The organism is Desulforapulum autotrophicum HRM2, from assembly GCF_000020365.1.
GTDB lineage: Bacteria > Desulfobacterota > Desulfobacteria > Desulfobacterales > Desulfobacteraceae > Desulforapulum > Desulforapulum autotrophicum.
Genome location: NC_012108.1, coordinates 4,379,706 through 4,610,391, shown reverse-complemented (window position 1 = coordinate 4,610,391; position 230,686 = coordinate 4,379,706). Strand labels below are relative to the sequence as shown.

Here is a 230,686-nt window from a genome sequence, read left to right as displayed (position 1 = left end):
GGTTAAGGCCGTCCATGGCGGGGACAGGAAAATTCAATTTGTGGAGGTGCTTGCCGGGGAAAAGTCCTTCAGGCAGTCCGGCCAGTGGCTGCCCCAGGAGACCCTGGATGTGATAAAACGTTATAAAATCGCCATCAAAGGACCCTTGACCACCCCGGTGGGGGAGGGACAGAGAAGCATCAACGTTACGTTGCGCCAGGAGCTTGAGCTGTTCTGCGGGGTCAGACCCATACGTTACATCCCTGGCGTTCCAAGCCCTGTAAAATCACCTGAACTGACGGATGTGGTGATTTTCCGGGAGAACATGGAGGACCTTTACCGGGGGATTGAGTGGGAGGCCGGCTCAAAGGATGCCCTTGAGATAATTGCATTTCTTGCCAAACGGGGAATAACCCTTGCCCCGGATACAGGTATAGGCATCAAGCCCATGAGCCGGTCCAACACCCAGCGGCTTGTGGCAAAGGCCATTGAATTTGCCATCAAGAATCATCGCACCAGTGTCACCCTCATGCACAAGGGAAACATCATGAAGTTCACCGAAGGGGCCTTCAAACGATGGGGGTATGAGGTGGCAGCAGAGCGGTTTCCCGATCAAACCATTACTGAACAAGCGCTGTTTGAGCGTTTTGACGGCAAACAGCCCCCTGGACGGGTTGTTATCAAGGACAGGATTGCCGACAGCCTTTTCCAGCAGTTGCTGCTGAGACCCGATGAGTATGACGTAATCGCAGCCCCGAACCTGAACGGGGATTATGTCTCAGATGCCCTGGCAGCCCAGGTGGGGGGGCTGGGACTCTCTCCCGGGGCCAACATGGGCGAGGAAATTGCCTTTTTTGAGGCCACCCACGGCACGGCGCCAAAGTATGCAGGTCTTGACAAGGTTAACCCGGGGTCACTCATCCTTTCGGGCGTAATGATGCTCGAGCATATGGGGTGGAACGAGGCGGCCGGGAAAATAACCCGGGCCCTTGAACAGACCATATCCGAAAAAATAGTCACCTATGACCTTGCCCGCCAGATTCCCGGGGCCGTGGAGGTGAAGTGCTCGGCCTTTGCAAGGGCCATATGTGACCGGATGGTTTAGTCTGGTCCCGATAAGCGGGAGTCAGGCTTTTGGGGGTGTCTTTGTGCCTGTTTTTAAATGGCAGGACGACCCATACTAAAAGTCTGACTCCTTGGATGAATATGTTTGATCAGTTTTCGTTGTCAGCCAGAAAATCGTCGTACATGGACTCCAGGGCAAGTTTGTGCTTTGACTCTTCCTGGGCCAGGAGTTCAAAAATTTTCTGAAGCCCCGGGTCGTTTGATTTGGCCCCAAGGTCTTTGTACAGGTGAACGGCCTGCTCCTCGCGTTTCATGGCAACTCTGAGGATGTCGGGCATGAGCATTCCCTCTTCATAGTCAATATCCACGAGATAGTCGCTTATCTTGAGATCTGGGACGGATTTAATTTCATAGGTTTCGATCTTTGATCTGTCCTTGGAGAGATCCGTTATCATTTTTGCGTGTTTTTTCTCTTCATTGGCAAAGCTGTTAAAGGTCTCTTTCAGCGCTGCGAATTTCTCTTTTTGAGCCAGTTCCTGATAAAATGCGACGGCCTCCTCTTCCTTTTCAATGGCATAGGCAAGGATTTCATCGATGTAGTTGAACGACATGTGGGAACCTCCTTTCAGGTCAGTTTTTTTATTTCGTTTCAGTCTTGCAGGTTTTGAAGTCAATTTTCTTGCCACAGTCCTTGCATACATGGGTCTTGTCAAATTCGTCTGAAAATATTTCATTGTCCGCGCCGCATGCCGGGCACTTGCAGATGAATGATTTAAGATCCCTGAACTGTTCAAAACCGGGGCAATGCTTTGGTGTGGTCATGATTCTCTCCTTCGATGGGTTGCTTACGGTTAAAGGACTTTCTCCCTTTATACTAGGCTGAAAAATAATTTGCAATATTTAAGCCATATTCCGGTTGAATCAGGGGTATGTTGCCACATTGTGGCACTAGTATTGCATATATCTAATATCATTAAGATTTTCTGCCATTGTGGAGTGGTTGGCGACTGGGTTTCCTTAATAACTAAATTAGCAAATCAGTTTGTGTGTGAAAAAAGGAGGTGATGGCAGGGGCTCGTAACGTTTCCATGGAGAAAAGCGCATCAATGTCTCAATAAAGTTCATATGTCTAAGACACAAGTGTATCATGAAACACTTTTCTTTTGTCGTAACCGCCATTTAAATCAGGGAGCAATAATGAATAAAAAAGATGATAAAAATACAAAAACCATGATGGACCCCAAGGATTGCACAGCCTGTGATTCCACGGCCCAGATGATTACCAAGGCCAGAAAAGACGGGGTGGTCCTTGCTTTTGACCGGGCCGAGGATATGAAGCCCTGTCCCATTGGGGCCGATTCTGCCTGTTGCAAAAATTGTTTCATGGGACCCTGTCGATTGAATGCCCGTGATCCTTATAAAAAGGTGGGGGTATGTGGCGCCACCATTGATACCATTATGGCGAGAAACTTTGCCAGGGCCGTAGCATCCGGAGCTGCAGCCCATACGGATCACGGCATGGCCATGCTTGAACTCTTCCGTGATGTCGTGAACGGTAAGATCCTGGATTACGAGATCAAGGACAGTTTTAAACTCCACAGTGTTGCCAAGTCCCTGGACATTGAAACCGAAGGAAGGAGCGACCAGGATATCTCAACCGATCTTTACAAGGAGCTTGAACGAACCTACACCCAGGTGGACGGCGAGATGCCATTTGTAAAAAGGGTCCCCAAGGGAACCCTTGAGACCTGGCGGAAACTTGGCATTGTTCCCCGGGGGGCCATGCGGGAGATCATGGAGATGATGCATCGTACCCACATTGGGGTTGATCAGCACTACGAGAACATCACCAAACAGGCAAACAGAACAGCCCTGTCCGACGGCTGGGGTGGCTCCATGGTTGCCACCGAGATTTCAGACATTCTCTTTGGTACCCCTTCTCCAGTCGAAGTGGGGGTGAACATGGGGGTTCTCAAGGAGAAGATGGTCAACATCATCATTCACGGCCATGAACCCAACCTGTTTGAGTCCATGGTGGTTTCCGTGGCAAGCCCCACCCTGGTCCAGGCGGCCAAGGATGCAGGGGCCGACGGCATCAACCTGGTGGGCATGTGCTGCTCGGGCGCTGAAATGATGTCCCGTCATGGAATTCCCCATGCCGGCAACTTCTCGTCCACAGAGGCGATTCTGGTCACCGGGGCCGTGGATACCATGGCCGTTGATATCCAGTGTATCAAGCAGGGGCTTGCGGAAGTTGCAAAGTGTTACAATACGCCCCTGATCACCACCAACACCCGGGCCCACATTGAGGGGGCTGTTCATATCGAATTTAACGACCATCTTCCCATGGAGTGTACGGATGAGATCGTTATCAAGGCAATCTCAAGGTTTAAGAACCGGGTGCATCCCATCGAGATCCCCAAAGAGGTGAAAACAGGCATCCAGGGATTCAGCCACGAGTACGTCCAGTACATGCTCGGCGGGACCTTCAGGGGCGGGTATGCCCCCCTTAATGAGAACATTATCAACGGCAGAATCCGCGGTGTTGCAGGTGTTGTGGGCTGTACAAACCCCAGGACCAAGCAGGATGATTCCCACATCCAGCTTGTAAAAGAGCTGATCAAGAACGATGTGCTGGTGCTGTTGACCGGCTGCGCACAGATCGCCATTGCAAAGGCCGGCCTTGCCTCGCCAGAGGCTGCCCACTATGCGGGACCGGGTTTGAGGGAGGTTTGTGAAACCGTAGGCATGCCGCCTGTCCTCGGGCTTGGATCCTGCGTGGACAACTCACGAATCCTGATTGCGGCCTCGGCCATGGTGGCCCAGGGCGGGCTTGGAGACTCCATTGCAGACCTGCCCGTTGCAGGGGCAGCGCCTGAGTACATGAGTGAAAAGGCCATTTCCATTGGGCACTATTTTGTGGCATCGGGTGTTTATACCGTTTTTGGCGTCACCTTTCCCATTGTGGAGAATACCAAGTTCCACAACCTTCTCTTTAACGGGCTTGAAGAGCAGGGGCTTGGGAAATGGGGATTTGATAAGGATCCCATTGAGATGGCAAGAAAGATGATCGCCCATATTGACAAGAAGCGAAAGGAGCTTGGCATTGACCAGGCAAGGGAGCGGGTGCTTGTGGGTATGGATGACAGACGGCAGCTTTAAACCAAAACCCATGGGGACAGGTGTTGAACCTGTCCCCAATCGGTAATTTTTAAATCTGATCCTTTAATACAACCGTTGTGGAGGTCATCTCCACAACGGGAATCATGGGTAATTGTTTGACCCCATAGGTTTTTTCAGCAAGTGCCGGGTCGGGAAACAGGCTGTAAAGTTTTTCCGCAATTGCCTGGCTTGCCTGGCGGAATTGAAGCCTGGCATGGATCGTCACGGGTCCCGTTCCTTCCGGATTTATTCCATACACCACAACCCGGGATCCCTTTGGGGGAATGGTTTCTTTTTTAGAGAAGGTCTCTATTTCCCAGGGGTGAATGGAAAATTTGAAGTTTGCATCCTGTCCCATGGTGTTGAAAATTTTCGCACCATCTGCGATTTTCCCCCTGTCATCCACGGTTCCCGTGGATATGATGGTCTTTCCGGTCCCGTCGCTTGCCGTCACCTCCAGCCACATTTCACGGATATTGGTCAAAGAGGTGGGCAGGTTGTGACCAGCCCGGACGTTTTTGACCCGGACATGGATTTCAGTAAGCCTGCCGTTGGTATATCCCCCTGACACCTCAAGCTCGGCTGCGGCCTTAAGCCTGGCCTCGGCCATTGTGTACTTTTCCCGGGCATTGGCGGCAAGGGCCTCGTTTCCGGCCTTTTGGGCCGCATTGGCAGTCATGCTGTACAGCAGCAGGTTGGCTCCGTTAAAGTAGTGGCGGTGTTCGCCTGATGCAGGTTTTACAAACTGGTCTGCCGATCGCTTAAATGTCGCAGTGTCGACCATGTGACAATCCTGGCATTGGATGTCGTGTGTGGAATAGGCACCCTCCTTCCACTCCTGGTAGGTGGCCTCAAGGGGTGTGTGGGTCCGGGCGTTGAACACCTGGTGGCAGGAGGCGCACAGTTCCGATGTGGTGTGAAGTTTGGATTGTACACAGGTGTGAAAATCGTCCCCGCACCCATCATAGGGTTCCATGGGGCCGTATTTTGTGAGCATCGCCTCCCCATCCTCTTCCCGACCCGGTGAGAGGACCAGGGATCCGTTTTCAGGCTGGTGATAGGGGGTCTGCCAGCCCGTGTGATCCTTGACCGAGTGGCACACATCGCAGGACACTCCGGCCATGGCAAGGGGGCTCAAGCCCTTGAAGTCCGGTGTGCCCTTTACTTCGCCCGTAACCACGGCGGCAGGGGTGTGGCAGCCTTCGCACAACCGGGCCGTGTCATGTCCGGCTTCTTCCCTGGCAAGGTTTAACTCTCCCTGGTAAATGGGGTCTTTAAAGGCCATGGCGTGCATGGAACCCTGCCACTCTTCGTACTTTTCCGGGTGGCACTCGCCACAGGTGGCAGGATCGGTGAATTCAGCCGTTGTTTTGTCCCATTTTAAAAGGGAAGGGGCATAGGGATAAAAGTCGGTGTCGGTTTTCATATGGGGCGCTGCCGAAACAAGGCCAAGGGAAAATATGAATGCCGTCACGACAAAACCTGCCATCTTTATCGGGTTCATTGGGTTTCTCCTATTTATAGGGTTTGTCCTGTTCATGCTGGGGTTCCTTGCAGGTATGATTTAAAGGGTCAGTTCAATGCCCACGGGGCAGTGGTCCGACCCCAGGATATCGTTGTCGATAAAGGTACGGGTGACCCATCCCTTGTCAATGATGTCCTGGGTGACAAAAAAATAATCGATGCGCCAGCCGGCATTGTTGGCCCTTGCATTGAAACGGTAGGACCACCACGAATATTTGACGGTGTCAGGATTAAAGTGACGAAAGGTATCCACATACCCGCGTTCCACAAGTCTGTCCAGAACTTCACGTTCCACGGGCAGAAAACCCGACCGTTTGCTGTTGGGTTTCGGGTTTTTAAGGTCGATTTCGTTGTGGGCTGTGTTGAAATCTCCCGTGATGACAAGGCTTCTTCCTTTTTTCCTTAATCGGTCGGCATGGGCAAAGAAAGCCTCGTAAAAATCCATTTTATACTGGAGTCTCTCGTCGCTCATCTGACCGTTGGGAAAGTAGACGTTAAAGAGGATAAAATCTTCAAAATCAAGCTCAAGGATACGGCCTTCATTGTCAAATCGTTCAATCCCGATGCCCGGGGCCACGGCCAAGGGAACGGGTCTTGTATAGGCGGCAACCCCGCTGTACCCCTTTTTGACACTCGAGTAGGCCCAATGGGAGTCATACCCGTCCACAAGGAGCATCTCGTCGGTTCGCTGATCCTCGGACAGCTTTGTCTCCTGGAGCATGAGGACGTCCGCATCAAGCTGTTCCATGGATTTCAAGAAATCTTTTTTAACAGCGGCCCTGAGGCCGTTCACGTTCCACGAGACCAGCCGTAGTTTTTTATTATTCATCCTGATTTACTCCTGATCGTTGTCATTGGTTTTTGGTATCCTAACCTATTTTAACCGTGTAATCAAATCGATCTTTTCCCCTTGTGTTTCCCTCCCATTATTTCTGTAACTTTTTTGTAACCAGGGGTGTGGTAGCTGTTGATACACGTTCAAATTTGTCCCCCAGGGGGCATATCATCGGTATTAACCCATTTCAACATAAAGGAGGGGGAGTCCTATGAGTTTCAGCAGAAGAGAGTTCTTGAAGGTCTCTGGCGTAACGGCCGCAGGGATTGCCGCAAGCGGTCTGGGATTTGACTTAACACCTGTCAAAGTCCATGCCCAGACGCTCAAGACCATTTATGCCAAGGAGACCACAACGGTGTGCTGCTACTGCGCCGTGGGTTGCGGGGCCATTGTACACACCAGTCAACGCGGAGACGGCCGGGTCATTAACATTGAAGGAGACCCCGACCATGTGATCAACAGGGGAGCCCTCTGTTCAAAGGGTGCCTCGTTAAAACAACTGATTGAAAACGAAAACCGCCTCACCGAACCCATGTACCGTGCCCCTTATTCCAAGGAGTGGAAAACGGTTTCCTGGGACTGGGCCCTGGACAGGATCGCGGCCCGGGTCAAGGAGACAAGGGACGGCGGGTTTGACCAGACCAACGCCAAGGGCCAGCAGGTAAACCGTACCATGGCCATGGCCTCGGTGGGCAGTGCTGCCATGGACAATGAGGAGTGCTGGATTTATCAGGCTTTGATGCGATCCCTGGGACTTGTGTATGTGGAACACCAGGCCCGGATCTGACATAGCGCAACCGTAGCGGCTCTGGCAGAGTCGTTTGGACGTGGCGCAATGACAAATCACTGGATCGACATCAGAAACGCAGACTGTGTGCTGATCATGGGCAGCAACGCAGCTGAAAACCATCCCATCTCGTTCAAGTACGTGAACCAGGCAATGGAGAAAGGGGCCAAGCTCATAAACGTGGATCCCCGGTTTACACGGACATCGTCCAAGGCAGATATCTATGCCCCCCTGCGGTCGGGCACGGACATTGCCTTTCTGGGCGGCATGATCAAGTACATCCTTGACAATGATCTCTACAACAATGAGTACACGGCGGCCTATACCAATGCCCCGTTTATTGTCGGCAAAAAGTTCGGATTCAAGGATGGCCTTTTCTCAGGATACACAAAGGGCGAGTCAGGACCCTCCAGGGGCGGTTACGACAAGGGCACCTGGGCCTTTGAGATGGACGAAAAGGGCGTTCCCATGACGGACCCGAGCATGAAGCATGAACGCTCAGTCTTCCAGCTCTTGAAAAAACATTACCAGCGTTACAACCTTGATACGGTCTCCAAGATCACGGGTACTCCGAAAAAAGATCTCATGACGGTGTACGAGACCTATGCTGCCACGGGCAAGAGAGGCAAGGCCGGGACCATCATGTACGCCATGGGATGGACCCAGCACACGGTGGGCACCCAGATGATCCGAACCATGGCCATGATCCAGTTGCTGCTCGGCAATATGGGCGTTGCAGGCGGCGGGGTTAACGCCCTCAGGGGTGAATCCAACGTCCAGGGCTCCACGGACCAATGCCTGCTCTGGCACATCTGGCCGGGCTACTTAAAGACTCCGGTTGCATCGGACACCACCTTTGATGCCTACAACAAACACTGGACTCCCCACAGCAACGACCCGCTTTCGGCCAACTGGTGGCAGAACTATCCCAAGTACAGCACCAGTCTTTTAAAATCCTTTTTCGGGGCCAATGCCACTGAATCCAATCAATTCGGTTTTCCGTGGTTGCCCAAGGTGGATAGCGGCGCTTCCTACTCCTGGTTTGATATTTTTGACGCCATGTACAAGGATAAGATCAAGGGGTTCTTTGCCTGGGGACAGAATCCTGCCTGCTCAGGTGCCAACGCTGGAAAGATCAGAAAGGCCATGGAAAAATTGGACTGGATGGTCAACGTCAACCTGTTTGACAACGAGACCGGTTCGTTCTGGAATGGCCCGGGAACCGACCCTTCAAAGATCAAGACCGAAGTGTTCATGCTTCCGGCATCGGCATCGGTTGAAAAAGAGGGGAGCATTACCAATTCGGGCAGATGGATGCAGTGGCGCTACAGAGGTCCAATGCCCCTTGGAAACAGCCGGCCGGACGGTGATATCATCCTGGATCTTGGTCGTCGCATTAAAAAATTGTACCGCACAGGCGGTGTGTTCCCAGAGCCCATTGTTAACCTTAAATGGAATTATGAGAGCCACGGAGAGTATGACGCCCACAAGGTGGCAAAGGAGATCAACGGCTATTTTCTCAAGGATGTCACCATCAAGGGTACAACCTACAAAAAGGGAACCCTGGTACCAAGTTTTGCCTTTCTCCAGTCGGACGGCTCCACCTCGTCGGCCAACTGGCTCTATTGCAATTCCTATACAGAAAAGGGCAATATGTCGGCACGCAGGGGCCAGAAGGACGCCCCCAACAACATCGGGCTTTATCCTGAATTTGCCTGGTGCTGGCCCGTCAACCGTCGTATCCTCTACAACCGGGCATCTGTGGATACCAAGGGCCGTCCCTGGAACAAGGATCTGCCGGTTATTTCGTTTGCCGGTGAAGAAAAGGGTGGTAAATGGACCACCAGCAAATGGGTCGGGGATGTTCCCGACGGCGGCTGGTACCCCCTTGAAAATCCCGACGGCACCAGAAGAGAGGATTCAAAAAATCCGTTTATCATGTTAAAGGACGGGATGGGTCAGATCTTTGGCCCGGGCCGGGCCGACGGACCTTTTCCAGAGCACTATGAGCCCCTGGAATGCCCGGTTAGCGAAAATTACCTCAATCCCCAGCTCACCAACCCCACGGCCGTAGTCTACTCAACCAAGGATGACCAGCATGCCACCTGTGATCCAAGGTTCCCCTTTGTCGGCACCACCTACAGGGTGTCCGAGCACTGGCAGACCGGCCTGATGACAAGGCCCCAGGCCTGGCTCATGGAGCTTCAGCCCCAGGTGTTTGTTGAGATGAGCGAAGAACTTGCCAAGTTGAGGGACATTACCAATGGTGAGCGGGTAAAGGTTTCCACGGCAAGGGCCTCCCTTGAGTGTACGGCAGTTGTGACCAAGCGTTTTAAACCTTTCTGGGTTGGTGATGCTGTTGTTCACCAGGTGGGCGTTCCCTGGCACTATGGCTGGCGCTGGCCTGCCACGGGAACCGAGGAGAGTGCCAATCTGCTCACACCACCTGCCGGAGATCCCAACACCCGGATTCCTGAAACCAAGGCGTTCATGGTTAATGTAACCAAATTGTAAGGAGGTGATCCATATGTCCAAATCATTTTTTGTTGATACAACCCTGTGCACAGCCTGCAGGGCCTGCCAGGTCGCCTGCAAGCAATGGCACGACCTTCCGGCAGAGAAAACGACCAACAGGGGCGGGTTTGAAAACCCAAAGGATCTATCGTTCATCACTTACAAGGTGGTGAGGATGCGAGAAGAGGTCATTGACAATAAGCTTGAATGGCTGTTCTTTCCCGAGCAATGCCGCCACTGCATTGATGCGCCCTGCCTTGAGATAGCAGACAACAGTGACGCCATATACAGGGATCCGGATACCGGAGCCATTATTTATACCGAGCAAACCCGTGACCTTGATGCCCAGGCCATCATTGATTCCTGTCCCTATAATATTCCAAGGGTCGGAGCCGACGGGGTTCTTGCCAAGTGCGACATGTGCAACGACAGGGTCCATAACGGGCTTTTACCGGCCTGTGTGGCCACCTGTCCCACCGGAGCCATGAACTTTGGCGACCGGGAGGAGATGATTGAATTGGCAGAGGCAAGGCTTGAAAAGGTGAAAAAGCGTTATCCCGACGCTGCTCTGCTTGATATGGACCAGGTGAGTGTGATATATTTAACCGTACATGAGCCTTCCCTCTACTCGATCAACGCCGTTGCATCGAATCAAAGGGCAGGTATCAGTCGAAAGGTAGCCTTGAAGCGCATGATCAAACCCTTTGCAGGTCTGTTCAGGGTTTAATTGAATCAAACCGGTGCCAGGCCTTCCCCTTGATTCAAGGGAAAGGCCTGGACCGTTAAAGGAGGTGTTGTCGTGAAGTGGATCATCCCCGTTGTTTTGCTTGTTATGGTTCTCCCCGCCATGGCCATGGACCCCGTGCAGACCGGTGAAAAACTTCTCGGGGTCAGCCTTGAAACACCTGAATCCCGGGAAACCCAGGCGTATCTGGGACTCTCTGCCAAGCCTGCCTTTACCATGGATGACATTGATGCTGATGTGGTTATTGTTGAGATCTTCAGCATGTACTGTCCCCACTGCCAGCGGGAAGCGCCCATGATCAATCAATTCCATGATCTTCTGCTGACTCGAAAAACGTCCAAACCCAGCATCAAACTCATGGGCATAGGAGCCGGCAACTCTTCGTTTGAGGTGGACTATTTTCGAAAAACCTATAAGGTAGCTTTCCCGCTGTTTGCCGATGGTGACTTTGTTGTTCACAAGGCCCTGGGGGAGGTGAGAACGCCTTACTTTATAGCCCTTTCAAGGGAGCCGGACCGGTCATGGAAGGTGGTGCTGTCACGGCCCGGTGGAATTGAAAGTCCTGAAGCGTTTCTGTCGACCATTCTTGAACTTGCCCGGGGAGGAAAATAATCATGCGTTTTTTTATTGTACTGTTGCTGCTGCTGGCACCTGCTTCAGGACATTGCCTGTCGTCTGCCTTTGAATCTTCTGTATTTGATCCCGGCCACTTAACGCCCAGGGACAGCGTGCTCAAGGTCAAGGTGGGTGATCCAGTGCCGGATTTTATGCTGCCGGCCATTTCCGGTGGTCAAGTTGGGCCCAGTCAATTCCGGGGTAAAAAAAATCTTGTAATTTCGTTTATTCCTGCGGCCTGGACCCCTGTATGTTCAGACCAGTGGCCGGGATACAACATTGCACGTCCCCTGTTTGACGCCCACGATGCCGTTCTTTTCGGCATCAGCGTGGACAGCCGTGCCACCCTTTACTCATGGACCCGTGCCATGAAGGATCTGTGGTTCCCGGTGCTGTCTGATTTTTGGCCCCACGGCCAGGTTGCCCAAAGCTTTGGGGTGTTGCGCAGCGACGGCATGGCCGAACGCGCCATCATCATTGTCGACAAACGGGGAATTATTCGATTCCTTCACGTTTCAGATATTAACGTTCGACCGGAACTTGGCATGATCATCCAGGCCCTTGACGCCATCACACCTTAAACCTTTGCACCATGGCTGAGAGATGCGCTGCAAGTTATAGATTAAGACCAGAACAATATGAAATCTCGGAAATAACATTTTGGAATCAATGGAAAAGAAGAATCAGTTTGAACAACGGATGATCGATATTCTCAATGCAGGTGCCTTGAACCTTGCCCTTGCCGTTGGTTATCGGCTCTCTATCTTTGATGCCATGGCTGAATTTGAGCATCCGGTCACGGCCAAAGTTATTGCAGACAGGGCCGGGGTAACCCCCCGGTACGTGACCGAGTGGCTGGCCGTCATGGCCACTGGAAGGATTGTTGAAATTTCAAAAGCGCCCACGGGTGAGACCCTTTACCTTTTGCCGCCCGAGCATGGTGCATTCTTGACCCGAAGTGCCGGCAACGCCAATCTCGGGGTCTACGCCCAGGAGATTCCCCTTTTGACCTCCTGCGCCATGGATGCTGTGGCCCAGGGTTTTACCACGGGCAAAGGGGTTCCCTTTAGTCAGTATCCCGATTTCCAGGCCTTCATGGCAGAACTGTCCAATGCCAAGCACCAGCAGGTGCTGATCTCTAAATTTTTACCCACAGTGGACAACGGCCTTCTTGTACCGAGGCTTGAAAGAGGGATTGAGGTGCTTGATCTTGGGTGTGGTGAAGGGGTGGCCCTGAATCTAATGGCAAAGGCCTTTCCCAACAGTCGATTCACGGGGGTGGATAATTTTGGGGCTGCCCTGGAAAAGGCAAGGGCAGATGCCGCAGGTCTTGGACTTGGCAATGTTGACTATGTAGCAGAAGATGCCGCAAACCCCGTTATCGGGGAAAGATTCAGGAGAAAATTTGACTATGTCACGGCCTTTGATGCCATCCATGACCAGACCCGGCCCCTGGAAGCGCTTCAAAACGTTCGTGCCATACTTGCTCCAGGGGGTATTTTTTCCATGGTGGACATTGATGCTGCCACAGACCCTGTGGAGAACATGGATCATCCCATGGCCCCGTTTCTCTACACGGTGAGCCTGATGCACTGCATGCCCGTGGGGCTCAACCAGAACGGTGCGGCTCTTGGCATGATGTGGGGACGTGAAAAGGCCCTATCCATGCTCAGGCAAGCAGGCTTTGACAGGATTGAGGTGCTCTCCATGGACCACGACAGCTTTAATCTTCACTTCCTTGCCAGGGGCGACGAGTTATAGGTTCTTCTCTCACACCCACCAAAGCATCACCGATGGAGGCGTTTCAAATTTCGTTGTGGCCAGGGCAGATACCATGCTCCGGCCATGCCGGTTATACGAATCTGGATAAATCACGATTTATGTCATCAAAAGGAATTACTCCATGGCTATTTTTGGAAGGGATGGATTTGTGCGGAAACAAGAAATTGCTTTCGCGAAGAAACTTCTTGTCTGGAAATATGAAAAATCTGGTATGGCTTTACCCCATGAGACGGCTATATCCGATCACGCCAGGAAAATTGTTGATGATGCCCATAGTATAGCTAAAAAAACTGGCAGCAATGTGTTGGAAATCTTGAAAGAGACTGTGACAGATATTCAAAATAAAAAAAAAGAATGAAATCTGAAAGTTGCAAGCGCCCTTTAGCCGGATATGCGAGGTGCCGGACATGCAGCTGTAGTTGTCTACTGCAAATGTCCGGGAACGCAGCAGATCCGGTCAAAGGGTGCTCCCGGAGGGTTTGCCTGTTTTGAGTTTTGACTGCTGATTTTGTATTACAACCCTCGCATGTATTCAGGGCGCCTGACCGATGGGTCTTTAATCCCGGCTTCAACTCTATGCAAAAAGTCTCGTTTATCTTTTCCCAGTTCACCTTTCAAACTCAGATAATTGGAAGCATGATTTGTGTTGAATATGCAACCGGTCAGGTCATCGTCTGTATTTTTTATCAGGGTATACAATTCCTCTAAAATCTGGGTGGAGGTACATGGCTGGAATTTGTTCTTTAAATTTTGAGCAAGTATCTCTGATCCTGGAGTCATCTCCAGTGTGAGGGGGGAAATATACCACTTTCTCGGCATGGGAGGAGCCATACGATTTATTAATTTTGCCGATTCAACAGCGTGCCTTTGACTTTTTTCCGGGTCATTCCCGGCAAGGCCCAGCAGAAAAATCCCGGACCAGTCAATTCCTGCCTGGTGGCATTTTTGAGCAGCCAAGGCGTAATCGTCCTGGGTCGCCCCTTTGTTGCAGTCTTTGAGTACCTGGTTATCTCCACTTTCAATACCCACATAAACCATTGTAAACCCGGCGTCGGCAAGCCGTTTTAAATCATCATCAGACTTTTTGAGAATATCCTGGACATGGGCATAGGAACTTACCTTTCTTAAATTCGGATGCTGCTGATAACAGTATCGTGTTAATTCAATAAGGACATGGGATTTCACAACAAAGGCATTACCGTCTTCAAAAAATATCTTTTCAACCCGGCTTCCAAACATTTCCCGGGCCTTACGAATATCGTTTTTGATATCTTCGATATCCTTGCGCATTGAAAATTTTTTTGTCAGATACATGGAGCAAAACGTACACCTGTGAGTGCATCCGTTTGTAACTTTTATTAATAATGAATCCCACTCCGAAGGCGGTCTGAATACAGGTGCTTCTAAATTGCCAACATCCATGTTCATGGTTTGTTTCTCCTTTTAACGGTCTTATCGCTTAAAATTACCTTTAAAAATGAATCGGGGTTTCAATTTCACAAAAGCGATGGCATATAATCGTGCCCTCCATAAATATCCGTTGCACAAGCGGCGTGTCAATACAATTGTTTCCATTCTTGATTTGTGAACCATTCCAGGTACAGGGACCATGCAGTGGGTCGAAAAAGTTGAGTACTTAAGTTCAGAACTAAAAAGCAGAAGCCCTGCGGGAGCGTTATTTGACCGGATCTGCTGCTTTGCCGGGTCTTTTCGGGCGGCTACAGCCCCATGCCCGGCGTTTTGCATATCCAGCCACCAGTTACCGTTTGCAACTTTTTCGATGGAATTTTTTCTTTTATGCGAACATGGGTGGCGTGGGTCGGGGATGAACCTAGTCAATGTTCAAAAGCTGATTCCATTCGGTTGTGTAGGCTGGAGATCTGTGACTGCAGGCCCCTTTCCAGGACGGATGGCCGGAAAGCCCCATTGCGGCATACCGGACAGCGTGACTGCCCATGCGGGCATTGATTTTGTCCATGGCCTGCATCAGGTTGTCTGACCTGGATCGGTCCGTTGTATCAAACAGATCCAGTTGCACCTGGCCGTCCCGGGTCAGGCTGGAAAAGACAATACCCGCCTTTGTGTAATATTTGCCGGATTGGAATATTTGTTTTAACAGCCCCTTTCCCTGCTTGATAAGCTCTGGTGTGCTGTTGGATGCTGTGGGCAGAACCGCTGTTTTGGAATTGTAGTAATAGGACTGGGGGGAGAACCGGTTTGTCATCACATACACGGTGAGTGTTTCGGTAAAGCTGCCCTGGTGCCTTAGTTTTTCCGCACCCCGGGAAATGTAGAGTGATACGGCCTGGGACAGTTCATCAAAGGTGGTTGCCGGTGTTTTAAACGATCGGGAAACAGCGACAGATTTTCGTCTTGCAGGACAGTCCTCCAGGGGGTAACAGGATTCTCCTGCAAGCTCCCGCTGCATGCGGATACCGTTGATGCCCATTTTGCCTCGAATCAGGGATGGGGCGGCTGACTTGAAATCCAGGGCAGTGCGAATGCCCCGGTATTTAAAAAAGGGAGTCAATCTTCTGCCAATGCCCCAGACATCACCAATGGGGGTCATTTCCAGGGCAAGATCCCTGTAGCTTGTCGGGGTTAAATCCAGCACACCATCGGCTTTGGATGATTTTTTGGCAATTCGGTTGGCAATTTTTGCAAGGGTTTTGGTGGGTGCAATGCCAATGGATACAGGAATGCCGGTATTTCTTTGCACGGTATTGCGCATTTTCCGGGCATAATTCACCAGGTCTGTGAATGCAAAATTTGTAAGATCCAGAAAGGCTTCATCAATGGAATAAATTTCCATGGCCGGGGTAAACGGGGCCAGGGTCTGCATCACCCGGTTGGACATATCCCCGTAAAGCGGATAATTGGATGAAAAGACACGCACGCCATTGCCTTCAACAATGGCTTTGATCTGGAAAAAGGGGGCACCCATGGCAATGCCCAGGGCTTTGGCCTCATTGGAACGTGCCACGGCACAGCCGTCATTGTTGGAAAGCACAATCACAGGTTTGCCCACAAGCTGGGGATTAAAGACCCGTTCACACGAGACATAAAAATTATTGCAGTCGACCAGGGCAAAAACCGGCATATTTCACACCTTGTGAATCACATTGGTGACAACACCCCAGATTTCCAGGGATTTTTCCTGGGTGATGCTGATGGGCTGGTAGTCCTCATTGTCAGGTTCAAGCGAGATAAGGGCGTTTCTGTATCTCAGGCGTTTTACCGTTAACTCGCCGTCGATGACAGCGATGACAATTTTCTTGTCCGTGGCTTCCAGGGAGCGGTCAACAATGAGGATATCACCCGGGTGGATCCCGGCATTGATCATGGAGTCTCCACTGACCCGGACAAAAAAAGTAGCTGCCGGGTGTTTAATCAGGTGGCGGTTCAGATCCAGGCTGCCTTCCATGTAATCCTCAGCAGGTGATGGGAAGCCCGCTTCCACGGAAGAGATACAGATGGGGCAGCTGATTGCGGTTGAATTATCCGGTATGAGTATTGTGTTCATTAAAATCCTGCTTGTCTGATACCAAAATGAATGCCATGGGGATAGATTATAATTTGATAAGAGACAATGCAAGATTTTAAGATTAAATTATAGCTTGTTTCTCTAACCCGCCGGTATCCGGTTTAAAGCAGTGATAAATTTTTTGTCAACCCATCCCAGTTTGCCGGAGGGAAGCTCAACATAGAGCCAGCCTGTGGACTCTTGGTAGACTCTGAGGATTTGTCCCTGATATGCCAGGGACGACACCCCGTAGGTCATACCGGGTCCAGATCTCACATTGAGTATCTCCACTGCCACGGATACCTCTTCTTTTACTTTTACGATTTCAGCTGTTTCCTCTCGTTCAGCAGCTGTTAAAACAGGTGGGGCAACGACTAAATATCCGTCAGGCACCCGGACATAATAGATCCCGTTGAAATAGTAGTATTTTGCATCATCAACAATCCTGATGCCGTATCCGGGGGGAAGTGACGCTATGACTGCCCCCTCTGGCGCTTCAACCGGGACATATCCAGCAGGCCCTCTATGATAAAATCCGCCGTCCCTGAAAAAGAGATGTCTGGTTCCGACAACAATGAGCTCAAACAAGGGGTCAGGGCCGTGGAAAAATCCGTGGAATGGAGCTGTTGGAGGGCCTGCAAAAGTTGATGGACAAGGCATCGTGATGCCTAAAACGACCAAAAAAGCAGTAATTGTTTTACATATGTTTGCCAGCATGTTTTTCCCCTGTATTATAGTCTCATGATCAGATTAAATCCTTCCATATGTCTTGTCTTTTGAGCCATATTTTGGAAAACTTTTATCTGATCATGAGCCTCAACTTCTTTTGTGCGTCTACTCGTTCTGCCTGTCCTGATTTTCGCGGTCAGGCGGGTTGTCTGGACGAAGAACCAGCTGGTCCCCATCCCTTTCCTGAACACAGGTTCCGGTTACCGTATCACCCTGGGGGTTTTCAAACGCTGCAGTATCCCCCTCGGATTTTCCTTCGCAGGCGGTATACGCTTCCGGTGGCGGCCCCTTATGTCCTTTGGGCCCACCCTGGGCAAAGGCTGGACCCAGCGTGAAGATAGTTAAGATTCCTGCAAGTATTAGGATCGTTGATTTTCGCACATTAATTGTCATCTTTCATTCTCCTTAATTGGTATTGAATAATTTTGTCCGTTGCAATCAAGCGCCCCCGGGTCTTTTCATCCTGTGAGGCCTTGTTTAACTCAGCTTTTTTAATCTTCGTAGCATTTCCCATCTGTTTCATTCTTGTGTCCTGATTTTCGGGATTTTTTTGAGGCTACAATCATTCTTTCAGGGGTATAATGACAAAACATTATGGAAAAAAATTGAGGAAATCGTGTGGAGAATTAGTGGATGTCACATGTTCTGAGTCAATCGACGTTCAACAGCCGCCACCCCCATGGAACAGCAGAAACAGACAATGAAGTAGAGTGCAAGAATGGTCAACCACACCTCAAAGGTGAGAAAGGTGGCGGACATCAGTTCCATGCCCTGGAAGGTCAGCTCCTGGATGGAGATCACCGACACAATGGACGAATCTTTGATGGTGGAGATGATCTGACCGGCCATGGGGGGAAGCATACGCCGCAGGGCCTGGGGAAGGATTACATGGCGGAGCTGCTGGAACCGGGTGAAGCCAAGGGATGAAGAGGCTTCCCACTGCCCTTTTTCAATGGATTCAATGCCTGCCCGGATGATTTCAGTGAAATAGGCCCCCTCGTACAGGGCAAGGGATGCGGTTGCCGAAAAAAAGACCGGCAAAAGAGACGGATCCGACACAAAGGTCGTTAAAAATTGCCTTAACAGCCCCTCATTCATATTGACGGCCCTGTCAAGCCCTGTCAGGGGTACGATGATATCGCCCAGAAAGTAGTAAAAAATGAAGATCCATACGATCACAGGGATGTTGCGTATGGTCTCCACGTAGGCCGTTGCCACCATTTTCAGGTAATGGCTCCTGCCGCTTTTCATGGCCCCCATGATTGTCCCGATCACAAGGGCTGAAAGGGTTGCCCAGAAGGAGATTCTAAGGGTGATGAACAGGCCGGTAAGGATCATGCCCGGCACCCATTTCTGGGTTGCATCGTCAAGGCGCAGCAGATACTGGGGGATCACCTCCCACTGCCAGTTGTAGTGGGATTGAGCGGTGATGGCCCCCATGAGCCAGGCAAGGCCTGCAGCAACCAGGGCAAAGATCAGGAGGTCAAAGAGTTTTAGCCTGGGCGGTTGCTGGATCAATTGAGTCGGTCTTCCCAGTCCCTTGTTTCAAACCAGAAGGATTTTCTTTCCTTGAACCACCCTTCGGACGTCACATAGGTGATCCAGTTGTTCAAGAAGTTGATGGTGTCAAAATCACCCTTTTTAACGGCAAATCCAATGGGCTCCCGGGTAAAATTTTCCTTGAGGGGCAAAAAGAGTTTAGTAGGGTGCTTGATGGCCTGGAACGCAGGTGTCGGGGCAGAAGAAACCACCCCATGGACCCGACCGTTGATCGCCTCTTGAAATGCCTGTGCCTCATCGTCGAACATGCGGATACTGGCATTTGGCAGGTATTTTTTGATGGCGGCGACCCCTGTCGAACCAAGGCGTGCCGAAAGTACCACATCTTTCTGGTTAAAGGCTTCTAATCCTGAAAAGTCCTTGGCAAGGGTGGTGCTGGCTGCCATGGACATGCCCGTATAGTCATAGGGGATGGAGAAATTGACTTTTAGGTTCCGGCTGGGAAGGATTCCCATGCCACCGATGATGATGTCAAATTTTCCCGTGAGAAGGGCTGGAATGATGCCCGACCATTTGGTGGGGATGAATTGAACCTTTACCCCCATATCCTTGGCAAGTCTTGTGGCCACATCAATTTCAAACCCCATGAGCTTGCCGGTCTTGTCCTTCATGGCCCAGGGAACAAAAGTGGACATGCCCACCCTTAAAACGCCATTTTTCATCACCTGTTCCACCGTGCTTTCACCGTTGGGTGCGGCATAAACCTGAGGTATGATCGTTGCACAGGCCAGAACAAGGGCGACCACTGCCGTGGTAAAAAAGGTTGCCGGTTTAGTTGATAGGCTCATTTGTTATGCTCCTTATATTTTGCGGTTAATGAAAGGGAATAATTCCCGGAAGGGCTGTCAGGTCTATTTTTAAATACCATAAGTTTATGGGGTTGGGGAGAGCTTTTTTTCCATGAATCGGGTCACCAGGGAAAGGGTATAGGTGATGCCAAGGTAGATAAGGGCAATGGTCAGCCAGATTTCAAACACCAGGTAGGTTTCGGCCATTATCTCCTGGCCCCTCATGGTGATGTCGTAAACGGCGATGGTGCTCACAAGGGCCGAATCCTTGACAAGGGAGACCATCTGACTGGTAAGGGGCGGCAGCATGATCCGTATGGCCTGGGGAAGGATAACATGGCGGAAGGTGTGATGGCGGCTGAGACCCAAAGAGATGGCTGCCTCCCACTGGCCTTGGGGAATGGAGATGATGCCGGCCCGGATAATTTCGGATGCATAGGCCCCTTCAAACAGGGCCAGGGTGAGGACGGCTGCAGCAAACCGGCTGATGTTCAAGGTCGGAGAAACGACAAAATAGATGAAAAAAAGCTGTACAAGCAGCGGGGTGTTGCGGATCAACTCAAGGTAAATTCTGGCAAGAACTCTGAGGGAGAACAGATTTGACAGCCTTGCCAGGGCTGCGACAAGGCCGAACAGGCTTGACAGTAAAAGGGCTGCAACTGAAATTTTGATGGTCACCCCAAGTCCCTGGATGAGCGGTCCTGGAATAAATCCAGTATCTCCCATGGCGCCAAGGTATTGGGGGATGCGATACCACTGCCAGTGGTAGTTCATTTTACCTGCTCCGGTGTAGACCAAAAAGATGAAGATCGCCGCTGTTATGGAAAATTTGGCAACATCCAGGACTTGGCCCTTTCCCGGGGTTAGATGACAGAGCGTTGTTGTTTGCGTTCGCGGTTTGATCTTTCCTCCTGTAAATAGTTTCAGTACACAGTATACCACATCCGAGGGGTTATTCAATCAGTCTTGAAAAAAGAGGGATAAAGGGGTAAGTAGACCCCATGCAATTCTATCCCATGGAGGTTTTATTGTCGATCTATAAGAAACAGTCCAAGATAAACGGTTCGGCCCCAGCCCTGTTTGCCTGGCATGAGCGGCCGGGTGCCCTTGAGCGGCTGACACCACCCTGGATGGCCCTTAAATCGGTAACCGCCACCAATGGCATTAAAACTGGCTCCCAGGTTCGAGTCAACCTTTCGGTCATGGGACTGCCCTTTGCCATGGCGGCTGAGCATCTTGATTATCAGCCCCCGGACATGTTCAGGGACCGACTCGTGAAAAGTCCCTTTGCAAAATGGACACACACCCACAGGTTCATTGATCTGGAAGACAACACTTCAACCCTTGAAGACAGTATCTCCTATGACGTTCCCCTTTATTTTCCCAAGGCGTTGAAAAACCTTGCGGAACGGGAGGTGACAAGGATGTTTGAATTCCGCCATCGGGTCACCCAGGAGGACATGGCTCGCCACAAGGCCTGTTCCCGGCGGTTGACCATTGTGGTGTCAGGGGCGGGGGGGGTGATCGGCCAACAGCTTTGCTATTTTTTGACCACGGGTGGTCACCGGGTCATCCGCCTGGTCCGTCGTTCTCTCCAGGTCCAGGGGGATGAGATATTCTGGAACCCGGCCGCAGGTCAGCTGGATTTGAGCGATGCCGGACCCATCGATGCCGTGATCAACCTCAACGGCAACTCGGTCTTCTCCAGGTGGTGGACCCGGAAACGACGGGCCGAGATCATCCAGAGCAGGACCGATTCCACCAGAACCCTTGCCCTTGGCCTTGCCCGTCTTGCCCAGCCGCCAAAGGTCTTTATCTCGGCTTCGGCCGTGGGGTATTATGGTGAGACTGGGGATAGTGCCGTAACTGAAGCATCGCCACAGGGTAATCTTTTTATCTCAAAGGTGTGCCATGAGTGGGAACGGGCCGCAGCCCCGGCTTCAGCTGCAGGCATACGTACGGTGTTTGCCAGGATCGGTGTGGCTTTAACCCCCAGGGGCGGGGCCCTTGCCCAGCTTCTTCCAGCCTTTCAACTCGGCCTTGGTGCCAGGATCGCCAACGGCAGTCAGTACATGAGCTGGGTATCCATGGATGACGTCCTTTATGCCCTTTACCACACCATCAACACACCCACCCTTGAAGGGGCCGTGAATATTGTTGCCCCGATCCCTGTGACCAACAGGGCATTTACACGATCCCTTGCAGCCATTCTTGGCCGTCCTGCCCCTTTTGCCTTGCCCAGTGGCGCCATTGACCTTTTATGGGGAGCCAGGGGCAGGGAGGTGCTGCTCTCAAGCACCCGGGTCATGCCGGAAAAACTGCTGGCTTCCGGATTTCGGTTCCGGTACGCCGACCTTTTTGACGCCCTTGGGTCTGCCCTGGGCATTTTTGATAAGGTGCCAACCAACAAAGGATAATTTCCATGCCCACCCCCTTGAAACTGTTTTTCTCGTTGTTGATGATAACGGCCCTGTGCTTCGGGTTTGCTGACATCTATTTCCCCCTTGAACGCTTTGACCTTGAGCGGCTTCACATCTTTTTGTTTAACCTCTGCACCGGCGGCACCATTCTTCTTCTGTTTACGGAAGACAGGGGGGGGCTTTCAAGGCGGACAGGCAACTTTCTGGGATTATCCCTGGTTTATGCACTGTCCGCCTTTCTGGAACTCTACCCCATCACTATTGTTCTTTCCCTGGTGCTTGCAGGGATTGTCGAGTCAATTCGGGTTGAGAAATTTTCTTTTTTCCCCGGCAATTTTTTTTCCCTGACCCAGACCGTGTCGGGAAAGTTTCACCAGGCCGCGCTTTTATGCCTGTCCCTAGGCCTTGTGCTTTCATCCGTGGTGATTGTCAACAACGAGTATCTCCACCTGGTTCACATGGAAAAACTGGTGCTCAACACCTTTTTCCTTGGTTTCTCGTTTCCCCTGTCCCTGATCACCTTGTCCGTGATTTTCTCCATGATACAAAAGGGAAAGGGATCAATGATTCTGCTCCTTGCCACGGTCTGCTTCTGGGTGATCAACCTCGGGGTGATCATTTTTTTTGTATTTATTCTTTTTGAGCGCTTTTACCCCCAGATTGCCGTTACCCTGGCCCTTTTTATGGCCGTTGTCACGGTGCTGCTGCTCTACCTCAGGCTTGGTTCGAGAATACAGCAGAAACAGTTTCTCTCATCGGGAATCGGGTTTCTTATTTTCACGGCCGTGTCAGGAATTGTTTACATTTTTCTTCAGATGGATCCTGGCTATGATCCGGAACGGTCAAGGTGGCTGTTGCGCGTCCACACCTTTGCCTCCCTTTACGGGTGGAACCTGTGCGGCCTTGCCGTGATTTGCCGGTACGATGATTTTCCCATTCGACTTAATTCAGGCGTGGTCATCGCCGTCCACTGGCTTACGGCCCTGGTTCTTGCCCCCCTTGGAACTTTTTATCCGGTTTTTGCAATTTTTGCCGTTCTGAGTTATATCTTTATTGTATGGTCCCTTTTTTTCAGCACCAACCAATAGGGTGGTTACATGAGCAATATCAAAAGACTTGAGGCGTTTCTGGCATGTTTTTCACCGGAAAGCAGAGTGCTTGTTGTCATCAATGCCGACCCTGATGCCATTGCCTGTGCCATGGCCGTAAAGCGGCTTTTGTGGCGGAAGGTCAGCGTGGTTTCCATTGCCTATTTTAACGAGATCAGTCGCCCGGACAACCTTGCCATGCTGCGACTTCTGGGGGCTGATCTGGTTCTTCTTCCAAAGATTGACGAGCGTAAGTTCAATAGTTTTGTGGTGGTTGATTCCCAGCCCGACCACCACGAATGCTTTGCCATGTTCCGGTATGATGCCATCATTGATCACCACCCCCTTTCCTGTGATGTGGGAAAATTCAACGATATCCGCGGGGGGTACGGGGCGTGCTCGACCATGCTTACTGAATATCTTAAAGCCGCAAGGATAAAGCCTTCGGCAAAGCTTGCCACGGCCCTTGTTTTCGGCATTAAATCTGATACCTCGGGGTTCCTGCGCCAGGCCACCATAGAGGATGTAAAGGCCTTTCAATATCTGTATCGGTATGCCAACCCCTACCTTTTAACAAGGATCGAACAGGCGGAATTCGAGGAGGAGCACCTGGACATACTTGCTGCTACGATTCAGACCAGAAAGATTATCAACAACCGGATCTATGCCCATGCGGGCAAGGTTTCAAACCCGGACGAGTGCGTCATTACGGCCGATTTCTTCATGCGGATTTCTTCGATCAACTGGAGCATTGTTTCAGGGGTGTACAATGAAAACCTTGTCATTATTTTTAGAAATGACGGCCTGAGGAAAAGCGCAGGTACAGCAGTAAAGCAGGCGTTTGGGGATTTGGGTTCGGCCGGGGGGCATAAATCCATGGCCAGGGTCGAGATTGCCATGAAGGATCTTCCCCCTGACCTTGATCTTGGCCCCTGGATTATTGATCGTATGGAAAAGCATGCAGGTCGAAAAATAGAGTGAGACACTTTTGACCCTGGCATGGGAATTGCTACGTTAGTTATCGTTGGATTAATCTTATATTAGGAGGAGCATTAATGAATCTCAACGATATTAAAAAAAATCTGAACGTCCTGAATGCAGTAGACTGGGATATGACGCCCGAAGAGGCCATCGCCCTTCACCTTGAATGGGGACCACTGCGGGATCTTTCTTACTATAATTCCAGGGATAACAATAATGAGACCGTCTATTTTGTAATGAATACCTGGAAAAATCCGCCGATCATCACCCTGGTCAGGAGAAGGGGGTTTGATTCCGAGGAACTTGCCAGCTTCAGGCTTCCCCAGGGGCTTGAAGAGCAGGTGATTCGCTCTGAGGGAAAGCACAAGGGGGTCTATGCCGTTGAAGGAGAGGTGAGGGAGTGGCTCAAAAAGGAGCTTGCCGCATAATCAAAACCATGGGGGTGGATAAAATCCGCCCCCAGCTGATCGTATTAAATTGTCCAGGCATCATTTTGCCCTAGCATGAACAGCAGGGCGGATTTTGATCTATCCCCAAGGAGGAAAACAATGAAGCCCATGGGAGAGATGCTGGTTCAACAAAACGCCTTTGATGAAATCGTCATGGGTAATACCGCCCTGGTCAGGGCCATGGTGGAATCCGGAACCCGTGTCGTAACTTCCTACCCAGGGTCCCCCACACCTGAAATCGCAACGGCCATTCAATCGATTCCGCCAGATCAACGACCGTTTTATTTTGAGTTTTCCATAAATGAGAAGGTGGCCTGTGAGGTGGCCTATGGGGCTGCAATCAACGGCCATTTTTCAACGGTGTTCTTTAAGAGCGTTGGAATGAACGTTGCCTCTGACACCTTTATTCAGCTCAACCTCATGAATATTATCGGGGGTATGGTCATTGTCCTTGGCGATGATCCCGGGGCAAATTCCTCCCAGAACGAACAGGACAACCGTCATTTTGCCCGTATGGGCTATACCCCTGTGCTTGAACCCGCCAATCCCCAGGAGGTGTACACCTTTTACAGGGAAGCTGCAGCCCTGTCCACGAAGTATCATATGCCGGTAATCCTGCGGTTGACCACCCATGTCTGCCACGCCAGGGAAAAGGTTGCCTTTGGCCCATACACCCCGGGGCGCTTTGATGATACGCCCCGGTTTGACGTTGAAAACGGCCCCTATATCCCATTGACGACAACCGTTGCCCCTAAGAAAAAGCGAGCCCTTGAAAAACTGGCTGATGTTGAAAAGGTGGGGGAAAAGAGCCCCCTTAACCGATTGATTGACAACAACAATCAACGGTTTGGCATCATCACCATGGGGCTTCCCTTTTTGTCCCTCATGGACGTGCTTGAAACCGCAGACACAAAACCCGATATCCTGAAACTTGGTTTTGTATACCCTGTTCCCCGAAAGCTTGTGGAAAATTTTATTGCCCGGCACAGGGAGGTTCAGGTGCTTGAGGAACTCGATGACATCCTGGAAAAAGATGTCAAAGCAATAGCCTTTGATGCAGGCGTTGGCACTAAAATTTATGGCAAAGAAACTTTGGACGACTGGATCGGTGAGTACACGGCCGACAGAGTGTACGAGATTTTGAAACGGCGGTGGCCGGACACGCTTCCCGAAACAGGCGCTCAGGGTCAGGGGGCGGTGGGTGTCCCGGAAATCATTGTTCCAGATCGTCCGGCACAGATGTGTCCCGGATGCGGACACCGCAGTGCATTTTATGCCATAAAAAAGGCCGTTGAGACAACGGACATAACCGTAGGGGATATCGGCTGCCACACCCTTGGATTCCTTCCCCCCTATGAAATGGGACAGCTGCTCATGTGCATGGGTGCATCCCCTGGAATTGGGTCTGGACTCTCCCTTTTTAACCGGTCCCGAAGGGTGGTCGCCTTTATGGGTGACTCTACCTTTTTCCATGCCGGGCTACCCGGGATCACCAACGCGGTTTTTAATAACCACAATATTACGCTTATACTCATGGAAAACGGCACAACGGCCATGACCGGCCATCAGGACAACCCTGCAACGGATAGGACCCTCGGCGGGGTGAGTGGGAAAATATCCATCAAAGCGGTGCTTCAGGCGCTTGGAGTCAAGCACGTGTATGAGGTTGACACCTATCTCCAGGATCAGCTGACCGACCTGGTTAAACAGGCCATGACCGATGATGGGTTCAGCGTGGTGATCGCACGCCATCCGTGCATGCTCAAATTTACCCGTGAACAGCGCAGGAATAAGAACAAGGACAGACCCGGGGTGACCATTGACACCAGTGTCTGCAAACGCCATCATGTCTGTATTGCCGAATTTGGATGTCCCTCTTTCACCCGAAATCCGGATAAATCCATCGGGGTAAATTCCGATCTTTGCATCGGGGACAGATCCTGTGTCCAGACCTGTCCTGTGTCAGCCATTGTCCCCCGAAAGTCCGCCATTGGTACTGAACCCTCACCGCAAGGAGGGCATGAATAATGGATGAATTCAACGTCTACATGATCGGGGTGGGGGGCCAGGGCATCGGACTCTTGAGTGAGCTTGTCACCCGGGCCGTTGACCATGCCGGGTTGAAGGTCAAGGGGGTTGACACCCATGGTCTTGCCCAGCGGGGAGGGATTGTGGTTTCCCATCTCAGGGTGGGCAATCGTGTCTATTCGCCCATGATCCCATTGGGAAGGGCTGATATTGTTGTTGCCCTTGAACGTAATGAAGCGTTGCGGGGGGTGAAGACCGCCGCTAAAAAAGGGGGGACCCTGGTCTACTATGATGCCGAGTGGCAGCCGCTTGGGGTTCGCCTGGGCACGGCAGAACCCGTGGGGACAGTGGATATTGAAAAGGCTTGCGCACAAAAGGATGTCACGGTATACAGGATTCATGATCCCTGTCTGAACAATCCAAAGATGCAGAATATTATGGTGCTGTCTGCCATTGTAAGGTACGCTCTGATTCCCGGTGTGGATCATCAAACGGCCGGCCGGGCCATGGCGGATCTCATGGGCAGAAAGATGCTCGAGGAAAATATGGTTCTTTTTAACTTGCAGACACAGGGGGGTTGATATGGTCGAATCCCATACGGTGGCGTTTTTTTCACCCTATGATTTTCACGAAGGACAGAAAATACACATCAATTCCGGTCCCAGAAAAGGGGACTGGGAGGTCGTCCATGCCACAGAGAAAAAAATCAGGCTCCGTTGTCCTGTTTCGTTCAGGGAGTTTGAATGGGACGGTTTCTGTTTTCATGTAACCAACGGTACAGTGACTGAATGGCCCCAGAAAGATTAGACGGGAAATGACGTCCCGGCAGCACTCAAATTAACGATAACCATCAGATGGAGGCGGAATATGGATGTAAGTACTTTTGAAGAAATTGTGGACATGGCCATTGCCAACGAGATCGAAGCCTGGGAATTTTACCAGGCAGCCGCAGCAAAGATCAAGGATCCCTATCTCAAGAAAATGTTCCAGGGTTTTGCAAAGGAAGAAAAGGGCCATGAACAACTTCTTAGAAATATTTTGACGAAAAAAACCATGGTGCTTAATTTTAATGAAACCATTGATTATAAGGTGGCTGAAACCATTGACGAGCCCAGGCTCTCCCTGGATATGAAACCTGCCGACGCCATTGCCCTTGCCATGAAAAAGGAAGAGAGAGCCATGAAGGGGTACACCCAGCTTGCAGAGGCGTGTTCGGATGATGGTCAGAAAAAGGTGTTTGTTGATCTTGCCGCCATGGAACGGGGCCACAAGTTGGCACTTGAGCAGATGTTTGTGGATGTCGGCTATCCTGAGGTGTGGTAAAACAATGGCCCTGCCCTGGTGTTCAGGGCAGGGCCATGAATTGATGCTTATCCTTCCTGCTTATCCTTCCTTGGAAAAATCTTCTTTTCCTGCACCGCAAACAGGGCAGACCCAGTCTGCCGGAAGATCGGCAAAGCTTGTTCCCGGATCAATCCCATTGTCCGCATCTCCGTTTGCCGGGTCATACACATAACCGCATAGATCGCATACATACTTGTCCATAATTTTCTCCTTTTGGTGTGGTGGTTTGTTTAAAAAGCGTTTCCAGATTTAACCCCTGCAGCTTTTAAAAAGATGGCAAGGGGACAAAAACCGGTAAATGACGCCTGGAAAAGGTTGGCTCCGATAAAGGCCGTAACCCACAGCCAGTAGAGGCTGTGGGAGACGGCAAAAATAATGGTGACCAGTATCAGGGCTCCGGTAATGGCAAAAACCATTTTGTCAATATTCATTACGTTTGACCTCCTTTGTTGGCAGAGTATCTTCTTTCTATGAAACACTCGCCAAAGCATTGTCAATGACGGCGTTTCAAAATTCGTTGTGGCCAGGGCAGATACCCCACTCCGGCCGTGCCCGTCAATACTCAAGATCATGCTTCGTCAATTTTCCCTTGAACAGGTTGTAGGCCCAGATCTGGTAGGCAATGACCAGGGGCAGAAAAATCAATACCACCGTGAGCATTATCTTAAGGGTCAAGGGGCTTGAGGATGCATTAAAGGCTGTAAGGCTTGCCCCGGGATTGTTCAGCGAGGGGTAAAGTGTTGGAAAAAGCCCTGCGATTCCGAAAAAAGTGGCTCCCACGATGGTGACGGCAGATGCAAACCACGCCCTGAAAAAATATTGTTTAGCAATAAAATACCGAACACCCAGAAGGGCTGCAACGGTAACAATAATCACGAGGAAGAGGGCCGGATATTTGAAGTAGTTGTCATAGAGTGAGGTTGCAAAAAAACTTGCCACAAGAAAGAGAACGGCCAGGGGAACAACTGCAAGCCAGAGTTTTCCGGCCGTTGCAACGGACCGATCATGGAGATCTCCCGTTGTTTTAATGGCAAGCCAGTTGGCCCCGTGGAGCATAAAAAGTACCAGGAAAAGGGCGCCCCCAAGAATCCCGTAAGGGTTGAGGAGCATGAGAAGATTTCCATGGTACAGGCCATTGGCATCAAAGGGGATTCCCCTGAAAATATTGGCAAAGGCCACCCCGAACAAAAGGGCTGGAGCTGCGCTGCCAATGAAGATACAGGCGTCCCAGATCCGTTTCCAGCCTTCCGAGTGGATCTGCCCCCTGAATTCAAAGGCCACCCCCCTCAGGATCAGGGCAAAGAGAATGAGCAGCAGCGGTGCGTAAAGGGTGGAAAACATGACGGCATACACCTTGGGAAAGGCGGCAAAGGTGACACCCCCTGCCGTTATGAGCCATACCTCGTTTCCGTCCCACAGGGGGCCGACCGAGTTGATCATCATACGCCGGTCAATGTCGGATTTTCCAAGAAAGGGGTACAGGGTTCCCACGCCAAAGTCAAACCCGTCTGTCATGAAGAAGATCGCCCACAAAAGGCCCCATAGGATAAACCAGGTTGTTTGCAATTCCATAATTGAAAGCTCCTGTAATTGTTGAATTTAATGTTATTGCTGAACGGTTTCCGGCTCAGGACCCTGTATGGCCTTTTTTGCCATCAGGTAGAACCCGACAGCCCCAAGAAGACCATAAACAAGAATAAAGGCGATAAGGGAGATCATTACCTGGTAGCCTGCAATGGGGGATGCCGCCTGGGAGGTTTTCATCAATCCGTAGACGATCCAGGGCTGACGACCGACTTCGGCCACCATCCATCCCATCTCAATGGCAATGTAGGGAAGGGGGATGGCCCACATCATGATTTTGAGATAACCCGGGGATTCCATGAGGCGGTTGCGTTTCATGAACCCCACAAGGGTGAGCAGAATAAAGAGGGTGCCAAGGCCTACCATGATTCTGAATCCCATAAATGTGAGCAGGACCGGGGGACGCTCTTCCTCTGGAAAGTCGGCAAGCCCCTTGACTGATGCGTTGAAATCGTGGAAAGCCATGAAGCTTAAAATACCCGGGATGGAGCCAAATTCCCAGGCATTTTTACCGGCCGCCTCATCGGGAATGGCAAAGAGAACAATGGGTGCCTGGGTCTGGGTCTCCCAGTGGGACTCCATGGCCGCAAGTTTTGCCGGTTGGACCTCACTCACATGCACCGCGTGGAGATCTCCTGTAAAGGCAACGGCCAGGGACGAGACAAGTCCGATCACCAGGGCGATCTTAAACGACCGGGTAAACAGATCCACATGCTGTTTCTTTAACAGGTGATAGGCGGAGATACCCATGATGAAAAATGCCCCGAGAACCAGGGCCGAAGGGATCATGTGGACAATTTCAAGCAGGGCGAATTTGTTGAAAACAAGGGCCAGAAAGTCGGTCATCTCAGCCCGGCCGTTGCGGATGGTGTAGCCCACCGGATGCTGCATGAACCCATTGGCCGTAAGAATCCACACGGCCGAAAAGTTGCCTGCAATGGCAACCATCCACATGACGGCTGCATGGGCCTTGGCTGAAAGTCTTTTCCATCCAAAGACCCAGATGCCGATAAAGGTAGACTCAAGGAAAAAAGCCATCGTGGGCTCAATGGCCAGAAGAGAGCCAAACACGTCGCCCACATATTCGGAATACCTGGACCAGTTGGTTCCGAACTGGAATTCCAGGGTGATTCCTGTGACAACGCCCACGGCAAAGTTGATGAGAAAGAGTTTACCCCAGAATTTAGTCATTCTTAGGTAGGTGGTGTCTCCTGTCCTGGCATACTTTGTTTCCATATAGGCAATAATGATGGAAAGCCCCAGGGTCAGGGGAACAAACAGGAAATGGAACATTGTTGCAACGGCGAACTGAAGCCTTGATAGAAAAACTGGATCCATGGTCACTCCTAATGGTTCTATGGTTTTTTATGTTTGAAACGCCACCTAAGCGTTGCAATCAGGGGGGTTTCGTTATTTGTTGTGGGCAGGGCAGATACCATGCTCAGGCCATGCCGGTTATTGTGTATCATTTTTTTTGGCCGACAACATAAGATTTTCGGCCCAGGGGCGTAACAATCAAGCAAGAAACAGCCGCTGCTGTTGCACAATTGGCAAAAACAAAAGCAACTACCATGCCATTGGGCTTTGTCTTTTTCAGGGATTTATTATGTGCTGTCCGCCCGTGGAAGGCAAGGAAAATGTTTTCCGTTTGAATGGAAAATAAGGTGTCTCTTTGAGGCATAACTGTACCATTCAATTTTGATGCAGTGGTACATGATTATTGAAAAGTTCAGGGGAAATCCTATGCCCGGCACACCTTTTTCCCGTGTCAGGGGTGCAAAATCAATCTGGCATGGTTGCTGCAGTGTTTTTCACATATAACCTAGGATGTTATCGGGATCATTAGCGAGGAGAGGTTTTCCAGATGCTGCAGAAACCATGCGACAACAATATTGTCAAGGCCCTTGAACTTGCCGAGCAGATGATTCTTCTGGCCCACAAGGGCGACGAAGAACGGGAGGATTCAGGGTGCGGCATCTTGTACGGTATTCTCCTGGATTCAGGGTTTAAACTAAGGGATCTTGCAAGAAAGGAGGAAGCTGCCCACAGGCGTAAGGGGTGGTGGAAGGAGTGTGAACACGATGCAGAAAAAACTTGAAATTGATTTGAGTGAATGCGTGCTTTGTGACATCTGCGTTGAGCTTTGTCCCCATGTGTTCAGGAAAAACGATGCGAACTATATTGAGCTTGTAGAAAGTGACTCATATCCTGAAGAGGATATCAACGATATTATCAGAAGCTGCAGGGGGCATTGTATTGAGTGGATTGAGGAAACTTAAAAATGAGGTATACACACTGCTTGCCAGGGATGATGGCAAATCATTTCCTGATGAGATTCTCGGGTATAACCTCAAAAGGGTTGTAAATCCGTTGATCTCCTATATCCAGAGCTGTGATGAGCATATCCGTGCAAGGGCCGTTGTCTCCCTGGGACAGGTGGTGGCAACCCTTGCCGATCGGGACATGGAGTCTGCAAGGGTTGTAATGAGACGACTCATGTGGAGTCTAAATGATGAGTCCGGTGGCATTGGTTGGGGCGCCCCTGAATCCATGGGGGAGATCATGGCCGTCCATGGCGGGCTTGCCCGGGAGTTCCACAGGATTCTTATTTCCTATGTGGATTCCGAGGGTAATTATCTGGAATACGAGCCCCTGCGTCAGGGGGCGGTCAAGGGGCTTAAGCGTTTGTTCGCTGCACAGCCCCTGATCATGGCACCTTACACCCACCTGCTTGGCACCTTTTGAAGAACCCCTGTGGTTTTGTCTGAAATACCCACCAAAAGATTACACCTAAAAGTTGCAAGCACCCTTGTCCCGGCCATGTTCGTTATTCCTCTTCGTTGTTTTTTGCAAAGTTTTTGATCATTAGCTCGCCAAGCTCGGTGGATCGTTTGGATGCGGCCTCCACTGCATTGATCATTGTGGTCCTGAGCCCTCCCTGTTCCAGGGTGTGAATTCCGGCAATGGCCGTTCCACCCGGAGAGGTGACCCTGTCCTTGAGCTGGCCCGGATGTTCTTTGGATTCCAGAAGGAGCTTTGCCGCACCCAGAACGGTCTGGGTAGACAAAAACAGGGAGTCTTTTCTGGACAGCCCCATTTTTACCCCTGCATCGGCCATGGCATCTATGATCATGAAGATATAGGCAGGCCCACTTCCGCTCAATCCGGTAAAGGCGTCCATTAAAACGTTTTCCTGGATAAAAACGCTTTTTCCCACAGAGTCAAACACTGCCTTTGCAAGCTCCACATCCCCCTTGAGAACGTTCTTTCCAGCCGCAATTGCAGTGGCACTCTCCCTTACAAAGGCGCAGATGTTGGGCATCACCCGGATCAGCCGTAATTTCTTTTGAAGGCAGGATTCAATGGCGGCAAGGGGGACCCCTGCGGCAATGGAGATGATGAGCTTGGACATGTCAAGGGCCTTTGCCGTTTCCTTGAAAACCGTATGGAGAATCTGGGGTTTTGTTGCGTAGACAACAATGTCGGATCTTTCAATTACCTCAAGATTCTCTGTGGTGGTGGCAATGCCGTATTTGGCCTGGATCGCATCGAGCTGATCCTGCCTTACATCCGAGCAGATGATATTTTCAGGTAAAGATACCTTTGAAAGAACAAGGCCGCTGATAAGGGCCTCCCCCATGTTGCCGGATCCAATAAAGCCAATTTTCTGGTCACTCAGCATATTGATTGCTCCTGAAAAGAAGATGTTGATGAATTTATACGCATTAATTGTTCAGCTTTGACATTAAAAGGTAGGTCTGCTTTTTAGTCAAGGTAAAATATGTTATTAACACCAGGCACAAGCGAACAACCAGATTGCCAGGAGATTTATTTGATGCTCAAACAGAGACTTGACCGTATCCATGGTCAATACAACCGGCGGGAGTATGTGGCTCCCGATCCCCTGGAGTTTCTCTACAACTACCCCCAGGTCAGGGACAGGGAAATTGTGGCCCTGGTTGCAGCCCTCCTTGCCTATGGTCGGGTAGCCCAGATTTTAAAGGCCGTAACCCAGGTGCTTGACCTGTTTGGCACTTCGCCCCATGGGTATCTTTTGACCCGGAATCAGGCGGACATTGTTCACGATCTTGAGGGCTTCAAGTATCGGTTTACAACCGGAAAGCAGATGGCCTGCCTTCTGATGGGAGTAAAAACGGTGCTCCAGCGGTTTGGGTCCCTTGAAACCTGTTTTGCTGAAGGCTTTTCGCCAGATGATGAAACCGTGATCCCGGCCCTTTCCCTGTTTGTAAAACAGCTGTCCTGCCGGGGAAGCATGGGGATTCTTGCGGCCGACCCGGACAAGCGAAGCGCCTGCAAACGCAATAACCTGTTTCTGCGCTGGATGGTCAGAAAGGACCGGGTCGATCCAGGGGGATGGGACAGGATTCCGTGTTCAGCCCTTGTTGTCCCCCTGGATACCCACATGTTCCGTGTGGGCACCCAGCTTGGCTTTACCCGGAAAAAACAGGCCAATTTGAAAACAGCCCTTGAGATCACCCAGGGTTTCAGAACCCTGGTTCCCCATGATCCTGTCCGGTATGATTTCTGTCTGACACGGTTCGGCATCCGCAAGGAGATGAACCCCGCTGAGTTAAAGATGATTCTATCAGGAGGCACCGGCAAGGTGTCCGGAAATAAAGGAAAAAAATGACTTACCATGGTTATGAGTTACCCCAGTTGATTGCCGGTACCCTTGTACGCCGTTATAAACGGTTTCTGGCCGATGTCACCCTGGAGACGGGTGAGCTTGTAACGGCACATTGCCCCAATACCGGGTCCATGCGGGGGTGCTGTGAGCCGGGAAAAAAGGTCTATCTGTCTGAAAGTAACAACCCCAAAAGAAAACTTGGCTACACCTGGGAACTCATGGAACTGCCCGAAACTCTGATCGGCATCAACACCCAGATTCCCAATAAACTGGTGCACCACTCCATTGGGGCAGGTCTTGTGGACGAGCTTACCGGCTATACCACCATCCGGCCGGAGGTGAAAACCGGGGACCATACAAGGCTTGACCTGCTGCTCACCCGGGACAATGGGGACGAATGCTTTGTTGAGGTTAAAAACTGTACCCTTGTGGAAAACGGGCTTGCAAGATTTCCAGATGCCGTGACCCTGAGGGGGCAAAAGCATTTGGCCGAACTCCAGCGGCTTGCCCAGGAGGGCAAACGGGCCGTGATCTTCTATCTGATCCAGCGCATGGATGCTGTTTCTTTCTCTCCTGCGGCAGACATAGATCCCATGTATGCATGTGCGTTGAAACAGGCAGTGGATGCAGGGGTGGAGGTCATTGCAAGGGATACGGTCCTTGATACCACAAGAATCTCCATGGGCCGATCAATTCCCGTGGTCCTTGAACCGGTTTCAGGCCTTGTGGGATAACGGCCAACAAACAATAAAAACGGTATCACACCGCCTGGAGCTCTGATGTCGGTTGTTCTCCCCTAGACCAAAGGAGGATTGATGGACCCAATAAACGAACAGTTAAAAGCCATTTTTAATGCCGGGCTGGATGCAGTCAAGACCGATAGTGCTGTAAAAAGATGGGTTAAACGACGGGGAAACACCCTTGTCATCAACCACCAGACCTACAAGCTGGATTCCTTTAAAAGAATTTTCATCGTTGGAGCAGGGAAAGGCGTGGCTCCCATGGCAGGGGTATTGAAACAAATACTGGGTGATTACTTATACCGGGGAATGGTGATCGTCAAAAACGGTCATGCCGGTGACCTTGACGCTGTTGAAGTGGTTGAAGCCGGGCATCCGCACCCGGACCAGGCCGGATTTGAGGCCTCCCGTCGATTGGCCGGGATGGTGGAAGAGGCGACAGCGGACGACCTTGTGTTCTGTCTTATAACCGGTGGGGCAAGCTCGCTTTTAACACTGCCCATTGACGGTATCACCCTTGAAGACAAACAAACCGTGACCCATGTGCTGCTTGAGTGCGGTGCTGACATCCAGGAAATAAATACCATACGCAAGCATCTTTCTGGGATAAAGGCAGGGCAGTTGGCAAAAAAAGCCTATCCCGCCCAGGTGATCACCCTTATTGTTTCAGATGTCATCGGCAATCAGTATACCGATATTGGTTCTGGACCGACAGCGCCGGATCATACAACCTTTCAATCCTGTTGGAACATTATTACCAGCTACGGGCTCGAAGACAGATTGCCGGCCAACGTCATCCGGCGGATTGAAGCCGGTGTTCATGGGCGAATTCCTGAAACCCCGAAAGAAAATGATCCGGTTTTTGAACGTGTCAACAATATGATCGTTGCCGATAACCTTCTGGCTCTGCAGGCGGCACAAACCAAAGCAGAACGACTGGGATACAACACCCTTATCCTTTCTTCCGCACTGGAGGGAGAATCCAGGCAAGTTGCCAGGTTTCTGGCTGCCATTGCCATGGAAGTCAGGCAGACCCATCATCCCATCGCCCCTCCGGCCTGCCTGATAATCGGCGGTGAAACCACAGTGCAGGTCAAGGGTAGCGGCAAGGGTGGTCGTAATCAGGAACTGGCCCTGGCCATGGCCCTCAGCCTGAAAGCTGCCGATAACATTTATGCCCTGTGTGCCGGAAGCGATGGTTCGGACGGAATGACAGATGCCGCCGGTGCCATTATTGACAACACAACGGTTGGGCAGGCAAGATCTGAGAAACGTGATCCTTGGATGTATCTAAACAACAATGATTCCTATAATTTTTTTAAACCCATGGGCAACCTCGTGATCACCGGCCCGACGTTAACCAATGTTATGGATATCAATATTATGATTATACCCTGAAAAAAAGGTGGTGTCTTCCGTTCAAGCAGGAGATAGTCACTTTTGCGGGTGAGCCGTTTGAAAAAGGGTTGTGCTCGTGTCTGTCATGTTATAAAGGGATACGATGAAATCAACAGCAGAAACGATCGGAAAAGTACCCCTGTTCCAGGGACTTGACCCGGAAAACCTCAAGGAAATCATTGCCATATGCGAAAGAAGATCCGTGCAGAAGGGCGAGATTATTTTTACGGACGGGGATGCCTGTAACGGGTTCTATGTGGTGGAGACCGGTAAAGTCAAGGTTTTCAAGCTTTCGTTTGGCGGCAAGGAACAGATCCTCCATATTTATGGGCCTGGAAAACCCTTTGGCGAGGTGCCGGTCTTTACGGGGAAAAGTTTCCCGGCATCTTCGGTTGCCATTACCAATGCCTCGTTGATTTTTTTTCCAAGAAAAAGGTTTGTTGAACTTATCTTAACCCACCCCAATCTTGCCCTGAACATGCTGGCTGTTCTTTCCATGCGGCTCAAAGAATTCACCATCATGGTGGAGAACCTTGCATTAAAAGAAGTTCCGGCCCGGCTTGCCTCCTACCTCATGGCCTCGATCAAGGATAGAGATAAACCCGGTTTGGTGAACCTTCCTGTGTCTAAAACCCAGCTTGCAGGCATTCTTGGGACCACTCCTGAGACCATTTCAAGAATACTGGCCCGTTTGACAAACGAGGGATTCATAACTGTGGACAACCGGTTAATAAACATTGTTGACCCGGATGGTCTGGCAGAGATTTCCGAGGGGGAGTAAACAAGCCTGCTGGGGGGCAGATCTGAAATCCATCCCCCCTTAAAGCTCCCGGGATCAAACGATGGTTCCGGCGTTGATCTTGTTGGGCTTAACTATTTCGCCCCTGGCGCTGATTACCGTTTTTGTCATTGGAATTTTTTTGTCTGCAAGGGCCATGGCCCGTTCCAATATGCCCGGAAGCCCGGAGCAGCAGGGCACCTCCATGATAAGGACAGTGATGCTTTTGATGGTGTTTCCGGCAAAAATCTGGGTGAATTTTTCCACATAGGCGTCTTTGTCGTCAAACTTGGGGCATCCCATCATCACGACTTTGTCTTTCAGGAAATCCTGGTGGAAAGAGCCGTAGGCAATGGGCACGCAGTCGGCTGTGACGAGCAGGTCTGCATCCTTGAGAAAGGGTGCCGTGGGCGGAACCAGTCGGATTTGAACGGGCCAGTGTCCCAGGGCAGAGGCGGACTCACCCATTATCACCGGTTTATTGGCCGTCTGGCAGGCACTCTCGTCCAGTGTTGAAAAGGTGTGCAGGGTCTCTGACGGGCAGCCGCACCCTGACGATGCAGGTGCGCTGTTTTTGTCTTTGGATTTTAAAAAGGCCTCCACAGCCTCTTCATCAAAGGCATCTGCCTCCCTTTCCACAAGCGTTAAGGCACCCTGGGGGCATTCGCCCATACAGGCCCCAAGGCCATCGCAGTACTGATCCTTTACCACCTTTGCCTTTCCATCAATGATTTCAATGGCACCTTCGGCACAGGAGGGAACGCAGTTTCCGCATCCGTCACATTTTTCTTCGTCTATCTCTATTATTTTCCGCATGATTTTCATGGTATATCCTCCTGGGTTCAGGTATTCACACCGGTTTTGATCCCGGGTTGTATGTCTGGTGCTGCTGTTCTTTGCTCTGTTCTTCTGTCGGCGGTTTTTCGGCTTATACCTCCGGGGTCAGGAGAACCTTGGCTGCTTGTTCCCTGCCGCTCTGGGTTAGAAAAGACTTGTTAATGATGGCTTCAAGCCTTGCCCTTTCCAGGGGGGTCTTTTTTTGTGCCTCCTCAAGGTTTGTGATGAGGTCGGCATCGTAAAGCACCTTAAAGTTGAGTGTCTCTTCGTCCCTCGGGTGGTGATGGTGGCCGACAATGTCGCATACCTCTTCGATGAGATCCGCCTTGGCCTTGAGGTGTTCAAGGATTTGTCGTGCAACGGGCGGGCCTTCAATCTCCTGATATTCAGGTGCGTTTGAGTTATATTTTTCCTCGGCTTTTTTAATACCGATGTCGTGGAGATAGGCGGCACACAGGATGATGGCCAGATTTCCAAGCTCGGCCTTACCAATGGCTTCGGCATAGCGTGCCACCCTTGTGGCGTGGCCGATTCGCTTAAAATCCGTGTGAAAATAACGCTTCATCTCCACGGCCACCCTGTCCTTTAGAAGATCGTCCCTGTTGGCCAGGAACTCTTTGGGAAGGGTACCGAGGCATTGTTCTGCATATTGGCAATAGGAGGCGCAACCAAAATCCAGTTTCGGGTTTACCATCCGCTTGCCGCATCCCTTGCATACCCGGGATGTGTCATCCTTGAAAAATTCAATAATGGTGCCGCATTCAGGGCAAGGTGTTTCGAAAATGGCTTCCTTATTCCAGTACTGGGTATCTTGACCCGGGCATTTCATGGAGGGCCTCCTTTGTGGGTTGATGGGGTCAGGCCTGTTTAAGTATAAGGACCTGACCCCGAATGTCATTCTATCGTTAATTTCCCTGCATCATGGCTGCAATATCACCCTCGGCATCGCCAATGGGCTTGATGTTAAAATTTTCCACCAGCACCTTGAGTACCGCAGGAGAAATAAAGGCAGGAAGGGTTGGTCCAAGTCGTATGCCTTTCACGTTCAGGTGAAGAAGGGCCAGAAGAACCGCAACCGCCTTTTGCTCGTACCAGCCAATGTCATAGCTGATGGGAAGCTCGTTGATATCATCAAGGCCAAATACCTCCTTGAGTTTCAGGGCAATGACGGCAAGGGAGTAGGAGTCGTTGCACTGTCCCGCATCAAGCACCCTTGGAATTCCGCCGATATCGCCGAGGTTTAGTTTGTTGTACCGGTATTTTGCACAGCCTGCCGTGAGGATAATGGTATCCTTGGGAAGCTTTTCGGCAACCTCGGTAAAGTAGGCCCGGTCCTTTTGCCTGCCGTCACAACCGGCCATGACAATGAAGCGCTTGATGGCGCCGGATTTTACCGCTGCAACCACCTTGTCGGCCAGGGCCAGCACCTGGTTGTGGGCAAATCCACCGACAATGGTGCCTGTCTCGATCTCCCGGGGGGCAGGGCAGGTCTTTGCAAGGGCGATAATTTTTGAAAAATCTTTTGCTCCGCCCGGCTTACGATCGGCAACTTTTTCAAGACCGGGATATCCGACCACGCCTGTAGTGAATATTCTGTCCCCATAGGTGTTACTCTTTTTGATGGGAATGATGCAGTTGGTCGTCATGAGAATGGGGCCGTTAAACGACTCAAATTCCTCATTTTGTTTCCACCAGGAGCTGCCGTAGTTGCCCTTGAGGTGGTCGTATTTCTTGAATTCAGGATAGTAGTTGGCCGGCAGCATCTCTCCGTGGGTATAAACATCAACCCCTGTTCCCTGGGTCTGCTTCAACAGTTCGTCCATATCCTTCAAGTCATGGCCTGAAATCAGGATGCCGGGGCGGTCACCCACACCGATGTTGACCTCGCTGATCTCGGGATTGCCATAGGTTGAAGTGTTGGCCTCGTCCAGGAGCGCCATGGTGACCACTGAGATCTCACCGGCCTTGAGTACCAGACCCACCATCTCATCCACACTCAGATCCCGGGTGGTTGAGTCAAGGGCTTCAAGGATAAAGGTGTAGATCTCATCTTTTTCCTTGCCCAGAATCGCTGCATGCTCGGCGTAGGCCGCTATGCCCTTGAGGCCGATGATCAGAAGCTCCCTCAGGGAGCGGACATCCTCGTTTTTTGTGGCAAGAACCCCAACGGTTTTTGCCTTGTCCTGGAATTCGTCCACATTGGTGGACATCCAGGTGGCTGAGTCGTGGAGCGCTCCGGTGATTTTGCCCTTGATTTTGTCTGCAATATTTTTTTTAAGGGCAACGGCCTGATTTACCCAGTCAACAAGGCTTGCATCGTCAAAGTTGGCATTGGTGATGGTGGTAAACAGCGCCTTTGAAGCAAACCTTGCGGCCTCTGTGGTCATGTCCACCCCAGCTGCTTTTCCCTTAAGGGTAAGAACGGCGATGCCTTTGAGGTTAAAAATCAAAAGATCCTGAAGGTTTGCCGTCTCTTCTTTCTTGCCGCACATCCCGCTGATGGTACATCCCTTGTTTTTTGCCGTCTCCTGGCATTGAAAACAGAACATGGTCGTCCTCCTTGAATGGTTGTTTGTGTGGGAACTCTTTAACCGTGAAATAGATATTATCTGATTAAGTTAAGGATTTCCTTGATCTATATCAAGTAAATAGAAAATTATTCAAACCAATCAAATCTTGATATTTTTTGCCATAGACGATATTTACCTAGGTTGCGGCAGAGAATGGTGCTGTTTTTTGTGCCGAATTTTGAACAGGGTTGGATAAATCTTACAGGAAGGGTGTGGTGGAGTGGATATGGAATTATATCAGGGTGTTGTGCTTGGCGTTCTACAGGGGCTTACAGAATTTTTACCGGTTAGTTCATCGGGCCATCTTGTACTGGGCCAGAATTTTTTTGGCATTACAGAACCTGCCCTTTCGTTTGACATCAGTGTTCACCTGGGAACCCTTTTTGCCGTTGCCCTTGTCTTTTTTAAAGAGATCAAGGCCATGGTCGTCAGCCTTGGACGGCTGGTGCAGAACCTGGGTTCACTGAAGAATTTCAAGCAGGTTGTCAAGGCAGATGGAGATGTCCGGCTTGCGGCCCTCATCATTGTGGGATCCATTCCAACGGCAGTTATCGGGCTGATTCTGAAAAATTATGTCCATGCTCTATTTTCTTCTCTGGTGATTGTGGGCAGCATGCTCATGGTCACGGGAACCTTTCTCTGGTTGACCAGACATTCAACACCCGGGGGGAAAAAGGTCGAACAGATTGGGTTTGGAACGGCCCTCTTTATCGGAGTCTGCCAGGGGGTTGCCGTGATTCCGGGGATTTCCAGATCAGGTGCCACGATTGCAGCAGGTCTTTTTTCCGGGGTGGAGCGGGAAACAGCGGCAAGGTATTCGTTTCTGCTGTCCATGCCCGCCATTGCCGGTGCAGAGATATTGAGTCTCAAAGAGTCTTTTGCCACTGGTGCAGGTTTTGACACAGTGACCCTTTTAAGCACCCTGACCGCTTTTATCGTCGGCACACTGGCCCTGGTGGCGCTGTTGAAAATTGTCAAAAAAGGGAGATTCTATCTTTTTGCCCCCTATTGCTGGGTCGTTGGATTGATTTCAATTATAGCAGGATTTGTCGCCTAGGGGCATATCGTGAATGATATCTGAATTATTGTTTAAAAAGGAGGAAATATGAATCCGGGAATTTTCAGGGAGTACGATATCCGGGGAATTGCAGGCAAGGAGTTTGTGGATGAAGATGTGGTCAAAATTGGTCGGGCCTATGGCACCCTCCTTGACCGGGACAACAATCGACGGGTGGTTGTGGGCCGGGATTGCAGATTAACTTCCGATCATTATTCCGTCCTCTTTATCGAGGGTATCCTTTCAACCGGATGTGATGTCATTGATATTGGTGTCTGTCCCACGCCCGTGCTCTACTTTGCCATCCACCACCTCAACGCCCAGGGTGGTGCCATGGTGACTGCCAGCCACAACCCGCCCGAGTATAACGGATTCAAGCTCATGAACGGGCCTGACAGTATCCACAGCCAGGGACTCCAGGAGGTGAGACGGATCATCGACTCGGGCGTATATGTACAGGGACGGGGAACCATTGAAATCAGCGATGCCCTCACCCCCTACATGGCCTATATTCAGGAGAATGTCTGCCTGAAACGACCCCTTCGCATCGGCGTTGATGCGGGCAATGGCACGGGCGGCGTCACGGCCCTGCCGGTCCTCAAAGGTCTGGGATGTGAGGTCCATGACCTTTACTGCGACATGGACGGCACTTTTCCCAACCACGGTTCAGATCCCACGGTCAAGGCCAACATGGTTGAACTCATTGACCTTGTCAAAGCAAAAAAACTGGATCTGGGCGTCGGGTATGACGGGGATGCCGACCGCATCGGCGTAGTCGACGAGCACGGGAACATCATCTACGGGGATCAGCTCATGGTAATCTTTGCCAGGGAGATTCTCAAGCGCAAACCCGGGGCTACCTTTATTTCTGAGGTCAAGTGCTCCATGGTCATGTACAATGACATTGAACAACACGGGGGCCGGGCCATCATGTGGAAGACGGGCCATTCCCTGATCAAGAAGAAGATGAAAGAGGCGAATGCCGAACTTGCAGGTGAGATGAGCGGCCACATGTTCTTTAAGGATCGGTATTTCGGTTTTGACGACGCCCTCTACGCCACTTGCAGGCTTCTTGAGATTGTTGCTGATACGGGCAGGACCGTATCCCAGCTGATTGAAGATCTTCCCGTCACCTTTACCACCCCTGAGATTCGGGTTGAATGTGACGATTCCAGAAAATTTGACGTAGTTGCCGCCATTACAGAGCAGTTTAAAAAGACCCACGAGGTCATTGACATTGATGGCATGCGGGCGCTCTTTGGCGACGGCTGGGGGCTTGTGCGGGCCTCCAACACCCAGCCTGCCCTGGTGTTGCGGTTTGAGGCATTAACACAACAAAGGCTTGTTGAGATCAGATCCATGGTTGAGACGGCCCTTGAAAAGATCATTTCCAAGACACCCTAAGGGAGTTAAGTAGTAAAAACCAATGGAATTATCCGAACAGCAGCAGACGGCAGTCCTTCACACGGGGTCACCCGCCCTTGTGGTTGCAGGGGCAGGATCCGGCAAGACCCGGACCCTGACGGCAAAGATCATGCACCTCATCGGCCAGGGGTTTGATCCCACAAGAATCCTTGCCATCACCTTTACCAATAAGGCGGCCCAGGAGATGAAGAGTCGCCTTTATAAACTGTCCGGCCTTGGGTATGCCAAGTTTCCCTGGGTCAGGACCTACCATTCGGCCTGTCTTGTTATTTTCAAGACCCATAGCCATGAGATCGGTTACTCATCTCCCATCCAGATCTGCTCGATTTACCAGCAGAAAAAGATCGTGACGGAGATCCTTGTGAACAACAACCTTGAAAAAAAGCATGCCGGCAATCTCATCTCCATCATCTCAAGGGCAAAGAATTCGGCCAATCCAGACCGTTATTTTGACGAGCACCCGAGGATGGGCATAATCCGGGTGGTTGATCTTTACAAGGCGTATGAACAAAGATTGTTTGAGGCCAACCTGGTTGACTTTGACAACATCCTGCTGAAAACCCGGGACATTCTCAGGGATTTTCCCGAAATTCAGCAGCGGTACAAGCAACAGTTCACCCACATCCTTGTGGACGAATACCAGGATACCAACAATCTCCAGGACGAACTTACCAGGCTTTTGCTGGGTGATCACGGTAATCTTTTCTGCGTGGGGGATGACTGGCAGGCCGTGTATGGGTTCAGGGGCAGCAATGTTAACCATTTTCTTCAGTTTTCCAACCGGTATGACAATGCCAGGATTTTTCGCCTTGAGGAGAATTACCGGTCGGCCGATGAAATTGTCCAGGCGGCCAACGGGCTCATTGATTTTAATGCCGACAAGATGGACAAAAAGTGTTTCTCCCAGAAAAAGGGAGGGGTGGTCGAAATCCACGAGTTTTTTTCCGAAGGTGAAGAGGCCGAATGGGTTGCAAAGCGCCTCAAGGCCTTGAACTGCAAGGGTGAAGGCATTGATTTTGACAAGATTGCCGTGGTCTACCGCACCAAGTTCTGTTCCCTTGCCTTTGAAAAGATATTCAGGATGTTTAAAATTCCCTACCGCCTCATGGGTGCCCAGGGTTTTTTTGAACGGATGGAAATTCTGGACATCAATTCCTATCTGAGCGCGGCCCAGTTTCCCAACGACGACGTCTCGTTTGAGCGGATCATCAATACCCCTAAAAGGGGGATCGGGCCAGCCATGGTCAAGAAGATCGGCACCATGAAAGAAGAGGGGATGAGTCTGTCCGGTGCTGCCAGAAAAATGGTCCAGGAGCGGGTGCTGACCCCCAAGATCCATGGTGAGCTCTCAAAGCTCCTTGAGCTGCTGGATTCCCTCTGGGACCTGCCGCCCAACCAGGCCATGGAGCGGGTGCTGGATGGGACAGCTTACTTTGATTACCTGAAGAAAAAGGTCAAGACCGAGGCTGAATTTATCTCTAAAAAGGAGAACATCGAACAGCTGGTCTACACGGCACGGGAGAAATCCACCATCCTTGAGTATCTGGAAGAGGCGGCCCTGATTCGGGAGGACACCAAGGACGAGGATGACGACGGGGAAGGGGTGGCCCTCTTGACCATCCACTCGGCCAAGGGACTTGAATTTGACACGGTGTTCGTGGTCGGGTGTGAGGAAAAGCTTTTCCCCCACTGGCGATCCATTGATGCCGGAGAGCAGGCCATCCAGGAAGAAAGACGACTCATGTATGTTGCCATGACAAGGGCCGAACGCTTTCTCTATCTTTCCCATGCCAATTATCGAAAAGGTCAGTTTGCCATGCGGTCAAGGTTCATCGATCAGATTGAGGAATGTATGGCGTGAGTGTAAGGTAAAGCCTTGGTCCGTCACGATTTAGCAACTGTAAAATATGTGAAGTAAGGATACCATCATGGGACAGTCTGGTTTTTGTATACGAGGGATGGCGTTGATAACGGCCATGGTCCTTGTGTTTGTCCTGGGTGTTCAAAGGGGTGGGTGCGCCACACACGATCTTGAGACGGTGATCCTGCAGCTTGACTGGAAGCACAATGCCGAGTTTGTCGGGTTTTATGCCGCAAAAGACCAGGGGTTTTACCGGGAAGTGGGGCTTGATGTCCGATTTGTCGAACCAGGACCCCATACCGATCCTGTCCGGGAAGTAGTGGCCGGACGGGCCGATTATGGCCTTGGGCAGTCTGATCTTGTACTTGGGGCCATGAAGGGGCGACCCATTGTTCTGCTGTCTAACTTTTTAAAGCGATCGTCGGTTTTTGTGGTGGCAAGGCCGGAGATTGAGCAGGTGTCAGACCTTGCCGGAAAGGCCGTCATGGGCGATCCAGCCATGGGTAAGGTTGCCGAGCTTGCCCATATGTTCAAGGCAGGCAAGTTGGATCCTGGGACCTTAAATTGGGTCCCCTCCACCTTTGATGTCGATGGTTTTGCCCGGGGAAAGGCCGACGCCATGGTGCTCCATGTAACGGACCGGCCCTTTGTGGGTACCCCCGGCAGGAGGTATTCGGTCTTTACCCCGTCGGATTTCGGGGCCGATTTCCTTGGCCAGAGCCTTTTCACCTCAAAGGAGTCCCTTGCAGACCATTCAGACCGGGCAAGGCGTTTTGTCGAGGCCAGTTGCCGGGGATGGGCCTTTGCCATGGACCAGGATGAGGCTGTGACGGCAGCCCTTGTTGCAGCCCATGTTCCAAAGAAGAGCCTTGAGACCCTGATTCTTGGCGTTCGGGCCGTTAAAAAACGGGTCCTTCCTGCCACCTATGACCTGGGGACCATGGATCGTTCAAGCCTCCAGCGAATCGCCGACACCTTTGTTTCCCTTGGCATGGCTGATTCAGACTATGACCTGAGTGGTTTTATCTTTGACCCCTCCGGAGGGATGACCCCCCTGACACAGGTATCCCTGACCGGGTTGGAAAGAAGATTCCTGGCCGATCACCCCGTTGTAACCGTGGCATTTGAGGATAATTCCAAACCCTTTTCCTTTGTTGCCGACCAGGGCCACCAAGGGTTTGCCCATGACTATTACGGGCTTCTGGCCAAAAAAACCGGGCTTCAATTTTCGTCGGAATTCGGCTCCTGGACAGCCAACCTGGATCGGTTTAAGGCCGGGAAGGTGGACCTTATCGATGGGATCTCGTTTGACCGTGACCGCCAATCGTTTACCCTGTTTTCCCCACCGTACTACACCATTCCCCTGACCCTGTTTACCCGGAATGAATTTGGTTTTTATTTCAACATCTCCCAGCTTTTTGGACGACGCGTGGGCATTGTCCGGGATGTTTACTTCAAGGAGGCCCTTGCCGGTTATCCTGAAATTAATATTGTTGCCCTTGCCGATACCCAGGCCCTGATGCAGGGACTTTCAGAAGGCCTTGTGGATGCCGTTATCATCAACCTGGGCGATGGTCTGAGTACCATCAGGAAACTGAACCTCACCAATGTACGTTCTGCCGGAGCCATCGCCCTTGAAGGGAAAACAAAGGAGGACCTCAGGATCGGGGTCAGGGTGAACCTGCCCGTTCTTCTGACCATCGTTAAAAAGGGAATGGCTGCCGTTACCGCATCTGAGCTTGCATCCCTGAGGGACAAGTGGCTGCTGCCGGCGCCGGGGAGTACGGGGTTGAGAATTCATCTGACGGACAGTGAAAAGGATTTCCTGGTAAACCACCAGGTAATCCGTGTGGGAAACGAGGAAAACTGGCCTCCGTTTGATCTCAATGTGGATGGTGAAGCCCGGGGGTTTGGTGTTGACCTGCTAAAGCTTGTGGCCGATCGTATCGGCATTCATCTGGAATTTGTCCCGGACCATACCTGGGATGAGACCGTGACCCTGTTCTACGACAAAAAGATTGATGTACTCCACAGTCTCACCCGGAACCAGGAGCGGGAAAAGCACGCCCTTTTTTCCCTGCCCTTTTATTCTTCACCCCATGTGCTGATGTGCCGGAAGGATGCCCCGCCCGTGACCGACATCAGGTCGCTTTACGGCAAGACCCTTGCCATGCCCGAAAAATGGGCCGTGGTCGATTATCTGCGACTGCACCACCCGGAAATCAAACTCATATACACAGCCGACACCATGGAAGCCCTGTCCGAGGTGTCCCAGGGAAGGGCTTTTGGCACCATTGAACAAGAGGCTGTTCTCCATTATTTCATGAAAAAGTATGGGTTCTCTTCGCTTAAAAAGGCCTTCACCTTTGATGAATTTGACAATCTTGGCAACGCCTCCATGTACATTGCCGTTCGAAACGACTGGCCCCAGCTCATGGATCTTATGGACAAGGCGTTGAAAACGGTTTCTCCAGGGGAGATGGCAGGCCTTGAGGTCAAGTGGTTTGGCCAGGCAAAACAGAACCACTGGAACAGAGGCGGCACCCTTGAACTTTCGGGAGGGGAAGAGGCCTTTTTGAAAAATCTAAAAAAGATACGATTCTCCATTCATTCGGACGCCATGCCCTTTGAGGGGGATGAGGGCGGTGCACCGGCCGGAATGGTGGCCGACTTCATTCCACTCTTTGAAAAAAAACTGGGCGTTCCCTTTCAATACGTTCCGACAGCCGCCAATGCTTCAGCGGTTGATACCCTGAAGTCCGGCCGATGCGACCTTTTGCCCATGGTGGCCGTTTCCCATCTTGTGGACGAAAACCTGGGTCTTACCGAACCCTATCTTTCCCTTTCCGTGGGAATCATTGTGAATGAGTCATTCCCCTTTATTAAGGGTTTGGGAGACCTGGCCGGCAAGGATGTGGGAATCGTACGGGACAGTGATCTTGGGCCGGCCCTTGTGGCAGGCTTTCCCCTGGTGGAGTTCAAGACCGTGGGGAGCGTGGGCCGGGGGTTGCTCGAAGTCTCATCGGGAAAATTGTCCGCCCTTGTGGTCGATCTTCCGGTTGCCTCCAACTATATCGAAAAACTGGGCCTTTCCAATCTCAAGGTGGTCGGTCACCTGGATCGGTTAAAATCCATCGGTATGGCAACCCAGCAAAAGTCAGTGGAACTCAATCGCATCATGAGAAAGCTTGTGGATTCCCTGACCAGGGAAGAGGTGGACGGGATTTATCAGAAATGGGTCACCCTCCGATTTGAGCACAGGTTTAACTACAAAAACATGTGGCGGTACCTGTTTATTACTGCCCTGCTTTTTTCTGGTATTCTTTTCTGGAATCGTAAACTCTCAGCCTTTAACCGGCAGATGGCTGAGGCCAATGCAAAGCTTGAACAGCTTTCTGTCACGGACCGGCTTACAGGACTCTACAACCGCATGAAGATTGATGACACCCTGCTTGAAGAAATCGGGCGGGTGTTAAGATACAACTATCCCCTTTCCTTGATTTTAATGGATATAGACCTTTTTAAACAGGTCAATGACACCCATGGGCACCAGGCAGGGGATGCGGTTCTGATTCAAATGGCAAAAACCATGGATAAAAATATCCGATCTACCGACATCTGTGGCAGGTGGGGTGGAGAGGAGTTTATGGTCATCTGTCCCCATACGGATCTCAAGGGCGCCCTCAGCCTGGCGGAACATCTCAGAGAATCCATTGCTCGACAGATCTTTCCCCATGTGATAACCCAGACAGGAAGCTTTGGCGTGGCCCAGTACGGGAACGGCGATTCAGAGGCCGATCTCATTGCCCGGGCTGACCGGGCCATGTACCTTGCAAAGGAGGGGGGCAGAAACCGGGTGGAATCGGTTTTGTGATTCCTGTTTCTAACATCTTATGAATAAAAAATTGACTAAACAGAAGAGTGACGGGTTTTTATATTTTCCCCTTGGAAAACTTGCCAAAGATGAAACGATCTTCAAAGATGCAGATAAACGCAGCTTTCGAGATGCATATAAATTTATTTTAAAGCCGATTCTTGGTAAACAGCTTGCCGTCAACACCTACTATAAAAACGACTTGATTGCCGCAGCTAATACCCGGATTACAATGGATCTGCTTCGTATCTTTGACGAGCTTAAAATTAATTTCAAGGTTAATCGGGTAGAAATCACTGAAGAAGAACGAAACAATGCCCTTGATTCTGCAATGGCACAGATCATGAAAATCAAGCATGATTTTTTTAACGCCATGGACAAAAAAGAGATCCCGGCCATGCAAAAAACACTCAAGGGCTTTCTTCGCGAAACCCTGGCCTCGTGTAAAATGGACCGTTTCCACGCCCACGATGAATTAGTGGCAGGATACCTGGCGTTTGCCAATAGCGCCATTACATCCCAGGACCAGTATCTGTGGACGGCCATGGCCCTGAAAAAGATAATTGACAACGAGAAACGGATTTTGGGCCTGGGAAAATCGGAAAATGGTGAAACCATCGAGCATGTCGTAAAAACCACATGGCTTTCGCTAATGCTTGCCAGGAAACTGGATGATTTTGATAATTCTGATTGTGAAACCCTGAGTATCATCTGCATGGGCCATGACGGGGGAAAGGTCCTTGTGCCCGAAGAAATACTGTACAAGAAGGGACGGCTGACCCAACTGGAAAACGATATCATGAAAAGCCATGTGCTGTTCTCCTATCTGTTTGCCTCCAACAATCAACAGGATCTCAATTTTGAATCTTTTGCCATGGCTCTGCACCATGTCAAGGAAAACAAATCTTTGGCCCAGAGCTATGGAATCATGAGTGACACCCATACCTCGTTTTACGAATATCTCACACCTGGGGCCCAGACAAAGCTCAATGAAATTTACCATTCAACCAAGAAATATTACCGTTTAATCAGCCTTGCAGACACCTTTGAGGCCATTGCATCCCCCCGGGTTTACAAAAAGGCATCTTCCATCGGGGCAACCCTGTCCATCATGATCAGCAGTCATCAAAAATACGGGTTGTTTTACCCCCCGTATTTAGAGGCGTTTGTGGGTTTCTGGATACAGGAGGTTCTTCCTAAAAATCTCAAGTTCAGAATCAATGACGAGATCCTGGATCTATATTGTAAAAAATTATCCTTAACGTTTGAGCAAAGAGAGCACTGCAAAGAGAATTGTCTGGGGGCAATTATCAACTCCTGCTCAACCTTGGGAACCGATATACATTGCGTTGTTTTTGATCCTGGAACCCGGAAGGTAGTGTTTGAGCTGTCATTTCCGCCAATGGTACTTTTAAAGGATTTCTATTTTTAATCCCTCAATCCTGATCCTTTAAAATGTTGATACAGGCGGTTTAAAATCTTTATCACCTGAAATTTGTTGAACAGAAAGGTCACAATCGGATTGTAGGGAGTCGGCTTGACTGCCGCAACCAAAACAGTTGTTCAAAAAAATAATGACAGGGGATACGCTGATTGTGAGATGGATTGGTGGGCGATACTGGGTTCGAACCAGTGACTTCTACCGTGTGAAGATAGCACTCTACCGCTGAGTTAATCGCCCGATGTTTTTGATCCTATCCGATTCAGGATATTGAATACTCTTTTAAGAGCTTTTCTCCAGAATGTCAATGACCATTTTAGATCTGGAACCATTTTTTTAAAATATTGAACAAGGGGGGCTCGTCTATAGATTCCATCCCCAGAATTTTAGAAAAGTGCTGAAATCCCGCATATCCGAGGCGTCTTTTTTCCAGGGTGTAAGGCTGGTATAAAACAAGATTGCATCATCCCTGTTTTTACCGAGTTTTTTATCTTCCCCGACGCGCCAGTCAAATGCCCACCAACCCATGAAAAGTCTTTCCCATATTTTTGTGCTTGATTTGACATACCCCTTTCTCGGGCCCGATGTCTCAAAAAAAGAGGTGAACCTCCCATCATCAAGGCATAATGTTTCAAGGGATTCCATGGGGGACAGGGCTGCGGTTGACCCATGGGGTGACCCAGGCGCTGCCATGTCATACAGCCGAACATCTTTTACCCTGTGGGTTCCATGCCGGAGTGTGATCACCAGCCTTGTTCGTTCATCGAAATGTTGTGGGTATTTGAGCATCCCTGGAAGGTCCTCTGAATAAACCTTTTGCCGACTTTTATTCCAGGGTTGGGGAAATGCATATTCCGGCATATATGACGTTGGGATAAAGGCAAGATAGCAGCCGCAGGTGTGAACCAGCGTATAGAGGATTGGCCGATCTTTGGCGTCAAGGGTTACGACCACAAACAATCCGACATTTTTACCGGCCACCAGATAAAAGGGGAACAGCTTTAACGGTACTTTTTCAAAATGAACCCTGAATATCAGGTTGCGGTAGGATGACCGGGGTGTTTGGAAATTTCTTGCCTCGTAATAGATCGTGGGGTGTCCAGGGTCAACACCGACCCTTTCGGTTAAATCTTCTGTCACCCAGGCCCTGGGCATCCCAATGAGATTGTAGGGCTCTTCGGGATGTTCAATGACAAAAACCGGAGAGCGTTTCGCCTGCAGTGTTCCATCGGCCTTTGCAGAGATGGTCAGGGTGTCGGTCCCAGGCCGTATCGTATTCCTGGCTGCACATGAGGCAAAAATCCCCAGTGACAGGACGATCAGCAGCAGGCACAGTTTTTTGAGACAGCAGACAAGCGTCAAACATCGGTGTTTTTTCATTTTATATCCTCATTTGCCATCAGGGAAAACATGTTATAAGAATAGGGGGCCTTCAGGGTGGTTAACAGTATCGGTTAAAGACCACTTTATAAAATTTGTGGTCCCAGGTGAAGGAAAGCCCTGACTATTGATCAATAACATATCAAACCTTAAACGAGAAGGAAGTAGTTTTGAAGAAATCCATTGATCCGGGAATGCACTCGGCAGAACATATTCTTAACGGTACCATGGACCAGTTGTTCAACTGCGGACGTTGTTTCAGCGCACACATCGAACGAAAGAAGTCCAAGTGCGACTATCACTTTACCAGAGCCCTCACCCCGGAGGAGTTGATCCAAATTGAGTCCCAGGTGAACCGGGTAATCCGTGCCAATATGAAAGTGACAGACACCTGTATCCCCATGGCTGAGGCAGACAAACGGTTCAACCTGAGTCGCCTTCCAGATGGCCGTTCCGACGAGATACGCATCGTAAGCATCGGTGATTATGATGCCTGTCCCTGCATCGGGACCCACGTGTCGGAAACGTCGGAACTTGGCACCTTTCGAATTACGACCTCGGATTTTAAGGACGGCGTACTCAGGATCCGTTTTAAACTGAACCGATAATTCTGCCAGGGCAATACCACAATGGCCGGAGGACTCCAGGGGATCCACCAGGAGGGGCATTGGGCTATAAAGTCAGAAAGTTAAAGATCCTATGAAGCGGGTCCATCCCCCCCGGTCCCGGGGGGCAGTTTGGTTTTTAGTATTCCATTTTGAGCCGTGATAAGGTATAACAGCCCTATGAAAATCCCGAAAAGAATTCAACCCCTTATTGATGAAGGTCTGGTGGATGAAGTCCTCCGCCAGTTGATGAGCGGCAAAGAAGCCGCTGTATATGTGGTACGTTGCGGTTCCGAGATCCGTTGTGCCAAGGTTTACAAGGAATCTGACCAGCGCAGCTTCAGGCAGGCCGTACAATACCAGGAGGGGCGTAAGGTGCGTAACACCCGCCGGGCCCGTGCCATGGAAAAACGATCCAAGTTCGGCCGTAACCAGCAGGAACAGGTGTGGCAGACTGCCGAAGTGGATGCCCTGTATCGACTCGCCAGTGTCAAGGTGCGGGTTCCCCAGCCCTATGGCTGCTTTGATGGCGTCCTGCTCATGGAACTCATCACCGACGACGAGGGCCAGGTTGCTCCCCGCCTGAGCGATGTTTCCATGTCCGTTGAAAAGGCGCTCCAGGACCATGCCGTTGTCATGGGATACGTGATGCAGATGCTCTCTGCCGGAATCGTTCACGGTGACTTGTCTGAATTTAATGTGCTGGTGGATGACTCCGGCCCGGTGATCATCGACCTTCCCCAGGCCGTTGATGCCACAGCCAACAACCACGCCCAGTGGATGCTGGAACGGGACGTCACCAATATCACCGACTATTACGCCCGGTTTGCCCCGGAACTTGCGGGCAAACCCTTTGCCAAGGAAATCTGGGCGCGCTACGAGGGTGGCGAATTAAATCCCGAAGTCCCGCTGACCGGTCAGTTCGAGGAAAGCAGCGAAACCGCCGATGTGGATGCCGTGCTCAAGGAGATCAAAGAGGCTTGGGAAGAAGAACAGGAACGCCTTCGCAGGGCCGAAGAGACGTATTAAAAGGCCGCGTCGTCAGGGGTTTGATACGGGTTTCCACCTGCCACCGATTGACAATCCTTAAAAATTCTGGCATACATCCCCTTTTTTAATCCCCTGGAAACCCTTATACCCATGATGCAATTGAAAAAAGGCCAGCGCTTTACCAGCGAAATGGAACCGGAACTGGGGCTTGGCGTCCTTGTTACCAGTGATTCAAGAACCCTGACTGTCAACTTTGCGGCAAGCAACTGTGTGCGCCGCTACACCACTGCTGCCGCCCCCTTAAGGCGGGTCCGGTTTGAGGTGGGAGATACCATTGTGTTTGGCGACAATCGTACCATGGTCATTGAAACCGTGGACAACAGGGACGGGCTCCTGGTGTATGGTGGCGCAGGAGAGTGCGTGCCCGAGCAGGACCTTGCCGATACCATGAGTCTGTCTGCCCCCAGGGACCGTTTGTGGGCCGGCATATTTGACCCGGCCGATACCTTTGATCTGCGGTTTGAGGCAAACCGCCTCAGGCACGCCCATGAAACCTCCCCGGCCATGGGGTTCATGGGCGGGCGGGTGGACCTGATCCCCCACCAGTTTTACATTGCCGGGGAGGTGTCAAACCGGTACCTTCCCCGGATCCTCCTTGCAGATGAGACCGGCCTTGGCAAGACCATCGAGGCCTGCCTTGTTCTCCACCGACTGCTCTTGAGCGAACGCATCTCCCGGGTATTGATCCTGGTGCCTGAATCCCTGGTTCACCAGTGGTTTATCGAACTCTACCGGCGGTTCAACCTTGTTTTCAGAATTTTTGACCCGGAGCTGTGCAGGGAGCTGGAACGGTCTGAGCCCGGGCAGAATCCTTTTTTCTCAGAGCAGCTCGTCATCTGTTGCCTTGATGGGATGGCAGCGGATGAAACGAGCCGCATTCAGCTTGTTCAGGCCGGGTGGGATATGGTCGTGGTGGATGAAGCCCACCACCTGGAAGAGGGGGGGGCCGCCTACAGCCTTGTTGAGGCCCTGGCCACGGCCCAGGCCGGGATGATGCTTTTGAGTGCCACTCCCGAGCAGCTGGGCCGGCGAAATCATTTTTCCCACCTGCGGCTGCTTGACCCGGATCGGTACACAAACTTTGACGATTATCTTGAGGAGAGCCGTCAGTACCGGCAGACGGCAGAGACCCTTGAAAACCTTGCAGATCCTGGGGAGGATTCCCAGGAGATAACGGCCCTGCTCGACAGCCACGGGCCGGGCCGGGCTGTGTTCAGGAACACCCGGGCTGTCATCAAAGGATTTCCGCAACGAAGTGGGGTGCTGTATCCTCTGGTTCCGAAAACCGATACAACCGTTGCCCTGGGCCGGTGTGACGCCCCTGTTGCCTCTTTGTCCATGGCAGATGACGACCCGGGTGTCTTTTTTGCTAAAATAGAGTGGCTGAAGGGACTGTTAAAATCCCTGAAACGGGAAAAAGTGCTTTTGATCTGCGCCACCTCTGAAAAGGCCGCCGCCATTGAGACAGCACTTGCCACCCTCATCACCATGAAGATCGCCAGGTTTACCCAGGACATGACCCTGGTTCAGCGGGACCGGAGCGCAGCATGGTTTGCAGAACCCCTGGGTGCTGAACTCATGATTTGTTCGGAGATTGGCAGTGAAGGACGAAATTTCCAGTTTGCCCATCACCTTGTGATGTTTGATCTTCCGGATAACCCCGAACTTGTGGAGCAGCGCATCGGACGGCTGGACCGCATCGGGCAGCATCACCCCATCGTGATCCATGTTCCCTATGCCCATGACAGCCGTCAGGCAGTCCTGGCAAGGTGGTACCGGGAGGGGACGGGGATCTTTGAAAACAACATCAGTGGCATCCACCAGATCCACAGGCAGTTTGCAGCCCGGCTTGCCGACCTGTCAGATCTTTGTGATCAGGCAGGCCAGGTCCCCTATGGTGCCCTGGACCAGCTCATTGCTGATACCCGCACCTTTGCCGCCGAGACCTCGAAACGGCTCAAATCCGGCAGGGACAAGCTTCTTGAACTCAATTCATTCAGGCCCCGAAAGGCTGAACAACTGGTCAAGACCATCTGTGAAACAGACCAGGACCAGTCCATTGATCTTTTCATGGCAAAAATATTTAAATTCTACGCCATCTCCCCGGAACCCATCATGGCGCGAACCTTTCGCCTGGAAGTTTTTAATTCCGCAGGGGTTCCGTTCCCGGGTTTCAAGGGTGACGGCATGATCGTGACCTTTGATAGAACGGTTGCCGTGACCCGGGATGATATTGTTTTTCTGACCTGGGATCATCCCATGGTGACCGGGGCCATGGAGCTGTTCCTTGGCAGTGACCATGGAAACGCAGCCATTGCTGAAGTCAATGGGACCGGCAAATTTGAGATTCTCCTGGAGTCTGTTTACACCCTTGAATGTGTTGCACCCAGAGCCCTTCACATGAACCGATTCCTTGCCCGAACCCCCATCCGGACCCTGGTGGACCACAATCTGACGAATTTGAGTCAGGATCGTTCCTGGGCGTTAACTGCTGCATCTCTTTCAACCCCTGCCCGGTCCTGGCTCGGGCAATTTCCTGAAATCAAGGAACAGCTGCTTCCAGAACTTCTGGCCGCCGGGCGAAGGTTTTCTGAACAGGCGGCAGCCCGGGTCATCTCCAGGGCAAAGGCCGCGGTTGAAAAGGTTGTGGGCGGCGAGGCAGCGAGGCTTGAACGACTCAAACGGATCAATCCGGCCATACGGGAGGATGAGATTCGCAGGGCAAAAGATGAGGCAACGACACTCGTGATTCACATTGATCAGGCAAGGTTGAGGCTGGATTCTTTAAGATTGATCAAGGTGAGTTAATGCCATCCTGGAAAACAGGTTGATTCTCTGGCGCTTTTTGTATAACGTTCGATCAGAAACGATACGGCTGGATAGGCTGATGATCAGGTTAAACGCTTTAAAAAAACAAGACATATGGGAAGTTTTATTCTGATTGGGGGCCATATCTGAACAGTGGCGAAAAAATTATTTATCATCTTTCACAACGGAGGTATCCAATGGGTAAAAAAATTGATGGGCAGGGTGTGATGTTGATCGTTAATATTGTTTTAATCCTTATGCTGAGTTATTGTTCGATTCCTGACAAACACAAGCTGCCCCAGGCTTCTGAACCCCATGGAACAGAGGCAGTGACCCAAGATGCCGCAGTTCATGACAACGCCCAGGAGGCAGTTGCTGAAGTCAAGGAAGCTGCTGAAGTCGAGGCACCGGTTGTTGAGGAAAAAGAACCGGTTGCTGAAGTGAAGGAACCGGTTGCCGAAGTTGAGGAAACAGTTGCCGAGGTTGAGGAACCGGCTGCAGAAGAAAAAGAACCGGCTGCCGAAGTCGAGGCACCAGCGGTTGCTCAAACGACATCTGGAATGCCCGATGTCATTGCCATGGAAAACGCCATCTATGCGGCACACAAAAAAGGGATTGTCCAGTTTACCCATCAAAAGCATGTGGCCGATTACAAGATCGGTTGCGGTGAATGTCACCACGGGGACGACGGTTCACCCCTGGCGGACATGAAAGCTGGGGACGATGCCGTTGGCTGCGCCGAATGCCATGCCGAGCCTGGCACAGCCCCGAAATCAAAGGATAAGAAGCTTTCAGATTCAGAAAAGCTTGAGTACCATGCCGAGGCCCTCCATGAAAACTGCATCACTTGCCATAAGGCTTACAACAAAGAGAACAATACCAAGGATGCCCCGGCAAGCTGTGCCAAATGTCATCCTAAAAAATAGCGTTTCGTTCACATGAAGGATACCCCCTGGGCCGGATGCCGACGTTGGCCCGGGGGTAGCTGTGCCATGGGTTTTTTAACTTCGTTTTTTTGTGGCCAACTCCCAGGGTGATGGTTCCGGGGGGGGATCAAGGGGTTTGTCTTCAGGGCCCACAAGGCTGATGCCCGTGTCTGTGATATTGATGGTTCTGTTTTTGTAAAGCCCGCCAATGGTTCGCTTGAACTCTTTCTTGCTCATGGCGAACCGCTTCTTGATGGCGTCGGGTGTGCTTTTATCGTTGATGGGGATGAACCCGTTCTCCTGTTCGAGCGCCTCAAGTATTTTGGCCGACGACTCTGTCACTGATCCATACCCGGGTTGTTTGAGAAGAAGGTCAATTTTGCCATCCTCCTTGATGTGGTGGATGTACCCGATGGTTTTATCGCCGACAGCGAGGTGTTCAAATGTTTCGTTGTGGAAGAGCATGCCTGTGTAGCGGTTGTTGATCAACGCCTGAATTCCCAGATCGCTCGTGTGGTAGACCAGAAGATCGACCGGATCTCCGGGTGCAAGGCCTTCAAGGTTGTGATCGATGAACCGGGATAGATTGGCCGTGGCATATACCCGGTTAGTGGCAGCGTCAAGGCAGGCCCTTACGACCACCTTGTCGCCGGGTTTTACCGGTTTCGGCATCTCTGACTTGGGCAGGAGCAGATCCTTTTCAAGCCCCCAGTCAAGAAAGGCACCAAATTCCTGTACATCCTTGACCGTGAGTCCTGCAAAATCCCCCACAACGGCCAGGGGGGTGAGGGTGGTGGCAACGGGCCGGTCTTCGGAGTCGGTGTATACAAACACCCGTATGGTGTCTCCGGGTGCAAGTCCTCCGGGTGCGTACTTGGCCGGAAGCAGGACTTCGTCCTCCTTGGGATTCAGGTAGAACCCGAAATCCACTTCCCGCTCAACAACCAGTTCATTGTAACTGCCTATGATTAACATGTTTTCTCCTTATGGGGTCAGGCGTTGCTTGTTGTCGTAAATTGGGGTCAGGCATTGTTTGCTGCTGTTTGTTTTCAGTCATTGGCCGGAAACGATTATTTTAAAGGTTCGAACAGGTACTCAAGCCCGTTGACCTTGATTTCATGGACCATCCTGAGCATGTTACCAAGCTCGCCCTGGGGAAATCCCTGCTGTGCAAACCATACCACATAGGGCTCGGGAAGGTCCACCAGGGGTATATCCTTGTAGCGGCCAAAGGGCATGGGGGTGCGGGCAATCTTGATGAGTACGGACAGGTCTGGAACAGATGGAGGAAGCTTGGTGGTCATGAATGGTTATCCTGGTTACCGGTGTTTAAAAGATATATATTAGATCAAATTTCAAGGTTTTTGGCAACAGATAAAAAAGGCCTAAATCCACCGCCTATTTTTTTTATACCCCTCCAAAAACGATTCGGGGAATTTTTTTTCGCGGCTGGAGCTTATTCCGGTGGGGGCTTGGTCTTTTTGTGGCCGTCCCTCTGATCTGGGCAAATTTTGGGTATAGATATCCCTTGGCGGACCGGAAAAATTAGATTTTTAGTGTGTACCTTTGTCATATAGTTATCCAGATGGTGCCCATGAACCGAAAAGCATTGCAATTTTTCTGCGCGCCTCAACCAAGAGATCGTAAGATGGGTGCCCTTTAGATAAACGCAAAAACAGAGTACGGGATCGTTTAACTACTCTCCCCGGGATATTGACAAGTGAAAACCTGATGGCCTTCATCCGTTTCGTCTTCATCGAAGGAGCCAACGCCAGATTTTTCATCATCACATTCAGGTTTAAGGCAATTATCATGATCCACCACCACGCAGCATTTGTACCAAAGTCAGATGATGGCATTTTTCCACCGGCCAGATCGTCTTTCATCACCGCATGAACCTCTTCACTCTTACCGCATCGTTCATGAAGCCAGTGGATCACATTCTCCCCGTTCATCTGTGTATATTTGATATTGGTAACGACACCAAATACCTTGTATCGGCTTTCATCCATTTCCATTGTCGGGAAGGGAAGCTTAAGCTGTTTATCATCATTCATACCGGGCAAAGGTTGTTGTTCAACCAGGCGCTGCCGTTTGGCAAGATACCTGTATACCGGAGCATCTTTGCTATAGCACAGTTCGTTGGGAACAAAGCACACTTCGGCCCACTCGCTACCGGTTTTTAACTGTAAACCTTTCTCCCTTTTATAGATCGGCTGCCATTGGGCATCTGGCACTTGAGCTACCGCTATTTTGAATGCCTTAGTCACATTACAGCCGATGGCAAATTCGATTCTACCAAATCGTTTATTTTCACCTTTTTCACAGTACCGTAAAAGATCGTGCTGGTAAGCAGCAGTATCTGAACGGAGCTTCACCTTTTCCACATTGCTCGGAAGACAGTCCAAGGCTTCCTTAAAAACCCTTAACTGTTCATAACCAGCGGGCACGTTACCGTCCCGGAATTCTGTGTGAAGAATAATTCCTTGCTCAAACCACCATGTGTTGAAAGGTTGGTAAGCCTTGAACCCTTTATAACAATAAGAAGCTGTCTCTTTCATGGTTTGAGCCAGGGTGGCATCCATGTCCAAGGTGGCCGTTGTCTCGACGCTTACTGTATTCAAGCCAGCGATCATATCTTTATTAATCTTTCCAAACCCCTTCAGGAAGTCATTAGCGGCGGGGATAAATGCTTTAACATCTGACTTCTTTCGGGCATCCTCCTGTTCAGCATCATGAAATTTGGACAAATACCTGAAGACAGCTGACGGGGACGGCACAGAACGTTTTTTTTCCTTCCGCCACCTACTCTCTATAGTTCGGCGAACCTTACGACTCAAACCATGCGTTTCTGATTTCCGCAATATTTGGCAGAACCCTTCATCCGCCTCCAGTATCTTTAAATCATCAACACAGTCTCCTCCGGCAAGATTGAGCAGCACCAAAGATAAAACCATCTGGGAATCAGTCCAGCCTTGCGAGTTCTTTCTTACCTTCAGATGTTTTTGGATGGATTTGGACAACCCGATTACTTTGGCCAAGTCGAGATAGACGGGCAGGCCAGCCAATGCGGTCATGCCGGTCTGAGTTTTTTCTTCTTCATACTTGAATGGAAGCACGCCTTGTGTCATAACTTGTTTCACCCCGTTGATGATAGTTTTTTGTTCGCACAAAGACTCTATCTGCTTGAACCATCAAGCGCAACGGGGTTTTTCTTTTTTTTAGGTGGTGGATTGGGGAAGGGAGGAAAGATCATGACAACGGCACAGTTTGCGGTGAATCTTAATATGGAAGGGCTTAAGGGGGATCTCCTGGTTTTTTGCGTAAACCAGGCAAAGGAACGAGGGAAGATCGTCTGCCACAACCTGGTGGATGCCCAGGTACGGGCAGCCTTTGACCTGGGAGATTTCTCAGGCAAGGAGGGGGAAACCCTTCTTCTTTACCCCTTCCATTCAACTGAATTAAGCGTTGCCGGTGCAGCACGGATACTGGTTCTGGGCGTGGGAGATTCTTCGGATCAAAAGGAGCCGGGTGGGGTCAGGGATCTTTTCCGGCGGGCAGGAGGGTGCATTGCCGGGCAGTGTGAATTGTTAAAGGTCGAAACCCTCATGGTGGCGCTTCCTGAAACGCCATTCCTGGATCCAGGCCAGACAGCTGAATGCCTGGTTGAGGGCATCTGCCTGGGCGATTATCGTTTTGTAAGGTACAAGCAGCCGGAAAGCAAGGAGCGTGAATACCTGGGATTGAAACAGGTTTTTCTTGTTTCCGGTAAAACCGATCCGGCCGTGGAAAAGGGTATGGACCTTGGCCGCAGGGCGGCACTGGCTGCCTGCGAGGCAAGAAACATGGCCAATGAACCGGCCAACATCTGGACTGCCAGCGCCTTTGCAGCGTTTGCCCAGACCCTTGCAAAGGCCCATTCCCTGGGGTGCCGCATCCTTGAAAAGAGCGATATGGAACGCCTTGGCATGGGTGGCATTCTTGCCGTGAACCAGGGATCGGGTGAACCGCCCAAGCTGGTCGTGCTGGAGTATCTGCCTGAAAATCGGTCAGAGACCCTCCTGCTGGTGGGCAAGGGGGTTACCTTTGATTCCGGTGGCATCAGTCTCAAACCGGCCCCTGGTATGGAAAAGATGAAGTACGACATGTGCGGCGGGGCTGCCGTTCTGTGTGCCATGCAGGCCGTGGCCGAAGAGCGTCCCCATGTGGGGGTGGTTGCCATTGTGCCTGCAACGGACAACCTGTCAGGCGGCCTGGCAGTGAAACCCGGGGACGTTATCCGACATTTTAACGGGAAAACCGCTGAGATTGTCAACACGGACGCAGAGGGAAGAATGATCCTGGCCGATGCCCTTGCCTGGGGAATTAACGAGTACAACCCCTGCTGCGTTGTGGACCTTGCCACCCTGACCGGTGCCGTTGTCATGGGACTGGGTCACCACTATTCAGGAATCATGGGCAACAACGATGCCCTTGCCCGTTGCCTTGAAGACGCCGGTGAAAAGGCAGGGGAACCCCTGTGGCGCCTACCCCTTGGCAAGGCCTATGCAAAGCAGATTGAATCCAAGGTGGCGGATATCAAGAACATTGGCGGGAAATCAGCTGGTGCAATCACGGCCGCCGCCTATCTTGAAAATTTTGTGGGTGACACGCCCTGGGTACACATGGATATTGCCGGCACGGCCTGGGATTTCACTGAAAAAACCTACATCCCCAAGGATGGGCCGTCCGGGATTGGGGTTCGTACCCTTGTGTCTTTGATCCGCAACTGGCAACCGGGCACCATTGTGTCTTCCCGGTGATTAAACTAGTGCCTGATCGAAAACTCGTGTTTGGATGGCTCGAAGAGGAGCTATGCTCACAAAGTTGCCCATCTGCAAGGCGCAAAAAATTCTGAAACCGGAGTATACTGCTGTACATGAGGTTTCAGAATTTTGCAGCAACGCCGCAGATGGGTGAGTTTTTGTTCAAACACTAAAATACATTGTGTTCGTGGAGGATCTTAACACCAATGAGGATTAAGATGCCCCCGCCCATGAGTTCTGCCTGCTTACCGACTTTTCTGGACGAAAGCATGCGGTTGCCCAGCAACAGTCCGATCCAGGTGAACACCAGGGCCACCACGCCGATGACGACCACGGGCAGAATAATGGAGACCTTTAACGCTGCAAGGCTGAACCCAACGGCAAGGGCGTCCATGCTCGTGGCAAGGGAAAGAAGAATGAGCCTTGCTCCCCGGGTGGGGTCTTTTTGCGGAGTGTCGGAGCTGGTATCAAAGGATTCCCGAATCATGTTGGCACCAATCCAACAGAGGAGGATAAAGGCAGCCCAGTGGTCGTAGGCTTCAATGTACGAAACTACGGCCTTGCCGGAAAGCCATCCGATCACGGGCATGAGGGCCTGGAACAGCCCGAAATGCCAGGATAACCTGAAGATCCGGCGGCCGGTCAATTCCCTGAGCTGAAAGCCTGCGGCAACGGCAACAGCAAAGGCGTCCATGGCAAGGGCAACGGCCAGGAGGAGGATGGTCGAAAAATTCATTTGTTCAGGATCTTTTCATGTCTATGGACTCTGTATCCATGGGGTCTGCATCCAGGTGATCCGTGCAGAGAATGGCCCGGAAATTTTTGGTTAATGGCTTGACGTAAATTTTTTTCGGGGTGGTCCGGTCTGTTTTGCTGATACCGGCAAGGCCCTTGTCCGTGGTCATTCCCAGGCATTCCCAGTTGGAGGCCTGGTAACAGATTCCTTCATACAGTACAGGATCGACAAAAGCTTCGATCAGAGCCGGGGTATAGCCCCAACGGGTCTTCCAGTTGTGGCCGACGTTTCGAGTGATTTTGCCCAGGACATGGCTGGCCAGGTACCTGACCTCCACCCATGGAAAAATTAAAAATCGGGAGTTATTGACAACCCATGCCATATTTTTCAGAGACTGCCCTGGTGTCCATCCAATCCAGCTGTCCCTTGCCGCCATTGAGTGTGCTGCCCCGGAAATGAGTATGCATCCCAGTATGTTCTGCTCACTTTGGATGAAATAACGTATGGAACGGCCCAGGGGTTTCTGGTAACCCAGGTAATGATATCGTTCCACATACTCATTCCACAATTGTGTGCTCTGGTTGTCTGCCACGATTTCAAGATCCACCTCACTCAGATCCTTCAGTTTGCAGTTAAGGATAGGTTGAGGGGCTGTGCGTGGCGTAATAGAAATTTTCTCCTGAATTTGTTTTGTGTCTTCAGGAGCCACAGGATTGCCATTGTAAATCAAGTCTGGATCTTTTTTTTCGCTCATAGTATTTCTCCCCTACCTGACTTTTAAACTATTCAACTTTGATGATCCATGTAAACAGCCAATCCCCAAAGTTGAGTCAAACTATTACCTCCTATGTTACCAAAAGGGAAAAAAAGAGTATATGTTTTTTATGGGAGAAAGATCATGGCAATCACCAATGGTGAAGATGGACAACATCCATCTTGCCTTTGACGGCAAACCGTTGTTCAGTAATTTTTTTCTGACCATTGGGCCCGGGGAAAAGGTGATTCTCAACGCGCCTTCAGGACGGGGAAAATCCAGCCTTGTCAAAATGATGATGGGCTTTGTACGACCGGACATAGGAGAGATCTTCATCGATTCCCAGCGGTTAACCCCGGGTACCCGGATCGAGTGTCGCTCCAAAATCAGCTATGTGAGTCAGGATGTGGATTTAAGGGATGAGGGGGTCGGTACCCTGATTGAAGAAATCTTTGCCTACCGGGTCAACAAAAATTCCCTTTATACCCCCACGGCCCTGTTGCAGGCCATGGACCGGTTTGATCTTGACCCGAAGATGCTCAAAAAACAGGTGGGTGAACTGTCCGGTGGTGAACGCCAGCGACTGGGATTCATCATCTGCCTGTTGCTCGACCGGAAGATCTGGGTCCTTGACGAGGTGACATCCGCCCTGGATGAGACCCTTAAGCGCAAGGTGGTTGAGGCGGTTGCAGCGGCAGCAAGTACCGTTGTCATCATCTCCCACGATAATATCTGGGCGTGCCAGGACACCTGGAAATCCATGCAGATGCCCAGGCACATCGCTTTTTAAGGAGTCGTTATTATGGAAGGAGGAACTGTTACCTACGGGACCCTGTTGTACCTTGTTGCCCTGCTCGTGCCCATCATGGTGGTCAACCGCCGGCTCAGGATTTTCATCAACAAAAGGCTTGCCTGGGCTGTTGTCAGGATGGTGGCCCAACTCACCCTTGTGGGTGTTTTTCTTGAGTTTGTCTTTGGGTTGAACAACCCGTTTGTCAATCTTTTGTATGTCTGCGCCATGATTGTGGTTGCCGCCTTTTCAGGAGTCAAGGGCTGTGACATGAAAGGCGGCAAGCCTTTCATGCCCATATTGATAGCCTTTGCCGTTCCCAGCCTGTCCATGCTCCTCTTTTTCAACGGGTTTGTGGCGGATCTTTCCCATCTCCTGGATGCCCGACACACCATTCCCATTGCCGGTATGCTCCTTGGCAACAGTCTGAGCAGTATCATCATCGGAGTCAACACCTTTTACAAGGGGGTCAGGACCAGCCAGAAAGAGTATCTCTACGCCTTGAGCCTTTCAAATTCCAGGACAGAGGCCCTGCTGCCCTATTTCAGACGAGGGCTTTTTGCCGTTGCCAATCCCATGGTCGCCGGCATGGAAACCATCGGGCTTGTGGCGTTGCCCGGCATGATGACCGGTCAGATCCTGGGTGGAGCACTGCCCATGACGGCCATCAAGTATCAGATTGCCATCATGCTTGCTATTTTCGTGGTGCAGTACCTTGCCGTGATTCTGGCCATCGGGCTCACCTCCCTGGCAGCATTTGACGAGTATGACTGCCTTATTTAGGACGATCCTGGTCAAGGAGGGCCGTCATCTGCCGGGGAATCTGTCTGGAGGTGATGATTACGGGAACCGTGTCCAGGATGAATTCAATTTTAAATGAGTGGAGACCCAACCGGTCGTAGGCGTGGTTTTCTCTAAGGAACTCCACAGACCGTTTTGACCCGTACCGGGTGTCCCCGGTGACCGGATGCCCGGCAAGTTTTGCATGGCGGCGGATCTGGTGTTTGCGCCCCGTGACAAGTTCGATTTCCAGAAGGGTGTAGTGGGGGCTCTGGTCCATGATGCGGTATCGGGTTTCAGATCTCACCCGTTTGCCCTTTCCCCTGGGGTCGGTTCTGCCGCCGGCTTGTTTGGACAGGGGGGTGTCCCAGACTTGAAATGGATCACAGGGCGGGTCAAAGTTGCCGTGGACCAGGGCAATGTAGTGTTTTTGGACGGCTCCCTGCTGGAACAGGTTTGACAGATAACGCAACCTGTCCGGGTCTGTGGCCACAAGGATCAGGCCGCTGGTCTCCTGGTCCAGCCGGTGAACCGGGTGGATCTGAAATCCTTCTTGTGCGCCTAAAGCCACCATTAAGTCTTCATCGGCGCGTATCTGCCGTTCCAGGACGCAGAGCAAATCACTGCCCGGATGGTTGTGGACGCTCATGCCCGACGGCTTTTCAGCACAGAGCCACCCGTTGCCTGTTCGTACTATTTCAACGCTGTTTGTTGTTTCCATGGGGGTTATCTTCTGCCTTGTCTGTGCATATATATGGTTTGAAAGATTAATAAAGGCCATGTATGGGTCATGCCGGTTCCCTTGCCATGAAAAGGTAAAAGGCGGTTCCGCCAACGACCATAACACCGGCCCCAAAGGGAAAAACCACGGCAAGCTCTGCATGGTCCATGGCAAGGCCTGCAGCCATGGAGCCTGTCATCATGCCGAGGCTGTGGGCCATGGTGATCAGCGAGATCACTGATCCCATGGCTTTTTTTGAGTTTCCCTTGATCACGGCCATGGCCATGATGGACGGCATGGAGATTCCGCCGCCAATGCCAAAAAGTGAAACAGCCCCGGCAAGTCCGGTATAGGTGGTTGCCGAGTTGACCATCACCATGGCAACGGCGCACAGGACGCCGCCAACGATGACCATTCTTTGGGTGTTGAACCGGTCTGCAAGGTATCCCATGGGGATCTGGAAAATTCCGCTGATCAAGACCCCGAGCATTACAAGTACCCCGGTGAGGGTGTCCGAGATGTTGAATCTTGATTGGGCAAAGATGGGCAGAAAGCTCCAGATGATGCCGATACAGGCCGTGTAAGCGAATCGATAGGAGAAAAGTCCCAACAGTCCGGGGTCGGTTACCATGGATCGCCACGAGGGAAGGGCTGACGCCCTGGGCCGGATCTGTTCGTCACCGGCCTTGGGCAGCAACACCAGGGTGAGGCAAAGACCTGTTGCAGACAGAATGCCAAGGCAGGCAAAAGCCGCATCCATGGAGACAAGATCCGATATCACGCCCCCCATGAGGGGGCCCAGGCTCAGGCTTGCAAACATGGACATGCTGAACAATCCCATTGCATAGCCTTCACGGCCGGGCGGGGTGATTTCTCCCACATAGGCCTGGACAACGGGCATGATCATGGCTGAGGCAATTCCCTGGATGAACCTGAAGAAGATCAGGCTTGCCACCGTGTGGCTCTGGATAAAGGCAATGGAGACAAGCACGTAACCAAAGAGGCCTGCAACGATGAATGGTTTTCTGCCGATCCTGTCCGAGGCCCTGCCGAACCAGGGAAGAAAAAGCGTCCTTGACAGGGCAAAGGCACCGAAGATCATACCGATATAGACGCCCTTTGCGCCAAGGTCATTGGCGTAGACCGGCAGCAGAGGCACCACAATGCCTACTCCTGTCACCGTGATGAAAATGGTGAAAAAAAGGGTCAGAAAGACCTTTTTATCTGGACTGGGGATCAGGGAAAAGTTGGGATTCTTTTCCTTTAGCAGGTTTATCCATTCTAATATCATGGCCCGGTCATACCTATTTTTGGGCTGATTTGCAACATGTCCTTTCCTTGCCTGGAACGACGTCTGGTGCGTTAGGCCTGATATTCCGACCGGTGAGGATGTTTTTTTCCGGCCCATGGGGCCCGGGATACTCAAAGGATTTGAAAATTGTTTCAGCAGGTGATAAAGGTCAAATCAAGTTTGTTTAAAAAAAACAAGTCAAAAAAGGAGGGGGAGAGCCCATGGGCAGGATCACAGTTCTTCTGGTGGACGATGAAAGGGAGTTTGTGGATACGCTTGCCGAGCGCATCACCATGCGAAGCTTTGATACCCTTGTGGCCTACAGCGGTGAGCAGGCCCTTTCCATGATCGAATCCACCCCTCCCCGGGTGATGGTGCTGGATCTTAAAATGCCGGGCATGGGCGGGGTTGATGTCCTCGAACGGGTCAAGGCCGAACACACTGACATCAGCGTCATTATCCTTACCGGCCATGGTGACGAACGGGATCAGACCCTGGTCATGGATATGGGGGCGTCGGGTTATTTCCAGAAACCCGTGGACCTTGACGTCCTGGTGGCAAAAATTATGTCCCTGAAATAGCCGTATCCGTTTTTTGTTGACCCGGTCATTTTTTATTGATAATAAAACTGACTGACTAATCAGTAGTCTGGTTAGGGGGCAATCAAAACTGTAAACGGAGAAAAGATGTCCAAAAAAAATGATATCCTCAGGTCTGCAATCACCCTTTTTGCCGACAGGGGATTTCAAGATGCCTCCATGACCGAGGTGGCCCGGATGGGCGGCGTTTCCGGTGCCACGGTATTCTATCATTTCAAAAGCAAGGAAACGTTGTTCCTGACGGCGCTGGAGACTGTCAAGGACGGCATTATCGAGGAGTTTGACGCCTACCTGGACCAGCATGAGTTTGCGTCGGGCATTGATCTTGTGGAGGGGATCATCTCTTTTTATCTCTACCTTGCAGGATCCATGGAGGAGTGGTTCCTTTTACTCCACAGCCATTACCCCTACAAGCTCGCCCTGGTGAACAAGGAGTGCCGAAGCCATCTTGAAAAAATATACAACAGCCTTGTGGATATTTTTGAACGGGCCGTTGCCCTCGGCCGAAAGGATGGATCCATCCTGGCCGATGATACCCGGAAAACAGCCCTGGTGATTTTTTCCATGGTAGACGGAGTGGTCCGGTTTAAGATTTATAACCTTTACGATACCGGGGCACTTTATATGGATCTTATCAATTCATGCAGAAAAATTTTAAAATACAAAACATGATTTTTTAAACCCCTAACCCAAATTCAGGTGATTAAATGCTGACGAAACTATTACCGTTCATTACATGGTTCAAGGGATATAACCTTGACAAGTTCAGGATTGATTTTCTGGCGGGACTGACTGTGGCACTGGTGCTTATTCCCCAGTCCATGGCCTATGCCCAGTTGGCCGGAATGCCATCCTATTTTGGGCTTTACGCCTCTTTTTTGCCCCCCATGATCGCGGCTCTGTTTGGATCAAGCCGGCAGCTTGCCACGGGCCCTGTGGCGGTTGTCTCCCTGATGACTGCGGCAAGCCTTGAACCCCTTGCAACGGCTGGGAGTGAAGGCTTTATTGCCTATGCCATTGTCCTTGCCCTTATGGTCGGCGTGTTCCAGCTTTCCCTTGGGATACTGCGCCTTGGGCTTGTGGTGAATTTTTTGTCCCACCCCGTTGTCAACGGTTTTACCAATGCCGCTGCCATCATCATTGCCTCGTCCCAGCTTTCCAAGATGTTCGGTGTGTATGTGGACAAGTCAGAACACCACTATGAAACCATCATCAACGTGTGCAAGGCTGCTGTTCATTACACCCACTGGCCGACCCTTTTCATGGGGGCCCTTGCATTTGCCATCATGTATGGGCTCAAAAAGATGCTTCCCAAGATTCCCAATGTGCTTGTGGCCGTTGCTGTGACCATCGTGATCGCCTGGGCCATGGGATTTGAGCACAATGAAAATGTTGATATCTCAGCCTTTGATTCGCCGGATGTCCGCGCCGATATCGAGGCGTTCAACAAAACCGTTGCAGAAATTCCCGTTCTTGCTGAAGAGCGGGCCGCTGGCTCCAATGCCGTTGACGAGGCCAAAAAAGAGAAAGACACCATCAAGGTGCTGGATGCGGTCCATGATTTCAATGTAACGGCCGTAAAACTTGAACGACTCAACCACATGTCCCACCTCCAGAGAGAAGCCCTGAGGAATCTTCTGTTTTCCGGCGTTGTCCAGAACAACGGATCGCTTAAACTTTTTCTCAAGCAGGATCTGCCTGAAAATGTTAAAACCGACGGCAGAACCTGGCGCCTCAAGGTGAGTAACCGACTGCTTGACACGACCAGTATTCTGGTAACGGGCGGTGGTGCCGTGGTCGGCACCGTTCCCAGGGGGCTTCCCTCCCTTTCCATACCCAAACTTGACATCAAGGTCATGCTTAAACTCCTGCCCTTTGCCGCCATTATCTCGCTTCTGGGATTCATGGAAGCCATCTCCATTGCCAAGGCCATGGCCGCAAAGACGGGCCAGCGCCTTGATCCCAACCAGGAACTCATCGGCCAGGGGCTTGCCAACATTCTCGGTGCCATTGGCAAGAGTTACCCTACTTCAGGCTCTTTTTCCCGGTCGGCGGTCAACCTTCAGGCCGGTGCAGTTACCGGGCTCTCCAGTGTTTTCACAAGTCTTGCCGTGGTGGTGGTCCTGCTGTTTTTCACCCCGCTTCTTTACAACCTTCCCCAGAGTGTGCTTGCCGCCGTTATCATGATGGCTGTTATCGGTCTTGTCAATGTATCGGGTTTTATCCATGCATGGCGGGCCCAGTGGTATGACGGTGCCATTTCGATCATCACTTTTCTGTGCACCCTTGCCTTTGCGCCCCATCTTGACAAAGGTATCATGGTGGGTGTAGCTTTGTCACTGATGGTCTTTCTTTACAAGAGCATGCGGCCCAAGGTCCCTTCTCTGTCCCGGTTTGACGACAATGCCCTTCGTTGCTCCGTAACCTATGGCCTTAGGGAATGCAGTCGTATTGACCTTGTCCGGTTTGAGGGTCCTTTGTTCTTTGCCAATGCAAGTTATCTTGAGGACCAGATAAACGACCGGATGGCTCGAAAAAAAGAGTTAAAGGATATCATCATCGTTTCAAACGGCATCAACGACATTGACGCATCGGGTGAGGAACTTCTGTCGCTGTTGATCGATAATGTCAGGAGCGCCGGTGTTGATATCTCATTTTCCGGGGTCAATGAATCTGTGTCAAAGGTTTTTGAACGTACCCATCTCATTGAAAAGATCGGAAGGGATCACATCTATCCAACCATGGAACAGGCGATCTGCAAGGTCCATGAACATGCCCATGAGAGTAGCCAGGAGCAGAATTGCCCACTTTCAACCACCTGCAAGCTTGCATAAAATATCAGGAGAGGAAAATATCATGTCTGTCATTACACTGTTCAGCGGTAATTTCTGTAAGGATAAGGAGATCGAGGCAGCCCTGGTTGCAAAAACAGGGTGCAGGCTGATTACTGAGGATGAGATCGTCGCAAAGGCCGCCGCCCTGTCTAATATCAGTCAGGGTAAAATTAAAGAGGCATTTTTTGAAAAAACCTCAATATTTAATAAGTTCACCCATGAAAAAGAGCGCTCCATTGCCTGCATGCGGCTGGCTGTGGCCGAGATGCTTGCCCAGGATAATCTGATTGTAACGGGTTTTCCGGCCCATCTGATTCCAAAGTACATCAGCCATGTTCTGAGGGTCTGTTCCATTGCAGAGCTCAAGTACCGGTACGAGGAGGCCGAAGCTTCTGGCATCAACCAGAAAGAGGCCCTGCGACTCATCAAGGAGAACGATAAAAATGCTGCGGCCTGGGTTGAATCCCTTGCAGGGAACAAGGATCCCTGGGATAATACCCTTTACGACATTGTGATTCCCATGGGAAAAACTTCCGTGGATGAGGCCGTTGCCCTTGTGGTTGAAAAAGCCCAGAGCCCGGCCGTTGCCTATTCAGATGCTTCAGCCCTTGCAGTTGCCGATTTTCTCCTGGCAGCCAGGGTTGAAACGGCCCTGTCCAAAGAGGGCCATAACGTTGTGGTGACTTCAACGGCAGGGAATGTAACCCTCACCATCAACAAGAATGTGCTGATGCTTAAACGCCTGGAAGAGGACCTGACCGCCATTGCCAAGAAGGTCGAGGGAGTCAAGACGGTAACAACCGAGATCGGCAAGGGCTTTTACCAGACAGACATTTACCGTAAGTTTGATTTTGAAACCCCTTCAAAGGTTCTGCTGGTGGACGATGAAAGGGAGTTTGTTCAGACCCTGTCCGAACGGCTTCTCATGCGGGAGATGAGTTCCGCCGTTGCCTATGACGGTGAATCGGCGTTGAACATCGTTGACGAGGACGAACCGGATGTAATGATTCTGGATCTGAAGATGCCCGGAATTGATGGTATTGAGGTACTCCGAAAGGTCAAGGCCTCAAAGCCCGGCATTGAGGTGATCATTCTGACTGGCCACGGCAGTGAGGCCGATAAAAAGGTCTGTATGGAGCTCGGTGCCTTTGCCTATCTTCACAAACCCGTTGACATTGATCTGTTGAGCAAGACCTTGAAGCTTGCCAACGAAAAGATTAAACAACAGGGCGTATAAACCGTGGAGGCGGATGAAAATCCGCCCCGGGGATCCGTGGGGACGGATGAAAATTCGCCCCTGAAACAGGCCTAACCCGTGGGGGTACTGATTAAAATGTCTTTTTTTGAGAAGTTTAAACCCGCATTCTTTGCGACCACTGGCGTTGACCAGGGCCGTTCCAAGCACACCTTTAATTTCAGGAAGATCTGGCGCATGGTGATCCTGCTCATGGCTGCGGTTACCCTGGTTCCTTTGATCACCATCACCGTGGTGGATTACAATGTAACCCAGCGTTCCATTGAATCGGAGATTTCCCTTCGAACAAGGAGAACGGTCTCCAACACCAAGCGGACCATTTCCGCATTTTTTTCAGCGCGTAAGGCTGCCCTGGATTTCGTTGTCCACGACAACGATTTTTCGGTTCTGAGCAACACGGATCGCCTGGCCCATATCCTTGACAACCTTGAAGCCGGATTTGGCGGGTTTGTCGATCTTGGGGTGATCAACGACCGCGGTATCCATATTGCCTATTCCGGTGCCTATAATCTGGGGGGCAAGAATTATTCCGACCAGGCCTGGTTCAACAAGGTTCTGGAGATGGGGGTTTACATCAGTGAGGTGTTTCTCGGGTTCCGTAATCAACCCCATCTGGTCATCGCCGTTAAGTACGAGTTCGACGATGGTGGGTTCTATGTGCTGCGGGCCACGATTGACACGGATCAGTTCAACGAAATTCTTTCAACCCTTGAGCTCAACGGTGAGGGCGATGCCTTTTTGATCACCCATGACCGGGTGATTCAGACCCCGAGCCGGTTTCACGGCAATGTCCTTTCCACGGTCGACATTCCTGTTCCCCCCTATTCGGACCGCACCCAGGCCCATGAATACCGCGACGAAAATCATGCCGGGTACCTTGTGGGGTACGCCTATATTCCAGACACCGATTTCATTCTGATGATCGTAAAGCAGAAGGCTGCCCTGATGAAATCCTGGTACGCCACCCGGTCCCATCTCATCGGATTTCTGCTGTTGAGCATCACCCTGATTCTTGGGGTGATTATTTTTGGCACCACCTATATGGTCAACCAGATGTTTTTCTCCGATAGGAAAAGGGCCATGGCAATGCACCGGATCGAGTATGACAACAAGCTTGCCACAGTGGGAAGGCTTGCCGCAGGGGTCGCCCATGAGATCAATAACCCCTTGGCCATCATCAATGAAAAGGCAGGACTGATCAAGGACATTTTTGTATTCCGGGAAAAGTATTCCGCCGACGACAAGCTCATGGGCCTTGTGAACTCTGTGATTTCGTCGGTGGCTCGCTGCGGAACCATTACCAAAAGGCTGCTTAACTTTGCCCGGCACATGGACGAATCCTTTCAGATCATTGACATTGAAGTTGTGGTAAGAGAGGTATTGGGATTCCTGGCAAAGGAGGCGGAGTATCGAAGCATCGAGGTTCTTATCTCGGTTCCGGAGGGATTCCCAAAGATCGAGTGTGACCGGGGAAAGCTCCAGCAGGTGCTGCTCAATATCGTGAACAATGCCTTCTCAGCCATTGGCAGTGAGGGCCGGCTCACCATTGATGTACAGAAAAAAAATGATCAATATTGGATGGTTACCCTGACAGACACAGGGTGCGGTATCCCGGAAAAAGATCTTGAGATGATTTTTGAGCCCTTTTTTACCAAAAAAGCCGCCCAGGGCGGAACAGGACTGGGGCTTTCCATCACCTATCAGCTTGTGGAAGAGGCGGGCGGTTGTATCAAGGTCAAGAGTGAAATAGGCAAGGGAACAAGTTTTATAGTGACCTTGCCGTTTAAACCCAAAAATAAAAAGGAGATAAACACGTGCGAGTCCTTCTAGTTGACGATGAGGTGGAATATGTGTCCACCCTTGCTGAGCGCCTCTCATTCCGGGGATTTGAAGCTCAGTGGGTCTCAAGCGCAAACGAGGCCCTTGAGAGCATCGGGAAAAATCATTTTGACATTGCCGTGCTGGATGTCAAGATGCCCAAGATGGGGGGGATTGAGCTGAAGAAAAAAATTGAAGAAATCGCTCCCGGCATGAAATTTATCTATCTGACAGGCCACGGCTCAGAGGACGACTATAACAAAGGGGTGACGGATGGGGTTTACTATCTGATCAAACCCGTTGATATTGATCAGCTGATAACGTTCATGAACCAGGCCATGCCAAACGCAAACAGCTGAAGTGCAGGGGGAGTGTGAATATGAACGGGGAAACAGAGGCAGTAAAACCCATGGGGCTTGCCTATTTTGGTAAAATGATGGCTGCCATCAGCCATGAGATCAAAAACTCACTGGCCATCATCAATGAAAATGCAGGACTGGTGGAGGATTTATGCCTGATGGCAAAAAAGGGTAACCCCATTGATCCCGAACGAATCGGAACCATCGCAGGCAGGGTGGGCCAGCAGATACAGCGGGCCGACACCACCGTTAAAAAGATGAACCGCCTGGCCCACAGTGTGGATGATCCGGTGCGGCAGGTCGATGTGGCCGCAGCCCTTGCCTTTACCCTTGAGCTGGGAGAAAAAGTCCTTTCCACCCTTGGAATTGAGGTTAAGGTGGTCCCCCCGGCGTCACCAGTAGTCATGAATCTCAATGAATTTTTGTTCATGAATCTTCTATGGGAGACCGTGGCCCATGTCGCTGCAGGGATTGACAGGAGCAAAAATCGGACCATGACCATTACCATTGGCAATACCGACAAAGGGGTTGAGTTTGTCTTCTCTCCCGTGGATGGGGTGGATGGTGGCAAAATGCCCTGGGATCTGGCGCTTTTGGAAGTCTTTGGGGCGAACATCCTTCCCCTTGCAGACACCCGGGAACTTGTGTTAAAACTTCCGGAAAATGCAGAAATCATGTAATATGTTGATAGGGCTTGGGTCGAATTTTAATACAACCTATATTTAAAGGAGAATAACCATGGGTGAAAAAATATTGCTGGTTGATGATGAGCAGGATTTTCTGGACGTCATGTCCGAAAGGATGCGCAACCGCGGCATGGATGTAACAACGGCCAATTCGGCAAAAGAGGCCCTGGAAAGGGTGAAAAACGAGACCTTTGACGCCATTATTGTTGATCTTCTCATGCCCGAGATGGACGGCCTTGAGGCCCTTGAAAACATGAAAAAGATTAATTCGGATCTCCAGGTGATCCTTCTGACCGGTAACGCAACTGTTGAAAAGGGGATCGAGGCCATGAAGCTCGGGGCCATGGATCTTGTGGAAAAACCGGCCGATATGAACAGCCTCACTGAAAAGATCAAAAAGGCCAAGGCCCACAAGATGATTCTTGTTGAACGTAAGACCGAGGAAAAGATCAGGAAGATCATGAGTTCCAAGGCTTGGTAGCCCCGGGTTTTTCGTTTTTTCCTAGAGCCGGTACACCGTTGGAATCTCTTCTTTGTTGAGGAAGATTCCAACGGTATCCCCCGTGCTGAATCCCAGGTGAGCGATTTCCCGTGTAACTGCTTCATGCTTGTCCGCATGCCAGAAGACGTTCCACATGGGGTTTCTCACCGTATCAATGCCGTAGGCATCGTGGCTGCCCAGGTTGACCCGCAACCTGTCTTTGGCAATAAGGGTGTCTGCTTCAAAGAGAAAAAAATCGATCTGATAGAGGTTGTTGTTGAGTTCCTGGGCCAGTTCTTGCTGGAGGTCCGGAAAGTCATCAAGGTAGTGGTTGGCAATCTGGTAAAATTCCCGGGGTTCCTTGATGGATATGCCCAGGATGGCAAATCGCTGGTGGGTCATGGCAAAGGTTTCGATTTCGTTCTGGAAGGCGTGGATGATATCAATGGCCTGTTCCAGTCCCTCCCGGGGCGGCAGGTCCTCGAGAACAATCTCTTCGCATTTTGCGATGACTTTCATGTATAGCTGTTTGGTGTCCATGACGTAGATGGGTCGTTCCCGGTAATTTCTGCGCTTTCGTATTCGTTTGACACCGGCAAGACGGATGGAGATGATACCTTGTTTTTGTTCAAGGACCTCAATCTTTGAGATGTCCTTTGCCTGGACCACAAAGATTTCACCGGTTTCTGAAATGATGTATTCAATTTCACAGGGAAATTCCAGGAAGGTCTGTATCTGCCTGGACAACGCCATGAGTTTCCGGTCGTGGGGGGTCTTTGTGATGTAGGGGTCTGACTGTATTCTGGCGTGTCTGTTTCTGCAGTATCCGAACTCCCACTCGTTGAGGATCATCTTTGCCATGACGTTTGACCCTTCCACAAAGGGCATGACGATGATACCCATCTGCTCAAGGTCGAGGGCAGGGGCCTTTAAGAACTTTTGCTGGCGCTTGATGGAAAGGGCCTTGCTGGTGCGTGCCGCCTTGATGATCTTGGATCTTGCATAGGTGATTCCCAGGACATCGGCATAGGTGTCAAGGGAGTCAAAGGTACCGCCCTTGAAACGGTTCTCCAGGGGATGGGCGCTCCTTGCGATAACCTTGTAGTACTGCTGGTGCTGGGAGAGAAATGCTTCAAGGGGGCCAAAGGCGTTGTTTTGAAACGCTTCGGGAGGTACATATATGAATTCGGGGACGTTGAAACCTTCGTGCTTGAGGCGTAACAGCAGTGCTGCCTTTTCCGGGAGCAGACCGGCCTCTTTTGTTTCTGTGCTGTCTGTCATTGTTCTGTCCTAAAATTTACACCTAAAAGTTGCAAGCGCCCTTTGACCAGACATGGAAAGGATTTTGATAATAGGGGACGGATGTCAAATCCGCCCCCTTTTCTTAATTTATCCAACGGTAATGGGCATTCCCATCATGGGCCACAGCACCAGGACGGAAAAGCCGACAATGACCAGGAGAATGATACTTGCCGGGACGCCATAGAGAAAAAATTCGCCCGTGGTAAATTGTTTTGAGTCATAGGCAATGGCGTTGGGGGCCGCACCCACGAGCAGCAGAAAGGGCATGCCTGCAACCACAAGGGAGGAGAAGAGAATGGCTTCGCCGGAAACCCCGAGGTAGGGGGCGATGACCAGGGCCACGGGCAGGGAAATGGCAATGGCTGCAACGTTCATGATAAAGTTGGTCATCATCATGACGAAAAAGGCGATGCTCATGACAAATACAAACCAGTGGGACTCCTTGAAAATGGTCAGCCAGTTGATGGCCATCCATTCAGCGGCTCCCGTGTCCCAGAGGCAGAAACCAATACTCATGGCTCCGGCAAACAGCAGAATAATGTTCCAGGGAATCTCTTCCAGATCGTCAATGTCCAGGATACCCGTGATGAAAAAAAGTATGGTGGAGATAAGAATTACAGCGGTTTTATGGGGCGCAACAAAGCCTGGAATAAAGGCCTTGAGAATGGCAAAGGTGGCAAGGGCAAGGATGCAGAGCCCCACGATGCTTGCGGCAACGATCTCTTTTCGGGTGATGGAGCCAAGCTCGATGTAGAGGTTTTTTGCCCTTTTTTTGAGGCCGGGGATGGTTTTTTTCTCAGGCTTTAAAACGATCATGAAATAGACCCAAAGGGCCGCGGTCATGAGAAAGCCCACCGGCGCCATGTAGTAGGACAGCTCGAAAAAACCGATATCCTTGCCCATGATATCCTTGAAAAAACCAATGGCAACAGCCCCCCTGGCAGCACCCAGAAGGGTGACGATGGAGCCTGCGCCCGCCACATAGGCCATGCCGATGAACAGACCCTTGCCGAATTTGGTCGGTTTATTTCCCTCTCCGTAAAGGGAATAGATGGCCACGAGCAGGGGATAGATGGTGGCGGCAACGGCCGTGTGTGCCATGATAAGGGTCAGGGCTGCGGTGACGCCAAAGCAGCCAAGGTAGATCATGCTGGTCTTTTCCCCCACAATGGAGAGCATCTTATAGGCCAGTCGTTTGGTCAGTCCGGTTTTGGTGAACACAAGCCCGATGACGATGGACCCGAAGATGAACATGACTGAGGGGTCCATGAAATCCTTGAATGCCACCTGGGCCGGACGGATGAAAAAAAGGGTCTGCATGACGCCAATGGCAAGACTTGTCACACCAATGGGAACCACTTCAAACACCCACCAGGTTCCGGCCATGAGAAAGACGGCAATGGCGCCTTTGCCGGCCTTTGAAAGGGCAAAGTGCTTGCCCAGAGGATCGATGGCATCGGGCCAGACCGGGGAAAAGTAGACAAGGGTAAAAAGTCCAATACCCACAAAAAGCCATGCCGTTTTAACCCAGTTGAAACTGGCTGTCTTTTCCATTTCTATTTCAACACTCATTAAAGGTTTCCTCCTGAATTGTCTGATCTTTATATGTGAAACGCACATCGAAACATTATCGGTGCAGGCGTTTCAAATTTTGTTGTGACAAGAACCTGTACCCTGCTCTGGGCAAGTCGATTTGTCTGATTTTAAATGGTTGCAGCCGTTATACAGCTTATTTTATAGGGCATTGTCCGATGATCTTTGAAAAGGCTTCAAACACATCTGAGAGGCGAAGCACACCTGTAACAATCTCTTCTTTCATCACCAGCAGGGACTGATGCCGGCCAAGGACCAGCTGGTGAATAGCCTCGTCAAGGGTGTCATTCTCCTCTATGAGTTCTCCTTCCGAAGGGGGGGTCAGGACCTTGGACACGGGTATGGAAGCCCCTTTAATACAGATATCTTTGAGGGGGGAATCCCAGAGATGGTAGTTTGTCAAAAGTGATTTCATAAAGGTCCTTGAGAATCCGAATTTTGCAAGACCTTGTCTTTCAAGCATTTCGCTGTACTTGGGTTCCAGTGCCCTTAACACATCAAGCTGGCCGACCTTTCCAGCGATTTTACCGTTTTTGCCAAGGACAATAACGGCCCTGTGGGGGTATTTTGAATGGTTAAATCGTTCCTGGGCGGTTGCTAGCGCCTGCACGACGTCAAAGAGTGACGCATCTTCCGTCACCGTTGCATAGTCGGCCAGGGGGACCATCAGGTCCTTAACACTGTTTGTTTTCAATTTGTATCTTCCTCCATTATATGTTTAGCACTTACGGTGCTGTTCGGTCTTGTTTAAAGGCTGCGTGCTTTCCAGGAGTTCATGGAAATTAAATTACGCCTATCATGATGAAAAAAAAAGATCAAGAAAATGCGGAAACCGGGTGTCGATTTTGTAACTAATTCGATTCATTATGGATATCTAAAATCGTCCCCTGGTAAAGAAGGGTCTCCCCGGGGGTGAAACCTTTGGGACCATCCCTGTTTGGGCTTAGATTACAGGGGCTTGATATAAAATAAAAGACATGATAGATCCTGTGACATACTTGGGGAAGAGTGCCATTTCTTTGCCCGGGCCTGTTTTGCATGTCAGTTCTATTAACCGGATAAAGGAGTTTCTTTAATGAACCAGATAGTAAAAGATTTGATGGTGCCCCTTTCCGACTATGCCACCATTGCCAGAGGGTCTACACTTTACGAGGCGGTTCTTGCCCTTGAAAATGCAAAAAAGGATGTGGAGCGGTCCGTTCATCCCCACTGGATTGTTCTGGTCCTTGATGAAAACAAAGAAGTGATCGGCAAGCTGAGCCAGCTCACCCTTCTCAGGGCCCTTGAACCTAAAACCGAGCACACGGCTGTGGTGGACCGGATTGCCAAATTCGGTTTCAGCTCAAAGTTTGTAGCAGCCATGCGGGAGGAGAATCTTCATGATGGTAAGGCAGAAGATTACCTGTATACAGACCCCATTGCCATGGAAATGAAGGTCGAGGATTTCATGCTGACCCTTGCTGAAAATGAGTTTATCGATGAAACTACTTCGCTTAACTCTGCAGTCCACCAGCTCACCGTTAGAAATCGTCTCTCTCTCCTTGTCACAAAGAAAGACAAGGTTGTGGGCGTTTTAAGACTTTCCGATGTCTTTTCCGCATTGATAGCGGCCATGAAAAAAGTGCATAAATAGGTTAAAAGGGGAACATATATGAGAGAGATAGAAAAACTTTTTGACAGAATTGTACAGCGGGTAAACATAAATCTGCGGGAGCTTGAGTATGATGTCAACCCCTATGTCCAGGATTTGATTCCTTTCAACCAGATGGTCAAATTTTACGGGTTCTACGGCATCAGCCCCCACCATCCCTTGAATTTTAAATTCAGGCATTCAAACCTTGCCGGAAGTTATTTCCTGGGGCGCTGCCGGGTGAGCAATTCCCTTCTCTACAAGAGCGATATCAGGGGGGATGAATTAAAGAAAAAAGGAGACCTTTTTCAGTTCAACGACTATGAGATTCCCGTGGTGGACAACGAAGAGATCCATGTGGAGGACAGCTTTCTCATCAAGACCCTGGTCCACAACTTTTCCCATGATCCTGAGTCCCTTGAGCGGTTCTTTATCAAGGACACCATTTCCATGAATTATGCCAACATCCACGGGGCACCCTGCGACGGATGCTTCCTCGGTGTTTTTGCCACAGTGGACCTGACCACCATGCGTGACTGCGTCATCGGCAATTTTTCCTATGTCCAGGCCGGGGAGATCAGCCACCTGAACATTCCCCCCGGAACCGTGTGGGTGAGAAATCCCGGCGAGTTTAATTTCTACTACCAGTTTCCTGAACCCAGGCTCAACGACTATGTCTATTTTGGTGCCGGCTTACCCCCCCAGGGTAAAATTATCGATTTTGTGGAAGATCGCAAGGAGGCGTTCCAGCGGGTTTTTGATGTGGTCAACATTGAGCAGACCATTCCTGTTCCCTCATCGGCTTCCCTTGACCGCTATTCCGTGACCCGGGGATTGACCACCATTGGCGATAATGTGCTTGTGGCCCAGCGGGCCTACCTCCAGAATGCCTGGCTTGGCAAGGGTGCCAATGTCCAGGAAAATTGTTTTATCATCAATTCAAGACTTGAAGGTAACGATGTCACGGCCCATGGGGCCAAGATCATCGAGGCGGATCTTGGGGTCATGGTTTTTGTCGGGTTTAACAGCTTTGTGCGGGGCCGTCCGGAAAATCGCCTGACCATTGGTGAGAATTCCATTGTCATGCCCCACACCATCATTGACATCACAGAACAGCTGACCATTCCACCCAATCACCTAGTCTGGGGTCTGATCGAAAACGAGGAAGATCTTGAAACCAACTCCATCGCCATTGAAGAACTTTCAAAGGTGGACACCCGGCTTGCCATGGGTAACATGTTTTTTGAGGGCAATGGGGCCGCTTTTGTGGAAGCGTTCCAGCACAGAATTCTTCACATCCTTGAGGCCAACGGCGCTTTTTTCAATGGGGCTGAGAAAAAGGGCCATGCCCAGAAAAATCAGTATATCTCATTCAACACGATTCAGCCCTATCCAGAGGGTGCTAAAAAGGGAATATTCCCGACAATTGTCATTCAGCCATAGGAGAACAGGGCCAGGCGATGAAACATTATATCTCCCTTAGATCGAAAATCATTTACATCTTTTCTGCCATGGCAGCCACGGTCGTGGCCGGCGGCATCTGCTTTCTGTGGTATTCCTATGAGATTGATGCCATGCTCGTGACCATGGTGGAAAAGGAGGTGGTCCTTTTTAAGACGGCCCAGGACATGGAGCTTGCACTTGCAAACCAGAAGGGGTTTCTGACCTATTATTTTGTGGACGGCCAGGTAAACTGGCTTAAATCCCTTGGCCAGTACCGGGAGGTGTTCCGTCAGAGCCTGGACCGTGCCTCGTCCCTGAACCTCAGTCCGGATCAGAGGGAAATTCTGGAAAAAATAAAAACCCAGTATGCCACCTATGTGGCGGCCAAGGACCAGGTGATCGACAGTTACCGTCAATCCAATGTATCGGAGAGCATCTCCCTTGTCCATGAACGCCATCGGGGGCTTTTTTTCAGTCTCCTCGAACTTTGCCGCGGGTTCACCCAGAATCAGTGGCGGGTTATCCAGGAGACAGAGGCGAAAAATCATTGTCGATCGGTCACTTTAAGGTGGGTGGGGTTTTCCGGCATGGGGGTCTTCCTCTCCCTGTGCACCCTTCTTTTGTTGGTTCTCTATCGCCACATCCTGATTCCCATCCGTGGGCTTGCCATTGAAACGGGTGGTTCACCGGCAGAGAGCCATCAGGATGAGGTTGTTTCGTTGAAACATTCCCTGGAGGGGATGATGAAGGAGTTTGGCGACACCCATGATGCCCTTGCCAGAAGTCGGCAGCACCTTCTCCATGCCGAAAGAATGGTTGTGGTGGGCGAAATGGCGGCGGGTGTTGCCCATACCATTCGAAATCCCTTTACTTCGATCAAGATGAGGATGTTTTCCCTGAGCCGATCCCTTGATCTCACCGATATTCAGAACGAGGATCTCCAGGTGATCTCCGATGAGATCGCAAGGATAGACCGGATTGTTCAGAATTTCATCGAGTTTGCGAGGCCCCCTAAACTGAGGCTTAAACTGTGCAGCATACAGAAGGTCATCAATTCGGTGATTACCCTTCTGGAATACCGGCTCAAGGAGCACAATGTGGAACTTGTGTTTCAGCCTGACACAGATCTTCCCGGGGTCATGGTGGACAGTGACCGGCTCAAGGAGGCCCTGGTGAATCTGGTCACCAACGCCTGCGAGGCCATGGAGGGGGGCGGACGCATTGTCATCACTGAATCCCGGGAGGTTGTCCCGGATGTCGGGGATATGGCCGTTATCTCCATTGTTGACAATGGACCGGGTATTCCACAGCCAATCTTAAAGGATATCACCAACCCCTTCTTTACCACCAAGGAGGAGGGCTCCGGTCTTGGGTTGAGCATTGTTGAAAGGATTGTCCGGGAGCATGGAGGACTTTTTCTAATCGCATCGGGCAGGTCTGAAGGGGCTGAATTCATCATAAAACTACCAGTCAAGGAGATCGTTCATGGGTCTGATACTCGTCATTGACGACGACCAGCAATTAAGCCGGAGTTTCGCAAAAATCCTTACCCAGGACGGCTATAAAATCGAAGCGTCCTACACCGGCCAGGACGGTATCATCAAGACTGCAGCCGTGAACCCGGATCTTGTGATCCTTGACATCCGCCTGCCAGACATGAGTGGCATGGAGGTGTTTGAAGCCATCCACGCCGAGAACCCAAAGCTTCCCGTGATCATCATCACCGCCTTTGGCACCACTGAAACGGCCATCCAGGCCATCAAGCAGGGGGCCTACGACTATATCTACAAGCCCTTTGACGTGCCTCAAATGCTTGGGCTCGTTAAAAAGGCGCTCCTGGCTGGCCGATGCATGTCCTCCCCCGTGGATGTTAACCCCGAGTCAGACGGTTTTTCCGGCCGCGAGGCCCTTGTGGGAACCAGCAGTCAGATGCTCGAGGTGTACAAGGCCATTGGACGGGTGTCGTCAACGGATGCCACGGTTCTTATCCGGGGGGAGTCCGGAACAGGCAAGGAACTTGCCGCAAGGGCCGTGTATAATCATTCCCTCAGGGCTGAAAAACCCTTCATGGTCATCAACTGTGTGGCCATTCCAGAGACCCTTCTCGAGAGTGAGCTCTTTGGGTATGAAAAGGGGTCCTTCACCGGAGCTGCCCATCGAAGGGTTGGAAAAATCGAACAGGCAAGGGGTGGCACTGTGTTCCTCGACGAAATCGGGGACATGCCCATGAGCATCCAGGCAAAGTTTCTGCGCCTTCTCCAGGAGAACAGCATTGAGCGTCTGGGCGGAAGGGAACCCATCAGCGTGGATGTCAGGATCATTGCTGCAACCAACCGGGATCTTGAACGGGCCGTGGCCGATGGGGTCTTCCGGGAGGATCTTTACTATCGCCTCCAGGTGATCACCATCACCATGCCCCCCCTGAGGGATCGAAAGGGGGATAGCGTTATCCTTGCTGACTACCTGCTGGCAAGGCTGAGTGCGGAAATGTCCATGGCAAACCCGGGCATCTCACCGGAAGCCGTGAAAAAGATCAAGCAGTATGAGTGGCCCGGCAACATCCGGGAGCTTGCCAATGTGTTGAAAAAAGTTCTGATTTTCAACCGGGGTGCCCCCATCCAGGCCGAAGAGATCACCCTGAATGAACTTGACAACCGGAGCCGAACGGATGATGTTGAAGCAACACCCGCAGGCGGTGTCCGGGACTGGGTGCGTGAATGCCTTAGATCGGAAAAGGACGAAAAGATCTTTGATTCCTGCCTGGATCACATTGCATCGCTGCTCATTGAGGAGGCCCTGGATTTTACTGAAGGCAACCGTTCCAGGGCAGCGAAGTTGCTGGGCATGTCAAGACCCACCTTTCATTCAAAGCTGGACAAGTACGGCATTCGGATCGGTACCAACGCAAGGGAGTGATACAGTTTACGAAGTGTAAAAAAGGTTGACACCCGGCACCATGGCATCAGGCATATCAGCCCCGCGGTAGCCGCTTGTTCACGCGTAAACCCTGTTTTATACATTGGCATGGGAATTGCTCTTTGTTTTATCAGATGATGTTAGCACTTCAATATCTGAGGAGGGCGATATGCTGATAAAACGATGGATGAGTAAACCCGTTGTCACCGTTGAGAAGGATGCATCCCTTATGGACGTGTCCGATCTTTTTAAAACAAAGATTATCTCCATGGTTCCTGTGATGGATGATGGCAGAATCATTGGGATTGTCACGGATGGAGATATCAAAAAAGCGTCTCCGTCCAAGGCCACCTCCCTTGATATCTACGAATTAATGACCCTGGTCCGCAAGATCAAGATCACCTCTCTCATGTCAAGTCCCGTGATAACGATTCCTGGAAATTTTACCGTTGACGAGGCTGCCGCCAAGATGCTTGCCAACAATATTTCCGGTATGCCTGTCATGGGAGACAACGGTAAGATGGAGGGGATCATCACAAAAAGCGATATCTTTCGCTGCCTTGTTTCGTTTACCGGAGCTGGCCACAAGGGGCAGACTTTTGCCTTTAAAGTAAAAGATCGATCCGGCATTGTCCAGGATCTCATGGATTCCGTCCGCAACCACAGGGCGCGTATCCATAGTGTTCTGACCTCCAATGAAGAGAAGGACGATGGATTCAGAAAGATCATTATCCATACCTTCGGGATTGCCCCTGACCGATTTGATCCCATGGTTAAGGCCCTTGGGGCCATTGCCGAAATGACCTATGCCGCAGATCAGACTACGGGCCAAAGAATTGTTTTTTAATTCATAAGTAATTGAATTCCAGGAGGCTGCAATGAAAAAAATAGAAAAGATCCTTGTTGGTGTGGATTTATCCGAATATTCCACCCTTGCCATTGAGTACGCCGTTGAATTTGCCAAAGCGTCCAATGCCGAGATTCTGCTGTTGAACGTGTTGAACCAGCGTGACATCAACGGTGTTAAAATGGCCAGTGCCTATTATCCCAACGGAATTGACCTTGAACGTTACATCACGGATTCAAAGACCGAGCGCTATAACGCCATCCGGGCCCTTGTAAAGGAGAAGTTCTTTGAGGTGAAATCGACCATGAGCATCCATGTCAACATGGGGGTTCCCTTTGAGGAGATCCTCAACTTTGCCAAGGATGAAAATATCGACTTGATCGTCATCGGCAACAAGGGCAGGAGCAACCTTTCAAGAACGCTTTTCGGCTCCAATGCTGAAAAGATTTTCAGGCACGCCAAAGTGCCAGTTGTGAGCGTTCGGGACCGGGATAATTTCAGCCGTAAAAGTTGAAAGGAGAAGGTAAAATGAAACAGATAAAGAAAATTGTGGCTGCCCTTGATTTCTCCACCTATTCCCAGGACATTCTGGAACACTCCTTGAGCCTTGCAAAGGGAATCTCGGCCCAGGTAATCATTGTTAATGTCATCAACAGAAAGTCGGTTGACGCGGCCAGGCAGGCCTTTAATGCCGAACATCCCAACAGCTTCCTACCCGATAAGTATATCGGAGATGACAAGGAGAGACGAAAAAGAATGCTTGGGGATCTCCTGGCTGAGTGTGGCGGCAAGGAGACAGATACAAAGATTATAGTCCGGTATGGTATTCCCTTTGAAGAGATTCTCACTGCCCTGGATGAAGAGGACGGCGACCTTCTGGTCATCGGCCAGAAGGGTCGGACCAACCTGCCTGAATTTCTCTTTGGTACAACGGCTGAAAAACTCTTCAGACACTCACCTGTTCCCGTTTTCAGCATAAGAAAAGAATAGGGTTCAGCGCATTCAGGGACGTTTCATCACAAGGAATTTGTGAAGCGTCCCCTTTCTTCTACCACTATCTCAGTTGGGGCCTCCGCCATTTGATCGTCCTTTTGGGGCGGTTCTCAATTGCCTTTCATGCGTTCCTTCCAAATGATTCGATCTTTTTTTTCATGGGTGCGATGCTATTTGCGCTCTTTTCCACAAAATAAATGTTTTCGTCAACATTCATTTCATTGAAAAATTCTGCAAATGTGTGGATAATGATTTTAACCGGAGGAATCCTGTCCTGGATTTCATCAAGAAGGGACTGGCCAAAGAAATCGGGAAGCTCAGGGTCAAGGACGATGATGTCCAGCTGGTTGCTTCCATATATATAGCCGTGGGCCTCTTTCTTGTTCTTAGCCATATAGATGGTATGTCCATCCTGCTCCAGCTCCCGTTTTAACAGACTCCTCACATGGAGATTGGTATCGGTCACCAGGATATGGAATGGTTTTGTCATCGCCTGCCCGTCAGTTTTCTATGTTTATAAAAAAAGTCTCTCTTAGGGTATCAGCAAAAAACATGCCTGTCTGGTCTGCCGTGTAAGGCCCCACATTCAACGGTTCTGGACGGCTATCCCTGCCGTGGGGTGAAACATTTTTTTTACACCTTGTAAATTTTGCTGACACGGAACTATTTTTTTCCGGTCATGCCGAAATAGATTGCAGAAAGGACCACCACGACACCTGCCCATCCTGCAGGTCCTGTGATCCGGTCAAAGAAGATGACATCCCACACAAAGGAAAGGGTAGGCTGCAGCAGCAGAATAAGTCCGGCAAACGATGCGTTGACCTTTGGAAGGGCATTGGAGATCATCACCCAGGCAATGGTCTGACTGAAAAGCCCGAGGCAGATGAGCCACACCAGGGTGATGACATCGGGAATGGCAAAGCTGTCCGTTGACATATATATTTTGCCACCCAGGAAAAGGGCACTGGCAACAGAGACAACCATGAGATAATAAAACAGGGAAAAATCGTTCCGGTCCGATTGGATCTGTCTCAATACCAGCAGGAAAATGCTGTAAAACAGGGCCGTGGTCAGTCCGAACCCAATACCGATGAGATGGTCCCGGGTCAGGTGCCCCATGTCAACGCCCACAATAAGAAACAGCCCAAGAAATGCCATGGGCAGGGACAGAACAAAGACCCATCCAATTTTTTCCTTGAATAAAAAGACCCCTGCAAGGGTCAGTACAAACACCTGGCAGTTGGAAAGAATGGTGGCAAGCCCCGGTCCGACATAAAGGATGCTCAAATGCCAGACCCACAGATCAAGGCCAAAGACAATACCGCACAGTACTGCAAGCAGATTATTTTTCAGGCGTCGGGGTTTAAATTCTTTTTTTAAGATACAGGCAAGCACCAGAAAAACAGCGCCAAAGGCCACCCGGTAAAAGGCGGATACGGAAGAGGGAACATGGGCCGCCCGGACAAACACGCTTGAAAAACTGATGATAACGGCACCCAGGGTCAGTGCCGTTACCGGCTGGAGGATTTTTAGTCTCATTCAACGGGTCAATAGCCCAGCATGGCGGTATTGTCAAGTACCCTGGCATCCCCATGTTCTGCGGACACAACAACGCGTGAAACACGATAGCAGCAGGCGGGTGGGGACGGGTGTTACCCTGAACGGATTAAATGGCAACGGTCGGCATGGACGCCGAATGAGTTGCCATTTCCCTCGGAGCAGCCCATGGACAGGCTGCGAGGCTCGAAGAGATGCATAAGCATACATGAGAGAAGGGCAACACCCGTTTCCGCCTGCCGATTCGAAGTGAATCTAAAAAACTTGATAATCTAGTTTTAGAAATGGGAAGGGGGCGAATTTGATGAAAAAGGGCGGCGGTTTACGGTCATGTCCATTGACAACTGACCGGGGGTTTGCAAGAATACAGGGTTTAAAATGACAACCCCATGGACCACGGCCGATGGCCTGGGCCGGGAAGGGATCGTGTGGTTGAACTGGCTTGTAAAGAAGGTCATGGTTTAGGACCGCAGATGAAATAATTAGAACAGAAATAGCGCCGACCAATCTATCAAATCTGGTGGTCCATCTACAAGGCAAGTTAAAGGTCCAATCGCAGTCCTGTTTGGCCTTTGATGCGTTGCTGCAGACGGTCCAGAAGGCAATCAATTTCGTTTAAGTTATAAAATTTGCGGTCGTTAATATCTGGAGGCAGTATGATGCAGTTGCATAAAACAATCCATGGAGAGCTTAAAATGAACATCTGGGCAATACTTGTGTCTGTCTGCATTTTTCTGGCAGGCTGCGATGGTCAATCCAAAACGCAACCCCCGGCGTCTGCCCCTGTTCCAGAGGTGTCAACCATAACGGTAAAACCCGGGAAGATCATGCTCACCCAGGAACTGCCGGGCCGCACCTCAGCCTATCGAATGGCCCAGATCCGGCCCCAGGTGAGCGGTATCATCCTCAAACGCCTGTTCAAGGAAGGATCCGATGTCAAGGCCGGCCAGGTGCTCTATGCCATTGATCCTGCACCATTTCAGGCAGAGATAGACCGGGCCACAGCCAACCACCTTGCCCTACTGAAAGCTGCCGACCAGGCAAGGGCCGCCCTCAAGGCCAGTATCGCAGATATTGACCGCCTCAAGGCCACCCTTGAACTTGCCCGGACCAACCGGGATCGATTCGAGGCCTCGTTCAAGGATAAAATCGTATCGGCCATGCAGCGGGACCAGACCGTGACCGAGTTCAAGGTCGCAGCAGCGACCCTGGCAGCAGCCCAGGCCCAGGTGGAAAATCGCCGGGGCGCTGTAGCCGCGGCCGATGCCGCCATTGCCCAGGCAAGAGCTGCAATGGAAACTGCGGGTATCAACCTGGGATACTGCCGGGTTATGGCCCCCATTTCCGGCCGGATCGGCAGATCGTCCGTGACCGAAGGCGCCGTTGTGACGGCCTACCAGGGGGTACCCCTGGCAACCATTCAGCAGCTGGACCCCATTTATGCGGATCTTCCCCAGTCCACCAACCAGCTGCTGCGGTTAAAGAACAGCACCCTCAATGCCACCACACCAGAACAGAACAAGGTTCAGCTGCTGCTGGGGGACAATACCCCATACCCCCAGGAGGGAACCCTCCAGTTCAGTGATGTCACTGTGGATCCCACCACGGGATCGGTTATTCTCAGGGTGGTTGTGCCCAATCCCGACGGCACGCTTCTGCCGGGCATGTTTGTGCGGGCTGTGATCAAGGAAGGGGTGGATGAACAGGCCATTTTAATTCCCCAGCAGGGTGTGGCCCGGGATCCCAGGGGCAATCCCTTTGCCATGATCGTGGATTCCGAGGGCAAAGCAGGCCTTCGCATGCTCACCCTTGACCGGGCCGTGGACGATCAATGGATCGTTGATGCAGGCCTTGCTCCCGGGGATCGGGTTATTGTGGAAGGCCTTTTGATGCTGCGGCCGGGTACCCCGGTCAAGGCGACTGATTTCCATGGGCCCTCCCCGGAAAACGGTGCCATGGGCAGCCACCCGGGATCCCGGCCCGATGCACAGCCCGGCCCGGATGCAAAATCCCAGAAACAGAATAACGGGGGGATGTGATGCTTTCGAAATTTTTCCTGGACAGGCCCGTGTTTGCCTGGGTTATTGCCATCATCATCATGACGGCCGGCGGGCTTGCCATCTATAAAATGCCGATCTCCCAGTATCCGGCCATTGCGCCACCGGCCATTGCCATTGATGCCTTTTATCCCGGGGCCTCGGGAGAAACCGTTGAAAACACCGTGACCCAGATCATCGAACAGAAGATGACGGGCCTGGACGATATGCTGTATCTTTCCGGCACAAGTTCCTCGTCGGGTGCCGCCCGGGTGGAGATGACCTTTGCCCCTGGAACAGATCCTGACGTTGCCTGGTCCAAGGTGCAGAACAAGCTCCAGCTCGCCATGGCAAGCCTTCCCGACGTGGTTCAGCGATCCGGTGTCAAGGTCAGTAAATCCACCCGGAACTACCTGATCATCGTGGGGCTTATTTCAGAAGACAACAGCATGGACGGCAATGATTTAAGGGACTATGCCCAGTCAAACCTGGAAAAAATCCTTACCCGGGTGCCCGGAGTCGGGGAGGTGGAAAATTTTGGTTCCCAGTATGCCATGCGGATCTGGGTCAATCCCGACAGCCTGACAAGTTACAACCTTACCATGGAGGATGTGATTCTGGCCCTCAGCGCCTATAATGTGGAGGTGTCTGCCGGCCAGCTCGGTGGTGCACCTGCCGTTGATGGCCAGCGCATGAATGCCGCCATCATTGTCCAGCACCTGCTCCAGACCCCGGATGAGTTTGCCGCCATTCCCATCCGCACCAACGAGGACGGTTCTGTTGTGCGCGTCAGGGATATCGGCCGCACGGAGCTTGGTACGGAGCGGTCTGATATCGTTGCCAACTATAACGGCAAGGCATCTGCTGGCATGGCCATCCGCCAGGCTGCGGGGGCAAATGCCCTGGATACAGCCAATGCCGTCAAGCAGAAACTAAAGGAGATGAGCCAGTTTTTTCCCCCGGGCATGAAGGTGATCTATCCCTACGACACCACTCCCTTTACCGTGGTGGCCATTGACGAGGTGGTCAAAACCCTGTTCGAGGCCGTTTTCCTGGTGTTCGTCATCATGTACCTGTTCATGGGCAATATCCGGGCCACCCTCATTCCTACCATTGCCGTACCCGTGGTGCTCCTGGGCACCTTTGCCACCCTGGGTTTTTTCGGGTTTTCCATTAACATGCTCACCATGTTTGCCATGGTGCTGGCCATTGGGCTGCTGGTGGACGATGCCATCGTGGTGGTGGAAAATGTGGAGCGCATCATGGCTGAGGAGGGATTATCTCCCCGGGACGCCACGGCAAAATCCATGGATGAAATCACCAGTGCCCTCATCGGCATCGGCCTCGTGCTTTCGGCCGTTTTTGCACCCATGGCCTTTTTTGAAGGGTCAACGGGGGTGCTCTACCGCCAGTTTTCCGTCACTATCATCGCCTCCATGCTGCTTTCAGTCCTCGTGGCCTTGATCCTCACCCCGGTGCTGTGTGTATCATTTCTTAAACCCATACCCATGGGCCATGAACCCTCGGACAATGCCGTGTTCTTCCTGCGGCCTTTTTTCAGGTGGTTTGACAGAACCTTTGTGAAGATCAGGCGGCTGTACGTGGGCCTGGTGAGCCGTTCGTTTACAAGGAAGGTCCGGTACCTGGTTCTCTATCTTTTGATTGTGGCTGTCGTGGGTTTCTTGTTCCAGCGAATGCCTACATCCTATATCCCGGATGAGGACCAGGGTATCATGATGGTCATGGCCATGCTGCCGTCGGGCTCGACCCTGGAGCAGACCAGCCGGGTGATGGACAAGGTCAGGGACCATCTGCTCGACAACGAACAAGAGGCGGTGGAATCCTTAATGTCCGTTGTGGGTATCAGTTTCGGGGGCCAGGGCCAGAACATGGCCCTGGGGTTTGCCAAACTCAAGGACTGGAAACTTCGCCAGCGACCCGACCTCAAGGTCAAGGCCATTGCAGGTCGGGCCATGGGGGAATTCTCCAAGATCAACGAGGGCATGGTCTTTGCCTTTTCTCCACCCCCGGTCATTGAGCTTGGCATGGCCTCGGGATTTGATTTCCAGCTCCAGGACCGTGGGGGTCTGGGCCACGAACAGCTGATGGCGGCCCGGAACCAGCTCCTGGGGCTTGCAGCCCGGGATTCCCGCCTTGTCAGGGTGCGGCCCAACGGCATGCAGGATGTACCTGAATACCGCATTGACGTGGACTGGAACCGTGCCGGTGCCCTGGGGGTTCCCATCAGTTCCATCCACACCACCATTTCCGCAGCCTTTGGCAGTGCCTATGTCAACGATTTTATCCAGGCAGGCAGGGTCAAGAAAGTCTATGCCCAGGCAGACGCCCCCTACCGCATGCTGCCAAAGGATCTGGAAAAACTCTACGTGCGTAACAACGTGGGCAAAATGGTGCCCTTTACCTCGTTTGCCACAGGTCGCTGGAGTCTGGGATCGCCCAAGCTCGAACGCTACAACGCCTTTCCTTCGATCAACATCTGGGGGGAGCCGGCCCCGGGCTACAGCACGGGCGAGGCCATGGCCGCCATGGAGGCCCTTGTGACCAAGCTGCCCCAGGGCATCGGGTTTGACTGGACAGGGCTCTCCTACCAGGAGCGCATGGCCACAGCCCAGGGGCCCATTCTCTACGCCTTTTCGATTTTTGTTATTTTCCTGTGTGTGGCCGCCCTGTACGAAAGCTGGACCATTCCCTTTGTTAATCTCCTGATGCTGCCCCTGGGGGTGTTCGGTGCCATTGCAGCAACCTCCCTGCGGGGGCTTCCCAATGACGTTTATTTCCAGATCGGGTTTCTCACCACCCTTGGTCTTTCCACCAAGAACGCCATCCTGATCATTCAGTTTATCAAAGAACGCCTGGGCCATGGCGACAATCTGATCGATGCGACCCTTGGGGCGGTAAAAACAAGGTTCAGGCCCGTAATGATGACCTCCCTGGCCTTTTTCTTTGGGGTGCTGCCCCTGGCCATTGCATCCGGGGCAGGTGCCGGTGCCATGAACGCCATTGGTACGGCTGTCTGCGGGGGAATGTTGTCGGCCACCTTTATTGATCTGATTTTCATCCCGCTGTTTTTTGTGGTTGTGGCAGGCATGTTCACCCCAAAACCCAAAAAAGAACCCAATACGGATCACCATGAAGAGGTCCTTGAATTACCGGGAGGTACCCTGCGATGAAATCCGTCAACTTCACATTGCGGCCCATGGCCTTTAGATGTCTGACTGTGCTGGCCCTTATCATCCTTTTGGGCGGATGTTCCCTTGCCCCCCGGTATACCCGGCCCCCGGCCCCGGTCCCGGGTCAATGGCCCCAGGGAGCCGCCTATAAAAGCGGCGATGTCCCAGCCTTGCCCCAGGACGTTCAGTCCCTGGCCTGGCAGGCATTCTTCACGGACCCACGGCTTCAACAGGTGATTGAAACTGCCCTTGAAAACAACCGGGATCTTCGCCTTGCGGCGTTGAACCTGGAACGGGTGCGGGGGGTGTACGGCATCCAGCGGGCCGAGTTTTATCCGGTTGTTGATTTTTCAGGATCGGCCAGTAAACTGGGTAGATCCAGGGATCTCATTACCACGTCCTATCCCCGGACCATTGAACAATACACCGTGGACTTTGGCATTGCCGCCTGGGAGATTGATTTTTTTGGTCGCCTGAAAAGCCTCAAGGATCAGGCCCTGGAAGAATATCTGGCCACGGACCAGGCCCGTTCCAGCGCCCAGATTGCCCTCATGGCCGAGGTGGCCAGGACCTATTTCACCCTTGCTGCAGACCAGGAAAACCTTGCCCTTGCCAGGGCCACCCTGGAAAACCAGCAGGCATCATTTGATCTCATCCAGAAGAGCTATAATGCAGGGCTTGTAACCGAAATTGATCTGCACCAGGCCCAGACCCAGGTGGATGCGGCAAAACGAGATGTCCCCCGGTTTACCCAGCTTGTGGCCCAGGATAAAAATGCCCTGACACTGCTGGCCGGTGGCGAGGTGCCAGAGGCGCTGCTGCCGGCAGGCCTTGATGGTATCGCTGCCCTTGAACCCCTGTCCCCGGGGCTGTCTTCGGCCGTGCTGTTGAACCGGCCGGACATTGTTGCTGCGGAACATCGGCTCAAGGGCGCCAATGCCTTTATCGGTGCGGCCCGGGCCACACTTTTTCCCCGCATCTCCCTGACCGGTGCCCTTGGAACGGCAAGCGATGATCTCGCAGGTCTGTTTAAATCAGATTCAAGCACCTGGAACTTCACGCCCCAGATTTCAGTGCCGATTTTTGACGCCAGGGCCTGGGCTGCCCTGGGGGTCAGCAAGACCGATCGCAGGATCATCCTGACCCAGTATGAACGAGCCATACAGACGGCCTTCAGGGAGGTGGCCGATGCCCTTGCCGTCCAGGGCACCATTGACGATCAACTTGCCGCGCAGAAATCCCTTGTGAATTCCGTGGCAGCAACCTATGATCTCTCAGGAAAACGGTATAACATGGGACTCGACAGTTATCTCGGGGTGCTGGATGCCCACCGATCCCTTTATACCCAGCAGCAGGTGCTTATCTCCCTGCGCCTCACAAGGCTTGCCAGTCAGGTGACGCTCTATGCTGTACTTGGCGGCGGCGGCAACCCACCCATGGCCGGTGGTGATCTGTAAGTTTGTCTCGAAAGGCGTGATAATGGAGGAAAAAATGAAAAAAAAATTACTTGTGCTGGTTGACGGCTCTGAACGGTCCATTCACACGGTCAAATATGTCAAGGATTTCATGCCCATTGATGACTCGACACAGATCGTTTTGTTCCATGTGTTTGACAGCAGTCCTGAATGGTACCAGGAGGCGTATCAGGAAGTGTGCCAGGAAGTGCACAAGGAAGTGTACCAGGGGCTGGAGAATCGTCCGGCCGGTGATAAAATGGAAGATGCCTTGAGCCGCTGGGAGTCGGTGGAGCAAAAAAAAATCCTGACCCATCTGAAAAAGGCGAAACAGATCCTGGTCCGGGGCGGGTTCCAGGAACACCAGGTTGAAATCAAATTTCACCATTTGGAAAAAGGGGTGGCCCAGGACATCATCAAGGAGGCAAAAGACGGCTATACTGCCGTGATCCTGAGACGACGGGGTATGGGCAAGTTCAAAAGCATCATCCTTGGCAGTGTTGCCGTGAAGCTTCTGCAGACGTTGACCTTTATCCCCATCATCATCGTGGGACAGACTCCTGCTGTGAAGAAAGTTCTGCTGGCCGTGGATACCTCCCCCTGCTCCATGAAAGCAGTTGATCTCATTGCCCAATGGCTTGGAGGCCATGGCCATGGAGCGGTTATTTTCCATGCCGTCCTGGGCCTTGGGGCGATCAATTTTGAATGTCCGGGAACGGATTTGCCAGTGGACCTGCCCAGCGAGTCCGACACCTCCCGGGTCGCCATGGAAGCCAACTGCATTAACAGCTTTAAATCAAAGATAATGGGGCTGTTCCAGAACATAAGAAAGATCCTTGAGCGATCCGGGTTTAAACCTGAAAATATTTCTGAAAAAATAGCCACGGGCGTACACAGCCGGTCCCAGGCCATTATTGAGCAGGCCGAAAAGAGCGGGTGCGGCACCATTGTTGTCGGGCGACGGGGGCTTTCAAGGGTGGAGGCCTTTTTCATCGGCCGGGTCGGTCACAAGGTGGTTTACGGGGCAACCCATTATACTGTCTGGGTGGTATAGTTGAATCGTTTTGCGAAAAAGATCGGGTAACGGGGGGGGGTAAATGCAGCCAAGGGGGTATTTAACCTTTGTCTCCAGACAATGGAACCTGATCACTGCGTTGTTTGAGCTGAACAAGGAAGGTCCCATTGATCAATATTCGCTGTTACAGGCCATACGCCGTCATGACCCTGAAACAGACGCCTTTTCTTTTATTGAAACCCTGGTGTCCTATACTGTTTTGTCCCAGATCTTTACCAGCCAGACGCTCTATACCCTTGGGGATCTGACCGAACAGATCGTTGAGGACCTGTTGAGCGAACAGCAGCTGGGGCTGTCCGAAAGCATCCGGGTCCATATGAGTCAGTTTGATATGCTGAGCATCCGCCTGACAAAGGCGGTTGAGGCAAGGGACGCTGATGCTTTGTCCAGGGTGATCAAGAAGATCAACAAGCAGACCCAGACCATTAAACGGCAGACCCGCCACGATTACAAGGCCATTGAGAACCTTGTGGCTGAATCAAAGAAAAAAGACACGGCCATTCCCCTGAAACAGCGGTATGCCGATATTCTGGATGCATGGGATCAATACATTGCCCCCATGGGAGAGATGATCGATCCATGGAGCGCCTTTGACCAGAACACAGACAAGGTGATCAACCGGCTTGAAAAGGCCGTGGAAACCCTTGAACGGGGCGGATCCCTGACCGGTGAGCGTGATAAGATCCATATTGCAAAGCAGATGCTCATTGATATGCGCATGACGGTGCTGGGACGGTTCAAGCTGTCACGGGAACTGCTGCAGCCCCTTTACGAGGTTGCCCGGTTAAATTCCCGGGTGACCCGGGGGACCTCCATTGTCCTGGACTATTTGAGGAAAAACAAGTTCCAGAAGATTGAATCCATGGCCACCCTGAACTGGTTTTCCAGGGAACGCTCGCCCCTGATAAGCCATGACCTGGTATTGCTCAAGTATTATGCCGGTTACAAAAATATCAAAGAAAATCCAGCCCCGCCTATTTCCATGCTGAGTGAACAGGACAAGGCGGAACGTTTCTCCAGGATCTCTGTGCCCCTGGACAGGCATTCCATCATCCAGGAGATCCGGTCGGCCCTGCCCATCAAGGATGGCATGCAATGGGCCATTCAACGATACCCGGAATTTTCCACTGGAAAAATTCTGGACATCGTTCTTCTGATGATGACGGAAAAAACATTTCGTGTTAAAAAAAGCCGGACAAAAACCTATCAAACCCCAACCCATGGGATCCATGGGTTCAGTATAAAGGTGGAAAATGCCTGAAACAGATACCCCCCAGACCCAGCCCCGGCTGACCCGGGAATTGTTCCATCACTTCTCCATGGGGTATCATCTGTGCATCGATGATGGTGATCTTTTCACGGAATTGACCACCCATGAGACCTATTATCGAGGGCTTTTCAATACCCTTGGGTTTAACCTGTGTGACGGCGCTTCAGGCATATATTATTTTGAGCCTGGGCCGGAAAAGATCAGTATCAACCGGGTCAGCAAAAAATTTACCGTGTTCATGGCTATTCTCTACGATTTTCTGGCAGACCAGGGAAAAGACCCGGTTTCAGCCATCATCGAACAACGCTTTGTGGTGCCGGAACTGCCCCATTTACAGTTCGACCCCTACCGGAAAGTCCTGGAGCAGGTGGGTATCAATGAAGAAGCTGATCTGCTCCGGACAGTGCAGCAACTCCAGAAGTATGGTTTTTTAGATATGAAAGACAATTACCTGATCATGTTTAAACGATCTGTTTCAAGATTTACCACCCTGTTTTCCGAGGTGGTCGAACCCTTGAAAACAGAGCCCGGACAAGGGGATGACTTTGATGACCGCTAAAATCAGCTACGGCATTCGAAGGCTGGTCCTGTTGAACACAGAGAGTTATTCCCTGGGAGATTTTCCCCTGGACAAACCCCTGTCCATCTCTGCCACCAACAATGTGGGAAAATCCACGGCCATCAATGCCCTTCAGTTTCCTTTTCTGTGCAACTATCGGGACATGGTTTTTCCCAAGGATTACAAACAGACCCTGAAATATTATTTCCCCTATGAAAACAGTTATGTGCTTTCTGAAGTCCTCACGGAAACGGGAACCTTTGTTGTGGGGGCCGCCGGGAAGGGGCCGCTTTCCGGACATGAATACCAGTTGTTTGCCATTAAAAAAGAGTTGAACCTTGAAGATTTCCTGATGGACGCCACCGGGGGGGCAGGAAAAAAAGTCAGAACCCTTGACCAGGTTGAACAGCACCTGGGGCTGGCGGATCACTGGGTCAAACGGCTGAAGCCCAAGCAGATGCAGGATGCCCTCATTGGTAAGGAGATCACCATCCAGGGCAATGAGAAATTTTCAATTGGTGTTTTCAGGCTCAAAAGCATGACCGATAAAAATTATCGTCTGTTCATAAATGTTTTTAAGAATCTTCTCCACATGAATGATTTCAATATGGAAGAAGTTAAGATGTTTTTAATCAATTCCCTGTTGCCCAGCTGGGAGAGCGTTTCCTATGATTTCATGAGTGAATACAAAAACTTCAATGAATCACTGGAACGTGAAAGAGACCGGATAGCGGCCGCAAGAAGCATTGCAAAAGAGGTGCAGGCGCTGGTTCGGTTAAAGGCTGACTGGGATGAAGGGTTTGAATTTCTCTCGTCTGCATTCAGACGAATCGAAGCCGGGTACGAGCGGGAGCGGGAGAAAAAAAAGACAGACCTTGAAAACATGAGGTTTGCCCACGGAGAAATTGAAAATCAGATCAACCGGATAAAAGCTGACAATGAGATTCAAAAGACGGCATATGGCAGGTTTTTCAGCCAGCAGGAAGAACTGGGAAAGCGGTTGGCTAAACTGGAAAGAAAAGCGGCCCATTATGCCCTTTTCCCCGGTGTTGACGTCTGTGTCCAGAAAATTGCCCTGCTGGAGGATCAACGGGACAGCCTGGTTCTTGAGCTTGGAAAATCAACGGTGGATCCGGTTAAGAGAATAGAGCAGAAAATCAAATCCGTTCAAAAAGAGATTGCCGGATTTGAATCCCAGTTAACGAACATTCGATCAAACCTGCTGTTTGTGCTTAAAAAACACTTTGGACCGGAAGATATTCAGATGCTCATGAAGATTCTTAACAAGGATATTTTAACCGCTTTTTCCCTTGAGAACCAGGATCTGTGCATCCACGATGAACCCGGCCTTGTCAGGCAACTGCAGCAGCTTTTGCAGCGGTGTGCCAAGGGGATCTACAATGATGGAAACATACGGATTGATCTGAACCGTGTTGCCTCCGTTGATATTGATGATTATTTCAACCATGACCGGATCAAACAAAACCTGGCGCTCGTTCAAAAAGATAAGGCCGAGCTGGTGAAAACCCTGGATGTTGCAAAGAACTACCAGCAAAAGGAACGAGAGAAGAAAAATCTTGACCTGACCATCCGGGAACAGAGCAACGAGCTTGAGGGCTACAAGGCCTTTTTAAGGGAAAAACAGGAAAAACCCCGGCTTGAAGCACAATTGGCCGAGGCACAAAGCGAGCTGAAACTTGTTGTCGATCGAATGAAGGACAATGAGGATCAGAGTGCGCTGCTGAATAAAAGGATCACAGGCGACCGGTTTGAAATAGAAAAAAGCCAGGCCGCGCTTCTAAAAATGGAGGCTGAACGGCAGCGGGTTTTAATCGTGAAAAACCTTGAAGGCAATACAGCCCTGGACAGGGAACCGGTCCTTGACATGGACGGTATCAACATTGAAACCTTAATCAATGCCTATGTGGTTAAACGAGAGGCGATTTCAGACATTCGAGCCAGAATTGACCAGTGTCTTGTAAACATAGAGCTCAGGGGCGGCAATCGATTTGCCTCAGGCAGGGATATTCCGGCCAGAATCAAAGAATTTGAGGACAATACCAACGAGGAGAGCATAAACAACTATGAAACCGTCCTCAAGAGAAATGAAACAGCTGCCACCCGTCAGCTCGGGGCCATGCTCAAGAATCTGAAAGATCAGTTCCATGAATTTGTATATGAAATCAAACGATTTAACCGGGACATGAACAAACACCAGATTTCCAATATCAATAAAATTGAGTTTGTGGTAGATGAGAACAATAATATTTTAAGCATCATTAACACTTTGATAAACGAAGATTCCATTTTCGGCGGAGACAAAGATATTTACAGGGTTGTGCAGAGATTTAACGAGCTGATCGATAAAAAGGGGGTGAAAATCTCCCTGCCGAACCTTTTCAACCTTGGTATTCTGGTTCAGCTTGAAAACGGTAAAGAAGTAAAAAGTTTTGGAAGTACCAGTATCCAGTCAACGGGCACAGACCTTACCGTAAAGGTTGTCCTGAATGTCATGCTGCTCAGTCGGATCCTGCACGTCAAACAGAACCAGATGCTCAACATCCCAGCCTACATTGATGAAGCCGGTCAAATTGACCCTGAGAATCAGCAGACCCTTATCGATCAATGTGCAAAGGCTGGATTTGTCCCCATCTTTGCATCGGTTGAGGCCCAGTCCACGGCTGAATACTGGATTGGGTTAAGGCAGGTTAACGGCAAAATTCTGGTTGAACAGGATGACTGGTACCGCCTTACGGCAAAACCCCTGGAAGCGACGACAGCTTCCTGTTAAAAATGAGATGAAATACCCCATGAAACATATTTGCACCATTGTTCTTGCCGTTCTGGTCTTTGCCCTGGGCACTACCTGCCCGGCCGTGGCCGACAGCCCCCCGGAATTGACTGCAGACCGGGCCGTTGAAATCGCCATGGAAAATAGCCTGTCCCGTAAACTTGCCACAGCTGATGTGGACATGGCCCAGGACCGGGTGGGTCAGGCCCTTTCGGCATTCGGCCCCGTGGTGACCCTTGACGGTGGCATCTACCGCTACGACGATCAGCCTTCCCTGGTGCAATTGGAAGAGGGGCTGGTCCAGCTGAACAACGCCCTGTCCGCCTTGACATCGGGCCAGATTTCGACGTTGGACATGCCAGATGACAGCCGTACCTATTACGGCATGGCCGTGGAACTGACCCAGCCGGTTTACACGGGTGGCCGGCTGACTGCCGTTAAAAAAATGGCCGAGGCCGGGCGGGACAGTGCAAGGCATGACCTGAAAACAGCGGACCAGGACCTGGCCCTGGCCGTTAAAAAGGCATATTTCACGGTTCTGCTTACCCGGCAGATGACCCGTGCCCTGGACGATGCAGTGGCCAGCATGGTGATCCACGTAAACGAGGCCGAAGCCTATCACCTCATGGAAACCGTGCCCCGGCTGGACGTACTCCGGGCCAGGGAAAAACTGGCCGACCTGAAACAGCAGCAACTCCTTGCAACCAACAATTTCGCCCTTGCCAGAACCGCCCTCAACTTTACCATGGGGGTGGATCTTTCCACCCGGTACACCTTTGGAGGGCAGCCACCCCTGGGATCGTTGCCGGGCAGCCTTGATGCCCTGGTACAAGAGGCCCTGGCCCGCCGTCCTGAGCTTGCTGCCATGGATGCCAAAATCCGCATGGCCGAAGATCAGGTGGCCCTGGCCCGCAGTGGCCATCTGCCCACCGTGGCCCTGGTGGGCAGCGCCCACAAGTTTGAACCTGAAAACCAGGACCCGTCCGCCGAGATCGGGCTTGTGGCCAGTCTTAAACTCTACGACCACGGCATGGTCAGCCATTCCGTGGCCCTGGCCCGCCATGAACTTCAAAAGGCCAAAACCGCCCGGACCCAGATTGAACGGGGCATCCGCCTGAAAGTGGAACAAGCTTTCCGCAATGCCCAGGCCGCCAGGGAATCCGTCCAGGTGGCCCAGAGCTCCCTTGTCACGGCCAAAGAAACCCTGGAGGCCGCCCGGACCCGGTACCAGGTGGGCCTGAGCACCTCCCTTGAACGACTGGACGCCGAGGTCTCCCTGACCCGGGCCAGAACCAACCATATCCGTGCCCTGAGCATGTACAATATATCCGTTTCTGAACTGGAACGGGCCCTTGGAAAGGAGTAGACCACCGTGTATCGATTTCCCCGAATTTCCTTTGTTTCAGGAAGTATCCTCCTGCTGCTGGTGCAGCTCTTTGCTGCCGGGTGCGACAATCCCCTGAAAAAAACCGATGCAGTGGCACCTGCCCTTCCTCCCCTGGTCAGTGCCATGACCGTGGGCAGCCTCCTGGAGGACCCGTCCCATGTCTATTCCGGGGAGGTGCATGGCCGTTTTGAAACCGGCCTGGCCTTTCGGATTCCGGGCAAAGTGATTGCCCGCCACGTGGATGCGGGAAGCGTGGTCAAAGCAGGAACTGTCCTGATGCAGGTGGACCCCAGCGATGTCCAGCAGGCAGTTAACGCCAGCCGTGCCCAGCTTGCCGCGGCCCGGTCCCAGTTTACACTGGCATCGGATCAGCTCGGGCGGTTCAAGGCCCTGTATGAACGGGATTTCATGAGCAAGGCAGAACTTGATCGGTACCAGAACGCCCACGACTCGGCCCAGTCCCTTGTAAAACAGGCCAGGGCCCAGTATACCCAGGCCTCCAATCAGCTTGCCTATTGCAATCTTGTGGCGGAAACCCCGGGTGTGGTCCTGGACGTTCGGGCTGAACAGGGTCAGGTGGTGGGGGCAGGGCAGCCCGTGGTGATCATGGCCCGGGGAGACGAAAAGGAAGTAGAAATTGATATCCCGGAAAACCGGATTGCGGACTTTGCCGGGGACACCCGTTTCAAGGTGACCTTCTGGGCACTGGAAAAGGTTGAGGTCCAGGGCCGGGCCCGGGTGATTTCCCCCGTGGCCGACCCCATCACCCGGACCTACAAGGCAAGAATCACCCTGGTCAGTCCCCCAGCAGGGGTCAGGCTGGGCATGACCGCCTCGGTTCTCCAGGACGAATCCGTCCCTAGCAGGCTCCTGATTCCCCTTTCAGCCGTTTACCAGACAGGAGAAGATCCAACGGTCTGGGTCATCCAGGATGACCGGGTGACACAGCGGCAGGTGGTGCTGGGAGGTATGGACGGCCGAGACCGGATAGCGGTCATCAAGGGTCTTGAACCAGGTGATAAAATTGTCACCGCAGGTGTGCACAAGCTGTCCGGCAACGAGAAAGTTCGGGTCAAAGAGGATGTTAGATGAAACATTTCAACCTGACAGAGTGGTCCCTCAACCACCGGCAGCTGATCTGGTTCTTCATCATTCTGTCTGCCGTTGCAGGTGCCTTTGCCTATGAGCAGATGGGTCGCATGGAGGATCCGGACTTCACCATCCGGGAGATGATCGTGGCCGTGGGATGGCCCGGGGCCTCGGCTGCCCAGATGGAGCAGCAGATCACGGACAAGGTTGAAAAGCGCCTCCAGGACACCCCGGGGCTGGACTATCTGGTAAGCTATTCCCGGCCCCAGCAGTCGGTCATCTTTGTGCATCTCAAGGAGCCCATCCATCCGGACGAGATCCGCCCCACCTGGCTTGAGGTCCGCAACATGGTCAATAACATGCGGGATGAGCTGCCCGAAGGGATCCGCGGTCCCTATTTTAATGACCGGTTTGACGATGTCTACGGCAATGTCTACGCCCTGACCTCGGACGGATTTTCCTACGAAGAGATGCGGGTGCAGGCCGAAAAGATCCGCCAGATCCTGCTTCGCATGGGCAGCGTCAAAAAGGTTGAGCTGATCGGGGTGCAGCCCGAAAAGATATTCATCGAAATGGACAGCCGGAAACTTGCCCGTCTGGGTATTGATCCTTTGCTTGCGGCAGCCCTGATCAAAAAGCAGAACACCCTGACACCGTCGGGCATGATTGAAACTGCAGACGACAACGTGTTTCTGCGCGTCACAGGGCTTTTCAACGATCTTTCCTCCCTGGAAAACCTGCCCATCCGTGTCCTTGACCGGACCTTCCGCCTGGGTGATATGGCAAAAATCCGGCGGGCCTACGTTGACCCGCCCGATCCCAAAATGTTCTTTAACGGAACACCCGCCATTGGCATTGCCGTGTCCATGGAAAAGGGCGGCAACGTCCTTAAACTGGGGCAACTCCTTGACGAGACCCTGGCCGACATCACCCGGGAGCTGCCCCTGGGCCTTTCCATCCACCAGGTGGCCAACCAGCCCCGGGTGGTCAAGGACTCCATTAACCAGTTCGTGAAAACCCTGGCCGAGGCCATTGCCATCATCCTTGTGGTCAGTTTCCTGAGCCTGGGCCTGCGCTCGGGGCTGGTGGTGGCGCTGTGCATCCCCCTGGTGGTGGCTGCCACCTTACTTGCCATGAAAATGGCCGGCATTGATCTTCACCGGGTCTCGTTGGGCGCCCTGATCGTCTCCCTGGGACTGTTGGTGGATGACGCCATCATTGCCGTGGAGATGATGTCCGTGAAGCTCGAACAGGGTTGGGAAAGGGTCAAGGCTGCGGCCTTTGCCTATAAGGTCACTGCTTTTCCCATGCTGGCCGGCACCCTGATCACCTGTGCCGGATTCACCCCCATCGGTTTTTCCAAGGGCATGTCATCGGAGTTCTGCAAGAGCATCTTCCCGGTCATTACCCTCTCTCTGCTCATCTCGTGGGTGGTGTCGGTCATGGTTACACCCATGTTCGGTTATTACCTGATTAAACCAAAACGCGCTGTAGCAAAGGATCCTGAAGACATTTACGACAAGGCCTTTTACCGGGGGTTTAAACGGGTTCTGGTCAAGTGTCTGGACCACAAAACCATTGTGCTTGTCCTGACCCTGGCCCTGTTCGGGTACAGCATATATGCATTCAAGTTCGTGGAACACGAATTTTTTCCCAACTCTGTCCGCCCGGAGCTGATCGTGGATTTGACGCTTCCCGAAGGGTCGTCGATCAAAGCCACGGAACGCCAGGCACAGGCCTTTGCCCGGGCCATAGGGACAAGTCCCCACATTGACCATTTTGCCAGTTACGTGGGATTCGGTGCCCCCAGGTTTATTCTTGCCTTTGACCCGGTCCAGCCCCGGTCCAACTTTGCCCAGTTCGTCATTGTGGCCAAAGGCCTGGACCAGAGACAACAGCTTGAAGAGGACATCTCCGAGATTCTTGACACCTCGTTTCCCATGGTGCGTGGTCATTTAAAGACCCTGCAGCTCGGCCCGCCCGAGCCTTACCCTGTCATGCTCAGGGTTTCAGGCCCGGACTATGGCAAGGTGAGAGCAATTGCACAAAAGGTGGGCCAGGTGATGACGGCAAACCCCCTTCTTCGCAACGTCAACTTTAACTGGTACGAAAAGACCAAGATGCTGCGCCTGGCCGTAGACCAGGACAAGGCAAGGCTCCTGGGGATCAACAGCACGGATCTTGCCCTGGCCATCCAGGCCCAGATTTCGGGTATCCCCGTGAGTCAGTTCCGGCAGGGGGACAAAACTGTTGAGATCGATCTGCGTTTGGACGCGGCAGACCGCCGGTCGATTTCGGACATCAAAACCCTGCCCATCCATATCGGCAAAGGTCGCACCATTCCCCTGGAGCAGATCGCCGTCATCGGCTTTGACACGGAAGAGGGGCTGATCTGGCGACGCAACCTCACCCCCACCATCACGGTCCAGGCCGAAACCGTTGCCGGCGCCACGGGCAACGACGAAACCCTGGTCGTTTACTCGGCTCTTAAACAGGTGAGGGACAACCTTGCCCCGGGCTATCGCATCGACATCGGCGGCATTGCCGAACGCAGCAGCCAGGCCACGGCCTATATCCTTGCCATGGCCCCGGCCATGTTCATGATCATCGTCATCATTCTGATGATCCAGCTCCAGAATATCTCGAGCGTGATTCTGACGCTGTTGACGGCGCCCCTGGGCATCATTGGGGTCATTGCCGCGCTTCTGACCTTTCACATGCCCATGGGATTTCTGGCCCAGCTGGGCATTCTGGCCCTGTCCGGCATTATTATCCGTAACTCGGTCATCCTCATGGACCAGATCCACCGGCAACTTGAGGCCGGAGAAACCCGTTACCACGCCGTCATCAACGCGGCCGTGCTGCGCTTTCGACCCATCATGCTCACGGCTGCGGCTGCCATCCTCGGGATGCTGCCCCTGGCCCTGGACAAATTCTGGGCCCCCATGGCCGTATCCATCGGCGGCGGGTTGTTCGGTGCCACCATCCTGACCCTTCTGGTGCTGCCCTGCATGTATGCGGCCTGGTACCGGGTCAAGGCCGAGTGAGATTTACCGTTGAAATTCGGATCATTTAGTTTCTTATCTCTGATTTTCTTGTTTTTATGGCAAAAAAATCATGCTGTTTCATCATAACTCTTTGCTAATTCAGGAATTATTACCATGGTTTTCAATTTCATTCCCATGGTGATTACCTGACTGCCAAATCGTGTCAAATAGTATTTGTAAGTGTGGGCTATTTTTTTAATCATACCGTGAGTATGCAATCTTTTTAAAATTCTTGAAATTTGGCTGCTTGAGTAAGATCCAAGCTTTAATCGAATATTTCTGTTTTGAAATCCACTGATTGTAAATTCTCCAGATATTAATGAGTGTAATATCTTCATGTCATCCTCACTGAAGAAATTGAATCCTCTAAACGGCCGATCATTCTTGACAACGGTCTTTGAAACTTTTTTTAGTTTTTTAATCCCAGCACTTGGATCAACAATATCTGAGATGAATTTAAGGAACCGATTGTTGGCATTAAACAGTATTCTGGTTAAAGGCCCCAGGCTATATAAACCTTTCTTCAGAGGTGCCAATTTCATTGAAGTTGTTCCATCACGATGTTCTACCTCACGGTAGTGTTTAAAGAAAGAGACATTATTTGTGGTCGTTTCTATTCTGAGAATAATGCCGTATTTATCATACATTTTTATCGAATTTGCACCCATTTTGAATTTGACGCATGTTCCCTCTATCCTTGTCGAAAAGTTATTACCCACCTCATCTTGATATAATGGATGGAGCTTTTTTCCAAGAAAAGTAGCTATATTTTCGGGTTTAACAGAGTGAATAGCAGTTCTAGTTAAATTTTCATAAATCAGTTTTAAGTCTTCCTGACGTTTAAAAACAATGTCTGTCGCATACTCGACCTGCATAATACTCCAATGGTAACTCAAGGGGAAATGCTTGACAGCCGGACAATAAAGGCTTGCAAATCCATCGAGTTTCTCATGAATGTGCTTTATGTTTAGATCGTTACTTAATTTTTGAGCAGATTCAAATGACTCCGTTTGAAAAATTGCATTGTCCCGTATTACACTTTGAATACCTTCTTTTCTCATGGCAGAATTGAGGGCATTATGCCCATTGAAATATATTTGTAATCTAAACGGGCACCATGTAGGGACCCGGATATAGCAAAGCCCCAAATCTTCATCGATCAAATAAAAATAATAATGTAAACATTTTCCCTGGGTTCCTTTCAGGTAGGTTTTCCCAGTTTTTTTATTATGCCAGGGTCTATAGGAAGGACAAGCCTCCATAGCGGAAAGGATATGAACAAGGCCAGGATGATCACCACGTTCATTAATGACCTTTTCAATTATTTTTTCTTTGCGAACGTTTCTTTTGCGAACAAATTCAATTTCAAGGCCATTCTTTGAAGCAACGTCTTCAGCATTGTTTCGAATTTCGTCTTTAAAAGGGGCTGCAAATTTTGGATAATCAAAAATTCTGATTTTCTTCATGTAGAGATAACTTGTCATCCCAGCAGCAAAGCAGATTCCAGGAATTGTACCTTGAATAATAATGCGGTCATAACAGTGCAAAACGCCAGATATTTGATCGGAATATCTTTCAGTCAGTAACATAATTAACCTCCTTTAACATCTGCATATTTTGGAAATTATTATACTACGTATTTGGAATCATAGAAACTTTTTGAACCTGCGAGGTTAGTTTTCTGACTGGAACCATAAATTTTAAAATACGACAGCAGAGGTGAACGGAAACAGGTATCTCCCGAAGCGGGTTAAATGGCAGCGGTCAGCATGGACGCTGAAAGAGCTGCCATTTCCCTCGCAGCAGCCCATGGACGGGCTGCGAGAATGAGCGTAGGGTATACCTGTTTTCGTTCACCGGACTTATACTATTTTCATATGAATAAGGTTAACCGCACTGGCCAACCCTTTTTGGTTCTGGCTCGTCCAGGTTAGGTATAGGACGGATAAAATATAAATTTTACGACATTCAGATGAAAGGGGGCATCTTTGATACACATGACAATTGTAGACTTTCTGGCGGACCGGGCAGTTAGAAATGCAGACAACCTGGCGTTCAGATTCATGGAAAACGGTGATATAGACGGTCCCGTTCAGGAATGGTCCTTTGCCGAGCTCTATGCGCGCAGCGCCGGTGTCGCCAAAGACCTCACTGACCAGGGATTATCCGGTACCAGCGTCCTCCTGGCCTTTCCCCCGGGCCTTGATTTTGTCAAAGCATTTTACGGCTGTCTGCTGGCTGGCATCAGGGCCGTGCCGGTTCCCCTGCCCAACCCCAGGAGTAAAAATCCTTTGGCCCGTATACTCAATACCGCCAAGATCAGCGGTGCACCTGTGGTGCTTACCACCGGGCCTTTTGCCGACATGGCCAAAAGCCTGGGCAACCTGCCGGTGGATTTCCAGGCCGTCACCCAGGAGGCTGCATCGGATTTCAAAGGCCCCAGACCCGGAATGGATCAGATCGCCTACCTTCAGTTTACATCCGGATCCACCGGATATCCCAAGGGGGTTGCCATCAGCCATGGCAATGCCGTGGCCAACCTGCGGGTCATGGGACAGATGCTGAGAATGGATTCCACCAAACCCGCCATTGTATGGGCACCCCACTACCATGATCTGTGTCTGGTCTGCGACATCCTGGGTCCGGTTTTTTTCGGCTATGAATCCACCATCATGTCCCCCATGGATTTTTTAATGAAACCGGTCCGGTGGCTTAAGGCCATCAGCCACTATAAAATCGCCAACTCCGCCTGCCCCAATTTCGGGTATGCCTATTCTGTCCGGCGCATCACGGCCGAAGAATGCCAGGGGTTGGACCTGAGCTCCTGGGAAACGGCAGGCAACGGTGGAGAACCGGTGCTGCCCGAGACCCTGGCCGCCTTTAATGAAAAATTCGGTCCCTTGGGTTTCCGGCCCCAGACCTTTATGCCCTGTTACGGAATGGCCGAATCCGTCCTCTTTGTGGGGGGGCTGAAACCCCAGTCCCAGCCGCCCAAAGTGCTTTGCTTAAGTGCTGAAGCCCTTGAAACCCACCAGGTCCGTCTCCTGGATGAAAATGCACCGGGCGCACGAAAAATTGTCGGCTGCGGCGGCCCCGGAGGTGACCATAAAATCATTGCGGTGGATCCGGAAACCCTCACAGCTGCCAGGCCGGATCAGGTGGGAGAACTCTGGATCAAAGGTCCCAGTGTACCCGAACGTTACTGGGGGCTGGAAAAAGAATCCGAGGAAACCTTTGGCGCCCGCCTTGCTGACACCGGCGAAGGGCCGTTCCTGCGCACCGGCGACCTGGGTTTTGTCATGGATGGTGACGCCTATATCACAGGCCGCCTTAAGGATCTGATCATCATTGCAGGCAAAAATCACTATCCCGGCGATATCGAATTCACCGTGCAGAACTCCGGTGCCCCGGTCCGCCTGGGAGCTTGCATTGCCGTATCCAGACCCAGCGATGACGGCGGCGAAGAACTGGCCGTTATTGCCGAGGTCGACGACCGCAAAATCCCGGAAACGCCGGACGCCCAATTCTGGCCTTCTGCCGTACGTACCCTCCAGGGAGCGGTTACCGAAGGCCACGGCCTCTCTGCCAAAACCGTGGTATTTGTGGAGACCCGCAGTCTTGAAAAGACCTCCTCCGGCAAACCCCGGCGCCGGCACTACCAGGAACGCCTCCTTCAGGGGAAGCTGGCCGTGGTCTATAAAAAAGGACTGTAAAAAAATAACAACCCCTGCTTGACCGTGATAAAGAGTCCTTGGAAATTTGGATTTTTGGCGACTTCTTCAATATAATCCATGATATCGTGGATTATCTGGCTTTCACCGATAAATTTGAGCTGGTTTTCCTGAAGCGGCTAGACCTTTTTTTGCAGGCGTATGGTTTCCAGGGCTTTGGCGATGGTCACCTCAAGCCTCTCCATGTGAATGGGCTTGATAATATAATCATAGGCGCCGTGTTCCATGCACTCGATAACGGAATTGGCATCTTCATAGGCCGTGATCATGATCACCAGAAGCCCGGGGGCGACAGCCTTGAGTTTTTTCAGGGCCTGGATGCCGTTCATGCCGGGCAGGCCAATGTCCATGAGAACCAGGTCCGGGTTATGGGACTGCAGGTTGTCAAGGGCGTCTTCAGCAGTTTTAAAGGTGTGCAGGTGATAGTCTTCACCGATGTCGGCAACAATGCCCTCACGGATTGTTTGTTCATCATCAACGATAAACAGGGTATAATCTAACATGGTATTTCCTCAGGTCCGGGGCAATGGATCAGGTCTCTTTAAAAGGGCGGGTTTTGTCTGGCAAGGGAAGTTCAATCCAGAAACAGGCTCCGCCCAGATCAGATTGTTCAACGTCCAGTATGCCCTTGTGATCAGTGATGATCCTGCGGCAGAGGCTCAGGCCAATGCCGGTGCTGTTTGCCTTTGTGGTGAAAAAAGGATCAAATATTTTTCCCCTCAAATCCAGGTCAATGCCGGGACCGTCATCTTCCACACAGAAAAGAATCGTATCTGTTCCGGAAAAGGATGATATTTTTATGGTCCCCTGGTCCCGGATCTTCAGGATGGCATCTGCTGCATTGTTGATCAGGTTCAGCACCACCTCTTCGATCAAATGGGGTTCTGCATAGCAGTCGGGCAGGGCACTGTCCAGGGAATGAATAATGTTTATCTTTTCTTTATTCAAGGTAAAGCGGGTCAGTTTTATGGCTTCTTCTATGGGGTCGTTGACATGGATCAAGTTGACCCTGGGTTCGGCAGGCTTGGCAAAATTCATGACCCGCTTGATCACCGATTCGATTTTCTGGGATGCTGAACAGATGGCCTCAATGGATAAATCGATTTTTTTATGCTGGTCCGGATTTCTAAAATATTTTTCTATGGTCCTGAGATAGATGTTGATCCCGGACAGGGGGTTTCTGATCTCATGGGCAATGCCGGCAGAAATATTCCCTAAAGAGGCCATCTTGTCCTGGACGGTCAGCAGATGGCTTAGTTTTTTTGCCTCTGTGGTATCAATGAATATCAGCAAAAAAGCCTTTTGGTCACGATAATCCATGGGGGTGGCAATGCAGGTGACCCATCTCAAGGTATCCTGGACGCTCCGGGGGGAACGGGGATAGAACCGGAAGTCCAGTTCTATTTGCGTCAGTTGATCTTTGACCATCTGTGCAAAGAAGAACCGAACCTTGGGAAGGTCATCCTGGTGAAACCTGGGTTCGGCATCTGGATCAAGAAAATTCAAATCTCCCATGAGTTTCATCTGGGTTGAATTTTTATGGACTACGATATTGTTCTGGACAATGGCAATGCCGTTGGGCGTATTTTCCACAAGATCCTCAAATCGTTTTTCACTCTTCTGCATGCCCTGTTCTGCCTTTTTCCGCTGGATCAGGCGCCACATCCCGTGGGCCAGGAGGTTAAGCTGTCTTAAATCCGCCTGGGTGTAATCACTTGCCTTATTTCCCATGCCGGCCACCACCACGATTCTGCCATGGTTGAAAATGGGAACATTCATATACCGCAGGATTTTTTTGTGGGCCGCTGGCAGGCCCTTTAATCCTGGATTGGATTGCTGGTAATTATTAGAGATAACAGGCATGCCCCTGTCCACGGCATCTCCCCAGAATCCCTTGGTATGTCCGTCAAACCCCCTGGGAAGCACCTGTGTTTTCAATTCTTTCTGGTTTTCGGATTCACGGGAGTCCACCACATAGATGGCACCGTCATGGTCTTCCAGGGTGAGATATCCAAAACGGCTTTGGGTCAGCTCGAGCATCTGCTGAAAGGAAAATTCAATAATATCCTGGATGGAGTTGTGGGGTTTTTCATTCAGGGCCAGAAGGGCTTCAAGGCCGATTTCATTGTGACGCAGGGCTTCAGTGCGTTGGTGCACCTGTTTTTTCAGCTCCATGTTCCACAGCAGAATGGTACCGATAACCAGCAGCACCGATGCAGTGATTCCCAGGACCGAATACCAGAAAGCCCGGGTCTGGTAAAAATTCTGGGTTTCCAGCTTTATCCAGCGCCGGTATATTTCCTTGTGTTCCTGATCGGTGATGGACAACAATGCCTTTTCAATAATCCGACTGAAAACAGGCCAGTCTTTGCGGATACCCATACCGTGGTTGAGTTTAAATCCGGTATCTCCGGCCAGGCGCAGGTTGGTTATTCTTTCAGATTCAATGATATACAGTGCATTGGGCACCTCGGTGATCATGGCATCCAGTTCACCAAATGAGACCTTTTCAATTCCTTGAATGGAGCTGTCGACATTTATCAGGGTGAGATCAGGATAGCCTTGATGGATAAATTCACCCACTGCATATTGACTGACCACGCCGATTTTCATGCCCTGCATTTGATCCAGGGTCAACTGACCCTGCAGCTGCCTTTTAACGATAATGGTGGTTTTAAGATTCAGATACGGGGTGGACCAGTTCATGAATTCCCGACGGCTCGCTGTCTCCTGGCCGGCGCTGATCACATCAATGGTTCCGGCTTTAGCACTTTCAATGAGTTCACTCCAGGACTTCATCCTGACTCGTTTGAATTTAAAGCCAAGTTTCTTTTCAATCAGGCGGATATAATCTGCTGCCATTCCTGAGAACTCATTTTTTTCATTCAGAAAATCCAACGGTGGCCAGTCCGGGGTATGGGCCAGGCGGATGGTTCCGTCGTGGGCCGCCAGCCATGCCGTTTCCTCCTGGGTCAAATCGGGCAGGGCAGCCTCCGCCCCAGGGCACAGATACAGGAGGAGCCCAATAATAATAAGAAAAAAAAAAGGTCGTTTCCTGGTAATACCTGTCATTGTCGTCCTGTTGATGAAATGATGCACTTCATTTGTGGGCTTTGTTTGTATGTGTTATAAAATCCCAATGCAATATTCATGTCAGGAATCACCGTTTAATTGAACTTACTTCCAAAAGACCTGAAAAAAAGACCGCTGCTCTCTGGGTGCCCCTGTTTACGGTAAAATCAAAAACAAGGCCATGCCATTGTCTGGATTGAATTCACCCGGGTTCCCAGCCCGGTTTTTCTTTTTCCCTTAAAAAAATTGTACTGATTTAAGAATTTTCTCAAATTTAATTTCTGGTTTTAAAACCTTTATGATTTTTACCCGGTACCGACCCTGTCTCGATAGAATTGATATTTACTTTCTGATAATTGAAAATCCCAGCCCGACAATACCCTCACAAAGTTCTTGAACGGCTTTTTCCAGGATTATTTCTTTTTCCCCGATGCCGGAAATAGTCATGGTAATATCCATGTCAGGGTTCTCTCCGATGGTTGCAGCCAGCGATTTGGTGTAAATTTCAGGATATTTCTCCACGATGCGGGTCAGTACCGGTTCCAGAAGAGATTCATCGTTACATGCCACGGCAACACATCGTGACAGGGCCCCTCCCTTGCCAAAGATCTGATCAAGAAAGGGTCCCAGAGAGTGCTCAATAATCGCCTTTAATTCAGATGGAACCCCGGGAACGCTAATAACGGCTGTTTGCTCCAGCTGCAGATACATTCCGGGAGCTGTTCCTGCAGGATTAAACAGCGGCTCCCCGCCCCGGGGCAGACAGGCCATCTTCTGCCGAGCCGGATTCAAACCGCCCTGTGACATGATTCCCTGTTCAAAGAAATGATCATATTGTTGTCTCACCTGCTCAAGGGCCTGGTCGTGCAGAACGACTTCGCGGTCTGTCCCTTCAGCAACGGCCTGGAGGGTTATGTCATCTGATGTCGGTCCAAGTCCACCAGAGGTGAAAAGGATGTCAACCTTTCGTGTAACAGCTTCACGAACTGACGCTGCCACGATTCCATGCTCATCCGGAACAACGGTCACCCGGGTTACAACCCCACCGCGTCCATGCACGTGTCTGCACAACCAGTTTGAATTTGTATCTAAAATATCACCCGTTAATATCTCGTTGCCCACGATAATGACTTCGACCTCGGCTGTCTTTTTCATAACACCTCGTAAATTGTTGACATGGCGTATATTACCCGTATTAATTACGGGTAATGTAAACACCTGACCAACATAAACAAACTTTTTTTCAAGAAATAAAAAAACTTGACACAAATGACCCGGAACTGCCCATGGTTGACCGATGACCTTCATTAACGCCAACATAAAAAAACTCTACCTCTTCTCGTTTCTCAAGATGAGTCTGTTTCCCATGGCGATTATCACTCTGTTCTGGAAGGATCATATCGGTTTAAGTTTAACAAAAATCCTGCTGTTACAGGGGATCTATTCCGTTGCCATGATAATTATGGAGTATCCTTCCGGCTACCTGGGTGACAGGATCGGTTACCGCACCGCGCTCAACCTTGCTTCCCTGCTTGGTATCATCGGCTGGGGCCTCTATTCTTTTGCAGATTCCTTTGCCCTTGTCCTGATGGCCGAGATTATCCTGGGGATTTCCCTGTCGTTCATCAGTGGTTGTGACAGTGCCCTTTTGTACGAAAGTCTGAAGGCAGACAACCAAGAACAGCACTATGCACGCCACGAAGGCCGGATCAACGGTCTGGGACAAATTGGTGAGGCCTGCGGTGCAATTTTTGCCGGACTGCTCTACGCGACGGCCCCGCTGCTTCCTTTCATGATTCAGGTGGCTGTCTGGGTATTGGCTCTATTGCTGACACGAACGCTGATCGAGCCTCCGCGGCAACTCAAACTATCAACCAGCCATTTTGCCGAAGCCCTGCAGTCGATCCGCCATGCGTTCCTGGAAAACCTGCGGCTGCGTTCTATGATCCTTCTGAACCTGATACTGGGCATGGCCTCCTACTATCCAATCTGGCTGATTCAGCCGTACATGCAGGATGGCGGTGTTCCCATTGCATGGTTTGGACCGATCTGGGCCCTGGCAAATCTGAGCATCGCAATTTCTGCCCTGGTGAGTTATCGCAGCCACCTGAAGATGGGGGACCGACAGATGGTACGCCTGTTCATACTCCTGATCGTTGCAGGCTACCTGGGGCTTGGCCTGGTCGGCGGGGTGTGGGGCTTTTTGTTCTACTATCTACTGACCATCATGAGGGGGCTGCGCGGCCCGATGCTGCTGAACCACGTTCAGCAGGAAATCCCTTCGGGCAATCGCGCCGGTATCCTTTCACTGCAGTCGTTCGTCTTCCGCATCAGCTTTGTCTGCACAGGCCCGTTGGTCGGCAGGTTCGCCGACACGGTTGGTGTTCGCCAGACGTTCCTGCTTCTTTGCGGCGCTTTTGCCTTGATATTGATCCCTGTGGCCCGGTTGTTTTTCAGGCAGGTTATCCCCAGGAAATTCAATTAACCTGGTCCATTGTGCCCCCCGGAAAACCGCACCTTCCGCCGCTTCCAGACGGATGGTCCTATAAGACTATTACCTAAAAGTCATCGTTCACCTTTTTTGACTTCCTACGAACAGACTTTGGCATGAGCGTCAGTTTTTCCTTAGTTTGACGAAGTTGTCTTGCCAAAACGCTTCCATCGGCCTCAAACAGCTGGATGCCGACAATGGTTGCCACTTCAAAAACGGCTCCAATTTCACATTTGAGGTTGCCTTTTTCAATGCGTTGCAACAGCCCTCTGGAAATACCAGCACGATCCGCCAATTCCTGGGCGGTAAGTTTGCGCTCGTTCCGTGCTTCGCGGATTAATGCGCCGAGCAAGGCTGCTGCATCTCGGCTATAACGTGAGTAAGTGCGTGGGATGGATTTTGGCATCTCTTTCCTTTGGTCTATATATAAACCATAATACCTTTATATGGTCTTTTTATAGATCAAAAACTATTATGATTTAAATCAATTGGTCAAATGGTATTTTGATCCATCCTGACCCTTCTGGTGCTGCCCTGCATGTATGCAGCCTGGTGCCGGGTCAAGGCCGAGGAGTGAGGGCTTTCCGGCCATGCCGGTTAAATGGGGGAGATGCAGATCGCTTTTGCCCTTCTGAAGTATGGCAGGCCTATCTCATCCCAAGTGTTCTCATCCTGGCATAGAGACTTGTCCGTTTCATCCCAAGTCGTTCGGCAGCCCCACCAGGGCCTCCGATCTGGCCATTGCACTCTTCTAATACGGTACCGATATAGCGGCGCTGCATCTCATCCAGCGAGGGCCTGTCTCGAAAAAAGTCATCGGGATGGGAGCTGTTGTTCTTTGTTTTTAATTCAATTTCCAGCTGATCCTCTTCAGACAATAATACCGCCCTTTCGATGATATTGTTGAGCTCCCTGATATTTCCCGGCCAGTTATACTCTATAAGCATTACCTTGTTCTCCGGTGTAAATTCAATCGTGGGGAAATTATATTTCATGCGGAATTTTTTCAGAAAATATTCAGCAATCAGGAGAATGTCCTCCCCTCTCTTTCTCAAAGGCGGTATCTCAATGGGGATCACATTGAGACGGTAAAACAGATCTTCCCTGAAATTTCCCTTTGCGACCTCTTTTTGCAGGTCCCTGTTGGTTGCGGCAATCAGTCGAAAATCCGAATGAATGGTGGTGGATCCGCCCAGTCGAACGATGGTCTTTTCCTGGAGGGCACGTAGAAGTTTCACCTGAATGGAAAGGGGAATCTCTCCAACTTCATCGATAAAAAGTGTTCCTTTATGGGCGAGCTCGACACGACCTGTTCTCTGTTTGTCCGCGCCGGTGAAGGCGCCTTTTTCATGGCCGAACAGTTCGCTTTCTATCAAGGTTTCAGGGATAGATGTGGGGTCAACCACAACGAGGGGGTAATCTTTCCGCAGGCTCCGTTCATGGATGCGTCGGGCAATCAACTCTTTGCCGACACCGGTCTCTCCCAGAATAAGCACCGTGCTGTCTGTCCCGGCAATTTTGTCCACCTGTTTTAATTTTTTCTTCATGATTAGGCTTTGGTAAATAATGTTTTCCCCAGAGATTTCTCCCAGTCTTGTATAGTTCTTCGAGGTTTTTTCCTCAATCCTACGCGTTAAGTTTAACAGATGATTGACATATTTACTCAGATAGCTTGCCATTCCTGCCAATTCGTTTTTATTGAAATAACTGAAACAGTCGTCGATGTATGCATTGTCGTGGTACAGAATTCCCTTGGCCGTCCCCTTAACTTCAAAGGGGACGGCCAGCATGGCTTTTGTCCGGCCAACCAGAGTCTCGACGACCTTGCAGTGTTTGATGAGGGGCGTGTTGTCGTGAAACGCTTTGAAAATCAGTTCCAGGCTCGAACGAAAGGTTTTATTGTTGATATCGGATTCAAATAAATTGTGGGCAGCAATCAATCGAGGCGTTTTTTTGTCTTCAAACCAGAACACACCGCCGCGCTCAGCGCCTAAAAAGCGATTGGTCGCTTTGACCGTGTGGGTCAGCAATTCGTTTAAGTCGTTACTTAAAACCAGTTCGTCGATCATTTCCGTAAATCGTTGAAGCATTGTTTCCGGCTCTTTTAAATCAGGGTCGCGGCCGTTTTCAACGCCAAGTAAATGTTGAAGATCGTCCGGGAAAAAAATATCACCATATCCGGCAAGTCCTTTCCAGGCTTTTTGTGCCATATGGCGGGCCTGGGGCTGACTGCCCTGTTTGATACTGAGTCTTGCAATCTCGATTCTGGTTTTGGCCAGCTGGACAGGATCTCCCGAAATTACGAGGTATTTTTCACTTTGCTGAAGTTTTGACCGGACGATACCCAGCTCTTCTCCCTGAATCAGGCCGTCCATGGCTTTTAATCGCAAAGCCACACCGATCAGGTGGATATTGGGCTCTTGACAAATTCTTTCAACTTCGCTTTCAAATGAGAAATCTGGAATAGGAGCCAGTCCGTGGCGGTGAAATTCATATATGATTTCAAGAACAAAAGGAGAGGCATACTGTTTAACAAGACCTAATTTTGCCCCAGAGGTCATTGCAGTGTTCATCCACTCCCTTGCATCCGCCAGGCGCCCTTCGGTCATGTGGTGAAATGCCAGCCCCCCCCTTGCAAAATAGACGGCAAAGTCATTTTTTTGCTGAATGGCCTCCTGCAGCGCACCAGACAGGTGAAAGGTTGCCTCTTTCAGTTTTTTAATTTTTACCAGGCAAATGCCCAGAACCGCTCTTAATGTGGTTGCCAAAGGTTTGTTGCCGTTTTCCTGGGCCACTCTGCGGTAATAATCAAGGGTGCCGATGGCACGGTTGAAATGACCTAGAAATATATAGCAATAGCTGAGCCACATGGGACCGGAATGGCCATATTGACCGAGTTCAAAACTTCTGGTTGCCTGTTCAAAATACACTTCAGCTTCCTTGAAATGTCCCTGGATAAAATAAAACAGCCCAATAAGCTCAGAGGCCTGTAATGAAATGTCATCATCACCCAGAGCGTCGACTTCGGTTTTGCCTGCGGAAAATGCCTCCATGGCTTTATCCCGCTGCTCGGAAAAATAAAACAGGCGTCCCAGATGCAGGTTGATCATGGCCCGGGAGCGCCTGTCACCAATCCGGTCGGATGCCTGGAGCGCGTCCTGCAAATATGCGTTAAGTTGTTGAAACCCTTTGCCCAAAGCAAAACAGATGCCGGCAAATTCAAGGCTTATGGATATAAACAGGACATCTCTATCTTTTGAAGGCGGGTTTGTCACCATGCTTGATAGAATTTTGTCCAGCTGTTGAAAAGAGAGGGTGTAGGCGCCGCTGTCAAGGTGGCGTTTTACAATGGAATCGTTGGAAATGGTTTCGTTTGTTTCTGATTCGATCCCCAGGGGGAATTTGTCCGGTTTCATGTATCTTCTCCATTAATATGCCGTTTGTTCTTTAGATGAAGACATTTGATGGGACTATAGTGTCATATATTCTGTGCTGTCAACAATTTAAGTGATCTTATTGGGTCACTGTTTGACCTTATGGCGTCATGTGTTCTGTCGTTTAAATTTGCAAATCAAATAAAATCAAATGGTTATATTTAGAAATGGTTCTGGCACGCAACTTGTAGTGTTAAACAGGCAGATACTCAATGGAAAAAAGGCAGAAGATTAAAGGTACAGGAAGAATGGATACTTGAGTCGGGTATTCGTTTGATTTTGACACTAACACTCGAGGGAGAAAAATCAAATGGCGATTTACAAAGACAGCGAGCACATGTACGAAATTCTGGGAAAATTGTGGAATCATGTCATCCGGGAGACGGAATTTGGCCCTAAACTTAAAGAGTACGGTATTACCTATAAATTTGTTGTCAGTGATCCCAAGGGGTATCTTTTTATCACCCCTGATCAAGTGGTTACAGGGGATGAGGCGAACAGGGATGCCGTAATTACCATGGAATTGTCAGGAGAGACCATTCACAATTTCTGGTTGAACAAGGTCAATCTTCCGGTGGCCCTGGCCACCCGGAAAATAAAATCAAAGGGTCCCATTCCTAAGGTCCTTAAAATACTGCCCTACCTGAAGCCGATGTTTGAGCTGTACCCCTCCTATTGTAAATATTACGACCTGCCCATGTAATTTAAACCGTCAGATACCCATGGAGCCTGTTTGGGTGGCCAGGGCGCTGCAACGTGGTCCCCTGGTCGCAGGATATGATTCCAGCATTTAGATTTAGGGGCTCAGATGTAAATAATTCCACAAATATGGAGCTGAAAGACAAGCAAGATTGAGTAATTATTTATTTCTGAGTCCCTTAATTATCAGGAGCAAGAAAATGGCTAACAGTAAAATACCAGGATTTTTTTCCTACGAACTTGACGCCAAGGCAGAGGAAAATCCAGAATTTGAGATTTTAACTTTTGAAAATGGCATCCATGCCGATGAAGTGCTCACCTACGGGACCATCGTCACCCATGGGCGTAAACTCGCCCAGAAATTAAAGGATTCCGGGTTTGGCAAGGGGGATGTCCTGGCGTTGTTCATGAGAAATCACCCGGAATTTATTTATTCCCTCTATGCGGCCAATGTGGTCGGTGCGGTGTTGCTGCCCATTGATCCCAGGACAAAAGGAAAAAGGCTTGAATTTGTATTGAAAGATTCAAAAGCCCGCGGGGTTATTTTCACCAGTGAATTCAAAGAGGAAATTCTTCCGGTCTTGAACCGCCTTCCCGAAATTGAAATTATTGGCGTGGCCTCCAAGGGAGGCATGGAAAGACCAACGGGTCTTCCGGATCTGGAAGCGGTCTGGAGCGCGTCAAACGCCCCGCTGCCGGAGGATCGATGCGAAGACCTGGATGCACCCATGGAGATCATCTACACTTCCGGTACAACAGGGGATCCCAAAGGCGTTATCCTTAAGAACAGCCGTCTTGCACCCTTTGGCATGCTGGCCAAAGGGGTGTTTCAATACAACGAAACCGACAAATTGTACACCGGTCTCTCAATGACCCACGGCTGTTAAGATGCGAATACTCTAACGCCTACCCCCCAAATCGTTCGCAAAATACTATAACGCTATGATTAGGGCAGCCCGCCGCAAATACCCCGCCAAATAGAAAATAAATCATACCCCGCTTACCCCGCCGCTTTTACGACAAAATCAATTTTTAGGACTATATTTTCATCCAGATTTAAATTTGGAGAAAATATAATGGCAAAAAGTTCAAGTGGAAAACGCCCCTGCTGTATTTGCCGCAAATGGTTTAAGCCGGATGTCCGCCAAAAAGGACGACAGACGACATGCGGAAGGTCTGCCTGCAAAACTGAACAGCACCGAAGAAACTGTCAAAAATGGAACAAAAAAAACGGTGAATATTTTAAAAATAACTATCTGGGTAAAAAATTAGAAAAGATTGAGGAAGAATCTTCTAAGGAATTTAAATCCAGCATACCTCCCCATGAACACCCCCCGCCCAACTGCCTGGCAAAGCCCGTATTGCCATATGAAATTTTAGAAAACGAGTATGGAACAAGAAATATGATCGTCATCCAATATGTAGCTTGGCAAATACTGAATCAGTCATACGATTCAAAAACTGCGTTCAGATAGGGGGGGGTGTTTATGGATAAAAACCTCGACTAATAGAATCGGAGTTTCAAGACGCATCATAGGCTTAACCAACTGTAATTCATTGATATCCCAACAAAGTAATCGACTTAGGGTTTTAAGACACATCATTAACCTAAACCTCTGAAAACAAAGGAGATACGAACGGACTAATACCTAAAGGCGTTTAAGACACAACAGACAAGGATGGGGCTATTATAGTAGTTTAAAAATAGGATTTTTTACACCTTGCCTTGAGTTTAAGGCAAAGTTCCTTGATAACCCCGACAAATGTGAGGACCCATGCCAAAAAAATTTTCATCCCAAGAGTTGTTTGAATTAAGAAATTTTATCCCTGTGGAAATGTTGATAAGGGAGCAACTGGAAATGCCGTCAAAAATCAGTGAAGGCTTTTTCCGTTTTCTATGCCCGATCTGTAATGAATTCCAGACAGCCATAAACCCAGCCACCAACCTGGCCCGGTGCTTTCGATGTGAAAGAAACTTCAACACCATTGATCTTGTGATGACAGTTCAAAGAATCGGTTTTAAAGAGAGCGTTCTGTTCTTAAAACGCCTGATGGGCAAAGTTCCGGATCAGAACAAAGATGCCAGACAGGGGTTGCAAAATCTTGTCGGAGGCATCGGCCAGACCATGCCGGGAGGATTAGGATAATGGAACAGGATCGGTTGACCCGTCTGGAGAATCTTATTGCCCGTAATCAGGGTCGTTTCCATGAAATAGGCAAAGCTCTGAAAGAGATAAAAGATACCCGGCTGTATAAACTCAATCTTTTCAGTAGCTTTGAAACTTATGCCAGAGTACGCTGGGATATGGGCAGAGCCCAAGCCTATCGCCTGATAGAATCCTATAAGGTTATCAGCAATTTGTCTCCAATTGGAGACATTCTCCCCAGCAATGAATCCCAGGTGCGCCCCCTGGCCCCATTGGGTCCCATCGAACAGCGTAAAATATGGAAGGCGTTTTTAAAAACCGCCATGGAGATAACCGCACCAAACATCAAACAGTTCATTGATTCCGCAAAAAAAAACGACACCGGCAGTAAAGACGAACCTGTGGATTTAACCGATCAGGTCAGCAAAGCCTATATGGATGCTGTTCAGGTAATGCTTGACCAGGTTCAACTGGCCCAACAGGATCACTGGCAAAAGACATCACGCCAGGCTGGGCTGCTGTGGAACCGGGTCATTCGGGAAAGAATCTTGTCAAAGGAGAACGACAATGGACACGGATAACCTGAAGGTCATACCTAATCTGACGCTTGATGACCGTTTCAATCTTCTGCTCCATAAAAAGATCATGAACAAAAAAGGCTCAGCCAAACGAGCAAGTAAAAAATATTACAAAGATCAATATCAAAAAACCGGCATTATTCCGGGGCCACTCCTACTTGTGGAAAAGAAAGTCATGGAAGGCCGCAAATGCAGTGGACGTCCCCGCTCTTTCTCCGAACAGGTCCGCAGACGTTTTATAGAAATGGTAAAAGAGTCGTGTGATCCATCAAGCCAACAGTTCATCTTTATTACCCATAAGGCAAGAACCATTAAAAATTATCACCACTGGCTTGAAAAAGAGTTCAAAAAAAAAATCTCCATCCATGCCCTCAGGCACTGTGTCTACCGTGAAAACCTCAAATCATATTTAAACAAACCAGATTTCGAGGACGATGTCCCGGTCCAAAACAGTTTTAAACCAGAGCCGGTGTTTGACCTGATTCAGATGGATGGCTGTGTTTTTAGATATTTTAAGATCAGAAACGACAAGGGTCATTGGCAAAAGCCCCAAGTCATAGAATTTTATGATACGGGCTCTCGTTATATGTTTATCCTGGATGCGTATTTTTCCGAAAGCAGTTGGAACTCCGTGAACCTGTTCACCAAATTTTTACTGGCCAGGCCATTTCCCCAAAAGAAGATTCGTATCCGGCCCGATAATGCCAAGGGTTTTTTGAATCTTAAGCGCCCCATCAACGACTTGAATTTGAAACATTCCACCCCGAACGGGTTTTATATGGAACCTGATTTCTCAAGGATACATGCTCCCAAGGATAAGGCCCACCTGGAATCATCCCACCGCAGCCTTCATAATTTTGAAATCCGAATCATCAAAGCGTTTGAAAAAAGGATCGTAAAGACAGAGCCCGGGTATATCTTCAAAAAAGGAAAACAAGAAAAAATCACCGTTACCCTCCTTGACATAAATTTGGATGAGTTAAAAACAAGCTCACTTATGGAGGAATATCGCCATGAACACAACTGCACACGCCACTATTTCTCTGAAAAAGGAAAAGTCAATGCCTGGGTGCCGGATAAAAAGCTTACAGACTTTTTTGAAACATTTACCAGCACACTGACCTTTTGTCCTGATCAGGTTAAGGAGCACATGAAATATGGATTTAGGAAAACAAAAGCCACGGTATCAAAGCAGAAGACCATCAGATTTGAAAATCAGGATTACTATGTGACCATGGGTGCAGACAAGTTCAGCTCCCATAAAAGTACACCCGTTCAGATATCCAGATACAATGACAAGCTTTTCCTTTTTGAGCCCAGGGAGGATGGTATTTTTTGGGGAGAAGCCCTTGCCCGGAAGCCCTTTGAAAAGCCGTTAAAAGTATTGACCATATTGCCGGAAAAAAATGAACTGGACCAGATCATCGACTTTTTGGAGCACAACAGCATGGTCGTCGATCGACCCCTCCTGATCAAAAATTATGAAAAAGGTCTTTCCATGCCCATGGCAAAGCAAATCCTTCAGCATAACCAGAAAAGATACACCACCTATATAAAAAAGATGCAGCAACCCACGAATATAAAAGGGGCAGTGCTGTTCAATGCCTTTATTCTCGATTGTGAAAGCCATTATCGAAAAATCCATGTGGCACCGTATGCTTTCTCTGGAGAGGTCTAAGATGAAACGAAAAGAAGATTTTATAAATGACAAACGCCGCATTTCTTATCTGGGGGCCACATATAACCGAATCTATCGTAGGCAGAGCGTCTTGATCGAGGGTGATTACGGCGTGGGTAAAACCCGTTTCTTGAAATTGCTGCAACCGAAAAAACTTCATGCCGTCTGGGTGGAGTCACTGTTCAACATACATGAAACCCTGGCATCGATTTTAAAAGAGCTAAATTACGACACAACCGCCACCTACCGGCGAACCCCTCAATATTTAAAAATGATATGCAGTCTGTCCAACTGCTTTATTTTAATCGACGAGGCAAACGATCTCGATCCCCGGGTCTGGCCCTACCTCAAAAGGGTCATTGATGCCGGTGTTCCCATTGTATTTGCAGGATTACCAAAGGTGAGGACATTTTTAACCCGCGAGCATCCAGATATCCTCAGCCGCTTGAAAACGCTTATTTTATACCCGATTGTGGTAGAAGATTTCATTGTCGAGTACAAAGATATTGAACAGGAGGCCATTGAACAGATTTATATGACGACCAAAGGCGATATGAGAAAATTCAGAGAAATTTGTACAGACTGCAGGGACAGAGCAAAGGAGTTGAAATACACCTTTGTCGACCTCAATCTGGCCTTGGAATTTCTCTCTGACCTTCCTCCTCAATAACGAACATAAGGCACATGGAAAAATTTCACCAAGAAATAATGTGAGGCCAGAAAGGACTGATTTTGCTGTTCTAAAACTTTAGATCGTCCAGATTAGATACCTCGGACAAGATAATTAAATCAGGATAGACCATTACGCTTTTTTAGCGAATGGTCTATTTTTGTTTACAACTTCTCAAACTTCATTGACTGATTTTTGAAATACACATTCCGTGCAACACTGCTATAAAATAGCATTAACCTACTGTAAAAAATGATATTTATTTGAAGCGTTAGAGTATTTTGCGAAAACACGATTAGGGCCAATGCTATGCAAGTAGCTGATTATAAATGTTATTGAGGCCTTTTTTATAAAAACAGGGCAGATAAAAAGCGTTAGAGTATTTGCATCTTATCACACGGCAATGCCCAGGCGGTTACCATGGTGCCTGCCCTTTACCTGGGTATCCCTGCGGTGATCAGCGTGGGATTTACCAAAAGCCGGATCTGGGACATTTGCCGGAAATACGGCTGCACAAGCTTTTCTCTGCTGGGCGGGATGATGATGGGAATTTTCAGTGAGCCTGAAAAGATCGACGATGCTGACAACCCGGTTCGCCTGATCATCAGTGCTGGAACTCCGCTTGCCGTGTGGAAGGCCTTTGAGAAACGGTTCGGCGTTTTTATCCATGAGTGGTACGGCGCAGTGGAGGGCGGGTTTGCCCATAAGCCCCCGGGCGTCGGGCCCGTCGGTTCTTTTGGAAAACCCCTGGACGGGGTCATGGAGATGCGAGTGGTAAAGGATGACGACAGTGAGTGCAAGCCATTTGAAATCGGCGAAATCGTCTGTCGTACCATCGGGCAGAAAACAGAAGTCCGGTATTTTGGCAAGGCGGATGCCTCGGAAAAGAAAACAAGGGGAGGATGGCTCAGGTCCGGAGACATGGGGCATCGGGACGAGAACGGATGGTTCTTTTTTGACTTTCGAAAGGGCGGCGGTCTTCGCCGGGCAGGGGATTTTATTCAGCCCGACCATGTGGAAGCCGCATTTGCCAAATATAAAGATATAACGGATGTCTGTGTTTACGGTATTCCTGCAGCATCAGGTGCGCCGGGTGAAAGTGATCTGGTCTCCGCCGTTGTATTGACGGAAGGTTCAACCCTTGATGTTCCCGGCCTGCACCTGCATTGCAGAGCGCTGCTGGATGGCAACAGTATTCCTTCCTATCTGCAGGTTGTAGATGCCATTCCCAAGACGGCATCGGAAAAGAACCTGGATCGATTTCTCAAGGATGACTTCAGTAAAAATGCGGATAACGTCTATGGGCTTGGTAATTGATTTCCCATACGAATTCAAGTTCTTAAAGGAGAAAGAATGGATTATTTAGAGCTCAACATCAATTTAACTAAAGAAGATATTATGCTTAAAAAGGCTGCCCATGAATTTGCCAGGGATGTCATGCGTCCTGTCTCCCTGCAGATGGACCGTATGACAGCGGCAGAAGCCGTGGCACCGGGGTCTCCCTTCTGGGAGTTCAAGAAAAAGGCCTATGAGCTGGATCTGCATACCATCCTGATACCGGATTCCTATGGCGGTATGGGATTGACACCCCTTCAGTTGCACCTGGTGCTTGAGGAGTTGTCCTGGGGAAGCGTCGGACTTACCGTTGACCTTGCCGTGGCAGCTTTTCCTGCCTATCTGGCATCCATGGTCCCAGACGATGAGATTGTTGAAAATATCATTAAACCGTTCTGCGACTGCCGGGACGGCAAAATTGCCGGATGCTGGGCCATTACCGAACCCATGCATGGATCAGACACCCTGCTGCCCAACTATCCGAGTTTCAGAAATCCGGACATCCCTGCAGACTGCACCGCAACCCTGGATGGCGATCATTACGTGATCAACGGTCAGAAAGCGGCCTGGGTTTCGGGTGCACCCTATGCCTCCCATGCGCTCCTGTTCTGTCAGATCGATCCTTCCATGGGGCATGCCGGCGGTGGAATTTTTATTGTGCCCCTGGACCTTCCCGGGGTCAAAAGAGGGGCACCCCTGGAGAAAATGGGACAGCGGGATGATCCCCAGGGCGAGCTCTATTTTGATAACGTTCGTGTTCCGGCCAACTATCTGGTTGCCGGTCCTGAAGCCTACGAAGTCATGCTGGAAATCATACTGTCCGCCACCACTGCATTGATGGGGACATGTGCGACAGGCATCGGTCGAGCAGCATTTGAAGAGGCCCTGGAATACGCCAAGAACAGGGTTCAGTGCGGTAAAGCGTTAATTGAGCATCAGGATGTGCAAAAGAAATTGTTCAAAATGTTCAGTAAAGTTGAAATGACCCGTCAACTCACCCGGTCTGTGCTTGAATACAACCAGAATACATCGACACCTGCAGAAGAGTACTCTGTCATTGGCAAGGTATTTGGATGCCAGTATGCCTTTGAAATAGCCAATGATGCCGTTCAGATATTTGGGGGTAATGGATTGACCCGGGAGTATATCGTGGAAAAGCTGTTCAGAGATGCCCGGTCCATGATGATTGAAGATGGGGCCAATGATGTGTTGGCCATCGCGGCAGGACACAAGGTGATCCATAATTATCCCAGACAGGATTAAACAGCACGATCCCATATAAAAAGGAAAGAAAAATGTCCAATGTATATATTATAGGGCTTGGAATGATTCGGTTTAACAAATACCCGGACAGGGGGGTAAGGGATATGGCCCACGAGGCCACTCGTCTGGCCCTTGAAGATGCCGGACTGGATGCCGGAGCACTTGAAGCCGCCTTTTTTTCAAATACCTTCTGGGGGATGTTTGCCAATCAGCATTCCATCAAGGGGCAGGTGGTGTTGAGATCCATGGGGATTGACAGCATCCCGGTCACCAACGTGGAAAATGCCTGTGCCGGTGCCTCCACAGCCCTTCACCTGGCCTATACCGGCATTAAGGCCGGGATGTATGATGTGGCCCTGGTTTTGGGGTCTGAAAAAATAACGGATAAAAATAAAACCAAATCCCTTGGCGCCTATGCCGCCTGCATGGATGTGAAAAATATTGACAGTCACCTGGAGATGCTGGTGAAGTACAGCAAAACATTTACCCAGGGGCTTCAGATTGAAGAGAGTTCCCCGGGAGCAGGACGTTCGGTTTTTATGGATGCCTATGCCACCTTTGCGCGATGGCATATGAGCACATTCGGATCGACCCGGGAACAGCTGGCGGTGATTGCATCGAAAAATCATTTCCACGGCGCTTTGAATCCCAAGGCCCAGTATCAGCAGCAGATGACCGTTGAACAGGTCCTGGCCGATGCGCCGATCACTTATCCCCTGACCCGTTCCATGTGTGCGCCTGTGGGTGACGGGGCCGCCGCAGCCATTGTCTGTTCCGAAAGCTATTTAAGGAAACTTGCGACGGCACGCCCGGTGAAAATTCTTGCCTCCATCATGGGCTCCGGAGCAGAGAGAGCTTTTGACGGGATCGACATTGGAGAACGGCTGGTGAAACAGGCCTATGAAAAAGCGGGGGTCGGACCCCATGATATCAGTTTGGCAGAGCTCCATGATGCCACGGCCTACGGAGAACTGCACCAGGTTGAAGCCATGGGGTTCTGTCCCGTTGGAGAAGGCGGAATTTATGCGGAATCGGGAGCCACGACCCTTGGCGGCAAACAACCGGTTAATACCAGCGGCGGGCTGGAGTGCCGCGGTCATCCCATTGGGGCATCCGGCCTGGCTCAGATCTATGAACTGGGTATCCAGCTTCGCGGCGAGGCAGGAAAACGTCAGGTTGAAAATGCACGCCTTGGACTGGCCGAAAACGGTGGGGGAAATATCGGCATTGAAGAGGCTTCCATGTGTGTCCACATTCTGGAAAAAGTGTGAGGGATCAACGGTGTTCAAACTTGTCATGAACACCCTATCTTTCCCCATCTTTTCTGGAAAAAAACATCCAATGAAAGGGACAATGTGAAATGAAAGGTCGTAAGAACATTTTTATCACTGGCGCTGCCTCTGGAATCGGGAGGTCAACCGCTCTTTTATTTGCCGCCAACGGCTGGTATGTCGGTATTGTTGATATGAACACACAAGGCCTTGGGACACTGGCGGTTGAAATTGGCAAAGAAAACTGTTTTTCACGGGCCATGGATGTGACCGACCCAAAAAGCTATCAAAAAACAGTGGATGCATTTTCCGAACGAACCAATGGAACCATGGATATTTTGTTCAACAATGCCGGAATCCTGAGAATGGGACTCAATGAGACCATCGACCTGGAACAACAGCACCTGACGGTGGATGTCAATGTAAAAGGGATGCTCAACGGCATCCACGCTTCCCTGCCGTTGTTAAAAAGAACCACCGGTTCCCGGATCATTTCCATGTGTTCCACATCCTCGGTCTATGGCATGCCAGAACTTGCGGTCTATTCAGCCAGCAAACATGCCGTCGGTGCTTTGACCGAGGCATTGGATCTTGAATTTCAACAATACGGTATCCGGGTCTGCGACATCAAAGCGCCCTATATTGCCACGCCAATGGTAAAAGAAGCGGGTCAATTGGCCCACAGTGTTGTTTCAACGGGCGTCAATCTCAAACCGGAACAGATAGCGGCTCTGGTGTGGAAAGCGGCCCACGGCAACAAACTGCACTGGAAAATTCACTATTTGACCCACATTATCTATTTTTTATTCTGGGTGCTGCCTTTTCTCAAACGGCCGGTGATCAGGCACCTGTGTCTGTCAAAAAAGTAAATGGCAGGCCCTCTTTTGTTCAAAGTGTTGATGAAATCCCGAGAACAGCTTCTGAAAAGAATCCGGACCGGGTTTTCAGGGCCAGATTCAATAAAGACGCCGGCAATGTGCAGGGGTTTACGGTTTAAAAATAAAGTTTAACCTTAAATTTAAAACAGACAGGACAGCTATGAAACAGTCACTTTTAGATAAAGTTAAAAAGGCACATTTCCCTGAAACCCAGGCGTATACGCTTGAATTTAATGCAGAGACATGCAGCCACTGCGGGATGTGCGCCCAGACCTGCCCCACCTCATGTCTTCAATGGGATGAAGAAAAAAAAATACCCTATGGAACTGGCCTGGTGGATCTGGAATTGGCCTGTATCGGATGCAATAACTGTGAAGCCATCTGCCCCTCCAGCAGCATCCGGGTCCGGGGGGAGTACCGCGTACTGGAAGGACGCTACAAAACACCGGCGGACATGACTGGAAAGATGACGCCATACGCGCCTTTGAACGGCACAACGCCCGGGGATGAATTTGCTGTGCCCACTGGACTCACTGACACTGAACAAGTCATTTACAACCGCCGCAGCATACGGATGTTCAAAAACAAACCCGTCCCCAAAGAGCTGCTCAAAAGGATAATCGAGGCTGCCCGGTTTGCTCCTTCGGCAGGAAACGGCCAGCCCTGGAAATTTGTTGTGGTCACGGACCGGGATCTTTTAGATAAAATTGATGAAAAATGCGGAAGCATCCTGAACATGATCCACTGGCTTTACTCTGGAAAGCAACTCTGGAGAAAATTTTGCGTATCACTGCTCAGTTTTTTCCAGGTAAACAAATGGGACCAGCGTCCGATTGCCGCCATGGAAAAGGTCAAATATACGGGAAAAGGGAAAATTACCTTTAATGCACCCGCTGTCATCCATTTGCTCAAAGATAAAAGGGGAATCAGCCATCCGGATGTTGACGTGGCCATCGCTGCACAGAACCTGGTCCTGGCTGCACACTCCCTTGGGCTTGGAACCTGTTATGTCGGGTTTATTGCCAGCACTATAAAATATGCTCCTGCAGTGAGAAAGATGCTGGGCATCGACTATCCCTACGAGCTGGTGATAAGTATTTGTGTGGGATATCCTAAAGTCAAGGCCCAGGACAAACCTGTCCCGAGAAGGCCTGTTTCCGTGGAATGGATCAGCTGAAAACACATTTTGCGGAAAAAGGAGGCGTTGGTAAAACATCCATTTTTGCACTGATTGAAAGATTTTCCAAAATCAGGCCAAGGGAAATGTTTGCATTTTGTCGTTATTACAGGGTTTTGACCAAATCACAAAAACGCAAGCTTGACCCATTGGACCAACAACTATAAATAGAGGACAGCATTATGACCAGGGCCCAGATATTAACCCGTTAAAAAAAGATAATAATGAAAAACACGGACAAACAAATTCTTGATGCCGCCATTGACCTGCGCAGGAGCGTCGACCGGCTGATTTTTTCAGCTCCTGTAAAAACCGTATATAATCCCCTTGCCTATGCGTGGAACCCCTACGCTGCCTACGTCCGCCGGTATGCTTCGTCCAGAAAAAAAATTCTCTTTCTGGGAATGAATCCCGGGCCATGGGGGATGGCGCAGGTCGGGGTGCCGTTTGGAGAGATCGAAACGGTGAAAACCTGGCTGGGGATAGAGGCGAAGATCGATAAACCGGAAAATGAACATCCCCGAAGACCTGTGACCGGGTTTGACTGCCCCAAGTCCGAGGTGAGCGGAAGGCGCCTGTGGGGACTGTTCCGGGAGCGGTTCCATACGGCGGATGCGTTCTTCAGGGAACACATTGTCATGAACTATTGCCCCCTTGTGTTCATGGCGGACTCAGGTGCAAACATCACCCCTGACAAAATTGCAAAGCAGGAAAGAGGCCCGCTCTTTGACCTGTGTGACAGGCATCTTGAGCGGATCGTTGAAATTTTTGAACCCGAATGGTGCATCGGCATTGGTAATTTTGCCGAAAAACGTCTGCTCTCTGGGGTTAAAGCTTCGTCTGTCAGGGTCGGCCGGATACTTCATCCCAGCCCTGCAAGCCCTGCTGCAAACCAGGACTGGGCAGGCAAGGCAACACAACAGCTTGTTGAGCTGGGGGTGTGGCGGCCCTGACACGGCCTCCGTCTCGTGGAATTGTCGGCAGGCCCTGGAGCGCTACCCTCCTGATCTGTCTGGTCAATCAAGGGCCCGGCGGTTTTGTCCTTTCACATCTCCATGCCATTGTTCTTGATGCTTGTTTGCAGGATAATGGCCGTTCTTGCACAAATTTAACACAATACGAATAAACCCTTAATCGTGTCGCTGTATCCTGGTCTCAACTAAAATTCGAGTGGAGACATCTCACATGGCATATCTTTTTTTAAGTGACGGCGGCCCAGAGGCAGAAGACTACGACAGCAACTATTATTATTTTGATGCGTCTGACAAAGCGGCCCTGACAGCCATTGAAGAAATGATGATTCACGAGGATAGTCAGGATCCTGAGATCAAGGCCAGGCTTTGTCGTATTTGCAGGGAAAGCATAAAATCCAATGACAGCTGGAATCTTTTTAAAAGGTTATCCGCCTGGTACCGGCGCTTTGCAGTCAATTTTAACCCTGGGTATTTCAGACCGACAATTAACAGTTAACCCGAACCCTTTCTCCCAGCTGTTTTGGTGGCGTTTTACTCGAGCAAGTCCTCTGCCACGGCAGGATTCGTCTGTATCAGGGTCAGCAGGATGCTTTATCCCGGCCCGGCGGCGAACCGGCGGCGATTTTATCTTTATCTTTATCTTTATTTGAGTATATACTCCTTGTGAAAATTTTTGGCCCACGATTTTTTTGTAAAAATTTTGTTCTGGATTTGCGTGAAGATTTTAATTTCAAAGGGGTATTAAAATGAAATTCAAAGATTTCAGTATTAAGAAAAAGTTATACACGACTTTTGCTGTTTTGCTCATCGCGTCCGCAATTATCATTTATTTTTTTGTGCTGGGGCAAGTAAATTCCATAAGAAATACCGAATTGATCAAAGCAAAAAAACAGCTGTCCAATGCCCTTGACAGCACAGTAAAGGCGAAAGAGGACACATGGATTACCAATGCCCTGCAAATAGCGATTAATGAGGATATCATTGACGCTCTGGATACCAATGACCGGGTAAAAACCATGGAGATCTTGAAACATTATGGAAAAATGTTCAAAGAAAATACAGGTTTTAAAAATGTTGCAATCCATATCATTGATTCTAACCTGAACTCTTTTGTAAAATCCTGGGACAGCACGAACTCTGATGAAAATCTGGATTATAGTGAGGCATTCAAAGAAGTTCAGAGATCTAAAAAACCCCTGGTCACCATGGAGGAATCTTCAAAGGGGTTAAGACTCAAAGGATTGTTCCCCATTTTAAAGGAAGGCCGGTTTCTGGGCATTGCAAACTTTGAAGGGGGGCTTAACTCCATTAAAAGGACCTTGGAACCCAGTAATATTGAGTTTTTGTATTTTATGGATGGAAAGTATCTTACCATTGCCAAAGGGTTGAAATCCAAACCGAATTTTAAGAATTACTACTTGAGCCAGAATGATGCGGATGAGAATTTCTTAAACTATGTTTTAAAAGAGCTCAATCTTGAAAAGGCGCAAAAGGATGGCGCATTTGACGATAAATATTTTACCGTTGCCCTGCCTGTTAAGGACTTTTCAGGAGAACAATTAGGCTTTTTTATTCTTGGAAAAAAAGCAGCCCTTGTAACCGAGACCATTAATGCCAGTGCACAGACCACTTACAAGGTCATCGGGATTGTTTCGTTGATACTGCTGGCGCTTTTTGTTTCAGTTATTGCCATAATCAATATCTATGTCACCCGGCCATTGGTGGGTGTTGTTGAAACCATGAAGGATATTGCCCAGGGAGAAGGTGATCTTACCGTTCGAATCCAGACAGATTCAAAGGATGAAATTGGTGAGCTGGGGAGCTGGTTCAATGTTTTTATTGAAAAACTCAACAAGATTATTTTAAATATCGTGGCAAATACAGGCGCCTTGGACTCCTCATCCAAAGAACTGTCCGGGGTATCGGTGCAGATGACTTCTGACGCGGATCAACTTTCAACCCAGACCAACAGCGTGGCGGCTGCAGCAGAAGAGATGAGCAGTAACATGACTTCCGTGTCGGCAACCATGGAGCAGGCATCCATGAATGTGAGCCAGGTGGCATCGGCAACAGAAGAAATGACAGCCACCATCAATGAAATTTCAACGAACACGGCTAAAACCAGCACCATTACAGCTCAAGCCGTTGTTGAAGCTAAAAATGCCTCGGAAAAAATCAATGAACTGGGGATCACCGCAAGGGACATCGGAAAAGTAACTGAGGCCATCCAGGATATCAGTGAGCAGACCAATCTGCTGGCCTTAAACGCCACCATTGAAGCTGCCAGGGCTGGTGAAGCCGGCAAGGGATTTGCTGTGGTCGCAAGTGAAATAAAAAACCTTGCCAATCAGACAGCCGTAGCAACGATTGATATTCGCGAAAAGATCGAAGGCATTCAACGAATCAGCGGTCAGACAGTGGAAGAGATCCGGCGGGTGACAGGTATTATTACCGACGTGAATGAACTGGTTAACACGGTGGCATCAGCAGTTGAAGAACAAGCCGCCACAACCAGTGAAATTGCTGAAAATGTCAATCAAACCTCCATTGGATTCAGCGACGTTAATAAAAATGTCGCCCAGGCGAACGATGTTGCCGGTCAGATTGCCAGGGAGATTGCCCTGGCAGATCAATCAACTACGGCCATGGCAGGTAACTGCGCCCGTGTAACTGAAAGTGCCGTAAACCTGAGCAAACTTGCACAAGAGATGTCTCTGTCCACCAGCCAATTCAAGACCTGTGACCCGGGTGCTGATGCCCGCCAGAATGGAAAATAAATCAATCAGCATCGACGGCCCACTGCCCGTGGGCCGTCTTGATCTGGCTGTATCTTCCTGGTGGGGCGTTAGGGCAAAACCTGGCATGATCAGTTCCTGGGCATGAACCACTGGTCTGTCATCAATGCCCTGGCTTCGGCGGTCAGGGGAATGAGGTCGGTTCTGTCGAGCAGGTCCAGGTTGAACTTTCGGTTCAGGGCCGCAAAATGCTTGAGCCCGAAGGCAATCTTGTTGAGATAGGAAAAAACCCCAATGGCCCCGGTGGAAAAATCATTGGCCCGGGTGCCGTAAATGGCGCGAAGATCGGGCAGGTCGCAGAAGATCTCCTCAACGGTTGATCCGTAGGCCTTGAACCTGTCCGGCACATTGCCGCTTCGGATCTGGTCACCGATCTTTTTAGCGGTCATGGCCGCTGCCATGGACGCCCGGCACAACCCAATGGCCAGAACATGGCCCTGGCCATAGGCCAGCCCCTTGAATACCTGATCTTCACTTGCAAATCCTCCGGTCATCACCATGGCCGGGAGCGTCAATCCCTCTGATACCAATTGACGGCAGATGTCGACCACGGCATGCTCCAGGCAGATCGTGGGCAGCGACCACTCGTTCATCATCTTGGACGGGCTGTACCCGGAACCGCCCCCGGCACCGTCAAAGGTGACCATGTCCACCCGGGCGTTACAGGCAATGCGGAGCACCTGTTCAATATCTGCCCTGTCAAATCCTGCCATTTTAAAATAGATGTTTTTAGCCCCCATATCCCGGAGTTCGTCAATATGAGCCATCAGTGTATCCTCAGTCCACAGGGGCAAACGGCCATAGGTGTAAAAATTAGGACAGATCCCGTCCTGGTAGGCCGCCTGCACGGAGGCATCACTGGGGTCAGGATGGACCACATTGCCGGCCCGCTGGCGCTCAAGCGCGGTTTCAAGATCCTTTACCCGGATCACCGGCTGGGTCCCCTTGGCGGCCTGGCCGAATTTAATTTCAATGGCTTCAGCCCCGTATCGCTGGATGGCAATCCTGGGAACCCCCATGAGATCGTCATCCACATTGCACTGGAGCACAATCTGGCCATACCCCCTGTCATATTTTCGAAAGCAGTCAAGGGCCTTGCCCAGCAGGGGAAAGTCCGTCACCTTGTTGTTTTCGATTTTCAGGTTCGGCTCATTGTTTCGGGCATGCTCTCCGATCACACAGGTCACCCCCGCCATGGCAGCCCCGGCAAAGTAGTCCTGCCAGTTGAGCTTGATCAATGCCGGAAGGATCACCGGCATTGTCATCTTAACGGGGTTGATGGTCCCATAGGTCCGCTCAAGATTCACATTGAAAATGGTTGCCTCATCCTGGGTCGCCTCGGCGCCCCGGGCACCGAACATACGGCCATTGATGTTAAAGTGGGAAAAATCAATGGGATAGTCTTTTTCCGATGCAATCTGGTTGTTGCCCGTTGTCATGGGGTATACGGTCTGTGCGCCCAGTACAGCCGCCTGGGACAGCTCACAGGTGCCGTTGCACTCTTGTGTGCAAAAAGAGCACATCCCGGACTGGGGGGATATGAACGAACTGCGATTCTTTGCAAATGTAAATCCGGAACTCAGGGAGGGTGAATAGGTCATGGCAGGCACCTTTTGTTTGGTGGGATTAATGATTGCTTTTCGAAAACAGATAATTAAATGGCAAAGTAATGAGGTCACCAATAATATATGTTAGAAAGATTATTGTTATCAAAACAGCATAAAAAGGGAATTGGCCCTTTAAAAACATGGGTGCTATAACTCCGGCCAGCCATAATGATTTATAAATAAGTTGAAGGAAAAGTACAGGCGAAAATTTTATAGGAGATATCAATCCAAAAATTGAAAGAAAACCAAAGGCAAGGTAAACAGCCCCTGTGATCCCAAATATTACTGGGTCTTGATCTGGCATTTTCAACAATGATTGAATCAGGTCTGGATTCATAATTATTCCAAGGCCAAATCCTCCTGCACCTAAAAAAGTATAGCCGTACATAATTCTCAATTTGCCTGTTTGGGTTAATTCAACCATAACACCTCCAACCTTGATTTTTATATCGTGTTCGAAGTTTTTGTCTTCACCTTGCCCAAAAAAACCAGAATCGGACATCGCTATCTTTTTAAAATACATTCATAAGGGCTATCAGCAATTGTATCATAAAGAAATAAAAAATTTGCACGACCCCAGAATTGGTTTCATCGTCCTGAGTCTCGAAGGCTTTCCGGGAACTGAACACACGGTCATTCCTTTTAAAGTGGGAAAAATTAATGGGGTAGTCTTTTTCCGATGCAATCTGGTTGTTGCACGTTGTTGTGGGGAATACTGTCTGTGCGCCCAGTGCAGCCACTTGGGCCATTTCCATGACCTTACCTTCTAAGGAAAATGAAATTTCATGAATCATATTGTTTGGAAAGAATTTCAATATCTCGGCATTTTATCTCCAGCTGGTAAATTATTTGCTGAATCCGCTTTTCATCCAGATTATGCACTGTTTTTGATTTAATCACATTCTTCAGTTGCTTTGGATTGATGACAAACATGCCATCATAGGGCGTTTTCCTTTCCACGAACCAACCCGGAAGCGCAACAACAGGAAAAACGGAAACCGATAGCCCTGTAGACTGTTTTAACCATTTGGCGAGCCATTTGGCTTGTCTCTTTGCCTGCTCAAGGTATTGTTTGTCTTTAAAGTCAGGAAAGACAATCTCATTGTTGATATAACATGCCTTTGCATCATTGATATGATTGTCTGAAATTTTTTTTGACCTTGCCTTGGTTTCTATGGCAAACACGCCAGCCGGACCCACAACAACGTGATCAATATTAAAATTATCAGCAGGGAAATCATGGAAAACATAGTTGCCTTCAGGCATGATTTTGTGCAATTCCTGGGCCGTAACCAGTTCTCCTTCATAACCCAGTCTCAACGTGCTTCGAACGCTCATTTTTTTGAAAATTTTGAAAAGACAAAATCCAATAAGCATTAAAAAAGCCCCATACAAAAAAGGGAAGTTCTTTATGGATGGTGCAATGCCTTTGTTAGAAGCCATATGTACGACTTCATTAAAAAGCATCATGGATAAGAGAAAAATACCAACCAGATATAGATTCATATCCTCTGATAGTACTTGGATTTCTTGATTTAATGTATGCCCAGGCAACCTTAACAGTGCTGAATCAGAAAAAGGGGAGCGTCTTTTTTTCTTTCGTTGAAATCGTTTATACATTGCAACAGATACGTATAAAATTCCAAGGACAACAATGGGTACAAAAATTTGAATAATCAAAGGTATCTTCTGGCCTTCATTAAATATAGTTTATTTTTTCTTTCGCGCATCTCTAACCAGATAGGAATTTCCAGGTCCGCGTTTGAGTTCAAATAAATCGATGGGTTTTAAAAGACTACTTAAATTTTTGTACCCGTAATTTCGACTGTCGAAGGAGGTTTTATTGGATATGTGGGAGCCCACAGGTCCTAACGCAGCCCAGCCATTCTCTTCTTCAGTCGCTTCGATGGCCTGGCGTAATAAATTTATAAGTTTGGTGTCTGATTTAAGATTTATTGTCTTTTTGGGTGTGGTGCCATTCTGTTCAGGCTCCTGATCCAGAAATAAAAATTTGGAACATGCATTAACAAAAGGAGAAGGCGCCTTACGCTCACCAAATCCAAGAACAACCTTACCCTCAGCAAGGGCCCGTGTGACCATGGGTGTGAAATCACAATCAGATGATACAAAACACATGACATCGATATTTTTGGTATACATTACATCCATTGCATCAATGACAAGGGCAATATCCGAGGCATTTTTTCCCTTTGTTAAGTCATATTGCTGTATGGGTTGAATTGCATACTCGTGGAGGAGTTCTTCCCAGGATTTTAAACAGGGGTTTTTCCAATTTCCATAGGCCTTTCTTATTGTAACTACACCATATTTTGCAACTTCGCTCAGTACGTCTTCAAACTTACTCGCAGGCGCATTATCCGCATCTATAAACAATGCTATCTTTTGAGTTGATTCATTCATTCCGTTCTTTTTGCCTCATTGTGGGTTAAACGATAAATTTTGTTAGAGATTATGCTGAATTTTGATCATACACAAGATTATTTCAAAAAAAATCAAAAACCACGAGACAAGAATTATGGTAAAAACATTTAACCTGAATCATGCAAGCACTCTTTGACTGTTGAACTCCTGATCATAAATGGAATCTTTGCTTTTCAAGGTGGGGTTTTTATGGTTTAACGGCTGCCAGGAACATATCGTTTGCCCTTGTAAACGAAACGCTGATTAAACCACTACTGCTGAAAGAAAGAAACATGCCTGAAAATTCATCCACCATTAAATATTACCAGAAAAATGCAGAATCCCTGGCCCAACGTTATGAATCGGCCGGGGTAGAAGAGATGCAGGCCCTGCTGAAGTCCTGCTTTGATCCAGGGGCAAAGCTCCTGGAGATTGGCTGCGGATCAGGCCGGGACGCTGCATTCATGAAGGCCAGTGGTTTTGATGTCACGGCAGTTGACGGGTCTGCAGAAATGATTGCATCGGCCGGTAAACTTCACCCGGAACTCTCAGGAAAGCTTTACACCATCCATCTGCCCGAAGGGTTATCAGAGCATCTGGGGCAATTTGACGGTCTTTTTTCCATTGCCACCCTCATGCATCTCACCCGGGAAGCCATTGATGCCGTGTTTGAAAAAGCGGGGCGCCTTGTTAATGAACAGGGCCGGTTTTTCTTCTCCGTGCCATCCCGGCGGGACGATGTGAATCAGGGGGAGTTTGATGAAAAGGGGCGGCGGTTCACGGCCATGTCTGTTGAAGAGTGGATTCTGGCTTCTCAAAAGGCCGGTTTTGAGGTGGTCAGCTCCAGAACCACGGAGGACGGCCTTGGCCGTGAAGGCATTGTGTGGCTCAATTGCCTGGTTCAGAAACGAAAAGATCATGTTTGATTGAAATCACGAATAGGGATTGGCAGGGATATGAAATTTTTTCTTAGATTCACCAGCGTTTTAATCGGTTTGCTCGTTTTTATTCCAAGCGTTTGCTTTGCCCATACCTTATACCTCAAAGACGGAAGAAAGATACAATCCGACTCCGTCTGGGAAGAAGCGGGATATTATATGTATTCCCTTTATGGGGGAACAATCGGAATCTCAAAAGATAAGATTGCCCGAATTGAGTATTCCCAAAAGGAAGAGTCCTTTTTCCAATTTGACATATGGCCCTTTGGGAGCACTGTAAACAAGGTCTTGAACATTGCAGAAAGAAATGATGTCCCGTTGCATAGATCCGGCATAATCTCAAGCAACAAACATTTTCATGCCCAGGTCAGAAAATCTTCTGGAGCAACCCATTTTTATTATAAAACAAAGCTGCTTGGACATTTCTCAAATGTGGATCTTTTTTTTACGCCGATCTCTAAAAAATTACATACGATAGAAATTAAATGGTTAGGTCAGAACACCAAAGATCCAAAACTTACCAATGAAATAATTTCCATGGTTTCAAAAAAATATGGGAAATACCAGAAAAAGAGTAAAACTTTATTTTATGTAGCCACTGAATGGCAAATCGGCCCTGGCAACAGAATAGAGATGCAAACCCATTCATTGGCTATTTCTTTAAAATACATCCACAAGGGTTATCAACAATTGTATGAAGAAGAAACGGAACATTTGAAAATTCAGAAAATTAAAATCGGTTCCCAACAAGATAAAAATAAATTTTAGAATTCTGGTTTCAGGTCTCAGGTTCAGGAAGAACCCGTACAAACTCTCCAATAATGGCGAAGTCTTCTTTGTTTTCCGGGTCAAGCTGGATGGTTTTAAAGTCTTTATTGACGGATTCAAGGAAAATTTGTGAGTGCCGCCAACCTGTTTCAGGGTCCTCTTTCTTTATGCTGCGATAGCGTTTGACTGTGAATGAAGATTCTGTGTCAGGGTCAAAAATCCCACTGCTTTGAACCAGCACGGTTCTGCCGTTTCGAGATCCGCCCAGGGCAGATCCCCCTCGGAACAAGCAATAGGCGCCGTCGGGGATGAGGGGTTCCATGGATTTTCCTAAAACCTGGAGGACAAACATGTCCGGTTTGGTATCATCAATCAATACCCACCCTGCCGGCTCCCCGTTGAAGGGCAGCCCCGTATCTAATCCAAAATTGCCTGCAGCAGCCTTCAGGGTATAAAAGGGCACGCATGTTTTAAACCGCTGTTCAACGGGTGGGTCCGTAACGAACCGGGCCGTATGGGTTATAGCCCCAGGCGCACTGGCGCTCTCTACTGGCTGAATTTGAACGGGCTCCAGACGCCATTCCTTATCCTTTTTAACAAAACGGACCTGGTGGATTTCTCCAGGCATTCCGGCCTGGGGGCCAAACCAGTTGCGCAGAATATCGGCAATAATATTCTCTCCAGCCTCATTCTGTATGACATTGACGGCAATTTTGGCAAACCGGGCTGTATATAGGTTGCCATTAATGCGGATGCTCGTCTCGCCTTTGGGTAAAACCGGTCTCAGGCTGTCATTGAGTTTGATAATCGGGGCGGTGCCACTTCTTATTAGCTTGCACACGACCGCCTGAATTTTTGCTACCGCCGGGTTATAACCCACCAGACGGCAATTAACGATCTCCTGCAGCAGTGATTCAAACAATTCCTGGGCTTCAGGTGCCACCGGATTTTTGTATACAAACTTACCGTCGGCGACTGAAAAAAAGACGTTTTGTTTCTGTTTTCTGCCGGATAGATTGCCGCCAATCAATGCATTGACTGGGTTGTCAAGCCAGTAGCGATGCCATTCATCTGCTTTTGAGAACCGTATCTTTTCATGGGGGGCAAACTTTGCGTGAATATCATGGAGCAGGACCGGCCGACGCAGGAGGACGGCCAGGGCCTTGTCCGCCAGGATGGCTGTCCCAGGAGGTTCCATGAACCCGTTGAGCTCAATCATTGCTTCAAGGGTGATAAGTTTAAAACACTTGGTCAGGGCTGTCTTTTCCATTTCCCTGAAGAAGCCAATATGGCTGAACAGCTGTTGAAAAATGTCCGGCTCAAGGTCTGCTTTAGCATACAGCATCTGCAGCCAGCTGCCATGTGTGCGCCGGATGGCTGCAAACGTGATTCCATAGTGGCTCATTTCAAGAGCTGTGGGCCGCCGGCCATTGAGTTCGCTGAGATACTCGTAAATTCTGTTCGGATTTCTGTTGATCCGGGTCATTTTTTTGAAAACATCGATGACTTCAAGGTCCATGTGCAACTTGCAACCCGGGGGAAGCGCAAATGTCCCTTTCTGGAAAGACTTGAGCGCATCGACAAAGGCAGGGCTACCCGGCTGGAGCCCGAACAACGCCTGGGGACCCTGGAGAAAGCTTCGATGGTTGCCGATGAAATCAATCACCACCAGGCGCTCTTTGCCGTCCTTAAGCCTGAGGCCGCGGCCAAGCTGCTGGAGGTACACCACGGGTGATTCGGTTGGTCGTACCATGAGCACCGTGTCAATCCCTGGAATATCAACGCCTTCATTGAACAGGTCCACACAGAAAATGATCTGCAGTAAACCATTGCTCAACCGGTCAATGGCGTCGTGTCGGCGAACCATGGATTTTGAATGAACGGAAACCGCTTTTACGCCTTTGCCACTGAAAAAAGAGGCCATGAAATCGGCATGGTGAATCGAGACGCAAAAGCCCAGGGTGCGGCTCTGTCCTTTTTCCGTCCATTCCTCAAATATCTGCAGGGCCCGGGCCTGGGTTTCAAAGGCAGTCTCTATTTCTGCTGGGTCAAAGCGCCTGCTGCGCCAGGGGATCAACTCATAATCCACATGCCGGTCGTAGATCCCAAAGTAGGTGAATGGACACAGCCGACCCGCTTCAATGGCTTCAGTAAGATCAAAGCGAAAGGCAACATTGTTGTCACAGAATGCTTCAATATCCCGGCCGTCACTGCGTTCAGGGGTTGCCGTCAGGCCAAGCAGAAAGGATGGGGTGAAATAATTGAGAATGTTCTGGTAGGAGGCTGCCGAGGCGTGGTGAAACTCATCAATGACAATGTAATCAAAGGCTGTTCGGTCAAACTTTTTGAGATGGATTTTTTTGCCAAGTGACTGGACCGAACCAAACAGGATATCTGCATCTTCAGATTTCTCATTGCCATGGAAGAAACCCACTTTCATCCTGGGGTTGACCGTCAGAAAGGTTGATGCGGCCTGGCTCAGGATCTCTTCCCTGTGGGCAACAAAAAGAACACGGCCAAAGCCGTTCCTTAGAATATCAAAAACGGCAAGCCAGGTTTTTCCAACCCCAGTGGCCATGACAACAAGTGCCCGCTGTAATCCGTTGTTCCGGCTGTCCCGCAGGGCTTCCAGGGCCCGTTCCTGAATAGGGTGGGGCGCTGGAAGCGGCGGCGGTATTTCAGAATCAGGCAATTCAATGGGCACCCGTCTCTGCTCATACTGTTCAATCCAGTCCCAGGACAATCCCAGGGTCGTTGTTTTGTTAAACAACTGTGAAAAAGAAGTACACGCCTGGACAAAGGCCGATGGTGTCTGGCAGCTGTCGATGCAAAGGTTCCATTCTATCCCCTGGGTCAATGCGCTTTCAGACAGGTTGCTGGAGCCGATAAATGCAATGCCCTCCCTGTCGTTGCGAATGAAAATATAGGCCTTGGTATGAAATGCACCTCCGTTGTGGCAGGCGTGGATGCGGACGTCGGCTCCGGCTTCGTGTAAAAGCATCAATCGGCGAAGGGCTGCAGGCTCTGTCACATCAAGGTAATCACTGGTCAGAAATTCAAATGGTACCTTTCTGGCCAGGGCTTCTTCAAGGGCACTGCTTATCAGGCGAAGGCCTGACATCCGGGTAAAAGAAACCGCCATCTGAATTGCCGTGGCCTTGTCTATTGCCTGCAAAAGGTGGGGTAGCAAGGGGTCGGCCGTCCCCCCACTGATAAGATATGATTGTTCAGCAATATCCACGTTTTTATCCTATTTCATGCCTGACCGGAAACAGGGTATCTTTCCAAGTGCAGGGCGGCGCTAATGTTACGGAGTTTTGTCTAAAACATGATCAAGCCAAGGTCAGAGGTTCACCGTGCCCCTGCATTTTGGATAGTTTGCACAGCCCCAAAATTGTTTTCCTTTGTTTTCTCCCCGTTTTACTTCACGCATTACCATGGGCATCCCACATTTAGGACAAGAGGGTGTGTTCTCTTTCTCAGCCACAATTTTTTTGACGTGTCGAACATGATCCCGGTTGGTCTTAAAAGATCTTGCCAGTCTGCCGCCATTAATATGAGAGACGATGTTTTCAACCTGACCCTCAGATAAAACGGGACTTGTTTTGGATTTGATAAATTTGGCATAACCAAAGCCGTAGGTTACGTTTTCCGGCATTGGGGTTTTAAAGGTGCTGTCGCCAACAAAAACAATGACCGAGTGTATCTGTTCCGGGTTAAGTTCAAGCAATGATTGTAAAGTCCTTACATGTTTATAGTTCTGGTGGAGGGGATTTTGAAATTTGCTTGAATGTTTGTAAATCTTCTGGGTCCATGTCTTTTGGTGAGGGCTGCCAAATATCCAGCCTTTCATGTTTTTTGTTTCAACAACAAAGACCCCATACCTTGAAACAATAATATGGTCGATCTGTGTGGTGCCGTCCTCCGTTGGCAGGGTAACATTTTTTATCAGGTGATACACCTTTTTATCCAGCATGAATTTTGCCGAAAGGTTAACAATTAATTCACCTGCAACGCCTTTAAACCAGGGCGTTTTGATCAATCCTATTAAAATTGCGACAGGGATGAGAATCCCAAACACTTCCCATGCCTGATTGAAAATTGGTGTTAAATCCATTCACTGCCCCTGTGAGTTGCATAAAGAATAAATCAATCCTTTTTTGTCTGAAGAACAAGGAACGATAACAGATTCTCCAGAACGTTTAAGGATTCCATTCCATGGAACGTGAATTTATTCCTGATGCAAAAAGATGGCAAGGAGATTATGGTTAAATTTATTTTTAATGGAGATGGGACGGATTCATGGAACATCACCTGAATTCACTAAGCGTGAAAATCTGAACTTCATGATTGTTCAGCGTGGGTGGTATGGTATCAAGATCATCTGGCAAACGTATGTTTTACTGCAATTAAAGGACGCTCATCCGGGTGTAGAAAATTTTTATTGAGGCAGTGTCATGATATCGTGTTTTTTTGTTCAGCTAATGTGAATCTGTTTTTTTGTAATTTGGTTAAATTTTGGAAGATGCTTTATCTCTAATAAAATTGATTTCTTCACTCAACTGAATATGGGAATCAGCTGGTCTATGGAATTTGAGAATAATGCATGTATGGTTTAATTTTAAGACATTGACGAATAATGTAAGAATTATTGACTTTTATTGATTTAAGAAAAGGTGTGGACTGACAGGGATAGTCTGGAGTGGTTGTTGGGGTCGAAAAAGTAAGGATTATACGTTATAGTGCTCAGTCCCATTAAACAGGGGGCTTATAGACATAATGTGAGGTCTGATTTTTTCCTTAAAATTTTACTAAAAATAAGATTTCTAAATTTTTTTCTCCCTTTTGAATTCATCATAATTCCTCTGCACAATTTTTGTATTTGGATGATCTTTCCCAAGCTGGGCCTTTAAGATCTTCAGAGCCCTTTGATAAAGGGGTTCTGCTTCTTCATATTTGCCCTGGGACTCATATAGCCCGGCCAGGTTGTTCAATGTGGCTGCGACATCTGGATGGTCAGGGCCTTTTGCCTTCTCTACTCTTTTCCAACAGTTTAAAAAGATGGTTTCACTTGAAACGTATCTTCCTGTCCTCTCTAAATATTTACCTAAAGTAGATAACCTTGCTCTTCTGCGGTCGCAGCTTTTTGCGACCCGTAGCAAGAGCATTGTTGGAAACCCATATAATTCTTACAGTGTTGTTTTTGGAGCCGAAAACGTTAACCTAAGACAATTCTCAGGGTGTTTTTTCGGGATTCGCTCAATATATTCAGACTGTTGACTTGGTCCGGCAAGAATTAAAGTTATGTTACACTATTCAAACACCTGATACGCTAATTGACGTTTTAGATAGAACTCCTTTGAGGGGGTCGCCCCATTTCGTATTTTTTCACCATAACGAAATACTAATTCTTCGCAACGTTGAGCTTCTGATAGAAAATCTATTGCAAGATGGTCACTAAAACGTTTCATTTTTTCTTTCACTCGCTCTCTAAAGTAAATACGCCGCTGAAAAGCAGCTGGATGGTCCATAAACTCATTTACTTGGATTATTTTTTTAGAATATTGACGATTAGGAAATGCCCCCTGAAAAAACATCATAAAGGTCAACCCTATGTCCAAACCACTAAGAATATTCACAGCCATTTTTGGATCAGGAACACAAAAAGTTGCAAAATTCATTATGAGGTCAAAGGCCATAATGTCCGCTATACTTTCTCCAAACTGTGAGGATAATGCAGGAGGTGCATCAACCCCTAAAATGTTGCTAACTTCTCTCCAAGGATCAACATCTTTCAATTCATTTGGGTCTATTATTACATGGGCCAGTTCATGGAGTGCAAAAAATAAAATGAGAGAGTGAGCATGTCCCATAGCTTTAGGTACTATGCTTGGGGGTATTTCTGAGTAATTTAGCTTTGGTGCAAAGATTGCGTCTCGTCGGCTATCCCAATCTTCACCACGTTCAAAATAAATTAATGCTGAAGAAAACAAATAATCAAGTATCTCTTGATCACTGAATTTACCCTCATCATGTAATAAACTACTAAAAATTGCAGAATTGTTCCCAGCAAAATCAGCTATTCCTGTATCTAAAAGAACGAATGCCGGTTCACTTGGCGGAAAGCAAGCTTCTCCATTCACTGAGCCAAAGGGTATAAATTCAATTGCTGTTGAACTGATAGTTTCTTTAATTTTTTCATCTGATTTCAGTGCTATTGCTTGCAACATTTGATTCAAGTTTTTTCGCAATGGTTCTGTAGCAATGCCTTTTACTAATGCACTCTTTTTGCCCAACATTCTACCAGTGATTTCTTTTCTTGCCAACTTATGGCTATGTTTGTATGTGGGGTTATCAAAAATCACCATATTCACTCTCCAGTCAATGATTTAATTATCAAACGAATTGTTTGTTCTTTGTCATCTGTAATAATTATTTCTGTTTTATTAATTTTTGCCCTTTGAGTTTTGGTTTTCACAAACCAAGAGTGAAGTGCATTCGCCGCTAAGCCTGTTGCAATCCCCACTGGGATACTAAGAATAAAATTTAGGATATCAGACACCCCAACAGCCCTCTTTTTATTAATTGTTGTAAACTGCGGAGATAGTAGGATATCGTTTTCCAAAGAAATATGCTTTGATATGAGGCCACTTTCATCTAATAAGTGGGGAAATAGTGAATTTTGCTCTGCTACCTCGACAGAAATTATAATATTCATAACAAAATCCTTAATGATTCTTTTTTTTGTTTTTATAATCTATGTTATTTTCTCAACGGTTGGGTAATGATTGGTTATTCCTCTCGAATGTAACGTCCTGGGTAAGTGCTACCACTCAGAACAACTGACCTGATTACTCCAACATTATTTGACCTCAATACCCCGCCCAAAAAATAAAAAATCATACCCCGCTTACCCTGCGTACCCCGCTAATATCCGGAATTTTTGAGGAAATTATGATTTTAATGTTCAAAACATCCGAAGGTACTTACCAACCAGAAACAGAACGATGAATGTGGGAAGCGGGTCCAAATAATTTGGGACTTAGCAGGTAAGCAGCCGAAAAAGCCGTCAACACAGATTGAATTTATTAAAAATTTACTTATACGGCTCACTTATAATGAAAAAGACCTAAACTCGGCTTTTTGGGTCTGCTTTACCCAATTGTTCGGTTAAAGTTATCCTTGTCAAAGTTTCTTCCTCTATCTCTGGAAGTTTGTCAATTAGCTTATTAATTTTATCCACTAAGTTATATGATTCTTTGTATAGACGATTCAACTCAGTGTTGTTTATTGTAATAAATGATTTTTTACCCTTTTTGCTCTCGGGTAAGCCAGCAGAAAAATTTGTTCCGCAAATTTCTTCATCTGTGCTACGAAACCAACAAAAGTGAGCAAATTTATTTCGATGTGCTCTCGCATTATGAACCTCTTCGTTCACCCTTTCAATTTCATGTAAAATTTCTTCGTTTACGATATTTGCTCTATATCGATTCCGATGGAGAGCTATAGATTCTTTTATTGATTCTTGAACCTTTACAGCGCTCATACGGTCTGTATATGTTCGGGATATGAATTCTGGTGAAAAGAGAAGTCGACTTAATATCTGTTTTTGTAAAAACTCTATATTTGCCCATTCAACAACGATTTTGCCAATTAATTGAAATTGTTCATTCGTCAATTCTGCAAATTTAGATGTATGATTAAGAGACATATTTCCTTTCTAAACCGAACGTCTGAGTTCAGGGGCGTTTGAGGCGATGCCTGTTTTTGCGGTAACAAAAATGGGCAGCGGGTCAAACGTCCCTTGCAACGATTTGTTGGGCGTCACCGCGCAGACGCCTCGACCGGCGTAATTGACACTGACAATTCATACTCAAATAGCGACACCTCGGCAAGACTAGATGTTGCAAGTCGAAGGTCCTCACTAATACTTTTGGCAATGATAAAACCTCGTACACGTTGCTCAGGATCTGCCAGGTTTTGCCTGATCCAGTTCACATAACAGAGTAGCTGGCCAATAACTCGGTCATAGCCTTTCGACACCTTCAATTCAATAACTACGAAATCCCCATTGCCGTCGAGCGCAAGGAGGTCGATAAAGCGACCACCTGCAGGGAATTCGATACCAGACATTCCCTCATCAGCATACAGAGATAGGCCCGGTTCTATGAGATGAAGATTCCTGGCCAAGAAATCTCTCAGGTCACGCTCATAAGCAAATTCTCCAGTATTTTCAGGTTCGGTATCTTCAATATCTTCTTGATATTGGTCCGTAACTCCCGTCGTCAGTGGTACGGGGTCGCTTCCTTGTTCGTAGAGCCTAAAAGTACGGGTATCCATCTTAAAAAAGACATCATCAGAACCATCGGCTCGGGGGCTGTACTGATGCCGCGATGCGACATTGGTTGAAAGGCGCATCAAATGTGCAGTTACCGTTCCCTTCTTGATCTTGGGATAGTTTGCGGCGAACCAAGCAATGGCTTGGTCACGGGAGAACGTATCGCCCGGTTTAATCCCTAGCGCAGGAATCATGTCCTGCATCAGGATACGAACTGGCTTGTCATACATTGGTGACATCAACCACCTCCTTTGAGTGACGCCCAACCACCTAAATCACCGGCTCGCCCGGTGGATTTGAGTTGTTGAAATAACCATTAAATCTTAAATAGAGACTCGACCCCATTTTTAAACTAATACTGTTGAATAAAATATTTTGGTCCTCTGTCTGTTGCTAATCCGAGCATATTATTTTATATACGAAAAAGCAAAACACACTTATGTCAATGAAAATGAATAACCCAATTGTCCGGAATAAGACATCAGTGCCACGGAGTTTCGGATGCTGAATCATTTGGAAGGCCTTTTTAGCTTTGGAGTCACAAATATTTAGGTCCTGATTATTTTGCTTTGGAACACTATAATAAAGTAAAGCTGCTGACCATTCGATCAATGGATAGAAGTATTCTCGGTCAGTATCGTCCAATTTAATCAAATAACGAATCCAGCTCGTTAACGTGATACCTATAATAATTATTCCCAGAACTATCCAAAGGTAGTTATTTTCATAAAACAACCAACAGGAAGCAAACAAGGCCGCTTGAATCGCGTATAAAAGCCTCGTTCGTCCCCACAGCATTTTGTCTTGATGTATCCAACTTGCCACAAGTCCTCTGTATAGATTTCCAACAGCTGAAGTATCAACATCTTTATCTATATTAGGTCTCTCTTCATTCATGATGATTATGCCTCCCACCAATCATTTTTTTTATTTTTCGTTGATCTTTCTACATGCCAGTGCGTTTGTCATGTACAATATGATGTGTGGATCTGTATATCTTTCATGAATCGATATATAGCTGGATATCATACGGATATGAAGACTATACAGATCTGGATATTTCCTTTATCTGCCGAATTTCATACCTACCAGTATTCGGTAAGCGTGTAAAGGAAATCTATGACAAAATTATCCTATGGTAAATTGACCTTTCAGAAGTCAAGACTAACTTGTAAAGCCTTGCTTCAATTTTAATTGAAAAACTGTTTTGATTTGAACTGGTATCCTTAATATTTTCAACTGTTGACTATGGCTATTATGTTTTCCCCCAAAGCTGGATTTAAAAGAGCGGACTATTATTAATAGTTATGACCATTCTAAGCCTCTAAAAAGTAGAAACTGCTACTCAACATTAATTGTTTTTAACCTTTGTCGGAACCTAACCTGGACGAGCCAGAACCAAAAAGGGTTGGCCAGTGCGGTTAACCTTATTCATATGAAAATAGTATAAGTCCGGTGAACGAAAACAGGTATACCCTACGCTCATTCTCGCAGCCCGTCCATGGGCTGCTGCGAGGGAAATGGCAGCTCTTTCAGCGTCCATGCTGACCGCTGCCATTTAACCCGCTTCGGGAGATACCTGTTTCCGTTCACCTCTGCTGTCGTATTTTAAAATTTATGGTTCCAGTCAGAAAACTAACCTCGCAGGTTCAAAAAGTTTCTATGATTCCAAATACGTAGTATAATAATTTCCAAAATATGCAGATGTTAAAGGAGGTTAATTATGTTACTGACTGAAAGATATTCCGATCAAATATCTGGCGTTTTGCACTGTTATGACCGCATTATTATTCAAGGTACAATTCCTGGAATCTGCTTTGCTGCTGGGATGACAAGTTATCTCTACATGAAGAAAATCAGAATTTTTGATTATCCAAAATTTGCAGCCCCTTTTAAAGACGAAATTCGAAACAATGCTGAAGACGTTGCTTCAAAGAATGGCCTTGAAATTGAATTTGTTCGCAAAAGAAACGTTCGCAAAGAAAAAATAATTGAAAAGGTCATTAATGAACGTGGTGATCATCCTGGCCTTGTTCATATCCTTTCCGCTATGGAGGCTTGTCCTTCCTATAGACCCTGGCATAATAAAAAAACTGGGAAAACCTACCTGAAAGGAACCCAGGGAAAATGTTTACATTATTATTTTTATTTGATCGATGAAGATTTGGGGCTTTGCTATATCCGGGTCCCTACATGGTGCCCGTTTAGATTACAAATATATTTCAATGGGCATAATGCCCTCAATTCTGCCATGAGAAAAGAAGGTATTCAAAGTGTAATACGGGACAATGCAATTTTTCAAACGGAGTCATTTGAATCTGCTCAAAAATTAAGTAACGATCTAAACATAAAGCACATTCATGAGAAACTCGATGGATTTGCAAGCCTTTATTGTCCGGCTGTCAAGCATTTCCCCTTGAGTTACCATTGGAGTATTATGCAGGTCGAGTATGCGACAGACATTGTTTTTAAACGTCAGGAAGACTTAAAACTGATTTATGAAAATTTAACTAGAACTGCTATTCACTCTGTTAAACCCGAAAATATAGCTACTTTTCTTGGAAAAAAGCTCCATCCATTATATCAAGATGAGGTGGGTAATAACTTTTCGACAAGGATAGAGGGAACATGCGTCAAATTCAAAATGGGTGCAAATTCGATAAAAATGTATGATAAATACGGCATTATTCTCAGAATAGAAACGACCACAAATAATGTCTCTTTCTTTAAACACTACCGTGAGGTAGAACATCGTGATGGAACAACTTCAATGAAATTGGCACCTCTGAAGAAAGGTTTATATAGCCTGGGGCCTTTAACCAGAATACTGTTTAATGCCAACAATCGGTTCCTTAAATTCATCTCAGATATTGTTGATCCAAGTGCTGGGATTAAAAAACTAAAAAAAGTTTCAAAGACCGTTGTCAAGAATGATCGGCCGTTTAGAGGATTCAATTTCTTCAGTGAGGATGACATGAAGATATTACACTCATTAATATCTGGAGAATTTACAATCAGTGGATTTCAAAACAGAAATATTCGATTAAAGCTTGGATCTTACTCAAGCAGCCAAATTTCAAGAATTTTAAAAAGATTGCATACTCACGGTATGATTAAAAAAATAGCCCACACTTACAAATACTATTTGACACGATTTGGCAGTCAGGTAATCACCATGGGAATGAAATTGAAAACCATGGTAATAATTCCTGAATTAGCAAAGAGTTATGATGAAACAGCATGATTTTTTTGCCATAAAAACAAGAAAATCAGAGATAAGAAACTAAATGGTTAAGATTATCTTTGGCAAGCTTGATACCTTATATCGTGGTGGATAGGAATTTTATCTCATTTCTGCAATAAACTTATTACATGTATTAAACATTCCCTCCCTTGGGGAAATTCGAGGCCAAAATAAAACTTCTTGTCCCGGATTCTTGGTTCTTTGATCCCTTAACCGGTGGCACATACAATTCATGTAAATCCTGCCCTTATTAGCAATTATCATCCGCTGACAAAAACTTCACCTGCAATTAATGGAACAACTATAATTAATCTTTACAACTTGGTTTTATGGCGATACTGATAGTTGGGTTTTTATATCAATGTTCGAATTAGGATCAGCTGATTGATTGATGAGGCTATGCAAAGTGGTCCATGAATTAGTCGGGTGTTACCTGTATGTGGCGGAGATTGGTGTAAGTCTTTTAATAGTTTTTTAATGTAGTCGACTTTGGTTCCTTGGTAAAAACATAGCAAACCCCTTGCACACCGACCGGGCTTACGGTGCTGCTGTAATGTAGGTTTTTGTATAATAACCATCCTCGCCTTTGACCTTTCTCGGTTTCACGCCCGACGGGTGAAGGGCGACGTTAATCCTTTATGAAGCAGAGCCCCCTGTGCAGAATATCTCAGGAAATTAACCCATGTCCATCCCACCCGGATTATACGAACAACTGATCACCCAGGCACTCAAGCAAGAACTGGCCAAACTGGACCATGGACTCAAAAGCATCACCACCCAGGTGGACACCGAAGAGAGCCACGGCATACTGGCCCGGCACATGGAACAATACCTTGCCGGCATCCTGGCACGGGTCAAGGGCAGTAACAAGCTTTCAAAACAGATTGCCGTGTGCAATGAACTCATCTCTTCGGCCTGTAAATCCATTGAAAAGGATCAGAATGGCCATGGGCAAATTGATCTGGAGGGCAGACGTTTGTTGCAGGTCCTTGATCCTGCCCTTGCCAATTCCCCCAGACCGGCAACGCCTTTGTCCGTGGGGGCGTTGCTTACGGCCACATCCGGTGACCCCTCCCTGGTTTCCCAGCTCAAACAGGAAATGCTGCACGCCGATGGGGTGGATATGCTGGTTTCGTTTATTAAATGGAGCGGTATCCGCATCATCAAGGATGAACTCAAAGCCTTGACCCGGCATGGTCGGCTGCGGGTCATCACCACCTCCTACCTGGGGGCAACGGATCTTAAAGCCATCGAGTTTCTGCTGTCCCTTCCCAACACCGAGGTGCAGGTCTCGTTCAATACCCGGCAGACACGCCTCCATGCCAAGGCCTATATCTTTCACCGGAAAAGCGCTTTTGGTGCGGCCTATGTGGGGTCGTCCAATATTTCAAATCCTGCCTTGACCGATGGCCTGGAGTGGAATGTGAAGCTGTGCCAGCAGGAATCGGATCATCTCTGGGAAAAGATCAATGCCACCTTTGAGACCTATCTGCGGTCCCGGGAGTTCGAACCCATCTCCCTGGAATCTCTGCCGCGCCTGGAACGCGCCCTGAACCAGGAAAGGGGTGGCGGCGCATTCTCAGCCGATCAGGAACTCTCTTTTTTCAATATTGTCCCCTATGTCTATCAACAGGAAATTCTGGACACACTGAAAGCGGAAAGAGCCTTGCACCATCGATGGAGAAATCTGGTGGTGGCAGCCACAGGCACGGGCAAGACCATTATTGCGGCCTTTGATTTTAAACAATCCTTTGAACGCCCCGGGCAAAAGCGAATGCTTTTTGTGGCCCACCGGGAGGAGATACTTGTTCAATCCCGGGGGGTATTTCGAAATATCTTACGGGACCACAATTTTGGAGAGTTGTGGGTGGGCAACCACAGGCCTGACCATCTGGAGAAACTCTTTGTATCGGTGCAGACCCTTAATGCAAGGGCGCTGTGGGACCAGGTGCCCCCGGATTTTTTCGACTATATTGTGGTGGATGAGTTTCACCATGGTGCTGCCCCCAGTTACCAGCGATTGCTGGATTATTTTACGCCGAAGATTTTACTGGGATTGACGGCCACACCGGAACGGGCCGATGGCAAGGATATTCTGGCCTGGTTCCATGGCCGTATCTGCTCTGAAATCCGGTTGCCCGATGCCATCAACCAGAAACTGCTTTCTCCGTTTCAATATTTTGGCATCAGCGATTGTGTGGACTATTCCCATGTAAAATGGCAACGGGGCGGCTATGATCGCAATGGGCTTGAAAAACTGCTTATCACCGGTGATGATATCCGTGCCCGGCTGATCATTGAAAAGGCAAAGGAGATTCTGCTGGATGTTTCCGCTGCCCGGGGCATCTGTTTTTGTGTTTCCCAGGCCCATGCCGGGTATATGGCAGAAAAGTTCCAGGCTGCCGGTATTTCAGCCATGGCACTTACGGCAGAGACTGCCCGGGATGTCCGACGGGCGGCCGTGAAACGCCTGCAGCAGCGAGATGTGAATTTTCTCTGTGTGGTGGATCTTTTCAACGAGGGGGTGGACATCCCGGAAATTGATACAGTGCTTTTTCTTCGGCCCACGGAGAGTTTGACCGTTTTTTTGCAGCAGCTGGGACGGGGGCTACGGCTGTGTGAGGGAAAAGAGCACCTCACTGTTCTTGATTTCATTGGCCAGGCCCACCAGAAATTTAATTTTGAGATCCGGTTCCGGTCCCTGCTGGGCAAAACTTCAAGCCGCGTTGAAGATGAAATTACGGCCTCTTTTCCTTCGTTGCCGTCGGGCTGTGTCATTGAAATGGAAAAAGAGGCCCAGCGCCATGTGCTGGATAACATAAAAAAAGCCCTGACCCATGCCAGTAAAAACCAGATGATCCAACGTATGGCCACATTTGAGGCGGAAACGGGCCTTGCCCTGACCCTGGATCGATTCGTGGATCATCACCATCTGACCCTGGATGACGTCTACAAAAGGGGAGCATGGTCCCGGCTGTGTGTGCAGGCGGGTCTCAAAGAGTCGTTCCATGATCCTGATGAACCGATTTTGACCAGGGGGTTGCGGCGGTTCTGCCACCACAATGACCCGGCCCAGCTTGAACAGCTGTTGGCTGTATTAAGATCACATCTGGACCCAGCCTCCCTGGATGCCATGGATTCTGGGATGAAACAGCTGCTGACACTGTTCTGTTTTTCCATCTGGAACAGCGCCCCTCCGGAAACCACACTTTTCAGCAATTTGTCCCGTTTGAAAACCAATGAAACCTTGATGGACGAGGTGTGCGGGTTGATGGAAATTCTCATGGAACGGGCCGATTCCCTTGTGCACCCCGCAGATCTGCCTTTTTCCTGTCCCCTTTCGGTCCATGCCCGTTACACCCGGGATGAGATTCTGGCCGGCCTTGGGTGCCTTACCCTGGAAAACCGGATAAAGTTACGGGAAGGCGTGAAGTTTTTGCCGGAGATTCGAGCAGACCTGTTGTTTATCACCTTGAATAAAACGGAAAAAGAGTATTCCCCCACCACCATGTACAAGGATTATGCCCTGGACGAGGGTTTGTTTCACTGGCAGTCCCAGAGTACCACCAGCGACACCTCTCCCACGGGACAACGATACATCCTTCACGAAAAACAGGGTCACCAGATATTGCTGTTTGTCCGGGAACAAAAAACCGCCAATGGGCTTGCCTGTCCCTATTATTTCCTTGGCCCTGCATGCTATGACAGTCACACGGGCAGTCGGCCCATGTCCATTGTGTGGCGTTTGAAATACCCCATGCCGGCACGATTGACCCGGGCCACCCGGCGTCTGGCTGTGGCATGATTCATCACCTTTTTGTAATCTGCGCCCAGGCCAGGTCTTCTCACTGCCAGAGAAAAGCACAGCTTTTTTTACCAAGAACAGATCCATGAAAAACCAATCTGGCCGGCATTTCAGTGATGCCGTAACAAACATGCAGGGGCAGAAGATGCTCCTCTCTTGGATGACAGTATCGAGCATGGGGAGCATTTTCCCAGTTAACCAGCCTGTCTTGCCTGTCAGAAGGTGACAAAAGAGGGTCTGTCATAGTTTTTACCAGCCATTGATCAAATTCAATGTTTTTGGGATCCTTTCCTGTTTCCCCAAACGTTTTCATATTGTGAAAAGAAAACCCTGAGCCAAGAACTAATATTTTTTCATCTCTCAATGCCCTTAATGCGCATCCTAATTTGATATGCTGCAATGGGTCCAAACCATTAATCAATGACAACTGAATACAGGGTATCCGGGCATCCGGGTACATCAGCTTAAGGGGAACAAACATGCCATGGTCAAACCCCCACCTTTTATCCAGTTGGGCATGGATTTTGTGTTGTTCCAGGATTGAAAGCAATTTTTCTGCGATCCGGGGGGCTCCCGGAGCAGGGTAGTCGATCTCATAAGCTTCCGGTGCAAATCCATAGTAGTCATAAATCAAGGGCGGAGAAGCACTTGCGGTCAGGGTGGGAATTGACTGCTCCCAATGGGCGCTGACAATAATGATGGCGTCTGGTGGTTCGAGCTGTTCAGGGATTTCTTTTAGAAATTCAATTAACTCAAGATGTCCTTTGTGATCAAGTAAAGGTAAGGGGCCGCCACCGTGAGGAATATATAAAACATTTAAACCGGTATTTTTTTTAATCGTCATTATTTTTATTTCTCCATTGGGCGTATCGCCTTTCTTTTTGCTGGCTGATCACACGGCACCTTTGGGAGCCTTTATGCTCTCGGGTCTATGGGCTATGATTGGGTAAAAAATCGATCCAGTCAAAGGTATTCTCCTTTTCAAGCAGCAACTTGTCAATCCAAAGCATTCAATGCTTTTGAACAATGACGAAGCGCAATCCCGCTCCCTTCAGGGGCGGGTCAAGCGAGTCCGTTTTCGGCCAGTTAGCGCAATAGATTTTTTAACACTTTTCTGACAAGTTGGTTTTTGTTGATTTTGTATATATTGTTTGATTATATCCAAGGGAGCCCCACCGCAGGAAACAGCACAATAACTGGGAGACCATAGGTGTTTACCCCATAATTTGTTTTTAATCTGATCCCAATATTCTTTTCTGAGAAAATATGCTGACTTTCCTTTCAGTTTTCCCACCAGGTTAGAAATTGCAAGCTTTGGTGGGTATGACAATAGCAAATGCACATGATCATCTTCTCCGTTAAACTCATGTAATTTACAATCCATTTGTTTTCAGGTCTCTCCAAATAGGAAATCTAATCTGGAAAGCATCTCTTCTGTGAATACTCTACGACGATATTTTGTTACAAATATAAGATGTAAATTAATGTCATAAACACAACTTCTGCCTGTTCTCCATTCGTACTTTTTATCCATATACTTGATACCCTATTTTAACTAGGGTATAATTTATGTTAGGTTAAAATTCAAGGAAAAATATCTAATGTTAATGGGCATTAAACTACAAGCACATCCCACGAAAGATCAAAAAATAATTTTGAGTCAATGGATGGGAAACGCCCGATTCATTTGGAATGCAAAATGCCAAGACAACAAATATCTGACTAATTTTGCCAGGAAATATTTGCCTGTTAACACATATGCCCCCATTGATCAAAAGTATTCTTTGTACAAAGATAAAGAATTATCTCCATGGCTATTCAATTGCCCCAGTCAGATATTGAGAAATTCTGCGGCCAACTGGTATGATACCTATCAACATTTTTTAAAAGGTCTATGTGGTAAGCCCCGAATTAAAAACAAACGAGATGGGGGTAGCATCCACCTGACTAAAGAACTTTTCCGGTTCGAAAAATGTGAAGACGGGGTAACCCGTTTGTTTATTGGCTCCAAGCGGAACAACATTGGTTATTTATCAATTAAAACCCACCGGAAATTTAAAGAACCAAAATCAATTTACATTAAAAAACAAAATGGACGATATGCCGTATCACTGGTCTTTAATGATGGTATTGATGAGTCTGGTTTAAATGATCAAAAAGAAGCACTTAAAATCCTTTCCCAATGTTCTCAAGAAGATTTAGAAAGAATGACCATAGGTATTGACCGGGGTGTGGTTCGACCGGTACAGGCTGGAAAAGAATGTTTTGATTTTACACCTGAGCAAAAAAGAAAGAAAAAAGGGAAAGAAAAGTATCTGAAACGCCTGAATCGCCAGTTATCCAAACAGAAAAAAGGCTCCAGGCGCAGAAACCGGACTAAAAATAAAATTGCCAGGGCCCATGAAAAAATAGCCAATATCCGAAAAGATTTCTGTCATCAAACCAGTCGAAAACTGATCGACAAGCCAGCCATCAAGGTTTATGTGTTTGAGGATTTGAGAACGAAGAATATGACCAAATCTGCCAAGGGTACAATCGAGAATCCCGGTAAAAGTGTAAACGCTAAAGCTGGTCTTAACAAGGCTATCCTGGATAAAGGATGGCACATGATAGAAGCTTTCACCAAATACAAAGCATACAGAGCTGGTAAGGTTACATTTAAGATCCCGGCAGCATACACCTCTCAGGAATGTGCAGCTTGCGACCACATTCACTCCGACAACAGGAGGAGCCAAGAGTTATTCTTGTGCTTAAACTGCGGAAATACTGATAATGCGGATAATAACGCACAAAAGGTGATAAAGAAACGAGCAATCAAACTAATTTTAGACTCTGGAACGGAGTTGTCCAAAAGAGGTGTTCTTTTGGGTATAGGATGTGGAGCCAAAGGTAAGACGCATAAACCGAAAGGAATATGCGCTCATGGCTGTGAAACGTCAAAAAAGAAGGAGTTAGGCAGAGCGGCCTAACTTCGGAAGCTCTGCCCCTTTAGGGGCGAGTAGTTCACATAAATTCTGCTATTCACTCAGGGGTTTGCCCATTGCCCTGGTTTTATGATAAAACCTCCCATTACAATGAAAATTGCAACCACGAGGAAAGAAAATGAGGGATAAAGGGGTGTTGCTTTTTAAATCAAAGGTACGAATGGGAGATGGGGACGGTCTATGAAAATTGGTTTTCCTGCTGATAATAACCATCTTGATGCCCGGATTACAGGCAAGGTGAGCAGTGCCGACTGGCTCATTGTTGTGGACACCTTGGACATGAGTTTTGAGGCGGTTCAGGCCCCGCCAATGTCAACCCGATCCGGTGCCGGCATCAAGGCCCTTGCCCGTCTGATTGAAATGGAAGCCCAAATACTGATGGTCGGTCATCTTGCCCCCCATATTGCCCAGCCCCTTGAAAGCAGCGGTATTCGGGTGATTACCGGCCTTAGCGGCCGGGTGCGAGACCTGATTGAGAAGTATGCTGATTCCCCGGTTTCCCAGGCGTCTATACAAAAATCAACATCTGTCCACATGGCCCTTAAAAAAACTGCGAAACAATTTTTTTCCATGGCGCCGGTTTTGATGGGCGTCATCCTGATCATGGGGCTGATTCAGTCCTTTTTGTCCCGGGAGCTGATCCTGAAAATTTTTTCTGGAAACCCGCTGACAGACACCATCATTGGGGCCTTTGCCGGGAGCATCTTTGCTGGCAATCCGGTGAATTCCTATGTCATCGGTCAGTCTTTGCTGGAATTGGGAGCAGGGTGGGCCGGGGTCTGTGCTCTGATGATGTCCTGGGTGAGCATCGGGTTGGTCCAGATGCCTGCTGAGGCCCATGCCCTGGGTGTTCGGTTTGCCCTGGTCCGTAACGGGGCAGCTTTTGTCGTGACTATTCTTGCCTCCCTGCTGACGGTTTTTTGTGCGGGGGTATGGTAATGCAAGTGTCAAAGCAGGTAAAATCCTGGATGTTTCCAGTCTGTGTCGCTGTTGTCTACCTATTGGTGTGGGTGACCATGCCGGACCGGCTCATTCCAGCCCTCAAGATTATAAAAAACATTACCTTGCAGGTGGCCTTGCCCTTGCTCATAGCTCTTGTCATGATGTTTTTGCTCAACTTCTATATATCGGCTGCCCATATCACCCGGTTCATGGGCCAAAAGGTTGGAATCAAAGGAATGATATTTTCATCCCTGGCCGGTATTGTTTCCATGGGGCCTGTTTTTGCCTGGTTCCCCTTTCTCAAAACATTGAAAGAGAAGAACATGGACGATGTATACCTGGCCAATTTTTTATCCAGCAGGGCCGTGAAACCGGTCCTGATACCTGTATTGATCGCGTATTTTGGGTGGCGGTTTTCACTGATATTCACCCTATTGTGTCTGGCCGGTGCCTGGGGGGTTTCCTTTGTTGTTGCCCTGTCAGGCAAAGGTAAAAAGCCTGAATCATAGAATTTTTTTAAATCATGATCCTATCCTAAATTGGATGTGGCAACGAATCAAAAGATTGTTTTAACCTATCATTAAGCCCTCTTTATGCCCTTATTGAAATACTGGAATTCAGACTTAAATTATATTCTAAGTAATCGAACGAAATTTTAATTAACCAAAAACAATGAGGTGATTAAATGACGACGGATAAAACACAAGATTATACAGAAAGCAAAGAAGAGTCAGAAGAAGGTCACGTAGATACCCGTAGTAAAAACTTTGAGTGTGAAAAACCGGATAAAAACCTTGGGTGCGATCCTGGAATTGATGTTGCCGGATGATACAAACTTTGAGCCAGGAATATGAAACAGCAGAGCCTCTTGGAGGCTCTGTCTTTTTTATTCAAAAGGTCGACAAATAGTGGAAACATCAGATGAAATTCTTTTTAATAATTATAAGTGTAACGGCGATTATAATAATTGGAACCGTTCATGCCATGGCCATCGAAGAGGTTAAGTACAAAGTGGTAAAAAAAGACAATCATTTCGAGGTCCGTGATTATTCAACCCACATTGTTGCCGAAACCGTTGTAGAAGAAAATATGGAAGATGCTGGTAATATCGCATTCAAAAAACTCTTTGGGTATATCTCCGGTGACAATCGGTCACGCGACAAAATATCGATGACGGCCCCTGTATCTCAACAAAAAAAGGGGGAAAAGATCAAGATGACAGCTCCAGTGACGCAGGCGCCTGATAAAGATAGCTGGGTGGTAAGCTTCATGATGCCAAGCGGATACACGATGGAAACCCTTCCTGCGCCAGAAAATTTAGAGGTTACATTGCGACAGATACCAGCTCGACGGATGGCTGTCGTAGGATACTCTGGTTTTTGGAGCGAGAAGGGCTATCTGCGATATAAGGCGGAACTGGAGTCATGGATTCACAGAATGGGTTTTACCGCTGTGGGTGTTCCCATATGGGCTCGATATAACCCTCCCTTTATGCCGTGGTTCTTGAGGCGAAACGAAATTCTGATTCCGATAGATGTAGGCTCCGGTTAAGAAAAATCCTAGACCATGTTTTGGAAGATTTTATTTTGATCATGGGCCTTAATTGACAAAAGAGGTATTCCAAACAATCGGGCTTTTCTGGCTTGGCAGGTCATCGGAGTTGATGGCGTTTGTTCAACAATTGAACCGATGGGATAATGAAATGACAGCCGAATCAACCTATAAAGATCGGGCAGCAGGCGCATTTTACGGCATGTTCATTGGGAAGCCCTGGCAATGCCGGTAGAGGTGCTGTTTTAGGTGCACTGCTTGGCGCCCAAGGCGGCTTGTCCTGTTGGCCTGAACGCTGGATAAATGGGTTGCTGCAGCCGTCGGAGATGGTTTTTCTAAAGGAGCCGAAGTAACAATGCAGTTAAAAAACCGGATAAAAAAGCTGAATCGTGCACGTGTAATTAGCGGTGAATATGTGTTGTATTGGATGCAGCAGGCTCAGAGGGCCGAAGAAAACCATGCCTTGGAATACGCTATATATCAAGCCAATCAGCAAGATAAAATGGTGGTGGTGGTTTTCAGTTTGACAAACGACTCTCCGGACGCCAATTTGAGACATTACACATTTATGCTTGAAGGGTTGAATGAAACGAGAAAGAGCCTTGAAAAAAGGGGAATCCGGATGATTTTCAGGATCGGACACCCGGTTAAAGAGGTTCTGGATATTGGACGAAAGGCGTCCATGATCGTTTGTGACCGAGGGTATTTACGTCATCAAAGGGCCTGGCGGAAGGCCATAGCAGAAAAATCAGGCTGCCCTGTTGTTCAGGTCGAAACAGATGTTGTGATTCCTGTTGAACAGGTATCTGATAAGGCAGAATATGCGGCCTATACCATACGGCCGAAAATCAGCCGACAGCTGGATCAATATCTCACACCCATCGAACATATTGAATTGCGGAATCCGTCTCTTGAAATTGCTTTAAAAAGTACAGAATTGGAGCGTATAAAAACCGTTTTGAAGGATTTGAATGTTGATGACAGTATCCAGCCGGTTTCCCACATTTTCAGGGGGGGAACATCTGAAGCAAAGGCTCGATTTGACGTGTTTTTAGACCAGCACTTCTCAAGATATGCGGTGCATCGAAATGAGCCTAAATATCTGGCTGTCTCCTGCATGAGCCCGTATCTTCATTTCGGCCAGATTTCACCTTTGTATCTGGCGCTTAAAATAAAAGCATGTAAAAATGAAGCTCAAGAAGCTGCGGCAGCATACCTGGAAGAACTGATTGTCAGAAGAGAGCTGGCAGCCAATTTTGTTTATTTTAATCCGTATTATGATTCTTTGGGCTGCCTTCCCGCATGGCCGACAAAGACGCTGGCAGAGCATGAAAAAGATGTGCGTGACCCTGTCTATACAAAATCACAGCTTATCGCATGTCGCACCCATGATGAATATTGGAATGCCGCCATGAAGGAAATGATCGTTACAGGTTTCATGCATAATTATATGAGAATGTATTGGGGCAAAAAGATTTTAGAATGGAGCCCCACACCTCTCCGGGCTTATGAAACAATGATAGACCTTAATAACGCCTATTTTCTGGATGGCAGAGACCCCAATTCCTATGCCGGGGTTGGCTGGATTTTCGGCCTGCATGATCGGGCCTGGTTTGAAAGGCCCATATTCGGTAAGGTCCGATATATGGCAGCGTCCGGGCTTGAAAGGAAATGTGATATTAAAGGATATGTAGACAGGGTGAAATTTTTAATTTGATCATTAATTCTTTACAAAATCAATGCTCCGCATATACTATAACGCTTTAAATATTCGTAAAAAATAGGAGCATCTTCTATGGGCTGGCTCAGTCGGTTTTTTAATAATAATGAACAAGTACCCCCTGCAATATTACCGCGAAAGAATGATCCCTGCTGGTGTGGTAGTGGATCAAAATACAAAAAATGTCATTTATTAAAGGACAAGCGTTACTTCAAGGAACATCCTGTCCTTAAAAAAAAGGTGACGGCTAAAAAATCATGTGGTCCGGTTTTCGGCTGAGGGAAATAATGGAAAAGCCCTGTACGGGTTTTAAAGCTATCATAGCAATAGCCACAAAATAGGAGCACCCGCCCATATTGACCTGTACCAAGACAATAATTTCGGTTATTTTAGCCAACTGCTGATCAAAGCAAGTTGTATAACCCTCTTATGTATGGTCTTCATGGCAGAGCATGCATTTCATCTGACCCATCTGGTTATGCATCCCGTCTTCATCTTTTTGACTATTTTTTCCCTTACGGTGGTGGTAAGCATTCAGACAGAATTGGATATCTTCTGCCTGAATGCTTGACAGATTTGTCATTTAAAATTATTTGACAATCGTTCCATTGAGGTAGACATTTGATTCCATCTCTGTCTCATTTTGAACACCCTCACCAGCAAAACACATGCGAAGGGCTTGTTTTGCATAATCCGTCAGTGCCTCTTTTGCTGCATCACTTTTTACGATGACTCTGGTGATGACATGGTCAAGGTGACCAGTCATTGTCGGGGTCATGAAATTATCCTGTTGATAATTAAACTGGTGTTCAACTCTGAAATCATCGATATTGATGCCCTGTTTCTGGAAGTACATTTTATTTGCTGTAAGCTGACTCATCAGGCAAAACGAAGTGCCCACGGTAAAATAATCTCTTGATGTAGGTGCTTTGTCCATACCCTCATATCCACGGCTGTCATCGGTAAATAGCTCCCAGGTCTGGTAATTTTCAGTCAAGGATTTCGCTCTTATTTTATGCAGGTATGGACGCGTGGCATCATGTGCAGATTCTGCTAGGGATATTTCACTAAATGTAAACGGATTAGGGAAGTGACCCATATCCAGACCAAGATCTTTTTCAATTTCTACTGTTTGCAGGTTCAGATCAGGAGTTACATTGGTGATAGTGCGGCCATTATCGATGGATATCGGTGACGCTACTTTGCCAGGACGGGCTTTCAGCCCGGCCCAATCATCCCCATTGATAAGGATCCCTACATCAATTGTCGTTTTATTTGCTAATCCTTCACCAACCGCCCACGCTTTAATCGCTTTCTCTTCTAATTGTTTTATCTTTTCAGGTGATTCACTACTTTTAATGAGAATGTTAGAGATAACTTTATCTGTATAACCAGACCAGTTGTCACTCATCGGATCTAACCATCTGAAAAAGATTTTTGATTCTACTTTTACCTCTTCAACGTCTAATGCCAATATTTTTATTAATCTTTCAACCTGGGTCAATAAGCTTGAAGAAGCTCCAGCCGCATAATAGGTCAAAGGGTTTGGTGCTGTTTGACTATGTCCCGAACCACCCTCATCACTTACAAGCTCCCATGCGCTGAATTGCTTCTCGCCAACAGGTTTCACGAGACCTTTCTTAAGAAAATGTGCCTCTTTGTTGAGGATGTTCTGAGTAGTAGTAACAATATTTTCAGAAATAGCACCATTTACAGGTATAGCTTTTGTAGGGGTAAATGTTGTTGGACGCGTATACTCGTCCAGCCTGGTTTCAATCTGATAAACTTTTGGGCTTTGGTTTACATCATTTTGTGCATAAGCTGCACTTGCTGAAATAAGGAGAGCTGCTATTGTTGACAGTGTAAAAAATTGAGTTTTCATTGTTTTTTCTCTTTTATTCTTAATTGATTTGTTTAGGAAGAATTAAACGAATTGAATCGCTCGTTCATGGCATTGTTGGATGCACAGGCCACATTCCACACAATTTTCAGAATTGACGGCAAAGGATTTCACACGTCCTTTGATCATTGTTTTGAATTTGCCCAAGAATTTCAGGGAATCATATTCATTTGCTGTTATTTTTCTAAGTTCAAAAACTTGGTTTGGACAATAGTTTAAACAGCCGCCATCACCGTCACACTTATTCATATTGATATTAATTGTTTTATTCATCTTTACTGACATTCCTTTGACAATTCATTTTCAAGGGTTGAGGTGATAATCCCGATCAGGCGCATGAACTCTTTTTGTTCGGTTTCATTCATTCCTCCGTTAATAATCTCATTTACACTGCGGGATGCCTCCTGCAGTGCGTCCTTAATATCCAACGCTCTTTGTGTCATATAAATCCGCCATTGCCTTTTATCCTCTTTATCCGGGACCCGTTTTATTAATCCATCCCGCTCCATCCGTTTTAACGTGTTTGCAAGGGTGGGTTGTTCAACACGGATAAGATCACAAAGGGCTTTCTGGGTGATCCCCTGCTCTTCCCATAAATGGGCAAGTATGGGGAATTGCCCAACTGCCACATTATGGCGTTTTATCCTTTCCTGGAGAAGCGCCATGGCCATACGCGTGGTGTAGTGCAAGGTAAATCCTAAAGATTTTTCTTTTAACTGATTCATTTTTCTTCTCCATCGGTATAAAAAATTAAATTTCACACAATAAACACATAGCCTGCTATGTATATTGCATAGCAGGCTATGTATGTCAATAGAAAATCTTAATTCAAAATTTAATGGAGTACGATAGGTTTCAAATGGGGGGGTAACCGGTACCTTTACCTGCTAATGACACCACTAACACATTCGGTTCATTTGAACCGAAAGTTGTTAATGGATTGAGAAGGAGGAGGGGACGCAATCCGGGAGGAATATCCCCTCCACCTTGGTATTATTCTGAAGGCATAGAGTTGCCCGAAAAAATGGGGAATCTGACATAAGAAAGACCTCCAAGCAGTAGCTCCCGGAGGTCTCTTTACCATTAGCTTATTTCAGTAGATTGTACTGCTCAGCAACCAACTCATACAAGCCTAATTCTTTTAACTTATCAACCGGTACTCTAAACGTTGCGGTAACAACACCTGGTGCTCTTCCTATTTCTATGTTACCCGTGATTGTACATCTATTCATTACTTCCGGCACGGTCATGCCTAAAAGCTTTCCAGCTCTATGGAGTGCAACTTCAACGGCGTGGTTTAAAGTCTTACCACTACCAACAAATGCAAGTGGTGCAGATTCCTCAATCGGAACGTTCCACTTCTCTGATTCTACTTTAGCAATAGCTTTCTCTTTCTTGGATAATGGTCTTGCCAAATGAGGTAAGTCTTCATAAATCGGTATAATTATTGGTCCTTCAATGTTTAAACCTTTAAGAACGGTTACTTGCATTGTAACAACTCCAGATACATCTGTGGTATGTCCAGCAATTTCACCATCGCCTTGCATAGCATGCATATCACCGACGTAAACCCCGCCGCCTTTAACACGAACTGGCGCAATAATAATTGCACCTTGCCTTGCTCTGGCTATATCCATGTGACCATCTGTAGCTTGCAACTCTTCATAATCTTTTATACCAAACTCATGAGGTGCTCCAACTAGGAAAGCACCAAAATCACCGGCATTATGGGAATCCGGTCTATCGACTGCAGGCACAGTACCTAACTGACCAACAAACGGTTGCATTCTAGCAACGTAAGCGCTCTATAAACCCCATCTTTTAAAGCCTGCCCACCCGTGGCATATTAAGCCAACTTTCACACTACAGGAGGCTTATTCAATTATGACGGGAACTTTACAGGTGCAGGATACGATAGAGCAATCGATTTCTGATGATGAACGTAAACAGTTTTGGAAGTCCCATATAGCGTCCTGGTCCCCATCAGGATTAAGCCAGGCGGAATATTGCAGAAGAAACGATTTAAATATACCCCGTTTCAGATACTGGAAACGTAGGTTTCGCAAAGAAAATTTACCTTTGGAATTTGTTCAGATTCCTTCAGTGCCTGTTAAATCAACTCGGCTGTTTCAGCAAACTGGCAATCCTTCTCTTCGAATCACTATGAACTCTGAATTTACCATTGAAGTTCTGGATGATTTTTCACCGGTGACTCTTGAGAAAGTTATTTTGACCTTAAAGGGAATGTGATGTTTTTGACCTCATCCAACATTCGGGTCTACCTGGCCATGGGCATTACCGACATGCGTAAATCCATTGACGGTTTGTCGATCCTGGTAAGTGAACATCTGGAACTTGACCCCTTTTCCGGCCATCTGTTTGTTTTTTGCAATCGAAAACGCAATATGATTAAAATCCTTTATTGGGACAGGAATGGTTTCTGCCTGTGGCACAAAAGGCTGGAGAAACATTTCTTTAAATGGCCAACTTCCAAAGAGGAGATCATGACCATTGAGAAACGTGAACTCACCTGGTTGATGGATGGCCTCAATATTCATCAGAAAGAGGCCCACAATTCCTTGAAATATTCGACACTTTATTGATAATAAAGGTTTAAAATTTCAGCTCTTTATGCTATGTTGTGCGCATGATTATCGAAGCCGACATAGCCTCTGAAAAGGTTAATGAATTACAGAAAATTATCGATTCCTACTTAAGAAAGGAAAAAGAATATTTATCTGAAATCGACATCCTTAATGAACAAATTCGTTGCCTTAAAGACAAACTATTTGGCCGTAAAAGTGAAAAGAAGCCAGTTGACGATAAACAACTCTCTCTGTTCGATCTACCGGAAGAAGATTTTCCGATAGTAGAAGAGTCGGAAGAGGATGATGAAATTGTTGTTCCAGAGCACAAACGTAAAAAGCGTGGACGCAAGCCCATCCCTGAGGACCTTCCCCGGATAGAGGTTATCCATGATATAGATGAGGCCGAAAAGCTTTGTAAATGCGGTTGTTTGAAAACATGCATTGGAGAAGAAGTATCTGAGCAACTCGATATTGTTCCTTCAAAGATCCAGGTCATCCGCAACGTCCGTCCTAAATATGCCTGTAAAAAGTGTGAAGGGGTTGAAAGCGATGGTCCCACAGTTGCCATTGCGCGGCTCCCTGAACAAATTATTCCCAAATGTATTGGAACGCCGGGCCTGATTGCCTTTGTCATAACTGCCAAATTTGTCGATGCGTTACCCTTTTATCGTCAGGAAAAGCAATTTCTGAGAATCGGGGTAAAGATCTCCAGGGCAACCATGTAGTTTTGCTAACCTAAAATTGACCCCCCTGGAGGGGAATTTCTAACCGAAAAGTGACCCCCCACAAAACCACTTTCCAGTGCTATAAGGGTCTGATTATTGACCTATCAGACTGGAGAGGTAACAGGGAGGATGTTAAAGGTGTCGCAATATGACTATATCCGGACAGCACACAGGATTTATGGCAAATCAATCAAGCAGATATCGAGAGAGACCGGCCACTCACGGAACACCATCAGGAGGGCGTTAAAAGGAGAATACAGCAATTACAAGTCAAGGCAGCTGCAGCCCTATCCTGTTTTGGGCCCGTATCTGACAATCATAGACAGATTGTTGAAGGAGGATACAGACCGTCCTCCCAAACAGCGCCACACTGCCACACGAATCGCCCAGCGTTTAAAAAAAGAGCATGGGTATGCAGGAGGATTTTCAACTGTTTGCCGTTATGTCCGTGAAGCGAAACTGCGAATAGGCATCGGTAAACAAAGGGCTTTCATTCCCCTTGAAATTGATAATACGGGGGAAGCGGAGGTGGATTGGGGTACAGCCCATGTCATCCTTGACGGGATCCAGACCAAGATAAAATTTTTTTGTATGCGCTCAAAATATTCAGGTAAGCATTTTGTTCGCCTTTACCCATGTGAAAGGCAGCAGGCATTTTTTGATGCCCACGTAAAGGCGTTCAGCTACTTTGGCGGTGTGTTTCCTGTTCTGATTTACGACAACCTTACCACCGCAGTCCAGAAAGTTCTGAAAGGGAAAAAGCGTATCGAGCAGGAAGGTTTTTCCAAATTTCATGCCTATTACAGTTTTGAACCTCGTTTCTGCAATGTGGCGGCAGGACATGAAAAAGGCGGTGTCGAAGGAATCGTAGGATTTTCCCGGCGCAACTATATGGTCCCGGTTCCTGAAGCTCAGAGCTTGGAGGAGTTAAACGAGGCGATCCTGACTGAATGCCTTGCCTATGGGGACCACAGAATAAAAAACAGGCCAGGTAAAGTGGATGAGTTGTTTGCACAAGAGAAGGAAAAACTGCTCTCCCTTCCCCCAGAAGCGTTTAGCAATATTGTGATCTCGGATGGCAAGTCAGATAAATATTCAACGGTGATCGTGGACAAGAATCGGTATTCAGTGCCCACCGAATATGCACAACTCAAGCTTAAGGTACTCCTGTTCGCAGAGAAGGTTGAAATCTATTGGGACAACAAGCTGATTGCAGCGCATGAACGCCTATACAACAACAATCAGTGGTGCTTGACCCCAGACCACTACCTTGACCTGATCCAGCGGAGACCACAGGCATTTGAGTCCGCCAGACCAATCAAACAATGGCGAAAAGAGTGGCCGGAAAGCCATGGAAACCTGCTTGAACGCTTTTGTGAAAAGCAGGGGCAAACCACGGGGGTTAAGGATTTCATATCAGTCCTGATGTTTTACAGGGTTTATTCAAAGGCTGATGTTCAAGATGCTGTGGAAAAGGCATTGAAAGCCAACCTCAGCACAAGTGACGGGGTAAAATCGCTTCTTTCTTACCCGAAAACGGATGAGGCAGAGATAAAACCCCTGGTTCAGTGGGAGCGCTTACCAGCACCCGATATGACCGTTTATGGGGAACTGGGAGGTCTACAATGAATCCTGGTGTCGACATTCGCATTAAGCAAAATTTGAAAGATTTAAAATTGGCAGCCATGCTGAGAGAACTATCATCCCACCTCAGGGATGCCCGTGAGAATCAACAAAGCCATGAAGAGTTTCTGCTTAATTTAACGGAAACAGAGGTAAGGATCAGGGCAGAAAACAGCCTCAAACGAAGAATCAAGGAGTCCAAATTCCCTTTGATGAAGCCCATGGAGACCTTTGATTTTGAAAAGGCTCCGGACTTGGATGCCAGTCTGGTGAAGACGCTTTCCACATGTGAGTTTATAGAAAAAAAGCAGAATGCAATTTTTCTGGGTAGAAGCGGAACTGGTAAGACCCACCTGGCAACTGCTTTAGGGATCGAGGCCTGCCGGAAAGGCTATAAAACGCGATTTGTCACGGGATGCGGTATTGTGAATGACCTGGTGGAGGCCCGGGATGACAAGTGCTTAAAGCGTGTGCTGAGCCGTTATGCCCGCTATGATCTCTTGATTCTAGACGAACTAGGGTACGTACCTTTCACAGTAGAAGGGTCCCAGCTGCTTTTTCAGGTTCTGACTGAACGACATGAAAAAAAATCTATCATCATAACCACCAATCTTGGATTTGCTGACTGGACCCAAATCTTTGGCGATCCCAATTTGACATCCGCCCTGCTGGATCGGATCACCCACAGGGCCCATATTATTCAATGCGTCTGGGACAGCTTCAGGCTGAAAGACTCACTGAGTTTAAAAGGAAAAATGGGATAAAACTAACGCAAAGACAAGGGAATTCTATCCGATTAGATTTGGGGGCCAGCCCCCAATCCCCCGGGATTTAACGCCTAACGGACTAAAGCATGAAAGGGCAGTGCATTGGAAACATCCTGCCCTCATATTTCAATCAGCCGTTGCGACGCTGGCATGGCATAATACCAAGGGATAAAAACTTATAATCTTCAGTATGACCCCATACTGTTTCTTGTCATCAGGGGGGTCAATTTTCAGTTAGAAAGGGGGGTCAATTTTAGGTTGCAAATTCTAACCATGTGCAACTGGGCACAAAAAATATGCGAAAGTTGTGAAATTCTTTTTGCAATACTTAAAAACGAAATCCTTTCGGGACCATTAATCCAGATTGACGAGACTCCGGTCCAGGTTCTCAACGAACCTGGAAAAAAGAACACAACTAAATCCTATATGTGGGTATTCCGAGGAGGGTCCCATGAGCATCCCGGTCTCCTTTTTGAATACCACCCCACCCGTGCAGGTGATGCTGCTGTTGCTTTTTTGCAGGGATATACAGGTGTTGTTCAGACAGATGGGTATTCTGGCTATGGCTTTCTGGATAATGAGTCAAATATCTCTCACATGGGGTGCTGGGCACATGCACGCCGTAAATTCATGGATGTCGTTAAGGCTGGTGGAACAAATAAGAATGGCAAACCCAGAGCTGGTGCTGCCGACCAGGCGCTGAAATACATCCGGAAGCTCTATAGAATTGAAAAAGAAGCTAAACTGATCGAGTTAACCGGTGAAGACCTTGTCCAGGAACGACAGGCAAAGGCCAAACCGGTACTGGATGAATTCAAACGCTGGCTGGATGTCAAAATTGAAGAGGTTCCACCCAAAAGTTTATTGGGAAAAGCTATTGGCTACGCCTTAAATCAGTGGCACAGACTCATTGTATATGTCGAAACGAGTCATGTAACCCCTGACAACAATATGGCTGAAAACAGCATCAGGCCCTTTACGATAGGTCGAAAAAATTGGTTATTTTCGGGAGCACCAGAGGGAGCAACCGCCAGTGCAGGAATCTACAGCCTTATTGAAACTGCCAAAGCAAATGGCCTTGAGCCATATTGGTATCTTCGCTTCCTTTTTGAAAATCTTCCCCAGGCCATGACTGAGGCAGATTATAAAGCCTTGTTGCCACAGTATCTGACACCGTCCCAACTCTCAGGCCCTCCTAAAATCTCATAACGAGCATGGGCTGACAAGATGCGGTTTATTGAGCGCTTACCTAGCAACAACACCTGGGATATCGTGTGGTTGCATAGCTACTGCTGGATTTTGAATGGAATTATCAGGAGTATGCATATAATGCTTAGCATTACTTGCGGTCTTTTTGGTTGCTTCTTCGTTAAGTGTTAGTCCTATTGTTTTAGCTTTATCAAAGGCTATTGTACATCCATTAGAAAATTTAAATGGTGAGCAAGGTTTCCCACATATTTTACATACGACACAATCCTCGCCAATACCAACTACTTCTGTCGGCGGATTAATCGTGCCACAATTTGGGCACTTCCCCGCTACGTAAGGGTCACCAACGCATCTTTCAGGGTCAGAAATATCATTACCAGATGTAGTAACGTCAGAAGTAACCGCTATTGATATTAACCTAATAGCAATTGCATCTCCTACTTCAGCATTCTCAACTAAAACAGGAGAAGCCACTTCATGCCCACCATGAAGTTCAGGTGTAATCATCGGTCCCCAACAGCCTGCCGCTGTTTGGGCAACGATAAATCCACCATCGACTACCGGCCCTACCATTTTTGCACTCGGCCCTATCACCCCATTGGTAAAAGTATTTACAAATACTGTTTGCTTAGCCATTTTCTATTCCTCCCATATTCTCTGTTTAATCAGAATTTATCGCTATCAGACTTTATCTTCAAAAGCTGCTCATTGATCATTTTCTTGGAATAGGTGCTCATTTTCTCAAATTTAATAGCAATTCCATTTTCTTCCACTCTAACAACGGTTCCTTTCAACCTAAACAATGCAAGCGATATATGGTTTTTTTGAGTAAAAAGCTTCTATAATTGTCATAAATACAGTACTATAGCCCTATAAGTCATCACTTTATGGAGGGCACCGATATGATGAGGAAGTTTCATACACAATTTACTGAAAAAAACCTTACGGGCAACGCAGGGCTGATCAATCTTGGCAGGTTCGCGGAAAAGTTAGGCCTTCCAAAAATATTGACCAACCATCTCACCATCGAACGTGCGCCCAACGCAGACTACCAGGTGAGCGATGTGGTGATGATGCTCGCTTTTGGTGTCCTGGTCGGGGTCAAACATATGAGTCATATGGCAATTCTCAGGACTGACGAGGTTATCCGTGCCCTTTTTAAATGGGACAATTTTCCTGTCAGCACCTCCTTCGGGCGTATTTTTAAACTTTTTACCCAGAACCATTGCAAGGAATTATCCGATGCTGAATCGGTCGCCAGGAATAAAGTGTGGAACAAGAAATGGTTTGGGAAAGTCACCCTTGATATGGACTCATCTGTTCGAGGGGTGTATGGCACCCAGGAAGGAGCGGCCAAAGGGTACAACTCAAGGAAAAAAGGTCAGCGAAGTTATCATCCCCTACTGTGCTTTGTTGCAGAAAACAGAGAGTGCCTTCATAATTGGTTCCGTACTGGGAGTGCCTATTCTGCCAATGGCAGTGTTGAATTTATGAAGGAATGTTTTGCCAAGTTGCCCAAGCGGGTTTGGAAAGTATTTGTTCGAGCTGATAGCGCTTTTTTTGATGGAGCACTTCTGGACCTGCTTGAGTCAAAAAGCTGCCAATATTTAATCAAGGTCAATCTTAGGGGACTCACCACCCTTTTGGAAAAGCAGTCCTGGCGAAAGATTGCGCGTAGACCAGGATATGAAAGCACTCAATTCGAATATAAATGCTCAGGATGGTCAAAACCCAGGACCTTTGTTGCTGTAAGGCTATTAACGGAAGTTATAATCGAAGAAGATGCCCTGTTCGAATCAAAAAAATATGATTATGATTATTTTTGCTATATTTCAAATTTAAAGCTTAGCCCTTGGGCAACCCATAAAAGATATGGGAAACGAGCCACGAGCGAGAACTGGATTGAGTGGTGCAAAAATCAAATGTCATCGGGTAGTATCTTGACGCAGGAATTTTGGGCAAACTCGGCCATCTTTCAAACTTCCATTCTGGCATACAATCTGTTGGTTTGGATGATGTGGCTGAATAATGAAGATGGTTTCAATGAAGAACCAAACACCATTCGAATGTGCCTGATCCATGTTCCGGCACGATTAATGACCCGGAGCCGGCAGTGGATCGTGCGATTGTCAAAGAACTATTTTTACAAGGACAGATGGCAGCAGTTGGAAGAATCCATAATGCAATTGGATTTTGACTGACAGATCCACCAGCACAAAAAAACATAGAAGGAGGAAGCGTCAATGAACACGTGCGTCTGAGTGTTGCTTGTAAGGGCTATGGATAGGCACAGGTAGCAAAAAAAAACATACCCGCATAGCCGATGCAGGCAAGATTTTCTAAAAAATTGCTCCCCCTTAGCTCAAAAATCCGGCTGAGGGTGCCCCTTGGCCTATACTCTCAGGGCTCCAGTAAGGGCTTGCAACTTTTAGGTTCAATTTTAAGGTGATATCTGCGTCTGGAATTGTAAAAACAACCATAGCATCTTTGCCCATTTCAACGGTACCTGCTGTGTTGATATACACGCCACATGCACTGATATCCCGAGTATAGCTCTGGATAACCTTGTCATCCACCACAGCATCAATATTCATTTTGTCCGGTAGGCGTGGATATTCTCTTTGTTGTCCTTTTTGAAGGTCTTTAAGATGGTCAAGAAGATCTTTTTGTTGATCAAGGGTAAGGTTGTGGACTCTCTTGATGATTTCATCTGAAATATTCATAGTGTCTCCATGATATTTGTCATACTAAAACAGGTGGCTTTTTAGATTTATCAATCCACAAACCTATTCCGATTCCCCTGCAATTTTTCAATCCGCCTACACTGTTACCGCTCCCAAGCATCTACTGGATCTTGCTTGGCCCAAGCCTGAAACAGCTTTTAATTTTTTTTACTGATAATCCCACGGCCCAGGTAAGTATCGTTCATGTGAAAATAAGTCCGGGTAATATCTCCACGAATTTCCGGCCTGGGCTCTGCTTTCCGATTTTCAATCTCCATGTCACAGTTTCAGAAGCACCGGGGTTTTCCAGAGATCATTGCATAGCTGTAATTCGATCGTAAAGCATTAATTTGGCCATTGGCCGGCACAACCATTCTTAATTCACAAGCTGCTGAGACATCATTAAATATCCTTGCAATCCGATAATTCTGATAAAGGTCTTCTTTTGCCCATTTTTCTGCTATCCTATTATACTTTCGCACCATGTCTTTCAGGATGAGATCCAATTCCACCAGAGTTCACCCCTCAAAGCTCCGCCACATCCAAACGCCCCAGATTATCAAGCCCTGCATATCAGTATATTCCCAAATTTAAATTGTAAAGCAGAATTGAAACTAATTCAGGATTCCCAAAAAGGTCGCTTGTCAGGGGCAGTTGTGAATATGGCAGATTCCAAGAACCCGGATCAAGTATGTTTGTATTGGAATAGGGTGATTGCCTGGAGATGGGAGGTTTAATGTAATAAGTTTGATTGAATGCAGAGGATATTGAATCTTTACAACCACAATATATGGTGTTGGATCAAATTTCCAAAAAGCGGAGGCTATGAATACAAGTCTCCTCCTGTCAAATCTTGATTGCGGTGAGCACTGGAAAAAGAAGTCAATGCCTTTTCAATAAAGGGCCTCACGCCATAATGATAGACATATTAAACACCTTTTTGCTGCCTTAATATCCCTGCCCATAGGTACTTGTCTCTACCAAATGTTTTCAAGGATTCAAATAGTATCTTTCATGATTACAGATTCCTATTAATTTTGATGGATACTTAAGCATGAGACACAACTTGATTCCGACCGCCTTCTTTTGCACGGTATAGTGCTTCATCTGCCCGATTTACAAGGGTGATATCATTATCACTGCTTCGAAAGGTTGCAACACCGAAGCTTACGGTGATTTTTTTGGGGGCTGGAAAAACATAATTTTCAATTTTACTTCGCAACTTCTCGGCTAATTTTATAGCACTCTCAAGAGAAGTTTCGGGTGCCTGGATTACAAACTCTTCCCCTCCCCAGCGTGCAAAAATGTCTATCTCCCTCAAATTGGATGCCACAAGTCTGGCAAGATGCTTTAAAACAGTGTCACCGGACAGATGACCATAGCTGTCGTTGACTTGTTTGAAATGGTCAATATCAAAAAGAATCAGTGACAGGGCTACCCTGTAACGTTTCGCTCTTTTTATCTCACTTGTTAATGTCTGGTTGAACTTCATTCGATTAAATATTCCTGTGAGTGCATCTGTGGAGGCCTGTTTTTCCAGCAGTTCATTGATGCCCTCAAGGGATTGCAAATTTTTTTTCTGCACGGTAATATCTCGGAATGCAATGACGGCTCCATCCCGTGTTTCATTTTTAAAAACAGCCCTGCAGGCAAAGCTTATGGGCATCAATAAGCCAGATTTACAGGTAAAGACGCCATCATCATTATTGTAATCATTTCCCGATACGATGGCATTGAAGAATGGATTTTCCCCAGAATTGTATAGAGTGCCATCCGGTTGTTGTTTATGGATCACTTCATGAATAAGACACCCTTCAATTTCATCAAAGCTATATCCAAGCAGGCGCATTGCCTCAGGATTTGCAAAAATAATCTTCCCGTCAGAATCAACTAACAAAACACCCTCACCCAGCACATCGGTTATCTGTTTCAACCGTTGTTTTATGATTTCTTTTTCACGCAAAGACAGAATCATGCAGTTAAACGAGTATGAAAACTCACCCAGAAAATGTACCTGCTGGTTCAGGTCACCTTCAGCAACCTGCCTGGCCTGCCATGTCATATGCGCCAAACTTGCTTGTAATCCTTTAAGTGGCATTGAAAAAATATTATTGCGAGATGATTTGGCGCTAAGATCCCCCCGGGCTAACCGTTCGGAATATTGATATGATTCATTAATCATGTCGAAGATTGTTGCAAACCGATTACAAATAGCCCTGAGTTCCTCATCCTCGACCGTAATTGGATCTACTGGAAAAATAAGACCCTTGCTTCCAAGTCCATGCCCGATAGCCGTTTTCAGGCAGGTATCTATCTCTTCTAAAATCTCACGATGGTCCATTTAAATCCTCAATTGGTTTTACTTCAAATCGGCATGTTCTGTCTCCGGTAGCCCAACAATCAACTTCCTTGGCTGTGATTTTTTTACCGGTATATTCTTCAAAAATACCTGCAATAAAGCCCTCATCGTAATCACAAACAGACTCTTCAAATATTGGTAACCCTGAACAATCAAGATCTTCTGACACAGTTAAGACGAAGTGAAGTTTTTTTTCATCCGCCTTTTCGATCATTAAAATACCAATTTTCAGTGATATGAGTTTTTCTTTCAAAGCCGCTATGAATTGGCTAAATGGCAGTGACGTGTCAAGAGCGTTCTTGCAAAACTCCTGACCGGCAAGAAAACCGGCTTTAACAAACAATTCAACGGTCTTTTGCTTGCCAAGCACTTTGGAAAAAGCATCTTTGAACGTATACTGCATGAGCCGATAGGCTACAACTGATGTTTCAGTTCCCAAATTTGGGCGCCCCTCGGAAAGGTCGCCCAAGTCTTCCCATTTAAAGTCATAAACATCTTGCATGATTGGTTCCTTCTTTAGTTGTTTATTTTTATGGACTCGCAAAGAATAAGATTTTTTACAACGCTATCAAAGTCGTGAATTCTGTTATAAATCATTCTTATTCAAAGGTTTGATAATTACAAGTTGTATCTGCAGAAAAACCAAAAAAACCAAAAAATGTTACATCAAGAATTAGGAAATTGCAAAAAATGTTAATTTGAGCAGATTTACTCCTGCACATTAATGGTATGAAGCGTTACCGGCTGTGATTTCAAAATGGCCAGGACTGGAAAAAGTAGTGTAGGGTGGTCGGCCTTGAGGCTTGGGTGAGCTTTATAACGTGTATGTGTCACTATTGAGGAAGCTCTTCAAACCACAACATCCGGGATGCAAGGTTTTTTTGTCTTCATCAAACGTTTAAATTCCGAATATCAATTTTGCACCTGTCTGGAGCCATGACTAATTATCGTGAGTTATAGAAAGCGACTGATGTTTAATGATACCACCCTCTAAAAATAATCGTTTGATCCCCAAGTTTATCAGAAATCCATAAAATTCCATGAACCAGGATTTGGTTCTGTTCTGCATGCTTTCGAGGGCAGCATTACCGGTCAGTAATCTTCCGGAACGGTTTTTTGAATGGAACAGGCAGGAGCAGTCCGGGATGGACAAAACAACGTCTGTCACATGAAATTCATATGAGAGGCGGAAAAAACTTGTCAGCAGATCAATTTTTAAGAGGTCAATAAGGAGGATATTGGCATCGTTTATCAGGATAATCATGATACGAAATGGACTTCTTGGTCAAACTCAGCAACAGATGTATTCAAAAACTCAGCCACTTTGCTGAAGTTGATAAATGGCTCTGCCACCCCATGATAGACAAGCTGATTAAAGCGGTTGGCCATTTTCCTGCCTTTATATCTGCCGGGTTCTTCCCTGCGTCAGCCCTGTTTTGACGCATATATGCAAATGGATTTTATCAACTTTTAAGATAGAATATATTTTTTAGTTTTTCACTCCCCATCATCGAGCACATCCCTCACTTTAGCTGCCAGATCTTGCATCGAAAATGGTTTGTTTATAAACTGCACGCCCGTATCCAGAACACCGTGGTGGGCAATAACGTTGGCAGTGTAACCTGACATGAACAAACATTTAAGACCGGGGTAAATGGTGAGGAGTTTTCTTGACAGATCCCGGCCATTCATTTCGGGCATGACAACATCCGTCATAAGCAGTTGAATTTCATTAACATTAGAAGTCTCCATGATTGATATGGCTTCAGTCGGCGCAGAAGCCGTCAATACGGTGTAGCCCAGTCGTTCAAGCATTATCTTGGTCATCTTCAGGATGGCCTTTTCATCCTCCACCAATAGAATGGTTTCATTCCCTTTCAGAGATGTTTTCTTAAAATCTTTTTGTTTGGCAACTGCCGTTTCTGAATGAACAGGAAGGTAAATTTTAAAAGTCGTCCCTTCACCGGGCTCACTGTAAACGTTTATAAAACCATGGTTCTGTTTTACAATGCCATAGACTGTTGCCAACCCAAGACCGGTTCCCTGGCCGATACTTTTTGTGGTAAAAAAGGGTTCAAAAAGTTTATCAAGGATCTTTTTATCCATGCCGGAACCATTATCACTGACGGCCATCATTACATAACTACCGGGATTAAAGCCTTGATGTTCTTTGCAATAAGCTTCATCAAAGGAAATATTGCCTGTCTCAATGGTAACTTTACCGACACTCTTAATTGAATCTCTGGCATTCACACAGAGGTTTGCCAATATCTGGTCGATCTGGGAAGGGTCTATTTTGACAGACCACAGATTTGGGGCCGGATTCCAGGTCAAATCAATATCCTCACCAATCAGACGCATCAGCATTTTAAGCATATCAGCAAGGACATGGTTCAGGTTTAGTATCTTGGGAGCAATCGTTTGTTTGCGGGCAAAGGCTAACAATTGTCTGGTCAAGCTGCTGGATCGTTCGGCTGCTTTATATATCTCTTCCAGATTTGTGACAATAGGATTTGACGGGTCCATATCCTCCATGATGATTTCAGCATTACCAAGAATGATACTTAACATATTGTTAAAATCATGGGCAACACCTCCGGCCAGACGGCCCACGGATTCCATTTTCTGAGCCTGATTCAACTGGAGTTGCAATTTCTCCTGGTTTCTTTCGGATCTCTTACGTTCAGTTATATCCACTATTGATCCTTCAAGAAATCCCTGTTCTGGGAAAATCGTTGCCGAAAAGGATATCCAGATATGGGTTCCATCCCTGCGTATAATTTCCGTCTCGTAATCGCTGATAACTCCATTTTTATGTAAAATTCTCAAAAATTCCTTGCGCCCGTTGGGATCAACCCATGCATCGGCCGCATTGAACTCAGCCATACAGTCTTCAATATTAGAATAGCCTGACATTTTTGCATATCGTTCATTTATTTCAAGGATCTTGCCGTCGGAAAGTCTATTCCTGAACAGCGCTACCTGGGCATTTTTAAACAAGGAGTGATACTTTTTTTCACTGGTTTTCAGAGCCTCCTCTGTCTGTTTACGCCCTGTGATATCCTGAGTCACTCCCCTTAGTCCGACAGTGGTACCTGTTGCATCACGAATGACCTCTCCGTGCACCCACATCCATCCCCGGCTCCCATCCTCCCGCAATGTTTCCAACTCAAGCTCATAGGGGATTCCAGTCTCTCGAGTGTTGGTCAGGGCCGTGGACAATTTGTTCCAACTTTCAGGGGTGAACAGTTTCTGATGTTCGGTGTAAGGAGGTGGAGGGGATGAGGGATCAAAACCATACATTCTATAAAGTTCTTCCGACCAAACGACATGATTGCTCGCAAGGTCCAAACGCCAACTGCCCACATGGGCAATTCGCTGGGATTTCTTTAAATCTTCCTCGCTATGCCGCAATGCCTCCTCATTTTTTTCTCTCTGTTTATTCAGTTCTATTTGTTCCAACTTTTGAGATGTTATTTCACTGATCACCTTGGTCATGTTCAATAAAAAATCCATTGCAGTTTTAACTTTCTCCTGCGAAATTATTGGGACCTTTGCAAGCGCTTTAAGGTAGGAACTTTCCTCAAAGCCATGTATCTTGGCCTGTTTTTTAAAAAAAGAGATGTCCGGTTCTTCAAAAAGAAATTGTCCGGAAAAAAGGTTGGCAACATGATTTCCGTCTATTATTATCGGAACAGCGACATCAATTAATCCATTTAAGCATTTATAAAAATGATATTTTCCGCCCCCGTTCATTTTATTGGATAAGACGGTATCGCTAACTGTGCAATTTTTAGCGGTTTCAGGATTAATACGGTGAAATTCAGTACAGATTTGTCTCCATTTCGATTTCGATAAAACATTGCCTTCAAGGTCTAAAATGGCTGTTACAAAACCGGTTATTTGGTTGAACCCTTCAAGAAGGGGATTCACCTTTTTAAAATCGATAAAATCAACAATTTTAGTATTCACCATTAAAATTTTCTCCTGATTTAAAAAAGGCCCAACCCATTATATTTGTTAGGGGATCACTCATTTAAGTTACACAGATTAATAAAAAAAGCAATAATCTCATGGAATTCGAACAAACTGAAACCAGGGTTGATCATAGCTTCGGCCAGTGCAGAATTATATGATATGTGATTGCTGACGTTCCCTGGAATCTTTTCCGACCTGAACCGAACTTGAACCAGGAAAGGGGGAGGCGGTGCATTCGCAGCAGATCAGGGACTCTTTTTTTCAATATTTTTGCATCAGCGATTGTGTGGGTTATTCCCATATAACCGGCACGGCCGGAGCGAGGTATGGCTCTGGCCTCAACGAATTTTGAAACGCCATCATTGACAATGCTTTGGCGAGTGTTTCATATAAAAATGGCAACGGGGCGGCTATGATCGCAATGGGTTTGAACAATTGCTTATCACAGGTGATGATATTCAGGCCTGGCTGATGATTGATAGAATTTACGTATGGCCACATTTGAGGCGGACACGGGCCTTGCCCTTTTCCTGTCTAGTTTCGGTCCATGCCCGCTACACCCGGGATGAGATTCTGGCCGGTCTTGTTTGTCTCACCCTGGAAAATCGGATAAAGTTACGATAAGGTGTGAAGTTCCTGCTGGAGATCCAGGCCGTTCTTGGTCTGGAAAGATAAATACCTTAAAAATCAAAAACTGGTCTTATACTGCGCCTGACCGAATGAAGCCATGAGTACCAGTCTTGCACGAAAACTCATGACTGGGGGGTACACGGATGTTCATAAGCTTTTTTCCAGGGGCTCTTTAACCCAACAGTATGGTTATTCCTCCCACCGGAACTGTAAAAATTAAGGCAATGCTTCTATTTTGAGATAATATCGGTAGAAGGATAAACAATACATCTATTCCTTCCCTCGTCTTTTGCCTTATAAAGTGCCGCATCGGCATTGTTTAATAATTCAGTCATTGATCGACATGTGTCTTCTATTTTTGCGAGGCCTAAACTTATGGTTACAACAGAAGAAGCCTTGGAGTTTTTATGAGGTATTTTCATGTTTGCAACATTTGTTACTATCTTATTTGCAGCAATCACTGCACCAGGCATATCTTCAAGGGGTAGGACCACAACAAACTCTTCTCCCCCATATCGGGCAACAAAATCTGTTTTACGCAATGATTTGGCTATTTTTTGTGCGACTTTGGTAAGACAGTCATCTCCTTGGATATGTCCATAACTATCATTATATAATTTAAAATAATCTATATCTATTATCATAACAAATAAATCTTTTTTATCGGATCCTTTATACCTTATTCGCTCATCCAATTTTTTTTGAAAATATTCATTGAAATATTGCCGGTTAGTTTCTTATCTCTGATTTTCTTGTTTTTATGGCAAAAAAATCATGCTGTTTCATCATAACTCTTTGCTAATTCAGGAATTATTACCATGGTTTTCAATTTCATTCCCATGGTGATTACCTGACTGCCAAATCGTGTCAAATAGTATTTGTAAGTGTGGGCTATTTTTTTAATCATACCGTGAGTATGCAATCTTTTTAAAATTCTTGAAATTTGGCTGCTTGAGTAAGATCCAAGCTTTAATCGAATATTTCTGTTTTGAAATCCACTGATTGTAAATTCTCCAGATATTAATGAGTGTAATATCTTCATGTCATCCTCACTGAAGAAATTGAATCCTCTAAACGGCCGATCATTCTTGACAACGGTCTTTGAAACTTTTTTTAGTTTTTTAATCCCAGCACTTGGATCAACAATATCTGAGATGAATTTAAGGAACCGATTGTTGGCATTAAACAGTATTCTGGTTAAAGGCCCCAGGCTATATAAACCTTTCTTCAGAGGTGCCAATTTCATTGAAGTTGTTCCATCACGATGTTCTACCTCACGGTAGTGTTTAAAGAAAGAGACATTATTTGTGGTCGTTTCTATTCTGAGAATAATGCCGTATTTATCATACATTTTTATCGAATTTGCACCCATTTTGAATTTGACGCATGTTCCCTCTATCCTTGTCGAAAAGTTATTACCCACCTCATCTTGATATAATGGATGGAGCTTTTTTCCAAGAAAAGTAGCTATATTTTCGGGTTTAACAGAGTGAATAGCAGTTCTAGTTAAATTTTCATAAATCAGTTTTAAGTCTTCCTGACGTTTAAAAACAATGTCTGTCGCATACTCGACCTGCATAATACTCCAATGGTAACTCAAGGGGAAATGCTTGACAGCCGGACAATAAAGGCTTGCAAATCCATCGAGTTTCTCATGAATGTGCTTTATGTTTAGATCGTTACTTAATTTTTGAGCAGATTCAAATGACTCCGTTTGAAAAATTGCATTGTCCCGTATTACACTTTGAATACCTTCTTTTCTCATGGCAGAATTGAGGGCATTATGCCCATTGAAATATATTTGTAATCTAAACGGGCACCATGTAGGGACCCGGATATAGCAAAGCCCCAAATCTTCATCGATCAAATAAAAATAATAATGTAAACATTTTCCCTGGGTTCCTTTCAGGTAGGTTTTCCCAGTTTTTTTATTATGCCAGGGTCTATAGGAAGGACAAGCCTCCATAGCGGAAAGGATATGAACAAGGCCAGGATGATCACCACGTTCATTAATGACCTTTTCAATTATTTTTTCTTTGCGAACGTTTCTTTTGCGAACAAATTCAATTTCAAGGCCATTCTTTGAAGCAACGTCTTCAGCATTGTTTCGAATTTCGTCTTTAAAAGGGGCTGCAAATTTTGGATAATCAAAAATTCTGATTTTCTTCATGTAGAGATAACTTGTCATCCCAGCAGCAAAGCAGATTCCAGGAATTGTACCTTGAATAATAATGCGGTCATAACAGTGCAAAACGCCAGATATTTGATCGGAATATCTTTCAGTCAGTAACATAATTAACCTCCTTTAACATCTGCATATTTTGGAAATTATTATACTACGTATTTGGAATCATAGAAACTTTTTGAACCTGCGAGGTTAGTTTTCTGACTGGAACCATAAATTTTAAAATACGACAGCAGAGGTGAACGGAAACAGGTATCTCCCGAAGCGGGTTAAATGGCAGCGGTCAGCATGGACGCTGAAAGAGCTGCCATTTCCCTCGCAGCAGCCCATGGACGGGCTGCGAGAATGAGCGTAGGGTATACCTGTTTTCGTTCACCGGACTTATACTATTTTCATATGAATAAGGTTAACCGCACTGGCCAACCCTTTTTGGTTCTGGCTCGTCCAGGTTAGGTATACCTGTTAAGACATCGAATCGAGCAAGCCGTTCAAGTTTCTTTACCGCTGTTTCCAATTGTTGATTAAGCAATTCTGTTTTGTTTCTAGCTTGTTCGGCATCATTTTTAGCTTTTAAATATTCTGTTGTTTTTACCTTGATTTGTTCTTCTAAGTCAAAAACAAGATGTTCATGTTCTGAAGCTTTATTCTGCATATCTGAAAGTAGATCTTTTGCAAAAAAAGACAATAAATTTCGTTGAATTCTTTGTTTGATCGGTGGTTTTTTTACCCAGGAAAGTTCATATTTGCAAAATTCTGCCCCTTCGGTTACACACTGAATTTCTTTAACCGTATACTCTTGAAATCCTGCTATTTCCATATACCCTGCAAGACACCCCCTATATTGATTGCAAACAGGCTTGTTTTGAACATGACCATCAATTGTTAAACTAATGCCGTCAAGAAAATGATTTTCTATAAATATTTGATTCCCATCTCCACGATAAGAATGGATTGTGAGAATATTGTTATAATTCTTATTCTCTTTGTTCCCGCGCTTTAGCAGAAATTCTAGGGGCATCCTTTTCACAATACTACTCATTAATCTTACTAATTTATTGTTTCGAATAAAATGAATTCCCTGCCGATAAAGAGGATCTTCTCCTGGTAAAAGTTCCTCTGCTTTTGCAAAGATTTGATTTGAAAGTGTATTGGAAATTGCAAAATTATCTTCTTCTATCAGGTGCTCAATTGTTAAATCTTCTATTTTGTTTTTAAATTTATTTTTTATTCTATATTTAGATGTATCTATCCAGTTGAATATTTTGATTGCATCTTTACCAATTTCCTCTTGTGCAAATTGATAAAGGCCTTTAAGCAAAATCGTTCTGATCTCTGATTCTAAAATTATTTTATTGTTGTTCACCGTGAAGAACCCTAATATATTAAATAATTTTTAAAAAATCATATCCATTCTAACGGATATAGGGAGCGATTTAACAATTATACAATTGAATGATTTCCATGTATGGTTGAACTGAAAGGTTTAACCTATAAAAGGAAGTCCATATGGAAAAGTCAGAATCAAAATCGTCTTCCAAGAAAAACCGTACAATCATAGCAAATTTTATTCAAGCTGAATATGAATTTAAAATTTGTTCCACGTGTTATCTTTGATCAACTTTGGATTTTTCTATAAACGGGCAATTTGCCTATTTTAATTCATAAACCATTCAGATCACTTTGAAGAGCAGGGAGTATCCGTTCGCTAAGGACTCCAAGTTTTAGAACTTGACTGAATGCGACCAACCGGCTGTCAAGGATTGTGCAATTTATCTGTCCTTGACTATTCCGGCCAGGTTTGCTTTAGGTGTTTCGTCTTTGAAAAATAGGGCGATTTAAAGTGGTTTGATTCTTTTATAGTTTAAAGGTTAAGGGATTTATGATGAAATTCAGATATTCCGGGTTTGCGCTTGCTCCGGTTTTAATGCTTCTTGTCGTTCTATCATCCTCTTACAGTTACGGTGCTGGTTTTGGCATTTTTACCCAGGGCGCCAAGGCCCTTGGTCAGGCCAATGCGGTTGTGGCCCATCTGGACAGCCCTTCGGCGGTATTTTTTAATCCGGCTTTGATCAATCAGCTTTCGGGAACCCAGATGGAATTTGGGACCACACTGGTCGTGCCGACCCGGGAGTTTAAAAGCGATCTTACCGGGGAGACTTATCACAACGAGGACAATGTCTATTTCCCCAGCACCGTATATATGACCCATGCGTTTACTGACCGGATCAGCGCGGGATTGGGGTGTTTTGTCCCCTTTGGCCTGGGTACAAATTGGGACGACCACTGGGAGGGGCGCTACATCGCCACAAGTTCAGAAATCCAAACCTATATGGTCAATCCGGTCATATCCTATCGCCTGAGCCCGAGGGTCTCTTTGGCTGCAGGGGTTGATTTTCTGTGGCTGGACACGACGCTGGAGCAGCGGGTCAACTCTGCGGGGATCGGCTCTTTGCTCGGATTCTCTAAGGCTTATGAACTTTCTGACGGCAACCAGAAATTTTCAGGCGATGGCAATGGGGTTGGGTATAACCTTGGCCTTGCGGTGGCCTTTACGGATAAGCTGACTTTTGGCGCTTCCTATCGAAGTAAAGTGACGGTGGATATTGACGGAGACGTTGTGTTTAGTGATATTCCCGATGCATTGGCATCCACCGGTATATTGCCAGATACCAACGGCAATGCGGATATGACCCTGCCCGCTCAGTTTACCGCAGGTGTGGCCTATGCCTTTACGGATCAATTGACCGTTGAGGTGGGAATGCGATGGGAAGGCTGGTCCTGTTTTGACAGCCTGGAAATTGAAATGGATCAGGCGGTATTGAATCAAACCTCTCAAACCATTGAAAAAAAATGGCACGATACCTGGACTTATAATATCGGCGCCGAATATCAGTTGACCAAGCAGCTGGCCCTTTCCGCCGGATATCTGTATCAGGAAAATGCCGTGCCCGATGATACTTTTGAACCGTCAACCCCGGATTCCGACTGCCACTTGTTCTGCCTGGGCGGCAGCTATGGCTGGAAACGGGCCAGCCTGGCACTCAGCTACGGATACCAGTTGAATCTTGATCGGGACAAGGACAATAATGTGGGGCTGGCATCCGCAGGGGAGGCCAATATTGCCAACGGGACCTACAGCGGTAATTTGCATTTGGTTAGCGCCAGCTTGACCGTGATGTTTTAAGCGGTTAGATTCTTATCTCTGATTTTTGTGTTATTTTCGAGTCCCTTAAATGCGCCGGTCAACAGTGACGGCTTTTCCCCCCATCTGGTGATTTGGGGGATTATAATCTTTTTTGCTCAATTTTTGCTTAATATATAAAAAAAGCCGTTTCCAATCTTGAATACACAGCGCAAAAAACGCTCCAACAGTCCCTGCTGATGCCATACCGACAGGACATCCTTGCTGTCCACAAAAAGGGCAAATGGCAAACATGGCGTAAAGACCAGTAAACCCAAACCATGATGCAAGCAATCTAAACAAACGACCAAAGGGTGACAATTTTATATTTTGGTCCTTTTTTGTATTTTGAATGTTAACTCTTTCTTCTTCGTTTTTCATTGTGCAATTCACAATTTTGTCTGGTTATAAAAAGTTGATCTGTAGTTTCAGTTTATTTTTTCATATTCACTTATTTAAGGGGAACCCTCTGAAATTCAGTTAAAATCCAGAGGGTTCATTACTAAAGCAGTCAGTTGGGCTGTGTAGATCTCAATTTTTATATGAAACACCCACCAAAGCATTAACATTGGCGGAGTTTCCATATTCGTTGTGGCCGGATGCCATCCCTCGCTCCGGCCGTGCCGGTTATAAAAAACAAATTCTATTTTTTCTTCATTTCCTTACCGCAACACATCAACGGAACACTGCAAGCATCCTTAGATCCCGCATTACAGGCACAAGGTTTAGACACTTTCAATTCAAGGCCACAAGCTTCACAATAATACACATCGCCTTCTTTCATATCGCAACAATTAGCCATTTGGTTTTCTCCTTTACAGGTTTTGATTAATTAGCCTTTTATATCGATAACTGAACGGCATAGAGCAATTTAACTGTATCCAGGCTCAGCTTTAATAGTGGTATCAAGGAGCGTGAAGGAAATCAAGAAAAAAGGCAGGACTGGCAGGAGCTGTCCGGGATGGACAAAACAACGTCTGTCATATGAAATTCATATGAGAGGCGGAAAAAAGTTGTCAGCAGATCAATTTTTAAGGGAACAATGAGGATATCGGCATCGTTTACCAGGATAATCATGATACGAAATGGGCTTCCTGATCAAACTCAGCAACAGATTTATTCGAAAAATCAGCCGCTTTGCTGAAGCTGATAATGTGCTCTGCCACCCCATGATAAACAAGCTTTTTAAAGCGGTTGGCCATCTTCCTGCCTTCATATCTGCCGGGTTCTTTCCTGCGCCAGCCATGATCTTGACTGGGGGATGGGGTACCCGTTCTTCAGGGCTTATGAAACGGGTCAGGTGGTTGACCTGGTGTCCTTTTAACCAAAGATCATATACAAGGAGCGTTTTTCATGGCATTGTAAATCGAACAAATAAAAATGAGAATTCATGAGGATGTCAATTTATAATAAAAAGATAATCATGGATGAGGGCACATTTTGATACGGCGGCATATAGAGGCATTACAGCCCAATGAATATCTGGATCTGGGCCGAGGGTTGGTTCAGGAACTCTGGGGATAGTATTCGTTTTTGATGGAGAATTTCTCTCAACAATGAAACTGCTGCGGAAAAAACCGCAGATTTTAAAGCGTACAACAGGGAATCTGATGGATAAAAAAGGAACACCACTTTCTGTGACAGACTGGTTTGATGAAGGTTTGAGATGTTTCAACAAGCCGGACGGGATTGCTGCTGTCCGGGCATTTGAGGAAGTTGTCAGGATAAATCCTGTTTATCGCCACGGGGATGGCGACAATCCCTATTTTTATCTGGGCAAAATTTCCGAAATCGAAGGACGGATTGACGATGCGATTGTGCTTTACTCCCGGTCTTTGACATTGAACCCCCAGGACGAGGAGAGCCTGATCGGCAGGGGAAGTTGTTATACGGTTAAAAAGAATCACAACGCTGCCGTGGCTGATTTCAAAAAGGTGCTGGATCTTCCATCTGAAGGCAGGAATGCACCGCTGCAGATTGTTCTGTATGCCATTGCGGAAAACTACCGCCAGCAAAAGGATTTTCCAAACGCGCTTCACTGGGGAGAAAAAGCACTCTGGGAAGATTCGGAGAACGTTCTGCATCAGCAATTGGTTGCCGATGTCAAAAAACAGATGCAGGGCAGTCTTTAATTTCAGTCTGGATACGGCCCATGGAAAAATATTACTATCTGATCCATATTCAATACCTGGGATTTCGCTACCATGGCTGGCTGAAACAGCCGGGGCTAAAAACCGTGGAGGCCATGGTTGAAAAAACAGTTGCATTCATCCTCGGCCATTCTGACTTTAAGATTCTCGGAAGCAGCCGCACCGATGCAATGGTCTCTGCAAATCATTCCGCCTTTGAACTTTTTGTCCATGAACCTTTGAATGTCGAGCAGCTGGTGAAGGATTTTAATCAAAATCTGCCCAACGACATCCGGGTGATAAAGGCTCAAGGGGTTGACCGAAATTTCAGCATCATCAACGCCCCAAGAACCAAGGCGTACATCTACCTGTTCGCCTTTGGAGAAAAATGCCATCCGTTCTGTGCGCCGCTCATTTCTTCGTTCTGCCATTGGCTTGATATTGACCTGATGAAGCAAGGAGCCCTGTTGTTCCAGGGCAGGCATAATTTCAGAAGCTACTGCACCAAACCCGGCACCCGGACAACCTTTAAAAGGGAGGTGCTGGTCAGTAAAATAGAAGAGAACCGAATTTTTAAGGCCAATTTTTTCCCGGCAGAAAGTTATGCCTACCATATCCATTCAAAGGGGTTCATGCGGTATCAGGTCCGGTTGATAATGGGCCAGCTGCTCAGCCTGGGACGGGGTGAAATCGGCCTGGAAGATATTAAAGTGTCGCTCAAGGGAATGAGCCATTTGCCTTTACGGCATATTGCCCCTTCGTCTGGGCTGATGCTGAACAAAATTGAATTTCATTGACTGTTTGTTTACACAGTATGAAAAAATTTCAAGGAGAAGTTAGCTGCATGGGTCCGTCAGAAATTAAAAATCAACTAGAACGTATTACTCTTGTATCCACCCCCTGGCCGCTTTTCACCCGCCCATCCATTCAGCTCGGTGCGCTGAAATCATATCTGAGGCAGGAGATCCCCGACCTTGAGGTGAATACCCACCACTTCTATCTGAAACTGGCGGCGGCCATCGGTTATCCCCTGTATCGTGAAATCTCTGAAAAAACCTGGCTGGCTGAATCCGTTTACGCAGCGCTCTTATATCCGGAGCGATTCGACCTCATTCAAACGATGTTCTGCAAAGAAGCAAAGGGCAATCCCCTGTCATTCAAGGTCGACTTTAAAGCCCTGACGCATCAGGCGGCAGTGGTTGCCGATGAATTTATCAGCAGCATCAACTGGGACCGCTTTGGTCTGGCAGGCTTTTCAATCTGTTTTTGTCAGCTCACCTCCTCTTTGTACTTCATCCGATCTATTAAAAAAAAATTTCCAAAGCTCGCCATTGTCATTGGCGGTTCCATGTTTGCGGGAGATTCCATCAAGGATATTTTTACAGTATTCCCGGAAATCGATTTTGTCGTTAACGGAGAAGGCGAACGACCTCTTTGCAGCCTGGTGCGCCATTTAAGGCGTTCCGCCGATTCTGAGGAGATCTCCCGCATCCCGGGTCTTGTTACGCCATGCTCCTGTACAGGTGAAAACCCGGTAACCTTCGACCAGATGGCCGATCTCACGGATCTGCCTGTTCCCGATTATGACGACTATTTTCATTTGATGAAAACAGCTGCGCCGGACAACACTTTTTTCCCTACACTCCTGGCCGAAGCATCCCGGGGATGCCGGTGGCAGGCTTCCAATTCAGAACATTCAGGCTGTGCCTTCTGCAATCTTAACCGTAACTGGCAGGGGTACCGGTGTAAAGGCCCGGAACAGGTATGCCGCGAAATTGACCATCTGACTTCAAAATACCGCACGCTTTCCGTGGCGTTCATGGACAACCTTATGCCGGCAAAAACCGCCATGGAGATGTTTGATCAGCTGGCCGGACTGGAAAAAGATCTTGATCTTTTCTGTGAACTCAGGGCCACCACTCAGAAACGGGTGCTGGAAAAAATGGGTGCTGCCGGCGTCAGCAAGATCCAGATCGGTATTGAATCCCTCAGTTCCAGCCTGCTGAAAAAATTAAACAAGGGAACCACCGCCATCCAGAATCTGGAAATCATGAAGCACTGTGAAGGATTGGGTATCGCCAACAACGCCAACCTGATACTCCATTTTCCTGGCAGTGATCTTGCGGACATGGATGAAACCCTCCGGAACATTGAGTTTGCTGCTTTTTTCCGTCCCCCGACGCTTGTGCCTTTCTGGCTGGGACATGGCAGCAGTGTATATGATGATCCAGCAGCTTTTGGCGTCAAGGCCATTTTCAACCATCCCAATTATGCAAAAATATTTCCACAAGAGATTCACCGCCACATGACCTTTCTGATCCAGAGGTACCGCGGCGACATGGGATTTCAGAAACAACTGTGGCGGCCGGTTGAACAAAGGGTTGATGACTGGGAAAAAAACTATACCCGGATTCACCGGACCGGGGGTGATACACCGATTCTGAGTTATCGGGATGGTAGAGATTTTATGATCATCCGCCAGGAGCGACTCTCAAAAGCGCCTTTTACCCATCGCCTGGAAGGGCTCTCCAGAAAAGTGTACCTCTATTGTGGGCAGCATCAGTCTCTGGAAAAAATCCTTCATCATTTTCAAGGGCTGACTCAGGAGAAGGTAGTGCCCTTTTTAAAAATGATGACGGATAAAAAATTGATGTTTGAAGAAAATGGCAAATATTTAAGCCTGGCTGTACCTTTACGTGGTTAAATTTTTGATACAGCCTGGGTAATGGTCGAGAATCAGTACTGTAAGCTCCAGTGCCTGCCAATATTCCAGATGCTTTTCAAGACGCAGGTCCTCCAGTTCACACATCTGTTGTTCAAATTCCTCATCGGGGATGCAGTCCCTTTTAAGTCGCAGGATTTTTGCGTTCTTTTTATCACGAATATCGGAGAAAGCCTTGAACGCCAGGGCCGTGTTGATATTTGCCCTGCGGATGCCATAATGGCGGGAGAGGTATGATATCAGTCGTTTGGCCTGGAGATGGGTGAAGTATCTGCCTTGCGCCTGGAACCTTATGGACGTCATGAAGTCCCATACTCTTTGTTCGCAGTTAAGACGGGTAAAATAGTTGACCAGTTCAAGATGTATTTTTTCCTTTGCAGCTTGAAATCGTTTTTCATTGAGATTGGTCATGCTCATTTGGTAACTCCTTTTCTAAAAATACGCTGTCCTGCTGTTTTAACGCGTATCTTTTTCTTTTTCCAACCATGTGCCCGGTTCGGGCCATGTTTCAAATCCCTTAAAATTTTCTTGCCCAAAAGCGTTTTTTTATCGTGCTTTTCGCAGTTCTGCACCTTTGCAAAATAGACGCCACAGGGTCATGAATACTGAATCGGCAGCATAAATACAGCTTTGGTCGTAGCTTTGGCCAATCAAACAAATCCCGGGACAAAATCATGGCTGAAAAAAGAGGGTAGGGTTTTTACATGGTGTAAAAAAATTTGACATGGTTTTTTTCCATGCTTCCTTTGATGCGCATTGCATCTGGGCAATTTTGTGAGCATAGCTCCTCTTCGAGCCGCCCAAACACAGGTTTTCGGTCAGCCACTAATTATCAAACTCAAATTTAACCAAGACAACATTTGTTCCTAACAATTTAACTGTATTGCTTCTATTAGATTTTTGAAAATGCATTTGAAGATTTTATTTTTTGGGGAAAGTCAGCCGGAGTACAGGTGTTGTTCGTTTGGGAGGTGAAGATTTGATCAAACGACTGAATTATTAATTAATTAATGATTTTTGGAGGAGATTTGATGAAAAAAAGTATGGATAGAAGACAATTTTTAAAATATGGCGGTGCCGGGATAGCCGGTCTGGGGCTGTCAACGCTCAATCTGCCGTTTTTCCGTATGGGAAAGGCCAGTGCAGCCATTACCAGCAATGCCTGGCAGTTTGGTGTCATGTCCGATACCCAGTGGAAGATCGGATCAGGCGGGGACATGACCTGCGCCACGGGAATAATTGACGCCCTGAACGAGCAGTTCATCCAGCAGGGCGTTAAATTTGTCATCCAGGTCGGCGACCTGTGTAACGATGAATCTGTAGGCGGAATACGCTCCATGCCCACAAGGGCAGCACATGCCCAGGCTTTATACGATGCCGGCATTGGATTTTTCCCCCTGCGCGGTAACCACGAGGCCAGTGCAACCGCAGCCAGTGAGCTGCCGGATCTTTTCCCCCAGACCCTGGGAAATGGAACCAATCTTAACGGGGCAACCAACTTTCAGCCTTCGGACATCCAGAGCCTGGAGGGCCTGACCTATGCCTTTGATTACAACAATATCCGTTGTGTCATGCTCGACCAGTTTATCCGTGTCGACGGAACCAATTACGACGGCACCTCAAGTTATAATAACAACATGGTGGACCAGGTGGACTGGGTGGACGCCATGCTGGCGTCAAATACCGAAGGAAACCATGCCTTTGTCTTCGGCCACAAAAACCTGATGGGGCAGAACCACAAGGACAACCTGTTCGGTAGCGGCCTTACCTCCAATCCTGGTCCCAGGGACCAGTTTATCACCAGCCTCTGCAATAACCGTGTGGGATACTATATGGGTGGCCACGACCACATGCATCATCGGTCCCTGGTTTCCACCAGTGACGGATATTACAAGGTCCCCCAGATTATTACCTCCTCCAACAGCTACAAGTTTTATACCCCCAAATCAGGGGACGATGGACGGGAGACCCCCCTTCAGCAGGAACTCTATACCGTTGGCTACTATATTGTCACAGTTGACGGCCCCAGGGTAACGGTTGATTTCTACTCTTCCAGTCACGGCCAGGACTATGGTGGTGTCAGTCTTACAGCCGCCTCTGATTTTACCTTTTATTTAAGGGAACGGTTTGGGTACAGCCTTAACGGAGAGCAGTACGAAGTGGCCCAGGGTGAAACCTACACCAGCATTATCAGCAGCTTTTCAGGCACCATTGCCAGGATACTTGACGGGGTGAACGGCAACACCGAGACCGATTCCCTGAACCGTGATCTGGTAAAAACTGTCAACACGGGCTGGGCTGAGTCCGACCAGGTGGCGGATGCTGCCAGCCAGATCTTTACTCTGTGGGGGATGACGGACAACTTAAGTCTTTATGACACAGACCTGACCGGCCCGCTGCCCAGTGAGGACGAAAGTCAGGAAACCGATGTATACACCCTTTCCCTCACCTATAATCCAAGGAAGATCCGTGCTTCTGAGCTCATGAGGGGGGATTTTGCCCTTGCCGCCAGAAATGAAAATGACCAGTGGGTCAATGCGGTTGATCTAAACACCGGTGGAACCAAAATCTTTAAACGCGGCGGCTGGAAACCGGGTTACGATGTTGGAACCTACGGTGTAGACGCCAGAACCAGGACCGTCTGGGCCGTCCTCAACCATGAAAATGATTTTGTTGCCAAACTGATCTGATACCCATGAATTGACTATTTTAACAGGAGACGAAAAAATGAAAAGAACCACCATCTTACTTGGTATGCTGACCTGCGTGTTTTTACTCTCACCCCTGGCAGATGCCACCACCCTGACCTTTGATTCCCTGGCCGGTGATGTTGATAGCCCCTATACTGAAGGCGGATTCACCCTCACCGCCACTGAGGATAGTTCTTTCTTCGCTTTTGAGCCATCTGATGTGTTCGATTACACGGGATCTGGGGCGCTTATTAACCAGTATTCAACAGCAACTTTCCTGACCGCTGCAGATGGATCCTTGTTTAACCTGGCCGCCATCGACCTTAGCGAAGGCTACGGCGGTGACGGGGTCTATGAAACATCAATCACCTTCATTGGAATGTATGGAGACGGTTCCACGGTCAGCCAGGATGTGACCACCGATGGATCTTTCGGCAATGAGACCTTCTTTTTCAACGACGACTTCACAGGCCTTGCCTCTGTTAGTTTCGGCGATGGCGAATATTTACAGTTCGACAATATCGTGGCCAACCCGGTTCCAGAACCGGCCGGCATTCTGCTTCTGGGCATGGGCCTTGTCGCACTTACCGGTGCTTCCCGCCGCGTAAAAAATAAATAATCAAAACTCAAAACAAGCGAACCCCAGGGAGTACCCTTTGATCGGAGCTGCTGCGTTCCCGGACATTTGCAGTAGACGACTACAGCTGCATGTCCGGCGCCTTGCATATCCGGCCAAAGGGCGCTTGCAACTTTTAGGTACCATAAAAACACGAATATCAAAGATAAGAAACTAAGACCCTTTGATTGATTTTTTTATTTCTGAAAGGGGCTCAATAAAAAATATTCCAACGCAAAACAAACTATCAGACTGGAATCAATATACTCTAGTGCAAGTATGGTATTCGTGCGGGGGCAGACTTTGATAAAAAATCTACCCTGCCTGAACGAGTATTACTTTGCGGATCAAGCATGCGGTATATCCTGCATACACAAGCAGGAGAACGATACCTTCAAAACGGTTTATGCGTCCCTGTCGCCCCCTGAATCCATACCCGATCAGGAAAAGTGAAACAGTCAGCACCCCCAGAACAACCATATCCCGGGAAAGTGTTTCAGGTTCCACTGCAAAGGGATGAATCGTTCCGGCGATTCCAACCACGGCAAGTGTATTGAACAGATTGGAACCAAGAACATTTCCCAGGGCGATATCATGCTCACCCTTGCGTATGGCAATAATGGATGAGGCAAGTTCCGGCAATGAAGTACCGACAGCCACAATGGTCAATCCGATGATCATATCGCTTACATTGAAAATATGGGCAATTTCAACAGCACCCCACACAAGGATACGGGAACTTGCAATCAGGAGCACCAGACCGACCACGAGCCAGAAAACAGCCCGTTTGATCGGCATCGCTTTTTCAGCTATAGTTGTTTTCACCTCTTTTGCCAGAGAGTCGGTTTTCTGTTTTAAACCCTGATGGATTGTCCATGCCATCAGACAGCCAAATACCAGCAAAAGGAGAATTGCATCCCATCGTGTCAGTTCCAGGTCAGCTAGGAGGATGACGGAAAGGGCGGTCAATAATGTCAGTATGGGCAGTTCTTTTCGCAATACCGTTGAATGCACCATGATTGGGCTTATCAGGGCGGTTACCCCAAGAATCAGTGCAATGTTGGCTATGTTTGAGCCATATGCGTTTCCCAGGGCGATACCTGGATTGCCTTGAAAAGCAGCCAGGGCCGAAACGACCATTTCAGGTGCGGATGTTCCAAATCCGACGATTACCATCCCAATGAGCAGCGGCGGCATGCCGAAATATCTTGCAGTGGCGGCTGAGCCTTCCACAAACCGATCCGCACTCCAGACGAGCAGCACCAGACCGGAGATCAAAGCTGAAATTGCCAATTCCATCATCCAACTCCTTTGTCCATAAATAAGGGACTCACCACACTTTTTATTACTTCTACCATTGTCGAAAATCATTGTTCAAAATCAACTTAATAACATAGGCATCACATTTGGAAAGAAAAGGGTCAGGGAAAGAAAAGGGTCAGGCTTGGCTTATTGGCGCTATTGCTGGGTGATCCGGCCTTGCATGGATCGTGGCCATTAACGCGGCTGGGGTGTGTATTGATCCAGAAAAATGTACAGGCTGAGTTTTTAAATTTCTACAGTTTCAACTTTCACCCTGGCTGTCCCCTGGCGGTAAAAGCCAAGTTTTTTTGCGGCATCAGCACTAAGATCTATGATTCGATTGCCGGAAAAAGGACCACGATCATTAACTCTAACTATTATGGAGCGATTATTCGCAAGATTTGTTACCTTAACATGAATTGGCAGGGGCAAGTGCTTGTGTGCAGCGGTTGGTTTTCCTGGGTCAAAAGCTTCACCATTTGCTGTCATATGTCCACCTTTTTGACGTAAGGTTTCGTTTCCATACCATGAGGCTGTTCCAACTTCTTGATATGTCGCAGCTTTTGCTACTGACATGGGCACATAGCGTTTCCCTTTTACCACATAAGGAGAATTTTTTACTCTGCCCTGCCTGACAGCTTCCTTTGGAGATAAACCATCAATACTCTCAATGTCAGATGTCATTGGCCATTCCAATGGTGCTGTGATAACATCAAATGTAAATGTACCAATTTTATATGACATTTTTAATGTCCCAACCCCTAATTTTGTAATGAATTTGGCTGTACCATAGGTCGCATTGACTGTTTTTTTTGTGATGTTATACGTCGTATGTAAAGTGGAACATGAAATTAAAACCGTTCCCCAGAAAACACAAAAAATTATTTTTTTGAAATTCATCATAGGATAATATAGTATATCTGTGGAATTATCTACATCTGAGCCCCCTATTTTGAACTGGGCCAATGAGCGCTTAATTGTGGAGATGAATGTGATAATGGAAAAATGTGTAACAAAACAATTCGATAATATCACTCAAAAGATGCGTGAAGCTCAGATTCAACTACTTTATCGGCAAACCTGGACCGGCCTGATTGGTGTTCTAATCGTTACACTTACGTCCTGCGTTGCTTTCTGGCATGTCGTTCCTCAATGGAAACTTTCCTTGTGGGCCGGTATTTCAGTTCTTGTTACTCTAATAAGAGGTTATATTATATTTGCGTTTCAACAAAGAGCACCATTAATATTTGATATTAACCGGTGGGCAACCCTCCATGTCCTCGGTGTTCTGGTCTCCGGCTTGATGTGGGCCATTCCGCCTGTTTTTTTATGGCCGACAGACTCGGTATATCAGCTGGTTTGGCCTGTAGTTATTTTGCCTTTGAGCGCCGCAGCTGTCGCAACGTATTATACATGGACATTATCATATACTTCATTTGTTTTCCTGACTGTACTGCCGCTATCGTTACGATTTTTCTATGAAGGTGGGGTCCTCATGAATATTTTGGGGTTGCTTTCTTTGTTTTTCATTGCTGTCTTGTTGCGTGCAGGTAGTGTGATGCATACTGCCAGTGTGTGCGCTTCAGAAATCGGGATTCGTAACGAGATACTCAATAACGATTTGAACAAAGGAATAGTCGCAAGGGAACAACTCAACGAGCAACTTCATCTGGAAATAGCTGAACGTATTTTGTCGGAAAAAAAGCTTGGTAAGCAAAATCAAGAGTTACTACGTCTGAATGGGGAACTGACCTCAACAACATCCAATTTAGAGCTAGCCAATAGAAAACTCGAAGACGCAATTGCCGATATCAATCAACTTAGTGGCATGCTGCCAATTTGCTCTTTCTGCAAAAACATTCGAAATGACCAAGGTTATTATGAGCAGATAGAGGAGTATATCCATAAACATTCAGGTGTCGATTTTAGTCACACAATCTGTCCTTCATGCATAAAAAAGTATTATCCTGAAGAGTATGAAGACGAATAGGTTACTCCTAATGAAGAAAAATTAAGTCCGCTGGATAATCGGACTTACCGCCTGACCCATATACCGATTTTAAGTGCTGATCTATAGTGTTCAAAAGTGCGTCAGGTCCTTGATCAAGCCAAAAAAAATTAAAAGGGCTGAAACACAACTTTCGGGATTGGCTGTTCACATGGGAATACCGGTGTTTAGTGTTTAATCTTGGGATAAACATTATTAAAACTTTACAACAGTAAGTCTTAGGCGTATAATTTTCGCCTTCATGATCCTTAACTGGGTATTCATTTTTAGCCCCATGGATCTAAATTTATTAAGTACGAAAAGGACAAATATGCCCATTATAACAATTTCCCGTGGTTCTTACAGCAGGGGGAAGGATGTTGCGGAAAAACTGGCCCAAAGGCTGGGATATGAATGCCTTTCCCGGGATCTTCTTATAGAAGCTTCTGATGAGTTCAACATTCCTGAAATCAAGCTCATAAGGGCACTCCATGATGCCCCCACAGTACTTGAACGATTCAGTCACGGTAAGGAACGATATGTTGCCTTCCTTCGCTCTTCTCTGCTTGAGCACACGCGCAAAGACAATGTCGTGTATCATGGTCTGGCAGGTCATTTCTTTCTCCGGGATATTTCCCATGTTCTCAAGGTAAGAATTCTTGCCAATATCGAAGACAGGGTTAAAGAGGAAATGCGCCGGGAAAAAATTTCAGCCGAGGAAGCCCGGTACATTCTGAAAAAAGATGATGAAGAACGCCGTAAATGGGGCATCAAAGTTTATGGCGTAGATACTCTGGACAGCAAACTCTACGATATAGTCATTAACGTCAGCTCAATGACGGTGGACGATGCCGTTGATATTCTATGCGAAGCAATTAAAAAAACAGTTTATCAGACCACGCCTGAATCCCAGAAAAAACTTGAAGACCTTGCCCTGGCTGCCAGGGTTCAAACAGCTTTGATGCATCTTGCTCCCAAGGTCAATGTTACCGCAAGTTCCGGGTTAATCACCATCGGTAACATTGATGAACGAGAGATCTCCCGGCCTGATACGGTTGCCATGTTAGAAAAAATTGCCAAAAAAGTAGAAGGCGTAAACGGGGTTTGTATGCATATGACTTCAGGGCGAGAAAAGCCAGAGCACATCAATCCTTTCTATAATATGTGATCCATTGCTTAACCCTGAAGAACGCCATGACAGGTCATAAATAATTTAAAGGTCCCATGCATCAACATTTATCAGAAATGCCGATGTCGGCATTTCTGATAAATGCCGTGTTGGTATTCTGTTTGAAGGGGTAATAGGTGTCCTTTTTGCAGATTGACCATTGATGACATTGTTTTCTGCAATTTTCAGGTGGCATCAGAAAAAATAACGCAGCCGTAATTCCAGCTTGCTGTGGGTGAGTTTCTCGTCGTACTCGGTGAAGGAAGAGCCTTCCCGAAAGGTGCAACGCAGGCGCATCTCCCAGTTGGTAAAGCCTGTGTATAAAATTTCCGGGCTTATTGAAAAGCTGAGATCATCAAGGTTGTAAATGGTTATCAGCCCCGGTGTAAAGTAGAGGATATCAAACGGCTCCTGCTGGGTGAACCGGCCATAGAGGTAATTGCGCCCCGATTGTGGTCTGCCGTATCCTTTCCGGCTCACGTCCCGAGCCTGGTCGAGCAGCAGGTCAGATCCTGAAGAATACAATTGATTTTCCCCTTCGACAACGAGCTGATAAAAACGATCCATCTCCCCGGTGCTGTAGCCGCTATCATTGTGATAATATTCAATGATGCTGGTAATGTTGTTCTCGGACAGATAGCGCAGGCCTATAAGGCCGGAAAGCGCCGATCTTTCCCGGAGCAGTGTTGACCCATCTTTTTGCAGAACAAAGGTCTCCTGGTTGGGAAGATAGGCCAGTTCCCCATGAATCTCAAAGTTGGCAGCCAGGTTTTTGGCAAAATCAAGCCCATAACGACTTGAACGGCTGTTGCCGGTGTAGTAGATCAGGTCGATATCGGTATCTTTGTAAAGCAGATAGAGCTTGACCGCCAGGTTGACGTTGTTGATCTCGCCGAACTCTTCATTGATCTCATTCCAGACCGGCAGGATCACAGTGGTCAGGGCCGCCGTCTGCAACTTTCCGGCAAAGCTTTTTACCAGGTCAAGTTCAACGGTCGTGTAGCCTTCCAGTGCCTCTTCCGGATCATCGGGATCTTTGGGACGGTTGAGAAAACCAGCCGGATTCCAGGCATAACCCTTGCCCCATTTATATGATTTTTTGCCGAGGGAGGCGGCCAACCGAGGGGTTGGCTTCAGGCCGACATAGGCTTCAAAAATATCCGCTTGGTCATACCAGTCGAGATTATCCTGCTGCCCGCTGGCTTTTAGGGTCCAGTTAAGGCTGGTTATGCCGCCCAGGTAACTGCCATCGATCTGCAGGGTCCCGCTGAGACGATCCAGGGTCGATCCCGACGGTTTGGAGGGGTTGAGAATCTCAAAGGCAGAGCCCTCATTGAGATACATATGTTCCCATTTAAGCTCGGCATAACCGCCCCATTCAAAGTTTTTTTTTTCAAGTTCATCAACATCAAAGCTGAACTCTTCAGCTGCATGAACCGGAGATGGAGAAAAAAACAGCAACCCGGCGGCAATCAAGGCAAGGCAAGAAAAAACGGATTTTTGTTCCCTACCGCAGCTCATGAACCCTGGGCATATAATTGAGGGTAAAAACCTCATCTGCCAGTTCTTTTTTCCGGACCTTGGCAAAAATCATTACCGACCGATAGCCTTTATTTAGGGGACTGTCGGTCTCGAGCATCGAGGGCCTGACGACACCATCGCCAAAATCTTCTATCTTTGTATAATGCAGGGTTTTAATCAGCATGCCGCTGATGGCGTAGCACTCGATGGTGGTGGGCAGCAGGTTTTTTTTATCCACCTTCATTTCCAGGCGGTCATAGGCCACTGAAGTGGATTTGGCCTTCAGTTTCAGGAGGAAGCTCTCCTCCTGGTCGGTGATCTTTTCGACGTCATACTCGACTTGATAATCAAGGCGAAGGATGTCGGAGTTGTTAAATATTCCTCCCACCACCGACTGCAGGCTGGTGATCCGCAAAGGCTTGCCCACATTGGGAATATAAAGCCACATATTGTCTCCCAGGCGCAGGGTGGCACGGCCTTTTTCGCTGGCCGGGGAGAGAAAGAGGGCCACCACTTTATCCAGCCCCTTTTTGATGGTGTAGAATACAAACTCCTTTTTCTTGCCGTCAGGTTCGATGTTGATCAGCTTGCGATACATCTCGTAAGATTCCGGCTGCATGTTGCGGTCAACCTGGCGGAGGATTTCGTTGCCGTCCAAAGCAAGGGCACCGCTGATTAGGAAACACGAGGAAAGGACTGCCAGGAGGATGGCTTTGCTAACGGTTTTGGATAATTGTCTGCACAGCATGGTCAACAACTCCTTTTTTCTTGATATAGCGGATATGATGTTTCTCCAGGGCCCGTATCATCTTGTTGCCGAATTCTCCGGCGATAACCAGGGTCACTCCCTGGTCGGATAGGAATAAAGCAGTGACTGGCCCGGCGTTGCGGGACTGGTCACCACCAGGATTTGCTATGTTTTCGAGAAAATTACCCCGGTCATCAAAAAACAGAAAAAAGGGGGCCCGCCCGGCCTGCTCGCTGATGGCTGCACCCTTTGTCTGGCCCGATGAGGCCACGGCAATCTTCATGGTTTCGGCCGATGTCTTTGTGGTAAAAACAGAAACCAGGGTGAATGCAAAACAGAACACAATGATTTGAAGATTTGCGGTTTTCATGGGTTTCTCCCTAAAAGTTAAACGTGACGTAGGGCAGTAATCGGGTCCATCCTGGACGCTTTCCAGGCCGGCTGCAGACTGGCCAGGGCCGCGATTCCAATAACAATGGCGGCAACGGTGAGTACTTCACTTGGGGAAATAGTCGGGGTCAGCAGCAGCCCCTTCTGGCGGCCGAAATCAAAACTGATTTGGGCTGCGTTCATTCCGGCAATGGCCGCAAGGCTGATGACCACGCCGATGAAGGTGCCGAATACCCCGAGCAGGAAGCCTTCAACCATAAAAAGGGAAAGAATTCTGCCGGGCACGGTACCGATGGCGGCAATGGTGCCGATTTCATTGATGCGTTCGTAGACCGCCATGATCATAACGTTCATGATGCTCACCATGACGATGGCCACCAGCATGATCCTGACAAATAAAGTCATCAGGTCAATCATGCGGGCGATATTGAAAAAAGGTGATAGATTTTCCCAGGTGTGTACTTCGAACACCGGTTTATCCATGTTGTTTTTAATGGCTCCGAGTTGTTTTTGCAGGCTTGCGAATACCTGGGTCATCAAGTCCATATCCTTCAGGCGGACGGCGATCTCACTGATTTGATTATCCTCAATACGCAAGAGCGTTCTGGCATCGCTTAAATGGATTACCCCGTCCCGACCGCCTGGGCCGGAAATTCCTTCCAGGATGCTGCGGACCACAAAAGGCTGCCCGTTGACCGAACCGTCCTTGTTGGTGGCTACCAGGACAATGGTGTCGCCGACGTCGACTTTCATGCCCCTGGCAATGAGCTCGGGAACGATAATTTCACCTTTTTTCAGGAGCCCCTCCTTGCTGCCCTTGATGATACGCTCAGCAAGCATGGGTACGGTCGCCATCTCCTGTTCTGGATTGACGGCGTTTAAGCGAATATTGGTTGTCTCGGTAAAATTGCTGAACATGGCGCCGAGCCTGATCCGCAGAGAATAAGCTTCAACTGCCTTGCTGGCATCCAGAATCTTTTTTACCCTGGCAGCCTGGGGGGCCTGGAGGTTGAGATCCAGGGGCAGGCTGTCCATGGAGGCCAGGTATCCTTTACGATGCACCTGAAGATGGCCGAGCATGGAATCGGTTACCTGGGCTATCATCATTGCTTTGAATGATCCAGACACGGAAATGAAAAGCAGAACGGCAATCACGCCCAGGGTGATCAAGGCGGAGGTCAGAATGGTACGCCGCTTATAACGCTGCAGGTTGCGGATGGCCAGCTTGATGATATTACCCATGATTTTCCTCCTCCTGCAGTCTGCCGTCTTCCAGGGTGAAGACGGTTTCCACGTTTTCCACCACCCTTGGGTCGTGGGTGGAAAAAATAAAGGTGGTGCCGAACTCGGTCCGCATTCCCTGCATCAACTCGATAATCCGCTTGGCGGTTTTCCGGTCCAGGTTGGCGGTGGGTTCATCGGCCAGCACCAGCTTGGCACCGGTTACCAGGGCCCGGGCGATGGCTACCCGTTGTTTTTGGCCGCCGGAGATCTGACCTGGATATTTGTTACTTTGGTCGCTCACCCCCACGGCCTGCAGGAGTTTTTGGACCTTTTCACGTCGTTTCCGTTTCGGCCAGTCCTGGACCATGACCAGGGGATATTCCACATTCTCAAAGACCGTGAGAACTGGAATCAGGTTGAAATCCTGAAAAATAAAACCGATATGTTCGCCTCGAAAACGGGCAGCTTCCCGGCGGCTTAAGTCGGTGACGTCCTTACCGGCCACCGTAAGTGTACCCCCCGTAGGCGGGTCAAGGCAGCCGATCATGTTGAGCAGGGTAGATTTGCCGCTTCCTGAGGGACCGATGAAGGCGACAAAGGATGCCGGTTCAATGGAGAAATCCACCCCCCGGATGGCCTTGATCTCAATCTCCCCTGCCTGATAGGTTTTTTCAAGCCCCTGGGCTTCAACTAGTGGCATAAGTTCCCTCCTCAATTCTTTTTCAGGCTGCTGGCAGTTCGGTAAAAAGACGGTTTGGCCAATGAAAATATAAACATCAATTCCGATCCAAAGCAATGGCTTTTTACTCAATACGCCTGACAACTTTCAGGGCAGATTCTGGAACAGACGTAAATGGTGGGCTGATCACGAATTCTTTGAGTCCACGAGAACGCATATCCTGCAGCATACCATACCATGCATACATCGGCCCATGACTGATGCTGATGATACCGCCAATCAGCGCATAAAACCTTTGGCCCCGCTGCCTTTTCCAAGGTGTTTTATGATCTGTTTTGGCTTCAAAAAATAGTTTAGCAGTGCTGTAAGTATTATAATTAGGAGAAACAACGGTAAGGGCCCACTCAAAAATAACTTCTACCCGGAATTTTGGAGGCCAATTCATCCAGTCCTGACGCGTTGTGAAAATTCGGCGTATTCCTGATATGCCTGGATTTTCACGCCTTGCAGGGCAGGCGACTTGACCCCCAAAATTGGTAATTTATTTTTGAGTGAACCCTTAGGGCTTATAAATCATTGCATATTTTTCTTGAATTTTTTTTTGAAGGGGTTGTGGAGGGAAGAGGTTGGAAGGCATTCAAAATGGTCTGTAGGCTTTTTCAGTCGGTGTTTGGGTCACATAATAATTAAAGTAACGAACGTTCGCTCTATTTTTGTTGACATTCCTGAACACAGTTTCTAAGGTGGTAAAGTTGACAGCACTCAAACAGGGGAATGTCATGCAGACGATGACAAGCGATTATGTGATTGTGGGATCGGATCCCGGTGGAGCGACGGTAGCAAGGGAGCTTGCCAGGGCCGGAAAAGATGTGATTCTTCTTGAAAAAAGAAAGCGTCATAAGCTTTCCAAAAGTAAAATCAAATCCTATGGAATCTACGATAAATATGCGGTTTCTCCAAGATCAAAGGAGGGGGTGATCATCGGCAGGGCCGTTAACCAGGGGGGATGCAGTGTTGTCTTTTCGCCAAATTCTTTAATTCGCCCCCTTTCTAACTGAAAAGTGACCCCCCTGATGACAATGTATAGGAGTATAAAATGGCAAAAAAAAGGGACAGGAGACAGGAAGTAATAATTGTCGGCACAGGACCTTCTGGTGCAACAGCAGCCCTCGAACTTGTTAAGCGGGGCAAAAAAGTTCTTATGATAGAAACTGGGATTGAAGATCAATTAGGACGAGGCGTATTTCATACATATAAAAATCTCTATGACAAACATCTTTTCTTTTCACGTTCAAAAGAAGGAATTATTATTGATCGTGCTTTGACACTTGGTGGTTCTTCAGCGGTTTTTAGCGGTAATGCTTTTCGACCGACAAAGTCGTTTCAGGATGACCTCGGTTTGGACCTCGAACCCACTATCCAGGAAACCATCAATGAGTTGAAGCTTGCACCTTTCTCTAATGAGTTTATGAAAGGCTGGAATGGAACACGGAGACTTGTGGAAGCCGCAGATACGCTTGGCATCAACTTTTTACCGCAACTAAAATTTATTGACCCATCACGCTGTAATCCAAAATGTGATTCCTGTATGTCCGGTTGTTCTATCAATGCACGCTGGACTGCTCGTGATTATGTGAGAAAAGCAATGGCATGGCCCAATGGTATTGACCTTATTATGAATACTCGGGTTGAAGAAGTTCTTATGGATAACGATAAAAAAAGAGCCATAGGAGTTCGGGTCTCTGGAAATAAAGATATTCCGGAAAAACTTTATGCGGATATGATTATTCTGGCCGCAGGTGGTATGGGAAGTCCGGTTATTTTACAGAAAAGTGGAATTGAAGAGGCCGGCAAATCATTTTTCATGGATCCAATGGATGTGGTTGTGGGTTTTACAAAAGAAAAAGGACCTTGGAAAGCCATGACATTCACTCATGCATGCGAGGACTTTGAAGAATCAGATCATTTTATGATAGGAAATGTAAAAGGTGAGGGGGCCTGGCTTTCTCAGATGATGCGTATAAAGCCATTTTTTAAAAATATTTTGAAATTTAAGAAAAGAGGACTCTATTCCATGGGCATGTTTACAAAGATTGCTGATGAAAATAAAGGGTCGATTGATGCAAAGGGAAGAATGTCAAAGCCAATGACCGATAATGATATGAGAAATATGAAAAAGGGAGATGACCTTTGCACGCGAATACTGATAAAAGCTGGTTGCGAGCCCGATACTATTTCCATCAGCACAATGATAGGTGGACATCCAGGGGGTACTGCAGCTATTGGTACCGTTGTTGATCAAAATTTTGAGAGCTTGAAGATTAAGAATCTTTATGTTTGTGATACAAGTGTTTTTCCCCGTTCACCGGGTTCGCCTCCGGTACTTACGCTAATAGCCATGGTTAAAAAATGGGCCAGAGAACTGGAAATTGCCTAGGACCGAAAATTTTATCAATGAGGAATTCTGCAGGAACTATTGTGACGGATCCAAGACCTCTCTTACTTTGGCGGCTATTTCTTTTATTGAAAAAGGTTTGGATATAAAAAAAACATCGTCCTCCAGTATACCCTGGTGGGCGATGACATCAGCTGTATAACCAGACATAAAAAGGGTTTTAAGATCAGGATAAATGCTTTTAATCTGTTCGGACAATACCCTGCCGTTCATTTCAGGCATGACCACATCCGTTATTAAAAGATTAATCTTGAAGGATTGATTTTTGGCCAGATTTAGAGCCTCGAGTGGACTGGAGGTGGCCAGTAGAATGTATCCTAATTTCTCAAGTATTCTTTTCACGAGTTTCAAGATTGAACTTTCATCCTCAACAAGCAATATTATTTCCCCCCGGCTTAACGAATTTTTTATATTATCGTCATTACCGGTTTCAACCACCTGGCTTGCATGCCGGGGTAGATAAATCCTGATGGTAGTTCCTTTCCCTGGTTCACTGCAGGCGTTTACAAATCCGTTGTTCTGTTTGACAATACCGTATACGGTGGACAGTCCAAGGCCAGTCCCCCGGCCAAGGTCTTTGGTGGTGAAAAACGGTTCAAAAATGTTTTCCAGGATGTCCGTCTCTATTCCACTGCCGTTATCGCTGACAGCAAGCGATACATATTCTCCAGGAACAAAATCAGCATGATTATCGCAATCGTCTTTATTGAAACGGATATTTTTTGTTTCCACAATGACCTTGCCCACATCGGCTATCGCATCCCGTGCATTAACGCAAAGATTTGCCATGATTTGATCAATTTGAGAGGGGTCCAGTTTGACCTGCCAGATTTTTGCTCCAGGCAGCCAGTCAAGATCAATGTTTTCTCCGATCAGCCGCCGAAACATATTCAGCATGTTTTCAATGGTCTCGTTCAGGTCTATCACCTTGGGAGCAATCGTTTGCTTGCGTGCAAAAGCCAGTAATTGTCGGGTAATATCCGTCGAGCGCATTGCAGCAGTTAAAATTTGTTCCAGGTTTTCATGCAGAGGGTCTTCCGGCTTTACCTGCTCCAGAGCCAATTCAGCGTAGCCGATGATGATACTGGACAAATTGTTATAATCATGGGCAACGCCGCCTGCCAATCGACCGATGGACTCCATTTTTTGAGCTTGCTGTAATTGAGCTTCAAGTTTTTTTAATTCACTGATGTCTGTTGCTATTTGGAGTCTTACGATACGACCATCAGTCCATTCAATCGCCCGGTCATGGTTGATATAAAATTTTTCGGTTATGGGGTTTTTATCCTGCCAGATGACTACGTCCGTGGGCTTCCCGTTTTCATCTATCAATTTATCATTGGTGCAACGTGGACAGGGACCGGTCTCACCCCTGAAAACGTCCCAGCAGATTTTTCCTGTGAGATCCTTATCAAAGCTTTCTTTCATGTGTTTATTCATGAACAGGATTTCATAATTGTTCATATCCGCCACATAGATGGACGCATCAATGCTATCTAAAATCTTCAGAAATCTTTCATGTGATTCTATCAAGCTTTGTTCTGCCAGCTTACGTTCGGTGATATCTGTCACAATCGATTCCAATGCAATTGGCACACCCTTTTTGTTGAGGAGTAACAGGTTCCTCTGGTACAGCCATTTAATCGAACCGGATTTATGGACGATCTGGTATTCGTAGGACAATGGTGCTTTTCCATTTAAAAGATTGGCCCATTGCTCGTTAAAATAGTCTCTCCAGTCTGGATGAATTATTTCCTTTATCAGCAGGGGAGAAGCATAAAACTCGTCCGGGGTATATCCAAAAACATCAACGGATGCCAAATTGACATATTCATATTTGCCTTCAGGCAGGGTCATCCGGTAGATCATATCTTTGGCATTCTCTGTCAATCGTCTGTATTTCTCTTCACTCCTTTGTAATGATCCGATCAAATCGCGCAGTTGAGCTGTCATGTCATTGAATGATTGTGCCAGAAGACCCAGTTCGTCATGGCTGGGGATCGGCACCTGGACGGTCAGATCACCGGTGGCAATTTGCCGGGCGATGTCGGTCATGTTGAGAATAGGCCGCGTGAGTTGGTGGGCAACCATTATCGCAACAGCTATCACAATGAGTGAAATGACGCAGACCAACCATAGTGTGCTGTTAATTTGTTTGCCGATGGGTTTGAGGAAAGTGTCCCGGGGTTGAGCTACAACAACCCGCCAATTGGCCTGGCCGAGGGCGACAGAAACGGCTTGATCCGACTGGCTGGAGCCAGGTGTCAAAGCGGCAGTAAAAACGGTTGAACCGGTGTCCGTCTGCAATGCTTTCTCAAGGGTGGGTAACTCCATGGCCAGGTCACCCCGCAGGGTCTGGGGAAGCTGGCCTGCAGACTGCAACTGCTCGAACAACTGTTCACTCAATGGGCGGCTGGTTTTGAATACCATTCCTTGATTCTTTGAGTGGGCCAGGATGAGGTGATTTTTATCCAGCAGCAGGCCAAAGGAATCAGGACCGGCAAGTCCGGAAGTGCTGGCAATAAAATCCTCCAGAAAGGCGATGCTTACTTGCATGCGCAGCACACCCACCACAATACCTGCAACATTGAATATCGGTCCACTGACGTAAAAGAATGCCTGACGGGATACTTTTGAAGGAAAAAGAATGGGTGAGATGTAGGGGGCGCCCGTTTGAATGGGGGTCTGGAAATAGATTGTCTGGGATTCATTTTCCCCCATACGCCAGGATTTGGTATCCAGAATATTGATACCGGAAGCATCCAATACGCCACAGGGTGTCGGCAAAAAAAGATTTTTTCGGCTCAACGTGCGCAAAATCGTTGTGACACGGATCTCTTCCATACTGCCGGGGCGCTTTTTCGGTGACAATTTTAAATATTCGGCAAAGGGGCTCAGCTGACCTGCGGCCCTGATTTCCATCAGGTTTTCGAGCAGAAATTGATCGATTCGGTTGGCGGTCTGCTCAGCTGCTATGGTCAAGGTTTGGTTGGCAACATCGGTCAGGCTTTGTCTGACGCTCCAGAGATTCAGTGCCGCCAGGATGAACAATGGGGTCAAGGCCAGGACCAGTGCAGTGAGGATGGCTTTGAGCTTCAGATTGATAACTATTGGACGTTTCAATAGACTTCCTCTGCAGCTTGGTTAGTCGTTGGCAACATGTTGTAACCAACCCCGTTCGATGGCTTCAATCCATTCTGGACGCGGCTCTGGCAGACGATGTTCGGCCAGAACACCTGGGGGTAGCGTCGCTGCTCCCCTTGGCAGCTGGTTGAATTTCTGCCGCCATTCCATCGGCAGCAGCATGGGGGACACGGCGGGGCTGTCGCCCCATTTAGTGATTTTATCCAGCTGGGCTTCCAAGGACAAAAGAAAGTTGGCAACAACCATGGCCCCGGCCTTATGGGGTGAGTTGTAAGGAATGGCCACATAATGGGTATTAGCCAGGGTCCCGCTTTCAAAGACAAAGGTTCGCGTTAGCGGCGGATAAATGCCGCCGGTGACACGTTTGGAAGTATTGGCGGTTTGATAGTCGATATCAAAAAAGATTTCCCCGGCTTTAAACAACTCTTCCTGCTCCGTTGCAGATATGGGATACGTCTTTCCCTGATTCCATAAAAATGGTTCGATCCCATTGAGGGCTTCATAACAGGCTGGAAGATATTGATCTGCTTTGGATTGATCGTATTCAGCCTGGAAAACGTCATACCTGCCTGCCGTCCAATAACAAATTTGACAAACAAAGGCGGTTCCGGTGAAATCAGGTAAGGCCGGATAGGTAAATTTGCCGGGATTGGCCTTGATCCACTCAAAAAGGCCTGGAATGGTTGTGGGCGGCGATTCGACCTTGGCTTGATTGTAGGCAAATACGATCTGCGCCTTGCCGTAGGGTGATTCGTAGCCATCCACAGGAAGGCTGAAATCCCTGGCAATGATTTCGTCCTGCCAATCGACAAAAACGGTATTGGGCAAATACAGAGACCAGGGACCGTAGAGCAATTGCTCTTCGCGCATGGCCTGGAAGTTTTCACCATTAATCCAGATCAGATCAACAGCACCGTGCGTGTTCTGACCCGCCGCGCGTTCCTGCCTGACTTGGCTTACCGAGTCGACAATATTCCTGAAAACGGCATTAAGGGTGACTCCGTAGCGATCACGCAACTGACGGGCCACATAATCGGTCACCCAGGTATTGGTGTCTTGACTACCGCCCCACATGTACCAGTTCACAGTTTGGCCCCGGGCCATGTTGACAATGTCGGCCCATTTTTTTCCTTCGAAACCCGGCGGAGGATATTCACCTTCCGGGGTGAGGGCCATTTCCATGGGCAGGGCGGTTGTGCTTTCAGAAGTTGGATGATCCGCAGGATTGTCTACTGATTCGGATTGACACTTTGTTAGCACAGCCATCATGCCAATGATGATCAGGACTAATAACATTGGGTGCAAGGATGATTTCATAGATATAAAACCATTATGGAAAAGTATATTATTATGCCTGGCCTCAATTATCCATCCCTATTCTCCAGATGCCGTGATTTTCGTCCACCCCGAAGCTTGGTTGAAATTGAGCCTAAAATACCAGCAAAAATAATGAAGGATATTTTCATCTCAAACGCTTTTTTTGCTACAGCAATTAGAGAACTATCCCGGCGATTGTTAATTCTGAATTAAACATATGTCCAATCAAAATAGCTACCAATATTTAGTAGCAACATCCATAACGTTTGTAAAGGTAAGGTTTTGTCCGTATCGGAAACGGAAACAGTCCGTGTCGAACAAAACCATCAACAGGATTATGGGGTGTTTTATCTTAAAGAGGCCTAGCCCATCCTTTTGGTGGGGGCTGGATATTGAGATGTCCAGTTTTAATCTTGTCTATTCGTAATTAAATTTTTATGGCATAATAGCCGATAGTCTCTTAAACTGTTAGCTGAGATATTCAGGGATATGTTAAATTTAATACCAATTAAAAATTCATATATGCGATTTTGTAATAACTTTCCGTTATATTATTTTTCAGAAAGTGGAGAGCCTGTACTATATAAAAAAGCAGGTGAAAACCTGAAGGAAGGATCATTTGAAAACAATCAATATTCCGATCTTTTTATCCGCAAAGAAGATGAAGGCGCTGTTGCTAAACAATTGCAAGCTGCTTTAAACATTGAATTCGCACGGGCAATCTCGTCAAAAGGGATCGTTGCCATAAAAAGCAGCCTTTGTCTAATTGTTGAAGAAGCCCTATCTGGTCCATTGGAAACCAACCTAACTTCTTTGCCTGAAACCATAGAAATATTGTTTTATGGAACAAAGAAAAACCCAGATTTATTAGATGCATTAGTTGTAATTAATAATAAAAGTGCTAAAGTCATTGAGCATTCTGTAAATGTTCTGGCTCTTGTTGCACAATATTGTTTTTTTAAAAAATATTCTGAAGAGAGACTTAAAATATTTAGCCTGTCCGCACTTTTGCACGATATTGGTCTTTGTAGAATTGAAAAAGAAATAATTGAAAAAAAAGAAAGGCTTACAGACAAAGAATTTTCAATTTATAAAAAGCATGCGATTAAGGGTTTTAACGTTTTACAATTCTACCCAACTTTTGATAAATCGGTAAGCATAACAGCTCTTGAACACCATGAAAGATTAGATGGTAGTGGATATCCTAATGGGGTGAAACAGATATCTTTTGAAAGTCAAGTGGTCGGTTTGATTGACAGTTATGAATCCTTAAAATATCAAGAGAAAACATTCAGACAGTCTTTAAAGCCATATGATGCATTACAAATTATTAAAAAAGATGTGGTCCTAGGAAAATACAACAAAAAAATATTTGTAGATTTATGCTCATGCCTGATCAAATAAAAATTCAATAAAATTTGTATCAAAAATTATTGACACCAGAAAGTGCTTGGGGAAACAACACTACCTTGATGATCGGGGTGACCCCATGCACAGGTTTCCCACTCACCTGAATGTATTTAAGTTCAAAACTAAAAGCCAGAAACTTTGGTGAACGCTATTTGACCGGACCTGCTGCGTTGCCGGGCATTTTCGGCCGGCGACTACAGCCTCATGCCCGCCGTCTTGCATATCCAGCCAACTACCGCTTGCAACTTTTACTCGATTATCAAGTTTTTTAGATTCACTTCAAATCGGCAGGCGGAAACGGGTGTTGCCCTTCTCTCATTCTCGCAGCCCGTCCATGGGCTGCTCCGAGGGAAATGGCAACTCTTTCGGCGTCCATGCCGACCGTTGCCATTTAATCCGTTCAGGGCAACACCCGTCCCCACCCGCCTACTGCTATCGTGTTTCATGCGTTGTTGTGTCCGCAGAACATGGGGATTATAAAGAACTTGATAATTGAGTTTTAGGTATTAGGCTGAGCCTGGTGTGTGTTATTGGATCTTTCTATCGATTCTGTAAAAGTTATAAGGAATAACGATTTGCCATGGTGATTCTCTCCCCTATATTATGCATATTCATTCAAGCTGTGACATGCTTGTAAATAATCCATGATCAATGAGGACTTTATATGAAAACCATGAAAACATTAACATTTCTTGTCGTTATCTCTCTTATGGCCGTTGCTGGTGTTGTGGCATCCGATTATAACTACGTATCCCCTGAAAAAGTCAAAACCTGGATAGAAACCCAGGAACCGGTGACCATTGTGGATATTCAGGTCAAGGAAGAATTTGAAGCTCACCACCTGCCGGGTTCCCTTGCTACCTATTCCTACCCGGTGAAAAGCGATTTGGAAAAAGCCAAGATAGATGATGCTGTGGATGCATCCATTGACACAGAAACCCCTGTTGTCGTTGTTTGTCCCCGGGGAGCGGGCGGTGCCCAGCGATGCTATGACTACATGAAGTCCCGGAATATTTCCGAGGACAGACTGCTGATTCTGAAGGGCGGCATCGCCGGATGGCCCTACAAAGAACTGATGGAATCAGCCAAATAAACGATATCCGATTGGATTGAAAATTGCTCAATAGCAAAGGAGGGAGATGGCTCTTATCACTTCAGGGATGACCGTACTGGACATTGTTGCCAAATGGGAAAGCACTCAAGCCATTTTTAAGAGTTATGACGCCCTTGCCGGTGAGTGTATCTGCTGTAACGCACTCTTTGAATCACTTGAAAAGATGGCTGAAAAATACAGCCTTGATCTAAACACCATTTTAAACGAACTGGAGACGGCGGCCAGGGGCTGATCAGCCCTTTAAGCAGCAGATTGGAATCTTTAAATCATAGTTCCACACGTCTTCTGGAGAAACATCAGGGGGTAATGAATTTTGTTCGTAACTTTTAGGTGTTAGGCATCCAGATTAACACCGCCATCTGGAATGCTAAAAATCAACCTGGCGGCACATGCAAAGGAGAAGAGGTAATGGAAGAAACGAAAGTAAATATGCCGTTGCTCGGGGATGCGTTGCCTGAGTTAAAAGTCCAGTCAACACACGGTCCCATGAATATCCCCGGCGATATGAAGGGAAAATGGTTTGTGCTGTTCAGTCATCCGGCAGACTTCACACCCGTTTGCACAACAGAGTTTGTGGCGTTTCAAAAACGATACGAGGAGTTTGAAAAACTTGGTTGCAAGTTGATTGGTATGTCCATTGATCAAGTATTTTCTCACATTAAATGGGTACAGTGGATCAAGGCTGAACTCGACGTGGATATCAAATTTCCTATTGTTGCAGCCAATGATTCCGTTGCTATGAAACTCGGCATGTTGCATCCGGGTAAAGGAACCAACACTGTGCGAGCAGTATTCATCGTTGATCCAGATAGCAAGGTTCGCTTGATCATGTATTATCCACAAGAAGTGGGTAGAAATATGGATGAAATTGTCCGCTCAGTCAAAGCCCTTCAAATATCCGACCAGCAAGGGGCTGTTGCGGCTGGTTGGCCCGATAATGAATTGATAGGTGATAGAATCATTATGCCGCCATCAACGAATCAAGCTGATGCGGAAAAACGCATGGAGAAGTCAGATGCATTTGAATGCTTTGACTGGTGGTTCTGCCATAAGCCATTAGAAAAATAAGCCGATTCTAAACGTTCAATCTACAAAATGCCCCGCGCCCGCGCGGGGCATTTTGAGCCTGGTGCTCATCGTTGGACATGAAAATTGAGGTGTCGATATCATCTGAGAAGAATATTTACAGCTTCAATTTTTCTCATAAATATCTTGGCAACCATGCTGTCATAATAGAGATCCCTCCCAATATATCAATAAATGACGATCCCATTCTAAAAAGATTGAGCCGTTGATCTCAAAAGGAAAAAGTTCCAGAACTATTCATCTTTTTTTGTTCTGGGGCTCTTTTTTGAGAAAGTGGATTATTATAAATAATACCATTATTGCAGACCCCAGACCGTATCAATGATACTATTTGAATTCAGAAGGCTTTTGAAATTCAACAATTATGCAAATTATGCAGCGAGGTCATGCTTGCTTGATATTTACAAAAATTCTTCATAGAATCCGTGGTGATGATGTAAGGGCCTTGGAAAACAGGGCCTGTGTATAATATGAAAGCAATATAAAAACAGCATTTTACATGCCGGGAAATAAATATGTCCATTAATTCACTGTTCGAAATTGTTTTGGTCTTTTCTACAATTGTCATTCTCGTCTCCTATCACATACACCTTTATTTAAAGGTCCGCCATGATCCCTTGATGACAGCCATCGGAATTACAAATCACGCGAGACGTATGTGGGTGAATGGGATCATGAAAGAAAAACGAGACATCCTGGCGATACAGACGCTGCGCAATCAACTGATGGCTGCCACCTTTTTAGCGTCCACCGCATTTCTTATCTGTATTGGGTCTCTCAACGCAGCTTTTCGGCCGGGGGTATTCATTGAGGTTTCCAATGCGTTCAATCTGCTGGGAACAAAAACCGAAGCATTGTGGATGCTCAAACTGATGTTGCTGGGGATAGTTTTTTTTATCACTTTTTTTAATTTTACACTATGCATCCGCTATTACAATCACGTCGGGTTCATGATCAACACGTTTCAACAGGACGATCCCAGCGTCTCTGAGGAAGCTGTTACCCATGTTCTCAATCACGGCGCATTGCATTACACCATCGGTATGCGTGGATTTTATTTGTCAGTATCACTCGCCTTGTGGTTGTTCGGGTCAATCTGGATGTTGGCAGGCAGTCTGGTTTTGGTTGCTGTTCTATACCGTCTTGATCGAGAAGCTTAGTTGCGTCATATGTTTCGTGTTTATTTTTTTCTGCCAGCAAAGGAATAGATCCAGTGGATCTGATGTTCAATTTCGTTTCCGCCAGTTATAATTTCAATGATCAAAAACAGCCCAGTCGCCAGGTAAGGGAGTGTGGTTCTAAAATCGACGCGTGATAAAAATCGCCGTGCCCGGATATTTTTATCAGAATCTTGAATTTTGTTTATAGTGTCCTCAGCAACAGCGAACCGACTAAGTCCATCCCCCTGGCGTGAGGGCATCATGCTCCGATTCCTTGAATTATAAACCAGTTTGAACTTATGCCGTGAAATGCAATGGTACAGTCAGACTGAAACCTGCATAACAACTTGCTTTTTGTCACAAGCATATAAGAAAAAATTATAGATTTGAAATGTGTAGCCAGCCCCAGGAAGGACGAAACATGCTGTGTTATTCCTGGGTTGACCCCAGGTAAACAGCCAATCCCGAAAGTTGAGTTAAACAGTCAAAATATGGTTGAATTCGAGTATAGGCACCTGAATGAGAGTTTTGCCAGTAATTTACGGTTAAGTTGTGCTAAGATAACATCAAACAGTATTTTTGAAGGTCCAAATTGAAGTGGTACTAAGGATTTAAAGTCCTCTATACCCTAAAACGTTAGGTGGAGAAATTGAATGAAAATCCATTTATCCATTGCCAAACCCATCCTCCTGATAGCCGTTGCGTTGACTTTGTTCATGTTGCCTGGTCTTAAATTGCCATATGTGGATAAGAAAGCAGATGCTTACTTTTCCGATGCAATGACTAAGGCGGGATTGGTCTATGGTGTTTGCAGAGTAGTTAACGCTTCCGTCTCTGTTGTAAAGGAGTCCCAGATCCAGATTGAGCCGGGAGGGCTTGGTGTGGCATTGGCAGCCGGACAGGCCTTGGACCCACTTGATGATATGACCGAACGGGCATCTGACATTCTCATTACAGCTATCGTTTCTTTGGGGATCCAGAAAATAGCATATGAATTGTGTGTCGCATTTGTACCTGCCCTCATTGGTCTGTCAATAATTGCATTTGTTGCCCTTTCTTTTTTTAAAGGAGGCCGGGCAACGGCGCTGCGAATTGTCGTGCTGAAAGCCCTCATCATCTTGGCCGTTGCACGCCTATGCCTGCCGACTGCCTCAATTATAAGTTCCTATTTGAATGATCATTATTTCTCACCGGAGATCGCCAAGGCCAAGGATGAACTCGCAATGAGTTCTCCAGAGATGGAACGCCTCAAGAATATGAGCATACCTGAAGTCGACGGTATTTGGGGGTCCATAAAGAATGGATTTGGATTTGTCGGAGAAAAGACATCCGATCTAAGTGTAGCACTTAATGCAATGATTCAGAATATGAGCAGTATGGTATCCAATCTTCTAAAGCTGTCATACTTGTATGTGGCATTATTTATAATTCAGGTCATTCTACTGCCAATCGGGGCCTTTTGGCTCTTGGTACGAATCACCAATGTGCTTTGCGGCGTAAATATCCCATACGTTCTCAAGTCTGTCGATCTGGGGAAGCAGATGAAAAACGGAACCGAAAATAAAAACGCCTAACAAGCGGTGCTGATGGCCTGCTACTGCTAACCGCAGCAGCAGGTCATCGTGTTAATTCAAGATTAAACTTAACACCTAAACGCTTTCTATAAGATGGTTTGCAAGACTATATGTCGGAGGTCTGGGAATCTATTCATTGTTGCCATGACATGGGACAGAAGAGGAACCAGAGGTTTCAATGGCCTGGAATCTTCATGCCAGAATTACCCTGGGGAATCATGGTTCTGATTTTGTCTACCAGGTAGCGCTCAAAAACCTTTTCTGTAAAGGTGGGGATTTTGTCCTGCAAATGGGCAAGGGATATCGAGTTTATAATTTCGGAACTGGTCGTTTTTATATGAACAATCTGTCCATTTTCAAGCTCTTCCTTCACCAGGTGGGATACAACAATCCCCATGCCAATATTGCTTTTTATCGCGGAGATCACTGCCCGGTGGCTGTCCACAGTTAACACATCACGAACGTGTATATTTTTTTTTGAAAAGTGGTGTTTGAACCACTGCTTAATCGTTTGCAGGTCTTTTGTGTAGGTGATGAAATTTTGTTTTGATAAAGAGACGAACGAGTGATCGCCTTTTACCCGATTTTCATGGTACTGCCTGGAGCAGGCAAGTATGACCTCCTCTTCAACAACAGGATTAAAATGGTACATATCAAGGGAACCCAGGTGTGTGCTTCTGGTTAAAAATACATCCACCAAAGCAAAATCCACCAGCCCCTTCCTGAGCTGCGGCAGCAAGGTTTCCGGGGTTCCAAATTTAAGGGTGAACGATACATCTGGATATTGCTCCCTGAACCCTGCCACTAGGGATGGCAGATAGGCTTTTCCAAATTCGGGTGGGGCTCCGATACGTAACTCACCAACGGGGTGGTCCTTCCCCATCTCAAGATTCTTCAGGTAGGTGTCAAGGGCGGCCATAAACGGCTGGACAATTTCATACAACTGTTCACCTGCCGCCGTTGGTACCAGTTGTTTGTGCAGGCGGATGAACAAGGGACTGTTCACTTCCCTTTCCAGCTTTTGAATAGCCTGGCTGACGGCAGACTGACTGACAAACAACGCATCGGCTGCAGCAACAACACTTTCCTGCGCAAACACATGGTAAAAGACTTTTAACCGATCCAGATTCTGTAACATAAGTATAACTTTAGCTATGGTTGATGTTGTATAATTATACTTATTAAACAATCCCCGCTATGATTGCAACATAAAACAGTCAACCAAGGTCAACAGGAGGTCGTTATGCTGGAATCAAAACAGTTGATCTTGCCCACACTGGTGCCGGCAAGCCCCCCATCCTTGGTCCGTGCCCCCAGTATATCTTCGGGCCTGAGCTTGCTCCTGCGGCCACCGTTGATGGAGAGGGTCACCATGGGGACGATGGCATCCTCTTCGATGGCGGGCTCAAGCACCTCCACATCCGACACCCCAAAACAAGCACCCATCATGGTGTTGATCTCTTCCATCCGGAACCGCTCTTTGGGGGTCATTAGGGAAAAGGCCATGCCCTCTTTTCCGGCCCGGCCTGTCCGGCCGATGCGGTGGACATACACCTCGGGCTCAAAGGGAAGATCAAAGTTGATCACCGCGCTGAGGCCTTTGATATCAAGGCCCCTGGCTGCCACGTCCGTTGCGATGAGAATGGGGCAGCTCCCGGGTCGGACACATCACCAGGACCTGGACCCTGAAACGTTTCACGTTCAGGTTATGCAACAAGCCAATGCCAAACGCCGCTGTCTTCCCGCTTCCGGTCTTGGCCTGGGCCAGCAGGTCCTCCCCCTTGAGCACATGGGGCAACCCCCCGGCCTGGACTGGAGTCATCCTGTGGTACCCCATAGTCCCCAGGTTATCGATCATTGGTTTGGTTAATGGTAAGGTTGAAAAAGCGTCCATGGAAACCTTCTTTTATGATGCAGCGGGCTAAATTTTACCCAGATAGCAGAGCAGGGCTTCAAGGATGGTGAAGGGATGGGGGGGGCATCCTGGAATGTAGAGGTCAACGGGGAGTATGGCGTCCACGCCATTATGCTGCTGTGCATGACCGGCATAGGGTCCTCCGGATATGGCACAGGCACCGGTGGCAATGACGATCTTGGGTGAGGGAAGGGCATCATAGGTTTTTTTCAGGGCAGTTTCCATGTTGCGGGTTACAGGGCCTGTTACCAAAAGGCCGTCTGCATGCCTTGGTGAAGCAACAAAGTCAATTCCAAACCTTGCTAAATCCCATCCGATTGTCCCCAGAACATTGGTGTCTGCTTCACAGGCATTGCATCCGCCTGCACAGACCTGGCGAAGTTTCAGTGATTTTTTGAAAATTGCCGGGGCTTTTTTCGTCAGGGGTTCGGTAAACCCGGGGCTGTTTTTTTTAATGATAAGGGCATCCCTTTGGGTTGCAGCCATCCTGGACTGTCGTGAAAAGGTGATAACCCCATGGGTGCACACGGTTTCACATTTACGGCAGAAAAGGCATTTGCCAAGATCCATGGACAACTCTGCCGGTAGCGCTGGGTTTTGGTTGTTGGACAGGGAAATCGCCCCGGTGGGGCAGGCGTCGATACAGGCGGTGCAATTTTCAAGACAGTCGCCATCCATTATCGGTCGTCCTGCATAGCGATGGGGCAGTTCTGGGGCAGGGCCCCGGGGCCATGACAGGGTTCGATATTTCTGTTGAAAGCGTGTTCTTATGATATCAAACATTTTTTCTTCCTCGATATTTAGAGATCATGACCGCAATAGGAGAGGTTAAAGCTCTTGTTGCACAGGGGGAAGTCGCTGATCTGCTGGTTGCGCAGGGCCAGGGAAACGCCGAACCAGTTATGGAAGGAGGGATCAACAATTTTATAAAATGAAAATTTCCCAGCGCTGTCCGTGGCAGCCGTGTGGCAGATTTCTCCCCGCCATCCTTCCACGAGAATAGTGGCCATTTTTTGGGGGGGAAGTTTCCCCTCCCATAGGTTGGCAACTTCCCCGCCAGGCAGGTCGGCAAGCAGCGTGCGGATGAATTTAAAACTCGCCTGAATCTCACCCCACCGGATCTGGGCACGGGCAAGGCAATCCCCTGTTTTCCTGGTTATCACGGGCAGTGGGGTAAGGCGGTAGTTTTCGTAGGGATGGCTGGTTCTGACATCCTGTTTCAGTCCGGATGCCCTGGCCGCGAGTCCCACAAGGCCAATTTCCCGGGCTGTCTGGGTGGGAACCTGTCCTGTGTTTTCAAGACGGGCAAGCACCGAGGGTGTGTTGAGCATCAGTTCAATGGCTGAATGGGCATCTGCATGGATTTCATCCAGTCGTCTGAGCAACTCCCCGGTTTGTGCGTGGGTGATGTCCCATGCGGTTCCGCCCGGGATGACAAGGCCCCGTCCAAATCGGTTGCCGCAGATCATGGCGGTCAGGTTGAGGGCATCGCCCCGGATGCGTCCGCAATAGCTCATGGTCGGTAAAAACCCCACATCGCCTGAAATGGCACCCAGGTCACCGATATGGTTGGCAATCCGTTCCAGCTCAGCGGCAATTGCCCGTATGGCCTGGCCCCTTGGCGGGACGTCTATACCTGCAAGGGCCTCAATCATGCAGCAGCCTGCCGTTCCATGGCCAATGGAGGTATCGCCGGCAAGGGTTTCAAAATAATGGAGCGTCCGTTTGTCGGGCCCGTCTTTAAGGGCCGGTTCAACCCCCCGATGCTGGTATCCCAGGCTGATTTCCAGATGATAAACGGTCTCGCCATGGCATTGGAATCTGAAATGTCCAGGTTCTATGATGCCGGCATGGACAGGGCCCACCGCCACCTCATGGGCTTCTTCTCCATCGATGCTGAAAAAATCTGTTGTACCTGCATGGGCAGCTTTGCCATGGGCAGCGACTACTGGAGGGTGGGACCGGACTGACTTGAGCCAGGGATGTCCCTGGGGCAGGACATTCCATTGCTCGTAGATTTCACGCTCAAATGCCTGGACCTGGGGGCAGTCGGGTGTCAAACTTTGAAAGGCAGGATCAGTATCTGCTGCAACCACCTCCACTGAGCCTGCATCATCGTTTGCCAGTACGCAGATCAGCCGGATCTTTTCCTCTGGGTTGGGAGTACCGAAGAATGAGCAGATGCGGTAATTGTTCCGGACATCATCAAGGATGGTGGTGCGAAAATCAGCCATACTGACAACCGGGCAGTCGTTGTAGTCAATCGCTGTCCAATCGGAAAGCGTTAAACTTTTTTTTGGGGAATTCCCCATTATTGTCCTCCAACATACAGGGTGATTCCGTCAAGGACCTTTGCCAGCCATGGGGGCATGTAGATCCCCAGGATAAGGGAAAGAATGCCGAAAACGGCAAGGGGCGCAATGGACCAGGCAGGTTCCGGATCTGTCGGGGAGGTGTTTTTCGGATCGGTTTGCCCGGGTGGTTGTGAAAATACCATGGGCAGTACTTTTGCCGACAGGGCGGCAAAGATAATTCCCAGGGTCAAAAGATAAACAGCAGCGACCCCGTAGCGGGCTTTGTCGACCATGGCGCCCAGGATTGTCAGCTCACTTAAAAAGATGCCAAAGGGGGGAGACCCGATGATGGCGACGGTTCCTGCAAGCCAGAGTATTGCAGTTACAGGTCGGGTATAGATAAGTCCGCTTACACCGGCAATATCTTTGGTCTGGTAGGATGTCATCAGATTCCCTGCTGTCATGAACAGCATGCCCTTGATCAGGGAATGGTTGACGGCATGGAATATGCTGCCGGAGATTCCAATTCCTCCAACCCCGATGCCAAGTGCGATGATCCCCATATGTTCCACACTGGAATAGGCCAGCATCCGTTTGAAGTCTTTTTGGCCAATGATGAAGATCGCAGCAATCACCAGGGATATCAGACCCAGGATCATGAAAAGCCGGCCGCTGGTCTGGCCGAGACCGGCTGCGGTCATGACCACATGGATTCTCAACAGCACCAGAAAGGCACAGTTTAAGAGCGCTCCGGAAAGCAGGGCTGAAACCGAAGAAGGAGCCTCGCTGTGGGCATCGGGCAGCCAGTTGTGCATGGGGGCAAGCCCCATTTTAGTGCCGTACCCCACAAGACAGAGGACAAAGGCGGCCTTGAGCCATGTGGGATTGAGGCGGGTGGCATTTGCCATAAGCGTGTCCAGGGATAAAAGACTCCCTGTGGCGTTGATATTGGATCCGGCAACAACAATAAAGAAATTTCCCAGCATGGCAAGGGCGATTCCAATGGAGCAGATCAGAAGGTATTTCCAGACAGCTTCGAGGCTGCGGTGGTGTCGATGGTAATAGATCAATGGCGCGCTGGAAAGCGTGGTCGCCTCAATTGCCACCCACATGAGCCCCAGGTGCCGGCTGACCGTTACAAGGGACATGGTGGACAGGAAAAAAAGCAGGCAACCGGTGAATACGGCGTCGTTGCTGTTTTTGAATAAAATATTTTCTTCCATATCCCGCCTGTGCCCCTGGGCTTCGGCTTTCAAATACCCAAAGGTATAAACCGATGACCCCAGGAACAGCAGGCTTGTAATGGAAAGGAACAGGAGACCGGCGTCATCCAGGCCGATCCAGGCAGACTGCAGCGCACTACCATGGTTGAACCATTGCCATCCAACCAGCAGGGAATGGAAAACAGCAGCCACACAGAGCAGATACCGACACAGGCTTCTGCTGCGCGATAGAAAACAGATGAGGCCGGCAGCAGCCGGAACCAGAAGGATGAGCCATATCATCATAAATCCCTCAAAACAGACAGCCGATCCGTATCCATATGATCAAATTCCCGGCTGATATGAAAAATAGCAACACCCATGATCAGAACCGCCACAAAAACATCCAGCAGAACACTTAATTCCACAATAAAGGGTTCCTGGATGGCCATGGCCATGCCAAAGGTATAGATGCCGTTTTCCATTACCATATAGCCAAGCACCTGGGTGATGGCCTTTTTCCTGGCAATGGTCATAAACAGTCCGGAAAACATGGTGAACAGGGACACCGGAAGGAATAAGGTTTCAACGACCGTATGGGAAAGGTAAAGCGGTCGTGAAATCAAGACGCTGAAACCCAGCAGGAATGCTCCGATAATAAGGGATGCCGTGTATCCCACAATGGGATCAAGTTCCCGTGAAATAGCCGTTTTATGGGCAACACGGCTCAGCATCCATGGCATCGCTATTGCTTTTAAGGCAATATTGACGCCAAGCAGGATCATCAGACGTATGTCCATGTTACTCTGATGGGTCAGCCAGGTGACACAGGTCAATATCACCGCCTGCATCATGAGGATATGAATGCACGGGGTCAGGCGGCTTGAACTGAGCAGCCTGAAATTGAGAAGTATCAAGAGAATAACCAGGAAGTTAAATGTTGAGGTCATTTTTTTTACCTTATAATAAGAATCAGGCTGATCAATGATAAAATTGTTGCCCCGACCAGAAGTTGAGGAACCCGAATAAGTCTCAGTCTTGCCATGATTGATTCAACAATTCCCACTGCCACCGCCACAAGAAACAGGGCGATCAGGCCTGCAACCAGGGAACTGCCTTCTCCGGAAATTCCTGGCGGAACCAGGAGACTGGCTGTCAGGGAGGCATAAATCCAGAACTTGAGGGTGGCACCATATTCTATCAGGGCAAGATCAGGTCCGCTGTGATCAAGGATCATGGCTTCATGGACCATGGTCAGTTCCAGGTGGGTATTGGGGTCATCAAAGGGAATTCTTGAATTTTCTGCAAGGAGTACGATGAATATGGCGGCTGCCAGAATCGGGCGGGTTCCTGTCTGCAGGGAGGTAAACATGGTGTTCAGGGAGGTTTCCCCGCTCAATGCACTCAGGGCACAGAGTCCCAGCAGCATGGCGGGTTCCGCCAGCATGGAGAACTGGACCTCACGGCTTGCGCCCATGCCTTCAAATGCAGACCCAGTGTCAAGGGCTGCCATTACCGTGGCAAACTTTGAAAAACCGAACAGATAGACCACCAGAATCATATCCCCTTGAAAGGTCAGAAGGTTGGATCCATTGCCCAGGGGAACAAGCATGACACCGACGACACCCGCTGCCGTGCTGATCAGTGGAGAGGCCTTGAATATCCAGGTGGTGGTTCTGCTGTAAACGCTCCCTTTTCTTAATAATTTTCCCAGATCATAATACATTTGCAGGACAGGCTTTCCTTTTCTTCCTGCAAACAGGGCCTTTACTTTGTTTATGATTCCAGGAATCACAGGGGACAACATCAGGGCGGAAAGGACGTGAATGATAGTGATAAATCGCATGGGGTTCCTTTGATCAAACTTGCCAGAGCAGCAATACCAGCAGCGTTATAACAATATAAAGGATGTAAAGCTGGTTATATCCCCGCTGAAGAAAATGAAACCTTAAAGCCACCCATGCTATGGCATGGAATACGGGTCGATATAACAGGTACATAAAGAGGTCTGTTGAGCGGGTCTTTATGGACAAAAAAATGGGGAACAGGGAGGTGTCGGCTTTTAAATCTTTCCGGGACCCGAGGATCGCGCCAAACATGCCGGTGATCGGGTCTGCAAACGAGGAGGCCGTGTATTGCATCCGGGCGGTTGGTGCGGTATATCCGCAATCCCAGGTGCCGGTTGTATGAATGGTCCTGTTTTTTAAAAGATACCGGCGAAGGCCGGCAAGTAAAAGTATGGTGGCCAGGATGATCAGGCCTGCTCTACTGATCATGGTAAGGGGGATGGCAGCAGATTTCAGGCGGGCGAATCCTGTTGACCCAAGGCTGTTGATTACGGTTTCAAAGACAGGTTGAAAAAAGTCAATGACAAGGGGGCTGAATATTCCGACCAGAAGACAGAGGCCTGCAAGAACGATCATGGGAATACCCATGGCAAGGGGTGATTCATGGGCATCACGGGCTTCAGAAGACCGGGGGTGCCCTGAGAAAACAATTCCTGCGGCCTTTGAAAAGCAGGCAAGGGCAAGTCCACCGATAAGGGCAAGGGAGACGATGACGAGAATACCTGCCAGGACACTGAAGGTGCCTTTACTTGCGTACAGGGAAGAAAAGGCACCAAAATAGATGAGGAATTCGCTGATAAAGCCGTTCAACGGCGGCAGGGCACAAACGGCTGCCGAAGCGATTACAAAGGTGGTCCCAGTGACGGGCATGGATTTCATGAGTCCCCCCATTTTTTCCATGTCCCGGGTATGGGTGGAATGGAGCACGGAACCGGCCCCAAAGAATAAAAGGCTTTTAAACAGGGCATGGTTCAACACATGCAGCATCCCTCCTGAAATGCCAAGGGCGCCGATGAACGGGTGACCTGTGCTCAAAGCCAGGAAACCGAGTCCTAGGCCAATGCATATGATTCCCATGTTTTCAACGCTGGAATATGCCAGTAGTCGTTTGATGTCCTGCTGGGCCAGGGCCGACATTACGCCGAAAATTCCGGTCATAGCGCCTATAATGATCAATGTCCATCCCCAGGACGCTTTTGGGGGGCCAATGAGCATGCAGATACGGATAATGCCGTAAATCCCTGTTTTTATCATTGCTGCACTCATCACGGCGGAGACATGGGAGGGGGCAGCCGGGTGGGCTTCGGGCAGCCAGACATGGAAGGGCAGCAAGCCTGCTTTTGTTCCAAAACCGATGACGGCCAGGATAAAAACCAGGGAAGCCCCCGTGCTTGAAGCCTGCACCAGGTTAAAATCATAGGCGTTGTTTTTCCCCATGACCATGAACATCACAAGCAGCAGGGCCGTTCCAAGGTGGGTGGCGACAAGATATATCCATCCGGCCTTGAGCACCCCGGGTCGTTGGAATTCAAAGATAACGAGGAGAAAAGAGGAAACAGACATGATTTCCCAGGCGATCAGGAAAAGCACGCCGTTCCATGCTGTTATGACCAGCATCATGCTGGCCGTCAGAATTAGATAGAGGGACCAGGCAATACCCAGATGCTTTTTGCCTGCATAGGCATCCATATACCGTGCGCCATATATGGCGGAAAACCCTGACACCAGGCAAATAACCAGACCAAAAAAACCGGACAGCGGATCCATTCTTAAATGGAGAGATCCCAACAGAAATTTCCAGGGGAGAACAAGGTCAAATCCATCCCTGGTGATGGCATCAATACTTGCGGCCATGGCCATGACGGAACCTGCCAATGCAAACAGGGCCCCTGCCGTATTTGCCCTTTTGCTGCGGCCCAGAAACGGCAGGAAAACGGCCCCGGCCAGAAAGACAATCATTGCTCCTGCAAATAGTACCATTGTCTGGAAAATATCCTTTTTCAATGTCTACTTGATGTTCGGAGCTGACTGCTTTTTTTTCAGGGGTACGCCTTCATGATCATGGGTTATATCGATCTGATCATTAAAAAGTTTGTCCCGTTTTATTTAAATTGAAGCCCGAAAATCGAGTACTTATTTACTGACAGTCATAACCGGGAACTATAAAAGGGAAAGATATCACTGTCAAGCCATTTTAAAAAAAAATCGACTATGACTCCCAAATTATGCGTCCACCCATGGTAGCGGATGGGTGCTGTTTGAGCATTTTGATTCTGGTTTTTTATGATGGCAGGCTTTTTGCGTATCCAGCCAACTACCGCGGCAACTTTTAGGTTTGAGGAAAAAGTTGGTGAAAGAGTTGATTTTTGTTGTAACCCTCTCTATAAGAATCAAGGCGTTTATGGCGTCAAAGTGTTTATGGCAGGTTTTAATTATCAAGGAGAAGTATCGATCATGGGTAAGGATTCAACGACTGAAGTGGATGTTTTTGCAGGAATTTGCGGTTTTACAACAACCATAAAAATAAAACCGGAGCCGGGATACATGGCAAGGCTTTCTATTGAAAGCCAGTGCCCGAACTACAAGAAAGTGGCTGCGGCCCTTGGGACAGAACCGTTGAATGTGATGGACGAGCTGTTTAAAAAAGGGCAGTCAAAGGTGCTTGGGGCATGCAAGGTCAATATTCCCCATGTGTCATGTCCTGTGCCGGCAGCCATTCTCAAGGCCCTGGAGGTGGGGGTGGGGCTGGCATTGCCCAGTGATCCAAAGATTACCTTTAAAAGCTGATTCTTTTTTTTATAGTGGCTACTCAATGAACTGTTTTCTGTCCAAATTGTATTTCACAGTCTGCTCATATCTCCCGGGAATATGTTCGTCCAACCTGGCAAGATAGTCCAAGGTCTTGAAATTTTGATGGATTTAAGGTTGCGTTACCGTATGTCATTGGTAACGATTAATGTGTTACCGTAACGTTCTCTTATACGTTTGGGCTTGCCTCCAGCCATGTTTTTTTAGTTGAAAGTGCCAGAATAAAACGCTGGAGCGGGAATTATCACCTTTTCACTTTATAATATTCAATTTGGTTCTGGCTTTGCTTGGTTTGGAGAACAGAATTTATGCCTCTTTTATCAGAACAGAAGAACAGTATTTTTAAATTTAAAAATTTTTAAAGGACTCGAAAAAATGAAAATTGAAGTTGACTTTCAACCCATCGGAAAACATGTGGAAATTGATTCAGGCACAACGATTTTAGAAGCGGCCCAGGAGGCAGGAGTCGGTATTTCAGCTATTTGCGGTGGTGCGGGATCCTGTGGCGCCTGTCGGGTTCGTCTGGATGATCAAGAGCATGTGAGTAAACCCAACGAGACTGAAATCAAAGTTCTTGATTCCGATGACCTGGCTTCGGGTATACGGTTGGCCTGTCAAACTGAAATTTATGGCCCCACCCGGGTGGATGTCCCCCCCGAGTCCATGACGGCAACCCAGCGCACCCAGGTGGAGGGAGAAGAAATCAGTTTTGAATTTGAATCGCCCATCAAGATTCTGGATTTGACCTTGACTAAAGCCGAGGCCATTGATCTGCAGGCGGATTTTGAGAGACTCAGCGCTGCTGTTTTGACAAACAACGGGTCTACCCTGCATTGTCGTAGAATGAATGTCCTCAAACAAATTCCCGGCCTTTTACGTGGAAATAAATGGAAAATCCAGGTGGGACTGCGCGGTGACGAACTGGTCAGTGTCAGTGCACCCGGAACCCCTTTGCTGGGGATGGCCGTGGACATCGGCACCACCAAGGTGGCCGGGTATCTGGTGGATATGGCCAGCGGTAAAACCCTTGCCCTGAAAGGAATCATGAACCCCCAGATTGCCTACGGTGAAGACGTGATGGCCCGGATCACCTATTCTTTAATGCATGAGAACGGATCGGATGTTTTGCAAAAAGCCATCATCCATGCGTTGAATGAACTGGCTGTTGATCTCTGCGCCCTGGCCGGAGCAGGGGACGATACCGATGCACCGGTTTATCTGCCGACCCAGATTGTGGAATCGGTCATGGTGGGTAATACCGCCATGCATCACCTGCTGCTGGGCCTGCCGGTGGAACAGTTGGGCCTTTCACCGTATGTGGCGGCGGTATCGTCACCGCTGGATGTAAAGGCGGATGAAATTGACCTGGCTTTTTCACCCGGTGCCACTGTTCATCTGCTGGCCAATATCGCTGGCTTTGTCGGGGCCGATCATCTTTCCATGCTTCTTGCCACGGATACCCATAAGAAAAAAGGGGTGGTGATCAGCCTGGATATCGGCACGAATACGGAAATAACCCTTGTGGCCCATGGTCGCATGATTGCCTGCTCAACCGCTTCGGGACCGGCTTTTGAAGGGGCCCATATCCACGATGGCATGCGGGCTGCGGACGGCGCCATTGAACGGGTTCAGATTGTCGACAACAAGCTGGCCTTCCAAACCATTGGCCATACGGCGCCTGTGGGAATCTGCGGCTCGGGTATTCTGGATGCCATTGCCCAGCTCAAGCTCTGCGGGGCAATGAACGAAAAGGGTGCCCTGGATGTCAAGCATCCCCTGGTCCGCAAGGGTGAAAAATTACCCGAAGTGCTTTTAGCCGCCGCTGCCATAACCGGAAACGGTCATGATATTGTTCTGACCCGCAGTGATATCAATGAAATTCAGTTGGCCAAAGGTGCCATGCGGGCGGGTATTGAACTGCTGCTGGATGCGGCAGGTGTCACGGCAGCCGATGTTGATGAATTTATTATTGCTGGAGCCTTTGGTTCTTACATCAGTGTGGAAGCTGCCGTTGGCATAGGCATGTTTCCCGATATTCCCATAGATCGGTTCCGTCAGGTGGGAAATGCCGCCGGGATTGGCGCCAAACAGGCCCTTTTGTCTACCACACGCCGGGCAGAAGCTGCCGGCATCGCCGATCGGGTCGAGTACCTTGAACTCACTGTCAGTGAGCAATTTCAGGCACAATTTTTAAAGGCCCTGTATATGTAACCGTTATTCTCCTGTATGACAATATCGGTGCAAAACTGGTTAACGCTGCTTAAATCTGCTATTGTTATGTTTTAAATTTACTTGCAATAGGATTTTCATGAGACATGGAAAAAAACTTTGAAGAAGATGCTCCGGGCAAAATAAACGCCACATTAAATAATATCCCTTTGTTTCCTGTTCCAAAAGGAGAAGTCTGGCTTGGAACCGATCTTCTGAAACAGGCCGGATTTACAGATAGCCTTGAAAATCATTTTTCCATGGCCGACCGGCTGGGGCAGGAGATGGTCTGCCTTCCTGTCACGGATAACACCATTAGCAAACCGTCTCTGGGGTATCGCTACTTTGAATGTGCCGATCTTAAAAAAGCTGTCCAAATCGGCGGCCGGTTTATTGCCGCCGTGGTTGACGGGCCATTCCAGGAACTGGTCAACAGTATGGGGCTGATGAATGTCCTCATGGGCTGGGCCCGGGACCGCAGTCAGATCATCAAAGCCTATGAAAAGGAACAAACAAGAATTCTTGATCTCATTTCTCAATGTCTTGACATGGGCGTACAGGGCATCATCCTCACAGATGATCTTGCAGCAGATCAGGGCCCCATGATCTCGCCTAAAGATATTGAAATGCTGTGTACAAGATTTTACAGGGAATCTGTCAATAACATTCATAACGCTGGACTGCCTGTTTTTTTACATTCCTGTGGCAAAATCAAGCAATTAACAAAACTTATTCGTTCCTGGCAGATTGACGGCCTTGCCGCAGTGCAGCACAGTATCAATAATCTCCCGGAGCTGAGGGACCTCATGGGTCCCAACCATGTTATCATGGCTGGGATTGATGCACCGCTTCTGGCAACTGAGCTTTCTGAAGAAATGGTTTTAGAATTCACAGATATGTTAAAGGCCATGACACCCGGAGGCTGTTTTATTTTAAGTTCTTCCTGCGGCTTGTACAGCGGTGATTTTCTGGACCGGATAAAAAAAATATATACCCTGGCAGACCATGTGACCCCTTTGCACTCCGATCAGCCTGGAGTGCGGCATATTTGAGCATCAATGAACCATCCCACTTGTCTTTTTACCTGTTTTCTGCGTTAGGCCCATGATCAAAATAAAGCCTCCCACATGGCGTGTCTTTTAAGCCGTCTTCTTCGTTACCTTAATGGTCACATATTTTAATTCAATATGCTCCCATTGACGCGCCTTGAAACCAGACAAAAATTCGGCGTTGGTCTGGCAAATTTTAAAATTTCCATGACCCTACCGACGGATTAAAGCTTACTCCCCTGCCGTTTTATCGTGACAAGTTGTGTGAATACTGATACCTATAAGTGATATTCATACTTAGTGTTTGAACGGAAACTCACCCATCTGCGGCGCTGCTGCAAAATTCCGAAATCCTCACGTACAGTGGTACGCTCTGGTTTCAGAATTCTTTGCGCCTTGAATATGGACAATTTTGTGAGCTCAGCTCCTATTCGAACCGCCCAACCTCAGGTTTTCGGTCAGCCACTACTTACAATCTTGCCTGTATAATGTCTTTCAAATGGATGTGCATATGACTGTTTTCATTTGTAGAATTAAAAACGCCTCTCTGCCTGGGTGTTTAAAAATTGCGGGAATGATATTAATTTCCATCGTGTTCTTTTGTTTGAATTGCGCACAGGCTGATGTCCATGGAAAAGTCTTGTTTATCAATTCCTATCATCCTGGTTTCCCAACATTTTTTGAACAGGTCAATGGGCTCAAAGATGCATTTGCCGGGAAAAATATTTTGTTGGATGTTGAGTTCATGGATACAAAAAGATTTCCTGATCAAGCCAGCATTCGTTTCTTCAGAGAAACGCTATCCCGTAAACTTTCAATTCTTCCTCGATACGATGTCGTCATTGCTGGAGATGACAATGCCCTTTTGTTTGTCATTAAGGAACAGAATGATTTGTTTAAGGGGCTGCCCATGGTTTTTTTCGGGGTGAACAATCTTGAATTAGCGAGAAAACAAGATGAAAATCCTAATATAACCGGCGTTGTTGAAACCGTCTCCATGATGGAGACGATACAGCTGATGGAGAGTCTTAAGCCTCGGTCAAAGAAGATTATTGCGATAGTGGATGGCACCACGAGCGGGCAAAGCGATTTAAGCACATTCTACCAATTGGGAAAAAAATTTAAAAACCTTTCTTTTTCACATGTATCCCTTGAAAATTTGTCCTGGCAGGAGTTTGAAGAAAAAATAGAGGGTCTTGATCCAGACAGCAGTGTCCTGCTGCTTTCTGCCTATCGTGACAAAAACAACGTCTGTTTGCAATTTAATGACAGTCTTGCACTCATCAAAAAGAGGGGTTCCTTTCCTTTATATCATCTATGGTTTCACGGAATAGGGGAGGGAGTATTGGGTGGAAAAGTCATCAGCCACTTTAAACAGGGGAACACTGCAGGAAAGATAGCCGTTGAGATTTTGAACGGGAAGCCCGTTGGGGATATAAAGGTTGTGTCGAAAAATGCAGGCAGATATGTCTTTGACCATGGTGAGCTTGGACGCCAGAAGATTCCAATGGCGCTGCTTCCAGAACAAAGTGTTGTTCTAAATAAACCAGAAACCTTCT

At 48.1% G+C, this 230,686-nt stretch carries 202 protein-coding genes, 1 tRNA gene and 3 pseudogenes (2 of these 206 only partly in view); 115 read left to right on the top strand and 91 right to left on the bottom strand.

Annotated elements, in window-relative coordinates; translation table 11 throughout:
- Positions 1-1,084: the 3' portion of an isocitrate dehydrogenase (NADP(+)) gene (gene icd / locus HRM2_RS20245; RefSeq protein ID WP_015905893.1), read on the top strand. The gene continues 146 nt to the left of window position 1, outside the view; the window shows 1,084 of its 1,230 coding nt (coding positions 147-1,230); its start codon lies off the left edge, out of view; its stop codon occupies positions 1,082-1,084.
- A gap of 109 nt (positions 1,085-1,193) precedes the next feature.
- On the opposite strand, the gene HRM2_RS20240 is transcribed toward icd, so the two are convergent.
- On the bottom strand, positions 1,194-1,655 hold the full coding sequence (locus HRM2_RS20240; protein ID WP_015905892.1) for a ferritin family protein: 462 nt from the start codon (positions 1,653-1,655) through the stop codon (positions 1,194-1,196).
- A 28-nt stretch (positions 1,656-1,683) separates the two neighbouring features.
- Entirely contained in the window at positions 1,684-1,866 is a 183-nt protein-coding gene (locus HRM2_RS20235; RefSeq protein ID WP_041273399.1) for a hypothetical protein, read from the bottom strand.
- Between the two features lie 375 nt (positions 1,867-2,241).
- Here HRM2_RS20235 and cooS point away from each other — a divergent pair, with 375 nt between their 5' ends.
- Positions 2,242-4,206 (top strand): anaerobic carbon-monoxide dehydrogenase catalytic subunit, encoded by a 1,965-nt coding sequence (gene cooS / locus HRM2_RS20230; RefSeq protein ID WP_015905891.1) that lies wholly within the window; start codon positions 2,242-2,244, stop codon positions 4,204-4,206.
- Positions 4,207-4,255: 49 nt separating this feature from the next.
- Here cooS and HRM2_RS20225 read toward each other — a convergent pair whose 3' ends face one another.
- On the bottom strand, positions 4,256-5,710 hold the full coding sequence (locus HRM2_RS20225) for a cytochrome c family protein (RefSeq protein ID WP_148214679.1): 1,455 nt from the start codon (positions 5,708-5,710) through the stop codon (positions 4,256-4,258).
- A gap of 60 nt (positions 5,711-5,770) precedes the next feature.
- Positions 5,771-6,559, bottom strand: a complete 789-nt coding sequence (locus HRM2_RS20220; protein WP_015905889.1) for an exodeoxyribonuclease III — start codon at positions 6,557-6,559, stop codon at positions 5,771-5,773.
- 217 nt (positions 6,560-6,776) lie between these two features.
- Here HRM2_RS20220 and fdnG point away from each other — a divergent pair, with 217 nt between their 5' ends.
- The 6 genes from fdnG (at position 6,777) to HRM2_RS20185 (ending at position 13,366) form a co-directional block, all read left to right on the top strand.
- Positions 6,777-9,866, top strand: coding sequence for a formate dehydrogenase-N subunit alpha (fdnG, locus tag HRM2_RS20210; RefSeq protein WP_015905888.1), 3,090 nt, complete (start codon positions 6,777-6,779; stop codon positions 9,864-9,866).
- A 13-nt stretch (positions 9,867-9,879) separates the two neighbouring features.
- Entirely contained in the window at positions 9,880-10,593 is a 714-nt protein-coding gene (locus tag HRM2_RS20205) for a 4Fe-4S dicluster domain-containing protein (RefSeq protein WP_015905887.1), read from the top strand.
- A 72-nt stretch (positions 10,594-10,665) separates the two neighbouring features.
- Positions 10,666-11,223, top strand: coding sequence for a TlpA disulfide reductase family protein (locus HRM2_RS20200; RefSeq protein WP_015905886.1), 558 nt, complete (start codon positions 10,666-10,668; stop codon positions 11,221-11,223).
- Positions 11,224-11,225: 2 nt separating this feature from the next.
- Positions 11,226-11,807, top strand: a complete 582-nt coding sequence (locus HRM2_RS20195) for a peroxiredoxin (RefSeq protein WP_015905885.1) — start codon at positions 11,226-11,228, stop codon at positions 11,805-11,807.
- 88 nt (positions 11,808-11,895) lie between these two features.
- A complete protein-coding gene (locus HRM2_RS20190; protein WP_015905884.1) occupies positions 11,896-12,987 on the top strand; it encodes a class I SAM-dependent methyltransferase in 1,092 nt (363 codons plus the stop codon).
- Positions 12,988-13,129: 142 nt separating this feature from the next.
- Complete coding sequence (locus HRM2_RS20185) at positions 13,130-13,366, top strand: hypothetical protein (protein WP_015905883.1); 237 nt, start codon at positions 13,130-13,132, stop codon at positions 13,364-13,366.
- Between the two features lie 155 nt (positions 13,367-13,521).
- On the opposite strand, the gene HRM2_RS20180 is transcribed toward HRM2_RS20185, so the two are convergent.
- The 9 genes from HRM2_RS20180 to HRM2_RS20140 all read right to left on the bottom strand — a co-directional run bounded on the left by HRM2_RS20180 (position 13,522) and on the right by HRM2_RS20140 (position 20,568).
- Positions 13,522-14,430: a B12-binding domain-containing radical SAM protein gene (locus HRM2_RS20180; RefSeq protein WP_041274181.1), complete on the bottom strand. Its 909-nt coding sequence runs from the start codon at positions 14,428-14,430 to the stop codon at positions 13,522-13,524.
- A 409-nt stretch (positions 14,431-14,839) separates the two neighbouring features.
- Complete coding sequence (locus HRM2_RS20170) at positions 14,840-16,108, bottom strand: Y-family DNA polymerase (protein ID WP_015905880.1); 1,269 nt, start codon at positions 16,106-16,108, stop codon at positions 14,840-14,842.
- A gap of 3 nt (positions 16,109-16,111) precedes the next feature.
- Positions 16,112-16,531, bottom strand: a complete 420-nt coding sequence (locus HRM2_RS20165) for a LexA family protein (protein WP_015905879.1) — start codon at positions 16,529-16,531, stop codon at positions 16,112-16,114.
- 102 nt (positions 16,532-16,633) lie between these two features.
- Positions 16,634-17,119 carry a DUF6515 family protein gene (locus tag HRM2_RS20160; protein WP_232364085.1) on the bottom strand — a complete coding sequence of 162 codons (486 nt, stop codon included), beginning with the start codon at positions 17,117-17,119 and terminating at the stop codon, positions 16,634-16,636.
- A gap of 246 nt (positions 17,120-17,365) precedes the next feature.
- On the bottom strand, positions 17,366-17,653 hold the full coding sequence (locus tag HRM2_RS20155; protein ID WP_015905877.1) for a hypothetical protein: 288 nt from the start codon (positions 17,651-17,653) through the stop codon (positions 17,366-17,368).
- Entirely contained in the window at positions 17,643-17,783 is a 141-nt protein-coding gene (locus HRM2_RS27200; protein ID WP_187149291.1) for a hypothetical protein, read from the bottom strand. Before HRM2_RS27200 ends, HRM2_RS20155 begins: the two co-directional genes overlap by 11 nt.
- A gap of 113 nt (positions 17,784-17,896) precedes the next feature.
- Positions 17,897-18,778: an amino acid ABC transporter permease gene (locus HRM2_RS20150; RefSeq protein ID WP_015905876.1), complete on the bottom strand. Its 882-nt coding sequence runs from the start codon at positions 18,776-18,778 to the stop codon at positions 17,897-17,899.
- A complete protein-coding gene (locus HRM2_RS20145; RefSeq protein WP_015905875.1) occupies positions 18,775-19,608 on the bottom strand; it encodes a transporter substrate-binding domain-containing protein in 834 nt (277 codons plus the stop codon). Before HRM2_RS20145 ends, HRM2_RS20150 begins: the two co-directional genes overlap by 4 nt.
- Positions 19,609-19,692: 84 nt before the next feature.
- Complete coding sequence (locus HRM2_RS20140) at positions 19,693-20,568, bottom strand: amino acid ABC transporter permease (RefSeq protein WP_232364084.1); 876 nt, start codon at positions 20,566-20,568, stop codon at positions 19,693-19,695.
- Between the two features lie 68 nt (positions 20,569-20,636).
- Here HRM2_RS20140 and HRM2_RS20135 point away from each other — a divergent pair, with 68 nt between their 5' ends.
- The 8 genes from HRM2_RS20135 to HRM2_RS20100 all read left to right on the top strand — a co-directional run bounded on the left by HRM2_RS20135 (position 20,637) and on the right by HRM2_RS20100 (position 27,897).
- Positions 20,637-22,025: a TIGR01777 family oxidoreductase gene (locus HRM2_RS20135; RefSeq protein ID WP_187149290.1), complete on the top strand. Its 1,389-nt coding sequence runs from the start codon at positions 20,637-20,639 to the stop codon at positions 22,023-22,025.
- A gap of 5 nt (positions 22,026-22,030) precedes the next feature.
- Positions 22,031-23,116 carry a hypothetical protein gene (locus HRM2_RS20130; protein ID WP_015905872.1) on the top strand — a complete coding sequence of 362 codons (1,086 nt, stop codon included), beginning with the start codon at positions 22,031-22,033 and terminating at the stop codon, positions 23,114-23,116.
- 9 nt (positions 23,117-23,125) lie between these two features.
- Positions 23,126-24,097: a DHH family phosphoesterase gene (locus tag HRM2_RS20125; RefSeq protein ID WP_015905871.1), complete on the top strand. Its 972-nt coding sequence runs from the start codon at positions 23,126-23,128 to the stop codon at positions 24,095-24,097.
- Between the two features lie 74 nt (positions 24,098-24,171).
- Positions 24,172-24,525, top strand: coding sequence for a DVU0772 family protein (locus HRM2_RS20120; RefSeq protein ID WP_015905870.1), 354 nt, complete (start codon positions 24,172-24,174; stop codon positions 24,523-24,525).
- 120 nt (positions 24,526-24,645) lie between these two features.
- Complete coding sequence (locus HRM2_RS20115) at positions 24,646-26,574, top strand: thiamine pyrophosphate-dependent enzyme (protein WP_015905869.1); 1,929 nt, start codon at positions 24,646-24,648, stop codon at positions 26,572-26,574.
- Complete coding sequence (locus tag HRM2_RS20110) at positions 26,574-27,155, top strand: 2-oxoacid:acceptor oxidoreductase family protein (RefSeq protein ID WP_015905868.1); 582 nt, start codon at positions 26,574-26,576, stop codon at positions 27,153-27,155. The genes HRM2_RS20115 and HRM2_RS20110 overlap by 1 nt, the downstream gene beginning before the upstream one ends.
- Position 27,156: 1 nt before the next feature.
- Positions 27,157-27,381 carry a hypothetical protein gene (locus HRM2_RS20105; RefSeq protein ID WP_015905867.1) on the top strand — a complete coding sequence of 75 codons (225 nt, stop codon included), beginning with the start codon at positions 27,157-27,159 and terminating at the stop codon, positions 27,379-27,381.
- 60 nt (positions 27,382-27,441) lie between these two features.
- Positions 27,442-27,897, top strand: a complete 456-nt coding sequence (locus tag HRM2_RS20100; RefSeq protein WP_015905866.1) for a ferritin-like domain-containing protein — start codon at positions 27,442-27,444, stop codon at positions 27,895-27,897.
- Between the two features lie 60 nt (positions 27,898-27,957).
- On the opposite strand, the gene rd is transcribed toward HRM2_RS20100, so the two are convergent.
- The 5 genes from rd to HRM2_RS27820 form a co-directional block, all read right to left on the bottom strand.
- Positions 27,958-28,119: a rubredoxin gene (gene rd / locus HRM2_RS20095; RefSeq protein WP_015905865.1), complete on the bottom strand. Its 162-nt coding sequence runs from the start codon at positions 28,117-28,119 to the stop codon at positions 27,958-27,960.
- Between the two features lie 29 nt (positions 28,120-28,148).
- The gene (locus HRM2_RS20090; protein ID WP_015905864.1) at positions 28,149-28,349 is read right to left on the bottom strand and encodes a YgaP family membrane protein; all 201 of its coding nucleotides are present in this window, start codon (positions 28,347-28,349) and stop codon (positions 28,149-28,151) included.
- Positions 28,350-28,473: 124 nt separating this feature from the next.
- The gene (cydB, locus tag HRM2_RS20085) at positions 28,474-29,490 is read right to left on the bottom strand and encodes a cytochrome d ubiquinol oxidase subunit II (protein WP_015905863.1); all 1,017 of its coding nucleotides are present in this window, start codon (positions 29,488-29,490) and stop codon (positions 28,474-28,476) included.
- Positions 29,491-29,523: 33 nt separating this feature from the next.
- Positions 29,524-30,840 (bottom strand): cytochrome ubiquinol oxidase subunit I, encoded by a 1,317-nt coding sequence (locus HRM2_RS20080; protein ID WP_015905862.1) that lies wholly within the window; start codon positions 30,838-30,840, stop codon positions 29,524-29,526.
- 127 nt (positions 30,841-30,967) lie between these two features.
- Complete coding sequence (locus HRM2_RS27820; RefSeq protein WP_015905861.1) at positions 30,968-31,198, bottom strand: hypothetical protein; 231 nt, start codon at positions 31,196-31,198, stop codon at positions 30,968-30,970.
- Positions 31,199-31,366: 168 nt separating this feature from the next.
- Between HRM2_RS27820 and HRM2_RS20070 the strand changes: the two genes are divergently transcribed.
- The 3 genes from HRM2_RS20070 to HRM2_RS20060 are packed head-to-tail and all read left to right on the top strand — an operon-like array spanning position 31,367 to position 32,247.
- On the top strand, positions 31,367-31,600 hold the full coding sequence (locus HRM2_RS20070; RefSeq protein ID WP_015905860.1) for a hypothetical protein: 234 nt from the start codon (positions 31,367-31,369) through the stop codon (positions 31,598-31,600).
- The gene (locus HRM2_RS20065; protein WP_041273393.1) at positions 31,584-31,781 is read left to right on the top strand and encodes a ferredoxin; all 198 of its coding nucleotides are present in this window, start codon (positions 31,584-31,586) and stop codon (positions 31,779-31,781) included. The genes HRM2_RS20070 and HRM2_RS20065 overlap by 17 nt, the downstream gene beginning before the upstream one ends.
- A complete protein-coding gene (locus tag HRM2_RS20060; protein WP_015905858.1) occupies positions 31,759-32,247 on the top strand; it encodes a DVU0298 family protein in 489 nt (162 codons plus the stop codon). The genes HRM2_RS20065 and HRM2_RS20060 overlap by 23 nt, the downstream gene beginning before the upstream one ends.
- An 82-nt stretch (positions 32,248-32,329) precedes the next feature.
- Here the strand turns inward: HRM2_RS20060 and proC are convergent, their stop codons facing one another.
- Complete coding sequence (gene proC, locus HRM2_RS20055; protein WP_015905857.1) at positions 32,330-33,184, bottom strand: pyrroline-5-carboxylate reductase; 855 nt, start codon at positions 33,182-33,184, stop codon at positions 32,330-32,332.
- A 153-nt stretch (positions 33,185-33,337) separates the two neighbouring features.
- On the opposite strand from proC, the gene HRM2_RS20050 reads away from it, so the two are divergent.
- From HRM2_RS20050 to HRM2_RS20035, 4 genes are all read left to right on the top strand, one after another.
- On the top strand, positions 33,338-34,153 hold the full coding sequence (locus HRM2_RS20050; RefSeq protein ID WP_049770477.1) for a TIGR02757 family protein: 816 nt from the start codon (positions 33,338-33,340) through the stop codon (positions 34,151-34,153).
- Positions 34,150-34,884 (top strand): DNA/RNA nuclease SfsA, encoded by a 735-nt coding sequence (gene sfsA / locus HRM2_RS20045; RefSeq protein ID WP_015905855.1) that lies wholly within the window; start codon positions 34,150-34,152, stop codon positions 34,882-34,884. Before HRM2_RS20050 ends, sfsA begins: the two co-directional genes overlap by 4 nt.
- An 81-nt stretch (positions 34,885-34,965) precedes the next feature.
- The gene (locus HRM2_RS20040) at positions 34,966-36,288 is read left to right on the top strand and encodes a glycerate kinase type-2 family protein (RefSeq protein ID WP_015905854.1); all 1,323 of its coding nucleotides are present in this window, start codon (positions 34,966-34,968) and stop codon (positions 36,286-36,288) included.
- A 103-nt stretch (positions 36,289-36,391) separates the two neighbouring features.
- On the top strand, positions 36,392-37,069 hold the full coding sequence (locus HRM2_RS20035) for a Crp/Fnr family transcriptional regulator (RefSeq protein ID WP_015905853.1): 678 nt from the start codon (positions 36,392-36,394) through the stop codon (positions 37,067-37,069).
- A 54-nt stretch (positions 37,070-37,123) separates the two neighbouring features.
- Here the strand turns inward: HRM2_RS20035 and HRM2_RS20030 are convergent, their stop codons facing one another.
- The 3 genes from HRM2_RS20030 to hcp all read right to left on the bottom strand — a co-directional run bounded on the left by HRM2_RS20030 (position 37,124) and on the right by hcp (position 40,452).
- Entirely contained in the window at positions 37,124-37,891 is a 768-nt protein-coding gene (locus HRM2_RS20030; protein WP_015905852.1) for an ATP-binding protein, read from the bottom strand.
- A gap of 103 nt (positions 37,892-37,994) precedes the next feature.
- On the bottom strand, positions 37,995-38,732 hold the full coding sequence (locus HRM2_RS20025) for an HD domain-containing protein (protein WP_015905851.1): 738 nt from the start codon (positions 38,730-38,732) through the stop codon (positions 37,995-37,997).
- A gap of 76 nt (positions 38,733-38,808) precedes the next feature.
- Entirely contained in the window at positions 38,809-40,452 is a 1,644-nt protein-coding gene (gene hcp / locus HRM2_RS20020; RefSeq protein ID WP_015905850.1) for a hydroxylamine reductase, read from the bottom strand.
- Between the two features lie 247 nt (positions 40,453-40,699).
- Between hcp and HRM2_RS20015 the strand changes: the two genes are divergently transcribed.
- From HRM2_RS20015 to HRM2_RS19995, 5 genes are all read left to right on the top strand, one after another.
- A complete protein-coding gene (locus HRM2_RS20015) occupies positions 40,700-41,530 on the top strand; it encodes an undecaprenyl-diphosphate phosphatase (protein ID WP_015905849.1) in 831 nt (276 codons plus the stop codon).
- A 48-nt stretch (positions 41,531-41,578) separates the two neighbouring features.
- Positions 41,579-42,934, top strand: coding sequence for a phosphomannomutase/phosphoglucomutase (locus tag HRM2_RS20010; RefSeq protein WP_015905848.1), 1,356 nt, complete (start codon positions 41,579-41,581; stop codon positions 42,932-42,934).
- 22 nt (positions 42,935-42,956) lie between these two features.
- Complete coding sequence (locus HRM2_RS20005) at positions 42,957-44,816, top strand: ATP-dependent helicase (protein ID WP_015905847.1); 1,860 nt, start codon at positions 42,957-42,959, stop codon at positions 44,814-44,816.
- Positions 44,817-44,883: 67 nt separating this feature from the next.
- Positions 44,884-48,690 (top strand): transporter substrate-binding domain-containing diguanylate cyclase, encoded by a 3,807-nt coding sequence (locus HRM2_RS20000; RefSeq protein ID WP_015905846.1) that lies wholly within the window; start codon positions 44,884-44,886, stop codon positions 48,688-48,690.
- 31 nt (positions 48,691-48,721) lie between these two features.
- A complete protein-coding gene (locus HRM2_RS19995; RefSeq protein ID WP_187149289.1) occupies positions 48,722-50,122 on the top strand; it encodes an HD-GYP domain-containing protein in 1,401 nt (466 codons plus the stop codon).
- Positions 50,123-50,296: 174 nt separating this feature from the next.
- On the opposite strand, the gene HRM2_RS19990 is transcribed toward HRM2_RS19995, so the two are convergent.
- A tRNA-Val gene (locus HRM2_RS19990) sits at positions 50,297-50,371 on the bottom strand.
- 123 nt (positions 50,372-50,494) lie between these two features.
- Entirely contained in the window at positions 50,495-51,511 is a 1,017-nt protein-coding gene (locus tag HRM2_RS19985) for a hypothetical protein (protein ID WP_015905844.1), read from the bottom strand.
- A gap of 170 nt (positions 51,512-51,681) precedes the next feature.
- Here HRM2_RS19985 and HRM2_RS19980 point away from each other — a divergent pair, with 170 nt between their 5' ends.
- From HRM2_RS19980 to HRM2_RS26400, 4 genes are all read left to right on the top strand, one after another.
- Complete coding sequence (locus HRM2_RS19980; protein WP_015905843.1) at positions 51,682-52,119, top strand: alanyl-tRNA editing protein; 438 nt, start codon at positions 51,682-51,684, stop codon at positions 52,117-52,119.
- A gap of 177 nt (positions 52,120-52,296) precedes the next feature.
- The gene (locus HRM2_RS19975) at positions 52,297-53,145 is read left to right on the top strand and encodes a PA4780 family RIO1-like protein kinase (RefSeq protein WP_015905842.1); all 849 of its coding nucleotides are present in this window, start codon (positions 52,297-52,299) and stop codon (positions 53,143-53,145) included.
- 111 nt (positions 53,146-53,256) lie between these two features.
- A complete protein-coding gene (locus HRM2_RS19970) occupies positions 53,257-55,974 on the top strand; it encodes an SNF2-related protein (protein ID WP_015905841.1) in 2,718 nt (905 codons plus the stop codon).
- Between the two features lie 197 nt (positions 55,975-56,171).
- A complete protein-coding gene (locus HRM2_RS26400) occupies positions 56,172-56,900 on the top strand; it encodes a cytochrome c3 family protein (RefSeq protein ID WP_015905840.1) in 729 nt (242 codons plus the stop codon).
- Positions 56,901-56,975: 75 nt separating this feature from the next.
- On the opposite strand, the gene HRM2_RS19960 is transcribed toward HRM2_RS26400, so the two are convergent.
- The 3 genes from HRM2_RS19960 to HRM2_RS19950 form a co-directional block, all read right to left on the bottom strand.
- On the bottom strand, positions 56,976-57,875 hold the full coding sequence (locus tag HRM2_RS19960) for a CvfB family protein (RefSeq protein WP_015905839.1): 900 nt from the start codon (positions 57,873-57,875) through the stop codon (positions 56,976-56,978).
- A gap of 95 nt (positions 57,876-57,970) precedes the next feature.
- On the bottom strand, positions 57,971-58,204 hold the full coding sequence (locus HRM2_RS19955) for a DUF3820 family protein (RefSeq protein WP_015905838.1): 234 nt from the start codon (positions 58,202-58,204) through the stop codon (positions 57,971-57,973).
- A 273-nt stretch (positions 58,205-58,477) separates the two neighbouring features.
- Positions 58,478-60,031: an IS1380-like element ISDau2 family transposase gene (locus HRM2_RS19950; protein WP_015904912.1), complete on the bottom strand. Its 1,554-nt coding sequence runs from the start codon at positions 60,029-60,031 to the stop codon at positions 58,478-58,480.
- 123 nt (positions 60,032-60,154) lie between these two features.
- Here HRM2_RS19950 and HRM2_RS19945 point away from each other — a divergent pair, with 123 nt between their 5' ends.
- Complete coding sequence (locus tag HRM2_RS19945) at positions 60,155-61,702, top strand: leucyl aminopeptidase (RefSeq protein WP_015905837.1); 1,548 nt, start codon at positions 60,155-60,157, stop codon at positions 61,700-61,702.
- 172 nt (positions 61,703-61,874) lie between these two features.
- Here the strand turns inward: HRM2_RS19945 and HRM2_RS19940 are convergent, their stop codons facing one another.
- Together HRM2_RS19940 and HRM2_RS19935 are read right to left on the bottom strand one after the other, a co-directional pair.
- The gene (locus tag HRM2_RS19940; RefSeq protein ID WP_015905836.1) at positions 61,875-62,441 is read right to left on the bottom strand and encodes a manganese efflux pump MntP; all 567 of its coding nucleotides are present in this window, start codon (positions 62,439-62,441) and stop codon (positions 61,875-61,877) included.
- 4 nt (positions 62,442-62,445) lie between these two features.
- Positions 62,446-63,195 carry a Druantia anti-phage system protein DruA gene (locus HRM2_RS19935; protein WP_015905835.1) on the bottom strand — a complete coding sequence of 250 codons (750 nt, stop codon included), beginning with the start codon at positions 63,193-63,195 and terminating at the stop codon, positions 62,446-62,448.
- A 130-nt stretch (positions 63,196-63,325) separates the two neighbouring features.
- Between HRM2_RS19935 and HRM2_RS19930 the strand changes: the two genes are divergently transcribed.
- Entirely contained in the window at positions 63,326-63,985 is a 660-nt protein-coding gene (locus HRM2_RS19930) for an ABC transporter ATP-binding protein (RefSeq protein ID WP_187149288.1), read from the top strand.
- 12 nt (positions 63,986-63,997) lie between these two features.
- On the top strand, positions 63,998-64,768 hold the full coding sequence (locus tag HRM2_RS19925; RefSeq protein ID WP_015905833.1) for an ABC transporter permease: 771 nt from the start codon (positions 63,998-64,000) through the stop codon (positions 64,766-64,768).
- Here HRM2_RS19925 and HRM2_RS19920 read toward each other — a convergent pair.
- Positions 64,761-65,486: an RluA family pseudouridine synthase gene (locus tag HRM2_RS19920; protein WP_083776663.1), complete on the bottom strand. Its 726-nt coding sequence runs from the start codon at positions 65,484-65,486 to the stop codon at positions 64,761-64,763. The two genes, HRM2_RS19925 and HRM2_RS19920, sit on opposite strands and share 8 nt — an antisense overlap.
- Before the next feature lie 67 nt (positions 65,487-65,553).
- Entirely contained in the window at positions 65,554-66,777 is a 1,224-nt protein-coding gene (locus HRM2_RS19915) for an MFS transporter (RefSeq protein ID WP_015905831.1), read from the bottom strand.
- A gap of 221 nt (positions 66,778-66,998) precedes the next feature.
- Here HRM2_RS19915 and HRM2_RS19910 point away from each other — a divergent pair, with 221 nt between their 5' ends.
- From HRM2_RS19910 to HRM2_RS19875, 8 genes are all read left to right on the top strand, one after another.
- Entirely contained in the window at positions 66,999-67,358 is a 360-nt protein-coding gene (locus HRM2_RS19910; protein ID WP_015905830.1) for a response regulator, read from the top strand.
- 105 nt (positions 67,359-67,463) lie between these two features.
- The gene (locus HRM2_RS19905) at positions 67,464-68,048 is read left to right on the top strand and encodes a TetR/AcrR family transcriptional regulator (RefSeq protein ID WP_015905829.1); all 585 of its coding nucleotides are present in this window, start codon (positions 67,464-67,466) and stop codon (positions 68,046-68,048) included.
- A gap of 35 nt (positions 68,049-68,083) precedes the next feature.
- A complete protein-coding gene (locus tag HRM2_RS19900) occupies positions 68,084-70,210 on the top strand; it encodes a SulP family inorganic anion transporter (RefSeq protein WP_015905828.1) in 2,127 nt (708 codons plus the stop codon).
- Between the two features lie 22 nt (positions 70,211-70,232).
- Positions 70,233-71,447, top strand: coding sequence for a response regulator (locus HRM2_RS19895; RefSeq protein ID WP_041274168.1), 1,215 nt, complete (start codon positions 70,233-70,235; stop codon positions 71,445-71,447).
- 96 nt (positions 71,448-71,543) lie between these two features.
- Positions 71,544-73,295 (top strand): sensor histidine kinase, encoded by a 1,752-nt coding sequence (locus HRM2_RS19890; protein WP_015905826.1) that lies wholly within the window; start codon positions 71,544-71,546, stop codon positions 73,293-73,295.
- Positions 73,280-73,642, top strand: coding sequence for a response regulator (locus HRM2_RS19885; protein ID WP_015905825.1), 363 nt, complete (start codon positions 73,280-73,282; stop codon positions 73,640-73,642). The genes HRM2_RS19890 and HRM2_RS19885 overlap by 16 nt, the downstream gene beginning before the upstream one ends.
- Before the next feature lie 20 nt (positions 73,643-73,662).
- Positions 73,663-74,322: a sensor histidine kinase gene (locus tag HRM2_RS25555; protein ID WP_015905824.1), complete on the top strand. Its 660-nt coding sequence runs from the start codon at positions 73,663-73,665 to the stop codon at positions 74,320-74,322.
- A gap of 58 nt (positions 74,323-74,380) precedes the next feature.
- A complete protein-coding gene (locus HRM2_RS19875) occupies positions 74,381-74,809 on the top strand; it encodes a response regulator (protein WP_015905823.1) in 429 nt (142 codons plus the stop codon).
- A gap of 21 nt (positions 74,810-74,830) precedes the next feature.
- On the opposite strand, the gene HRM2_RS19870 is transcribed toward HRM2_RS19875, so the two are convergent.
- The 3 genes from HRM2_RS19870 to HRM2_RS19860 form a co-directional block, all read right to left on the bottom strand.
- Positions 74,831-76,090: a hypothetical protein gene (locus HRM2_RS19870; RefSeq protein WP_015905822.1), complete on the bottom strand. Its 1,260-nt coding sequence runs from the start codon at positions 76,088-76,090 to the stop codon at positions 74,831-74,833.
- A 108-nt stretch (positions 76,091-76,198) separates the two neighbouring features.
- Positions 76,199-77,683, bottom strand: a complete 1,485-nt coding sequence (locus tag HRM2_RS19865) for an SLC13 family permease (RefSeq protein ID WP_015905821.1) — start codon at positions 77,681-77,683, stop codon at positions 76,199-76,201.
- A gap of 157 nt (positions 77,684-77,840) precedes the next feature.
- The gene (locus tag HRM2_RS19860) at positions 77,841-78,398 is read right to left on the bottom strand and encodes a CBS domain-containing protein (RefSeq protein ID WP_202944667.1); all 558 of its coding nucleotides are present in this window, start codon (positions 78,396-78,398) and stop codon (positions 77,841-77,843) included.
- Between the two features lie 381 nt (positions 78,399-78,779).
- On the opposite strand from HRM2_RS19860, the gene HRM2_RS19855 reads away from it, so the two are divergent.
- From HRM2_RS19855 to HRM2_RS19825, 7 genes are all read left to right on the top strand, one after another.
- Positions 78,780-79,337: a CBS domain-containing protein gene (locus tag HRM2_RS19855; RefSeq protein ID WP_015905819.1), complete on the top strand. Its 558-nt coding sequence runs from the start codon at positions 78,780-78,782 to the stop codon at positions 79,335-79,337.
- Between the two features lie 18 nt (positions 79,338-79,355).
- The gene (locus tag HRM2_RS19850) at positions 79,356-80,777 is read left to right on the top strand and encodes a transferase (protein WP_015905818.1); all 1,422 of its coding nucleotides are present in this window, start codon (positions 79,356-79,358) and stop codon (positions 80,775-80,777) included.
- Between the two features lie 17 nt (positions 80,778-80,794).
- Positions 80,795-82,285: an ATP-binding protein gene (locus HRM2_RS19845; RefSeq protein ID WP_015905817.1), complete on the top strand. Its 1,491-nt coding sequence runs from the start codon at positions 80,795-80,797 to the stop codon at positions 82,283-82,285.
- Positions 82,263-83,693 carry a sigma-54-dependent transcriptional regulator gene (locus tag HRM2_RS19840; protein WP_015905816.1) on the top strand — a complete coding sequence of 477 codons (1,431 nt, stop codon included), beginning with the start codon at positions 82,263-82,265 and terminating at the stop codon, positions 83,691-83,693. The genes HRM2_RS19845 and HRM2_RS19840 overlap by 23 nt, the downstream gene beginning before the upstream one ends.
- A 169-nt stretch (positions 83,694-83,862) precedes the next feature.
- Positions 83,863-84,540, top strand: coding sequence for a CBS and ACT domain-containing protein (locus HRM2_RS19835; protein ID WP_015905815.1), 678 nt, complete (start codon positions 83,863-83,865; stop codon positions 84,538-84,540).
- A 31-nt stretch (positions 84,541-84,571) separates the two neighbouring features.
- Complete coding sequence (locus tag HRM2_RS19830; protein ID WP_015905814.1) at positions 84,572-85,054, top strand: universal stress protein; 483 nt, start codon at positions 84,572-84,574, stop codon at positions 85,052-85,054.
- Between the two features lie 14 nt (positions 85,055-85,068).
- Positions 85,069-85,530 carry a universal stress protein gene (locus tag HRM2_RS19825; RefSeq protein ID WP_015905813.1) on the top strand — a complete coding sequence of 154 codons (462 nt, stop codon included), beginning with the start codon at positions 85,069-85,071 and terminating at the stop codon, positions 85,528-85,530.
- A gap of 124 nt (positions 85,531-85,654) precedes the next feature.
- Here HRM2_RS19825 and HRM2_RS19820 read toward each other — a convergent pair whose 3' ends face one another.
- Positions 85,655-86,023, bottom strand: a complete 369-nt coding sequence (locus HRM2_RS19820; protein ID WP_015905812.1) for a response regulator — start codon at positions 86,021-86,023, stop codon at positions 85,655-85,657.
- Positions 86,024-86,196: 173 nt separating this feature from the next.
- Positions 86,197-87,072, bottom strand: a complete 876-nt coding sequence (locus HRM2_RS19815; RefSeq protein ID WP_015905811.1) for a DMT family transporter — start codon at positions 87,070-87,072, stop codon at positions 86,197-86,199.
- Positions 87,073-87,746: 674 nt separating this feature from the next.
- Between HRM2_RS19815 and HRM2_RS19810 the strand changes: the two genes are divergently transcribed.
- From HRM2_RS19810 to HRM2_RS19765, 10 genes are read left to right on the top strand one after another with little or no spacing between them, the layout of a single operon-like run.
- Positions 87,747-89,129 (top strand): efflux RND transporter periplasmic adaptor subunit, encoded by a 1,383-nt coding sequence (locus tag HRM2_RS19810; protein ID WP_015905810.1) that lies wholly within the window; start codon positions 87,747-87,749, stop codon positions 89,127-89,129.
- Complete coding sequence (locus HRM2_RS19805) at positions 89,129-92,317, top strand: efflux RND transporter permease subunit (RefSeq protein WP_015905809.1); 3,189 nt, start codon at positions 89,129-89,131, stop codon at positions 92,315-92,317. The genes HRM2_RS19810 and HRM2_RS19805 overlap by 1 nt, the downstream gene beginning before the upstream one ends.
- A complete protein-coding gene (locus HRM2_RS19800) occupies positions 92,314-93,774 on the top strand; it encodes an efflux transporter outer membrane subunit (protein ID WP_015905808.1) in 1,461 nt (486 codons plus the stop codon). The genes HRM2_RS19805 and HRM2_RS19800 overlap by 4 nt, the downstream gene beginning before the upstream one ends.
- A 34-nt stretch (positions 93,775-93,808) precedes the next feature.
- Entirely contained in the window at positions 93,809-94,825 is a 1,017-nt protein-coding gene (locus HRM2_RS19795) for a universal stress protein (protein ID WP_187149287.1), read from the top strand.
- Between the two features lie 43 nt (positions 94,826-94,868).
- Complete coding sequence (locus HRM2_RS19790; RefSeq protein ID WP_015905806.1) at positions 94,869-96,107, top strand: hypothetical protein; 1,239 nt, start codon at positions 94,869-94,871, stop codon at positions 96,105-96,107.
- Positions 96,100-96,675, top strand: a complete 576-nt coding sequence (locus HRM2_RS19785) for a condensin complex protein MksE (protein ID WP_015905805.1) — start codon at positions 96,100-96,102, stop codon at positions 96,673-96,675. The genes HRM2_RS19790 and HRM2_RS19785 overlap by 8 nt, the downstream gene beginning before the upstream one ends.
- A complete protein-coding gene (locus tag HRM2_RS19780) occupies positions 96,665-99,466 on the top strand; it encodes an AAA family ATPase (RefSeq protein ID WP_015905804.1) in 2,802 nt (933 codons plus the stop codon). Before HRM2_RS19785 ends, HRM2_RS19780 begins: the two co-directional genes overlap by 11 nt.
- A gap of 19 nt (positions 99,467-99,485) precedes the next feature.
- Positions 99,486-100,832 (top strand): TolC family protein, encoded by a 1,347-nt coding sequence (locus HRM2_RS19775; RefSeq protein ID WP_187149286.1) that lies wholly within the window; start codon positions 99,486-99,488, stop codon positions 100,830-100,832.
- 6 nt (positions 100,833-100,838) lie between these two features.
- Positions 100,839-101,945: an efflux RND transporter periplasmic adaptor subunit gene (locus tag HRM2_RS19770; protein WP_015905802.1), complete on the top strand. Its 1,107-nt coding sequence runs from the start codon at positions 100,839-100,841 to the stop codon at positions 101,943-101,945.
- Complete coding sequence (locus tag HRM2_RS19765) at positions 101,942-104,989, top strand: efflux RND transporter permease subunit (protein WP_015905801.1); 3,048 nt, start codon at positions 101,942-101,944, stop codon at positions 104,987-104,989. Before HRM2_RS19770 ends, HRM2_RS19765 begins: the two co-directional genes overlap by 4 nt.
- Positions 104,990-105,057: 68 nt before the next feature.
- Here HRM2_RS19765 and HRM2_RS19760 read toward each other — a convergent pair whose 3' ends face one another.
- Positions 105,058-106,578: a hypothetical protein gene (locus tag HRM2_RS19760; RefSeq protein WP_015905485.1), complete on the bottom strand. Its 1,521-nt coding sequence runs from the start codon at positions 106,576-106,578 to the stop codon at positions 105,058-105,060.
- Positions 106,579-106,986: 408 nt separating this feature from the next.
- On the opposite strand from HRM2_RS19760, the gene HRM2_RS19755 reads away from it, so the two are divergent.
- On the top strand, positions 106,987-108,702 hold the full coding sequence (locus HRM2_RS19755) for a fatty acyl-AMP ligase (protein WP_049770476.1): 1,716 nt from the start codon (positions 106,987-106,989) through the stop codon (positions 108,700-108,702).
- 137 nt (positions 108,703-108,839) lie between these two features.
- Here HRM2_RS19755 and HRM2_RS19750 read toward each other — a convergent pair whose 3' ends face one another.
- From HRM2_RS19750 to HRM2_RS19740, 3 genes are all read right to left on the bottom strand, one after another.
- Positions 108,840-109,223 carry a response regulator gene (locus tag HRM2_RS19750; RefSeq protein ID WP_015905799.1) on the bottom strand — a complete coding sequence of 128 codons (384 nt, stop codon included), beginning with the start codon at positions 109,221-109,223 and terminating at the stop codon, positions 108,840-108,842.
- A gap of 28 nt (positions 109,224-109,251) precedes the next feature.
- A complete protein-coding gene (locus tag HRM2_RS19745) occupies positions 109,252-111,792 on the bottom strand; it encodes a GAF domain-containing protein (protein ID WP_015905798.1) in 2,541 nt (846 codons plus the stop codon).
- A gap of 342 nt (positions 111,793-112,134) precedes the next feature.
- Positions 112,135-112,947: a competence/damage-inducible protein A gene (locus HRM2_RS19740; protein ID WP_041273391.1), complete on the bottom strand. Its 813-nt coding sequence runs from the start codon at positions 112,945-112,947 to the stop codon at positions 112,135-112,137.
- Positions 112,948-113,089: 142 nt separating this feature from the next.
- Between HRM2_RS19740 and HRM2_RS19735 the strand changes: the two genes are divergently transcribed.
- Positions 113,090-114,277 (top strand): MFS transporter, encoded by a 1,188-nt coding sequence (locus HRM2_RS19735; protein WP_015905796.1) that lies wholly within the window; start codon positions 113,090-113,092, stop codon positions 114,275-114,277.
- 73 nt (positions 114,278-114,350) lie between these two features.
- Here the strand turns inward: HRM2_RS19735 and HRM2_RS19730 are convergent, their stop codons facing one another.
- Together HRM2_RS19730 and HRM2_RS25550 are read right to left on the bottom strand one after the other, a co-directional pair.
- Positions 114,351-114,689, bottom strand: a complete 339-nt coding sequence (locus HRM2_RS19730; protein ID WP_015905795.1) for a helix-turn-helix transcriptional regulator — start codon at positions 114,687-114,689, stop codon at positions 114,351-114,353.
- Between the two features lie 241 nt (positions 114,690-114,930).
- Complete coding sequence (locus HRM2_RS25550) at positions 114,931-117,699, bottom strand: sigma 54-interacting transcriptional regulator (RefSeq protein ID WP_015905794.1); 2,769 nt, start codon at positions 117,697-117,699, stop codon at positions 114,931-114,933.
- Positions 117,700-118,027: 328 nt separating this feature from the next.
- Between HRM2_RS25550 and HRM2_RS19720 the strand changes: the two genes are divergently transcribed.
- The 15 genes from HRM2_RS19720 (at position 118,028) to HRM2_RS25545 (ending at position 133,164) form a co-directional block, all read left to right on the top strand.
- On the top strand, positions 118,028-118,420 hold the full coding sequence (locus HRM2_RS19720) for an SCP2 sterol-binding domain-containing protein (protein WP_015905793.1): 393 nt from the start codon (positions 118,028-118,030) through the stop codon (positions 118,418-118,420).
- Between the two features lie 196 nt (positions 118,421-118,616).
- Complete coding sequence (locus HRM2_RS19715) at positions 118,617-119,303, top strand: class I adenylate-forming enzyme family protein (RefSeq protein ID WP_015905792.1); 687 nt, start codon at positions 118,617-118,619, stop codon at positions 119,301-119,303.
- Between the two features lie 189 nt (positions 119,304-119,492).
- Complete coding sequence (locus HRM2_RS19710) at positions 119,493-119,891, top strand: hypothetical protein (protein ID WP_012663014.1); 399 nt, start codon at positions 119,493-119,495, stop codon at positions 119,889-119,891.
- Between the two features lie 300 nt (positions 119,892-120,191).
- On the top strand, positions 120,192-120,563 hold the full coding sequence (locus HRM2_RS19705; RefSeq protein ID WP_015904473.1) for a CHC2 zinc finger domain-containing protein: 372 nt from the start codon (positions 120,192-120,194) through the stop codon (positions 120,561-120,563).
- A complete protein-coding gene (locus HRM2_RS19700; protein ID WP_015904472.1) occupies positions 120,563-121,144 on the top strand; it encodes a hypothetical protein in 582 nt (193 codons plus the stop codon). Before HRM2_RS19705 ends, HRM2_RS19700 begins: the two co-directional genes overlap by 1 nt.
- Complete coding sequence (locus HRM2_RS19695; protein ID WP_015904471.1) at positions 121,131-122,819, top strand: integrase; 1,689 nt, start codon at positions 121,131-121,133, stop codon at positions 122,817-122,819. The genes HRM2_RS19700 and HRM2_RS19695 overlap by 14 nt, the downstream gene beginning before the upstream one ends.
- 1 nt (position 122,820) lies before the next feature.
- The gene (locus HRM2_RS19690) at positions 122,821-123,489 is read left to right on the top strand and encodes an ATP-binding protein (RefSeq protein ID WP_041273257.1); all 669 of its coding nucleotides are present in this window, start codon (positions 122,821-122,823) and stop codon (positions 123,487-123,489) included.
- 381 nt (positions 123,490-123,870) lie between these two features.
- Complete coding sequence (locus HRM2_RS19685) at positions 123,871-124,806, top strand: AMP-binding protein (protein WP_332306319.1); 936 nt, start codon at positions 123,871-123,873, stop codon at positions 124,804-124,806.
- A 36-nt stretch (positions 124,807-124,842) separates the two neighbouring features.
- A complete protein-coding gene (locus tag HRM2_RS19680; RefSeq protein WP_015905790.1) occupies positions 124,843-126,087 on the top strand; it encodes an acyl-CoA dehydrogenase family protein in 1,245 nt (414 codons plus the stop codon).
- A gap of 32 nt (positions 126,088-126,119) precedes the next feature.
- Positions 126,120-127,358: a thiolase family protein gene (locus tag HRM2_RS19675; RefSeq protein ID WP_015905789.1), complete on the top strand. Its 1,239-nt coding sequence runs from the start codon at positions 126,120-126,122 to the stop codon at positions 127,356-127,358.
- A gap of 89 nt (positions 127,359-127,447) precedes the next feature.
- Positions 127,448-128,227 (top strand): SDR family oxidoreductase, encoded by a 780-nt coding sequence (locus HRM2_RS19670; RefSeq protein WP_015905788.1) that lies wholly within the window; start codon positions 127,448-127,450, stop codon positions 128,225-128,227.
- Positions 128,228-128,396: 169 nt separating this feature from the next.
- Complete coding sequence (locus HRM2_RS28105; RefSeq protein WP_015905787.1) at positions 128,397-129,413, top strand: nitroreductase family protein; 1,017 nt, start codon at positions 128,397-128,399, stop codon at positions 129,411-129,413.
- A gap of 224 nt (positions 129,414-129,637) precedes the next feature.
- Positions 129,638-130,366 carry a uracil-DNA glycosylase family protein gene (locus tag HRM2_RS19655; protein WP_015905785.1) on the top strand — a complete coding sequence of 243 codons (729 nt, stop codon included), beginning with the start codon at positions 129,638-129,640 and terminating at the stop codon, positions 130,364-130,366.
- Between the two features lie 232 nt (positions 130,367-130,598).
- Complete coding sequence (locus HRM2_RS19650; RefSeq protein ID WP_015905784.1) at positions 130,599-130,883, top strand: hypothetical protein; 285 nt, start codon at positions 130,599-130,601, stop codon at positions 130,881-130,883.
- Between the two features lie 250 nt (positions 130,884-131,133).
- On the top strand, positions 131,134-133,164 hold the full coding sequence (locus tag HRM2_RS25545; protein WP_015905783.1) for a methyl-accepting chemotaxis protein: 2,031 nt from the start codon (positions 131,134-131,136) through the stop codon (positions 133,162-133,164).
- 89 nt (positions 133,165-133,253) lie between these two features.
- Here HRM2_RS25545 and HRM2_RS19640 read toward each other — a convergent pair whose 3' ends face one another.
- The 4 genes from HRM2_RS19640 to HRM2_RS19620 form a co-directional block, all read right to left on the bottom strand.
- The gene (locus tag HRM2_RS19640; RefSeq protein ID WP_015905782.1) at positions 133,254-134,783 is read right to left on the bottom strand and encodes a glutamate synthase-related protein; all 1,530 of its coding nucleotides are present in this window, start codon (positions 134,781-134,783) and stop codon (positions 133,254-133,256) included.
- Between the two features lie 25 nt (positions 134,784-134,808).
- Positions 134,809-135,312, bottom strand: coding sequence for a hypothetical protein (locus tag HRM2_RS19635; protein WP_232364083.1), 504 nt, complete (start codon positions 135,310-135,312; stop codon positions 134,809-134,811).
- Positions 135,313-135,572: 260 nt separating this feature from the next.
- Complete coding sequence (locus HRM2_RS19625) at positions 135,573-136,259, bottom strand: nuclease-related domain-containing protein (protein ID WP_015905779.1); 687 nt, start codon at positions 136,257-136,259, stop codon at positions 135,573-135,575.
- 240 nt (positions 136,260-136,499) lie between these two features.
- Positions 136,500-137,210, bottom strand: coding sequence for an NYN domain-containing protein (locus HRM2_RS19620; RefSeq protein WP_015905778.1), 711 nt, complete (start codon positions 137,208-137,210; stop codon positions 136,500-136,502).
- Between the two features lie 293 nt (positions 137,211-137,503).
- On the opposite strand from HRM2_RS19620, the gene HRM2_RS19615 reads away from it, so the two are divergent.
- Both HRM2_RS19615 and HRM2_RS19610 read left to right on the top strand, forming a co-directional pair.
- Entirely contained in the window at positions 137,504-138,136 is a 633-nt protein-coding gene (locus HRM2_RS19615; RefSeq protein ID WP_015905777.1) for a class I SAM-dependent methyltransferase, read from the top strand.
- A 30-nt stretch (positions 138,137-138,166) separates the two neighbouring features.
- Positions 138,167-138,916, top strand: coding sequence for a hypothetical protein (locus HRM2_RS19610; RefSeq protein WP_015905776.1), 750 nt, complete (start codon positions 138,167-138,169; stop codon positions 138,914-138,916).
- Positions 138,917-138,926: 10 nt separating this feature from the next.
- Here the strand turns inward: HRM2_RS19610 and HRM2_RS19605 are convergent, their stop codons facing one another.
- The 8 genes from HRM2_RS19605 to HRM2_RS19570 form a co-directional block, all read right to left on the bottom strand.
- Positions 138,927-142,157, bottom strand: coding sequence for a DEAD/DEAH box helicase family protein (locus HRM2_RS19605; protein ID WP_015905775.1), 3,231 nt, complete (start codon positions 142,155-142,157; stop codon positions 138,927-138,929).
- Positions 142,158-142,259: 102 nt separating this feature from the next.
- The gene (locus tag HRM2_RS19600) at positions 142,260-143,033 is read right to left on the bottom strand and encodes a nuclease-related domain-containing protein (RefSeq protein ID WP_015905774.1); all 774 of its coding nucleotides are present in this window, start codon (positions 143,031-143,033) and stop codon (positions 142,260-142,262) included.
- Between the two features lie 709 nt (positions 143,034-143,742).
- Positions 143,743-144,084, bottom strand: coding sequence for a tetratricopeptide repeat protein (locus HRM2_RS19595; RefSeq protein ID WP_015905773.1), 342 nt, complete (start codon positions 144,082-144,084; stop codon positions 143,743-143,745).
- A 144-nt stretch (positions 144,085-144,228) separates the two neighbouring features.
- Positions 144,229-145,284, bottom strand: a complete 1,056-nt coding sequence (locus tag HRM2_RS19590; protein ID WP_015905772.1) for a hypothetical protein — start codon at positions 145,282-145,284, stop codon at positions 144,229-144,231.
- Between the two features lie 2 nt (positions 145,285-145,286).
- Positions 145,287-145,634, bottom strand: a complete 348-nt coding sequence (locus HRM2_RS19585) for a hypothetical protein (protein WP_015905771.1) — start codon at positions 145,632-145,634, stop codon at positions 145,287-145,289.
- Positions 145,635-146,045: 411 nt separating this feature from the next.
- The gene (locus HRM2_RS19580; RefSeq protein WP_015905770.1) at positions 146,046-146,627 is read right to left on the bottom strand and encodes a hypothetical protein; all 582 of its coding nucleotides are present in this window, start codon (positions 146,625-146,627) and stop codon (positions 146,046-146,048) included.
- A gap of 113 nt (positions 146,628-146,740) precedes the next feature.
- Complete coding sequence (locus tag HRM2_RS19575; RefSeq protein WP_015905769.1) at positions 146,741-147,493, bottom strand: endonuclease NucS domain-containing protein; 753 nt, start codon at positions 147,491-147,493, stop codon at positions 146,741-146,743.
- Between the two features lie 154 nt (positions 147,494-147,647).
- The gene (locus HRM2_RS19570; protein WP_041273388.1) at positions 147,648-148,151 is read right to left on the bottom strand and encodes a hypothetical protein; all 504 of its coding nucleotides are present in this window, start codon (positions 148,149-148,151) and stop codon (positions 147,648-147,650) included.
- Positions 148,152-148,977: 826 nt separating this feature from the next.
- Between HRM2_RS19570 and HRM2_RS19565 the strand changes: the two genes are divergently transcribed.
- Both HRM2_RS19565 and HRM2_RS19560 read left to right on the top strand, forming a co-directional pair.
- Complete coding sequence (locus HRM2_RS19565; RefSeq protein WP_015905485.1) at positions 148,978-150,498, top strand: hypothetical protein; 1,521 nt, start codon at positions 148,978-148,980, stop codon at positions 150,496-150,498.
- A 682-nt stretch (positions 150,499-151,180) separates the two neighbouring features.
- Positions 151,181-154,303: a DUF3427 domain-containing protein gene (locus HRM2_RS19560; protein ID WP_015905766.1), complete on the top strand. Its 3,123-nt coding sequence runs from the start codon at positions 151,181-151,183 to the stop codon at positions 154,301-154,303.
- Between the two features lie 40 nt (positions 154,304-154,343).
- On the opposite strand, the gene HRM2_RS19555 is transcribed toward HRM2_RS19560, so the two are convergent.
- Both HRM2_RS19555 and tnpA (HRM2_RS26210) read right to left on the bottom strand, forming a co-directional pair.
- A complete protein-coding gene (locus HRM2_RS19555; protein WP_015905765.1) occupies positions 154,344-155,147 on the bottom strand; it encodes a DODA-type extradiol aromatic ring-opening family dioxygenase in 804 nt (267 codons plus the stop codon).
- Between the two features lie 279 nt (positions 155,148-155,426).
- Positions 155,427-155,837: pseudogene (tnpA, locus tag HRM2_RS26210) on the bottom strand (IS200/IS605 family transposase); the annotation flags it as partial.
- A 73-nt stretch (positions 155,838-155,910) separates the two neighbouring features.
- On the opposite strand from tnpA (HRM2_RS26210), the gene HRM2_RS19550 reads away from it, so the two are divergent.
- The 7 genes from HRM2_RS19550 (at position 155,911) to HRM2_RS26205 (ending at position 161,779) form a co-directional block, all read left to right on the top strand.
- The gene (locus HRM2_RS19550; protein ID WP_187149285.1) at positions 155,911-157,272 is read left to right on the top strand and encodes an RNA-guided endonuclease InsQ/TnpB family protein; all 1,362 of its coding nucleotides are present in this window, start codon (positions 155,911-155,913) and stop codon (positions 157,270-157,272) included.
- 195 nt (positions 157,273-157,467) lie between these two features.
- Positions 157,468-158,226 carry a NifB/NifX family molybdenum-iron cluster-binding protein gene (locus HRM2_RS25540; protein WP_015905762.1) on the top strand — a complete coding sequence of 253 codons (759 nt, stop codon included), beginning with the start codon at positions 157,468-157,470 and terminating at the stop codon, positions 158,224-158,226.
- Complete coding sequence (locus HRM2_RS19540) at positions 158,226-158,738, top strand: hypothetical protein (RefSeq protein WP_015905761.1); 513 nt, start codon at positions 158,226-158,228, stop codon at positions 158,736-158,738. Before HRM2_RS25540 ends, HRM2_RS19540 begins: the two co-directional genes overlap by 1 nt.
- Positions 158,739-158,914: 176 nt before the next feature.
- Positions 158,915-159,058 (top strand): hypothetical protein, encoded by a 144-nt coding sequence (locus HRM2_RS27195; RefSeq protein ID WP_187149284.1) that lies wholly within the window; start codon positions 158,915-158,917, stop codon positions 159,056-159,058.
- A gap of 92 nt (positions 159,059-159,150) precedes the next feature.
- The gene (locus tag HRM2_RS19535) at positions 159,151-159,780 is read left to right on the top strand and encodes an SOUL family heme-binding protein (RefSeq protein WP_015905760.1); all 630 of its coding nucleotides are present in this window, start codon (positions 159,151-159,153) and stop codon (positions 159,778-159,780) included.
- A gap of 355 nt (positions 159,781-160,135) precedes the next feature.
- The gene (locus tag HRM2_RS19525; RefSeq protein WP_015905759.1) at positions 160,136-161,497 is read left to right on the top strand and encodes a deoxyribodipyrimidine photo-lyase; all 1,362 of its coding nucleotides are present in this window, start codon (positions 160,136-160,138) and stop codon (positions 161,495-161,497) included.
- Between the two features lie 78 nt (positions 161,498-161,575).
- Positions 161,576-161,779 carry an SEC-C metal-binding domain-containing protein gene (locus HRM2_RS26205; RefSeq protein WP_015905758.1) on the top strand — a complete coding sequence of 68 codons (204 nt, stop codon included), beginning with the start codon at positions 161,576-161,578 and terminating at the stop codon, positions 161,777-161,779.
- A gap of 310 nt (positions 161,780-162,089) precedes the next feature.
- Here the strand turns inward: HRM2_RS26205 and HRM2_RS19520 are convergent, their stop codons facing one another.
- The 4 genes from HRM2_RS19520 to HRM2_RS19505 form a co-directional block, all read right to left on the bottom strand.
- A complete protein-coding gene (locus HRM2_RS19520) occupies positions 162,090-163,382 on the bottom strand; it encodes an OsmC family protein (RefSeq protein ID WP_015905757.1) in 1,293 nt (430 codons plus the stop codon).
- A 42-nt stretch (positions 163,383-163,424) separates the two neighbouring features.
- Entirely contained in the window at positions 163,425-163,673 is a 249-nt protein-coding gene (locus HRM2_RS19515; RefSeq protein WP_015905756.1) for a 4Fe-4S dicluster domain-containing protein, read from the bottom strand.
- Positions 163,674-163,675: 2 nt separating this feature from the next.
- The gene (locus HRM2_RS19510) at positions 163,676-164,125 is read right to left on the bottom strand and encodes a MarR family winged helix-turn-helix transcriptional regulator (protein ID WP_015905755.1); all 450 of its coding nucleotides are present in this window, start codon (positions 164,123-164,125) and stop codon (positions 163,676-163,678) included.
- 363 nt (positions 164,126-164,488) lie between these two features.
- Positions 164,489-165,187, bottom strand: a complete 699-nt coding sequence (locus tag HRM2_RS19505; RefSeq protein ID WP_015905754.1) for an acetamidase/formamidase family protein — start codon at positions 165,185-165,187, stop codon at positions 164,489-164,491.
- 97 nt (positions 165,188-165,284) lie between these two features.
- On the opposite strand from HRM2_RS19505, the gene tnpA (HRM2_RS19500) reads away from it, so the two are divergent.
- The 6 genes and pseudogenes from tnpA (HRM2_RS19500) (at position 165,285) to tnpC (ending at position 170,312) form a co-directional block, all read left to right on the top strand.
- A complete protein-coding gene (tnpA, locus tag HRM2_RS19500; RefSeq protein WP_041272989.1) occupies positions 165,285-165,650 on the top strand; it encodes an IS66 family insertion sequence element accessory protein TnpA in 366 nt (121 codons plus the stop codon).
- The gene (gene tnpB / locus HRM2_RS19495; protein WP_015905753.1) at positions 165,650-166,003 is read left to right on the top strand and encodes an IS66 family insertion sequence element accessory protein TnpB; all 354 of its coding nucleotides are present in this window, start codon (positions 165,650-165,652) and stop codon (positions 166,001-166,003) included. The genes tnpA (HRM2_RS19500) and tnpB overlap by 1 nt, the downstream gene beginning before the upstream one ends.
- Positions 166,004-166,047: 44 nt before the next feature.
- Positions 166,048-166,710 (top strand): annotated as a pseudogene (locus tag HRM2_RS19490) (transposase); the annotation flags it as partial.
- A 132-nt stretch (positions 166,711-166,842) separates the two neighbouring features.
- Positions 166,843-168,342: an IS21 family transposase gene (gene istA / locus HRM2_RS19485; RefSeq protein ID WP_015905751.1), complete on the top strand. Its 1,500-nt coding sequence runs from the start codon at positions 166,843-166,845 to the stop codon at positions 168,340-168,342.
- The gene (gene istB / locus HRM2_RS19480) at positions 168,339-169,100 is read left to right on the top strand and encodes an IS21-like element helper ATPase IstB (protein ID WP_015905750.1); all 762 of its coding nucleotides are present in this window, start codon (positions 168,339-168,341) and stop codon (positions 169,098-169,100) included. The genes istA and istB overlap by 4 nt, the downstream gene beginning before the upstream one ends.
- 171 nt (positions 169,101-169,271) lie before the next feature.
- Positions 169,272-170,312, top strand: a complete 1,041-nt coding sequence (gene tnpC, locus HRM2_RS19475) for an IS66 family transposase (RefSeq protein WP_408605358.1) — start codon at positions 169,272-169,274, stop codon at positions 170,310-170,312.
- Between the two features lie 36 nt (positions 170,313-170,348).
- Here the strand turns inward: tnpC and HRM2_RS19470 are convergent, their stop codons facing one another.
- Entirely contained in the window at positions 170,349-170,948 is a 600-nt protein-coding gene (locus HRM2_RS19470) for an acetamidase/formamidase family protein (protein WP_041274153.1), read from the bottom strand.
- A 266-nt stretch (positions 170,949-171,214) separates the two neighbouring features.
- Between HRM2_RS19470 and HRM2_RS19465 the strand changes: the two genes are divergently transcribed.
- The gene (locus HRM2_RS19465; RefSeq protein ID WP_015905748.1) at positions 171,215-172,513 is read left to right on the top strand and encodes an IS1380-like element ISDau1 family transposase; all 1,299 of its coding nucleotides are present in this window, start codon (positions 171,215-171,217) and stop codon (positions 172,511-172,513) included.
- Between the two features lie 156 nt (positions 172,514-172,669).
- Here HRM2_RS19465 and HRM2_RS19460 read toward each other — a convergent pair whose 3' ends face one another.
- The 7 genes and pseudogenes from HRM2_RS19460 to HRM2_RS19415 form a co-directional block, all read right to left on the bottom strand.
- Complete coding sequence (locus tag HRM2_RS19460; protein ID WP_015905747.1) at positions 172,670-173,035, bottom strand: PilZ domain-containing protein; 366 nt, start codon at positions 173,033-173,035, stop codon at positions 172,670-172,672.
- Positions 173,036-174,083: 1,048 nt separating this feature from the next.
- Positions 174,084-175,376, bottom strand: a complete 1,293-nt coding sequence (locus tag HRM2_RS19450; RefSeq protein ID WP_015905745.1) for a sensor domain-containing diguanylate cyclase — start codon at positions 175,374-175,376, stop codon at positions 174,084-174,086.
- Positions 175,363-175,896 carry a V4R domain-containing protein gene (locus HRM2_RS19445; protein ID WP_015905744.1) on the bottom strand — a complete coding sequence of 178 codons (534 nt, stop codon included), beginning with the start codon at positions 175,894-175,896 and terminating at the stop codon, positions 175,363-175,365. Before HRM2_RS19445 ends, HRM2_RS19450 begins: the two co-directional genes overlap by 14 nt.
- Before the next feature lie 995 nt (positions 175,897-176,891).
- Complete coding sequence (locus HRM2_RS26200) at positions 176,892-179,369, bottom strand: PocR ligand-binding domain-containing protein (RefSeq protein WP_015905742.1); 2,478 nt, start codon at positions 179,367-179,369, stop codon at positions 176,892-176,894.
- A gap of 863 nt (positions 179,370-180,232) precedes the next feature.
- A pseudogene (locus HRM2_RS19425) lies at positions 180,233-180,721 on the bottom strand (GGDEF domain-containing protein); the annotation flags it as partial.
- 53 nt (positions 180,722-180,774) lie between these two features.
- A complete protein-coding gene (locus HRM2_RS19420) occupies positions 180,775-182,295 on the bottom strand; it encodes a hypothetical protein (protein ID WP_015905485.1) in 1,521 nt (506 codons plus the stop codon).
- Between the two features lie 298 nt (positions 182,296-182,593).
- On the bottom strand, positions 182,594-183,550 hold the full coding sequence (locus tag HRM2_RS19415) for a 4-vinyl reductase (protein WP_015905738.1): 957 nt from the start codon (positions 183,548-183,550) through the stop codon (positions 182,594-182,596).
- Between the two features lie 516 nt (positions 183,551-184,066).
- Between HRM2_RS19415 and HRM2_RS19410 the strand changes: the two genes are divergently transcribed.
- Positions 184,067-185,371, top strand: a complete 1,305-nt coding sequence (locus HRM2_RS19410; RefSeq protein ID WP_202944666.1) for an OmpP1/FadL family transporter — start codon at positions 184,067-184,069, stop codon at positions 185,369-185,371.
- 45 nt (positions 185,372-185,416) lie between these two features.
- On the opposite strand, the gene HRM2_RS19405 is transcribed toward HRM2_RS19410, so the two are convergent.
- Positions 185,417-185,749, bottom strand: coding sequence for a hypothetical protein (locus HRM2_RS19405; RefSeq protein WP_041273384.1), 333 nt, complete (start codon positions 185,747-185,749; stop codon positions 185,417-185,419).
- A gap of 543 nt (positions 185,750-186,292) precedes the next feature.
- Entirely contained in the window at positions 186,293-186,445 is a 153-nt protein-coding gene (locus tag HRM2_RS27190) for a PIN domain-containing protein (RefSeq protein ID WP_015905734.1), read from the bottom strand.
- Positions 186,446-186,978: 533 nt separating this feature from the next.
- Here HRM2_RS27190 and HRM2_RS19395 point away from each other — a divergent pair.
- From HRM2_RS19395 to HRM2_RS19385, 3 genes are read left to right on the top strand one after another with little or no spacing between them, the layout of a single operon-like run.
- Positions 186,979-187,500 (top strand): tetratricopeptide repeat protein, encoded by a 522-nt coding sequence (locus HRM2_RS19395; RefSeq protein WP_015905733.1) that lies wholly within the window; start codon positions 186,979-186,981, stop codon positions 187,498-187,500.
- Between the two features lie 20 nt (positions 187,501-187,520).
- The gene (locus tag HRM2_RS19390; RefSeq protein WP_015905732.1) at positions 187,521-188,294 is read left to right on the top strand and encodes a tRNA pseudouridine synthase A; all 774 of its coding nucleotides are present in this window, start codon (positions 187,521-187,523) and stop codon (positions 188,292-188,294) included.
- Positions 188,295-188,341: 47 nt separating this feature from the next.
- The gene (locus HRM2_RS19385; protein ID WP_015905731.1) at positions 188,342-190,201 is read left to right on the top strand and encodes a RiPP maturation radical SAM C-methyltransferase; all 1,860 of its coding nucleotides are present in this window, start codon (positions 188,342-188,344) and stop codon (positions 190,199-190,201) included.
- On the opposite strand, the gene HRM2_RS19380 is transcribed toward HRM2_RS19385, so the two are convergent.
- A complete protein-coding gene (locus tag HRM2_RS19380; protein ID WP_015905730.1) occupies positions 190,190-190,636 on the bottom strand; it encodes a hypothetical protein in 447 nt (148 codons plus the stop codon). The two genes, HRM2_RS19385 and HRM2_RS19380, sit on opposite strands and share 12 nt — an antisense overlap.
- A gap of 614 nt (positions 190,637-191,250) precedes the next feature.
- Between HRM2_RS19380 and HRM2_RS19375 the strand changes: the two genes are divergently transcribed.
- Entirely contained in the window at positions 191,251-192,909 is a 1,659-nt protein-coding gene (locus HRM2_RS19375) for a metallophosphoesterase family protein (RefSeq protein WP_015905729.1), read from the top strand.
- A gap of 37 nt (positions 192,910-192,946) precedes the next feature.
- Complete coding sequence (locus tag HRM2_RS19370) at positions 192,947-193,528, top strand: PEP-CTERM sorting domain-containing protein (protein WP_015905728.1); 582 nt, start codon at positions 192,947-192,949, stop codon at positions 193,526-193,528.
- 312 nt (positions 193,529-193,840) lie between these two features.
- Here the strand turns inward: HRM2_RS19370 and HRM2_RS19365 are convergent, their stop codons facing one another.
- Both HRM2_RS19365 and HRM2_RS28100 read right to left on the bottom strand, forming a co-directional pair.
- A complete protein-coding gene (locus tag HRM2_RS19365; protein WP_015905727.1) occupies positions 193,841-194,827 on the bottom strand; it encodes a calcium/sodium antiporter in 987 nt (328 codons plus the stop codon).
- 246 nt (positions 194,828-195,073) lie between these two features.
- Positions 195,074-195,730, bottom strand: a complete 657-nt coding sequence (locus tag HRM2_RS28100; protein ID WP_202944665.1) for a septal ring lytic transglycosylase RlpA family protein — start codon at positions 195,728-195,730, stop codon at positions 195,074-195,076.
- A 19-nt stretch (positions 195,731-195,749) separates the two neighbouring features.
- Between HRM2_RS28100 and HRM2_RS25535 the strand changes: the two genes are divergently transcribed.
- Both HRM2_RS25535 and HRM2_RS19350 read left to right on the top strand, forming a co-directional pair.
- The gene (locus tag HRM2_RS25535; RefSeq protein ID WP_148214678.1) at positions 195,750-196,817 is read left to right on the top strand and encodes a hypothetical protein; all 1,068 of its coding nucleotides are present in this window, start codon (positions 195,750-195,752) and stop codon (positions 196,815-196,817) included.
- Between the two features lie 328 nt (positions 196,818-197,145).
- Entirely contained in the window at positions 197,146-197,982 is an 837-nt protein-coding gene (locus HRM2_RS19350) for a cytidylate kinase-like family protein (RefSeq protein WP_015905724.1), read from the top strand.
- A 195-nt stretch (positions 197,983-198,177) separates the two neighbouring features.
- Here the strand turns inward: HRM2_RS19350 and HRM2_RS19345 are convergent, their stop codons facing one another.
- The 6 genes from HRM2_RS19345 to HRM2_RS19320 form a co-directional block, all read right to left on the bottom strand.
- A complete protein-coding gene (locus tag HRM2_RS19345; protein WP_041273381.1) occupies positions 198,178-199,503 on the bottom strand; it encodes a hypothetical protein in 1,326 nt (441 codons plus the stop codon).
- On the bottom strand, positions 199,490-200,251 hold the full coding sequence (locus tag HRM2_RS19340) for an outer membrane lipoprotein-sorting protein (RefSeq protein ID WP_015905722.1): 762 nt from the start codon (positions 200,249-200,251) through the stop codon (positions 199,490-199,492). The genes HRM2_RS19345 and HRM2_RS19340 overlap by 14 nt, the downstream gene beginning before the upstream one ends.
- Positions 200,220-200,621: a NifB/NifX family molybdenum-iron cluster-binding protein gene (locus tag HRM2_RS19335; protein WP_015905721.1), complete on the bottom strand. Its 402-nt coding sequence runs from the start codon at positions 200,619-200,621 to the stop codon at positions 200,220-200,222. Before HRM2_RS19335 ends, HRM2_RS19340 begins: the two co-directional genes overlap by 32 nt.
- Before the next feature lie 17 nt (positions 200,622-200,638).
- Positions 200,639-201,883, bottom strand: coding sequence for an ABC transporter permease (locus HRM2_RS19330; RefSeq protein ID WP_015905720.1), 1,245 nt, complete (start codon positions 201,881-201,883; stop codon positions 200,639-200,641).
- A complete protein-coding gene (locus HRM2_RS19325) occupies positions 201,876-202,565 on the bottom strand; it encodes an ABC transporter ATP-binding protein (protein ID WP_015905719.1) in 690 nt (229 codons plus the stop codon). The genes HRM2_RS19330 and HRM2_RS19325 overlap by 8 nt, the downstream gene beginning before the upstream one ends.
- 103 nt (positions 202,566-202,668) lie before the next feature.
- On the bottom strand, positions 202,669-202,989 hold the full coding sequence (locus HRM2_RS19320) for a hypothetical protein (protein ID WP_015905718.1): 321 nt from the start codon (positions 202,987-202,989) through the stop codon (positions 202,669-202,671).
- A 334-nt stretch (positions 202,990-203,323) separates the two neighbouring features.
- Between HRM2_RS19320 and HRM2_RS19315 the strand changes: the two genes are divergently transcribed.
- Both HRM2_RS19315 and HRM2_RS19310 read left to right on the top strand, forming a co-directional pair.
- On the top strand, positions 203,324-203,602 hold the full coding sequence (locus tag HRM2_RS19315; protein ID WP_015905717.1) for an NAD(P)-binding protein: 279 nt from the start codon (positions 203,324-203,326) through the stop codon (positions 203,600-203,602).
- Positions 203,603-203,640: 38 nt separating this feature from the next.
- Positions 203,641-204,981, top strand: a complete 1,341-nt coding sequence (locus tag HRM2_RS19310; protein WP_015905716.1) for a GMC family oxidoreductase N-terminal domain-containing protein — start codon at positions 203,641-203,643, stop codon at positions 204,979-204,981.
- A gap of 36 nt (positions 204,982-205,017) precedes the next feature.
- Here HRM2_RS19310 and HRM2_RS25530 read toward each other — a convergent pair whose 3' ends face one another.
- On the bottom strand, positions 205,018-208,122 hold the full coding sequence (locus tag HRM2_RS25530) for an ATP-binding protein (protein WP_015905715.1): 3,105 nt from the start codon (positions 208,120-208,122) through the stop codon (positions 205,018-205,020).
- A gap of 21 nt (positions 208,123-208,143) precedes the next feature.
- Positions 208,144-209,460: an ABC transporter substrate-binding protein gene (locus HRM2_RS19300; protein WP_015905714.1), complete on the bottom strand. Its 1,317-nt coding sequence runs from the start codon at positions 209,458-209,460 to the stop codon at positions 208,144-208,146.
- 489 nt (positions 209,461-209,949) lie between these two features.
- Here HRM2_RS19300 and HRM2_RS19295 point away from each other — a divergent pair, with 489 nt between their 5' ends.
- The 5 genes from HRM2_RS19295 (at position 209,950) to HRM2_RS19275 (ending at position 214,230) form a co-directional block, all read left to right on the top strand.
- On the top strand, positions 209,950-210,864 hold the full coding sequence (locus HRM2_RS19295) for an HD-GYP domain-containing protein (RefSeq protein ID WP_015905713.1): 915 nt from the start codon (positions 209,950-209,952) through the stop codon (positions 210,862-210,864).
- 679 nt (positions 210,865-211,543) lie between these two features.
- Positions 211,544-211,963, top strand: coding sequence for a rhodanese-like domain-containing protein (locus HRM2_RS19290; protein WP_232364082.1), 420 nt, complete (start codon positions 211,544-211,546; stop codon positions 211,961-211,963).
- Positions 211,964-212,009: 46 nt separating this feature from the next.
- Positions 212,010-212,216, top strand: a complete 207-nt coding sequence (locus HRM2_RS19285; protein ID WP_015905711.1) for a hypothetical protein — start codon at positions 212,010-212,012, stop codon at positions 212,214-212,216.
- A 176-nt stretch (positions 212,217-212,392) separates the two neighbouring features.
- Complete coding sequence (locus tag HRM2_RS19280) at positions 212,393-213,052, top strand: peroxiredoxin (RefSeq protein ID WP_015905710.1); 660 nt, start codon at positions 212,393-212,395, stop codon at positions 213,050-213,052.
- A gap of 533 nt (positions 213,053-213,585) precedes the next feature.
- The gene (locus tag HRM2_RS19275) at positions 213,586-214,230 is read left to right on the top strand and encodes a DUF599 domain-containing protein (RefSeq protein WP_015905709.1); all 645 of its coding nucleotides are present in this window, start codon (positions 213,586-213,588) and stop codon (positions 214,228-214,230) included.
- A 20-nt stretch (positions 214,231-214,250) separates the two neighbouring features.
- On the opposite strand, the gene HRM2_RS19270 is transcribed toward HRM2_RS19275, so the two are convergent.
- On the bottom strand, positions 214,251-214,493 hold the full coding sequence (locus tag HRM2_RS19270; protein ID WP_015905708.1) for a hypothetical protein: 243 nt from the start codon (positions 214,491-214,493) through the stop codon (positions 214,251-214,253).
- Between the two features lie 390 nt (positions 214,494-214,883).
- Here HRM2_RS19270 and HRM2_RS19265 point away from each other — a divergent pair, with 390 nt between their 5' ends.
- A complete protein-coding gene (locus HRM2_RS19265; RefSeq protein WP_015905707.1) occupies positions 214,884-215,804 on the top strand; it encodes a hypothetical protein in 921 nt (306 codons plus the stop codon).
- A 175-nt stretch (positions 215,805-215,979) separates the two neighbouring features.
- On the opposite strand, the gene HRM2_RS19260 is transcribed toward HRM2_RS19265, so the two are convergent.
- From HRM2_RS19260 to HRM2_RS19220, 9 genes are all read right to left on the bottom strand, one after another.
- The gene (locus HRM2_RS19260) at positions 215,980-216,942 is read right to left on the bottom strand and encodes a LysR family transcriptional regulator (protein WP_015905706.1); all 963 of its coding nucleotides are present in this window, start codon (positions 216,940-216,942) and stop codon (positions 215,980-215,982) included.
- Positions 216,943-217,031: 89 nt separating this feature from the next.
- Positions 217,032-217,430 carry a helicase-related protein gene (locus HRM2_RS28095; RefSeq protein ID WP_015905705.1) on the bottom strand — a complete coding sequence of 133 codons (399 nt, stop codon included), beginning with the start codon at positions 217,428-217,430 and terminating at the stop codon, positions 217,032-217,034.
- Positions 217,411-217,662, bottom strand: a complete 252-nt coding sequence (locus HRM2_RS19250; RefSeq protein ID WP_269719590.1) for a DEAD/DEAH box helicase — start codon at positions 217,660-217,662, stop codon at positions 217,411-217,413. The genes HRM2_RS28095 and HRM2_RS19250 overlap by 20 nt, the downstream gene beginning before the upstream one ends.
- A gap of 63 nt (positions 217,663-217,725) precedes the next feature.
- Positions 217,726-218,502, bottom strand: a complete 777-nt coding sequence (nuoB, locus tag HRM2_RS19245; RefSeq protein WP_015905703.1) for an NADH-quinone oxidoreductase subunit NuoB — start codon at positions 218,500-218,502, stop codon at positions 217,726-217,728.
- A 17-nt stretch (positions 218,503-218,519) separates the two neighbouring features.
- A complete protein-coding gene (locus HRM2_RS19240) occupies positions 218,520-220,031 on the bottom strand; it encodes a hydrogenase large subunit (RefSeq protein ID WP_015905702.1) in 1,512 nt (503 codons plus the stop codon).
- Entirely contained in the window at positions 220,031-221,521 is a 1,491-nt protein-coding gene (locus HRM2_RS19235) for a proton-conducting transporter transmembrane domain-containing protein (RefSeq protein ID WP_015905701.1), read from the bottom strand. Before HRM2_RS19235 ends, HRM2_RS19240 begins: the two co-directional genes overlap by 1 nt.
- Entirely contained in the window at positions 221,518-222,165 is a 648-nt protein-coding gene (locus HRM2_RS19230) for an NADH-quinone oxidoreductase subunit K (RefSeq protein WP_015905700.1), read from the bottom strand. Before HRM2_RS19230 ends, HRM2_RS19235 begins: the two co-directional genes overlap by 4 nt.
- Positions 222,166-222,170: 5 nt before the next feature.
- A complete protein-coding gene (locus HRM2_RS19225; RefSeq protein WP_015905699.1) occupies positions 222,171-223,061 on the bottom strand; it encodes a respiratory chain complex I subunit 1 family protein in 891 nt (296 codons plus the stop codon).
- A 13-nt stretch (positions 223,062-223,074) separates the two neighbouring features.
- Entirely contained in the window at positions 223,075-225,042 is a 1,968-nt protein-coding gene (locus HRM2_RS19220) for a proton-conducting transporter transmembrane domain-containing protein (RefSeq protein ID WP_015905698.1), read from the bottom strand.
- Between the two features lie 474 nt (positions 225,043-225,516).
- On the opposite strand from HRM2_RS19220, the gene HRM2_RS19215 reads away from it, so the two are divergent.
- From HRM2_RS19215 to HRM2_RS25525, 4 genes are all read left to right on the top strand, one after another.
- On the top strand, positions 225,517-225,849 hold the full coding sequence (locus HRM2_RS19215) for a DUF6951 family protein (protein ID WP_015905697.1): 333 nt from the start codon (positions 225,517-225,519) through the stop codon (positions 225,847-225,849).
- A 396-nt stretch (positions 225,850-226,245) separates the two neighbouring features.
- The gene (locus HRM2_RS19210; RefSeq protein WP_015905696.1) at positions 226,246-228,081 is read left to right on the top strand and encodes an ASKHA domain-containing protein; all 1,836 of its coding nucleotides are present in this window, start codon (positions 226,246-226,248) and stop codon (positions 228,079-228,081) included.
- Positions 228,082-228,185: 104 nt separating this feature from the next.
- Entirely contained in the window at positions 228,186-229,130 is a 945-nt protein-coding gene (locus HRM2_RS19205; protein WP_015905695.1) for a uroporphyrinogen decarboxylase family protein, read from the top strand.
- A gap of 742 nt (positions 229,131-229,872) precedes the next feature.
- Positions 229,873-230,686 carry the beginning of a hybrid sensor histidine kinase/response regulator gene (locus tag HRM2_RS25525; protein ID WP_187149283.1) on the top strand. It continues 2,051 nt past the right edge of the window, so the window shows 814 of its 2,865 coding nt (coding positions 1-814); the start codon lies at positions 229,873-229,875; its stop codon lies beyond the right edge, outside the window.

Coding starts and splice junctions, on each gene's coding strand:
- HRM2_RS28105 (WP_015905787.1), top strand. CDS start 128,397: ATGAAACAGTCACTTTTAGATAAAGTTAAAAAGGCACATTTCCCTGAA.
- HRM2_RS19910 (WP_015905830.1), top strand. CDS start 66,999: ATGGGCAGGATCACAGTTCTTCTGGTGGACGATGAAAGGGAGTTTGTG.
- HRM2_RS19270 (WP_015905708.1), bottom strand. CDS start 214,493: ATGATGCCCTCACGCCAGGGGGATGGACTTAGTCGGTTCGCTGTTGCT.
- HRM2_RS19890 (WP_015905826.1), top strand. CDS start 71,544: ATGTCTTTTTTTGAGAAGTTTAAACCCGCATTCTTTGCGACCACTGGC.
- HRM2_RS19230 (WP_015905700.1), bottom strand. CDS start 222,165: ATGACCTCAACATTTAACTTCCTGGTTATTCTCTTGATACTTCTCAAT.
- HRM2_RS19225 (WP_015905699.1), bottom strand. CDS start 223,061: ATGCGATTTATCACTATCATTCACGTCCTTTCCGCCCTGATGTTGTCC.
- HRM2_RS19280 (WP_015905710.1), top strand. CDS start 212,393: ATGGAAGAAACGAAAGTAAATATGCCGTTGCTCGGGGATGCGTTGCCT.
- HRM2_RS20030 (WP_015905852.1), bottom strand. CDS start 37,891: ATGAAAATCATGCGGAAAATAATAGAGATAGACGAAGAAAAATGTGAC.
- HRM2_RS19795 (WP_187149287.1), top strand. CDS start 93,809: ATGAAAAAAAAATTACTTGTGCTGGTTGACGGCTCTGAACGGTCCATT.
- HRM2_RS19705 (WP_015904473.1), top strand. CDS start 120,192: ATGCCAAAAAAATTTTCATCCCAAGAGTTGTTTGAATTAAGAAATTTT.
- HRM2_RS19730 (WP_015905795.1), bottom strand. CDS start 114,689: ATGCCAAAATCCATCCCACGCACTTACTCACGTTATAGCCGAGATGCA.
- HRM2_RS19625 (WP_015905779.1), bottom strand. CDS start 136,259: ATGATGCTTTTTAATGAAGTCGTACATATGGCTTCTAACAAAGGCATT.
- HRM2_RS20070 (WP_015905860.1), top strand. CDS start 31,367: ATGCTGCAGAAACCATGCGACAACAATATTGTCAAGGCCCTTGAACTT.
- HRM2_RS19205 (WP_015905695.1), top strand. CDS start 228,186: ATGGAAAAAAACTTTGAAGAAGATGCTCCGGGCAAAATAAACGCCACA.
- HRM2_RS19830 (WP_015905814.1), top strand. CDS start 84,572: ATGAAAAAAATAGAAAAGATCCTTGTTGGTGTGGATTTATCCGAATAT.
- HRM2_RS19580 (WP_015905770.1), bottom strand. CDS start 146,627: ATGTCTCTTAATCATACATCTAAATTTGCAGAATTGACGAATGAACAA.
- HRM2_RS19590 (WP_015905772.1), bottom strand. CDS start 145,284: ATGGTGATTTTTGATAACCCCACATACAAACATAGCCATAAGTTGGCA.
- HRM2_RS19735 (WP_015905796.1), top strand. CDS start 113,090: ATGACCTTCATTAACGCCAACATAAAAAAACTCTACCTCTTCTCGTTT.
- HRM2_RS19465 (WP_015905748.1), top strand. CDS start 171,215: ATGATGAGGAAGTTTCATACACAATTTACTGAAAAAAACCTTACGGGC.
- HRM2_RS19310 (WP_015905716.1), top strand. CDS start 203,641: ATGGCAAAAAAAAGGGACAGGAGACAGGAAGTAATAATTGTCGGCACA.
- HRM2_RS19420 (WP_015905485.1), bottom strand. CDS start 182,295: ATGTTACTGACTGAAAGATATTCCGATCAAATATCTGGCGTTTTGCAC.
- HRM2_RS19555 (WP_015905765.1), bottom strand. CDS start 155,147: ATGACGATTAAAAAAAATACCGGTTTAAATGTTTTATATATTCCTCAC.
- HRM2_RS19210 (WP_015905696.1), top strand. CDS start 226,246: ATGAAAATTGAAGTTGACTTTCAACCCATCGGAAAACATGTGGAAATT.
- HRM2_RS19550 (WP_187149285.1), top strand. CDS start 155,911: ATGGGCATTAAACTACAAGCACATCCCACGAAAGATCAAAAAATAATT.
- HRM2_RS19955 (WP_015905838.1), bottom strand. CDS start 58,204: ATGACCACCAAGCTTCCTCCATCTGTTCCAGACCTGTCCGTACTCATC.
- HRM2_RS20235 (WP_041273399.1), bottom strand. CDS start 1,866: ATGACCACACCAAAGCATTGCCCCGGTTTTGAACAGTTCAGGGATCTT.
- HRM2_RS19670 (WP_015905788.1), top strand. CDS start 127,448: ATGAAAGGTCGTAAGAACATTTTTATCACTGGCGCTGCCTCTGGAATC.
- HRM2_RS19560 (WP_015905766.1), top strand. CDS start 151,181: ATGTCCATCCCACCCGGATTATACGAACAACTGATCACCCAGGCACTC.
- HRM2_RS19250 (WP_269719590.1), bottom strand. CDS start 217,662: ATGATCGATAACCTGGGGACTATGGGGTACCACAGGATGACTCCAGTC.
- HRM2_RS19975 (WP_015905842.1), top strand. CDS start 52,297: ATGAAAATCCCGAAAAGAATTCAACCCCTTATTGATGAAGGTCTGGTG.
- HRM2_RS19720 (WP_015905793.1), top strand. CDS start 118,028: ATGGCGATTTACAAAGACAGCGAGCACATGTACGAAATTCTGGGAAAA.
- HRM2_RS20205 (WP_015905887.1), top strand. CDS start 9,880: ATGTCCAAATCATTTTTTGTTGATACAACCCTGTGCACAGCCTGCAGG.
- HRM2_RS19695 (WP_015904471.1), top strand. CDS start 121,131: ATGGACACGGATAACCTGAAGGTCATACCTAATCTGACGCTTGATGAC.
- HRM2_RS19930 (WP_187149288.1), top strand. CDS start 63,326: ATGGGAGAAAGATCATGGCAATCACCAATGGTGAAGATGGACAACATC.
- cydB (WP_015905863.1), bottom strand. CDS start 29,490: ATGGAATTGCAAACAACCTGGTTTATCCTATGGGGCCTTTTGTGGGCG.
- HRM2_RS20050 (WP_049770477.1), top strand. CDS start 33,338: ATGCTCAAACAGAGACTTGACCGTATCCATGGTCAATACAACCGGCGG.
- HRM2_RS19835 (WP_015905815.1), top strand. CDS start 83,863: ATGCTGATAAAACGATGGATGAGTAAACCCGTTGTCACCGTTGAGAAG.
- HRM2_RS19850 (WP_015905818.1), top strand. CDS start 79,356: ATGAGAGAGATAGAAAAACTTTTTGACAGAATTGTACAGCGGGTAAAC.
- HRM2_RS19405 (WP_041273384.1), bottom strand. CDS start 185,749: ATGAAAAACGAAGAAGAAAGAGTTAACATTCAAAATACAAAAAAGGAC.
- HRM2_RS20165 (WP_015905879.1), bottom strand. CDS start 16,531: ATGAACACAATACTCATACCGGATAATTCAACCGCAATCAGCTGCCCC.
- HRM2_RS19460 (WP_015905747.1), bottom strand. CDS start 173,035: ATGAATATTTCAGATGAAATCATCAAGAGAGTCCACAACCTTACCCTT.
- HRM2_RS19620 (WP_015905778.1), bottom strand. CDS start 137,210: ATGAATGAATCAACTCAAAAGATAGCATTGTTTATAGATGCGGATAAT.
- HRM2_RS19390 (WP_015905732.1), top strand. CDS start 187,521: ATGGAAAAATATTACTATCTGATCCATATTCAATACCTGGGATTTCGC.
- HRM2_RS19820 (WP_015905812.1), bottom strand. CDS start 86,023: ATGACAAAACCATTCCATATCCTGGTGACCGATACCAATCTCCATGTG.
- HRM2_RS20035 (WP_015905853.1), top strand. CDS start 36,392: ATGAAATCAACAGCAGAAACGATCGGAAAAGTACCCCTGTTCCAGGGA.
- HRM2_RS19715 (WP_015905792.1), top strand. CDS start 118,617: ATGGCTAACAGTAAAATACCAGGATTTTTTTCCTACGAACTTGACGCC.
- HRM2_RS19985 (WP_015905844.1), bottom strand. CDS start 51,511: ATGAAAAAACACCGATGTTTGACGCTTGTCTGCTGTCTCAAAAAACTG.
- HRM2_RS19765 (WP_015905801.1), top strand. CDS start 101,942: ATGAAACATTTCAACCTGACAGAGTGGTCCCTCAACCACCGGCAGCTG.
- HRM2_RS19290 (WP_232364082.1), top strand. CDS start 211,544: ATGAAAACATTAACATTTCTTGTCGTTATCTCTCTTATGGCCGTTGCT.
- HRM2_RS19395 (WP_015905733.1), top strand. CDS start 186,979: ATGGATAAAAAAGGAACACCACTTTCTGTGACAGACTGGTTTGATGAA.
- HRM2_RS19750 (WP_015905799.1), bottom strand. CDS start 109,223: ATGTTAGATTATACCCTGTTTATCGTTGATGATGAACAAACAATCCGT.
- HRM2_RS20040 (WP_015905854.1), top strand. CDS start 34,966: ATGGACCCAATAAACGAACAGTTAAAAGCCATTTTTAATGCCGGGCTG.
- HRM2_RS20170 (WP_015905880.1), bottom strand. CDS start 16,108: ATGCCGGTTTTTGCCCTGGTCGACTGCAATAATTTTTATGTCTCGTGT.
- HRM2_RS19335 (WP_015905721.1), bottom strand. CDS start 200,621: ATGAAAACCGCAAATCTTCAAATCATTGTGTTCTGTTTTGCATTCACC.
- HRM2_RS19970 (WP_015905841.1), top strand. CDS start 53,257: ATGATGCAATTGAAAAAAGGCCAGCGCTTTACCAGCGAAATGGAACCG.
- HRM2_RS19690 (WP_041273257.1), top strand. CDS start 122,821: ATGAAACGAAAAGAAGATTTTATAAATGACAAACGCCGCATTTCTTAT.
- HRM2_RS19915 (WP_015905831.1), bottom strand. CDS start 66,777: ATGATATTAGAATGGATAAACCTGCTAAAGGAAAAGAATCCCAACTTT.
- HRM2_RS19265 (WP_015905707.1), top strand. CDS start 214,884: ATGAAAATCCATTTATCCATTGCCAAACCCATCCTCCTGATAGCCGTT.
- HRM2_RS19680 (WP_015905790.1), top strand. CDS start 124,843: ATGGATTATTTAGAGCTCAACATCAATTTAACTAAAGAAGATATTATG.
- HRM2_RS20195 (WP_015905885.1), top strand. CDS start 11,226: ATGCGTTTTTTTATTGTACTGTTGCTGCTGCTGGCACCTGCTTCAGGA.
- rd (WP_015905865.1), bottom strand. CDS start 28,119: ATGGACAAGTATGTATGCGATCTATGCGGTTATGTGTATGACCCGGCA.
- HRM2_RS19865 (WP_015905821.1), bottom strand. CDS start 77,683: ATGAGTGTTGAAATAGAAATGGAAAAGACAGCCAGTTTCAACTGGGTT.
- HRM2_RS19945 (WP_015905837.1), top strand. CDS start 60,155: ATGACAACGGCACAGTTTGCGGTGAATCTTAATATGGAAGGGCTTAAG.
- HRM2_RS20000 (WP_015905846.1), top strand. CDS start 44,884: ATGGGACAGTCTGGTTTTTGTATACGAGGGATGGCGTTGATAACGGCC.
- HRM2_RS20010 (WP_015905848.1), top strand. CDS start 41,579: ATGAATCCGGGAATTTTCAGGGAGTACGATATCCGGGGAATTGCAGGC.
- HRM2_RS19710 (WP_012663014.1), top strand. CDS start 119,493: ATGGCAAAAAGTTCAAGTGGAAAACGCCCCTGCTGTATTTGCCGCAAA.
- HRM2_RS20110 (WP_015905868.1), top strand. CDS start 26,574: ATGGATGAATTCAACGTCTACATGATCGGGGTGGGGGGCCAGGGCATC.
- HRM2_RS20190 (WP_015905884.1), top strand. CDS start 11,896: ATGGAAAAGAAGAATCAGTTTGAACAACGGATGATCGATATTCTCAAT.
- HRM2_RS19275 (WP_015905709.1), top strand. CDS start 213,586: ATGTCCATTAATTCACTGTTCGAAATTGTTTTGGTCTTTTCTACAATT.
- HRM2_RS26205 (WP_015905758.1), top strand. CDS start 161,576: ATGGGCTGGCTCAGTCGGTTTTTTAATAATAATGAACAAGTACCCCCT.
- HRM2_RS19610 (WP_015905776.1), top strand. CDS start 138,167: ATGAAATTTTTTCTTAGATTCACCAGCGTTTTAATCGGTTTGCTCGTT.
- HRM2_RS19315 (WP_015905717.1), top strand. CDS start 203,324: ATGCAGACGATGACAAGCGATTATGTGATTGTGGGATCGGATCCCGGT.
- HRM2_RS19370 (WP_015905728.1), top strand. CDS start 192,947: ATGAAAAGAACCACCATCTTACTTGGTATGCTGACCTGCGTGTTTTTA.
- sfsA (WP_015905855.1), top strand. CDS start 34,150: ATGACTTACCATGGTTATGAGTTACCCCAGTTGATTGCCGGTACCCTT.
- HRM2_RS19950 (WP_015904912.1), bottom strand. CDS start 60,031: ATGACACAAGGCGTGCTTCCATTCAAGTATGAAGAAGAAAAAACTCAG.
- HRM2_RS19570 (WP_041273388.1), bottom strand. CDS start 148,151: ATGAATGAAGAGAGACCTAATATAGATAAAGATGTTGATACTTCAGCT.
- HRM2_RS19840 (WP_015905816.1), top strand. CDS start 82,263: ATGGGTCTGATACTCGTCATTGACGACGACCAGCAATTAAGCCGGAGT.
- HRM2_RS19445 (WP_015905744.1), bottom strand. CDS start 175,896: ATGCAAGATGTTTATGACTTTAAATGGGAAGACTTGGGCGACCTTTCC.
- HRM2_RS19925 (WP_015905833.1), top strand. CDS start 63,998: ATGGAAGGAGGAACTGTTACCTACGGGACCCTGTTGTACCTTGTTGCC.
- cooS (WP_015905891.1), top strand. CDS start 2,242: ATGAATAAAAAAGATGATAAAAATACAAAAACCATGATGGACCCCAAG.
- HRM2_RS25545 (WP_015905783.1), top strand. CDS start 131,134: ATGAAATTCAAAGATTTCAGTATTAAGAAAAAGTTATACACGACTTTT.
- HRM2_RS19345 (WP_041273381.1), bottom strand. CDS start 199,503: ATGAGCTGCGGTAGGGAACAAAAATCCGTTTTTTCTTGCCTTGCCTTG.
- HRM2_RS20005 (WP_015905847.1), top strand. CDS start 42,957: ATGGAATTATCCGAACAGCAGCAGACGGCAGTCCTTCACACGGGGTCA.
- HRM2_RS19615 (WP_015905777.1), top strand. CDS start 137,504: ATGCCTGAAAATTCATCCACCATTAAATATTACCAGAAAAATGCAGAA.
- HRM2_RS27190 (WP_015905734.1), bottom strand. CDS start 186,445: ATGATTATCCTGGTAAACGATGCCGATATCCTCATTGTTCCCTTAAAA.
- HRM2_RS19825 (WP_015905813.1), top strand. CDS start 85,069: ATGAAACAGATAAAGAAAATTGTGGCTGCCCTTGATTTCTCCACCTAT.
- HRM2_RS20130 (WP_015905872.1), top strand. CDS start 22,031: ATGCCCACCCCCTTGAAACTGTTTTTCTCGTTGTTGATGATAACGGCC.
- nuoB (WP_015905703.1), bottom strand. CDS start 218,502: ATGTTTGATATCATAAGAACACGCTTTCAACAGAAATATCGAACCCTG.
- HRM2_RS19515 (WP_015905756.1), bottom strand. CDS start 163,673: ATGAATAAAACAATTAATATCAATATGAATAAGTGTGACGGTGATGGC.
- HRM2_RS19385 (WP_015905731.1), top strand. CDS start 188,342: ATGGGTCCGTCAGAAATTAAAAATCAACTAGAACGTATTACTCTTGTA.
- HRM2_RS19790 (WP_015905806.1), top strand. CDS start 94,869: ATGCAGCCAAGGGGGTATTTAACCTTTGTCTCCAGACAATGGAACCTG.
- HRM2_RS19700 (WP_015904472.1), top strand. CDS start 120,563: ATGGAACAGGATCGGTTGACCCGTCTGGAGAATCTTATTGCCCGTAAT.
- HRM2_RS27195 (WP_187149284.1), top strand. CDS start 158,915: ATGACGACGGATAAAACACAAGATTATACAGAAAGCAAAGAAGAGTCA.
- HRM2_RS19920 (WP_083776663.1), bottom strand. CDS start 65,486: ATGGAAACAACAAACAGCGTTGAAATAGTACGAACAGGCAACGGGTGG.
- HRM2_RS20100 (WP_015905866.1), top strand. CDS start 27,442: ATGGATGTAAGTACTTTTGAAGAAATTGTGGACATGGCCATTGCCAAC.
- HRM2_RS19740 (WP_041273391.1), bottom strand. CDS start 112,947: ATGAAAAAGACAGCCGAGGTCGAAGTCATTATCGTGGGCAACGAGATA.
- HRM2_RS25555 (WP_015905824.1), top strand. CDS start 73,663: ATGAACGGGGAAACAGAGGCAGTAAAACCCATGGGGCTTGCCTATTTT.
- HRM2_RS19785 (WP_015905805.1), top strand. CDS start 96,100: ATGCCTGAAACAGATACCCCCCAGACCCAGCCCCGGCTGACCCGGGAA.
- HRM2_RS19810 (WP_015905810.1), top strand. CDS start 87,747: ATGATGCAGTTGCATAAAACAATCCATGGAGAGCTTAAAATGAACATC.
- HRM2_RS19800 (WP_015905808.1), top strand. CDS start 92,314: ATGAAATCCGTCAACTTCACATTGCGGCCCATGGCCTTTAGATGTCTG.
- HRM2_RS20185 (WP_015905883.1), top strand. CDS start 13,130: ATGGCTATTTTTGGAAGGGATGGATTTGTGCGGAAACAAGAAATTGCT.
- HRM2_RS19540 (WP_015905761.1), top strand. CDS start 158,226: ATGCAAGTGTCAAAGCAGGTAAAATCCTGGATGTTTCCAGTCTGTGTC.
- HRM2_RS19470 (WP_041274153.1), bottom strand. CDS start 170,948: ATGGCTAAGCAAACAGTATTTGTAAATACTTTTACCAATGGGGTGATA.
- HRM2_RS19575 (WP_015905769.1), bottom strand. CDS start 147,493: ATGTCACCAATGTATGACAAGCCAGTTCGTATCCTGATGCAGGACATG.
- HRM2_RS19895 (WP_041274168.1), top strand. CDS start 70,233: ATGTCTGTCATTACACTGTTCAGCGGTAATTTCTGTAAGGATAAGGAG.
- HRM2_RS19300 (WP_015905714.1), bottom strand. CDS start 209,460: ATGAAATCATCCTTGCACCCAATGTTATTAGTCCTGATCATCATTGGC.
- HRM2_RS20225 (WP_148214679.1), bottom strand. CDS start 5,710: ATGAACCCGATAAAGATGGCAGGTTTTGTCGTGACGGCATTCATATTT.
- HRM2_RS19295 (WP_015905713.1), top strand. CDS start 209,950: ATGTTAAATTTAATACCAATTAAAAATTCATATATGCGATTTTGTAAT.
- istB (WP_015905750.1), top strand. CDS start 168,339: ATGAATCCTGGTGTCGACATTCGCATTAAGCAAAATTTGAAAGATTTA.
- HRM2_RS20025 (WP_015905851.1), bottom strand. CDS start 38,732: ATGAAATGCCCGGGTCAAGATACCCAGTACTGGAATAAGGAAGCCATT.
- HRM2_RS19350 (WP_015905724.1), top strand. CDS start 197,146: ATGCCCATTATAACAATTTCCCGTGGTTCTTACAGCAGGGGGAAGGAT.
- HRM2_RS20180 (WP_041274181.1), bottom strand. CDS start 14,430: ATGGATGTTGGCAATTTAGAAGCACCTGTATTCAGACCGCCTTCGGAG.
- HRM2_RS19805 (WP_015905809.1), top strand. CDS start 89,129: ATGCTTTCGAAATTTTTCCTGGACAGGCCCGTGTTTGCCTGGGTTATT.
- HRM2_RS19520 (WP_015905757.1), bottom strand. CDS start 163,382: ATGAAAACTCAATTTTTTACACTGTCAACAATAGCAGCTCTCCTTATT.
- HRM2_RS19870 (WP_015905822.1), bottom strand. CDS start 76,090: ATGACAGACAGCACAGAAACAAAAGAGGCCGGTCTGCTCCCGGAAAAG.
- HRM2_RS28100 (WP_202944665.1), bottom strand. CDS start 195,730: ATGATGAATTTCAAAAAAATAATTTTTTGTGTTTTCTGGGGAACGGTT.
- HRM2_RS20145 (WP_015905875.1), bottom strand. CDS start 19,608: ATGAGCCTATCAACTAAACCGGCAACCTTTTTTACCACGGCAGTGGTC.
- HRM2_RS19235 (WP_015905701.1), bottom strand. CDS start 221,521: ATGATGATATGGCTCATCCTTCTGGTTCCGGCTGCTGCCGGCCTCATC.
- HRM2_RS19905 (WP_015905829.1), top strand. CDS start 67,464: ATGTCCAAAAAAAATGATATCCTCAGGTCTGCAATCACCCTTTTTGCC.
- tnpB (WP_015905753.1), top strand. CDS start 165,650: ATGTTTTTGACCTCATCCAACATTCGGGTCTACCTGGCCATGGGCATT.
- HRM2_RS19655 (WP_015905785.1), top strand. CDS start 129,638: ATGAAAAACACGGACAAACAAATTCTTGATGCCGCCATTGACCTGCGC.
- HRM2_RS25550 (WP_015905794.1), bottom strand. CDS start 117,699: ATGAAACCGGACAAATTCCCCCTGGGGATCGAATCAGAAACAAACGAA.
- HRM2_RS19595 (WP_015905773.1), bottom strand. CDS start 144,084: ATGCTCTTGCTACGGGTCGCAAAAAGCTGCGACCGCAGAAGAGCAAGG.
- HRM2_RS19325 (WP_015905719.1), bottom strand. CDS start 202,565: ATGCCACTAGTTGAAGCCCAGGGGCTTGAAAAAACCTATCAGGCAGGG.
- HRM2_RS19220 (WP_015905698.1), bottom strand. CDS start 225,042: ATGGTACTATTTGCAGGAGCAATGATTGTCTTTCTGGCCGGGGCCGTT.
- HRM2_RS19240 (WP_015905702.1), bottom strand. CDS start 220,031: ATGGGGAATTCCCCAAAAAAAAGTTTAACGCTTTCCGATTGGACAGCG.
- HRM2_RS19960 (WP_015905839.1), bottom strand. CDS start 57,875: ATGTTAATCATAGGCAGTTACAATGAACTGGTTGTTGAGCGGGAAGTG.
- HRM2_RS19505 (WP_015905754.1), bottom strand. CDS start 165,187: ATGCAACCGTTTGTTGGTCAGTTAGGTACTGTGCCTGCAGTCGATAGA.
- HRM2_RS19450 (WP_015905745.1), bottom strand. CDS start 175,376: ATGGACCATCGTGAGATTTTAGAAGAGATAGATACCTGCCTGAAAACG.
- HRM2_RS27200 (WP_187149291.1), bottom strand. CDS start 17,783: ATGAAACAGATGGGAAATGCTACGAAGATTAAAAAAGCTGAGTTAAAC.
- HRM2_RS19410 (WP_202944666.1), top strand. CDS start 184,067: ATGATGAAATTCAGATATTCCGGGTTTGCGCTTGCTCCGGTTTTAATG.
- HRM2_RS19675 (WP_015905789.1), top strand. CDS start 126,120: ATGTCCAATGTATATATTATAGGGCTTGGAATGATTCGGTTTAACAAA.
- HRM2_RS19535 (WP_015905760.1), top strand. CDS start 159,151: ATGAAATTCTTTTTAATAATTATAAGTGTAACGGCGATTATAATAATT.
- HRM2_RS19855 (WP_015905819.1), top strand. CDS start 78,780: ATGAACCAGATAGTAAAAGATTTGATGGTGCCCCTTTCCGACTATGCC.
- HRM2_RS19760 (WP_015905485.1), bottom strand. CDS start 106,578: ATGTTACTGACTGAAAGATATTCCGATCAAATATCTGGCGTTTTGCAC.
- HRM2_RS19900 (WP_015905828.1), top strand. CDS start 68,084: ATGCTGACGAAACTATTACCGTTCATTACATGGTTCAAGGGATATAAC.
- HRM2_RS19330 (WP_015905720.1), bottom strand. CDS start 201,883: ATGGGTAATATCATCAAGCTGGCCATCCGCAACCTGCAGCGTTATAAG.
- HRM2_RS19525 (WP_015905759.1), top strand. CDS start 160,136: ATGCAGTTAAAAAACCGGATAAAAAAGCTGAATCGTGCACGTGTAATT.
- HRM2_RS20115 (WP_015905869.1), top strand. CDS start 24,646: ATGAAGCCCATGGGAGAGATGCTGGTTCAACAAAACGCCTTTGATGAA.
- HRM2_RS20220 (WP_015905889.1), bottom strand. CDS start 6,559: ATGAATAATAAAAAACTACGGCTGGTCTCGTGGAACGTGAACGGCCTC.
- HRM2_RS19340 (WP_015905722.1), bottom strand. CDS start 200,251: ATGCTGTGCAGACAATTATCCAAAACCGTTAGCAAAGCCATCCTCCTG.
- HRM2_RS19845 (WP_015905817.1), top strand. CDS start 80,795: ATGAAACATTATATCTCCCTTAGATCGAAAATCATTTACATCTTTTCT.
- HRM2_RS26400 (WP_015905840.1), top strand. CDS start 56,172: ATGGGTAAAAAAATTGATGGGCAGGGTGTGATGTTGATCGTTAATATT.
- HRM2_RS19565 (WP_015905485.1), top strand. CDS start 148,978: ATGTTACTGACTGAAAGATATTCCGATCAAATATCTGGCGTTTTGCAC.
- HRM2_RS19635 (WP_232364083.1), bottom strand. CDS start 135,312: ATGTATTTTAAAAAGATAGCGATGTCCGATTCTGGTTTTTTTGGGCAA.
- HRM2_RS19780 (WP_015905804.1), top strand. CDS start 96,665: ATGACCGCTAAAATCAGCTACGGCATTCGAAGGCTGGTCCTGTTGAAC.
- HRM2_RS20120 (WP_015905870.1), top strand. CDS start 24,172: ATGAATCTCAACGATATTAAAAAAAATCTGAACGTCCTGAATGCAGTA.
- HRM2_RS19755 (WP_049770476.1), top strand. CDS start 106,987: ATGACAATTGTAGACTTTCTGGCGGACCGGGCAGTTAGAAATGCAGAC.
- HRM2_RS19510 (WP_015905755.1), bottom strand. CDS start 164,125: ATGAATCAGTTAAAAGAAAAATCTTTAGGATTTACCTTGCACTACACC.
- HRM2_RS26200 (WP_015905742.1), bottom strand. CDS start 179,369: ATGGTGAATACTAAAATTGTTGATTTTATCGATTTTAAAAAGGTGAAT.
- HRM2_RS20105 (WP_015905867.1), top strand. CDS start 27,157: ATGGTCGAATCCCATACGGTGGCGTTTTTTTCACCCTATGATTTTCAC.
- HRM2_RS19775 (WP_187149286.1), top strand. CDS start 99,486: ATGAAACATATTTGCACCATTGTTCTTGCCGTTCTGGTCTTTGCCCTG.
- HRM2_RS20155 (WP_015905877.1), bottom strand. CDS start 17,653: ATGACAATTAATGTGCGAAAATCAACGATCCTAATACTTGCAGGAATC.
- HRM2_RS19940 (WP_015905836.1), bottom strand. CDS start 62,441: ATGAATTTTTCGACCATCCTCCTCCTGGCCGTTGCCCTTGCCATGGAC.
- tnpA (WP_041272989.1), top strand. CDS start 165,285: ATGACGGGAACTTTACAGGTGCAGGATACGATAGAGCAATCGATTTCT.
- HRM2_RS20240 (WP_015905892.1), bottom strand. CDS start 1,655: ATGTCGTTCAACTACATCGATGAAATCCTTGCCTATGCCATTGAAAAG.
- HRM2_RS19375 (WP_015905729.1), top strand. CDS start 191,251: ATGAAAAAAAGTATGGATAGAAGACAATTTTTAAAATATGGCGGTGCC.
- HRM2_RS19640 (WP_015905782.1), bottom strand. CDS start 134,783: ATGACCTATTCACCCTCCCTGAGTTCCGGATTTACATTTGCAAAGAAT.
- HRM2_RS19365 (WP_015905727.1), bottom strand. CDS start 194,827: ATGATGGAATTGGCAATTTCAGCTTTGATCTCCGGTCTGGTGCTGCTC.
- proC (WP_015905857.1), bottom strand. CDS start 33,184: ATGCTGAGTGACCAGAAAATTGGCTTTATTGGATCCGGCAACATGGGG.
- HRM2_RS19380 (WP_015905730.1), bottom strand. CDS start 190,636: ATGAGCATGACCAATCTCAATGAAAAACGATTTCAAGCTGCAAAGGAA.
- HRM2_RS20065 (WP_041273393.1), top strand. CDS start 31,584: ATGCAGAAAAAACTTGAAATTGATTTGAGTGAATGCGTGCTTTGTGAC.
- hcp (WP_015905850.1), bottom strand. CDS start 40,452: ATGTTCTGTTTTCAATGCCAGGAGACGGCAAAAAACAAGGGATGTACC.
- istA (WP_015905751.1), top strand. CDS start 166,843: ATGTTAAAGGTGTCGCAATATGACTATATCCGGACAGCACACAGGATT.
- HRM2_RS20125 (WP_015905871.1), top strand. CDS start 23,126: ATGAGCAATATCAAAAGACTTGAGGCGTTTCTGGCATGTTTTTCACCG.
- HRM2_RS20080 (WP_015905862.1), bottom strand. CDS start 30,840: ATGGATCCAGTTTTTCTATCAAGGCTTCAGTTCGCCGTTGCAACAATG.
- HRM2_RS19650 (WP_015905784.1), top strand. CDS start 130,599: ATGGCATATCTTTTTTTAAGTGACGGCGGCCCAGAGGCAGAAGACTAC.
- HRM2_RS19320 (WP_015905718.1), bottom strand. CDS start 202,989: ATGAATTGGCCTCCAAAATTCCGGGTAGAAGTTATTTTTGAGTGGGCC.
- HRM2_RS19875 (WP_015905823.1), top strand. CDS start 74,381: ATGGGTGAAAAAATATTGCTGGTTGATGATGAGCAGGATTTTCTGGAC.
- HRM2_RS19745 (WP_015905798.1), bottom strand. CDS start 111,792: ATGACAGGTATTACCAGGAAACGACCTTTTTTTTTTCTTATTATTATT.
- HRM2_RS19585 (WP_015905771.1), bottom strand. CDS start 145,634: ATGAATATTATAATTTCTGTCGAGGTAGCAGAGCAAAATTCACTATTT.
- HRM2_RS19285 (WP_015905711.1), top strand. CDS start 212,010: ATGGCTCTTATCACTTCAGGGATGACCGTACTGGACATTGTTGCCAAA.
- HRM2_RS19215 (WP_015905697.1), top strand. CDS start 225,517: ATGGGTAAGGATTCAACGACTGAAGTGGATGTTTTTGCAGGAATTTGC.
- HRM2_RS19260 (WP_015905706.1), bottom strand. CDS start 216,942: ATGTTACAGAATCTGGATCGGTTAAAAGTCTTTTACCATGTGTTTGCG.
- HRM2_RS20015 (WP_015905849.1), top strand. CDS start 40,700: ATGGAATTATATCAGGGTGTTGTGCTTGGCGTTCTACAGGGGCTTACA.
- HRM2_RS19600 (WP_015905774.1), bottom strand. CDS start 143,033: ATGGATTTAACACCAATTTTCAATCAGGCATGGGAAGTGTTTGGGATT.
- HRM2_RS20090 (WP_015905864.1), bottom strand. CDS start 28,349: ATGAATATTGACAAAATGGTTTTTGCCATTACCGGAGCCCTGATACTG.
- HRM2_RS25540 (WP_015905762.1), top strand. CDS start 157,468: ATGAAAATTGGTTTTCCTGCTGATAATAACCATCTTGATGCCCGGATT.
- HRM2_RS19935 (WP_015905835.1), bottom strand. CDS start 63,195: ATGAGCGAAAAAAAAGATCCAGACTTGATTTACAATGGCAATCCTGTG.
- HRM2_RS19815 (WP_015905811.1), bottom strand. CDS start 87,072: ATGAGACTAAAAATCCTCCAGCCGGTAACGGCACTGACCCTGGGTGCC.